The sequence below is a fragment of the Bradyrhizobium arachidis genome, from assembly GCF_024758505.1.
In the GTDB taxonomy this organism is placed as follows: domain Bacteria; phylum Pseudomonadota; class Alphaproteobacteria; order Rhizobiales; family Xanthobacteraceae; genus Bradyrhizobium; species Bradyrhizobium manausense_C.
Window position 1 is genome coordinate 3,598,637 of the sequence record NZ_CP077970.1, and the last position, 220,935, is coordinate 3,819,571.

A 220,935-nucleotide genomic window follows, 5' to 3' on the forward strand; every position below is an offset into this window, starting at 1 on the left:
GCGGCGAGGAAAACGAAATCGAGCTGCTCGCGCACCAGTTTCCTGACGTCGGGCGGCGGCTCCGGCGGCGGCTGCTCGACCTCCTTCATGCGCATGAACTCGGGCACCGGCGCGCGGCTGTCAGCAAAGCCGCAACCGCCCAGCGCAAGCGCGCCGGCGAGCAATGCCGCATGAGCGACAATCCGCAACATCCGTGGAGACCCCCCTGCGCCGCCACAAATATTCATGAACGTGACCGATCAAAGCCCCGGCCGATCAACATTTCCTGATGCAAAAAGAGATGCCGGCGGGGGGATTTGCGGTTACGCGATTGCAGGCTAGGCTTGTACCCCAGGTGAGGGGGATTGCCGAGATGAGAGTTTTCGTGGTTGTGACGGCGCTGCTGGTATTGACGGCTTTGCCGGCGCAGGCGCAGGGCAGGCGCCCAACGGATGCCCCGCCGAAATCGGAGCCGAAGAAGCCTGTGGTCGACGAGAAGGCCTACAAGGCGGCGCTTGAGCGCATTCCCGAGCCCAAGGACAAGTACGATCCCTGGGGCGGGGCGCGCCCGACCGAGACGCCCAAAAAACCGAAGTGAAGCCGAAGTAAGGAAATGGCCGGCCCTCGCGATCTGCGACACTATCGCCGTTGAAGAAAGCGCTTGAGACGCAGGAGATTGGCTTGCCGGGTTGAACCTCGCCCTCAAGCACCGTGACCAATTCGGCAAGTCCAGATGTTGCCGGAGGTTGCTATGTCTCGCCGCGCCTTGCTGAACTGGCTCGTTCCCGCCGTAATCCTGCTCAGCGCCTCACCGGCATGTGCCGAAAACCGGCTGGCGCTGGTGATCGGCCAATCCGCCTACAAATCGGTGCCGGCGCTGCCCAATCCCGCCAACGACGCCAAGGCCATGACCCAGTTGCTGTCGGGCTCGGGGTTCCAGGTCGTCTCAGCATCGGATCTGACGCAAAACGAGTTGCGCGCAAAAGTCGGCGAGTTCGCAAGCGAGGTCGCGGCGAAGGGTGCCGACACCGTGGCCCTCGTGTTCTATGCCGGCCACGGCCTCCAGGTCGATGGCGAAAACTTCCTGATCCCGGTCGACGTCGATCCGAAGCGCGAGGCCGACATCGCGGTGCAGGCGGTGCGGCTCAACGACATCCTCAACACGCTGAACTCGGTGCCGACGCGCATGCGCATCGTGCTGCTCGATGCCTGCCGCAACAATCCGTTTCCGACGCTCAAGACCGCCGGCAACGGACTCGCGATCGTCGATGCCAAGACCGGCGTCCCCGGCACCTTCGTCTCGTTCTCGACCTCGCCCGGCGCCGAAGCCGAAGACGGCAGCGGCGCCAACAGTCCCTACACCACGGCGCTGCTCACCGCCGCCAAGGACCCGGCGCCGATCGAGGAGACCTTCAAGCGCGTCCGGGTCGCCGTGAACAAGGTGACCGACGGCCGGCAGACGCCGTGGGACTCTTCGTCCCTGACCGAGGATTTCCGCTTCGCCGCGCCGATGACCGCGAGCGGGCAGGGCGGCCCCAAGCTCGCCGCCACCAAGCGCACGGTCGAGGAATGGGCGCGTGACCTGAAGGGCAAGCCGGTCGAGGCTGCCAACGAGATCATCGTCGCCGACGGCACTGATGAAGCCTATGAGGCCTTCGCCGCGCTCTATGCCTCGACGCCGCGCGGTCTGCAGGCGCGCGACTGGCTCAATCGCCATCGCCGCATGGTGGCCTGGAACAACGCCGTCCTGATCAACACCGCCGCGAGCTATCGCGCCTTCCTCGCGCAATACCCGGACAGCGATCTCACGGCGACCGCGCGCAGGCTGGAAGAGCGCATGCGTAACAAGCCGGTCCCGGTCCTCGCATTGGCGACGCCCGCAACCAATGCCGCCCTGACCTGTCCGTGCAACAACCAGCCGCAGCCGGCGCCGCTGAAGAAGGCCGACACGCCGACCAAGAAGCCCGACACCACCAAGCGCGCCGGATCGCGGCCGCCCGCCCAAGTCTACACCGACGACGTCGTTGTGGTGCGCCGTCCGCCGCCGGTCGTGTACGAGCCGGCCGGACCGCCCGTGGTCTATGAGCGGACACCGCCGGTGTCGATCGGCATCGGTGTCGGCGTCGGCGGCGGTTACGGCCCGCGCGACGGCTATCAGGGCCGTCGGGGATACTGAATCGCAGGCACGCTGGCGATCGCGTCATCCTCGAACGCGCCATGATGCATTGATGGTCGGCTGGCTGCGGGCGCATCCTCGTGATGCGCGCATACGCGTTGCGAATGGCCGTTCACACCGTCGCGCTTGACTGCAGGAAGGCGAGCCCGATCCGCTTGTCGCTGCGCCAGACAGCACGGCAATTGCGCACGAAATGGTCGCGTTCGATCGACAGCATGAACGACGATGGCAGCACCACGAGTCCGTCCAGGTCGATCGCGGCGCCGCTGATCGACATGTTGCGAACCGTGCACGCGATGTTCCTGCCTTCGAAGGTGATCCTTCCACCCTTGAAAACACGGTGTCGCTGTGCTGCACGCTTCTCGTTCATCGATTTCGGTCCGTCATTGCTCCTCTAAACTAGTGCGCCGGAATTACCTCGAAATAAATTCAATATGCGCCGTACTTGCGGAGCGCTTAAGACTTCGTTTACGACAATGCGCGCGCATTCGCGCTGCTTCGCAGCTTGTGAATGGCCGTTCAATTGTGGCGTCCGACGCCGATGGAGATACTCATGAAGACCACCGTTTCGATTCTGTTTGCCGCCGTTCTCTCGCTGTCGTCCGTTCCCGCACACGCCACCAAGCTCGACCTCGCGACGATGAGCTGCAAGCAGTTCCTCGATAGCGGCGACGACACCATCAGGATGGTGCTGACCTGGATGGACGGCTGGTACAAGGGCGACGAGGACAACGCGATCATCGACACCGACGTGTTCGTCGAGAACGCCAAGAAGTTCGGCAGCTATTGCGGAAAGAATCCGAATGTCAGCATCGTGACCGCGGCTGACGAAGTTCTCGGCAAGTAAGTCCGAAGGCGCGATGTCAATCGCGCCTTCACACTCCGCCTCGCGACAAACGCGGAACGCGTTTGCGCGGAGACCGTTGCTATCCCGGCAACATCGCAAAGGCACTCGACACCATCGCCACCGGCTTGTTGTCGGTGGCGGACAGAAGGGTGACGCGGCCGAAGCTCATGGTGCGTCCGAGCCGCACCACCCGCGCATCCGCCAGCACATCCGACGACGAGACCGCGCGCATGAAGTGCGTGGTCTGGTCGACGGTGGTCATCGGACGATAGCCGCGATTGGCGGCGAGGATCGCGATCACCATCGAAGTGTCGGCGAGCGCCATCAGGGCCTGGCCGCACACCACGCCGCCGCTGCGGCAGAGGCGTTCGGAGAAGGCCATGCGCAGCACCGCGCCCGGCTGCCAGTCCGCAGGCTCCGGCGGCGGCTCGTGATCGATGCTCTCGACCGAAAGCCCGAGATCCCTAACCCAGGGCGCAAACACGTCGCCGAGCACGCGCCTGGCTTCCTCGATGTCGAACTGTGCTGCGGACGGTGATGCCATGAACCCTGTTTCCTCGTTCGTTGCTGAATGTTTCCGCCATTGTGCCCGGATCGAGGGGAAAAAGTCATCTGGTCCAGCCATCTGCCGCCAGGTCTCTTGCCGCCAGGTCTCTTGCCGCCAGGTCTCTTGCCGCTAGGTCTCTTGCCGCCAGGTCTCTCCGGCTTGAAAATGCCCGAGTTCGCCCTTTATGATGCCGCGCCTGAGAGCAGGGTGGGTGATGTTGCGGCGAATAGTCTTGGTCTTCTGCCTGGGTGCGTTGGGTCTCGCGCTCAACGGCTGTACCAAATGCGGCCCGATCTGGGATGACTGGATGCAGTCGCCGAAATCCTGCAGATCGGACCGTTCCTGAAGCATGATCCGGAAAAGTGTGCAGCGGTTTTCCCTCGCGACAAACGCGGAACGCGTTTGCGCGGAGATCATGCTCAAACAAGGAGCTAAAGCGCGATATCTCGCTTTAGGGAACGGCGGGCCGATCCTCCCGCGATGATTCAAGGAGTGACGTGATGAAGGTTCTTCGTATGGCGGCTGTGCTGGCGTTGCTGGGCGCGCCGGCTTACGCGCAACAGATGCCCAACATCAACATCCTGCAGGACGGCCCGGGCAAGACCGACGAGCAGAAGGCGGCCGACGCCGAGCGCGACAGGAAGTACAAGGATACGCTGAAGACGATTCCGGACGCCAAGGCCTCCAACGATCCCTGGGGCGGCATGCGCAGCGATCCGCCGAAGTCGGCATCCACGGCGGCCAAGCCGACGGCAGCCAAGAAGACCAAGTCGGGCACGAGCGCCAACTGACCCTAATTCCCTAGCCGGACTCCTCCTGGCGCTCCGATCTTCCTATATTGGGCAGGTCGTAGTGGGAGTTTCGGCATGGCGTCTCGCCCGCGTGATCTTGCCGACCGGATGGCGCGCCGGCACAAGTCGGGCGACGGCTATCTGCGCGAGACCTTCACCTTGCCGCGCGAAGCGGCGAGGGCGAAGGCGCAAGCCTTCTTCGCGCGCTATCCCAAGGCCGGTTACATGAGCGAGGTCGAGAGCTGGCGCGAGCTGCCCGACGACAGGATCGAGTTCACGATGCGGCGCTTGCCGAGCGCCGATTGACCGGCGCGGCAACGTCGCCGAGGAGCTTGCCGGTGCGCCGGTTGATGAAATGGATCCGGGCGCACGCCTTGCACATCACGGTCTCGTAGGTGCACATCGGCGCCTCCGGCGCGACCTCTTCGGCCATCCAGTGCTGCACATACATGCCCGTTGCGGGACAGCGGAAAACGATATTGCCCATGGCCTCTATCTGCCAGCGCGAGGCGAGAGGCATGTTGATGTCGGTCAAGTTTTCGCCCCAGAGCGTTTTCCAGCGAAGCGGCCACCGGTTCGCGTCAAGAAAACGCGTCAAACCAAGAATCTAGAGCCCCGCTCCGATTCCATCGGAACGGAAAAGGCTCCAGGACGCGCTACTCGAACGACTCCGCGACGATGCTGATGCGGAATATGGGCTTCTTGGCCTCGTCCAGCAGCTCCATGTTCCATTCGGAGTTTTCCTGGAGCTTGCGCGAGATGCCGGCGGCCATGTCGGCGCAGACGCTGGTCATCTCCTTCCATGCGGCTTCGCGGTCGGCGCATTCGGTGGCTTGGTCCGCGCAGCCGGAATAGCGACCGTTTTGGATCCGAAAGAAATAGAGCGGCATGCTGATACCAACGCGCGTGATGGCCGCCCCCAAGGCTCCATGGGCGCGCAGTGCAATCCCAAACGCGGTACAGATCAACTCCGGAACTCTACGGGTTTTTGCGGGGTTTTTGCGGGGTTTTTGCCGCAGCGCAGGTATCTCGGCACCCGAGCGCACCGAGACCTATTCTCCGCAATCCAATCTGCCGCGCGCTAGAACGTTTTCGGGCGAGGTGGATACCGAAAAAGCTCTAGGCCAGCTTCCGTGCGAGCGCCTTCAATTCGCGGTCGATCCGAAGCTGCACGCGGCGAATCGCCAAAAGGTCGATCTTCGTCTCCGTCCTGCCGGACTTGACCTTGTCGCCGATCCAGAATTGCCACTGCCAGACCCCGGGGACGGAGGTTTTGGCGACGGTGAACTCAACTCCCCTGTGATTCATGGTCTACCTCCACGATTCACGCCCTGATGACGTTAACATGTTGAACGCAATGATATTCCGTGGGCAAGCTAAAATTCGCGGCTAAGTTGTGGACAATCCCTCGATTCCCGGATTCGTCACGCGATATCCCGGATTCGCGCGTGGCCCGAAAGAAGCGAATTGGGATTTCGAAACATCGGCCATGGACGCGGCGATCTGCCGATTTCCGAACGCCAGCCCGGAACCATCGGCGTCGATCCTGCTTATCGGTTCGTCACGTTCACTCCATGAGGTCCCGTACGGACCCCGTATCTGGTTCACTGTTCACGGCAATGAAGCTGATCGTCGAATTGCTCAGGCGGGTCTGGCACCGCAGCTGGACCGACACGGATGCGTATGCCGTTCGCGCGAACGACGGCGGCGATCACTCCAGCATGGCCGATTTCGTTCGCATTCTCCAAATGCACGATCGGGATCGCGGCGGTTCAAACGGTGCCTGATGGGTCAGCCTGGGTGCCGGAACTTTGTTCTGGGACGGAGAACCACGGGAAAAGCGCGGACCACGGCGACGCATCGACTCCGTCGGCGGCGCCAATTTGGGGCAAATCCCGCATTGGGAGCAAATACCGCATTGGGAGTAAGGCAGAGCGGAAGGCTTGAGCAGTGAGCTGGTGGCGAGATCTCATGCTGCGTTGGGGGGCGCGGAATTTCGAGCTGGTCTGTCCGCATTGTCGGGGGCCGGCGTCGCATGTCGCGTTCAAGCGCGGGCGCTACATGCTCGGCGACCAGGAGCTGTCCTGCGAGCAATGCGGCGAGACCAACCGCGTGACGCTGTGGCGCTTCGAGGGCCTGTCGGACCGGCCGGTCGGATGCGGGCGGGCCTCCCATCAGCCGATCGAGAACCGCCCGCACTGACGGTCCGGAGCTCCGCGGCGGCTCGTTTCCCTGACGGCACATGCCTTGCTTCACCGAAGCGCCAGACAGCAAAGGCGCCTCATGCTCGGTATTCCCCGCCGCTACAGCCATTTCGTCTTCAGCGTGATTCAGTCCGGCCTGACCTGCGCCATTGCCTCGGCGGTCGCGAGCTATCCGGCGCTGGCGACGCACCAGTTCGTCGCGCACTGGCTGCTCGCCTGGCTGGTCTCCTGGGGGGCGATGCTGCCGGTCGTTCTGCTCGCGGCGCCCATGATCCGGTCCGTCTCGCTGCGGCTGACGCGGGAGTAGAGCATGATCCGGAAAAGTGCGAAGCGGTTTTCCCTCGCGACAAACGCGGAACGCGTTTGCGCGGAGATCATGCTCAAACAAAAACCCGCTTGGCCGCGGCCCATAAAAAAGCCCCGCCTGGGGAGAGCCGGGCGGGGCAGAAGGTTATTGGAGGCTGAGGTGCTGGGCTGCAACACCATAGCGGCATGACCCTACCCGGGTGAGCTTACATGGAGCTGACAGGGGACGCGCAAAAACGGGGACGCTCCATGCGTCCCCAGCAAAAATCCCAAGCAAGAATCCCGAGCAAAATTCAGAGAACGCCGGACGCTCACCACGCAAACAGCAGGATCGCGGTCAAAACCACCGGCAACACCCCGAGCGCGACGATATAGAGCCGAAACACCGCGTCATCCCGCAACATGGGTATCACGATACGCGCTGACGAATCGCAGGCCCAGTGCAGTTTGTGCCACCGCCGCGGCCTCACGAGCCTAAGCTGAGGACAGGCCGGCCCTTCGCCAGCCAGTTAGATGTTGCCCGGCCAACGTAAATTGATGTCAACTTTCGGTTGCTGTTCGGCCGCGTTTCCTACCTGGGAAACCGGCATGAAAGAGACCTCGAGAGGGCGAGCGTGAACGAACCAAAGAAGGAATTGAGCTGCCCGGAATGCGACGGCACCGGACAGGACCGCGGCATGCGTCCGATGCATCTTGGCGAGAAGACGGAATTTCGTCCCTGCGCCAAGTGCGGCGGATCCGGTCGCGTCGTGGCGCCAAGCGGTGCCGGCGAGGCCGAGCACTGACGCAGTGTCACTTTTCTTCCGGCGAAGTCGAGACTGCCAATAGGTGGCCTGATATCTTGGGCAGATCGGAGCCATCAATGCCAACCTGGTTGATCTTTCAACTCTGGGCCCTGGCCTGCATGCCCGCCGCATTCGATATGGCGCGCGATCGCGGCCGATCGACCAAAGCGTGGCTCATCATGGCCCTGGTGTTCGGACCTCTGGCGCTTCTCGTGCTCCTTGCCTTGGGACCCGCCAAGGCCGCCGATTGAGGCGGCCTCTGGAAGGGGAATAGATGGCGTATCCCGGTAACTATCGACTGAGCCGAGAGATGGTGATCGATCTCGATCTTTGATCGAGGCAGCTCGGATGAACTCCGTTCGCGGTGTAGCCGGCTTGCCACACAGCGAACCATGTTCTCGGTCGGAGAACTACGGGGAGGCGGCCTCAGCTCGGCGGCTGCAACCCCGGCGACCTCGCCCAATCGTCCAACCGTGACGCGACCTCGGCCTGGCGAGCCTTCCTGACGAGGGCGTCACGCTCCGGACCTGGGGGAAGCGCCTCGGCATCAGATTGGAGCTGTTTGACCCAAGCGGAAAGTCTGTCTTGAAGGGTGAGCTGTTGCTTGAAACGACGCCGCTTGAACATGGCGCGCACCTTTCCCTGTGAGGAAGGCGGGAGCGCAATTGGCGTTCTCATCACCGGTAAATGCCACGGGCCGTGCGGTGATGGACGCAAGGTATCACCTTTGGGGGGCGGTTCCCATATCAAATGTTAACGCCGGAACAAAACGCACCAGCCCCCGGCGCAGGGTTTGAGAATCAAAAGGGGCCGCTGTGACGCGACCCCTTGCCGGTTGAAATTCTTGTTCGGGATGGGAAATGCCAGCCCCGGCGGATTCACCCTAGCGGTATTACGCTGCTGATGGGACTCCGGACAACTACCGTGTGAGACACTGTCCTAATTTGCCTCCGTGACGCCCTTGGGTCGATGCTGTCCTAATCAGGACAGTTGCACTGGCAGATTAGGACACCTGACAAAGTAACGCCGCCTGCTTGAAATGATCGCAGACGGCGTGGGTCCAGCCCCGAGAGGGTGTAATGCAAAATCCCGGATCAGACGATTGTGGGTGATTCATTTGGTCCCGTCTGTTCGGTAAGCAACACTCGCGGAGGAGAATGAGGCGGCCTCAGTGCATCTTGCGGCGGAGCTTCTTGACGATCTCCCGCAGATCGTTGGCGTACCCTTCAATGATCCGCCGCGCTTCCTCCAGCCGGGAGGGCCGGGGTTCTGGCACCTCGCTTTGTTTCTCGGGCTCGGTCATGGCCCAAAGCTCGAAGTTTAGACGGCGGGACCATTGAGTTAAATCAAGCGCTCGGTTTCATCCAAATGACGGAGCTGCATCGCGCGGTCCATGCAGCACCCTGCGGCGAGACACCGTTCAAAACAACTCGGACACCGGGGGGCGACTACCGGCAGCAGCGCCGCACGAAACGACCAAAGACATGCTCCTGATGAGGCGGTCCTAAGTCCTCTGCCGAACAATATCGATGACGAGCCTGGCACGCAGGACCGGCCCATCATCGTCGCGAACCTCGATGGACAGTTGACGGTCCGGGCTGTCCTCGCCCAGGCCGCGAGCGGCATCGCGAGCCATGTCTGCGAGGGCTTGGGCTGCTTCCACTTGGGCAGCCTTGATGCTGGGAAGCTCTAGCCCTTCCTCGTCCGGGGCGATGACGTCGGCGTCACGCATGTCGAAATAGTAACGCTTCATCAACCACCAATGCCCGGCGGTTCATGCCGTTCCTAAGTCTTCCCAGATGCGTTCGCCGCACTTGCACGGATAGAGGAGCAAGGTGCGAGCCTTGGTCAGGTCTGGGAGGGACTGGGCAAGGCGAGGGAGGGCGGCGCAGGTTGGACAGCGCGGGCCATAGTCCTGCGCCTGAAGTGCTCGCTTTGATGAAGGTCCCTTTGAAGAAGAGAGGGGAGGCCGCCAACTGAGGCGGCCTTGCTAGCGTCACTTGGACTCGTGCTCGTGACTATCGAGCATCTCAAGCTGCTTTGCCAAGCCGCTTAGGGTGTGCGCGATGTTGGTAAGCAGGGTGATCTTCTTGGTTGCGGTCCCTGCGATCTTGGCCTTGGCCTTGTAGTCTTTGGCGGCCTCACGACACTCGAACGCGTTTATCATTTTCGGGCCTCCGTCGATCCCAAGCATGTTCCGATTGGGGCGGGAGGTCCATGTAATTTGCGTCGTCGGTATTTGCCTTACTTCGGCGGCTGCAACTCCGGCGATCTCAGCCATTCGCTCATATGGGAGCCGGTTTCGGCTTGGCGGGCTTTGCGCAGGAGCGTGTCCCGCTCGATACCTGGGGGGAGTGCTTTGGCTTTTTCGCGGAGGCGTTTTGCTTCTTCGGCAAGGCGTTCTTCAAGGGAGATGGTTTGCTTGAAACGACGGCGCTCCATGACACAACCTCGTCTTTACGGGTCCTAACCGCAGGGTTTGAGTTCTCGAAGTCTAATATGCAGACACGGCGCCTTCAGTTCCAAAGTGAACATTTCAAACTAGGGCACTGCCGAATTCGACCTGGGACACAGGGGGGCAAAGGCACTGTCGTGGATTTATCGCCCCCTCCAACGATGGTTGATGATGCAATCAAGGGTATCGGGGCGGGGATAGGAAGGTCTCCAATGACCCCGGCTGCTCACAGCCCAGCACCGCCCGCACCTCCACCCCCTGTTGAACCGGGGGCCATGAAGGTCGCGCTTGATGGAAACCGAATTGTCGTCTCGGCGATAGTCGGATTGAAAGACGCGCGTCGCCTGCTCAAGAGGCTTGAAGCGAACATCGCGCTGCTGGAGGACGAGGAGAAGGACTCGGGCGACGAAGAGGCCGCCAACTGAGGCGGCCTTACTGCTTCGTACCGCCTCGTTTGAAAATGAGCGCTGCCTGAAACACGTCTTCAACGTCCGTCCGGACTTCAACGGCAACGTCTTGTCGCTCATCTATGGTTGCTAGGTCTTTGGCCAATCCCGCGAGCGTTTGGGCCGCTTCCACCTCAGCCTCTCGCTGGGTCTTGAACTCCAACCCCTCCTCATCGGGATAGAGGCCGGTGTTGTCCCGGATGTCGAAATAATACCGCATCGCGGAACCACCTTGTTAGTAAGGCAAGCGGGGCCAAGGCGTTACGTTCCTAACAAATTAGGCCACTCCCAAATTCAACTTAGGCCACTAGGGGTTAAAACAGGCCAGTACCGTCGGATCGAAAAGAACATATTGCGAACCTGGAACAAATAGGGTACGGTGTTTTTATCGCCGGCCAGCTTCGCCAACCGTTTGTCCCCCTAGCGAATCCCCGCCATAAGGAGCACCACCTAATGTCCGCCACTGCGCTGCGTATCGTCGAAGGATCTTCCATGGACAAGAGTAAAGCCCTGTCTGCCGCGCTCTCCCAGATCGAGCGGCAGTTCGGCAAGGGCTCGGTGATGAAGCTCGGCAAGAACGACCGTTCGATGGACATCGAGGCGGTGTCGTCGGGCTCGCTGGGGCTGGACATCGCGCTCGGCATCGGCGGCTTGCCGAAGGGACGCATCGTCGAGATCTACGGGCCGGAATCCTCGGGCAAGACCACGCTGGCGCTGCACACGGTGGCGGAAGCGCAGAAGAAGGGCGGCATCTGCGCCTTCATCGACGCCGAGCATGCGCTCGACCCGGTCTATGCCCGCAAGCTCGGGGTCAACATCGACGAGCTCCTGATCTCCCAGCCCGACACCGGCGAGCAGGCGCTGGAGATCTGCGACACGCTGGTGCGCTCGGGTGCGGTGGACGTGATGGTGATCGATTCGGTCGCGGCGCTGGTGCCGAAGGCCGAGCTCGAGGGCGAGATGGGCGAATCGCTGCCGGGCCTGCAGGCGCGGTTGATGAGCCAGGCGCTGCGCAAGCTCACGGCCTCGATCAACAAGTCCAACACCATGGTGATCTTCATCAACCAGATCCGCATGAAGATCGGTGTGATGTACGGCTCGCCGGAAACCACCACCGGCGGCAACGCGCTGAAGTTCTATGCCTCCGTCCGCCTCGACATCCGCCGCATCGGCGCGATCAAGGAGCGCGACGAGGTGGTCGGCAACACCACGCGCGTGAAGGTGGTGAAGAACAAGCTGGCGCCGCCCTTCAAGCAGGTCGAGTTCGACATCATGTACGGCGAGGGCGTCTCCAAGATGGGCGAGATTCTCGACCTCGGCGTCAAAGCCGGGATCGTCGAGAAGTCCGGCGCCTGGTTCTCCTATGACAGCCAGCGCCTCGGCCAGGGCCGCGAGAATTCAAAGGCGTTCCTCAAGGCCAACCCCGACATCACCGCCAAGATCGAAACCGCGATCCGGCAAAACTCCGGCCTGATCGCCGAGCAGATTCTTGCCGGCAGCCCCGAGCGCGACGCCGACGGCGAGGAGCCGGCCGAGGAGTAGGGCCTAGCAAAATCAAGCTTCGCGAGGAGCGGGCGCTGAGGACGTTGAGTTGCCGACGTCATCAGTGCCCGTTTTCGTTTTGGGCGCCGCCGGACCAGGGGATATCCGGCTCCAGAGCCTCAGCGGCAACGATTTGCGTGCTGCTGCTTATTTCTCCCAACGCATCAATAGCTTCGCGGAGTTCACATCGCGCCGTGCCGGTTGTCACCGGCTACTGTGCATGGGGTTGTTTCGATGCTTTGACCTCCCCCCGGTCGGGGAGAGGTCAATTACCTCTCGCGCTTCACTCCGCCGCCTCCGCGTAGTCGCTCACCGGCGGGCAGGAGCACACCAGGTTGCGGTCGCCATAGACGTTGTCGACGCGGCCCACCGGGCACCAGTACTTGTCGGTACGCGAGACGCCGTCGGGGAAGCAGCCTTCGGCGCGGGTATAGGCGCGGGCCCAATTGTCGTCGGCGATGTCGTGCACCGTGTGCGGCGCATGGCGCAGCGGCGATGCGTCGATCTTGAAGCGGCCACCTTCGACCTCGGCGATCTCCTTGCGGATCGCGATCATGGCGTCGCAGAAGCGATCGAGCTCGGCCTTCGATTCCGACTCGGTCGGCTCGATCATCAGCGTGCCCGGCACCGGGAAGCTCATCGTTGGCGCGTGGAAGCCGTAGTCGATCAGGCGCTTTGCGATGTCGTCGACGGTGACACCGCTCGTCGCCTTGAGCGGGCGCGGATCGACGATGCATTCATGCGCGACGCGGCCCTTGGCGTTCTTGTAGAGCACCGGGAAGTGCGCCTCGAGCTTTGCCGCCACGTAGTTCGCATTGAGGATCGCGATCTCGGTCGCGCGCTTCAAGCCGTCGCCGCCCATCATCAAAATGTAGATGTAGGAGATGGTCAGGATCGACGCCGAGCCGAACGGCGCGGCCGAGACCGGGCCGACCACCGTGTCCGGGTTGGTTGCGGGATGGCCGGGGAGGAACGGCGCAAGATGCGCCTTGACGCCGATCGGCCCCATGCCTGGGCCACCGCCGCCATGCGGGATGCAAAACGTCTTGTGCAGATTGAGATGGCTGACATCGGCGCCGTAGTCGCCGGGCCGCGCGAGACCGACTTGCGCATTCAGGTTGGCGCCATCGAGATAGACCTGGCCGCCATGGCTGTGGACGATATCGCAGATCTCGCTGATGTGCTCCTCGAACACGCCATGTGTCGAGGGATAGGTGATCATGACGGCGGCGAGGTCTTTCGAATGCTTCTCGGCCTTCGCGCGGAGATCATTCACGTCTGCGTCGCCGTTCTTCTCGCAGGCAACGACCACCACGTCCATGCCGACCATCGCGGCCGAGGCCGGGTTGGTGCCATGGGCAGAGGAGGGGATCAGGCAGATCTTGCGGTGGCCTTCCCCGCGCGCGATGTGATAGTCGCGGATCGCCAGCAGGCCGGCATATTCGCCCTGCGCGCCCGAGTTCGGCTGCAGCGAGATCGCGTCATAGCCGGTGATGTCGCACAGCCATTTTTCCAGCCGCGCGAACAGCGCGTGATAGCCTTTTGCCTGCTCGCGCGGAGCGAAGGGATGCAGTGAGCCGAACTCCGGCCAGGTCAGCGGCATCATCTCGGTCGTCGCGTTCAGCTTCATGGTGCAGGACCCCAGCGGGATCATCGCGCGGTCGAGCGCGAGGTCGCGATCGCTGAGTTTGCGCATGTAGCGCAGCATCTCGGTTTCCGAGCGGTGCGCATGGAACACCGGATGGGTCAGGAACGCGGTGGCGCGCTTCAGCGCGTCCGGCAACGCCTCGCGCGTGGTGGCGTCGATCTCGGCATAGGCGAGCTGCCCGCCGAAGGCGCGCCATACGGCCTCGACGGTGGCCGGTGTCGTGGTCTCGTCCAGCGCGATGCGAAGGCCCGCGCCGCTGACGCCGAGATTGATCTTCGCGGCCAGCGCGCGCGCGACGATCTCCTCGCGCTTGGCGCCGGCGTCCACCGTCACCGTGTCGAAGAAGCTGTCGGACTGCGGTGCAAAGCCGAGCTTGCGCAGGCCGGCCGCCAGCACCGCCGTGCGGCGATGCACGGTGCGCGCGATCTGCGTCAGCCCCTCGGGGCCGTGATAGACCGCGTACATCGAGGCGATCACGGCGAGCAGCACCTGCGCGGTGCAGATGTTGGAGGTCGCCTTCTCGCGACGGATATGCTGCTCGCGGGTCTGCAGCGCCAGCCGATAGGCGGGCGCCCCGCGCGAATCCACTGACAGCCCGACGATCCGGCCGGGCAGCGAGCGCTTCAGCGCATCGCGCACCGCCATATAGGCCGCGTGCGGGCCGCCATAGCCCATCGGCACGCCGAAACGCTGGGCGGAGCCGATCGCAATGTCAGCGCCGAGTTCGCCGGGCGAGGCGACCACCGTCAGCGCCAGCAGGTCGGCGGCAAGAATTGCCAGCGCGCCCTTGGCCTTCAGCGTCGCGATCGCGGCGCGCGGATCGCGCAAGGCGCCCGAGGATCCCGGATATTGCAGGAGGCCGCCGAGGACGTCCGCCTTCTCCAGATCGGTTGCGGGATCGCCGACGATCAGGGTCCAGCCGAGCGGCTCGGCGCGGGTGCGCAGCACGGCAAGTGTCTGCGGATGAACGTCCTTGTCGACGAAGAAGGCTTTTGCCTTCACCTGCGAGTGGCGCTCAGCGAGCGCCATCGCCTCTGCCGCCGCGGTGGCTTCATCGAGCAGCGAGGCATTGGCGACGTCGAGCCCGGTGAGGTCGCAGATCATGGTCTGGAAGTTGAACAGCGCCTCCAGCCGGCCCTGGCTGATCTCCGGCTGATACGGCGTATAGGCCGTATACCAGGCCGGGTTCTCAAGGATGTTGCGCTGGATCACCGCCGGCAAAATCGTGCCGGAATAGCCCTGGCCGATCAGCGAGGTGAAGACCTGGTTCTGGCTCGCAAGCTCTGCCATGTGCGCAATCGCCTCGGTCTCGCTCAGCGCCTTGCCGAGATCGAGCGGAGTAGCCTGCCGGATCGAGGCGGGCAGCGTTTCCGCCATCAGCGCATCGAGGCTTTTTGCGCCGACCGTTTCCAGCATCGCGGTCACGTCGCGCGAGGAGGGGCCGATATGGCGACGAACGAAGGAGGCGGCGGTATCGCCGTTGGATTTGCGTTGCGCGGTCATCGCTTGCTCCATCATCTCACGCCGTGTGCGCCTTGTAGGCGGCCTCATCCATGAGCCCGCCGAGCTCGCTCTTGTCTGCAATCTTGATCTTGAAGAACCAGGCCTTGTCGGCCGCATTCGAGTTCACCAGCGCCGGTTCATCGACCACCGCCTGGTTGACCTCGAGCACTTCGCCGGTAACAGGCGCGTAGACGTCGGAAGCGGCCTTGACCGATTCCACGACGGCAGCAGCTTCGGCCTTCTTCAGCGCGCGCCCGACCTTGGGCAGCTCGACGAACACGACGTCACCGAGCTGCGATTGCGCATAATCGGTGATGCCGACGGTCGCGACGTCGTCGTCGATAGCAAGCCATTCGTGGTCGGAGGTGTACAGCGTCGTGGTCATCGTCATTCCTCAGCGTTTGTAGGTGTTCTTCACGAATGGCATGGCGGCGATGGCGAGCGGCAGCCGCTGTCCGCGCACCTCTGCGTAAACGATCGTGCCGAGCGCGCTCAGGGCAGCAGGCACATAGCCCATCGCGACAGGCGCATTCAGGCTCGGGCCAAAACCGCCCGAGGTGACTTTTCCAATTGGCTCGCTCGCCGTCGTATCCGCAAACAGGGCCGCGCCTTCGCGCACGGGCGCGCGTCCCTCGGCCTTCAGGCCGACGCGGCGGCGCGCAGCGCCCCGGTCGAAATGGCCGAGGATTTTGTCGGCGCCGGGAAAGCCGCCGGCGCGCGCGCCGCCGGTGCGGCGGCTCTTCTGCACCGACCATTCCAGCGCAGCCTCGACCGGCGTGGTCGCGGTGTCGATGTCGTGGCCGTAGAGGCAAAGCCCGGCCTCGAGTCGCAGGCTGTCGCGCGCGCCGAGCCCGATCGGCAGCACGTCGCTGTCGGCCAGCAACGTCTTCGCCAGCCGTTCCGCATCGGCGGCGGGAACCGATATCTCAAAGCCGTCCTCGCCGGTGTAGCCGGAGCGCGAGACGAAGCAGTCAAGCCCATCAACCTTGCGCGGGCCGGCATCCATGAACTTCAGCGACGGGGTCTCTGGACACAATTTCGCCAGCACCGCTTCCGCCTTCGGGCCCTGCAGCGCGATCAGCGCGCGGTCGCCAAGCGAATCGATGATGCAGTCATCGGAGAGGTGCGCGCGCAGATGCGCCTCGTCCTCGGCCTTGCAGGCGGCGTTGACGACCAGGAACAGGTGATCGCCGAAATTGGCGACCATCAGATCGTCCAAAATCCCGCCGTCGGAATTGGTGAATTGGGCATAGCGCTGCCGTCCCTGCGGGATCGCCACAATGTCCTGCGGCACCAGCCGTTCGAGCGCCTTGGCCGCATCCTCGATCCTCCCGGATTTCGGCCGCAGCGCGATCTGGCCCATGTGGGACACATCGAACAGGCCGGCGGAAGCGCGGGTATGGAGGTGTTCTTTCAGGACACCGGCCGGGTATTGCACCGGCATTTCATAGCCCGCGAACGGCACCATCTTGCCGCCCAGGGATATGTGAAGGGCGTAGAGCGGGGTACGTCTGGGGGGATTTTGGTCGTCGCGCGCAAGCATCACAGGGGCCCTCGCGGTTCCCGAGGACGATCCCCGAGAAACCAGTCGAAGCCCCATCTGTCGCTGTGCCTGAGAGTATTATCCCGTCGGCGGACGCCTCACCGGGTCGAAACCCGAGGGCGCCTCTTTCCAGATGCTGTCAAAGCCACGCGGTCCTTTTGCCTGAGAGTTTCCGGGGCGGTTGCTCCTTCGGCGCCGGCAATAAAGCCGGTCTCTCCCGACGTGGCCGTACGATACAAATAGGACAGAACCACGCCGCCGCCAAGCCTGTCAACGCGTCGCATCATCTATCAACTACCGATTACGCTGTTGCGGCAACCCTCTGATCTCCTTGCACAGTTTCTGGACAGCGCGGCCCGCAATGTCTAAAAGCCTTCTGCCCGCAGTGATCTGCCTTAATTCCCGGCTTGGGTGGCGTGTCGCGGGTCCAAGTACACCCGATTGGATGAACATGAGCGGCGTCAACGAGATCAGGTCGACCTTTCTGAATTTCTTTGCCGAGAACGGCCACGAGATCGTGTCGTCCTCGCCATTGGTGCCGCGCAACGACCCAACGTTGATGTTCACCAATGCCGGCATGGTGCAGTTCAAGAACGTCTTCACCGGCGTGGAGAAGCGGCCCTATCAGCGCGCCACCACGTCGCAGAAATGCGTGCGCGCCGGCGGCAAGCACAACGACCTCGACAATGTCGGCTATACCGCGCGCCATCTCACCTTCTTCGAGATGCTCGGCAACTTCTCGTTCGGCGACTACTTCAAGGAGCGCGCGATCGAGCTGGCCTGGAAGCTGATCACGAAGGACTTTGGGCTCAAGAAGGACAAGCTGCTCGTCACCGTCTATCACACCGACGACGAGGCGGCCGGCCTGTGGAAGAAGATCGCGGGCTTCTCAGACGACCGCATCATCCGCATCCCGACCTCGGACAATTTCTGGGCGATGGGCGACACCGGCCCGTGCGGCCCGTGCTCGGAGATCTTCATCGATCGCGGCGAGCACATCTGGGGCGGCCCCCCGGGCAGCCCCGAGGAAGACGGCGATCGCTTCCTCGAGTTCTGGAACCTGGTGTTCATGCAGTTCGAGCAGGTGACGAAGGAGGAGCGCCAGCCGCTGCCGCGTCCCTCGATCGATACCGGCATGGGACTGGAGCGCATGGCCTGCATCCTGCAGGGCGTCGACAGCGTGTTCGAGACCGATTTGTTCCGTCAGTTGATCGATGCGACCGCGTCGGCGCTGGGGCACGGGCCGAACGAGCAGACCGTTGCCTCGTTCCGGGTCATTGCCGACCATCTGCGTTCCTCGGCCTTCCTCGTCTCTGACGGCGTGCTGCCCTCGAACGAGGGCCGTGGCTATGTGCTGCGCCGGATCATGCGCCGCGCGATGCGCCATGCGCAGCTCTTGGGCGCGAAGGAGCCGCTGATGTATCGCCTCGTCTGGGCGCTGGTGCGCGAGATGGGCCAGGCCTACCCGGAATTGGTGCGCGCGGAAAAGCTGATCGAGGAAACGCTGCGGCTGGAAGAGACCCGCTTCCGCAAGACGCTGGTCCGCGGCCTTGCCATCCTCGACGAAAAGAGCGCGTCCTTAAAGAAGGGCGACATGTTCGACGGCGACGTCGCCTTCACGCTCTACGACACCTACGGCTTCCCGCTCGATCTCACGCAGGACGCGCTCAAATCGCGCGGCATCGGCGTCGATCAGGCCTCCTTCACCGATGCGATGGAACGGCAGAAGTCCAAGGCGCGCGAGTCCTGGAAGGGTTCTGGCGAAGCGGCTTCCGAGGCGATCTGGTTCCCGCTGCGCGAGAAGCTCGGCGCCACGGAATTCCTCGGCTATGAGACAGAGAGCGCCGAAGGCGTGGTGACCGCGCTGGTGAAGGACGGCAAGGAAGTCGACAGCCTCAAGGCCGGCGAGACCGGGGCAATCCTACTGAACCAGACGCCGTTCTATGCGGAGTCCGGCGGCCAGGTCGGCGACACCGGCGTGTTGATCGGCGAGGGCGGCATCAAGTTCTGCGTGACCGACATGCAGAAGAAGCTCGGCGATCTCTTCGTTCATGTCGGCACGGTGGAACAGGGCGAGCTGAAGCTCGGCACCGCGCTTCAGCTTGAGGTGGATCATGCGCGGCGTTCGTCGATCCGTGCCCATCACTCGGCAACGCATCTGCTGCACGAGGCGCTGCGCCAGGTGCTCGGCGACCACATCGCCCAGCGCGGCTCGCTGGTCGCGCCCGACCGCCTGCGCTTCGACTTCGTGCATCCGAAGCCGATCACGCCGGAGGAGCTTGCCCGCGTCGAGGACATCGCCAACGACGTGGTGCTGGAGAACGACGAGGTCACGACCCGCATCATGGGCGTGGACGAGGCTCGCGAGGCCGGCGCCCGCGCGCTGTTCGGCGAAAAGTATGGCGATGAGGTTCGCGTCGTCTCCATGGGCAAGACGGCGCGTGAGCACGGCGCGAACGCGATGGGCTGGTCGGTCGAGCTCTGCGGCGGCACCCATGTGAAGCGCACCGGCGACATCGGCCTGATCACGCTGACCGGCGAGAGCGCTGTTGCCTCCGGCGTGCGCCGCATCGAGGCGCTCACGGGCCGTCATGCCCGCAAGCACGCCAACGACACCATGGCGCTGGCAAAGGCCGCGGCAAGCGAGCTGCGCACTTCGATCGACGACGTGCCGGCGCGCATCACCTCGCTGATGGACGAGCGCAAGAAGCTCGAGCGCGAATTGTCCGACGCGCGCAAGAAGCTCGCGATGGGCGGCGGTGCGTCGTCCGGCAACGGCGCGGCGTCCGGCGTGCGCGAGGTCGGCAACGTCAAGCTGATGGCGCGCGCGGTCGAAGGCATCGAGATGAAGGATCTCAAGAGCCTTGCGGATGACGGCAAGAAGCAGATCGGTTCGGGCGTCGTCGCCATCGTCGGCGTCACCGAGGACGGCAAGGCCGGCGTCGTGGTCGGCGTCACCGCCGACCTGACCTCGCGCTTCAACGCGGTCAATCTGGTGAAGGTCGCCTCCGAAGCGCTCGGCGGCAAAGGTGGCGGTGGCCGGCCCGACATGGCGCAGGCCGGCGGCCCCGACGGGGCCAACGCGGCCGCAGCGCTGTCGGCGATCGAAAAAGCCATGACGGCCGGCTAGGGCGGTGCGCCTCGTTCCCAGAGGACGCGGGCTCCGCGATCCCAATCTTCGGGATCGCCTCTACGAACTCTTGGAGCACGATCCGCTGGCCTATTCGGCTGGGTCGCGCTTCATCCGGTTCATCATCGTCGTCATCGTGCTCGATGTGCTGGCGATGATCCTTGCCTCGGTGCCCGATATCGACGCGCGGTACGACGGGGTGTTCACGGCGGTCGCGGTGCTGTCGGCAATCGTGTTCGCTCTGGAATATGCTGCGCGACTCTGGACGGTCGCCGGCCACACGCAGCGCAACGCATCGGCATTGTCGGACCGGCTGTCCTATGTCTTTTCCGCGCTCGGCATCATCGACCTTCTCGCATTCCTCCCCGCAGCGATCGTGCTGGCCTCGGGGCGGCACGCGACGCTGGCTGCGCTCGGTGTGCTGCCGTTCTTCAAGCTGATCCGCTATTCGCCTGCGATGCGCTCGCTGCTTGCGGCCGTCCATGCCGAGCGGCGCGCCCTGATCGGCTGCATCGTCATCCTGATCGGCGTGGTCTTGACCTTCGCCTCGCTGCTCTACGCCATCGAGCGCGACGTGCAGCCGGACAAGCTCGGGACGATCCCGCAGGCGATGTGGTGGGCGATCGTGACGCTCGGCACGGTCGGTTACGGCGACGTCGTGCCAGTCACGGCGCTCGGAAAATTCGTCTCGGTGTTCGCCATCATCTCGGGCTTTGCCATGATCGCGCTGCCGGTCGCGATCATCTCGAGTGCGTTCGCGGAGGAGGTGAGGCGGCGCGACTTCGTCGTCACTTGGGGCATGCTGGCGCGGGTGCCGCTGTTCTCGCACCTGAGCGCCTCGGAGATCGCCGACATCATGCGGTTGCTCAGGGCACGGACCATCGAGCAGGGCGAGATTCTGGTCCGGCGCGGCGATGCCGCCTCGTCGATGTATTTCATCACCGCGGGCGAGGTCGAGATCGAGCTGCCGAACCAGTGCGTCCGCCTCACCGACGGCACCTTCTTCGGCGAGATCGCGCTACTGCACAAGACCAAGCGCAGCGGCACCGTGAAGGCCACGCGGAAGACGCGACTGCTGATCCTGGACGCGCAGGATTTTCACGCGCTGATCGAACGTATGCCGACGCTGGCCGCTCACGTCCGCAAGACCGCGGAGGCGCGGCTGGGAGAAGGTGGCGATCTCGCGGCCGCGGAGCTGCAGCAGGCGGAGCGCGAAGTCGCGGACCGCTGAAACTATGTTGGATCGAGAAACGGCGCGACCACCTCGCGCGTCTCCTTGCTCGGCACGACTGGCACGATCTCGAAGCTCATGCCCATGTCGCGGTTGTTGAGCAGGATCCATTCCTGGAGCAGCCGAAGGTCGTCGCACTCCATGAGCTGGAAGCAACGGTCGAAATTGGGCTCGATCCAGCTCCCGACATATTTGAGCCCCTCGGGAAACTTGATGCCGGGGTCGCGGACGCGCCGGTAGACCGGCAGCGGGTCGCGGTCTTTGAAGCGCTCGATCACCATGAAGAGCATCGTACGATCTCCGTCAGCCGGCGCCTCAGGCTACATCGCGCGCTCAGCCCTTGCGCAGGAAAATGTAGTCGGCGGAGTAGGGCGCGCTCTTGAATTCGCCGGCCTTGTCGCAAGCACCCTCGAGCTTGCCGCCATGGGTATTGACGCGCTGGACGGTGGTGGCCGGCGTGAGCACACCACTGCCGCGGCGGGAGGCGACCTCGAGCTTCAGCCAGGGGATGTCGGCCGCCGTTGCGCCCGGCGCGTTGCCGATGGCCTTGCCGACCACGGCGCTGCCGTCGGCGTGCTCCCAATTGGGTCCGGCATAATGCCGGCCGATGGTCTTGCCGTCAGCGAGCAGGGTTGCGACTGGCTCGCGAAAGGCCCAGGCGAGCTTGCCGTCAGCGGCCGACTTGCACTCGTAAACCTGCGCGCCCTCGGCATGGACGCTGAGCACGACAGACTCGCCGGGCGCGGCAATGGCGTCGGGGAGGGTCTCCGCGGCGCCGGCCGCCCCGATCGTGGCTGTAAGCAGCAGCAGGCAGGGGACGGCGAACTTGATGGACATGATGGGTCTCCGCACAGCGTCAAAATAAAGGGCCGCGCCTCTAGGCGCGGCCCGTGATGATGTCCGACCGCAGTCGGGCGAAACTGCGGACGCCGCTTACTTCGCCAGCGCCGCGGTCAGGTTCTCCGAGACCTTGTCAAGGAAGCCGGTGGTCGACAGCCAACGCTGGTCGGCGCCGACGAGCAGCGCCAGGTCCTTGGTCATGTAGCCGGCTTCGACCGTATCGACGCAGACCTTCTCGAGCGTGTTCGCGAACGTCGCGAGCTCGGCATTGTTGTCGAGCTTGGCGCGGTGGGCGAGGCCACGGGTCCAGGCGAAGATCGACGCGATCGAGTTGGTCGAGGTCTCCTTGCCCTTCTGGTGCTCGCGGTAGTGGCGGGTCACCGTGCCGTGGGCGGCTTCGGCTTCCACCGTCTTGCCGTCGGGGGTGAGCAGCACCGAGGTCATCAGGCCGAGCGAGCCGTAGCCCTGCGCGACCGTGTCGGACTGCACGTCACCATCGTAGTTCTTACAGGCCCAGACATAGCCGCCGGACCATTTCAGCGCCGAGGCCACCATGTCGTCGATCAGGCGGTGCTCGTAGGTCAGGCCCTTGGCCTCGAATTCCTTCTTGAACTCGCGGTCGTAGATGTCCTGGAAGATGTCCTTAAAGCGGCCGTCATAGACTTTGAGGATGGTGTTCTTGGTCGAGAGATAGACCGGATAGTTGCGCATCAGGCCGTAATTGAGCGAGGCGCGGGCGAAGTCGATGATGGAGTCATCGAGGTTGTACATCTCCATCGCGACGCCGGAGCCGGGGGCCTTGAAGACTTCCTTCTCGATCACGGTGCCGTCCTCGCCGACGAACTTCATCGACAGCGTGCCCTTGCCCGGGAATTTGAAGTCGGTAGCGCGGTATTGGTCGCCATAGGCGTGACGGCCGATGATGATCGGCTTGGTCCAGCCGGGGACGAGGCGCGGCACGTTCTTGCAGATGATCGGCTCGCGGAAGATCACGCCGCCGAGGATGTTGCGGATGGTGCCGTTCGGCGACTTGTACATTTCCTTGAGGCCGAACTCCTTCACCCGGGCCTCGTCCGGGGTGATGGTGGCGCACTTGACGCCGACACCGACCTTCTTGATGGCGTTGGCGGCGTCCACGGTGACCTGATCGCCGGTCTTGTCGCGGTACTCCATCCCCAGGTCGAAATACATCAAGTTGATGTCCAGATACGGATAGATCAGCTTGTCCTTGATGTACTGCCAGATGATCCGGGTCATCTCGTCGCCATCGAGCTCGACGACGGGGTTGGTCACCTTGATTTTTGCCATGATCGGGAAAGCCCTCTTGGGAACGCGCCTGCGGCGGGAACGGAATTGATTGCCGCCTCATAGCACTGCCCAACGGCGGGCGAAAGCCAAGTGATTATGCACTTTTAGCCGATCCTGCATCCGCAGATGGGAGGCGGCCGCAAGCTCCAGCCGGCCTCGCCTTGAAGTTTCGGACGAGAGTCAAAAGCCGATTCTAACCCGTTATTTCGCTTGAGAATTTCTCCGGGACAGGCAAACGAGGCGTCACGGGCGGGCATGCCTGCTTGAATCAATTCCCAAGACGGCCCGAACAAGGCCTTGAGAACGAGCGTGAAAGCGAAGCGAGATGTCGGGCACTGACAAGAGCAAGACCGGCCTGACCCTGGATGGCCCCGTCATCATTCTGGTCGAGCCGCAGCTCGGTGAGAACATCGGCATGGCCGCGCGCGCCATGGGCAATTTCGCGCTGAGCGCCTTGCGCATCGTCAACCCCCGCGACGGCTGGCCCAACGTCGCCGCACAGCGCGCGGCCGCCGGTGCCGACCACATTCTGGAAAAGGTCGAGCTGTTCGCCACGGTCGGAGAGGCGGTCGCCGATCTCGACCTCCTGTTCGCCACGTCAGCGCGCGCCCATGACCAGGCCAAGCCGGTGGTCGGTCCCGAGGCGGCCACGATCGAGATCGCCGGCCACGTCGCTTCCGGCGGGAAAGCCGGCATCCTGTTTGGGCGCGAGCGCTGGGGTCTGACCAACGAAGAAGTCGCCCTCGCGAACCGGATCATCACCTTCCCGGTCAATCCGGGCTTTGCCTCGCTCAACCTCGCGCAGGCCGTGCTGCTGGTCGGCTACGAATGGTTCAAGCGGGCGACCTCGGGCGCGCTGCCCCACGCCATGCCGGAGCGCTCCGAGCGCGCCTCGCAGCACCAGATCCAGGCTTTCTTCGAGAACCTCGTGCGCGAGCTCGACCGCGTCGAATTCTTGCGCCCGCCCGAGAAGCGCGACACCATGCTGGTGAACCTGCGCAACATTTTTACGCGCATGGATCCGACCAAGCAGGACATGCACACCCTGCACGGCGTGGTGATGGCGATTGCGGAGGGACGCAAGGGGCCGGCCAAGGGTGGCGTGCTCGACGGCGCGCAGGCGACGCGGCTGCGGGCGCTGCTCGCCGAGCACGGGCAGGGCGGGGTACCCGACAGCGGCAGCACAGTGCGCGGGCTGGCGCGGCTGCTCCGCCGCAATCCGACCGATGCCGAGCGCCTGCTGTGGCAGGCGCTGACCCGCGACCGCCGCTTCGCCGGCCAGTTCAAGCGCCAGACCCCGGTCGGCCGCCACATCCCGGACTTTGTTTCCTTCGTGCATCGGATTGCGGTCGAACTGGTCAATCCGGGCGAGAGTGAGACGATCGTCGCCGACCGCGCGGCGCGGCGGCAGTGGCTGGAGGCGCGGGACTATCGCGTGATCGAGATCGAGGCCAAGGAGGTTGAGCGCGATATCACCGTGGATCTGGATCGGCTGCAGGGGATGATCTCGCCGAGCACGTAGCTCTTGTAGGGTGGGCAAAGCGACTTGTCCGCCGTAGCTCGAAGAGCGAAGGCGGAAGCGTGCCCACCACTTTGTTTGATCAAGATTGAAACAGAAATGGTGGGCACGGCGCTCTGCGCCTTTGCTCACGCTCACGCTTTGGCACGCTTCCTGCACTTGCGCGACGCGAAGTTACGACGATCGTACTTCCCAAGAGAGAAACGTCACCACCACCGCCCACAAGGAGCCCCTGACCATGAAACGCGAAGACCTCACCGAAAAGCTGCTCGACATCAAGCGCGAGAAGGGCTGGAGCTGGAAATACATCTGCGAGAAGATCGGCGGCTATTCGGAGGTGCTGATCGTCGGCGCGGTCATGGGCCAGATGAAATTGACAAAACCGCAGGCCGCGAATGCCGGCGAGCTGTTCGGCCTGTCGAAGGCGGAGACCGCCATGCTCAACGAGGTGCCGATGCGTGGCACCGGCACGCCGATGCCGCCGACCGATCCCCTGATCTACCGCTTCTACGAGATGGTGATGGTGAACGGCCCGGCCTGGAAGGCGCTCATCGAGGAAGAGTTCGGCGACGGCATCATGTCGGCCATCGATTTTGACATGGCGATCGAGCGCGTCGCCAATCCCAAGGGCGACCGCGTCAAGATCACCATGAGCGGAAAGTTCCTGCCGTACAAATACTACGGCGCCAGCGGCAACGTGCCGGAATACGGCTTTAAGGAAGGCTGAGCGTACCGACGAAAAAGTGCGGTGGCCCAAAAGAGCCACCGCACTCCGTCCGTCAGACGTGCTGCAAGCCACTAGCGCTTGCGGGTTGCCTTCGATCGCCGCGTCGGCGCCGCCTTCTTTGCGGATGCCGACTTCTTCGAGCTCTTCGCCTTTGCCTTCGTTCCCGAGCGGCTGCTCGCGGACATGTCAACCGCATCCTGGGCTTCCTTGCTGATGCGGAAGGTCATGCCGCCGACCGGCATGTCGTCGTGCAGGACGGTCACGACGATGTCGTGATCGGCTTCCCTGCCGAGCATGGCCAGGTCGAACTCCTTGCCCGCGCTGACGGCCATGTTGACCTTGAGCATCTCGTCCGGCTTGAGCCGCTGAGCCCGCTGGATCTGCGGCACGCTGAACTTCCAGCCGAGCTTGGCGAGCCACTCCGGAAGCTTGATCTCGACATTGACGCGCACAGGCGCCGGGCCGTGATTGCGGATCCAGAACGGCAGCTTCTCCCAGGGGATCTTGGCGATGTGGATCGAGATCGGGTGCACGTTGCGTTGCCCCAGATTGTTGTCATGGGGCACCAGACGCCATTCCGGAATCGGTCCCGTGATCGCGCCGTCGATATTGCCGGCGTCACCCTTGGCCGAGACGCTGAAGAACATGCACTCGTGGCCGACCTGCGACGGCACCCATTTGAACGGGCCGACGACGACGCCCACGGCGTCCGAAGCCGCGAGGTTGGGGGCCGCCAGTTGCGGCGTGGCCATGGGAGTCCAGTCCGTCGGGAAGACGAGGCCAGCTCCGGGGTTGCAGTGGAAGCCCTTCACCACGACGTTCGTCGCGGCCTGCGTGCCGCGGTTCTTGATGCGCACATAGGCGTAGTTGGTCTGTCCGACGATCGGCTCCTGATGCACGCCGCCGCCCGCGCCGACGGTGCGGCGATTCCAGATGTCGGTGCAGCTCCAGTGATTGGGCTGGAACGGATATTCGCCGTGGCGGCCGTCGTCGATATAGACATCGACCGGCGGCGGCAGGCCTTCGACGGTCGGCGGCGGGCCGGGCCGGAACAGGCCCTGTTTCTCGAAGGCCCAGCGGATGACCTTGTGATAGGCGCCGCCGGCATGGGTCTGCGCCGGACTGGTTCGCGTCCAGACACCGGCGTCCGCAATTTCGAGTTGCTGCTCCCAGCCGAGGGCGTTGGGCGGATTGGTCGCCGGCGTGAGCTGGCCGACCGCGCGCAGGATGAGGTACACCGCCGAGGTGGCGGCAAACTGCTTGCGGGCGAGGGAGGCGGAATCGCCGCCGATCGAGCGGTAGAGACGGAAGTGCGTGGTCGCCAGGATCTGCTCGCTGAAATAGCCATTGAGATCGTTGGCGCCGCCCCATCCCCATCCGCCCGCGACCGGACGATCGTGCCGGCGGCCGATATTGACCCAGGGGAAGCTGACGAAGCGGTCGGGGGCGTGCGTATCGGGGTCATTCAGGATGACCGCGATACTGTCGCCGGCGCTGTGCGAGAAGCCGAAATTCGGCGAGTCGACATGGTCCCAGAGGATGCCGTGTCCGCCGAGCTCGTGGAGCACGACGCGCCAGTCAGCCGCGATGCCGATTGGCGGAGCTCCGAGAGCGGCGAGCGAGAACACCACCGAGCCGATGCCGTTGCCGAGTGTGTTGCCCCGGCACTGCGCGTTGATGACGTCGCCGAGTGCATGATGATCGACCGGCACCGGGAACGAGGTGTGGTCGAAATAGCTCGGAATGTTGAAGCCGATGTCGCGCACGGTCCGGAAAAAGCGGTCGCAATGATAATAGGCGTTGACGGCCGCGAAGTTGTCGGTGCGCGAGACATAGGCGAAATTGAACGGTGCCGTCGTCGTCGGGATCGCTGGCGTCGGTGGATCGACATTCGTGATCGAGACGAACGTCCCCGTGAGGCTCTGGGTACCGCCTAATGGCGGCGAGAGGTCGATGAGGGCGACAGTGTCGCGCAACGGATCGAGCGTCGCGGCCGGCGCGGTCGGCATGTTGGCGAGGTTGCCGGTCTTGGTGATGGGATCGCGATCGAACACCAGCCCGGTCACGCCGTCGACCAGGGCACGCAGGAACAGGACGGTCTTGCGCTTCGGCTCGATGAAGGCCCGCCAGTTCAGCGTCCCCCATTTCTCCAATGCCAGCGAGAACATCGCCTCCAGCACGACATAGTGCTTGCCGGCAACGATGTCCGACGGGACAGGCGGAAGAGGAAGGGTGGGAGGCTCGGCGCCAAATCCGCGCTCGCCGATCTCCTGATGAATGCGCTCCTTGGGATCGTACTGATAGACGAGCAGGCGCGTGCGGTTGATGCGAAGGCCCTGGGCGTTCGGAAACGCGGCACGGACGATGTCGTCATGGGCGCCGGACGCCGCGGTGTCGAGCGCGCTCTTGCTCGTCAGTGTATCGGCAGGAGGCTCGGTGGCAACGTCGTAGTGCAGCGTCGAGGTCGCGGCTTTGACCTGGTTGTCGGCGCCGCGCATCACGACCGATACCCCGGCCTGGTAGATCGGCAGGCCGAACATGGTCTGGTTATAGCTGACGACGGTCGAATCCATCGCGTGCTGCTCGGATTCGAAGCGCAGCGCCTCGTCTTCAGCGACCGGCGCGATCGCGGCGCGCACGTCCATAGATCTCGTCATGGTCTGCGGAAGCTGAAAGAGGTCCGCATGATCGAGCAGGAACTGCTTTGCCGCCTCCTGTGGCGTTGCCGCTCTCATCCTGGGGGCGGCGGCGGCCGTGTCCGCCATGTCGCCGGTAAACATGAAATGCCGCGCGTGGCCACGGTCGTCATAGATAATGTTGGGACTCTCAGCCATATCGACCTCCTGCAAATCAAATGTGAAGAACCAAGTTGCGAGCAATCGTCCCAAAAGAACGGGCTGCAAAATTTCGAAATGTCTTGAAATGTACTTCGCTAAACGTATCGCACCTGCCGGTTGAACATAACAGATCGGCTACCAGCGCCCGCGCGAAAATAAGTCGCAGCTACTTGTGAGCGAAGTAATAAAAGCGTGTTCGGAAGTTTTCCGGTGCCGCGAGTCGCAGCGTGCAATGAAGATACGCTGTCAAATAAGGCGCTCGGGAGATCGCGCTGTTGGCGGGCAACAATATTGACCTAAGTCGCGCGTTGGGACGCGCGACTTGGTTTAAGGAATACGCGTAAGGGTTGTATCACTAGAATTCGCTGCAGCGACAATGTGATGGGTGCGAGCCTTAGGTGGCGCCGACCGAAGCGAAGGCGCTGCGCAGCTCAGCGATCCCTGCCATCTCGCGGATATAGGTGAAGGAGCCGTTGTCTTTCATCTCGCGGGCGCTCTTGACGAAGGCGGCCAGCGCAAATCGCGACATCGCACCGCCGACGCTGATGCGCTTCACGCCGGCCGCGGACAATTGTGGCAGGGTCAATGTCGGATCGGCAAAGCCCATCACCAGATTGAACGGCTTTCCGATCGAGGCGACGACGGTCTTGATCGTCGCAAGATCGTGCACGCCCGGCGCGTAGAGTACGTCGGCCCCGGCGGCCTCGAATGCCCTAAGGCGCCTGATCGTATCGTCGAGGTCGTTACGCCCGTGCAGCAGGTTCTCGGCCCGCGCGGTCAGCGTGAACGGGATCGACAGCGAGCGTGCCGCCTCGACGGCCGCCTGCACACGTTCGACGGCGAGGGCAAACTCATAGATCGGGCGTTCGCGGTCCCCGGTCGAATCCTCGATGGAGCCACCGACCGCACCGGCCTCGGCGGCGCGCCGGATCGCCTCGGCCGCGCGCTTCGGGTCGTGCGCGCCGCAGTTTTCGAGGTCGACGCTGACGGGCAGTGGAGTCGCCTGAGCGATCGCGCGGCAATTGTCGAGGATGGCATCGAGGCTGACGGTCGAGCTGCCGAGCGTGTTGGCAAGCCCGAGGCTCGTGGTCGCCAGCGCCTCAAAACCCAGGGCGCCGAGCAGCTTTGCGGTGCCGGCATCCCACGGATTGGGAATGATGAAGGCGCCCGGCCGCTCGTGCAGGGCCCGAAACGTTTTCGCTTTCTCCAACTGGCTGGGCATCGTTCGCTCCTTTGTCGCGGCTGGTCCCGATCCAGCCATAGGAGCATTTCCGCCATCCGCCAAATTTGTTATTTCTCTCGAAAGCATCAGCTTTTTGCATGAGTGACGGTGATGGACAGTGATGCCCTCAATACCTTTCTGGCGGTTCATCGCCGCGGCGGGATTTCGAATGCAGCCAAATTCCTCCATCGCTCGCAACCGGCGATCTCGCGCCGCATCGCGCTGTTGGAGCAGGAGCTCGGCGTGCCCTTGTTCGAGCGGGTGGCGGGCCGGACGCGGCTCAGCGATGCGGGCCGCGTACTGATCCCTCACGCGGAGCGAGCGGTCGCCGCCGCAGAGGATGCGGAGCAGGCGATACGCGCGCTCACCCGGCAGACCTCAGGGCCGGTATCGCTCGCGGTGACCGGTACGCTCGCCGATGCGCGCCTGTCGGGAATCATGAAGCGCTTTGCCAAGGAGCACCCCGATGCTGCACTCAGCCTGCGCACCGCGACGAGCGCCGAGGTCAGCGGCTTGATCCGTCGCGGGGAGGCGACGATCGGTCTGCGCTATCACATCGATCGTTCGCGCGATCTGGATTGCACGCCAATCCTCTCGGAAAAGCTCGGGGTGGTCTGCGCGGCGGATCACCCGCTTGCCGGCCGGCGCGTGAAGCGGCTGGCCGAGCTGCGCGCCGAGCGCTGGGTCGCGTTTCCCGAGATTGCCGGCCGGCCCGAGATTGCGGCGGCGCACGTGTTCGCGCTGTTTCTCACCCAAGGGCTCGGCGACATCGAATGGACGGCGGTGGACAGCCTCACCGCGCAAAAACGCCTCGTCGAGGCCGGCTTCGGCATCGCGCTGCTCGCTGAGAGCCACGTCGCCGACGAATTGGCGGCAGGCACGATGTCGCGGATTGCGGTGGGCGATCTTGCCGCCAGCAACGACATCTCGGTCGTGACCCGGCGCGGCGGCTTCCTCAGCCTTGCCGCGCGAAAGCTCCTGGAGATCCTGCAAAGCGACTATGGCGAAATCGGCGTCGCGGCCGCGCGGCGTCCCAAACCGGGACGGCCGGCGCGCAAGGCCGTTGCGCGCCGACGCGTCAGGTGATGGCTGCGGCTTACTTGCCCGCCTTGACTTCGGCCACCGCGACAGCGGTGAGCTCGTTCATCTTGGCGCGGATTGCCTGTTCTGATGTGGAGATGCCCTTGGCGGTAAAATCGCTCAAAACCTTGCGCAGCACGTCGCCGTCGCCGGCTTCCTCGAAATCGGCTGCGACCACTTCCTTGGCATAGGCGGTTGCCGCATCGCCGGTGATGCCGAGCTGTTGGGCCGCCCACAGGCCGAGCAGCCGGTTGCGGCGGGCCTCGGCCTTGAATTTCTGCTCCTCGTCGAGGGCGAATTTCTTCTCGAAGCCTTCCTGGCGCTTGTCGAATGTGGTCATGCAGTTCCCAATCCCGGTGAATCAGGGGGCGGCCTCGTTGCGAGGGCCCCTCACGACGCCTAGATAAGGGGCACGAATCGGCGAAACAACGAGCCGTTAAGCCGCAGGCAAGACGGTATAAGTGGATGCCGGAAGGGCCGGATCGATTGTGCTCAGGCAGCCAATCGGATAGGTTGCCGTAAGGCTTGGTTCCTGTTCTGTTTCTCTGGTTCCAGGTCGTTCACGGCAGCTCCGCTGTGGGTCGTAATCCTAGTCAACCGGAGCACACCAAATTCATGGATTTTAACAAAACACGGTACATCCCAATGAGCCGTCGGCGTCGCATTTATGAAGGCAAGGCAAAGGTCCTGTACGAAGGTCCGGAGCCGGGCACCCTGATCCAGCACTTCAAGGACGACGCGACCGCGTTCAATGCCAAAAAGCATCAGGTGATCGAGGGCAAGGGCGTCCTCAACAACCGGATCTCGGAGTACCTGTTTCAGCACCTCAACGACATCGGGGTGCCGACCCATTTCATCCGCCGGCTCAACATGCGCGAGCAGTTGATTCGCGAGGTCGAGATCGTGCCGCTCGAGGTGGTGGTGCGGAACGTCGCCGCGGGCTCGCTGTCGCAGCGCCTCGGCATCGAGGAAGGCACCCAGCTGCCGCGGTCGATCATCGAATTCTATTACAAGAACGACCAGCTCAACGACCCCATGGTGTCGGAAGAGCACATCACCGCCTTCGGCTGGGCGACGCCGCAGGAGATCGACGACATCATGGCGCTCGCCATCCGCGTCAACGACTTCCTCACCGGCCTCTTCCTCGGCATCGGCATCCGCCTCGTCGACTTCAAGATGGAGTGCGGGCGGCTGTTCGAGAACGAGATGATGCGCATCATCGTCGCTGACGAGATCTCGCCGGATAGTTGCCGTCTGTGGGACATCAAGTCGAACGAGAAGCTCGACAAGGATCGTTTCCGCAGGGATCTCGGCGGGCTCCTGGAGGCCTATACCGAAGTCGCAAAGCGCCTCGGCATCCTCATGGAGAACGAGCGTCCGCAGGGCTCCGGCCCGGTGCTGGTGAAGAGCTGAAGAGGGATTTCTGACGTGAAGGCACGTGTCACCGTTACCTTGAAGAACGGCATTCTGGACCCGCAGGGCAAGGCGATCGAAGGCGCGCTGAAATCGCTCGGCGTCGACGGCGTCGCCAGCGTCCGGCAGGGCAAGGTGTTCGACATCGAGCTCGCCGGCGCCGACAAGGCGAAGGCGGAAGCCGCGCTGAAGCAGGCCGCCGACAAGCTGCTGGCCAATACGGTGATCGAGAACTACCGGGTGGAAGTGCTGGGCTAGGCGACCGGATGACATCCGCCGTGCCTGTCGGCAGCCGTCAATTGCTGTTGCGGTCTGTGCTGCTACTCGCGCTGCTGATGCTTTCGGGAATCGGCGGGGCGTCGGCTCAACCGGTCCCTGCGCCGCAGTCCGCAGCCCTGCGTCCACCGGTGGCAGTGAAGGGGTGGCGGTACGAGCTGAGGCCCAACGACGTCCACATGTTCCTCTGCGAGAAGCCGGAGTGCGGCGCGCAGTCCAGAGTAAGCTACCGGTACTACTCTCCCGGAACCGCGATGACCCTGGAAAAATTCCGCGACGAGCAGACGCAAATCGTCAAGGTCCTGGAACAGCGGACGCCCGGCCAGAAGATCTCGATTCTCGGCATCGAGGGCGATCGCGGCACCTCGGTGCCGCGCATGTTCAAGGCGCGACGCTTGATGGTGAAGCCGGACGGTACGAACGAATATCAGGTCAGCGGCATGCTGTTCGGCGCGCGCGGCGCTGCCAGCGTGATCAGCTCGTCAGCTACCGAGAAGTCCAGCAATGATAACTTTGCGCAGTTCGTCGTCGGCGTGATGCTTACTCTGGCGCCGGCGAGCCGCTGAGGTTCGCGAATTCGCGCCTCGGGGGGCTCACAGCCATCCGGCACGGCGGAAGCGCCAGAACAGGCCGACGCAGGCGAGCGCCATCAGGCTCAGCACGGCGAAATAGCCGTATTCCCACTCCAGCTCCGGCATGTGCTTGAAGTTCATGCCGTAGATGCCCGCAAGCGCGGTCGGCACGGCGATGATCGCGAGCCAGGAGGCGAGCTTCTTGGAGACTGCGGTCTCCTGCGCCTGGCCGACCAGAAGACTCGCTTCGAAGGCGAATGCCAGCACCTCGCGCATGGAATCGATGCGCTCCTGGATATTCCTGACGTGGTCGGTGACGTCGCGGAACAGCGGCTGCATGGCCGGGCGCACCATCGCGAGCTCGTCGTGTTCAAGGCGCCGGCAGACCTCGACCAGGGGCCCGATCGCATTGCGCAGCCGCAACAGGTCACGCCTCAGCATGTAGAGCCGCTCGACCTGCCCCTTGGTGATCGGCTTGGAGAGCACGTCGTCCTCGATGCCCTCGACCTCGTCGGAAATGCTTTCGAGCACAGGCGAGTAGTTGTCGACGATGAAATCGAGGATGGCATAGAGGATGTAGTCCTCGCCGCGCGCCAGCGCCCGCGGACAGCTTTCGCAGCGTTCGCGCACCGGCGTGTACGACGTCGAGGCACCATGGCGGACCGAGACCAGATAGCCTTCGCCGACGAAGATGTGCGTCTCGCCGAAGGTAATGCGGCCCTCGACCAGTTGCGCAGTCCGCGCCACGATGAACAGCGCTTCGCCATACTGCTCGATCTTCGGCCGCTGATGGGCGTGGTTGGCGTCCTCGATGGCGAGGTCGTGCAGGTCGAACTGCTTCTGCACGGCGCTGAGCAGCGCCATGTCCGGCTCGTGCATCCCGATCCAGACCACATGGCCGGGCTTGGCCCGCCAGCTCGAGGCCTCGCTGATGGCGATATTGGCGATGCGCCGCCCGTCGACATAGGCGCCGGCCGCGACCACGCCTTCGGTGGAGACAGGCTCGGAGGGGGATGTGGGCAGGGACGGGACATTCATGGCTCAAAATCCCGCAAATTCGTTCGGCAGAGACACCGAATCTGGCGACAAATCATGGCCTGTGCACAAAGCTCTCAGGCGAGGCTAGCACTGGTAAAATCCGCGTCAAATGGTTATGTCTGCGAGCAGATTTGGCCGCCGGCCAGCCCGATTCCACACTTCTTTCGGAACCCCGCTCATGAAGTCAGCCGTCCTGGTTTTTCCCGGAATCAACCGCGAGCGCGACATGGCGCGCGCGCTGAAACTGATCTCCGGACATGAGCCGGCGATGGTCTGGCATGCCGAGACCTCGCTGCCTGATGGCACCGATCTCGTCGTTGTGCCCGGTGGCTTTTCCTACGGCGATTATCTGCGCTGCGGCGCGATCGCCGCGCGGGCGCCGGTCATGGATGCGGTGCGCGACTACGCTGCCAAGGGCGGGCTGGTGCTCGGCGTCTGCAACGGCTTTCAGATCCTCTGCGAATCCGGCCTCTTGCCCGGCGTACTCATGCGCAATGCGCGGCTCAAATTCATCTGCCATGACGTGCATCTGCGCGTCGAGCGTTCGGATACGCCGTTCACCCGCGGCTATAATGCGGGGCAGGTGATCCGCGTGCCGGTCGCTCATGGCGAAGGCAATTACGAGGCGGACGAAGAGACCATCAAGCGGCTCGAGGGCGAGGGCAGGGTGCTCTATCGCTACTGCTCGCCGGACGGCGTGGTGGATGAGGCCCATAACATCAACGGCGCCGCGCATTCGATCGCCGGCGTCGTCAATGACAAGGGCAATGTGCTCGGCATGATGCCGCATCCGGAAAATCACGTCGAAGACATCATGGGCTGCACGGACGGCCGCGGCCTGTTCGCAGGCCTCGCCGCGCATCTGGACCGGGCCGCGTGAGAAAAATTGCCGCGAGGTTTTTCACTGCGACCGCGGCGCTGCTGCTGAGTGCTACCGCGCAGGCGCAGGACTTCCCGAAACGTGCGATCACCATGATCGTGCCGTTCGCGGCCGGCGGCACGTCTGACGTGATCGCGCGCGTGGTGGCCGAACAGATGAGCGCCGCCCTTGGCCAGCCCATCGTGATCGAGAACGTCGCGGGCGCCGGCGGCTCGACCGCGCTGACCCGCGCCGCGCGCGCCGAGCCCGACGGCTACACGATCGCCATTGGCAATGCCGGCACCAGTGCTGCCGCCTACACGATCTATCCAAAACTGTCGTTCACGCCAGAATCCTTCGTGCCGATCGCGATGGTCGCCAAGACCTTTGGCATCATTGCGTTGCGCAAGGATTTTCCGGCCAAGGATCTCAAGGAATTCATCGACTACGCGAAGAAAAATCCCGGCAAGATCAATCTCGGCCATGCCGGCGTCGGCTCCTCGAATTACCTGATCTGCAAGAGCTTCGTGCAGGCCGCCGGCATCGATGCGACGCTGGTCGGCTATCGCGGTGCTGCGCCCGCGCTGACCGACGCGGTCGGCGGTCAGATCGACGGCGTCTGCGACGCGGCCGCTTCGGTCTCGCAATCGATCAACGAGAAGCTCGTGAAGGGGATCGTGGTCGGCTCGGATGTGCGGCTCGGCACGCTGCCCGATTTGCCGACCTCGGCGGAAGCGGGCCTGCCGGAGTTCGAGGCACAGGGCTGGAACGGCCTGTTCGCGCCGAAGGGCACGCCGCCGGCAATCATCGCCAAGCTCAACGCCGCCGCGCGCACCGCTGTCGAAAGCGATGCCGTGAAGAAGCGTTTTGCCGACCTGTCGACGGTCGCGCCTGATGCAAACGAGCATACGCCTGAGGTATTGCAGCAGCTCGTGACGCGCGACGTCGAAAAATACCGGAAACTTTTGGCTGACGACGCCAAGCAATAGCGTCAGCCTTGCGGCCATCGCGAGCCCCGCCGCGTGAACCTCGGCCGCGGACGATGCGACTGATACGGCATCGTCGATCAAGTGCACGTACCGGTCCTTCCCGATCTTCGTCGATGTGGGCAACTCAAAGTTGTCTCAAGGGGCGAGTTACGCTATCAGGAAGCCGGTCCGACGCTGTCGATTTGCTTTTTGCGGATTTCGCATGCCCGTTGCATTGGTCGTTCTGCTGCTCGATATCACGCTGATCTATCACGCGTCGCGAACCGGGCGGTTGCAGCCCTGGGCCTTCATCATCCTGATGGTGCCGTTGATCGGCGCGCTCGCCTACATCGTGGTTGAGCTCGTCCCGGAGTGGTTTTCGAGCCCGGAAGCGCGACAGGCGCGCCAGCGTGTCGCCAACCGCTTCGATCCCGAAAAGCGCTATCGCGAGCTCTCCGATCGCCTCGGCGCCACCGACACCATCACCAATCGTGCCGCGCTCGCCGAGGAATGCGTGAAGATCGGCCGGTTCGCGGAAGCCGAGCGGCACTATGATCACATCCTGAAACTGCCGATGGGCCACGATCCCGCCTACGCATTCGGCAAGGCGCAGGCGGAGTTTTCCGCCAACCGCCCGTCCGATGCGCTCGCCACCCTGGACGATCTCCAGAAGCAATGGCCGGACTACGACTCGGCCGATGCGCATCTGTTGTACGCCCGCGCGCTCGCCGAGGTCGGGCAGGTCGACGAGGCGCTGGAGGAATACCACGCCGTCTCCGCCTACTTCCCCGGCGCCGAGGCTCGGGTGCGGTACGGCATGCTGCTGCAACTGGTCGGCCGCACCGCGGAGGCGCGGGTCGTCTTCAACGAGCTCTTGATCCAGATGCGCCGCGCGCCAAAATATCTGCGCAAGGCACAGGCCGAGTGGCTGTCGATCGCAGAGAAGCAATTGTCGGCCTAAAGCACTATCGCAACCTGAATCCCTTCAGCCTCTCTGCCGGCACCGTCATGGCGGCGACGCCGGCCATGACCAGCACCAGCCCCAGCGCCAGGTTCGACGGCACGGTTTCGCCGAGCAGCAGCACGGAGAGGCCGACGCCGATCGGAATGCGCAAATAGCCTTGCGCGTTCGTGGTCAGCGTGCCGAGCCGGGTCAGGCACATGTAGAACAGCATCAGGCCGAGCGCGCTGGAGAAAATCCCCATGGCGACGGTGGCGGCGATCGCCTCCGGTGTCGGATGCAGCGTCCAGGGATGGTCGATGATGAGCGAAGCCGGCAACAATAGCAGGCCGCCGAACAGCAGCGAGCCCGCTGCCACCACCATCGGATCGTAGTCCGACAGCCGCAGCCCGAAGATCGTGGCGCAGGCAAACGAGATCGTGGCGAGCAGGATCGCGATCTCGGCAAAGATCTCGGTGCCGAGGCCGTGAAGGGCGTCGAGACCGACGATGACGGCCGTGCCGGCAAGTCCGAAAATGGCGCCGAGCAGCTTCAACAGCGTCGCCGGCTCGTGGCGCGTGATCGCCCAGGTGATGAGGAAGGCGAAGATCGGCGTCGTCGACGCCAGCACCACGGTGTTGGACGCGGGCACATAGAGCTGCGCCCAGGTGATCATCAGGAACGGCACCGTCGAGTTGATCAGTTGCTGGAAGGCAAACAGCTTCCACGCCTTCAGGTCGGTCGGAAGCCTCAATCCGCGCAGGCGCAGGATCACGAACAGGAAGGCGAAGGCGACCAGCGAGCGCGCCGAGATGAAGGTGATCGGCGGTATCGAGCCGAGCCCGATCTTGGTCAGCGGGTAGGTCGAGCTCCAGCAGCCAGCGAGCGCCAGCAGCAGCGCATAATCGCGCCAGCCGCGCACGGGTCGCGGGCTTGTGGACGGAATGGGCGTCTCCGCGGGAGCCGTCGCGCCACCCGCTTCGACTCCTTGTTTGAGCATGATCGTTTCGGAAAACCGCTTCACACTTTTCCGGATCATGCTCTGGCTGTGCTCTGCGGCACCTTGTTGGCTCCCCGCGCATCCATGCGCTGGTCAAGTCATAGCGTGGCGGCGCGGGGGAAGGATAGGTTCGAGCTATGCACTGGCCTCAGGTGGCGCCTTCCGCTTGACCCGCTTGATCGTCCCCGAAAACGTGAACAGGGCGCGATCACCAGATGTCAGCATGCCTCGCACGAAGATCAGCGAGCCGCCGGCGCGGGTCACCTCGCCGGTGCATTCGACCAGTTCGCCCTCGCGGGCGGCGTCGAGAAACTCGCTCGAAAACGACACCGTCACCGCCGGTCCCTGCAGCTCGAGGGCGGCGAGCGCGAACAGGCAGTAATCGGCAAAGGTCATGAAGCAGCCGCCATGGACGTTGCCGGAGCCGTTGAGGTGCTTTTTCGCGACCCGGAACGCGCAGGTGATACGGCCATTCTCGTCCATCCGGTGGTAGAACGGGCCGGCAAGGTTCTCGAAATGGTCGCGTTTCCAGGTCCGCCAGCCCTGGAATTCGCCCTCGGTTTCGACGTGCACGCCGGGGCGGAGGTCGAATGCGGTCTTGGCGAGCTGGTTCACGAAATCTGGCCTTCAATTGTCGGTTTGGGTCCTTAAATCCGATCTGTCACCGCAGTGCAAACGCCGTCGTTAGGGGGAGCCGCCGCAAAGCTCTGGACAGGCCGAAAATGCCCCCTAAAAGGCCTTTTCGCCCCCGTTCGATCTACCTATTAAGGGACCCATGAACGCCCCCAAGAACGAACCGAAGATCACCCCCGAACTCGTCGCCGCTCACGGCCTCAAGCCGGACGAGTATGAGCGCATCCTGAAGCTGATCGGGCGGGAGCCGAGCTTCACGGAGCTCGGGATCTTCTCGGCGATGTGGAACGAGCACTGCTCGTACAAATCCTCGCGAATCCACCTGCGGGGACTGCCGACCAAGGCGCCCTGGGTGATCCAGGGCCCGGGCGAGAACGCCGGCGTGATCGACATCGGCGACGGGCAGGCGGTGGTCTTCAAGATGGAGAGCCACAACCACCCGAGCTACATCGAGCCGTACCAGGGCGCGACCACCGGCGTCGGCGGCATTTTGCGCGACGTCTTCACCATGGGCGCGCGGCCGATCGCCTGCCTCAACGCGCTCAGCTTCGGCGCGCCTGAGCATCCCAAGACGCGGCATCTCGTCTCCGGTGTGGTCGCGGGTGTCGGCGGCTACGGCAATTCCTTCGGCGTGCCGACGGTCGGCGGCCAGGTGCGTTTCCACACCCGCTATGACGGCAACATCCTCGTCAACGCGATGGCGGTCGGCCTCGCCGATGCCGACAAGATCTTTTACGCGGCCGCCTCCGGCGTGAACATGCCGATCGTCTATCTCGGCTCCAAGACGGGCCGCGACGGCATCCACGGCGCCTCGATGGCCTCGGCCGAGTTCGACGACAAGTCCGAGGAGAAGCGCCCGACCGTGCAGGTCGGCGATCCCTTCGCCGAAAAGCTGCTGCTCGAGGCCTGCCTCGAGATCATGGAAAAGGGCTGCGTGATCGCGATCCAGGACATGGGCGCGGCGGGCCTGACCTGCTCGGCGGTCGAGATGGGCGCCAAGGGCGATCTCGGTGTCGATCTCGATCTCGACGCCGTGCCGACGCGCGAGACCGGCATGAGCGCCTACGAGATGATGCTCTCGGAAAGCCAGGAGCGCATGCTCATGGTGCTCAAGCCGGAGAAGGAAAAAGAGGCCGAGGCGATCTTCACGAAGTGGGGGCTCGATTTCGCCATCGTCGGCTACACCACGCCGAGCAAGCGCTTCGTGGTCAAGCATGGCGGTGACGTCATGGCTGACCTGCCGATCAAGGAACTCGGCGACGAAGCGCCGGTCTACGATCGCCCGCATGTTGCTTCGCCCGCGCTGGACGTCGTGCATGCGCGCGAGGTGCAGGACCCGATCGGCCTTGGCGCTGCCCTGGAGAAGATGATCGGCACGCCCGAGCTCTGCTCCAAGCGCTGGGTCTGGGAGCAGTACGACCACGTCATCCAGGGCAATACTGTGCAGCGTCCCGGCGGCGATGCCGCCGTCGTTCGTATCCAGGACGGGCCGAAGGGGCTCGCGATGACCGTCGACGTGACGCCGCGCTATTGCGAGGCTGATCCGTTCGAGGGCGGCAAGCAGGCGGTCGCGGAAGCCTGGCGCAACATCACGGCCGTCGGCGGCCGGCCGCTCGCGATCACCGACAATCTCAACTTCGGTAATCCGGAGCGGCCCGAGATCATGGGCCAGTTCGTCGGCTGCCTGAAAGGCATCTCGGAAGCCTGCCGCGTGCTCGACTTCCCCGTCGTGTCCGGCAACGTCTCGCTCTACAACGAGACCAACGGCCGCGCGATCCTGCCGACGCCCTCGATAGGTGGCGTCGGCGTGCTCGACGATTTCACCAAATCGGCCTCGCTTGCCTTCAAGGCGGAGGGCGAGGCGATCCTCCTGATCGGCGAAACCCATGGCTGGCTCGGCCAGTCCGTGTATTTGCGCGACATCTGCGGTCGCGAGGAGGGCGCGCCGCCGCCGGTCGATCTCGCCGCCGAGAAGCGCAACGGCGATGTCGTGCGCGGCATGATCCATGCCGGCACCGCGACCGCCGTGCACGATCTCTCCGATGGCGGCCTTCTTGTCGCGCTCGCCGAGATGGCGATGGCGAGTGGCATCGGCGCGCGCGTGCTGGCCGGTCCGACGTCGCTCGTGCCGCATGCTTATTGGTTCGGCGAAGACCAGGCGCGCTACATCGTCACGGTGCCGGAAGCGCAGGCCGGCCTCGTGCTCGCCAAGATGCGGGGTTGCGAAGTGCCGTGCGTACGGATCGGTACGACCGGTGGCGATGCGATTTCGATCGTTGGCGAAAAGCCGGTCTCGATCGATGCGCTGCGTGAAGCGCATGAGCGTTGGCTGCCGGATTATATGGCCGGCAAGGCGGCATAAGGCGCCGCCGAATTCTCCGTCATTGCGAGCGCAGCGAAGCAATCCAGACTGTCCCCGCGGCGGGATTCTGGATTGCTTCGCTGCGCTCGCAATGACGAGTCGAGGCAGCGAGCCCTACAGCACCTTCGTTGCCCCGGGAATCTGGCGCAAGGCGCGCGTGAGCGCCCAACTGAACGCGACCGTCAGCACGAATCCGACCATCGCCTTGACGATTGCTGGCAGGTCATAGTCGAACAGCCAGTATTGCAGCCAAAGCGCGATCGGGTAGTGCACCAAAAACATGCCGAACGCGTCCGCCTGCATCGGATCGAGCAGCCTGGCCGAGCCTGATTGTTTGAACCTCTGGAAAAAGGCCAGGATCAGAAACAGGACGGCCACGCTGAAAACAGCGAAGCAGAGGGCATAGAGCCCTTCATACCAGTTCGGCAGCGGCGACGGGTTTCCCAGTATTTCGCGCTTGATGAAGATCAGCGTCCAGAGCAGGCAATACGGAACGATCGCCAGGACCATCCAGTCCCAGCTGACCTTCGCCATCCGGCCGTCCGCAGCGAGCAGTCCGCGATCCATATTCGCGACGCCGATGCCGGCGCCGAAAAAGAAGTAACTCGCATAGAGCAACACGCGCCCGTGCTGCACCGAGAACGGCCCGAATTCGAACCAACTGCTTGGTCCATAAATCATCAGGCCGGGAACATAGACTGCTGCCGTGACGGCAAGCATGACGGCGAAGAACACGGCCGGCCGGCGGCGACTGTGCAGCGAAAGGCGATTGATCGGATTGAGCAGGTTGGGCGACAGTCGATGCAGAATACAGGCAATAAGGTCGAAGCCGAGCAGGACCCATAGGAACCAGATCGGCCCGCTCGGCCACGGGCCCTTCGTGACCATATTCCACCAGTATTCCGAAAAGCCGATCTCGGGATGGTGCCGGAGCGAGATGGCGTAATAGGCGAGCGGAATGACCGTGAATGCGCAGATCACGAACGGCAGGCCAAGCCGAAGCAGGCGATCTGCCAAATAGGTCAGCGCCCCCTTGCGGGCGATGCCTGACCACGCAAACAAGCCCGACAGGAAGAAGAACATCGCCATGAAGAAGCTGTCGGTGGCCAGCACGATCATGTCGAAGCCGAAGAAGAACTTCGGGTCGGTATGACCGAAATAGGTATAGGGGATGACGGCGTGGTGCAGCAGCACCACGAGGGTCAGGAAGGTGCGGGCGCGGTCGAGCGACAGGTTGCGCGCCTTGCTCTTGGGAGCCGCATGAACCTCCGACCCCGTTGTCGTCTGAGAAATTGTCGTCATGTCCGCCCCGGTCGCGTTGCACTTTGAAACGATGTTTGCAGCCCGGAACCCGATTCAGCAAGCGGTGTTTGGGTGGGTACCGCGCTTCCTGCGGCACCGCATCAGGAACCAGTTCCCGCCTGCGGCGTTCAGGAACGTCCTGGGGCCTGCCAGCTGCGGCGGGCGAGCATCGGAGCTGGGCGATGACTATCCTGAAATGGGCGCTGATCTTTCTGTTGGTCTCGATCGTGGCCGGCGTGCTCGGCTTCTCCGGCATTTCGGCTGCGTCAGCCGATATCGCCCGTTTCCTGTTCTACGTCTTCGTCGTGATCTTCCTGGTGCTGCTGATCCTGGGGCTGACGATCTTCAGGGTGTAGCCTGTTCGTCATTCCGGGGCGATGCGAAGCATCGAACCCCAATGCGCAATTGCGCATTGTGGAATCTCGAGATTCCGGGTTCGGTCCTGCGGACCGCCCCGGAATGACGTCGTCTCCGACTACCCCACTTCCTCGATCTTCACCTTGTCCGGATAGAACGCCAGCCGGCCGGAAATCTCCGTCATGGCGGGAAAGGGCGTCTCGTAGGTCCAGATCGCGTTGTCGAGCGTCTTGCCGTCGGCCTTGATGCTGTAATAGCTCGCGTCACCCTTGTAGGGGCAGTGCGTGACGCGGTCGGTGCGCTCGAGCAGCGCCATGTTGGTATCCTCCCGCGGGACATATTGCACCGCCGGATACCTGGCTTCCTTCAGGGTCAGGGCCTTGGTGGTGTCGGCAATCACGATATCGCCCGCGGTCACCCGGATGCGGCGGGGGTTTTGGGTGATCGTGATGGGATGGTCGGGGCCTGGAAGCTTCATGATTTCACGCCTTTTCGATCAATCTGTCGCGCGCGGCACTTTGTCGTGTCTTTATCCTGCCGGAAGCGGAAATATAGTGGCTGGCAGCGTGACCCAGAAGGCCGTTCACGCTAAGTTTGTTCCGTCGGTCCAGGGGACGGCCGGCGGTGATTCGACGGCAGGACAAGGAGTTAGACACGAATGCCAATGGACGCCCACGATATCGAGGCGATGATCAAGGCAGCGATCCCCGATGCCGAGGTGACGATACGCGACCTCGCCGGCGACGGCGACCACTACGCTGCGACCGTGATCTCGGAATCCTTCCGCGGCAAGTCTCGCGTCCAGCAGCACCAGATCGTCTATCAGTCGCTGCGCGGCCAGATGGGCGGCGTGTTGCACGCGCTCGCGCTGCAGACCGGCGTGCCCGGAAGCTGAGAAAGGGCTGATCTTCTTCGCAGACGGGGACAGGAATGGCTGCGGACAATGCTCGCGGCGCGATGTTTCGCGTCATCGTACCGAACCAGCACAGCCGCGTCACCTATGCCGAGCTGTTCTTCGATCTCGTCTTCGTCTTCGCCGTTACGCAGATCTCGCACACGCTGCTGCACCACTTCACGCCGCTCGGCGCGGTGCAGGTCACGCTGCTGTTTCTCGCGGTCTGGTGGGTCTGGGTCTACACCGCCTGGGTGACCAACTGGCTCAATCCCGAGCTGACGCCAGTCCGCATCCTGCTGTTCCTGATGATGCTCGGCGGCCTCGTGCTGTCGACGACGATCCCGGCCGCCTTCGAGGGCCGAGGCCTGTGGTTTGCTCTCGCCTACGCATCGATGCAGGTCGGGCGCACGGCGTTCTGGCTGTTCGCGACGCCGCCGCATCGCACGCTGGTGCGGCACAATGCGATCCGTATCCTGGCCTGGCTCTGCGTCTCCGCCGTGCTCTGGATTTTGGGCGGGTTTGCGGAGGGGCAGACGCGGCTGTGGTTGTGGGGTGCCGCAGTCGTGTGGGAATACATCTCGCCGGCGGCGCGCTTCTGGGTGCCGAAGCTGGGGTTCTCCTCGGTCGAGGCCTGGGCCGTCGAGGGCGGCCACATGGCGGAGCGCTGCGCCGGCTTCATCATCATCGCGCTCGGCGAGGCCATCGTCGTCAACGGCGCGACGTTTGCCGAGCTGGATTGGACGAGCGAAAACATCCTCGCCTTCCTGGCTGCGCTGACCGGCGCGATCGCGATGTGGTGGATCTATTTTCACAAGGGCGCCGAGGCTGGTTCAGAGCTGCTCTCGAAGTCGATGGAGTCCGGCCGGCTCGCGCGGCTCGCCTACACCTATCTGCACATGCCGATCATCGCCGGCATCATCCTCACCGCGGTATCGGACGAGCTCGTGCTGAAGCATCCGAGCGGACATTCCGACGTCAGGACCGTCATCAGCACGATCGGTGGTCCGCTCGTGTTCCTGATCGGTACCATCCTGTTCAAGCATTCGATCCGCGGCTTCCTCCAGCTCTCGCACGGCGTCGGCATTCTTGCGCTGCTTGGTCTCGGCTGGTTTGGCAGCGAACTCTCGCCGCTCTGGCTGTCGGTTGCGACGACACTGATCTTGATCGTGGTGGCGATCTGGGAGTCGATGTCGCTGCGGTCGAAGGCGGATGAGTAGGCGAGGCATGAGACGCCTCATCATCCTGGGCGCTGTTTTGGCAACCGCGCTTGTCATCGAGGAAGCTACGCAGGGCTGGATTCTTGGTCGTGGTCCGGCGGCCTGCCGCGCGATCGGGGGAAAGCCTGCGATCGGCGGCTGCGTGACGCCGCTCTGTTACTGGCAAGGCAATTGTGGGCACTGGGCGAACCCGGTGCAGTGGGTCGATAGGCTGAAGCCGGGCGATCCTATATCAAAGGTGGTTTTCTGGCTCGGCGAACCGCTTCAGCGCGACGGCGAATATCTCTCCTGGTCGTGCGGGAAGCCGAGCAGCAACAGTTTTCGCGCCACCATCCGGGATGACCGGTTGGTGGAATTGGAGCCGTGCAAGCCCGAGTGACGTTCGCTCCCGCAGCGTTTACTTCGCAACCTCGAGCGCGTGCACCGAGAACATCTTGGCCGAATCCGTCCAGGTTTCGCGCACCCGCCAGCCGGCGCCGCGCGCCAGTGCCGCAAAACGTTCGAGGCTGTATTTGTAGCTGTTCTCGGTGTGGATGGTCTCACCGGTGCGGAACGCGAAGCTCGTGCCCAGCATGCGCACCGTCTGGCTCTTCTTGCTGATCAGGTGCATCTCGATACGGTGGCGCTCGCGATTGTAGATCGCGCGATGGGTGAAGGCGGAGAGGTCGAAATTGCCGCCGAGCTCGCGGTTGATCCGCACGAGGACATTGAGATTGAAGCGCGCGGTGACGCCGGCCGCATCGTTATAGGCCTCGTACAGCACGCGCTCGTCCTTTTCGAGGTCGACGCCGATGATCATCTGCGCGCCCTGGCCCAAAATCTCGCGCGCGCTCTTCAGGAACGCGCTCGCCTCATGCGGCTCGAAATTGCCGATGGTGGAGCCCGGGAAGAATCCGACCTTGGGCATATCGGCGACGGCCGCGGGCAGTGCGAACGGTGTGGTGAAATCGGCTGTCACCGGATGGATGCCGAGCGCAGGAAAATCCCGGCGCAGGCCGTTCGCCTGCGAATGCAGGAAATCGCCGGAGATATCGACGGGCACATAGGCCGCGAATTTGCAGTGCCTCAGGAGCAGCCGGACTTTTGTGGTCGCGCCGGCGCCGAACTCGACCAAAGCCGCGTGCTCAGGGATGATCGCCGCGATCTCGTCCCCGCGCTCGCGCAAAATCGAAAGCTCGGTGCGCGTCGGATAATATTCCGGCAGGCGCGTGATGGCCTCGAACAGCTCCGATCCGGTCGCATCGTAGAAATATTTCGGCGACAGCCGCTTCGGCTGTTGCGACAGGTCCTCGATGGCTTCGCGGGCGAAGGCGGTTGTCTGTTCGTCAGGAAGATGGGCTTCAGCCAAAGCGCTGGCATGCACATTCATGATACTCTCCTGAACGCGCTGTCCGGCGCGCATTGATCGTCGGATGAGAACTCAGTCGTAGTCGGCGAGGCGCAATCCCGTGAACTGCCATCGGTGGTGTGGATAGAAAAAGTTACGATAAGTAATACGGCTGTGCCCGCTCGGGGTTGCAAGCGAGGAGCCGCGCAGCACCAACTGGTTGACCATGAACTTGCCGTTGTACTCGCCGAGCGCGCCCTCGATGGCGCGATAGCCGGGGTAGGGGGAGTAGGAGCTGCGGGTCCACTGCCAGACGATGCCGAAGGCATCGTTGAGCCTTTCCGCGCGGGCCGCCACTTCCCACTCCATCTCGGTCGGCAGATGCTTTCCCGCCCAGCGCGCGAAAGCGTCCGCCTCGTAATAGCTGACGTGACTGACGGGCGCGTTTGGATTGACCGGCTTGAGGCCGGCGAGCGTCATCATCTGCCATTGGTCGTCGATCTCGCGCCAGTGGCCGGGTGCCTGCCAGCCCTCGCCGCTCGCGGTGGCAAAGCCGTCCATCAGCCACAGCGTCGCGGTTCGATAGCCGCCGTCCTTCATGAAGGCGAGCCACTCGGCATTGGTGACGAGGTTGCGCGCGATCCGGACAGGCCCGACGAGGGCGCGGTGCGCCGGCTTCTCGTTGTCGAAGTGAAAGCTGTCGCCGGCGTGTCCAATGGTGTGGATGCCTTCGTTCAGCGCCAGCCAGTCTTCGCCACTACGTGTCGCGGCGGGAAAGCGCCAGGAGGGATCATAGGCAGGCGATACCGGGTTCTGCGCAAAGGCGTGCAAAATGTCCGTGAACATCAATTCCTGATGCTGCTGCTCGTGATTGAGGCCGACCTCGACGAGTGGGCTGATCTCGCGCAGCTTTGCAGCATCGGCCTCGCGGAAGAATTTTACGACGGCCGCGTCGACATGCCTGCGATAGGCGGTGACCTCATCCGCGCTCGGTCGCGTGATATCGCCGCGGCGATGCCGCGCATGACGGGGGCCGGCGCTGACATAGTAGGAATTGAACAGGAAGGCGAAGTCGGGATGGAAGGGCCGGTAATCAGGACAATGTTCGCCCAGCAAGAACTGCTCGAAGAACCAGGTGGTATGGGCCCGGTGCCATTTTGCCGGGCTCGCATCCGGCATCGACTGGATCTGCTGATCCTCCGCGCTGAGCGGCGCGGTGCGGCGCTCAGTCTCGTTGCGGACGGCAGTAAAGGCCTCGACCGGTGCCTCGGCGAGGCCGCCGGCATCGGACGATAGTGACGAAAGGTCGGGGCTGGCCATTGCGGAGGCTTGTTTCGTCACGGTTTTCTCCAGATGAACAAGAGAACGTTGCTGGCGTGGCTCGGTTCCTGGGATCAGGTTCGTCCTAAATAGGGCGCCCGTTACGGGATAAAAGTCCTCCTCGGGTATGATATTAGAGCCATCAGGCTATGGACCCGCGCCCCCCTCGGGCCTCATCCGGCCGCATGGCAGGCCCCCGTCGCCGCCATTTTACTTTGGATGCACAATAGTTTGGGCTACATATATGCCTGAGTATCGGGTTAGATGGGCCGAGCCGGCCCGAGGCATTTGAAGGGCTCCGCAGAGGATACGGATATGAGCATCGAGCAATTCATCGACAGCGAAGTGAAGTCGAACGACGTGGTTCTGTTCATGAAGGGCACGCCGCAATTTCCGCAGTGCGGCTTTTCCGGCCAGGTCGTGCAGATCCTCGACCACCTCGGGGTCGGCTATAAGGGCCTGAACGTTCTGGAATCGGCCGAGCTGCGCAACGGCATCAAGACCTATTCGAACTGGCCGACCATTCCCCAGCTCTACGTCAAGGGCGAGTTCGTCGGCGGCTGCGACATCATCCGTGAGATGTTCCAGGCTGGCGAATTGCAGCAGCTCTTCTCCGACAAGGGCGTGGCCATCAACGCCGCGGCCTGACGTCTTGTCGATGCTGACGCGCCGGATCGGTGGCGCGCAGCTCGATGTTATCGTTGCCGACATCACGACACTCGGCGTTGACGCCATCGTCAACGCCGCAAACACGTCGCTTCTTGGCGGGGGCGGCGTGGATGGGGCGATCCACCGGGCCGCGGGTCCGGACCTCGTCGCCGAATGCCGCATGCTCCACGGCTGCAAGACGGGCGACGCCAAGATCACCAAGGGCTACCGGCTCAAGGCCGCGCATGTGATCCACACGGTCGGTCCGGTGTGGAATGCCGGCACGCTTGGTGAAGACGATCTGCTCGCCTCCTGCTATCGCCGCTCGATGGAGCTGTGCGCCAAGCACGCGCTGACCTCGGTGGCATTCCCCGCGATTTCGACGGGCATTTTCTGCTTTCCCGCCGACCGGGCCGCCGACATTGCCATGCGCACCACGATCGAGGCGCTGCCGGCGACGCCATCCGTTGCCCGCGTCATATTCTGCTGCTTCTCTGAGCCGAGCGCGAACGTTCATGTCGAGGCGCTCTTGCGACACAGCAGCCCTTGTAACGACTGACGCGGTCAGTACACTCCGCCGGCCATGTTCCGGGGAGGGGATATGACTTTGCATTTTGGACTGCGTTCGTTTGCCTATGCCGCGCTCATGTCGCTCGGCGCCAGCTCGTTGGCCCAAGCGGAAGGGACCTACGAAATCCCGGCGGGGGCTCGTTTCAATCAGGATAAGCTCGCCAAGATCAGTGACTTCTTCAAGAACGAGGTCGCGACCGGCAAGATCGCCGGCGCGACGGTGCTGATCCAGCACCAGGGCAAGCCGGTCTTCCGTGAGGCTTTTGGCGTCCAGGACGTGGTGAGCAAGGCGCCGATTACCGACAAGACGATCTTTCGCCTGTTCTCGATGACGAAGGCGATCACCGCGGTGGTCGCGATGAAATTGGTCGAAGAGGGCAAGATCAAGCTCGACGACCCCGTCTCGAAATACATTCCGTCTTTTGCCAATGTGAAGGTCGGCGTCGAGAAGAAGGCAGATGACGGCACCAAGTCGCTCGAGCTCGTGCCGCTGAGTCGGCCGATGACGGTGAAGGATCTGATGACGCACACCTCGGGCGTCACCTATGGCTTCTATGGCGACAGCCTGGTCCGCAAGGCTTACAAGGACGCCAACATCTATGCCGGCGATTTCGATCTCGCCGAGTTCGCCGAGCGCATCGCAAAGCTGCCGCTGCACAACCAGCCGGGCGCGCTCTGGCAATACGGCCATTCCACCGACATCCTGGCGCGCGTCATGGAAGTCGCGACCGGAAAATCGCTGCTCGAAATCGAGCGCGAGAAACTGCTCGATCCGATCGGCATGGTCGATACCGCCTTCCTCGTGACCGATCCGGAGAAGCAGAAGCTTCTGGCGCAGCCGGTGCCGAATGACAGCGACTTCCGCGTCGGCCGTATCAACGATCCGACCGTCGTCAAGAAGTGGCAATCGGCCAGCGGCGGCATGGTCTCGACCATGGCGGACTATACGCGCTTCGCGCAGATGCTGCTCAACGGCGGCAGCCTCGATGGTAAGGTCATTCTCAAGCCCGAGACCTTCAAACTGATGACGACCGATCAGATCGGTCCGGGCTCGGGCGTCGATCGCGACTATTTCTACTTCCCCGGCGACGGTTTTGGCTTCGGCCTCGGCCTTGCGGTGCGCACCGATCCCGGCAACGCAAAGCCGCCACCGCCCGGCGACCTCGGCGAACTGAAGTGGGACGGCGCATCCGGCTGCTATTTCGTGATCGATCCCAAGCAAAAGATGTTCTTCGTCCTCTTGGAGCAGACCCCGAGCGAACGCCAGCGCGTGCAACGGACGCTGAAGCAGTTGGTCTATGAGGCGATGGAGAACTGAGGTGCTCGTTCGCGTCGCCCTTGCGGCGACGCTCGCGCTGCTGGTCGGCGCGGTCTGCGCCGTCCGCGCCGAGGCTCCGCAACCCGCGCCCCGCAGCTTGTCGCCTGCGGGGCTTGAGCGCGTCAGCGACTATCTTCAGGCGCAGGTGAGCGGCGGCAAGATCCCCGGCGCGATCCTCCTGATCCAGCAGCACGGCAAGCCCGTCCTCCACGCGAAGTTCGGCGAGCGCAACGCCAGGACGCATGCGCCGATGACCGACGATACCATCTTCCGCATCTATTCGATGTCGAAGCCCGTCACATCGGTGGCGGCGATGTTACTGGTCGACGACGGCAGGTTGGCGCTCGACGATCCCATCGCAAAGTACATACCGGCCTTCGCGAATGTGAAGGTCGGCGTCGAGCAGCCGGACGGCAAGCTGACGCTCACGCCGCTGGCGCGACCGGTCACCGTGCGCGACCTGCTCCGCCACACCTCGGGGATCACCTACGGCTTTTACGGCGACAGCCTGGTGCGCAAGCTCTATGCGCTCGCCGGCCTGTTCGACGGCGACCCTGATAACGCGCAATTCGTCGACCGGCTGGCGCGACTGCCGCTCGCTGAGCAGCCCGCGACCCTCTGGGACTACGGCCATTCGACCGACGTGCTGGGGCGGGTGATCGAGGTCGCCTCAGGCCAGTCGCTCTATCAGTTCGAGAAGGAACGGCTGCTCGATCCCTTGGGCATGCGGGACACCGCATTCTTCGTCGCGGATGAGGCGAAGCGGTCGCTGATCGCCGAGCCCTTGCCCGATGATTGGTTCGACCGGCCGGTCGCTGGCATCAGGGAAGCGACCGCGCCGCGGCGCTGGGAATCCGGCGGCGCCGGCATGGTGGGTACGATCAGAGACTATGCCCGCTTTGCGCAGATGCTGCTCAACGGCGGCGAGATCGACGGCCGCCGCTACCTCAAGCGCGAGACGGTGGCGCTGATGGCGTCCGACCAGATCGGCGAGGGTAGCGGGATCAAGCGCGATCCCGAGTTCTATTTCCCATCGTCCGACAGCGGGTTCGGTCTCGGCTTTGCCGTGCGCACGGTGGCTAAGCCGCCGCTGCCCGCAGGCGAATATCGCTGGGACGGCGTCGGCGGCACCTTCTTCTTCATCGATCCCGCTGATGACTTGTTCGTCATCTGCATGATGCAATCGCCCTCGCAGCGCGGGCGCATCCAGACCGAGCTGAAGCAACTCGTCTACGAGGCGATGGGCCGCTAAAGCGTTTTCCAGCGAGTGGGCACCGGTTCGCGTCAAGAAAACGCGTCAAAAGAGACTCTGATCAGGCGCCGCGCACGATCTCGCGCACGTAGCCAATCGTCTCTTCGATCTGGCGCGCATCGACGTCGAGGTGGGTGCAGGCGCGGATGCGGCCGTCCATCATCGCGAGCATCACGCCGCGCTGGCGCAATGCAGCAACCATCTTGTCGCCGGGAATGCCGGCGCCGTCGGGCTTGAAGAACACGAGATTGGTCTCGGGCTCCTGCACCTCGATGCCCGCAATCTGCGACAGTCCGCGCGCCAGCGTGCGCGCATTGGCGTGGTCGTCGGCGAGACGATCGACGTGATGATCGAGCGCGTAGATGCAGGCGGCCGCGCAGATGCCGGCCTGCCGCATCGAGCCGCCCAGCCGCTGCTTCCACTGCCAGACCGCATCGATGAAGGCGCGAGAGCCCGCCATGACGCCGCCGATAGGCGCGCCGAGGCCTTTCGAGAAATCGATCCAGGCCGAATCCCAGCCGGCGGTCATGTCGCGCGGCGAGATGCCGGAGGCCACCGTGGCGTTGAGGAGCCGCGCGCCGTCCATGTGGGTGATGAGCCCGTGCTTCTTTGCGATCGCGACGATCTCGTCGAGTGCCGCCTTCTTCCAGATCGTGCCGCCACCGATATTGGCGGTCTGCTCGACGCTGACCACCGTCTGCGGCGGCTGGTAACGGCTGCGCGGGTGCAGCGCCTTGCGGAACGTCTCCGGCGTGAACTGGCCGTCGGCGCCGGGAAGCTGAGTCACCTGGAAGCCGCCGAGGGCTGCGTGCGCGCCGCCTTCGCGCGCGATGATATGCGCGGTCTCATGCGCAAGTATCTCGTCGCCGGGCCGGCAATGCACCAGCGTTGCCGTGACGTTGCACATCGTGCCCGAGGGCATGTAGACGGCCGCTTCCTTGCCGAGCAGATCGGCCACGCGCTCGCAGAGCGCATTCACGCTCGGATCATCGCCGACCTGCTCGTCGCCGACCTCGGCGCGAGCCATCGCCTCGCGCATCGCAGGCGTCGGACGCGTCTGCGTGTCCGAGAGCAGATTGACGCGCACCGGCGGCGCCTTGGGATCGACGGGGGGAGGGGTGTAGAACATGGGGCGCCTCCTGAAGGCAGGACGGCCACTGACGTGGCTCTTAAGCAAAAAGGCCCCGGCGAACCGGGGCCTTTCGATATCAGTTATTAGCGCGAATAGAATTCGACGACCAGATGCGGCTCCATCTGCACCGGGAACGGCACGTCGGAAAGGCCGGGGATGCGCGCGTATTTCGCGGTCATCTTGCCGTGGTCGACTTCGAGATAGTCGGGCACCTCGCGCTCGGGAAGCTGGCTGGCTTCGAGTACATGGGTGAGCTGCTTGGAGGCTTCCTTGACCTCGATCACATCGCCGACCTTGAGCTGATAGCTCGAGATGTTGACCTTGCGGCCGTTCACCTTGATGTGGCCGTGGTTGATGAACTGACGCGCGGCGAAGATCGTGGAGACGAACTTGGCGCGGTACACGACCGCGTCGAGACGACGTTCGAGCAGGCCGATCAGGTTCTCGCCGGTGTCGCCCTTGAGGCGGCTCGCTTCGACATAGATGCCGTGGAATTGGCGCTCGGAGATGTTGGCGTAGTAGCCCTTGAGCTTCTGCTTGGCGCGCAGCTGCACGCCGAAGTCGGAGAGCTTGCCCTTGCGGCGCTGGCCGTGCTGGCCGGGGCCGTATTCACGACGGTTCACGGGGCTCTTCGGGCGGCCCCAGATGTTCTGGCCCATACGGCGATCGATCTTGTACTTCGCCTCACTGCGCTTAGTCATCGCGTCCTCTTAGGGTTCATGGTTTGAGGAAACGCGCCCTCCTGTGTGACGGGAAAACCCGGCACCGACAGGTTCCATTCCCAAAGCCTAGGGAACAGGACCACGGGTCGCGAAACGCTTCGCGGGCCGAAATCGGCCCGCGAGCAGGCGGCTTTTAGGAGAATTCTGACTGATCTGTCAATGTTTGTTGCTGTCATTCCGGGGCGGTGCGGCAGCACCGAACCCGGAATCTCGAGGTTCCCCGATGCGCAATTGCGCATCTGAGGTCTGGTCCTTCGGACCATCCCGGAACGACCGGCCCTACGTCCCGACCGCGCGGATCGCCTTGGGTTCCGCAGACTGCCGGGTGCCGCGCAATTCCGCAGCGATTTCAGTGTTTAGCACCTGCTCTAGCCGGGTCAGAACCCGGGCGATTGGCGCGGCGTCGGTAATCCGGTGGTCCCAGCGGATGAGGACGTCGATGCACTGGTCGGACCTCACCACCCCATAGCTCAGGATGAAGGGTCCCGGGCTGATGGCGTGGAGCTCGCCGCCGCCGAAGGCCGCGACCGAGGTCACCGAGAAGCTGCCGAAATAATTGGCCCGCTGGCGGCCGAAATTGAGCCCGATCAGCCAGGACAGGCGCCGCAGCGGCAGTGGCAACCGGGTTGCCAGCATGATCTTGCGGAACATCGGCACGTCCATGATGGGCGCGTCCTTGGCATGCCGGATCAGGGCGTCGATCTCGGCCAGCGGCAGCGCGTCGGGACCGGAGATTCGCTGCGGCAGTACGCATTCCTCGCCATCCTCGGTCCGGGCGATCGCCACCAGCGCCACGCTCTTTGGCAGCTCGTAGAAGGTCGGCCAGGGCCATTTGGCGTAGAGCGTGCGCAGGATCGGCTCGTCCTTGGCGATCAGTGCGAACGCCTTGACGAAGATTGCGGCCCAGCCGGCAGGATTTGCAGTGCCGTCACGGGCCTCGAGCAGGGGCCGGACGTTGAGCGGGCGCGACAACGAGACGAAGGGCACGCGAATCGAGGCGTGCATGAGGTCGAAGATGAGTCGGCGCGGCAGCGAGACTTTCCTAGGTGTACCGCGCATCGCTTCCCGTTTCCCGCGGACAATATCCCGGCGAGTCGACCTCCGCTCGCCGCCCTGATTTAGCACGAACCAACCGGCTTGAGGCCAACAGGTTCACGGCGGGAGGCGACAACAAGGCTGGCGGCACAGTCCAAATGATCAGCAAAGTCATTTATCATCAATATCTTAGATGGTTAACCTAATGCAAGCCGCGACCACCCTGCAAGACCGGTGGAAGAGGCAGCCGGAAAGTCTTCTAGCGCTTGATCCCTTCGAAGCTCGCCATGATGCCGCGCTGAAATAGCGACCAGTCGAAGCCGAGCGCAATCGCGCGGTAGCCGCGGTCGATGAGCCGGTTCGCCTGGTCCGCCGTCCGCGCGACGCCGCCGATCGGGACGCCGCTTTTGAGGATGCCGGCCTCGGCCCGCGCGATCAGCTCCTTAAGTTCCGGATCGTCCATCTGCCCGCGCTTGTTGATGGAGGTGGCGAGATCACCGGGTCCGATCACGGCGAGGTCGATGCCGGGCGTGGCCATGATCTCGTCGATGCGGTTGACCGCCTCGATGTGCTCGATGGTGACGATGCAAAGCACGTCGTCGTCGGCCCTGGCCATGTAGTGCGCCATCGAGACGCCCCAGCGGAACGGAGCATGAAATGGTCCCCACAACCGCTCCCCGCGCGGGGGATAGCGCAGGCTACGCACGGCTTTCTCGGCATCGTCGCGATTGCAGATCATCGGAAAATTGATGCCGAGCGCGCCGAGATCCATGGGTGCCTTCGCAAGCCAGGGCTCGTTGGCGGCGATACGCACCAGGGGCACACAGGGTGTGCCGCCTGTTGCGATGATCATTGCGTGTGCAGTGGAGAGATCAATGGGTCCGTGCTCGAGATCGACGATGATCCAGTCGAGGTCGGAACGAGCCATGATCTGCACGGTTTGTATGCTCGGGATGGTCGCGATCGCGCCGAAAGTGGGGCGCCCTTCGCGCCATTCGTTGCGAAGGCGGTTGAGGGTAGGCATTGCAGACGGGCTCCATCGCATGAGGTGCGGCGAAGCTAGCAGTGCAAGATGACGCCGGAAAGGGAGAGACTTTAGGCCGGAACGCGACCGCCGAAGAACGGCGTCAGCGCAGGCCCGAGGGTGTGCGCGCGGCGGGAGGTGAAGATCATTTCCGCGCCTGATTGCACGATCTCGGATACGCGCGGGCCGAGCAGATCCGAGACGCGGCGCGCGATCGCCGGCGCCGGATCGATCCAGTCGACCGGCCAGGGCGCGAGCTTTGCGAACCGCTCCAGCAGCAGCGGATAATGCGTGCAGGCAAGCACCACCGTGTCGGTGCGCGCGCGCGTATCCGTGGGGTCGCCGACGAAGCAGGGCTTGAGCTCGGTGAGGATGTCATCGTCGCTGATCGCGTTGCCGCTGAGCGCGGCTTCCGCGAGCGAGGCGAGCTCCGGCGAGCCGACCAGCGTCACTTCGCATCCCTGCGCGAAATCGCGGATCAGCGCTTTCGTATATTCGCGTTTCACCGTTCCCTTGGTGCCGAGCACCGAGACGCGCTTGGTCTTCGATTGCGCGCAGGCCGGCTTGATGGCCGGCACGGTGCCGACGAAGGGCACCGAATAGGCGGCGCGCAGATGCGTCATCACCAGCGTCGAAGCCGTATTGCAGGCGATGACGACGAGATCCGGATCATGCGCCGCGATCAGCTCACCCATCAGCGGCACCACGCGGGCGATGATCTCGTCCTCGCCGTGGTGGCCGTAGGGGAAGAAGGCGTCGTCGGCGACATAGACAAAGTGGGCGTCCGGGCGCGCGGCGACGACCTCACGGAGCACCGTGAGCCCGCCAAGGCCGGAATCGAACACCATGATCGTCGGAGAGTCTGCCACGTCGTTACCCTAGCCCTCCCATGGTTACCATTCGGTTTTTGGGGCGCTTTTGCGGCATAGCCGGCCGGCAACCGGTTTGGAACGATTCAATTCGCGTCTCGTGCACCGTCCCGCTATCAGCGGCGGTATTGCGCGGCAGGCGAAACCTCCGAAAAAAGCCCGGGACTTTGACATGATCAGGAACACCAGGAGCGGCTGGGGCAGCATCTCCCGCTGGTTTCACTGGATTTTGGCGGCCGCGATCATCGGCATGATCGGCTTCGGCTGGTGGGTGAACCATGTGCCTGCGCGTCCCGACCGGTTCTTCTACCGCTCGATCCATGCCGACATCGGTTATCTGGTGCTGCTCCTGATGGTGCTTCGCCTTGTCTGGCGCGCGGCCAACCCGACGCCGGCGCTGCCGGCCGACAGCGCGCGCTGGACTAGGGTCGCCGCGGGCATCAGCCATGCCGCGCTCTATCTGATCACTATTCTCGTCGCAGTGCTCGGCTGGGCGCATTCCGGCGCCCATGCGCCTGACTACTCGAGCTTCTTCGGCTGGTTTCACGTGCCGCAATTCACCACCCCCGATCGGGAGGCTGCGCGCGCCTATGAAGACCGCCACATCCTCTTTGCCTATGTGCTGCTGGCGCTGATCGCGGTTCACGTGATCGCCGCCGCCTGGCACCACTACATCCGCCGCGACCGTGTGGCCTCGCGGATGGTGGCGAGCGATGCGGGGACGAGCCGGTAGAGCGGACTGCGAACTGATAGTCCCGTCATCCTGAGGTGCGAGCCGTGCGACGCTGCGCGTCGCGTGGTGAGCCTCGAAGGATGAACGGCCCCGATACAGCCGGGCCGTCGCCCTTCGAGGGCCGCTGAAGAAGCGGCCACCTCAGGGTGACGGTGGATGGATCAAGATACAGCTCGCAATCGCTACAGCAAAAATGCCAGCGCGGCCTCGCAGCGCTCTTCCACTTTCAGCGCGAGAAGATCGTCGGCCCTGGTGCGGCCGAGATTGATCGCGGCGATCGGTATCTTGTTCTCGGCGGCCTGCTTCACGAAACGAAAGCCGGAATAGACCATCAGCGAGGAGCCGGCGATCAGCATGGCGTCGGCCTGCGCCAGATGGTGCTGCGCCGTCGCGACGACGTCGCGCGGAACGTTCTCGCCGAAGAACACGACGTCCGGCTTCAGGACGCCACCGCAGGCCTCGCAAGCGGGCACCTTGAAGGAGGCAAAATCCGCATGCTCGAGGTCGGCGTCGCCATCAGGCGCGTCGGCCGCATCCAGCGCGAGCCAGTCCCCATTTGATCGACCGAGCCGGTCCTGAAATTCCGCGCGCGGAATCTTCAGGCCGCATCCCATGCAGCGCACGAGATCGAGCCGGCCGTGAAGGTCGATCACCCGCCGGCTGCCGGCGGATTGATGCAGCCGGTCGACGTTCTGGGTGAGCAGGAGCTCGCACCGGCCGTTGGACTCGAGCTTTGCCAGCGCATGATGGGCGTCGTTCGGCACGGCCTGGCCGAACCGTCGCCAGCCGATCAGGCTGCGCGCCCAGTAGCGCTGCCGCGTGCGCTCCTCGCCCATGAAGGCCTGGAAGTTGACCGGCTGCGTGCGCTTCCAGTTGCCGTGGCTGTCGCGATAGTCGGGAATGCCGGAGTTCGTGCTGACGCCTGCCCCGGTGAGCACGAAAAGACGGCGGTGGCGGTCGATGAAATCAGCGAGCAGGGGAGGGCGGTCCATGGGCCGTATCTAGTCCGTCCGGCGGCCGCTTGCCAGAGGCTGGCTCCGCTGCACCTGGGCGGCGGTGACGCGTCCACGTCCTGGTGCGACGAACTTTCCGCACGAGACGTGTTCTACTTCACATTGCATTGGCACCGCGATGTCTATCCTGGTCCCATTGAGGCAGGTGCGCATCGCGCGGAAATGTCTCGATCGCGCACCTCATCCGGTTGCATTGCTTTGGCCGACGCAGCGCCAGTTTTCGGCGCGCCGCCTGCCCTGTGGGAGCGCGGACCATGTTCATCCTTCATGAGATCGTGACCAAGAGCGAATGGATCATCGCCGTTCTGGCCCTCTATGTCGTCGCCTGGACCCGCTTCAATTCTCCGCCGACCAATCGCTCCGGCACGACGTTTGCGCTGTTCTTCCTCGGTGTCGTCTTCTACTACGCCTTGATCGTCGCGCTCTGGGTCCTCGTGATGATCGGCCTGGTTCAGGGCAGCATCGGCTTCGACTGGATGGGCAAGGCGATCACGACGGTCAATCCCGAGGCGAAAACCCAGCTTGCGCAATACGCCCCGATCGTCGCGGCGCTGATCATCGTCGTGGCGTCGCAGTTCCGTCAGGTGGCGCGGATCGATACGGCCGCGCGAACCTTCTGCGTCAAGCTGGCGGCGATTCCGCGCGAGGCCGACCGGCTCGCGATCGAGCTCGCGCAGGGTGCCGATTTCGAGCCGACGGACAGGCTGCGAAGCCAGGTCGCGAAAATCATCTCCGAGAATATCGGACCGCAGGCGCTGAACTTCAGCCGGGACGGCTCGGTTGCCGCGCGCTTTACCCGGGCGGTCGCGTTGTACAGCCTGTTCGTAGGGCCTCGGAACAACGGGATGGCGCCCGAATTCGCCGCCAACAGCTACAGCCGCTCCGCCTATGCGAGGATCATGCAGCTCGGCGAGACCGTCTCCGGGCGCGCGGATGCGCGCTACGAGGAGCTGATGCACACGGGCCTTGCCTATTTCACGTCGCCGCAACCCACCCGCGAGCTGAGGGAGGCGTTGAACTGCAGCATCACCGAGGTTTCGAACCTGACGTGCAGCCTCATGGCGCGGTTCGTGCTGTTTTGCGAGCGAACGCATAATGGCCGCCTCCAGCGTCTTGCCAGCCTCGGCTTCGATGCGCGTCCGACGCCGAGCTTCGGTCCCGACCAATGGGCGACGACCATCGTGCTGGTGATCCTGCTCAGCGTCTGCATGATGCTGTTCATGCCGGGCACGCGTCGCCTGGATATCGGAAAAGTCCTGATCATCGCCATCACGTTCGGCGTCTCGATCGGTTTTGCGGTGCTGGGTGCGATCGTCGTGGCGCAGCGCTTCATCGAACGCCGCGAGGGTGACCGGCTCGGCTTCCCCCCGATCGCCGAACTGATGCTCGCGGCTCTCATCGTATCTGGCCTTTCGATCGCGCTGCGGATCGGAATTCCGCTGGTGCCGGCGCTGCTGCAGGGCCAGGGCTTCCAGGACGTCCTCAATCAGTTCGTCGACCGGCTGCCGGGGGTCATTACGCCGCTAGCCTGCACGATCTCGCTCGGGCTGCTCTGCTGCTATCTGGGGACGGTGGAATGGAGATGGTACCGCGTGCTGGGCCTTGGCGCGCTCGGAAACGGGTTGGCATTGATCGGCACCGGATGGCTGGTCGGCTCGATGATTGACCCGTCCGTGCTGGCACAGTTCTACGTGCATCCGGAGAATGCGATCGTCACCATCGCGCTCAGCACCGGTCTCACCGGCTTCGTGGTCGGCGCCATGGTGCTTGCGGTGTTCAACAAGTCGCAGCGCATCCGCAAGGATTGCGCAAAGCGCGCCGCGGAAACGCCGCTCCCGAGCATCACGTTCCGCGAGGCGCCGTCGCTTGCCGCCGAACTCGACACGTCGCTGCAGCCCAAAACCGAGGCCGCGCAGGATCTCGGCAGCTACGCGCGGGCAGATGTCGTGCGGCTGGAGGGACTCTATGTCTGCTTCCGGCCGGCGTTTTCCGCGACCGACTCCATCAATGCCTATCTCGTCCAAATTCACTGGGACGAGGCCGAAGGCTGCCTGACGTTCGAGGAGCGCGAGCGGGTTGACGCGGGGCACACGCAGAAGGGGCGGGTCTACATTCCGGACGGCCGTCCCTTCATGAGCTTCGTGACGGTCGAGCGAGGGGCGATCCGCGTGATCATGGTCTCGCGCCCCGAAAGCAACGAGCCCGCACGCGGCCTCATCATGACGCTGGCCAGTCCCGGCGGGGCTCATTTCACGCCGGCGAGTGCGCCGATCGTGCTGCGGCGCATGGCCGACCGGGCGCCTCAGCTCGGCTTCGTGCATCCGAGCACCGCCGATTACGACGACTATCGCCGGGAGCTGGAGATGGTGACGCCGATGTTCGGCTGTCTTGCCACCGCGCCGCGCGCGAGCGCGACGATCCAAGCCGCACCGGACGGGCCGGGTGCTCACCTCGCCGTCGTCAGGTAAAGAGCTCCCGGGCTGCCCGATCGCCACCACCTGTGCTAGCGGTATGAGCATGGTCCTGGAGCGCCGCGCACCGCGCGGCCGGAGGAGGCAGCATGCTCACCGTTCATCACCTCGGCAAGTCGCAATCCGAGCGCATCGTCTGGCTCTGCGAAGAGCTCGAAATTCCCTACGAGCTGAAGCGCTACGCGCGCGATCCCGTGACCATTCTGGCGCCCGCCGACTACAAGGCGCTGCATCCGATCGGCGCGGCGCCTGTCATTGAGGACGGTGGCGTCGTGCTCGCCGAATCCGGCGCGATCGTCGAGTACATCGTCGCAAAGTACGGCCAGGGCCGCCTGACGCTGCGCACTGAGGATCCCGATTTTGCGCAATTCCTGTATTGGTATCATTTCGCCAACGGCACGTTCCAGGCGGCGATGGGCCGGGTGATGATCCTCAACCGCCTCAAGCTGGCGGAGGACAATCCGGTGCTGCTTGCGATCCGCGCGCGCCTCGACCGCGCCTTCGACCTCATCGAAGCCCGCACTGGAGCTGCGGAGTATCTGGCGGGAAAGGCATTCACCACCGCCGACATCATGATGGTTTTTTCGCTCACCACGATGCGGTACTTCCAGCCCTATGATCTCACACGCTGCCCGAACATCGTCAAATACCTGGCGCGGATCGGCGCGCGTCCGGCCTACCGCCGCGCGATGGAGAAGGGCGATCCGGGCATGGCGCTGCTGTTGAGCTGACGCCGCTTCGACTTCTTCTCCACGACCCGATTGAACCACTTTTGGGAGGCGCCAGATGCAGACTGTTGGCCTGATTGGGGGCATGAGCTGGGAGAGCACCGCGCTTTACTACAAGCTCATCAACGAGCGGGTCCGCGATCGCATGGGCAAGCTGCATTCGGCCCCGCTGCTGATGTATTCCTACGACTTTCAAGAGATCAAGGAAATGCAGTACGCCGGCCGCTGGGGGGAGGCGGCGAGCAGCCTGGCGGAGGTGGCGCGGCGTCTCGAACGCGCCGGCGCGCGCGCGATTGTGTTATGCACGAACACGATGCACAAGTTGGCGCCTGACATCATGTCGAGCGTGACCATCCCGTTCATTCACATTGGTGACGCGACTGCGCAGCGAATTCGGGCCCGGGGGTACCGGCGGCTCGGGCTCCTCGGCACGAAGTTCACCATGGAGGAAGACTTTTACATCGATCGACTGCGCGCACATGATCTCGACGTCTTGGTTCCACCTGCCGACGAGCGAGCTGATGTGAACCGCATCATTTACGACGAGCTGTGCCTTGGAATCGTCGCGGCTCCATCTCGCCATCGCTATCAGGACGTAATGGCAACGCTCGTCGCGCGCGGCGCGGAATGCATTGTCCTCGGCTGCACCGAGATCACGATGCTGGTCGGGCGGGACGACACGGCGGTCGAGACATTCGACACGACCGCGATTCACGCAGAGGCAGCGGCTGATTTCGCGATCGGATGACTGAAATTTCGTGGGGCGCGCCGTATGCCGGAACCTAGTGCTTGGCGGGCTCGACGATCTGCTGCTCGACGACGGTCAGCCGTCCCGGCAGCGCGCCCGCGCGCAGCATCATTGCCACGGTCATGGCTTCCTGGATCGTGAAGTTGCCGGAGATCTGCCCGGAGCCGCCGGTGATCGGCTCGCGGATGACAGGTGCCGAGAGCACCTGATCGTCGAGCACAATGGCAAAGGGCTTTCCGATATTGTCGGCGGTAATGTGAGCGAGGCGGCGTGTGCCGCGCGCGTTGAAGCGGAACGAGGCGATTGGGTCACGCGTGCCGGTTGCAAGGCCCGGACTGGCGTCGACGATATCGTCGCCATCCATGCCGCCGTCCCTGAGGACGAGATAGGGCTGCTTGTCCTTGTAGCCGTAGAGCACTTCCGCGCCTGACGGTGGGGAGTTCTTCACGGCGTCTTCGGCCGACATCGAGAGATCGATGAGGCGAATGCTGACCCGCACTTTCCTGGCGAAGATTGCGGCCACACGATCGGGATCGGCGACGCCGGGGAGCAGCACGCGAATGCGGTCGGCGCCATCGGGCAGCACGCCGGCCTTGATGTCGGCATTGCGCAGGCGCTGCTCGATCATCTCGCTGGACTGCCCGACCAGATCGTGCAGGCGGTCGGCGAAGGCACCTTGCGTCGGCGCAATCCGCGTCAGCCCGCCGCCGGCATCGGAGACCTCGATGCCGGACGGCGTCTTGGCTTCAGTCGCAGGGGTGAGCTTGCCGAGCACGCGGTCGCGATCTTTGGCGTCGGCAATCTTCACCTCGACGCCGCCGTTGTTGATCGCGAGACCCGAGAACGGGACGCGGCCCTCGCGCAAGGTGCGGTAGAGATCGTCGCGCAGGTCGGTCACAATAGCCTCGCGCAAGGCCGCTGCATCGACCTTGAACACGATGCGGGAGCCGCCCTGCGTCTCCAGCGCCTTGGCGGCATTGGCTGCGATGGCCGCGCGCGCCTTGTCGAGTTGCGCGTCGGCGGCCGCGGTATTGGGAAGGAAGGGCACAAAGGCGAGGGCGACGAAAAACCCCGCCATCCTGGTTCTCTCGGCCCACATTGTCATGGTCATGCCGTCCTTTTCGCCCGCAAAGCTCTTGCCAGTCTCTTGGTCCGGCTTTCGGGCGCGGAGGTTCAATGTCGCGGCCACTCGAACCCGGGCGGTTGCTGGCGCAACCCAAGGAATTGAAGAAGCTGATCGGCGCAGGAGCGGGCCATGCGGGCCAAGATGATCGGGTTGGTCTTGTCGGCGATGCTCGTGGTGAGCTCAGCCTCGGCCTACGACGCCTACGATCCCAAAAATTGTATCGGCGTCGACTGGGACGATGCCCATGCGGTGGTGGCCGCGCAAGTGACCGCGAGCCCGCGCGTCAATTTCGTCAAGAGCCCCTATGACGACGACTTCAAGGCTGCCGCTTGCCCGGCGGCCAGTGCGGCCTGCCGCAAGGCGTCCTATCTCGTGCCCGGCGACGTCGTGCTGTCGGGGCGGACCGTCGGCGAATTCACCTGTGTGAGCTATCAATCGCCCTCGGCAAAGAAGCCGGTCTGGACCAGGGGCTGGCTGCCGAGCGCCGCGCTGCGTCCGCTGGCGCCGGCGTCCGCGCCCGCGGCATCGGATTGGTTGGGCACGTGGACCCAGCCGGGTGGCACGATCGAGATCGCGCCTGGCGGTCTCGGCGGCCGGCTGCACGTCGAGGGCGAGATGGTGGTGCCCACCGCGCGGGACGTCCACACCGGCGTCATCGACGCCCAGGTGAAGCCCGGGGCCGACACCATCGCCTTCCTCGAGGATGGCTGGCTGCCGTTCGAGACCAAATGCGATAGCGGCTGCCGGGTGCGGATGCAGCGCGTCGGGCCCTATCTGATGGTCGAGGACAATGGCGACTGCGGCGGCGCCGGCGTGAGCTTTACGGGGCTCTATCGCAGGAAGAAATAAGGACTGGCGTCCGATTTTTTCGCCATAGCCAGCGGTGGACGGCGGCCCGATCATCGATCATTCTGTCGGCTCGCGATCCGTGCCATGCGCCGGATCACGGCCTCGCCCAACGATGTCAAAGACGCGGGGGCGGGGAAGTGGAAATCGAGGGAGGACGGACTGACATGGCGGGCATTCACGCGCTCGATCGGCTTATCGGCGACAGCTATCCGGAATTGACGACGGATGAGGAGGTCCGCGAGTTCGAGCGGGTCCCCTATGCGGACCGCGTCGCCGCCGCCAGCACCTATGAGGCGATGAAGCTCGGCGCTACGCGCAATCCGGACGCGCCGGCGATCCAGTTCCTGCAAAATGCCGATCCGGCCGATACGCCTGTCGTGGTGACCTATCGCGATCTCGTCGCGCGCATCACCCAGGCCGCCAACATGTTCCACGCGCTCGGCGCCGGCAAGGACGATGTCATCAGCTTCATGCTGCCGCTGGTGCCCGACGCCTTCGTGACGCTGCTCGGCGCGGAAGCCGCCGGCATCGCCAATCCCGTCAATCCGCTCTTGGAGCCGCACCAGATCGCCGAGATCCTGGAGGCCGCGAACACGAAAATCCTCGTCGCGCTGGGGCCGATGCCCGGCACCGACATCTGGCAGAAGGTCGAGCAGATCCGCCCGCAGCTCAAGCATCTCAAGGCAATCGTGCAGGTGTTCGGCGGCGGCGATCCGGCCAACGGCATCTATTCCTTCAACGATCTGATCAAGCAGCAGCCGGCCGATCGCCTCGTCAGCGACCGCAAGATTCTCGATAGCGACATCGCGGCCTATTTCCACACCGGAGGGACGACCGGCACGCCGAAGCTGGTGCGGCATACCCATGCCAACCAGGTCTACCAGGCCTGGGCGCTCAATCTGCTGCTGCAGACCAAGCCCGGCGGCAATCTGTTGTTCGGCATGCCGCTGTTCCATGTCGGGGGATCGTTGACGCAGGTGCTGACGACGCTGTCGGGTGGCGGCTCGCTGGTCGTGCTGTCGCCGAGCGGCTGGCGCAATCCGAACGCGGTGAAGAACATCTGGGCTCTCGTCGAACGCTTCAAGCCGGAGGCGCTGTCGAGTGTGCCGACGGTGCTCGCCGCGACGCTCGGGATTCCGCGGGGCAACGCCGATATCTCAAGTTTGAAATATGCCGCCGGCGGCGGCTCCGCGATTCCCGTCGCCGTCGGCTCGGCGATCCAGGACAAGCTCAAGCTGCCGGTCGTCGAAGTCTACGGCATGACCGAGACGTCGAGCGTGCACACCATAGCCTATCCGTCGCGGCCGATCCGGCTCGGCTCGGTCGGCCTGCCGATGCCTTACGCGCGTGTGCGCGTCGTCAAGCTCGACGCCGACGGCCGCCTGCTCGGCGACTGCGCACCCGACGAGATCGGCGTCGTGATCATGGCCGGGCCGGGCGTGTTCGGCGGCTATCTCAACGACACCCACAACAAGGGCGCGTTCGTCGACGATATCTGGGTCAACTCCGGCGACCTCGGCCGGCTCGACAAGGATGGCTATCTCTGGATCACCGGCCGCGCCAAGGATCTCGTGATCCGCGGCGGCCACAATATCGATCCGGCACCGATCGAGGAGATCATGTTCCAGCATCCCGCGGTCGGCTTCGCCGCCGTGGTCGGCCAGCCCGACGCCTATGCCGGCGAATTACCGGTCGGCTATGTGCAGTTGAAGCCGGGCGCGACCGTGCAGCCGGGCGAGCTCGAGGCCTGGGTGCGTGAGCGCACGCCGGAGCGCGCCGCCGTGCCTGTGCAGGTCATCCCGATCGATCCGATGCCGGTGACCGGCGTCGGAAAAGTGTTCAAGCCGCAATTGCGCTGGGACGCCGCGCAACGCGTGTTCACCAATGTGCTCGCGCCGCTCACCGAGAAGGGTATCGACTGCAAGGTGAAAGTCGGCGCGCATGGCAGCCACGGCTCGATTGCGACGGTGACGATCGCGGGTGTGGCGGCCGACAAGCGCGAGGCGGTGACGGGCGAGGTGCAGAAGCTGCTCGGGCCGTTCGTGATGCGGCACGAGGTGGTGTTTGGTTAGCCGCGCGTAGCGTGGGGTGAACTCGTCGGGCCGCGCAAAGCGCGGCCCGACGTCTTCAGGTTGGATGAACGTCTCGCCGCTATCCGCGGATTGCCGCATTGGCCTTTTCGGCAGCGGTGGTCATTGCCGCCTTCGCTGGTGTTGCGCCGTTGACCACTTCATTGACGCCGATCATGAAGGCGTCGAGGATGAGTTTCGATTGCGGATGGAAAAGGATCGCCTTGGCGCGGTCGACATCGGCATTTTGCAGGTTGCTCAGTGCCGCCTCTGCGGCTTGGGCGCCGAACGCCTTCTTGAAGCCGTCGCTGGACCAGGCCGACACGCGTGTCGTTGCGAGCCCCGCTGCGGCCGTCTGCAGCGATGTCGGCTTGCTCGTCGCCCACGCCAGGAATAGGAAAGCGGCCCGCTTGTTTTTTGATTTCGAATTGATGCACGCCTGCCAGTGCGACATGAACGGGACGGGAGTGCGGCCGGGCAGATGCGGAAAGGCTGCATAGCCAGCCTGATTGGCGACACGGCTCTTCGCTGGATTGGAGATGTCGGTTGCGAAGTTGCTGCTGTCGATTGCCATAGCTGTCCTGCCCTGAATGAAGTCGTCCAGCACGTGGTACCATTCATAGCTGCCGGCGCCGAACGGCCCGGCCTGGCTGAGCAACTGTCCGTACATCTCGACGGCGGCGATCGCCTCCGGGCTCGCAAAGCCGGCCTTATTGTCTTTCACATCTTTCACAAGGGTCCCGCCGTAAGAGAACACGAAGCCGATGGCCGGCGGGCAGGAGTTGAAGCTGGCTTGGGCGCGCATGGCGATGCCCGACATGTCGTTGGTCTTGATCGCCTTGGCGGTCGCTAGCAGCTCTTCGAAAGTCTGAGGAACCGGCAGGCCCTTGGCTGCCAGCGCATCTTTGTTGATGAACAGGGTCATCGCCTCGGACGTAATCGGCATGGCGTACCGTTCACCATCGGTCCACAGCGGGAAAGCCCGGGCCGTCTTGAGAAGGTCGTTCTCGTCATACCAGGGAAGATCGATCAGAGACTTGTTGGAATAGTAGGCGCTTAACGGCTCGAGCCATCCTGCCGAGACGCCTTGGCCATAGGTCGTGAACATGAACACGTCGGGCGTGGTGCTGCCACGCGCTAGCTTGATCGGCACGGCGCCCATGTACGTGGTTTCCAGCTGGAAATCGGAATCCACCGTGATGCCGGTCAGTTTGGTGAATTCCGGCAAGAGCGGAGTGATCGCATTCGACCACGGGTGAATCGCTCCCGCGAGCGTTATCGTCTGTCCCGCAAACTGCTTCCAATCGATCGCCGCGTTGGCGTAATTCGCGGCGGCATCCTCGGCAAACCCCAGCCGCGAAAGCGCGGTTAATGTCGGCAGGACTGCTCCCGCCTTGCCCAATGCCTTGACGAAGCTTCTTCGGCTGGTCGAGGCCCGACCGCCCAGTGTGTTTTCACCCGGTGCCATGTTGGTACTCCTAACCTGGTCACAACACGTGACATGCGACGCTATGTCTCTCGCAAGCCAAATGACGGACTGCGAAACCGGTGCAACATGCGGATCGAGAATGTCGGGTTCCCGGCTCACCTGTGCGGACCGGTCATGCTATTCTAGCAAATGCTTTGACGTCGGCACAGAACATAGCCGGTCAAGCGAGCTCCGAAGACGCGCGGCCAAATGTCAGTCTTTGCTCGGGGCCATTTTTTTCGGTGGTTTGCCCGTCCGCTCGTCGTGGCGGGTACGGTGCTGCTGATGCTGTTTGCCGCGACCGCTCTTCTCGGCCTGGAATATTGGCAGGAGCGACAGACGGCTCATCACGTCGTTGGGCATAGCCGCCAGGTGCTCGAAACGCTTGATCGACTGCGGGCGATCATCGCCGAACTGGAGAACGAAAGGCGCGGGTATCTGATGACCCTCGATCCCGCCTATCTCAAGGCCTATGGCGTCTCCGACGAAGGCGTGCGACGAGAGGCGCAGGCGCTACAGACGCTGGTTGCAAGCGATCCAGCGCAGAGCCATCGCGCCACACATCTGACGCTGACCCTTTCAGCAAAGCTGCGCGAGATCGACGAGTTGGTGAAGACGGCCGGCACCTCGGGGCTGGCGGCGCTGGCGATGACCCGCAGCATGGATCAGATACGGTCGCAAATCGATCTGATGGTGGATCACGAGCGCTTCCTGCTCGCCGAACGGGAGTCACGCGCCGAGGCGTTCGAGCAACGCTGGATCTGGCTCATTGCTGCCGCCGTTGTCCTTGTCGTCGCGCTCGCCGGTGCCGCGCTGGCGCTCGCGCGCTTCGAAGCGAGACGACGCAGAACGACAACAGAGGAGAATGTTCAGCTTCACAGCGATCTGTTGGTGCGCGACAGGAAGATCCGTCGCCTGGTCGACTCCAGCATCATCGGGATCATCATCTGGGACCTCGACGGTCTGATCTTTGATGCGAACGATGCCTTTCTCCAAATGGTTGGCTACGATCGGGAAGATCTCGCCTCGGGTCGTCTGCACCGCCACACGCTGACGCCGCCGGAATGGAGCGGCGGCGACGCGCGCAACATCGCGGAGTTGATGGAGACCGGGTCCGTCCGGCCGTTCGAGAAGGAGTACATTCGTAAGGACGGCGGCCGGGTGCCCGTGCTGATCGGCGGCACGATGTTCGAGGAAAGCAGAAATCAAGGCGTCAGTTTTGTCCTCGATTTGACCCAGCGAAAGCAGGCGGAAGCCGAAGCCCGCGAAAGCGAGCGGCGCTACCGTGAAGCCCTGATGGAGCTAGCGCACGCCAATCGCGTCAGCACGATGGGGCAACTGACAGCTTCGATCGCCCATGAAATCAACCAGCCGATCGCGGCGGTGGTGGCCAACGCGCAGGCCGGGTTGAACTGGCTGGCCCGTCAGCCGCCAAACCTGGTGCAACTCCGGCAGTCGCTCGAATACGTCGTCAGCGACGGCCTGCGAGCCGGCGACGTCATCGGCCGGATCCGGGCGCTCATCAAAAAGACGCCGCCGCGCAAGGAGGATCTCGAGATCAACCAGATGGTGCTTGAAGTCATCGCCCTGACCCGTGGCCAAGCGCACAAGAAACATGTCTCGGTGCAAACGCAACTCACGGAGGGCTTGCCACTCATTCAGGCGGATCGGGTCCAGCTCCAGCAAGTGATCCTGAACTTGATCGTCAACGCGGTCGAGGCGATGAGCGAGGTCAGCGAGGGAACACGGGAGTTGCTGATCAGCACCGACAGAGAGGGGGCGAATGGCGTGCTTATCAGCTTGCGGGATTCCGGTCCGGGACTGGATCCGAAGAACGTCGACCGCCTGTTCGAAGCCTTCTACACCACCAAGGCCGCGGGCATGGGCATGGGCCTGGCCATCTGCCGTTCGATCATCGAGGCCCACGGCGGACGGATGTGGGCCGGTGCGAATGAGCCTCGGGGCGCCGTCTTTCAGTTCACCCTGCCTCTAGAGCCAGACGAGACCGCTTCTGCCGGCATGGATGCCGATTTGCCCACTGTGCGCCGCCGAGCCTCGTGAGCATGTCGGTGCGTAGGATGGGTTACGCCGAGCGGTTTGCGCTTCGCGCAATCCGCGGGGCTAACCCACCCTACGGCACCGAGTCTAACCCGCCGGCATCGTCTTCTCGATCAGGCGCACCCAATAGGAGGCGCCGTGGCCAAGGATGTTGTCGTTGAAGACGTAGGCGGGGTGGTGGCATTCCTGGCCATCGCCCATGCCGACCAGGATCATCGCGCCGGGGCGGGCCTCCAGCATGAAGGAAAAGTCTTCGGCGCCCATCATCGGGATGAACTTTTCGTTGACCCGATCGGCGCCGACGATGTCGCGGGCGATTTCGGCGGCGACGCCGGCCTCGCGCGCATGGTTCATCGTCACCGGATACATGCGGGTGTATCTAGTCTCGGCCGATCCGCCAAAGGCGCGCGCGATGCTGTCGGTGACCTCACCGATGCGACGCTCGACGAGATCGCGCACCTCGGGGTCGAGCGTGCGCACGGTGCCGCGAAGCACCGCGGTCTCAGGAATGATGTTGTCGGCCGTACCAGCGTGGAACTGCGTGACCGAGATCACCGCCGACTTCAAGGGATCGACGTTGCGCGCAACGATCGATTGCAGCGCGTTGACGATCTGCGAGCCGATCAGGACGCTGTCGACCGCCTTGTGTGGCAGGGCGCCGGCGTGCCCGCCCTTGCCGGTGACGATGATCTCGATGGTGTCGGAGGAGGCGAGCATTGCGCCCGGCGTCGTCGCAAAATGGCCCTCGGGCAGGTTCGGCATGTTATGCATGCCGTAGACTTCCTGAATGCCCCAGCGCGTCATCATCCCGTCGTCGACCATCGCCTTGCCGCCGCCGCCGCCTTCTTCGGCCGGCTGGAAGATGACGACGGCCGTGCCGTCGAAATTGCGCGTCTCGGCGAGATATTTTGCGGCGCCGAGCAGCATTGCGGTGTGGCCGTCATGGCCGCAGGCGTGCATCTTGCCCGGCACCTTCGAGGCGTAGGGCACATTGGCGGCTTCCAGAATCGGCAGCGCGTCCATGTCGGCGCGCAGGCCGATGGTGCGACCGGAGCCGGTCTTGCGGCCGCGGATCACGCCGACGACGCCGGTCTTGCCGATGCCCGTCACCACCTCGTCGCAGCCGAACGCGCGCAGCTTGTCGGCGACGATGCCGGCGGTGCGGTGGACCTCGTAGAGCAGCTCCGGGTTCTCATGAAAATCATGGCGCCAGGCGGCCATTTCGTCTGACAGGGCGGCGATGCGGTTGACGATGGGCATGGGAAGGGTCCGTTTGTTGTTGTTCGTAGGGTGGGTTAGCGTAGCGTAACCCACCGTGGTGTCACGAGGAATGGTCGATTACGCCGAGCGGACTGGGCTTCGCGCAGCCGCGGGGCTAATCCACCCTGCGGTTTTGCAATAGGGTCGTGGAAGACAGGCCGGGACGGGGGCAAGCGATGCGGTTCGGACGCGACATTTTTGTGCTGGCTGCCTGCCTCTCCGTCATTGCCGGCCCGGCCTTCGCCTGCGATGTTGGCTCGGCGACCGCCGCGATCGATGCGATCAGCCAGAAGATCCTCGCCCGCCAGGTGAAGCGCATCGATCTGTTGAAGATATCCGATCGCTTGCTCGCCAATATTCCGATCTCGCCGGAACATTTTGCGAGCTATTCCAGCGAACGTTCGACGCTGCTCTTGACCGAGCGTGATGCAGCGGAGCTGGCCGCGGCCGTCAAGACGCTGGCGCCGGCACAATTGGCCTACCAGCCCGATCTGCGCTGGCAGCTCGTGTTGCTGGATGACTCCGGCAACAAGCTGCATACGATCTTCTTCAGCAAGCGCTACGTGCAGGGGCGCGGCCGAAGCGGCTATGTCGACGGCAACATGTGCAGCTTCGGCACATCAACGATCGGCAGCCCTGCGCTGGTGAAGTGGCTGCAGAAGCGATTGTAGTGGCTCGCCGTCATTCCGGGGCGACGCGAAGCGTCGAACCCGGAATCCAGAGGTTTGTGGCAGGAGATTCCACAATGCGCAATTGCGCATTGGGGTTCACGCGCGCCGCGCGTGCTCCGGAATGACAAGAGGCTTCAGCTCTCTCCGAACACGCGCTTGAAGATCGTGTCGACGTGCTTGAGGTGATAGCCGAGGTCGAACTGCTCCTCGATCTCGGCGTCGGTGAGATACTTCTTCACCTCCGCGTCCTTCTTCAGGAGCTGGAGGAAGTCGCCTTCGCCGCGCCAGACCGGCATCGCATTGCGCTGCACGAGCTTGTAGGAGTCCTCGCGGCTCGCGCCCTTCTGCGTCAGCGCCAGCAGCACGCGCTGCGAATGCACGAGGCCGCCGAGGCGGTCGAGGTTCTTCTGCATGTTGGCGGGGTACACCAGCAACTTGTCGATCAGGCCGGCGAGGCGCACCAGCGCAAAATCGAGCGTCACGGTCGCATCAGGCGCCATCATGCGCTCGGCCGAGGAGTGCGAGATGTCGCGCTCGTGCCAGAGCACGACGTTCTCCAGCGCCGGCGTCACATAAGCGCGCACCATGCGGGAGAGTCCGGTGAGGTTTTCGGACAGCACCGGGTTGCGCTTGTGCGGCATTGCGGAAGAACCCTTTTGCCCTTCCGAGAAGAACTCTTCGGCTTCCAGCACCTCGGTGCGCTGCAGATGACGGATCTCGACGGCGAGGCGCTCGACCGAGGAGGCGATCACGCCCAGCGTGGCAAAATACATCGCGTGGCGATCGCGCGGGATGACCTGCGTCGAGATCGGCTCGGGCACGAGCCCCATCGCTTTGGCAACATGCGCTTCGACGCGGGGGTCGATCTGGGCGAACGTGCCGACTGCGCCTGAAATCGCGCAGGTCGCGACTTCCTTGCGTGCCGCGATCAGCCGCTCCTTGGCGCGCGAGAATTCCGCATAGGCAAAGGCGAGCTTGAGGCCGAAGGTGACTGGCTCGGCATGGATGCCGTGGCTGCGGCCGATGGTCGGCGTCATCTTGTGCTCGAAGGCGCGCTTCTTCAGCGCCGCCAGCACCTTGTCGAGGTCGGCGAGCAAAAGGTCGGCGGCGCGGGTGAGCTGCACGTTGAGGCAGGTGTCGAGCACGTCGGAGGAGGTCATGCCCTGGTGCACGAAGCGCGCCTCGGGGCCGACGATCTCGGCGAGATGGGTGAGGAAGGCGATGACGTCGTGCTTGGTCTCGCGCTCGATCTCGTCGATGCGGGCGACGTCGAAGGTGACGTTACGGGCCTTGTCCCAGACCGTCTTGGCGGCTTGCTTCGGGATGGTCCCGAGCTCGGCGAGCGCGTCCGCCGCATGCGCCTCGATCTCGAACCAGATCTTGAACCGCGTCTGCGGCTCCCAGATCGAGGCCATTTCCGGGCGGGTATAGCGGGGGATCATGCGACGGCTCCAAAGGTGGGCGGGCGGCCCCGAAGGGGGCGCGCGACCTGCCAAAATGCTTTTTACGCCGCGATTTAGCAGAGCTGGGAGGGCGAAACAAACCGGAATGGCTAGCCAGCGGGGGATATTGGGGTGGTTTGGATCATTCCGGTCAATCACGGAAAACTGACTGACAGATATTGAAATCTGTCAGCGAGATGTGTATATCCGTTCTCGGATGCTCCAATTGAGCGTCCTGCCGGCCGTCCACGGGGGGCCCGACATCCGAAACAAACCGGATCGAGGGACGTAATTGAAGGGCAGCCGGGGATAAGTGGAGAAAGACAATGACTATCGAGATCCTCAATTTCACCGGGCAGATCGGGCAGTGGCTCAATTTGCTGGTTGCGCGCCAGATCGCGGCGCAGGCTGCAAAATTGCCCCACTAAGGGCCGAGCTTTCCGAACGACCGGCATGGGCGCTTCGGAAGCAGCCCTTTCGCCGGAAGATTGGCCCCTCAAGGGAACATGGTGCTGGCATGAATGAAGCCGTGGTTCTGACCCCCGAGCGCATCCTCGAAGTGACCGAGGACGTGCTGCGGCGCTATGGACTTGCCAAAGCCACAGTGGTGGACGTTGCGCGTGCGCTCGATGTGAGCCACGGCAGCGTCTATCGTCATTGTCCGAGCAAGGCTTCGCTGCGCGAGGCGGTCGCCAAACGCTGGCTCGACCGCATCGACGCGCCCTTGCGCAAGATCGCCGAAGACAGCACCGGTCCGGCGTCGGCCCGGCTGGACGCCTGGCTGCGCACGCTGTTCGCCGCCAAGCGTTCACGCGTGCTCGATGACCCCGAGATGTTCCAGACCTATCTGACGCTGGCGCGCGAGGCCTGTGCGGCCGTCAAATGTCACAAGGACACGATGATCGATCAGATCGCGTCTATCCTGACCGACGGCGTGAAGCAGGGCGTATTCGCCGTGGACGACGTCAAGGCCAGCGCACGCGCGATATTCGATGCGACCGTCCGTTTCCACCACCCGGCCCATGCCGACGAGTGGAAGGACGCCGATCTGCCCGCCCGCGTCGATGCGACGCTCGCGCTGGTGTTGCGCGGGTTGAAGGCGGCCTAATGCAGGATCCGGAAAAGTGCGTAGCGGTTTTCCGAAAAGATCATGCTCAAACAAAGAGCTAGACCCACGCTCATTTCAAAGCACGTAGCGGCGACTCACCCCCTTGCCTTCTGAAGGACCGCGCTTTCGCGAAGCGACGGCGAGGGAGCCGCGTGTTTGCGTACGTGAAATGCGCGGCCGTCCGACGGCACAACCGGCGGGCTTTCCGGATATGCATTGACTGCGATTTCGACGGCGTCCTTTGAGCGCCGTCGAAGGCGATAGAATGTCAGCTCCTGATCGAGCATGGGGCAGCGGAAGTGGACGATGGCCGTGTCCGGCAAGCGGCAAAGTTCGTCGATGAGCTCGCCTACCGTAATGATCGGGGGATGCGGGACTGCCTTGTGATTGGCCTTACTCATGGCATGACTCCTTCACTCCGCTACTAACCGCAGCGCGACGGGGTCGGTTCCATTCCGCACAGCGCGGCACAAGGGTACGAACTGCGCTCCTATCGATCCCGAACGCAAGCCGCGCGACTTTCACGCGCCGCTCCAGCTTGTTCCTGCGGCGATGGGCAGGATGAAGGGGGCTACCCCATCATCCTGCGTGTTTGTGAGCCGTCAGATGATGAAGTCCGTCTGATGAAGGGCCGCCGTGTGCACGCCGTCCAATGTGATCGTATCGTTGGCAGTCAGGTGGATCACGGCATCGCCGGCGCTATTGTCGCTGATGACGCTGGAGACGGCAGCCCAGTCCGCAAAACCGTAGTCATGCAGGTTGATCAGGTCGTGTTCCGGCGCCGTGCTGCCGACGGCCATATTGCCTTGATTGAAGTCGTTGATGATGTCCTGGCCGGACCCGGTATTGAAGACAAACGTGTCGTTGTTCGGACCGCCCCACAGGAGATCGTTGCCGCCGCCACCGTTGAGAGTATCGGTGCCTCCGGTGATCGAGCCCGGGGCTGACGGAGCGTAGCTCCGCGCATCGCCCCACAGGAGATCGGGGGTCGATGCTCCCATGAGAATGTCGTTCCCGCCGTGAGCATTGCCCGACATGGTTGGGGCGTCCCCCGTCAAGCTGGCGTGTGCGGCCGCCGGCTCGCCATTGACGATGGCCGTGAGGATGTCGTCGCCGCCTTTGGCATTGTCGGTCATGGAAATTCCCGCATCTCCCGACAGGCTTCCTCCTCCGACTTGAACGTCGGCGGTCGCGGTAAAGGTGAGAGTGTCATTGCCGCCAACCGCGTTGCCGGTCATGGAATCATGAGCGTCACCGCTGAGGCTCTCGCCACCCTCCAGTCCATAGTCTGTCGCGCTGAGCGTGTCGTTCCCGCCATGTGCGTGGTCAGTCATGGAACCGCCGGCATCGCCGCTCAGCGCGCCGAACGATCTCCACCCGGTCGACGCCGTAAGGCTGTCGTTGCCGCCCTTCGCAGAACCCGACATGTCGCCTTGGGCGTCGCCGTAGAGAGAAATGTCGGTGAAGAGTGTGTTGTGACCATCGGCAGAGAGCGTGTCGTTGCCGCCCTTGGCATTGTCGGACATGGATTGGGCATCTCCGACGAGGACGGCGCCATCCCAGCCGCCATTTATGTTCACCACGAGAGTATCGTTCCCTCCGTGAGAATCGCCATGCATGGCCACCAGGTCTTCGCCGACGAGCGTTACATGCGAGTTGAGGTCCGAGATGGTTGCCGTGAGCGCATCGTTTCCGCCCCAGTCGTCGGTTGCGAAACCCGGATCTCCGAGCACCGTCTTGGATTGGCCGAAGTCCGGCAGGGTGACCGTGATCGTGTCGTTTGGCAGCTTGTGCATGTCACTTCACTCCGATTTCATTTCAGTCGCGAGGCCTGAAATGCAGCGGAGTCTTTGCAAGACGCGCTGTTGGCCGCGCTTGACTTCGAATCTACTCGGGGTTGATGGCGGAGGTTTGCTGCGGGCTTGGTTTGATTGCGACGAGGGAACAGCGCGGCGATGCGGCGCATTCATTCGCCGTCGAAGCTGTAACGGGAACAGGGCTGTGCGCGGAGAGAAACTTTTCGTCTGGCGCTAAAGCTTCGTCAGCCCACACGTCGCCGCGAGCCGCACGAGCTGCGCGTCCGTGCGCGCGCCGGTCTTGGTCTTGATCAGGTAGTGATAGTTCTGCACCGTCTTCACACTGAGATTGAGGTATGAGGCGATCTGCTCCGTCGTTGCGCCGGCCGCGAACTGGCGCAAGATCTCGATTTCCCGCTCGCCCAGTTGATCGAGCACCGATCCCGTCGGTGACAGGCTTGCCTCGGCCAGCACATGGGCGATGTCGTCGCTCATCGCACGCTCGCCGCGCGCGACGCTGCGGACCGCCCTGACGACGGCGGAGGGTTCGCTGCTCTTGGTGACGAAGCCGTTGGCCCCCGCATTGAACGCGGATTTCACCAGCACTGCCTCGTTGTGCATGGTGAACACCAGGACGCGGGCGCGGGGATTGCGCGCGCGGATGTTCCTGATCGCTTCCAGCCCGCTGGCGCCGGGCATCGAGATATCCATCACCACGACGTCCGGATCGTGCGCCTTGAAGGCGGCATAGGCGTCGGCCGCGTTGTCGGCTTCCGCCACCACATGCAGATCGCCCTGGCTTTCCAGCACGCGGCGATAGCCTTGGCGAACGATCGGGTGATCGTCGACCAGCAGCACCGAGATGCCTTTTGCGTCGAGCTCGTTCATGTCGGCGCCGGCCTCACGCGGCGAGCGGGATTTTGGCCGCGACGCTCAGACCGCGGTTGGCGGGCGCAATCAACAGCGAGCCGCCCGCTGCGGTAACCCGTTCGCGGATGCCGGTCAGGCCATGGCCGGCCGAGCGCGCGACCCGCTCGGCATCGCCGCCGCCGTCGTCCTCGACGCGGATCAGCAGCGCATTCTCGTCGCCCGACCGGCGCTCGATGCGCAAGACGATCTCGCGCGCCGCGCTGTGGCGCAGCGCATTTGTCAGGCATTCCTGCGCGACGCGATAGGCGGTGGTGGCCGCGACGCCGCGCACACCGGCGAGATCGCCCCTGAGATCGAGCTGGATCACCGGCTGCGTCGCGCTCTGCGAGCGCCAGCTATCGACCAGATTCACCAGGCTCGCCTCCAGGCCGAGTTCCTCAGGCAGTGGGTGGCGCAGACGGTTCAACGTCCCGCGCAGGCATGCCATGATGTGATGGGTGGCCTGCGAGATCATGCGCGCGTCCTGCGTGATCGCGTGTCCGTTCTTGTCCTTTGCGCTGGCCGTCTCGATGGTGTTGGCGAAGGCGAGGATGGCCGAGAGGTTTTGGCCGAACTCGTCGTGCAGCTCGCGGGCGAGCGCCCGCCGCTCGTCCTCGCGGATCTCGAGCAGGCGCCGCGTCAGCGCCGCGCGCTGGGCGGTCGCTTCCTCGAGCCGGTCGCCGAGCTCGCCGACGGCCTGGCCGATCATCGCGAGCTCCATGGAGCGGAAGCGCGGCAGCGGCGTGCGGTACTGGCCGCGCGCCATGCGCTGCAAGGCGGTGACGATCGAGCGCGCCGGCGCAAGCGTATGCGCGATCGCGAGCGAGGCGAGCAGCGCAATCGCCACCGACATCAAGAGCGCGACGTCGAGCACATTGAGGGTGTATTCCCAGGCGAGCGAGATCGCAGCGGCCGGATCGGGCGTCGCGATGACGGTGCCGGCCGCGGCAGCCCGGTCGCTCACGGGACGGACCACCTCGGCATGGCTGCCGAGGAAGGACGGCACGATAGCCGCAAACCAGCGCGGGGCGGCCTGGCCGATGCCCTGGCTCTGGCCGCAGAGCGGCTTCTCGAAGGCGGTCGCGGGCGCGAACTGCACGCAGACGCCCGGCGAGATCAGCTTCATGGTCTCGAGCGTGCGCCAGTCGGGAACCGGCAGCAGATGTTCGCGCTCTCTGTTGCTGCGCAACAAAAGCTCTCGCCAATAGAGGGCTTCGAGGGCCTTTGCCACCCGCTGGGCGGAGGCGGAGGTGGCGCGATCGACGCTGCGATGGGCGTCCACGGTGGCCCAGACCGTGGCGGCCCCGAGGCAAAGCGCGACGATGACGAGCAGTCGGCCGACAAGCTGAAGCACGAGGCGCATGGCGATCACCCCAAAAATGTGACCGCCGAGAGTAACAACGGCGCCATGCATTGCCAATCGGAAGGGAACGGCAGGCGCATCTTCGGGCAAATTTCCCGACGCACTTTGGGCATGACTCTTTGGACCGAAGCGTGCAGCTTTGCTCTAATTGGGGCAGGGCATTTTGATGGGCGGGAGCCGACGCAGCATGAGCACTGTGACCATTGGACGGATGGCGCTGCCCGCCGGAGATGATGCCTCCGAGCGAAGCGCGCTGCTGCTGTGGATGATCTTTACGGGCCTGTCGGTCTTCGCCGTGGTGCTGCTCTGGCGCTTCGGCTTGATCCGCCTGATGGTGGCCTCCGACAGGACCTACATTTCGAGCCTGATCGCGGTCCTCTATATCGTCACCTGCGGCCATTGCTTCTGGCGCACCCGCGCCATCGCGCGGGAGGGAGCGGCAGCACGGCGCTGCCGCGCGGTGCTGGCCTCAGTCGACGGCGCCAAAGCGCTGGACGCCGGCGCAACGTCGCTGCCGCCAGGGCTGGTCAGGGATCACATCGCAAGTCTCGCGACGAAAGCGGCGGCGCAGGACTATCGCGCGGTCGACCAGACGCTTCTGCTCAGGACGCTAGCGGATCGCCTGCGCGGTTCCAACGGCTTTGGCGCCTTCGTCTCGGATACGCTGATGAAGCTCGGCCTGCTCGGAACCATCATCGGCTTCATCATCATGCTGGCGCCGATCGCGACGCTTGATGCTGCCGACAAGGCCGCGATGAAGACCTCGATGGGGCTGATGAGCGACGGCATGGCGGTCGCGATGTACACCACGCTCGCGGGCCTCGTCGGCTCGATCCTGGTCCGCATCCAGTATTACATGCTGGATGCCGCAACCCAGCGGGTGTTCTCCGACGCCGTGATGATGACCGAGACCTATGTGACGCCGGCTCTCGAACGCAAAGGCGCTGACAAGGGTGCGGGCAAGGGTCTGGGCAAGGGTCTGGAAACGTCGCCATGATGGACGATTTCGGTCTCTATCCGCGCGAGGAGCCGTTCGATCCCCTGGGCGTGATGCTGTTCAAGGCGCTCCAGGTGATCGCCTTCCTGTTCTTTCTCGCGCTGCTCGCGGTCTCGCCGGACGCCAAGGACGGCAAGATCGACTCCAAGGCCGAGTTCATGATCACCATGGACTGGCCGGACAATCATCCAGACGATCTCGACCTGTTCGTGCAGGATCCCGCCGGCAACATCGCCTGGTATCGGCACCGCGAGGCCGGCTTCCTGACGCTCGACCGCGACGATCGCGGCGGCGCCAACGACTTCATCATTGTCAACGGCAAGAAGATCGCCTCGCCCATCCGCGAGGAGATCGTCACCGTGCGCGGCATTCTCGCCGGCGAATACACCGTCAACGTCTCGCATTTCGCGGCCACGACGGGTGAGCCCGTCATCGCGAATGTGAAGGTGCAGAAGCTCAATCCGGTCGCGCAGGTGATCTTCGACAACAAGTTCACGCTCGACCACACCGGGGATGAGAAGACCGCGGTGCGGTTCCGGCTCGATACCGAAGGCAAGGTCGTCAATGTCGACCAGCGGCCGAAATCGCTGCTGGAGACTTTTCGCAGCAGCTGGCGCAACGGCGGCGATCTCGACCCGAAGACGGGGGTGAGGGTGCGCCGTGAGTGAGCTGCAATATGTCATCCTTGGGATTTCCGTCGCCTATGCGATCATCGGCGCGCTGCTGCTGCTCGTCCTAGTCTATGCGCGGCTGCACTGGTCGCTGAAGGCTGTTGCCGTCGTGGTGACCAGCGCGTTCTACGTCATCAGCTTCATGGAGATGCGCGGGCTGTTGGGCTGGGCCACCACGGCACGGCTGCCACCTTCCTTCAAGCTCCTGCATGCGCGGATCGTCGAACCGCATACGCTTCAGGGCGAGCCCGGCGCGATCTATTTGTGGGTCGAGGAGCTCGACGAGGATAACCGGCCGAGCGCGATTCCCAGGGCCTACCGCATGCCCTACAGCGACGCGCTCGCCGACAAGACCCACACCGCCGAGAACGAGATCAAGGCCGGGCGTCCGCAGGGCGGGCGCGCGGCCGATTTCGGCGGCGGCGACGGCAGCATCATCGACATGGTCCGGGAATATGTGACCCCAAAGATCATCCTGGAGACCACGGGCGGGGATTCCTCGACCGGCGAGTTCAAGATGCCCACCGACACCCAGCTCGGCGCCGTGTTCACGCCCCTGCCGCCGCCCCGCATGCCGCCCAAGGACGAGCAATAGGTCAGGGTCGTGTTTGGTTGAATTCGGCGTCCGCGGGTTCGGTTCACCTCTCCCCAGCGGAAAGAGGTCGACTTGCTCCTCGCGATGCGCAGCATCGTCGAGAGCAAATCGGGTGAGGGGGCTGTACCAAGGTGAGACCGTAAACCTCACCCGGCGTCTTGGAGTAAGCGCCCCAGCGAGCGGGCCGTACGTGCCGGCAGGGCGATTCCGCAGGTGAGTCCCTGATCGCGCCAATCAAAACGCACCTCACCCTTGAGTTGGCCTGCAATCGTGTTTTCCATAACGCGCGTGCCGAACCCGCGGTGCATGGGCGGCGCGACGTTCGGCCCGCCCGTTTCAATCCAGCGCAAACTGAGCCGTCCGTCCGCCGTAAGCGACCAAGCGATTTCAACGCGACCATCCGCTGTCGATAGCGATCCGTATTTTGCCGCGTTGGTGGCAAGTTCATGAAAGGAGATTGCAATCGTCTGAGCCGTATTCGGCTCCAGCATTACAGGTGTTCCGTCAATCCGCACGCGCCCCTGCACTGCATGGACAAGTCTCGATCTGGTTTCAGCACTCGTCCGTGCCATCGCCCACCATCGCATCGGCCCTAAGCGGGGCGGCTCGTGACGAAGGTCGCCGTGAGAAACAACAGCTCATTTCGAATTCAACGATGGCAGGTGGCTTTGTGGAACCAGCGTTGCTGGCCGCACATTGATTCTTGCGAGTTCGCGACGCTCGCCGTCCGATAACTGCCAATTCTCGCACTGACTGCAAAGCTGCTGGAAAACCTCATGCAACTTGCTTCGAGCGACCTTGACGATTTCGGTGTCATCGAATTCACGAGAGTTCAGGAAGATTGGCAAGGCAAAACTGGTCTGATGGCCTTCGAAATGAAACGTCAAACGAATGTCCTCGCCTCGTTCATTCGGCGAAATCATCTCGATGCGTGCGATCCTTACCTTGAATTTGCCCATTGTCTCACCTCGCTGGATCGACTTTGGATCGATCCTTCCCTATGGAATATCGCTTGCCAAATGCCGCTCAGACGTCACGGCAAGGCTCCATTCAGGAGACTTTCGAAAAATTAGCGGCGACCAGGTCATAGGAGCCCCTGCTGCCGCGGACGTACATCTTTGCGGCGGCGGCACATATCACATCACGATTGGAATCAAACGCGTTCAGGAAGCCTGATTCGTCGGGGCGTGCATCCGGTTGAAGTCGCCTCAAAGCGTCTTCCTCTATGAAAAATGATGCCTCAATCGCGCTATCGTAGCCCCAAAAATGCACGGCACGCCGCGTTCCGTCATATGACCGACTATGATTTGGAAATTGGATCATATGGGTGGGTCCGATCAAGTTTAGCAAGCCGCGTGCTCTGCACGATGTGCATTAGGGACCCGGCCGCCATGGTCACTCTGACGTGCACACTGACAATGACGAATCGCTCACCAACATCGCTGACGAGATTTGAGGAGGCCAAACCTTCGCGCAGCGAGGAATAGCAGTAAGTGACTACTCTGGAGTCGAATTACAATCGGCTCGCGACAAATAACTTGCGACCGGGCCTACCTTTTCGGTCGAGCTTCACCAAATGTCCGATATCATCGCGCGTCCCCCTGGCTGTTATCCGCGACTGAGAGATTGTTGCGCTACTCGCGCCATCGCCTCGACCAAACAGCCAATCGGCTCTGTAGAGATGGCTAACGGCTGAGTGTCCGACCGGTCGCAGCTGGTGCAATACTTTCGCAAAGCGCGACCGTCACGTGGACTGCGCTCCGTCCAAAAGGTGGCGAGCTTGTGCTCCACTTTCATCGCTTTTGCCTAGTCGCGCGAGCTACTTTGCCAAAGCGTCACAGCCGCAACGAGTTCCGTGTAATCGGCGTCTTTGAATACCTGATCCCAGCGTATCAGCTCGCGGGCGATCTTATGCGGAGTGTAGGCGCGGAAGTTGAAGCCATTCGCGCGGTGCCGCGCGGCGGCGAAATCCATTGTTTCCTTCGTGAGGTCCTTCATAACTGAAACCGGCTACCGACCCGGGTCAACTCAAGCTGCGCAAGGTGGTTCCTCGAAGTCAAATGGCTGAAACGAGCCGCTGCAGTTTTCCGCAATGGCTGTCGAGTCGAGTGGCTAGTCAACCATCGGATTGGCCTGCGTCGATGCGCTGCGCGTCCGACAAATCGGCCGGGCCGATCGAGACCACCTCCATTGCCAACCCGCGCGAGCCCTCCACCGGTACCTTGATCATGGTAGCAACGCGGCGGAACGCCGCGAACGAAAGGCTCTCGATCATCTCCTCGTCGGTGACGACCTCGTAGGCGCCGGCCGGCAACTGGCGATCGATACCCCTGATTCGGAAGGGATGGTTGAAGGTGACGACTTCACGTCGGGAACGGATGGTCATGCGCGCCTGCCCTTCGCAAAACGCCGGCGCCGGCAATGCCCGCAGAGCAGCATGCGCCCCCTCCGCCGAAATAGCCATCGCTTTCTTGCCCGGCGGCGAATGAAAGGCGCCTTCTCGCTTCCGTGTGCTGTTGCCACGGCCGGAGGGAGGCACTAAGGGCTCGCTATTCCTTGGAACATTAGCGTAGGCTCAGCCATCACACATTTCCCGCTGCCTCGACCGGCGACTGAGGCCGAACGCGCTTGCGTCGCAAGCGCAGGAACGTTCAGTTGCGGCATTTTCAGCCTGGCCGAGTGGATCGTATCCCGGATCGAAGTTGATGGTTGTCCAAATTCGATTTGACTCGACTCCCGAACAGAAAGGGAGTCTGCTGCTCCCATCACCGCCCGGACCGTGGCTTTCATCGGTGACTGAGAACGCCGGTTTGCGCTCCCGCCCAACCCCAAGGGAGCACTACCATGCTGGTTCGACAACGCCCCGAACAATCATCGACATTTGAATTCCGTTTAGCGCAAGAGGCAATCAACTTGCGCAAACAAGCTAAAGGCATGCCCCTTAGCATCCGTCGCGACGAGCTTTTGCGGAAGGCAAGCCAAATAGATGCTGCCGTTGAGGTCAATAAGTGGCTGACTTCGCCAGGACTGTGCGCTCCAACGTAAAGCGCAAAAGGCCGCCGGCAGCTTCCAGTGTCCAGAATCCCCCGCGATTGAACCTTCGCGCAGCTATCCAGACCAACCCGGGATTTTGTTAGTCCCTCTCGGGATAGAGGCCCAGCGCCACCAGCGAACGTTTCAACGCTTGGTGGCGTTGCGTTGTCTGTTCGTCGTTCCTCTTCGCGAGCGCCCAACGAAACGGCCTCAGTGCGAGAACATCTGAGGCCGCTTCAAACCTTCCGCCGGGCATTGGGCAAAATGTCGACCGGTCGGGGCTTTAGCTCTCGGGGATCGTATCAGGGGGGATCGTGTCGCCGATTGCTGAGGAACAAGGCCCCCGACGATGAATCGTTCCGTCCTAATTTGAAAGTTTGAGCGTCTCAACGAGGAAAGTAGCCTCCGTCCGTCAGGGATCGGCATTGAAGATTACGCGGGCCGAGCGGTTTATCCGACGATTTGAGAGAAAGAAGTTTTGCGATTCGCGCGGCCGTCAGTAGCGTGGCGTGACCGTCGCGCGCGATGGCGTAAATGAGCCCGGGCCGCGTGTGCGCCGCCGGGTCATCAAACGTCATCGGCCGACTCCGAGCGAGACCGCCGCGACCGCGAGCGGGATGCATTTCGCGATCGGCTGGTCGCCCTTCTCATAACCGGCCCATGCGCCGCGCGAGCAATCGATCGCGTCGGCAGCTTGCCGCTGCGAATAGCCGAACCGCTCGCGCCATTCGGTCAGCGCATGCGGCGTTGAGAACAGGCGTCTGTCCTCGATCCGGCGCGGCAGCAATGCCGATGTCGGCGGGGGTGCGTGCCATCATCATGGCCGTCACTCCGGACCGGTCCGCCGCATTTGGCTACGCGCTAATAAGTCCGCGCCCTGGTCTCATCACGCGCTAGGCCCACTGGAAAAGCAGCCCGCGCTGTCGCATCTTGTTGACCTTACTCAAATTGGTTTAATCCGCTGAGGACTAGGCTTTGAGGGTGGAGGACGCGTGCGACTGGCCGTTTTTGCCGATATCCATGCCAACCGGCAGGCCTTCGACGCATGCCTGAAGGTGGCGCGGGCGCGCGGCGCCGAGCGCATCGTGCTGCTTGGTGACTTCGTTGGCTATGGCGCCGATCCGGAATGGGTGGTGGACACCGCGATGGAGCTGGTCAGGCAGGGCGCCGTCGCGGTGCGCGGCAACCACGACCAGGCCGTGAACTCCACCGCCGAGACCATGAACGCCGAGGCGCAGATGGCGATCGAATGGACGCGCGGCCGGCTTGGCGCGCCGCAGCGGCGCTTCCTCGCCGAACTGCCGCTGACGGTCGAGGACCAGGATCGCCTCTACGTGCATTCGGAAGCATCCCAGCCTGCACGCTGGCACTATGTCCGCGCCACACCTGATGCCGCGCGCTGCATGATCGCAACGCCGGCCCACGTTACTTTCTGCGGCCACATCCACCGTCCCGCGCTCTATTCGATGTCGGCGACGGCGAAGATGACGAGTTTTGTGCCGAAGACCGACGTGCCGGTGCAGCTCTTGCGCGGCCGGCAATGGCTGGCGGTGCTCGGCTCGGTCGGCCAGCCGCGCGACGGCAATCCCGCCGCGTCCTTCGCGCTGTTCGACACCGACAGCTGCGAGATCACCTATTGCCGCGTGCCCTATGACATCGAGACGGCCGCGAGCCGCATCCGGGACAACGGCCTGCCGCATTGGCTCGCCGACCGGCTGTCGCAGGGGCGCTGAGAGCGATGCCAAAATCCCTGGTCAAGGCCGGCGCCGAAATCGACGGCTACGCGATCGGCGAATGCGTCCATGCCGGCGGCATGGCGACGCTGTGGACGGTCACCCATCCCGGCATCGACGTGCCGCTGCTGATGAAGATCCCGCGGGTTTCCGAGGGCGAGGACCCGGCGGCGATCGTCTCCTTCGAGATGGAGATGATGATCCTGCCGCGGCTGGCGGGGCCGCATGTGCCGACCTGCTTCGGCACCGGCGACTTCGCGAAGCAGGCCTATGTCGTGATCGAGCGCATCTCCGGGACCACGCTCTACAAGCGGCTGCCCGACCTGCCGCTGCCTTATGACGAGGCGCGCGGCCTCGTTGCCCGGATCGCGACTGCGCTTGCCGATCTGCACCGACAGAACGTGATTCATCACGACATCAAGCCGAGCAGCATCATGTTCCGCGACAGCGGCGAAGCCGTGCTGATCGACTATGGGCTGTCGCATCACAACCATTTGCCGGATCTCCTCCAGGAGGAGTTTCGCCTGCCGTACGGCACCGCGCCCTATATGGCGCCAGAGCGGCTTCTGGGCGTGCGCGACGATCCGCGCAGCGACCTGTTCTCGCTGGGTGTGCTGCTCTACTTCTTCACGACGGGCGAGCGTCCCTTCGGCGAGGGCGAGACGCTGGGCGCGATGCGGCGGCGGCTGTGGCGCGATCCCTATCCGCCGCGCGCGCTGCGCGCGGACTATCCGCCCTGGCTGCAGGAGATCGTGCTGCGGTGTCTGGAGATCGAGCCGGTCTGGCGCTATCCGACCGCCTCGCAGCTGGCCTTCGACCTCACGCATCCCGACCAGGTCAAGCTCACGGCGCGCTCCGAGCGGCTCAAGCGCGATCCCCTCTCGACGGCGTGGCGGCGGCGCTTCAATCCGACCGTGAAACCGGCGCGCCCGGCCTCTGACGTCGCCGCGCAGATCGCATCGAGCCCGATCGTGGCGGTCGCGCTCGACACCGCCGAGGGCGCACCCGAGCTGAACGAGGCGCTGCGCGTCACCACCGAGCGGATTTTGACCACGTTGCCGTCGGCGCGGCTTTGCTGTCTCAACGTGCTGAAGCTGAACCGGATCGCGATCGACCAGACGCTGGACGAGGAGGGCTCCAACAAGCATGTCGACCGGCTGGTGGCGCTCCGGCACTGGGCGACGCCCCTCAAGCTCGGCGATAACAGGCTATCGGCGCATGTGCTGCAGGCGGTGGATCCCGCGGCGGCGATTTTGGAATTCTGCGAGGTCAATCACGTCGACCACGTCATCATCGGGGCGCGCCAAAACTCGTTCAGGCGCACACTGCTCGGTAGCGTCTCGTCGAAGGTGGCCTCAGAAGCCTCCTGCACCGTCACCGTGGTGCGGCCTCAGCGCCTTGCCGGGGAGGCAGGAGAGGCAGCCGAGGGCTAAGCGCCAGCCTCAGACCACGCAGGCGGTGTGGCCGGCACTCTTGCGGCGGATCGGCCACGAGAAGTGCGGACCGGCATCGCCGTGATCGGCGCTGCCGAAGAACTGGATAATCTCGCGGCAGGGTTCGCAATTGAACAGGTTACGGGAGGAGGCTGCCTTCGACATTTCCGTCAGGCAGTTTGGGCAATGCGGTTTCATGCGTTCATTCCAAAAAAAGTATCAAGGCCGGCACGGCGACGGGAACGCATCTCTCTCTACAAGTTCGGGGCTCAGATCGTCGCCCGGTTCGCGATCGGCGTGTTCCAGGCGGCCGAAGAAGAAGTCGAGGTCCGGATGCGGGCGCCGCGGGATGCGGCACCGGCGTTTCGGCCGACGCTTCGCGATGGCGATCTGCATCGGCGTTACGCCCGATGCCGGTTGAGATGGATGATGCGGGCGGAGCGAGAGGCAACCTTGACCGGTCGCGCTACGTAGAAGCAGCGAGCCGCAATCGCTGCATTGAACCCAAGCCACAACGCCACGCCAGTCCAAACCAGGGTCGTCGTCATGATGTGCTCCCGTCCCAGCAGGGATGGGCTCATGTGCAGTGATTTGCGCGAATCAGGGAAGTCCGGATGAGTACGGATTTTGGTTGCAATTTGATTCATTGCCCGCTGCAGCACCCCTAAACGCCCGCAGATGGGTCCGCTGCTGCGCGTGGCTCAGCTCGCTTTGCCGCGCGCTCGTGCCGGAGCCTTCCGCGCGCGGGCGCGCTCCAGAATGTCGCGGATGCGCACGGGATCGCGAACGCAGCGAAAGCCGTAGCGGCCGGTGTAATCGGTGTCGGGCGAGCGGGTCGAAACGCCGGAAGCAAAGTTGAGGTGGCCGGCGCCGCGGCCGATGTCGAGGATCTCGAATTCCCTGTCCATCGCCGGGAACGAGGTCGCGCGAAAGGTGCGCCTGCCCCAGGCCGTGCGCAGGATCAGCGCGCGGCGATTGGTGATTGCGAACAGCGTCTGGAGGTCGTGCAGCAGCAGCACGAACGGTGCCGCGAGCATCGCTGCCCCGACCATCAGCAGGGGCCTTGCCGATACGCCGATCCAGCCGTTGGCAAGGGCGATGATGGTCGCGAGCAGCCACAGACCTCCGACCCACCACAGGAAGCGCCACATCATCATGTGCGCGACGCCGTCGGGCTGACCCTGCCAGATCACCCGCTCGCCGTCCTCCAGGGTATCGGCGAGCAGGCGGCGGAGGCCGGTGGAAAACGGGGTGGCGCGGAGTTCATCCATGGCCGTTGGTCGGGGCGGCCGCGGAAATGGTTCGGAAGGCAAGCTCAGATGGCTTCGCCGCGCGCACTCGCCGCCGCGTTGCGGATCGCGGCGATGTTGGTCTTGTAGGCGGCCTCGGTGCCGCCCTTGAACACCGCGGTGCCGGCAACGAACGCGTTCGCGCCCGCGGCTGCGAGCGCACCAGCAACATCAGGTCCAACTCCGCCGTCGACCTCGATGTCGATCGGGCGGCCCGCCGTCATGGCGCGGAGGTCGCGGATTTTTGCCAGCGCGGAAGGGATGAAGGCCTGTCCGCCAAAACCGGGATTGACCGACATAACAAGCACGAGGTCGAGGAGATCGATGACATATTCGATCGCAGAGAGCGGCGTGCCCGGATTGAGCGAGACGCCCGCCTTCTTGCCGAGCGCGCGGATCGCCTGCAGCGAGCGGTGCAGATGCGGGCCGGCCTCGGCATGCACGGTGATGTGGTCGCATCCCGCCTTGGCAAAAGCTTCGAGATAGGGGTCGCATGGCGCGATCATCAGATGCGCGTCGAAGATCTTCTTGCTGTGCGGGCGCATCGCCTTGATGACGTCGGGGCCGTACGAGATGTTCGGCACGAAATGGCCGTCCATGACGTCGAGATGCATCCAGTCGGCGCCGGCGGCGTCGACGGCGCGAACCTCCTCGCCAAGCCTGGAAAAGTCGGACGCCAGGATCGACGGAGCGATCACCAGGGGGCGGGGCGTGAAGGGCTGGGTCATGGCGCTGTTTCCCAAAGGGCCGTTGCGGCCGGGCCCCGCCTAACATGGGGGACGGGCGCCCGCAATGCAGCCGGCGACGTTCCCTGTGGGCGGAAAATTCTGCCGCAGCCGGCATGAATTGCCCGGGGCCGCGACGCCTCCGAGGCGCAGCAACGCCGGAATTCATTGAGGTTTTTGCATTGGCACGGGGCTTGCTGCCTGTTGTCAGGCATTGGCCGCGCCCTCGCGCGGCGTGGGTTGGAGTCTCCTTACAATGTTGTTCGCCCTTGGTGCAGTTTCGTCCGCGCTCGACGCGTTGCAAACGCTGACGTCGTCGAAGACGTCCTCGACCCAGCAGACGGGCCTTTCGCAAGGCGCGAACAATCCGTTCTCGATCGACAGCTCCAAGGGCACGACGGGCTCGTCCGCCTCCTCGGCAAGTTCAGGCAATTGCGCGCCGATCTCACCGGAGACGATGAGCGCGCTGATCGCGGCGCAAAGCCAGTCGTCGACCAGCGCGACATCGACATCCACGTCGACTTCGACGTCGTCGACACCGACGACCCGTGAAGCTGCGCTAAAGGATCTGTTCTCGCAGATCGACGCGAACGGCGACGGCAAGATCGACAAGACGGAATTCGAGGACGCGCTCGGTGCCGGCGGCACCAATCTGGCGAATGCCGACAAGGTCTTCGACAAGCTCGACACCGACGGCAACGGCAGCGTCAGCCTCGAGGAGATGTCGAAGGCGCTGAAGAGCGGTCACGGTCACCACCACGCCCAGGGCGCGAGCGGTTCCGGCGATGGCGGCGACAGCTCCAACTCCTCGCAATCGAGCGGCGGCTCGACCCGGACCACCGTCGTGAACAGCGACGGCTCGACCACCACGACCGTCAAATATGCCGACGGCTTCAAGGTGACGTCGACGGTGCCGGGCGCCCCCAGCGCATCGGGCGCAGGTAACTCGCCCTACAACTGGTTCGAGCAGATGATGCAGCAGGGACAGACGGGATCGTCGACGTCAGCAGCATCTTCGCTGTCGATGAGCGTGTAAGCGGCGAACTCCACTGTCATGCCCCGCGCAGGCGGGGCATCCAGCACGCCGCGGCCTTTCCATATCCCACGACCGTCTCTGGAATACTGGATCGCCCGGTCTTCGCCGGGCGATGACAGTCGTGGCTGGTTAACCGAACCGATCCTGCCACGCCGGCTGCGCGCCCGCGAACGGCAGCGCGGTTGCGCTGTAGACGCCGCGGGCAATGGCGCGTGCGACCACGTTGGCGGCGATGGTGCCGAGCTCGGTGAGGCCGACCAGCGGCTCGATCGGTTTCGCGCCTGTGGCGGCGGCAAACAGCACGTCGCCGTCGTTCGGCGCGTGCACCGGATAGATCGCGCGGGCAAAGCCGGTGTGCGCGATCATCGCCAACCGCTTCGCCTGGGGTTTGGTCAGCACCGCATCCGTCACGACAAGCCCGATCGTCGTGTTTTCGCGTGCGCTGGCGGCAGGCCCGCCCTTGATGCGCATTTTGAGCATGTCGTCCGTGAATGCATCGGGAAGGCCGCGGCCGCCGAACTCGCCGTTCACCTCGAACGGCGCCGCCCAGAACCACGGACCCTCGCCAACGGTGGCGCTGCCGACTGCATTGACGGCGACGATCGCCGCGACCTTGACGCCATCGGCGGTCACCGCCGAGGCCGAGCCGAGCCCGCCCTTGAACGTCGCGGTGGTGGCACCCAGGCCGGCGCCGACACTGCCGAGCGCAAAATCCGTCCCGGCGGTGCTTGCCGCGGCATAGCCGAGATCGCGATAGGGCGCGAAGCGGCCCCACGCCTTGTTCCCGCCATTGAGGAGATCGAACAGGATCGCGCCCGGCACGATCGGGATCAGCGCCTCGCGGACCCGGAAACCGCGGCCTTGCTCGGCGAGCCAGGCCGTGATGCCGCCGCCGGTCTCGAGCCCGAAAGCCGAGCCGCCGGAGAGTGCGATTCCATCGACGCGTTCGACCGTGTTGGCGAGGTCGAGCAGCGCGTCCTCGCGCGTGCCCGGCCCACCGCCGCGCACGTCGATCGCCGCCACCGCCGGCTCGTCGAACACGATTGCGGTGGCGCCCGAGGCGAGGGAGGCATCGTCGGCGTGGCCGACGCGGACGCCGGCGATATCGGTGAGCAGGTTTTTCAAATGCGCGGGTCCGTGAGGCTATCGGCAACTGGTCTCAGCGATAGCTTAGATCATGATCCGGCAAGATGTGCAGTGCTTTTTCCCGCGCGACAAACGCGGAACGCGTTTGCGAAAAGATTATGCTCAAACAAAAAGGCTGCACTCAACTCATCAGCGCGACGCGGATCATGCGTGCGAGCTCGGACTTGCGGTAGGGCTTTGCGAGCAGCAGCACGCCGGAATCCAGCCGTCCGTGATGGACGATGGCATTCTCGGTATAGCCCGACGTGAACAGCGTCTTCAGCGCCGGCCGGCGCCGCGCCGCCTCGTCGGCGAGCTGGCGGCCGTTCATGGTGCCCGGCATGATGACGTCGGTGAAGAGCAGGTGGATGCCGTTATCGCTGTCGATGATCGCCAGTGCTTCGGCAGCGTTGCCGGCCTCGAGCGCGGTGTAGCCGAGACTCTTGATCTGGGTCACCACATATTGGCGGACCAGTGCGTCGTCTTCGACGATCAGGATCTTCTCGTCGCCGCCTTCGACGGGAACGGCCTGCATCTGCTCGTAGTCGGTCTCGTGCACGCCGGTGGAGCGCGGCAGGTAGATCTTGACGCTCGTGCCGTGGCCTTCCTCGCTGTAGATCTTGATATGGCCGCCGGATTGCTTGACGAAGCCGAACACCATGGAGAGGCCAAGCCCTGTGCCCTTGCCGACCTCCTTGGTGGTGAAGAACGGGTCGAACACGCGCTCCACCAGCTCGGGAGGAATGCCGGTGCCGGTGTCGCTGACCGCGATCATCACGTAATTGCCGACCGTGACCTCGGCGTTCATGGCGGCATAGCCGTCGTCGAGAAAGACGTTGCGGGTCTCGAGCACCAGCTTGCCGCCATCGGGCATGGCATCGCGCGCGTTGAGCGCGAGATTGAGGATCGCGGTCGTGAGCTGGTTCGGGTCGACGAGCGCAGGCCAGACGTCGTCCGTCAGTTGCGGGGTGATCTGGATCTGCTCGCCGAGCGTCGGGTGCAGGAGCTTTGCGGCTTCCACCACCAGCGCATTGACCTCGACCTCGCGCGGCCGCAGCGGCTGCTTGCGGGCGAAGGCGAGCAGGTGTTTTGTGAGATTCGCGCCGCGATCGGCAGCATCGTCGATCAGCCGGGTGATGGCGACGAGATCGGGACGGTCGGCGACCGCATCGGCCAGGATTCCGATCGTGCCGGTGATGACCGTGAGCACGTTGTTGAAATCGTGGGCAACGCCGCCGGTCAACTGTCCGATGGCATCCATCTTCTGGATCTGACGGAACTGGGCTTCCGCTGCTTGTTTCTCGGTGAGGTCGCGCCCGATGAAGAAGTGACGTTTCACCGGTGCCGACCAGGTGCCCATCCAGTTGAGCGTCACCTCGTGGCCGTCCCTGTGATAGTAGCGCGCCTCGAAGCTGCGTTTCACCAGGCCCCGGCGCGCCGCGCGCATCTCCTCGCGCGTGGCTTCGAGATCGTCCGGATGGATGAAGTCGATCGCGCTGTGGCCGATCATGTCGTCCGGGCTGAAGCCGAGGATATTGGTCACGCTCGGACTGACCTGGATGAACGTACCGAAGCCGTCGGTGACCAGGATCAGGTCCTGAGATGTCTCGAAGATGCGCTGGCGTTCCTCGATCTCGCTCTGCAACGCGCTCTGCGCGCGCTTCCGCTCGGTGATATCGCGGGCGATCTTGGTGCCGCCGATGATCTCGCCATTGGCGGAGTGCAGCGGCGAGATGCTCAGGAGGACGTTGAGCTCGCGGCCGTCCTTGTGGCGGCGGACGGTCTCCTGCAGCTCGACGCTCACGCCATTGCGGATGCGTGCCAGGATCTCGCCGACCTCCTCGCGCCGCTCCGGTGGCACGATCAGATCGATGTGCCTGCCCACGGCCTCGCCGGCGGCGTAGCCGAACAGGCGTTCCGCGGCGCGGTTCCAAGCCGTGATCGTGCCGTCGAGCGCCTTGGTGATGATGGCATCGTTGGAGGATTGCACGACGGCCGTGAACAGCCGCTCGCGTTCGCTGTAGTAGTCGCGATCCGACTCCGCCCGCTTCTGCAGCATGCCGACCAGGCCGGCCATCCGCGCCTGGAGGCCGACATTCTCGACGAGAAGCACGGCGAGGACGAAGTTCGCGGCGAGCAGGCCGTAGATGCGTCCCGCGTAGAAGCCGAGATCGAAGCGGGCGACGTTGACGACCGCCGACAGCGCGATGTCGAACAACCACGCGCACATCACGACCATCAGCCAGACGTCGATCACGGAGTAGGGCTTGCGGAACCAGAGCGAGATCAGCGCGGCAAAGCTCAAGGACCAGACGAAGGAGACGACGCCGATCATGGTCGGTGTGTAGTGGCCGTCGTGCAGCAGCACCGGCAACAGGTCGTGATGGGCGGTGACGATCCAGGCATACAGGATCGTCAACGCGATGACGCCAAGCACGCTGGCAAGGATTGCGTCGCGTGCCGGCTTCCAGACCTTGGGACCGCCGTCGGCGTCCTTCAGCCAGGCATAGGTCAGCACGAACAGCGGAAAGCCGCCGTGCCAGATCATGTAGAGCCAGACGGTGGTTTGCGGGCCGGCGCCGAGCAGCCCGCCTGGCGCGAACAATCCGGGGAAGGAGAGGGCGTGGACGATGGCGGCCGCCGCGGTGAACAGGAAGCCCGTCGCCAGCGCGAGCAGCGCCCGGCTCCGCAGCACTGCGAATTGCGCGAGCAGGAGCACCGCGGTGACGGTGTCGCTGACCGCAAGCGCCGACTGGTAGCTCGCGACGAAGGCGGGCACCGGCACCAGCGGGACGCCGGCGAACGGCACGGCCAGCGCAAACAGCAGCGAGGACACGCCGACCACGGCCAATGCCGCACTGCGGTCGCGCTGCGAGGCCGGCAAGGTGGAAAGGAACGTGCTTCGGTCGCTCCCAGCGTGCACGATTACCTCTTGCAGACCGGCATTGGCACTCCCCCTTTGGGTTCAATCTCTCTGACCCTCGTTCCCACGGTAGCCCGTTCTGGGCGCGCGGCGTGAGGGGGTGCGACCACGACTCAACCGATGGTTACAGCTTACTTAACTTTTCTGGCTGCGAGGAGCGGGGACCCGGTAAGACGGCTTTTACTGGGCCGGGTCGATACTGCCCCCTCCCGCTGGCGCGGGACGCCCGTTTGGGACGCTGGTCTTGGCGGGACACTAATTGCACGACGCCGGGAGTTGTTCCCATGCCCCGTATTCTCGTTGTCGACGACCAGAAGGACGTCCGCGCGATGGTGTCCATCGTGCTTCGGGTCAATCGTTACGAGGTGGTGGAGGCGGACAGTGCTGCCGCCGGGCTGAAGGCGTTCGACGAATCCGCGTTCGACGCGGCAATCGTCGATATTTTCCTGGCGGAAACCAGCGGTGTCGAGGTCATTACCACGATCCGCGAGCGTTCGCCGGGGTTCCCGATCGTTGCCATCTCCGGCATGACCGCGCTCGACTTCATGGACCAGTCGCCCGATCTGGAGAACGTGGTCTGCCTGCAAAAGCCGTTTCGGCCGAACGACCTGCTCCAGGCGCTGAAATCGGCGCAATCGTCCAGGTTCCAGGCCGCGGTCTGATATCCGAAAACGAAAACGCCCCGGCGAACCGGGGCGTCTGTAGCGATAGGCCGGAAAATCCGCCTTAAGAGCCCTTGGCGCCCAGCTCGGCGTAGTTGCCCTTGGCGTCCCACTTATAGACGACATAGTCGATCTGCTTGATGTCGCCCTTGGCGTCATACTCGATCGGCCCGAGCACCGTGTCCCACTTGCCGGCCTTCATGGTCTCCATGACCTTCTTGGCGTCGGTGGTGCCTGCCTTCTTGACCGCCTGCGACCACACCTGCATCGCCGCGTAGGTGTAGAGGGTGTAGCCCTCGGGATCGATGCCCTTGGCCTTGAAGGCCTCGACGATCTTCTTGGCAGTCGGCTTGTTGCGCGGGTCGGGGCCGAAGGTGAACAGGGTGCCTTCGCCGGCGGGGCCGGTGATGGAGGCGTACTCCTTGTCGGCGAGTGCGTCGCCCGACATCAGCACGGTCTTCAGGCCCTGGTCGCGCATCTGGCGCAGGATCAGTCCGGCTTCCTGGTGGTAGCCGCCGACATAGACGAGGTCGATGTTGTCCTTCTTCAGGCGCGAGACGATCGCGTTAAAGTCCTTGTCGCCCTTGTTGTAGGATTCATACATCTTCTCGGTGATGCCGGCCTTGTTGAGGGCCTTCTTGGTCTCGTCCGCAAGACCCTTGCCGTAGGTGGTCTTGTCGTTGAGGATCGCGATGTTCTTGCCCTTGAAGTTCTTGCCAATGTACTGGGCGGCGATCAGGCCCTGCTGGTCGTCGCGGCCGCACACGCGTGCCACGTTCCAGAGCTTGCGCTCGGTGAACAGCGGGTTGGTCGAGGCCGGCGTGATCTGCAGGACGTTACCGTCGGCATAGGCTTCCGAGGCCGGGATCGACGACGACGAGCAGAAATGTCCGGCGACGAACGGGATCTTGGCGCCGGCGATCTTCTCAGCGATCGAACGGGCCTGCTTGGGATCGCAGGCGTCGTCATTGACGCTGAGCGCGAGCTTCTTGCCGCCGACGCCGCCAGCGGCGTTGAGGTCCGCAACCGCCATCTCGGCGCCGTTCTTCATCTGGCGGCCGAAGGCGGATTCGCCGCCGGTCATCGGACCTGCAACGGCGATGGTGACATCTTGCGCGAATGCCGCGCTCGAAAGCGCGATCGAAGCGCCGAATGCCAGACCGATGAGCTTTAGTGATTTCATGAGATACCTCGCGGGTGGTCGCCTGTGGAAGTTGCCGGGCCAGGCCCGGTCCAAACCGGCCGCATTCTTGAATGAATCTTCGGAGAAGTCACCGGCAAAATACGGGCATCTGCGAAGATATCTCGCAACATTCCGCCGCACGCCGCGTGCCTTTAGCCGTGCCGGCCGCCTTCCAGGTAGGCAGCGCGAATCTCGGGGCGCTGCAGCAACTCGGCGCCGCTGCCCGCAAGCGTGATCAGGCCGTTGACCATGACGTAGCCGCGATGGGCGAGCTTGAGCGCGTGGTTGGCGTTCTGCTCGACGATCAGCACGGTCAGCCCGTCCTGCCGGTTGAGGGCCCGGATCGCGTCGAAGATCTGCCGCGCGATGAGGGGCGCGAGCCCGAGCGACGGCTCGTCCAGCAGCAACAGGCGCGGCCGGCTCATCAGCGCGCGTCCGATCGCCAGCATCTGCTGCTCGCCGCCGGACAGGGTTCCGCCGCGCTGGGTCATGCGTTCCTTGAGCCGTGGAAACAGCGTGAAAACCCGTTCCAGCGTGCTGTCCCGTTCGGCTTCGGTGCATCCGGTGGCGTCCGCGCCCATCTGGAGGTTTTCCGCAACGCTCATGCGCGGGAAGATGCGGCGGCCTTCCGGCGACTGCGCGATCCGCAAATGCGCGATCGCGTGGGTGGGGACGCCGGTGATGTCCTTGCCCTCGTACAGGATCTGCCCGGCGCGGGCGCGCGGCTTGCCGAAGATGGTCATCATCAGCGTCGACTTGCCGGCGCCGTTGGCGCCGATCAGGGCCACGATCTCGCCGGCGTTGATCTCGATGTCGACGCCCTTGAGCGCTTCGATCTTGCCATAGGCGGCGCGCAGGCCGCGGATCGCGAGCAGGGGAGTGGATGCCGCCGTCACGACCCGCTCTCCATCACGGCCATCGCTTCCTCTTCGTCGGCGCCGAGATAGGCCGCGATCACCTTCGGGTCGTCGCGGACCTCGCGCGGGGTGCCTTCGGCGATCTTGACGCCGTGGTCCATCACCACGATGTGGTCGGAAATCTCCATCACGACCGACATGTCATGCTCGATCAGCAGGATGGAGGTGCCCAAATCACCGCGGATCGAGAGCAGGAGCTCGCTCAGTGCCGCGCTCTCGCGCGCATTGAGGCCGGCCGCGGGCTCGTCGAGGCACAATAGTGCAGGTTCGGTGCACATGGCGCGTGCGATCTCGAGCCGGCGCTGGTCGCCATAGGCGAGGTTGCCGGCCGCATCGTCGGCGCGGTCGAGCAGGCCGACCCGCTTCAGCCAGTCGGTGGCGAGATCGATCGCGCGCTGTTCGGCGCTGCGGTAGGAGGGCGCGCCGATCAGCCCGAGAAAGGTGAGGCCCGAGGCGCGCATCAGCATGTTGTGCTGGGCCACCATCAGGTTCTCCAGCACGGTCATGCCGGGGAACAGGCGGATGTTCTGGAAGGTGCGGGCGACCTTGGCCTGCTTGGCAATGCGGAAATCGTTGAGCCGCTCGAGCGCGATCACCTTGCCGTCGTCATGGGTGAGGCGGATCGTGCCGCCGGTCGGCTTGTAGAAGCCGGTGATGCAGTTGAAGACGGTGGTCTTGCCGGCACCGTTCGGGCCGATCAGCGCCGTGATCTTGCGCCGTTCAGCCGAGAGCGACAGCTCCTGCACGGCGACGATGCCGCCGAAACGCATGGTGAGCTGGTCGACGCTCAGGATCTTCGCATCGCTCATCCGTGTCCCTCCTTCACGAGGTCGGAGGAGATCGCCTGCGCCTTCTTCAGGTACACGGTCGGCGCGCGATGGCCGATCAGGCCGCGCGGCCGCCAGATCATGATCAGCACCATCGCCATGCCGAACACCAGCATGCGGTAGTTCTCAAATCCGCGGAACAGCTCGAAGCCGCCGATCATGGCCAGCGCCGCGAGGGCGACGCCGAGCTGCGAGCCCATGCCGCCGAGCACGACGATGGCGAGTACCAGCGCCGATTCCTGGAACGTGAAGGATTCCGGGCTGATGAAGCCCTGGCGGGTGGCGAAGAAGGCACCGGCAAAGCCGCCGAACATCGCGCCGGTCGCGAACGCCGTGAGCTTCGTGGTCGTGGTGTTGATGCCGAGCGCGCGGCAGGCGACCTCATCCTCCCGCAGGGCTTCCCAGGCACGGCCGATCGGCAGGCGGCGCAGGCGGATCGTCACCCAGTTGGTGAGCAGAGCGAGCGCCAGGATCAGGTAGAACAAGAAGACGATGCGGTGGGTCGGCGAGTATTCGATGTGGAGAAGCGCCGCGAGCCCGTCATCGCTGTTGTCGAGCGGGATGCCGAACAAGGTCGGCCGCGGGATGCCGGAGACGCCGTTCGGGCCGCCGGTCAGGCTCTGCCAGTTGATGATGACGAGCCGGATGATCTCGCCGAAGGCAAGCGTGACGATGGCGAGGTAGTCGCCGCGCAGCCGCAGCACGGGGAAGCCGAGCAACACGCCCCAGAAGGCGGCGAGGATGCCGGCGAGCGGCAGGCAGATCCAGAACGACCAGCCGAAATTGGTGGCGAGCAGTGCGTAGGAATAGGCGCCGACCGCATAGAAGGCGACATAGCCGAGGTCGAGCAGGCCGGCGAGCCCGACCACCACGTTGAGGCCCCAGCCGAGCATCACATAGGTGAGCACCAGGATGGCGAGGTCGAGGATGTAGCGCTGGTCATAGAAGATGACCGGTACGAGGATGGTGAAGATCAGCAGCACCGGCGCGAGGTAGCGGCCGAGGAACGACAGACCCTGCTGCACGGGTGCCGGCACCAGCTTCTCGGTCCCCACGGGTCCGATCCATTGCCGCAGCAATTCGATGACGATCGAGCCGCCGAACACCAGGCCGACGAGCGAGGCGAGCTCGCCGAAGCGCGTCCAGTAGGTCAGTTGCCCGTCAGGGCCCGCCTCGGTGCGGATGCCGACCATCAGCGAGAACAGCACCAAGGCGACGAGGGCGCTGAGGAAGGCCTTTTTCAGGATGAAGGAAATGCCGGCGGTGCGACTTGCGGCAGCAGCTTCGGGCGGGAGGGTTGTCACGCGGCTCGCCTGTCAGACTTTTTCGACTTCGGGGCGGCCGAGCAGTCCGGTCGGCATGAAGATCAGGACCACGATCAGGATCGAGAACGCCGCGACGTCCTTGTACTCGACCGAGAAATAGGCCGACCAGAAGGTCTCGATCAGGCCGATGGCGAGCCCGCCGAGCATGGCGCCCGGCAGCGAGCCGATGCCGCCGAGGACGGCCGCCGTGAACGCCTTGATGCCGGCCACGAACCCCATGAAGAAATCGACCAGGCCGTAATAGAGCAGGTACATCAGGCCCGCGACGGCGGCGAGCGCGGCGCCGATCACGAAGGTCATGGAGATGGTGCGATCGACATCGACGCCGAGCAGCGCCGCCATGGTCTGGTCCTGCTCGCAGGCGCGCATGTCGCGCCCGAGCCGCGTGCGCGACACCAGCCAGGTGAAGATCGCCAGCAGCACGACAGTGGTGATGACCACGACGATCTGGATGTTGGAGAGCTGGATCACGAACCCGTCGGCGCTTTCGTGCAGCGTGTGGCCGCCGGTGATGAGCGGCGGAATTGGCTTGACGCGGGCGCCTTGCGCGACCTGCGAATAGTTCGTCAGCACGAAGGACATGCCGATCGCCGACAGCATCGGCGCCAGGCGGAAGGAGTGACGCAGCGGCCGGTAGGCGATGCGTTCGACCGTCCAGCCGTACAGCGCGGTGATCGCCATCGAGACCAGCAGCACGATCAGCAGGATCACCGGTACCGCGGTGAGGCCGATCGAGATCAGGATCAGGAAAGTGATCAGGGCGATGAAGCCGCCGATCATGAAGATGTCGCCATGGGCGAAATTGATCATGCCGACGATGCCATAGACCATGGTGTAGCCGATGGCGATCAGGCCGTAGATCGAGCCAAGGACGAGGCCGTTGATGAGCTGCTGGGCGAAATAGTCGAAATGGTCCATGGGCTGCCGTTACCGAACCTGACGCGTCTCGAGGGAGTGGGCCCCGGCAGCCCGTATTCAGCGCGTCATCCGAAGGTTTTCTAACAGGAGGGAACCGGCGGCCGCAACAGTCCAAGTCTCAGCATAAGGGTTTGTGCAGAGCTAGTTTTTCAAAGCCGGGTTCCCACTTGCCGGCGGAACCCGGTTCCTCCGCAACCAATTGGCAGGCCGCTCGTTGGATGCGCTCGGACGTCCAACAAGGGAGTTTCCCGCAATGGCGAAGCAGCAGAACCAGAATCCGGGCCAGCAGAGTCAGAACCCCGGCAAGCCAGGTCAGCAGCCGGGTCAGCAGGGCGGCGGCCAGAAGCCCGGACAGCAGCAGCAGGATCCGATGCGTCAGGGCGACAAGCCCGGACAGCAGGGCGGTCAGCACCGCGAGGACCAGCGCTAGTCAGTTGAGCGAGCGAGTGACAGCAGGCCCCGCCGCAGGGCGGGGCTTTTTTGTGCCCGCACTGGGGCTTGTCCACAACGGTTAAGGTAAACAGGGAGTTTAAATTGCCGCTCGAAGTGGAGCGGAGTTAGCTGCCCGCCAAATCCGCCGGCGCGACCTCCTGAGGGCCCGGCGGGACAACGAAGCGGGAAGCGGCAATGTTTGGAAACTGGCGGATCGGCTCGGTCAACGGCGTGATGCTCGCGGCCTATTTCATTCCAGCCTGGACGCTGGTGGCCTTCAACATCATGGTCGCCCCGGTGCACGGCCTCTATGAACGGCCGAGTGTCGCGGTGGCGCTGTTCATCAGCGATCACCTCCAGATGTCCGGCTTGAGCACCGTCCGCGCGGCCTGGCTTTTGGCGCTCGGGCGGCTGACGGTGGTGACGTTCTTCGCCATTTCCCTCGCTCTGTTCGCCATCCCCCGGACCCGCAGATCGGGTGCCAGCAACGAGGCGCTCGGCATCGCGCTGGCCATCGGCAGCCTGATCTCCTTTGCCAGCATGGTGATGGCCTCAAAGGTCGGCGAGATGGCCGCGCTGAAGCTGCATGCGACGGAGCTCTTGCTCCTGCTCGGTGCGGCGGTCGTGCTGGTAATCGAGCGGCCGGTTCAGCGGCCGGCAGCCGTCGAGCCGCTGGCGACGCCACAGCTCGCGCCGACCGCGCCCTGAAGGATCGCGCCCGGTCCATTGCAATGACGGCCTTGTGCCGCCGAACTGCCTGAAACCTCGATCGAATTCGGAAAATTCGCAACTTTGCACCGCCGGCCGCCGGCTACTGTGCATGGGGTTGTTTCGATGGTTCGGTTGGGTGGGCGCTCTAGCGTTGCGTCAGAAAGCCCACCACCGCATCGGTAAAGGCGTGCGGCTGCTCGACATTTGAGACATGGGCGGCGTCGAGGATGGTCATGCTGGCGCCCGGAATTCGCGATCGGATGTACTCGCCGGCCGAGATCGGCGTCGACATGTCATGGCGGCCGGTGATGACGAGCGTCGGGCTCTTGATCTTGGGCAGCAGCTCGCGCTAGTCGAGCGTCGACAGCGCCTCGCAGCAGGCGAGATAGCCCTGCACCGGCGAGGCCAGCAGCATCGCCTTCATCCTGGCGGCGATCTGCGGCTCGCGGTCGCGAAAATCCTGCGTCAGCCAGCTGGCGATCACGCTGTCCGCGGCGGCGGCGAGCCCGCCGTCCTTCAGCGCCTTGATCCGCTCCTGCCATCTCGTGGGATCAGGATAATGACAGGCGGTGTTGGCGAGGACGAGCTTGCCGAACCGCTCCGGCGCGTTGGCCCCGAGCCATTGCCCGACCATGCCGCCCATCGACAGGCCGCACCAATGCACCTTCTCGATGTTGAGGTCGTCGAGGATCGCGAGCACGTCGCGGCCGAAGCGCTCCATCGAATAGGGGCCGGGGGTGACGGTCGACTTGCCGTGGCCGCGGCGATCGTAGCGGATGACGCGGAAGACCTGCGTCAGCGCCTTCATCTGCGGCTCCCACATCTGGAGCGTGGAGCCGAGCGAGTTCGAGAGCATCAGCGTCGGCCCGCCGTCACGGCCCTCGACGGAGACGTTGAGCAGGCAGCCGTCGGCATCGATCATGGGCATGGGATGTCCTCTCGCGCTCGCGATTGCGAATCGGTGCGGGATCATGGATTGCGGCCGCATCCCCGATCAAGTCGGGGGCAGGTGCCGGGCAATGTCCCGCTGCCTGCCAAACGCGCAGGCGCCGCTGCAAGCATTTCGCGACTGCGAATATGCATTGCACGTGATCCTCGCCCGCCCTTTCTTTTGCGGCGCGCGTGCGTTACTTGAGCAACCTAACCAAAGGCGATCTCGGGAGGCACCCCATGGCCATGACAATGAACGGCGAAGTCCAGCTTGCCGCGCCGCGCGAAGCCGTATGGGCCAAGCTCAACGATCCCGAAGTGCTGAAGGCCTGCATCCCCGGTTGCGAGGAATTGGAGAAGACCGACGACGGCGGCTTCCGCGCCGTTGCCAAGATGAAGGTCGGCCCGGTGTCCGCGCGCTTCAAGGGCAAGGTGATGCTCAGCGATCTCGATCCGCCGAACGGCTACAAGATATCAGGCGAAGGCGAGGGCGGGGTGGCAGGCTTCGCCAAGGGCGGTGCGACCGTGAAGCTCTCGGAGAAGGACGGCGGCACGCTGCTCGGCTATGACGTCGAGGCGCAAATCGGCGGCAAGTTGGCGCAACTCGGCCAGCGCCTGATCAACGGCGCCGCCAAGAAGCTCGCCGACGAATTTTTCGCGAATTTTGCCAAGGCGGTACAGGGCTAGGCTTTGAAGGCTAGACCTGCGCCCCAGACCTGCGCCCCAGACCTGCGCCCCAGGTCATAGCGCCCTGCTTCCCGGGCAATGTTGCCCCTTGGCACAATGGCCCATATGATGGGTTGGAATAATTATAAGAACCGCTTCGCCGGACACGGCGGGGTGCTGACAGAGAGTCCTGATGGCCAAAATCTCCCTTATCGTGAACGGCAATCCCGTAACCGCCAATGTCGATCCCCGTACCCTGCTGGTGCAGTTCCTGCGCGAGCATCTGCGGCTGACCGGGACCCATGTCGGCTGCGATACCTCGCAGTGCGGCGCCTGCGTCGTGCACATGGACGGCAAGGCCGTGAAGTCCTGCACCACGCTCGCCGTGATGGCTGACGGCCATGAGGTCAAGACCATCGAGGGGCTGGCCGCCGACGGCGCGCCGCTGCATCCGATGCAGGAGGCCTTTCGCGAGCACCATGGCCTGCAGTGCGGCTTCTGCACGCCGGGCATGATCATGACCGCGATCGACATCGTGCACCGCAAGGGTCACGAACTCGACGACCACACCATCCGCGAGGAGCTGGAAGGCAATCTCTGCCGTTGCACCGGCTACCAGAACATCGTCGCCTCGATCGCCGCCGGCGCGAGGGCGATGGCGAAATCCGATCTCGCCTAAACCGACATTCTCGCGCCTCTCGCGATCAGGAAGTCCATTATGTACGAATTCAAATATCATCGCCCTGGCACCGTGCGGCAGGCGGCCAATCTGCTGGTGAAAAACGAGGACGCCAAGGTGATCGCCGGCGGCCACACGCTGATCCCGGTCATGAAGCAGCGCCTGGCGAGCCCGCCGCATCTGGTCGATCTTTCCCACATCGAAGGTCTCGATGCGATCGAGATGAAGGGCCGTTCGCTGGTGATCGGCGCGACCGCCAAGCACGCGGAAGTCGCAAGCTCCGCCGTCGTCGGTGAGGCGATCCCGGCACTGGCAGATCTTGCGGGCCAGATCGGCGATCCGGCCGTCCGTCACAAGGGGACCATTGGCGGCTCGCTCGCCAACAACGACCCGACCGCGGACTATCCGGCGGCCGTGCTCGCGCTCGGGGCGACCATCGTCACCAACAAGCGCCGCCTCAAGGCGGAAGAGTACTTTCAGGGCCTGTTCACGACCGCGCTCGAGGCCGACGAGATCATCACCAAGGTGATGTTCCCGTTGCCGAAGAAGGCGGCCTACATCAAGTTCCGCAATCAGGCCTCGCGCTATGCGCTGGTCGGCGTGTTCGTGGCGCGGCGTCCATCCGACGTGCGCGTTGCGGTCACCGGTGCGGGCTCGGAAGGCGTGTTCCGCGTCACCGCGTTCGAGGAAGCCCTGAAGAAGCGCTTCTCCTCGAAGGTGCTCGACGGCGTCAGCGTGCCGGCGGACGGCCTGAACAGCGATATCCACGGCAGCGCCGAATATCGCGCGCACCTCATCGGGGTGCTGACGCGGCGCGCCGTCGACGCCGCCAACGCCAAGGACTGATTGCCCCGAAGGGCGCGTAGCGAGACTGGCTCTTTCATGACTGCAGCGGCCAATACTTCCGGTGCCTTGCCGGCATCGGTCGATGCGATGCTCGAACTTTTGACCTCGCGCGGCTATCTCGCCGAGCGGTCGCTGGCGACCGTGACGTATCTGTCGCTGCGCATGGGCCGGCCGCTGTTCCTCGAAGGCGAGGCCGGCGTCGGCAAGACCGAGATCGCAAAGGTGCTGTCGGCGGCGCTCGGGCGCAAACTGATCCGCCTGCAATGCTACGAAGGCCTCGACGTTTCGTCCGCGGTCTACGAGTGGAACAGCGCCTCGCAGATGATCGCCATCCGCATGGCGGAAGCCGCTGGCGATACCGATCGTGATCAGCTCTCCTCGGACATCTTTGCCGATCGCTTCCTGATCAAGCGGCCGCTGCTGCAGGCGCTGGAGCCTGACGTTGCAGGTCCCCCGGTGCTGCTGATCGACGAGCTCGATCGTGCCGATGAGGCGTTCGAGGCCTATCTCCTCGAAATCCTCAGCGACTTTCAGGTGACCATTCCCGAGTTCGGCACCGTGAGGGCACCGAGCCCGCCGATCGTCATCATCACCTCGAACCGCACCCGCGAGATTCACGACGCGCTCAAGCGCCGCTGTCTCTATCATTGGGTGGATTATCCGTCCGCCGAGCGCGAGCTCGCCATCGTCAAGACGCGCGTGCCCGGCATCTCGGCCAAGCTGTCGCAGCAGGTGGTGCGATTCGTGCAGGCGCTGCGCAACCAGGATTTTTACAAGTCGCCGGGTGTCGCCGAGACCATCGACTGGGCTACCGCGCTCTCCGAGCTCGATGCCCGCTCGCTGACCCCGCAAGTGGTCGGCGACACGCTGGGCGCGCTGCTCAAGTACCAGGACGATATCGTGCGGATGCAGGGCGACGCCTTGCAGAAGGTGCTGAAGGACGCGACGAGCGACTAGCCGTCATTCCGGGGCGCGCGAAGCGTGAACCCGGAATCTCGCGCCGCAATTGAGCTCGTCATTCCGGGGCGCGAGATAGTCGCGAGCCCGGAATCCATCGGGCCGCAGGCGTCGCGGATAAATGGATTCCGGGTTCGATGCTGCGCATCGCCCCGGAATGACGAGAAGATGGGTATCGACCATGGCCATCAACCACTTGGCACCCGAGAAGACCGAGCAATTCGCCGACAACATCGTGGGCTTCGCCCGCGCACTTCGCGCAGCGGGGCTACCCGTAGGGCCCGGCGCCGTCATCGATGCCGCCAATGCGCTCCAGGTGATCGACATCGGCAGCCGCGCCGACGTCTTCACGACGCTGGAGGCGATCTTCGTCAAGCGTCACGAGCATGCGCTGATCTTCAAGCAGGCCTTCAATCTGTTCTTCCGCGCCTCGGAAGAGTGGAAGCACCTGCTGGATTCGGTGCCGCTGCCCGATCACGCCAAGAAGAAGCCGCCGCCGGCCTCGCGCCGCGTCCAGGAGGCGATGTCGCAGCCGCAGATGACGGAGACGCCGCAACGTCAGGAGCAGGATTTGCGCCTGTCGGTCTCCGACAAGGAAGTGCTGCAGAAGAAAGACTTTGCGCAGATGAGTGCGGCCGAGATCAGCGAAGCGCTGCGTGCCGTCGAGCGCATGAAGCTGCCGCAGGCCGAGCTCTTGACGCGCCGTCATCGGCCCGACGCGCGCGGCCTGCGCCTCGACCTGCGCCGCACCTTGCGCGCTTCGCTGCACACCGGCGGCGACATCATCGACATCCACCGGCTCGGCCGCATCGAAAAACCGGCGCCGATCGTGGCGTTGCTCGATATCTCGGGCTCGATGAGCGAATACACCCGCCTGTTCCTGCACTTCCTCCACGCCATCACAGATGCGAGGAAGCGCGTCTCCGTGTTCCTGTTCGGCACAAGGCTCACCAACGTCACGCGGGCGCTGCGTCAGCGCGATCCGGACGAGGCGCTGGCGAGCTGCTCGGCCTCGGTCGAGGACTGGGCCGGTGGCACGCGAATTTCGGCCTCGCTGCACAACTTCAACAAATTGTGGGCGCGGCGCGTGCTGAGCCAGGGTGCCATCGTGCTGCTGATCTCGGACGGGCTGGAACGGGAGGCCGATTCCAAGCTCGCCTTCGAGATGGACCGGCTGCACCGGTCCTGCCGGCGGCTGATCTGGCTCAACCCGCTGCTGCGTTTCGGGGGCTTCGAGGCCAAGGCGCAGGGCATCAAAATGATGCTGCCGCACGTTGACGAATTCCGCCCGGTGCATAATTTGAGTTCGATCCAGGAGCTGATCACCACACTCTCCCGGCCGCTGCCACCGCATCACCGCAGCCTGATCCGCTCCGCAGCTTGAGAGGCCAGCCATGCTCGATCGCGACGAGGATATCCTGAAGGCGGCGGAGGACTGGCAGAAGGCCGGCCATGGCGTCGCGCTGGCAACCGTGGTCGAGACCTGGGGCTCCGCGCCGCGGCCCGCGGGCTCGAGCCTCGTCATCAACGACGACGGCACGTTTTTGGGCTCGGTCTCCGGCGGCTGCGTCGAGGGGGCCGTGGTCACCGAGGCCATGGACGTCATCCAGAGCGGCAAGCCAAAGATGCTGGAATTCGGAGTAGCCGACGAGACCGCCTGGAATGTCGGACTGTCCTGCGGCGGCACCATCCGGGTCTTCGTCGAGAAGGTCGGCTAGCCGTGAAGCTCGCGATTTTGCACGAACTCAATGCCGAGCGCGCTGCGCGCCGCCCGGTCATTCTCGTCACCGACACCGAGAGCGGCGAGCAGCGGCTGGTGAAGGCCAGGGATTTCGCTGGCGATCCCTTGCGCGCCGAGCTGGAAAAGCAGCTTCGCATGGGCAAGAGCGCCAATGTCGAGGCCGGCGGCAAAAAACTGTTCCTTAACGTCTACGCGCCGACCGCAAAGCTTGTGATCATCGGCGCCGTTCATATCAGCCAGGCCTTGGCGCCGCTGGCGCGCTCGCTCGGCTATGACGTCACCGTGGTCGATCCGCGCACGGCGTTTGCGAGCCCCGAGCGCTTTCCGGACATACCTTTGGTCGCGGACTGGCCCGACGTTGCGCTGCCGCCGCTCAACGTCGACCCCTACACCGCTTTCGTCGCGGTGACGCACGATCCCAAGATCGACGATCCGGCGCTGCTGCACGCCTTCGAGCGCAACTGCTTCTATATCGGCGCGCTCGGCTCGCGGAAGACGCACGCCAAGCGCGGCGACCGGCTACGGGCGCAGGGCGCGAAGGAGAGCGACATCGCGCGCATCCATGCGCCCATCGGGCTTGCGATCGGCGCGGTCTCGCCGTCGGAGATCGCGGTGGCCATCATGGCCGAGATCACGGCGGTGCTTCGACTGCCGCCCAAAGAAAAAGAAGAAGCGGCATGAAATTCGGTCCGGCGAGCCCTCAGGATGCGATCGGCGGGGTGACCGTCCACACCCTGCGTCAGGGACCGCTGGTGCTGAAGAAGGGCACGACGATCGGGCTAGAGGAGGTCGAAGCGCTGACGCGCGCCGGCATCAAGGACGTCGTCGTCGTGCGCCTGGAGGAGGGCGACGTCTCCGAGGACGCGGCCGCTGCCAGCATTGCGGAAGCCGTCGGCGGCGACGGCATCCACGTCGAGCGCGCCTTCACCGGCCGTGCCAATCTGTTCGCCGCGCGTCCCGGCGTGCTTGTCATCGACCGCTCTGCGGTCGACCGCATCAACAATGTCGACGAGGCTATCACCTTTGCAACGCTGTCGGCGTTCAAGCCGGTGGTCGAAGGCGAGATGGTCGGCACCGTCAAGATCATCCCGTTCGGCGTCGAGGGGGCCTTGCGCGATGCCGCCGTGAAGGCCGCGGGCCGCGACGTGCTCAGAATCGCGCCCTACGTGATCAAGCGCGTCGGCGTGGTCTCGACGCTGCTGCCGGGCCTGTCGTCCAAGGTTTTGGACAAGACGCTGCGCGTCACGGCGGAGCGGCTTGCGCCGGCCGGCGCCAGCATCATCGCCGAGCGGCGCGTCGCCCATGACGAGTCGGCGCTGTCGGCCGCGATCAAGGAATTGCTTGGGCTCGGTGCCGAGCTCGTCATCGTGTTCGGCGCCTCGGCGATCGCAGATCGTCGCGACGTGATTCCGGCTGCGATCAGCTCCATCGGCGGCGCGATCGAGCATTTTGGTATGCCGGTCGATCCCGGCAACCTGCTCCTGATCGGCCGCGCCGGCAGCGTGCCCGTGCTGGGCGCGCCGGGCTGTGCGCGCTCGCCGGTCGAGAACGGCTTTGACTGGGTGCTGATGCGGCTGCTCGCCGGCATCAAGGTGACGCGCGCCGAGCTGATGGGCATGGGCGTCGGCGGCCTCTTGATGGAGATCGTGACGCGGCCCCAGCCGCGCGCCAAGCCCGAGACCGAAGGCAACAGCCAGGTCACGGCTATCGTCCTCGCGGCGGGCCGCTCGACGCGGATGGGCGGGCCGAACAAGCTGCTCGCCGAGCTCGACGGCAAGAAGCTGGTGCGGCTTGCGACCGAGCAGGCGCTGGCGTCCAAGGCGTCCGAGGTGATCGTCGTCACCGGCCATCAGGCCGAGCTGGTCGAGCAGGCGCTCGCGGGGCTGAAGGTCAAATTCATCCGCAACCCCGATTTTGCAGGCGGCATCGCGAGCTCGGTCAAAGCCGGCATCGCGGCCGCGCCGGAGGGATGCGACGGCGCCATCATCTGTCTCGGCGACATGCCGCTGATCGACGCCAATCTGATCGATCGCATGATCGACAGCTTTGCGCCCGACCGCGGCAATCTCATCGTCGTGCCCGTGAGCGAAGGCCGCCGCGGCAATCCCGTGCTGTGGTCGCGCCGCTTCTTCAGCGAGTTGATGACGCTCGACGGCGACATCGGCGCGCGGCACCTGATCGCCAAGCATGCCGAAGTCATGGCCGAAGTGCCCGTCGACGGCGAGAGCGCATTCCTCGACATCGACACGCCGCAGGCGCTGGAAGCGGCACGGCGCGGCTGAGCACGTTACCGCTTCGTAAACGAACGATTTCAACCACTCGTTCACCATCTGGAAACGACCGGTCGATAGAGTTCCTCCGCCTGCCTCGGGGGAGGGGAATTTCCATGGCTTCGACCGTCGTCGCGCGCCGTTGCGCGATGTTTTTCTTTGCGCTGTCTGTTGTCGTGACAGGGGCCCGCCACGTCACGGACGCGCACGCTGCCGGCGCGTTCGCGGTCGGCAAGTGCGGCGCTTATGGCCAGGCCTATGATTTCCCCGGCGAAGCCGCCGCGCGCGCCGCGGCCGCCAAGCAGTGCAAGGGCGACTGCACGACCGTGACCATGAAGCGCGCCTGCGCCGCGATGGCGGTCGATCTCGCCAACCCCTGCGGCGCCTATGGCTATGCCGTGAAGCCGAAGATATCGAGCACGCTCAACGCCGCCACGCGCGAATGCTACAAGTTCGGCGGCAAGGAATGCGTGATCCGCGCCTGGGCCTGCGACGCCAAGGGATAATTTCTCATTGCTGTCATTCCGGGGCGATGCGACGGTACCGCGCGGAGCGCGGCCCGGAGCATCGAACCCGGAATCTCGCGCAACAATCTCGGGATTCCGGGTTCGCGTCTTCGGCGCGCCCCGGAATGACGTCATTGGGGAAACACATGCAGTTCGACACCAAGATCGCGGTCGTGATCCGCACCGATCTTCAGGCGTGGCAGAAGCTGAACGTCGCAGCCTTTCTCACCAGCGGCATCGCCGCGGCCTTTCCCGCATGCATCGGTGACGCCTACGAGGACGCATCCGGCACAAAATATCTTTCGCTGATCGGCCAGCCGATCCTGATCTACGGCGCCGATGGTCCGGCCTTGACGCGCGCGCTCGACCGGGCGCTTTCGCGCAACGTGACACCGGCGCTCTACACCGAAGACATGTTCAAGACCACGCATGATGCCGCCAACCGCGAGGCGGTGAGGGTGGTCGCGCGCACTGATCTCAATCTCGTCGGCATCGCCGTGCGCGCCGAGCGCAAGGTGATCGATAAAATTGTCGATGGATTGAAGTTCCACAGCTGACGTCCGGCGCTGTCACACGTCTGTCATCGACGCGGTTCCCTTGCGCAATCATTGTGCTCTTTGACTCCGATCAAGGGAGAACCGCGCGCGGCAGCTACTCTGCTTCTCGAAATGTAAAGGAGCAGAGCCATGCCCACCATGAAAGCCGCAATCGTCAAGCAATTCGGCAAGCCGCTGGTGATCGAGGCGGTGCCGGTGCCGCAACCGGGGCCCGGCGAGGTCCTCGTCAAGGTGAAGGCCTGCGGCGTCTGCCACACCGATCTGCACGCCGCCTCCGGCGACTGGCCGGTGAAGCCGGTGCCGCCGTTCATTCCTGGCCATGAGGCGGCCGGCGTCGTTGCCGAACTCGGCCCGGGTGTTACCAATCTCAGGGTCGGTGACGCCGTCGGCGTCGCTTGGCTGCACGACGCGTGCCTGGCTTGCGAATATTGCGAGACCGGCTGGGAGACGCTGTGCGAGCACCAGCACAACACCGGCTACAGCGTGAACGGCGGCTTCGCCGAATACGTCATCGCGTCGGCCGCGTTCGCAGCAAAACTGCCACCGAACGTGGATTTCGCCGCAGTCGCACCGATCCTGTGCGCCGGTGTCACCACCTACAAGGGATTGAAGGAGACCGAGGCGAGGCCCGGCGAGTGGGTCGTGATATCAGGCGTCGGCGGGCTCGGCCATGTCGCGATCCAGTACGCGAAAGCGATGGGGCTGAAGGTCGCTGCGATCGATATCGCCGCCGACAAGCTTGCACTCGCACGCACGGCCGGTGCCGACCTCGCGGTCAATGCGCTGGAGGCCGATGCCGTGGACAAGGTGTTGGCCACAACCGGAGGCGGAGCGCACGGCGTGCTGGTGACGGCGGTGTCCACCGCGGCCTTTGCGCAGGCGTTGAAGATGGTGCGCCGGAAGGGCACCGTCAGTCTCGTCGGACTTCCGCCGGGTGAATTCCCAACGCCCATTTTCGATGTCGTCCTGAAGCGCATCACCGTGCGCGGCTCGATCGTGGGCACCCGCCGCGATCTCAACGAGGCGATCGCCTTCGCCGCCGACGGCAAGGTGCGGTCGGAAATCACCAAAGTGCCGCTCACGGCGATCAATGAGGTCTTCGAGAAAATGAAGGCCGGCAAGATCGAGGGCCGGATGGTGCTCGATTTCGGTTAGCGCCTTCGCCTCACGCCGGCGGCATGGTCTCGAACTTCGGCAGGCTTGGATCGAGTGGATCCCAGGCGTGGCCGCGCACGGCGTAGGTGACCACCTGCGGCTTGTAGCGGGCCGGCTCGTCGAGGCCCGCGGCGCGGATGGTGAAGATGTCGGGCTGTGCTGCGAAGGTCAGGTAGACCGGCACGCCGCACACGGCGCAGAAGCCGCGCGTCTTCACGTTGCCGCTGTCACCGACCATGTCCCACTGCCTGGCCTCACCCGTCAGCGTGACCCCGGCACGCGCGAAGGTGAGGTAGGAGCCGTGGCCGGTGCCGCTTTCACGCTGGCAGTCCCGGCACTGGCAGTGATTGCTGAACACGGGCTCGCCGGCAATCGAATAGCGGATCGCGCCGCAGGCGCAGCCGCCGGTATAGGGCTTGGTCATCGCGATATCTCCCACTCACTCTTCGCCGCTGATTTCGCCCAGCTGGCGGACGACTTTCTTCCAGCCACCGCTCATGACTGTGTAGGCCGACTCGTTCCTGGGCATGACAAAACCCGCGTGAACCAGGCGGATCCGCGTGCCGGCTTCGACCGGGGTGAGGGACCAGGTCACGATGGTGTCGAGCGGCGCGCCATAGCCGGTGTTGCGCTTGTCGCCGCCTTTCCACGCATAGACGAGGCGGCGGTTCGGCACGACCTCCAGAACCCGGCAATGGATGACGCCGTCCCAGGAGCCGCCAGGCGTGGTCTGGAATGTGAAGGTCTTGCCTTCGGTCGCTTCAAAGCCGGTCGGCTGCATGAGCCACCGCGCGATCAGCTGGGCGCTGGTCAGCGCCTTCCAGACCGTCGCTGCTGCGTGAGGGAAGACCTCATCGATGACGATATCCTGCGTCTCGGCTTTCAACTCGGCTGCACTCACGGATCGATCTCCTTCAAGAGGTCACGCAGGTTTTGGAAACGCTCGCGCCAGAACACGCCGTAATGGTCCATCCAGGTGACTAGGGGCTCGAGGCCTTGCGGCGCGGCGCGGTAGTAGACGTTGCGGCCCTCGGCGCGCTCGGCGACGAGGCCCGCCTGCTTCAACGATTTCAGGTGCTGCGAGATCGCGCCCTGCGTCACGCCGCTGCCGCGCGTCAGCTCGGCGACGGTGATCTCCTCGCTGTGGAAGACGCGCTCGAACACGGCGCGCCGTGTCGGATCGGCGAGGGCGCGCATGACTGTGGTCACAGGGCTGGTTGCGGCTTCGATCATGCTGGATCAATTAGCAATGGCTAATTCATTAGTCAATGCTAATTCGTTTGGGTCGCGCGCATGTGAAAGCCGGGCTCGAGTTGTCTACTTGACTATGACTGACCGGTCAGTCATAAATTTCGCATGACATCGAAACCGACCAAAGCCGCAGCGGCGCGCAAGAGTGAGGCGAAGGGCTCCGCTCAGGACGAGGTGCCCGCATCGAACCGCGCGGCTCGCGCGGCGGAGCGGCGTGCGGCCATCATCGAAGCGGCGCTGGAGGAGTTCATCGCGCGCGGCTTTGCCGCCACGCGGCTCGACGACATTGCCAAGCGCGCCGGCGTCGCCAAGGGCACGATCTACCTGCACTTCAAGGACAAGGAATCGATGTTCGAGGAACTGGTGCGCCTCGTCATCGTTCCGGTGGTGGAGCGGCTCACCAAGCTGCCGCCGCCGACCGGGTCGGTGCGCGATCTCGTCGAGGTTTTTGCGAGCACCTTCCTGCGCGAAGTCGCAAACACCAGGCGCGGCGATCTGGTGCGGCTGATCGTGGCGGAGGGCCCGCGCTTTCCCGCCGTCGCCGACTTCTACTATCGAGAGGTCGTGCAGCGCGGGATCGGCGGCATGCGCGCGCTGATCGAGCTCGGCATTGCCCGCGGCGAGATCCGCGAGAAGGGCCTGGCGCGCTTTCCGCAGATCCTGGTCGCGCCGGTTTTGATTTCGGTGATCTGGCAGAGCCTGTTCGAGCGGCACGCGCCGCTCGATGCGCAAGCGATGCTGCGCGTGCATCTCGATTTGATTTTTGGCGAACGGAGGACGACATGACGTCGTCGCAAAGGATTCTTGGACTGGCACTGGTTATCGCGCTCGCGGCCGGGTTGGGCGGCTGCAACGAAAAGCGCGATCCCGGTTTCCAGGGTTGGGTCGAGGCCGACATGATCTTCGTCAGCCCCGACGAAGCCGGACGCGTAACCAAGCTCAACGTGCGCGAGGGCGACGAGGTGAAGGTCGGCGATCACCTCTATTCCGTGGACGACGACCTCCAGCTTGCCGATCTCAACCAGAACAAGGCGACGCTCGCGAACGCGCAGCAGACCTATGATCGTGCGGCTTCGCTGAGCAAGACGGGCTCCGGTACGCAGGCCAATCTCGACTCCGCGGTTTCGAGCCTGCGGGTCGCCGAAGCCCGCGTGGCGACGTCGGAGACGCGGATGGCACGGCGGAAGGGCTTTGCGCCGGTCGCGGGCAAGGTCCAGCAGATCTATTTCCGCGAGGGCGAGATGGTCGCCGCGCAGCGGCCGGTGCTCTCGATCATGCCGCCCGGCAACATGAAGATCCGGTTCTTCGTTCCGGAAAGCGAGCTGCCGAAGCTTGCGATCGGCGACGAGGTGAGGGTGACCTGCGACAATTGCGCGGCGGATATCTCAGCAAAAATCTACTTCATCGCGACCACGGCCGAATACACGCCGCCGGTGATCTACAGCCTCGATGAGCGGAACAAGCTCGTCTATTTGATCCAGGCGCGCCCGGCGCGGCCCGATGTGCTGCGCGTCGGCCAGCCCGTGAGCGTCTACCTGAATCCCAAGACACCCGTGGCGGCCAAGTGATGAATGGCGCGGCGACCAACGGCATCGCGATCGACGTCAAGGGGCTGACAAAATCCTTTGGCGGCCGCGAGGTCGTGCATGACCTGTCGATGCAGGTGAAGCGTGGCTCGATCTACGGCTTCCTCGGCCCCAATGGCTCCGGCAAGACCACGACGATCCGCATCCTCTGCGGGCTGCTCACGCCCGACAGCGGCGAGGGGACCTGCCTCGGCTACGACATTCGCCGCGACGCCGAGCGCATCAAGCGGCAGGTCGGCTACATGACCCAGCGCTTCAGCCTCTATCAGGATCTCTCGGTGCGCGAGAACCTCGAATTCGTCGCGCGGCTCTACGGCATGGCGGATGCCCGCGGTGCGGCGCGTGAGATGATCAAGCGGCTTGGACTGTCGGGCCGCGAGGAGCAGCTCGCAGGCGAGCTGTCGGGCGGCTGGAAGCAGCGGCTGGCGCTCGGGGCCTGCACGCTGCCCAATCCGCAGCTTTTGCTGCTGGACGAGCCGACCGCAGGCGTCGATCCCAAGGCGCGACGCGATTTCTGGAACGAGATCCACGCGCTCGCGGCCGATGGCCTCACCGTGCTGGTCTCGACCCACTACATGGACGAGGCCGAACGCTGTCACGAGATCGCCTACATCGCCTACGGCCATCTGCTGGCGCACGGCACCGTGGAAGATGTGATCGCAAAATCGGCGCTCACCACCTACAACGTCACCGGAGACGATCTGAACGGGCTTGCCGCGGAGCTCACCGACAAGCCCGGCGTCGATATGGTGGCGCCGTTCGGCACCTCGCTGCACGTCTCGGGCCGCGACGTCGCGGCACTGGAAGCCAGCATCGCGCCGTGGCGCGACAGGAGCGGCCTGCACTGGGTGAAGTCGTCGCCCTCGCTGGAGGACGTGTTCATCGAATTGATGAGCCGCTCCAAGGACAATTTCCAATGAGCGCAATCGACCAGCCCGCACCGGTGCACGAGATACGAGAGCGGTTCGGCTTCTGGAAACGCTCCTATGCCATGCTGGTGAAGGAGTTCATCCAGCTCAGGCGCGATCGTGTCTCCTTCGCGATGATCGTGATGCTGCCGGTGATGCAGCTCCTGCTGTTCGGCTTTGCCATCAACACCACGCCGCACAATCTGCCGAGCGCGGTGCTGCTCCAGGAGGACAGCGATCTCGGCCGCTCGGTGCTCAAGGCGCTGGAGAACACCGCCTATTTCCGCTTCCTCTACGAGGTCCATGACGTCGACGATTTCGACAATCTCTTGAAGTCCGGCAAGGTGCTGTTCGGCGTCGAGATCCCGCGGGGCTTCGAACGGGCGGTCCGGCGCGGCGACAAGCCGGCGTTGCTGGTCGCGGCGGACGCGACAGATCCCGTTGCCGCGAGCGCCGCTCTCGGCTCCCTCGGTATGGTCGTGCAGAAGGCGCTCGCGCACGATCTCTATATCGGCGATCCGCCGGAGATGCCGTTCGAGATCCGGGCGCACGCGCGCTACAATCCGGCCGCCGTGTCGAGCCTCAACATCGTCCCGGGCCTCGTCGGCACCATCCTCACCATGACCATGCTGATCTTCACCGCGCTCTCGGTCACGCGCGAGGTCGAGCGCGGCACCATGGAGAGCCTGCTGTCGATGCCGATCAAGCCCGTGGAGGTGATGTTCGGCAAGATCATCCCTTACGTGCTGGTCGGCTTCATCCAGGCCTTCCTGATCATCAGCATCGGAGTGTTCCTGTTTGGCGTGCCCTTGCTCGGCAATCTGTTCCTGCTCGCGATCCTCTCAACGCTCTTCATCACCACCAATCTCTCGATTGGGTACACGATATCGACGGTGGTGCAGAACCAGCTCCAGGCCATGCAGATGTCGATGATGTTCTTCCTGCCGAGCATCCTCTTGTCCGGCTTCATGTTCCCGTTCGCGGGCATGCCCGCCTGGGCGCAATATGTCGGCGAGGCTCTGCCGCTGACGCATTACCTGCGAATCGTCCGCGCCATCATGCTGAAGGGCGCAACCATGCAGAATTTGCAATATGACACGATCGCGCTGGTGATCCTGATGCTGGTCGCCATGACGATCGCCGTGACCCGCTTCCGCCGCACGCTCGATTGAGGCAAGATGCTCCGGGAGGCCCCGGGGGAGAGATGGTCAGTTTTGCGAGCAGAAAAAAGCGGCACCATGCCGTTTTGTCGGAGGAATTCGAGCGCGAACTGACGCGAGAAGTGCTGCGCACCGAACTCTTGCGGGTGAGGGCGCTGATCATGACCGGATGCGTCATAATCGTCCTCCTTACCGCGACCTATTTGATCGACCCTGCCGTCGTGAACCGGGTCTGGCGCGGCACGGGCGGACTCGTCAAGGAATATGGCCTTCTGATCGGCTTCATCCTGCTCGAGGTGTGGATTTACACCCAGATCAGGCGGAACCTCAGGCTCAATCGCGATGTGCCGGTGGTCCGGCGCTACATCGGTGCGCTGATCGAGACGTCGCTGCCCACCGTCATCCTCATCCTGCAGATCCGGACCATGGGCGCGAGCCAGGCGCTCGGCTTCGCGGTGCCGCTGGTCTACTTCATCTTCGTCATCCTCTCGACCCTGCGGCTCGATTTCTGGCTCTCCACCTTCACCGGCTTCGTCGCCGCCGCCCAGCTGCTTGCCGTTGCGCTGATCTACGATTCGTCAAGCGGCATCGGCGAGCCGCAGACCTATTTCCACGTAGTGCGCAGCGTCGTCATCCTGGTCTGCGGCGTGCTCGCGGGTACGGTCGGCGCGCAGCTGCGGCGGCAATTTGCCGCGAGCATCGCGGCCGCCACAGCGCGCGACCGCGTCACCAACCTGTTCGGCCAGCACGTCTCGCCGCAGGTGGTGGAGCGGCTGATGGCGGAGGGCACGAGTGCCGGCGGCGACGTTCGCCGCGTCGCCGTGATGTTCGTCGACTTCCGCGGCTTCACCGCCGGTGCGCAGACGCGCACGCCGCAGGAGGTCGTCGATCGGCTCGACGGCGCCTTCGCAGTCCTCGTCGAGATCCTCGACCGGCAAGGGGGCATCGTGAACAAGTTTCTCGGCGACGGTTTTCTCGCCCTGTTCGGCGCGCCGCTGGCGGCGTCCGACGCGGCGCACCGTGCCGTTGCCGCGGGCCGCGAGATGCTGACTGCGATGGAGCACATCAACGCTGCGTCGAGCTGGCCGCTGCGGATCGGCATCGGCATCCATTTCGGCGAGGTCGTCGCCGGCAATATCGGCTCGCCCCGGCGCAAGGAATACACCGTGATTGGCGACACCGTGAATTTCGCCTCGCGCCTCGAGGCGCTGAACAAGGAGTTCGGTTCGCAGCTCCTGATCTCGTCCACCGTGCGCGAGGCGCTCGGCGACGACGGCAATGATGCGGTCGCGCTCGGCGAGGTCGAGGTGCGCGGTTACGAGCGGCCGGTGGCGGTCTATCAATTGGGTTAGCGACGAAAAAATCGCGCGCGCGATTGCACCGAATGCACCGAATTTTGGGGCATGACGGCTGATGGCGTCGGCATGTAGAGTGCGCTCGACACTTTGCATGAGGGAATTGAGATGCAGCGGCGTTACATCACCGTCGACGTGTTCACCGACCGCGCCTTTGGCGGCAATCAGCTCGCCGTGGTGCTCGACCCCGGCGGGTTGACCACGGCGCAGATGCAGGCGATCGCGACCGAGTTCAACTATTCCGAGACGACTTTCGTGCTGCCGCCGCGTGACAAGATGAACGATGCCGAGGTGCGCATCTTCACGCCGGTCCGGGAGCTTCCCTTCGCGGGCCACCCCAATGTCGGCACGGCTTTCGTGCTCGCGACGCTGGCAAAAGAGCCGAAGGCGCGGCTGCTGTTCGAGGAGAAGGCGGGGCTGGTGCCGGTCGACATCCTGCGAGAGCAGGGCCGCGTCGTCAGCACCGAGCTCACCGCGCCGCAGGCGCTGTCGCGGTTCTCGCAGCTTTCCGCCGAGGATGTCGCGGCCTGCCTTTCGTTGAAGGCGGAGGACGTCGCGGCCGATCGGCATGCACCGGAAGTCGTCGGCGTCGGAACGGCGTTCGTGGTCGCGCAATTGCGTTCGCGCGACGCGTTGCGGCGGGCCAAGCCCGATGCCGCGGCGTTTTCCCGCGTGCTGCCCCGTGACGGCGCCTTCGCGATCTACTTTTACACGCGCGACGTGCCGACCACGGAGGCGCCGTGCGACCTGCAGGCGCGGATGTTCTTCCCCGGCGCGAGCGGCCTGATCGAGGATCCCGCCACCGGCAGCGCCACGGTCGCCGCCGCGGCGCTCCTTGCCGATCTCGATTCCGCGCGCGATGGCGAGTTGAAGCTCACGATCGGGCAGGGTTTTGACATGGGTCGTCCCAGCATTCTCCTGACGCGCGTGCGCAAGGAGGGCGGCAGCATTCTCTCCGCCCATGTCGGCGGGCAGTGCGTGCAGATGATGGAGGGGACTTTCCGGCTGGCGGGAGAGGGGTAGAACGCTCCCTCCGCCCGTCATTCCGGGGCGATGCGACGGGACCGCGTAAAGCGCGGCCTGGAGCGTCGAACCCGGAATCCATCGGGCCGCGGAGTCCGAGGATGAATGGATTCCGGGTTCGCGACTTCGTCGCGCCCCGGAATGACGATCACACCTGCGGCGCCGCCAAATTCTTCACCGTCACCCCGTCGCGCTCCTCGATGATCTCGGCGATCATCTGGCGATGGCAATGGGTGTGGTCGCGTTCGTAGCAGAGCAGGCAGACGGGGCCGGCCTTCTTCACCAGCGCGGAGAGCTCGTCCATCTCTTCCTTGGCCTGCGGCGTCTTCAGGTGCTTTGAATAGATCTTTTCGAGCACGCCATACTGGCCGCTGCGCGCGGCGAGGCGGCCTTCCTTGGGCGTGCCGAGCGCTGCAAGATGCACATAGGCGATGCCGCGCTCATCCAAGCCGGCGGCAAGCTGCTTCTTGGAAAAGCCCGGCCGACGCGACGAAGTCACGGCGCGCACGTCGACCAAAAGCTTGACGCCGGCGTGTTCGAGCTCGTCCAGCACCGCACGCGGCGGCGTCTGTTCGTAGCCGATGGTGAAGAGACGATTTGCCTTGCGCGCCATGTGGTCTTCCGCGTGAGTTGCTCTCCCGAAAGGTTACGTCATCTCCGGCACGCTCGCCATAACCGCCGAGGTTATGTTGCCGCAGGTCCCTCGCGTTGCTGCCACCGCCGAGATACTGCATAGTTCACGCCAGAGCCGGTCGAACCGGCCGTGAGGGCGGAGGGCATGATGATCGGGGCAGGCCAACGATTGGCGGCAATCGCCGTCGCGTTCACTCTCGGCACGGCGCCGATCCAGGCGCAGACCAGCTATCCGGAACGCCCCGTGAAGATCATCGTTCCGATCGGCCCCGGTGGCAGCTACGACCTGGTTGGGCGCGCGCTGGCCGATGCCCTGTCGAAACGCTCAGGCCAATCCTTCTTTGTCGAGAACAAGCCCGGCGCGGGCACGGTCGTGGGAACGCAGGCGGCCGCGCAAAGCGCGGCGGACGGTTACACGCTCGTGGTCGGCGGACTCTCCAACATGGCCTTCAATTCGGCGCTCTATTCCAATCTCGCCTACGATCCGCTCCGCGATTTCGTACCGGTCGCGATGGTCTATCGCTTCGGCTATGTGATGGTCGGCCGCAAGGACTTAGCCCAGGCCGATGTGAAGGCGATCGTCGCTGCGGCGAAGGAAAAGCCCGGCTCGATCACCGTCGCGACGGCCGGTGTCGGCACCGGCCAGCAGCTCGTCGCGGCCGCCTTCATGAAGGCCGCCGGCGTCAAACTGCTGGAGGTGCCCTACAAGAGCTCGCCGCAGGCATTCACCGATCTCCTGGCCGGCCGTGTCGACTTGTTCTTCGATTCCATCGCAGCCGGCCTGCCATATGTGCAATCGGGACAGGCGCGGGGCCTTGCCGTGCTGTCGTCGAAGCGCAGCCGGCTTGCGCCCGACGTTCCCACGATGTCGGAGGCGGGCGTGACCGGGCTCGACGTCGATTCCTGGCTCGCCATCTTCGTGCCGGCGAAAACACCGCCCGCCGTGGTCGCCAAATTGCGCGACGACATCCGCGCCGTGCTGCCGGAGCTGACGGAACGGTTCGACAAGACCGGCGGCGAGGCGTGGGACAGACCGGAGGGGCTGGAGGCCTTTGTCGCGACGGAGCATGCGAGCTGGACCAGGCTCATTCGCGACGCCGGGATCAAGTTGGATTAGGAAGGGACGGCAGAGGCTTCCTTCGTAGACTCGGCCGGGTGTCGTCCCTTGCTGGACGAGGGCGTGGACTCATAAGCCCGTCAGGTCCGCTTTGCTCTCGGAAGGCGACGTTGAAGCCGGCATTGATGCATGTCGTCCTTTCGCCAAAAGCCGACGTCAGAGACCCTGCAACTATCGGAGCATGGCGGTCTCCTGCGTTGCATCGTTAAGGCCAGCTCATTGTAGTGAGCGCTTCACCGCCGGTGGGGCGTGCTCGCGGACAACGATTTCTAAAGATCCCCACGCCCAAAGACTTTCTTGCCCGCTGCTGCCTGAGACATCGCATCCCTGCAGGAATCGCTCACCTCTGCCATGTGCGATTTTATGCAGGCTCTGATACCGCCGGTGCCGGGAACAATACCGGCACACAGCTTCGCAACATCGGTCTTGCATACCTTTCCGGTCACCGCCACCGTGAGCACGCGGTCTTCGCAGGTTGGCGATAGGACGGTTAAATGCGATTCTATGCAGGCCTTGATCCGGCCTTCACCGGGCTGAATGCCGGCACACAGTGTCTTGATGTCGCCGGCGCAGGGCTTGCCCGCCTGCTGTGCCTCGGCGACAGAACCTGACAGCAGCAACGCTGTCATTACAACAAGCCCAGCTTGCATTCCTGCCATTTTAGATTCCTCGGCGAGATTCAAAAAGGGCGGATGGGGGGTGATATCCGAAATCCGGCCGCGCCGCTAGAACGATGCCGCTGGGACGCAAGAAGCCGGTTCGATGGCGCAAAGCGTAGCGCGCAACGGGTGGCTGCCTTGGGGGCAAGTAGGTGACATCACACGTTTAGCCTAATGCGGCTGCCGACTTAGGGCAGTCCCGCTTACGCTCAGTCTTGAATGACGAGCTCTCCTTGCTACACGCAGAACCACACCGCATTGGAGGCGGTATGATCTTATAGAACTCTTGGAATTCTTCTGTCGCCGCCACCAGCCACCGTTTTTCGTGATGCGACAGGCAGGCTTGAGTGCTAGGGTTGAATTTTCGGGCGTCTATTGAGGCCGAGGTTGTCCCGGCAAGCAGTGCTCACAGTCCAGTTCGAGGCTGTGCAATGCCCAAAATTTTGCTCATCGAAGACAACGAGATGAACCGCGACATGCTCTCGCGGCGTCTGGTGCGTGGCGGCTACGAGGTCACCATTGCCGAGGACGGAGCGCGCGGCGTGGCAATGGCCACAAGCGACAGGCCCGATCTCATCTTGATGGACATGAGCCTGCCGGTGATCGACGGTTGGGAGGCGACGCGCCAGATCAAGGCCACGCCTGAGCTGCGCAAAATCCCCATCATCGCGCTGACGGCGCACGCCATGGCGACCGACCGGGACAAGGCCCTCGAGGCCGGCTGCGACGACTACGACACAAAGCCGATCGAGCTGAAGAGGCTGCTGGGAAAGATCGAAACGCTACTCGCAGCTGCGGGACAATAGACGATCTACAAGTTCCGGACAGGTGACGAGAGGAAACAACCCATGAAAACGGCTCAGTACAAATGGTCCAAGAGTGACGGGTGGCGGCCGAATTTGCCTGCTGGCGAAGTCGGACGACAAAGTGTCGTGTTCGTTTTCGGCGCTAGATCACTGATGCAGGCAGGTGAGCTCGTGGGCGAACTGCGCGACCACTTCAAAGGGGCCGCCATGCTTGGTTGCTCGACTTCCGGCGAGATTGCCGGCGACGTGGTCGTCGACGACTCGATGATTGCCACCATTGTCGACTTCGACCATACGCGACTCCGCTCCGCCTCTGCCACGATTGGTGAGGCGAAGGCGAGCTACGACGTCGGCAAGGAGCTCGCGCAGCAGTTGAACGACGCCTCACTGCGTCATGTGTTCGTGCTTTCGGACGGCTTGCACGTCAATGGCTCCGACCTGGCGCACGGTCTCGCGGGCAGCGTCTCGGAAGGCGTGTCGATCACCGGCGGCCTTTCCGGAGACGGAACCAATTTTGCCGAGACCTGGGTCATTGCCGACGGCGGCGCGGGTCCCCAGCGCGTAGCCGCGGTTGGTCTGTATGGCGACGACTTGCGCATTGGCTACGGATCGATGGGCGGCTGGCAGCCATTTGGGCCGCTGCGCACCATCACCCGGGCCGAGGGAAACATCCTCTATGAGCTGGACGGGGGGTCAGCGCTCGATCTCTATAAATCGTACCTAGGCCCGCACGCCGACCAGTTGCCAAGCTCAGCCTTGCTCTTTCCAATCCTGGTTACCGAGGCAAAGGGCGGCCAAGGTGTCGTCCGGACAGTCCTGTCCGTGGACGAGCAGAACAAGTCGATGACGTTCGCAGGCGACATCCCACAGGGTGGAACGGCACAGTTGATGAAGACCAACGTTGACGATCTGGTCGACGGCGCAACGGCCGCCGCCAAGGCCAGCCTCAGCGGGCTGGGCGACAGGCGACCAGATCTGGCAATTCTAGTGAGCTGTGTCGGTCGCAAGCTTGTGATGAAGCAGCGCACCGAAGAGGAAATCGAGGCAATCCGAGATGTCTTTGGAAGGGATACGAAGATTTCCGGCTTCTACTCGTACGGCGAGCTTTCCCCCTTCATGCACGGTGGCGAGTGCCGCCTGCACAATCAAACCATGACCATCACAACTTTCGCCGAGGACTGAACGGTCACAGGGCACCGATGCACAGGCTGCTACGACGCCAGCTCAGAAAGCACCTCGGTGTCGAGGGAGAAGTACCGGCTGCGTTGCAGTCTTTCGTGGCAGCCGTCGATTCCGCATACACCGATTTCGATAGCGATCGGGCGATGGTCGAGCGCTCTCAGGAGCTGAGCTCGAAGGAGCTGTCGGAAGCGCACGACAAGGCTGCGCGGGCCCAGACTCGGCTGACCGACGCGCTCGAGAGCATCTCGGAAGGCTTTTTCCTGTTCGACGCAAGTGATCGCATGGTGCTGTGTAACTCGCGCTATCGCGAGCTCTACCCGGGGCTGGCCGATCTTATGCGGCTAGGGCTGGAGTTCGAGCGTTTGATCAAGACCGTGGTCGAGCGTGGAATCGTGCCTGATGCAGCTGCACGACCTCAAGAATGGATCGAGCAAAGACTTGCTCGACATCGCAACCCCGGAGGGCCGTTTCTGCATCACCAATGGGACGGTCGCTGGATCCAGATCAGCGAGCGCAAGACTCAGGATGGCGGCACTGTAGGCGTGTTCACGGACGTGACTGAAATCAAACGGCGAGAGGAGGAGTTGGCTGCTGCGCGCGACAAGGCAACGGCGGCACAGCGCCGGCTCGTCGACGCGATCGAGAGCATCTCAGAGGGTTTCTCGCTTTACGACGCCGACGACAAGCTGGTGATATACAACCGGCGGTACCGGGACATGCACGGCACCGGCAGCATCGATGTCGTGAAACAAGGCGTATCGTTCGAAGCGATCCTCCGCAACGCGACCGCGAGCGGCGAGATCCCCGACGCGGAGGGGCGCGTCGAGGCCTGGATCGCCGAACGTCTGGCGCGGCATCGCAATCCCAGGGGCACGCATATACAACACCGCTCCGACGGGCGCTGGATTCAGATCAACGAGCGCAAAACCGACGACGGCGGCACGGTCGCGACTTACACCGATATCACCGACGTGAAGCAGGCCGAACAGGCGATCCAGGAGAGCGAGCAGCGGCTGCGTGTCATTGCCGAGGCCGCGCCGATGGCGGTGGCGATCGTCACCTTCGATGACGGGATCATCCGGTATGCCAATAAACGCTTCAGCGAAATGTTCGAGCTCGAAGGTTCGTCCGCCCTGGGCCTGCAAGCCAAAACCTTCTACGCAGACCCGCAGCATCGCGAGCACTTCATCGACGCGCTCACCGAGCGCGGCCATGTGGAGAGCATGGAGATGCTGCTCAAGCGGGCTGGGGGCGAGGAGTTCTGGGCGCTGATAGCGTCGCAGCGCGTCCAGTTCGAGGGGCGCCCGGCGATGATCAACGGCCTTGCCGATATCAGCGACCGCAAGCGCATGGAAGGCGAGCTGCACAAGGCGATCTGGGCGAGCGAGCAGGCGACCCGCGCGAAGTCAAACTTCGTCGCCAGCATGAGCCACGAGCTGCGCACGCCCTTGAATGCGATCATCGGCTACAGCGAGATACTGTTCGAGGACGCCCAGAGCGCCGGGCGCGAATCGGAAATGGCGGACCTGCGCAAGATCCAGGATGCCGGCAAGCATCTGCTCGGCCTGATCGACAACATCCTCGATCTTTCCAAGATCGAGGCCGGCAAGATGACGCTCTATCTTGAGACCTTCGAGCTGCGGCCCATGATTGATAGCGTCGCAGCGACCATCACCCCGCTCGCCAGGAAGAATGGCAACGCGCTCGTGGTGAACTGCGCCGACGAGGTCGGCACGATGCACAGCGATCTGACCAAGGTGCGGCAGACCCTGTTCAACCTTCTCAGCAATGCCTGCAAGTTCACACGGAACGGGACGATCACGCTGACCGTGCTCCGTGATATGGACGAAGCCCTCGACTGGGTCGAGTTCCAGGTGCGCGATACCGGTATCGGCATGACGCCAGATCAGCAGGCTAAGGTGTTCGAGGCCTTCACCCAGGCCGATGCCTCCACGACCCGCGCCTACGGCGGCACCGGGTTGGGCCTCGCCATCACCAAGAGCTTCTGCCGGCTGATGGGCGGCGATGTGACGCTGATCAGCGCGGCCGGTAAGGGGACGACCTTCGTGGTTCGCCTGCCGGCGGTGACGCGCGCTGCATCGGACGCCGCGGGCTTGGCGGCAGAGAAGCGTTCCGAGCGTCCGCAGGTCGCCGAGCCCGAGCGTGCGCCGATCGTTCTCGTAGTCGACGATGATCCCAACGCGCGGGAGCTGCTGCGCCGACACCTGCAACGCGGTGGTTACGCCGTTCGCTTGGCTGCCAATGGCGAAGAGGCGATGAAGCTCGCCCGCACGCTGCGGCCCGATGTTGTCACGCTCGACGCTCTGATGCCGCACATGGATGGCTGGGCCGTACTCAGCGCCATGAAGGAAGATGCCGGACTCGCCGAAATTCCCGTGATCATGGTTACGATCGTAGATAACCAGGGCATTGGCTTCTCGCTCGGCGCCGCCGACTACCTGGTGAAGCCGATCGATCGCGACAGACTGGTTCGTGCAGTGGACAAGTGCTGCCCGAGGGGCGCGGCACGGCAGGTGCTGATAGTCGAGGATGACGCTCCGACCAGTGAGCTGATGGGGCGCGCCTTGCGGCAGATCGATTGCACGGTCACTCTAGCAGAGAATGGTCGGGTTGGTCTCGAGTGTTTGAGGGAGGCTTTACCTGACGCAATTCTGCTCGATCTCATGATGCCCGAAATGGATGGGTTCGAGTTCATCGCGCGGCTGCGCGCTGAATCCCGCTGGCGGCGCATCCCGGTCATCGTCGTCACCGCAAAGACACTGACCGCTGAGGATCGCGCGCGCCTCAACGGCCAGGTACAGCATTTGGTGCACAAGGGCGAATATAGTGGCAAGGCTGTGCTGGCGGCGCTCGACGAGCTGGTACCCCGGCACGTCCGGCGCGCGAGTCCGGATCGGCCATGAGCATCGTTGACACCGACAGCGTGCGCGCCGGGCGCATCCAGCTGGCCCACCTTCGCCAGGAACTGTTGTCCCCGGTCAACGCCTTGCTCGGCTATGCAGAGATCGTGCACGAGGAGGCGTCGCGGAAGGGGAGCCCGGACGTCCTCCCCGATCTGAACCGTATCCTCGCCGCTGCCCGGGATCTCGCCGGCAAGGTCGACCGGATGGTGGAGGGCGATCGCGCCAAGAGCCCGCCTGGCTCAGCCGCCGCCACGCAAGAGCAGGAGCTGCGTCACGAATTGCGCACGCCGCTCAACGCGATCAAGGGCTATGGCGAGATGCTGCGCGAGGATGTAGCTGATTTATCAAGCAGCTCACTGCGTGCAGATCTCGACCGCCTGCTGGTGGCGGCCACCGACTTGCTGCTGCGTCTTGATCGCATCGTGCGATTCTCGGTCGATGTCGAGGAGACGCGTTTGGCCTCCGATCGGACCGGTGCGGTCATTGTTAGCGACTTGATGCGCAGCCTCGGGCCAATCCAGCATGAGCCGAATACTGTCAGCGAAACCGGCTCCATTCTCGTCGTGGATGATATCGAGGCCAACCGCGATCTCCTGTCGCGCCGACTGATCCGCGAAGGCCACCGCGTCGCTTCTGTGGCCAGCGGTCAACAGGCGCTGCAGGCGCTCGCCGACGATGAGTTCGACCTCGTCCTGCTTGATTTGATGATGCCCGATATCAACGGGTTTGAGGTGCTCGTGCGCATGAAGGCCGACGAGCGGCTGCGCCGCATCCCGGTTATCATGATCACGGCCCTGGCTGAGACCGAGAGCGCCGTCCGCTGCATCGAGGCCGGGGCCGAGGATTATCTGCCGAAGCCGTTCGATCCGGTCCTGCTGCGCGCGCGGATCAATGCTTGCCTGCACAAGAAGCGCTGGCGCGACCGCGAGCAGAAGTACCTTCGCCGCATCGAGGATGAGACCGCCAAATTCGAGCGGCTGCTGTTGACCATCCTGCCAAGGAAAGTGATAGGCCGCCTGAACCAGGGCGAAGCCATGATCGCCGACCGCTTCGAGGGTGTGAGCGTTCTGTTCGCCGATCTGGTGGGCTTCACCGAGCACTCGGCACGGGTCACGCCTGCAGCGATGGTCGAGTATCTGAACCGGCTGTTCTCGGAGTTCGATGCGCTTGCCCGCGAGCTCGGTGTCGAGAAGATCAAGACCATCGGCGATGCCTACATGGCCGTCGCCGGCTTGCCCGACCCGAACCCCGATCCGGTCGCAGCGATCGCGACAATGGCGCTCGGCATGATTGACCGGCTAGGCATCGTCAACGACCATTTCGGCTGGCCGTTGCAAATCCGGATCGGCATACATTCCGGTCCTGTGGTCGCCGGCATCATCGGCGAGCACCGCTTCATCTACGACGTGTGGGGAGATACCGTAAATGTCGCCAGCCGGCTCGAGGCCTATTCTCTACCCAATCGAATCCATGTGTCCCAGGATATAGCCTGCCACCTCGTCGGTCCCTTCGCGCTGGAGCCACGCGGCAGCGTTGAGGTGAAGGGCAAAGGCAAACTGGAGACGTTTTTCTTGAGTCGGATCTAGATGCGCGTCCCCCCGCGCCGGCGCCGGCAGGCTTGCTCCTTCAGAAGGTGCTGATCTTTTCAGGCAAATAGCGAGCACTTGGTGAACACAGGGCTCACCGGCCGATGATGGTGATCGCAATCGGGTCCCGCGTCACCGGTTATTTGGTCTCGCGTCGGCTTTGGGCCCGCATGCGGGCATCCGCGCGTTGCCCGGTCTTGGTCCGCTCACGGCCCGAAGGCGGACAGTCCCGGACTCATGAGTGTACGCCCTGGTCGGCCCAATCAGGTCACGACTTCACGCGCTCGATCAGCTCCATGGCGCCGGCGGGAGCGCGCACCTTGCCCTCGTGGATGACATAGGCGAACACGTCGCGCGGCTCCTTCTTGGGCTTCGCCTTGTCGACCTTCGGCAGGTCGTCGGGTTCACTTCCCGCTGCCCAGGCCTGAAACCGCTTGCCCCAGGCGTCGAGCTCCTTCGGCGGATAGCAGGTCTTCAGCTCGTCATTGCCCTTCTGCAGCCGTGCATAGACGAAGTCGCTGGCGACATCTGATATTGCCGGATATTTGCCGTGCTCGGCAAACACCACCGGCGTCTCGAACTCCCGTATCAGCGCCACGAAATCAGGCGTGCAAAAGCTGTCATGGCGCACCTCGACGACGTGGCGCAACGCGCGGCCGTCGATCTTGCGCGGCAGCAGTTCCAGGAATTTGCCAAAGTCGGCGCCGTCGAACTTCTTGGTCGGCGCGAATTGCCAGAGCACGGGTCCGAGCCGGTCGCGCAATTCCAGCACGCCGGAATCGTAGAAACGCTTGATGGAGTCGCCGGCTTCCGCGAGCACGCGACGGTTGGTGGCAAAGCGCGGTCCCTTGACGGAGAAGACGAACCCGTCGGGCACCTCGCTTGCCCATTTGCGAAAGCTCTCCGGCTTCTGCGAGCCGTAATAGGTGCCGTTGATTTCGATCGAGGTCAGCTTTGAAGCCGCATACGACAGCTCCTTGGCCTGCGTGAGCTTCTCCGGATAGAACACGCCGCGCCAGGGCTCAAACGTCCAGCCCCCGATGCCGATATAGATGTTGCCGGATATTGCAGTCGCGGTTTTTGCTTTGGCCACGGGAGGATCTCGCGCGAGGGGGAGGGGCTTCATCCTATTCAAACGAGAAGTGATTGGCCAGTTGCGACGTCCCGTCTAAGCTGCACAGTGGGACCGCGAAAAAAGGAGAACAAGATGCGGATGCTGATCGCAGCTGTTCTGGTCATGATGACATCTGCCGCCATCGCCGATGACGATGATGCGGGCGCGCAGAAGCTGGCGATGCAGGGCAGGGACTATTATTGGAAGTGCCTGGCGCGGGAATATTCGCGCGACAGCAACCAGGGCCTCTCGGAGCAGGATTTTTCCCGCTCGGTCGCCAGCGCCTGTCCCTCGGAGCGACAGAATTACCGGGTGACGCTGCTCGATTATCTGACGACGCAGTATCCGAACATCGATTCCAGCGCGCATCTCGCCACCGCGAACAGGGCGGTCGAATCGGCGCAGAAGGACGTCGTGACGGCTTACGTGAAGCACAGGCCGCCGACGCGATAAGCCATTCGCCCCCATTAACCGTCGCGGCCCCAGGCCCTTCCGGCTGCGCATTCTTCCATGGTATCACTGCCCTCACTCGGAACAGGAATAGGCCCGCATGTCGTCTGAATCGGTCGGAGGCATTTTTGGTGCGATCGTCGCGGCGATCGTTCTTGCGGTTGCCATCGTTTTCGGGCCGATCGGGCAGATCGGCAAGCCGGCCAAGCCCGCGAAGGCCGAGCAGTCAGCGCCGGCCGCCGTAGCGCCTGCGCCCGCCGCGCCGGCCCCGCGCGGGCCGGTGATCCGGGAAGTTCCGAACCAGTAAGGCTTGAACCACCCCCTTGCGGACGGCCGGGAGGCTCCCTATCTAACTACCAACGGCGACGTTGAGCGAAAAACTCCGGCGCTGGGACGACCTTGGAATAGCTCGGCTGCGCCGGATGTACGCGCGCCCCTGTTCCGGGGTCGTTGGCATTTTAGGGCCGCTTTTGGCGGCTTTCCCACAAAAACCCCGGCCAAAAACCCCGACTTGGCATCGCAGGACGCGGCGGATATACGCTGCCGTCATGAATGAAGCGATCAGACCGGGCCCCGAAAGCCCGCAGGCCCCGCAGCCGTCTCCGCGGTCGCCCGAGCTTTCGGTGATCGTGCCCACCTTCAACGAGCGCGATAACGTCACCGTCCTCTATCGGCGGCTCGAGGCGACGCTGCAGGGCGTGGCCTGGGAAGCCATCTTCGTCGACGACAACTCGCCCGACGGCACCTTCGATGTGGTGCGGAGCCTGGCCCAGCACGACAGCCGGGTGCGCTGCATCCGCCGCATCGGCCGGCGCGGCCTGTCGGGCGCCTGCATCGAGGGCATTTTGGCCTCCAGCGCGCCCTATGCGGCTGTGATCGATGCCGACCTCCAGCACGACGAGGCGCAACTGCCAAAAATGCTCGCGCTGCTCAGGAGCGGGCAGGCGGATCTCGTCGTCGGCAGCCGCTACATCGAAGGCTACAAGAACGAAGGTTTTAACAAGCAGCGCGCGGGCGCCAGCCAGCTTGCTACCGAAGTCGCCAAGAAGGTGCTCCAGGTCGAGATCGCCGATCCCATGAGCGGCTTCTTCATGATCCGCACCGACCGTTTCGGGGAGCTGGCGCCAAAACTCTCCGTCCATGGCTTCAAGATTTTGCTCGATGTCGTCGCCAGCGCCCATGGCGGCCTTCGCGCGGTGGAAATTCCCTACACGTTCGGCGAACGCCAGCATGGCGAGAGCAAGCTCGACTCCATGGTCGCGCTGGACTTTCTCGGCCTGGTGCTCGCAAAACTCACCAACGACGCGGTGTCGCTGCGCTTCCTGTTGTTTGCGATGGTCGGCTCGATCGGCCTCGTGGTGCACCTCACGACGCTGTTCATCTCGCTGGAGGTATTCAAGGAGCCGTTCGCGGAGGCGCAGGCTGCCGGCGCGCTCGTCGCCATGACCAGCAATTTCATTCTCAACAACTTCCTCACCTATCGCGATCAGCGGCTGAAGGGGTTTGCGATCCTCCGCGGCCTCATCGCCTTCTACATCGTCTGCAGCGTCGGCCTGTTCGCCAATGTCGGCGTTGCCTTCTCGGTCTACGACCAGGAGCCGATCTGGTGGCTTGCCGGCATGGCCGGCGCGTTGATGGGCGTGGTGTGGAACTACGCGATGTCCGGACTGTTCGTCTGGCGCAAGCGATAGTGCGCCGAGGGACCTGATATGGGTGGGGCTGACGCGCGGATCGTCCGCAACACCGCGCTCACGATCCTCGCGCTGGTTGGCTTGCGGCTCGTTGCGGCCGCCTACACGCCGATCACCTTCGACGAAGCCTACTACTGGATGTGGTCGAACAACCTCGCCGGGGGCTATTACGACCACCCGCCGATGGTGGCCTACGTCATTCGCGCCGGCACCCTGATTGGAGGCGATACCGAGTTCGGCGTTCGCCTGGTCTCGATCCTGCTCGCGCTGCCCATGAGCTATGCGGTGTACCGCGCGGCCGCGATCCTGTTCGGCGGCGCGCGCGTCGCGGCGACCGCCGCGATCCTGCTCAACGTCACGCTGATGGCGGCAGTCGGCACGCTCATCGTCACGCCCGATTCGCCGCTGCTGGTGGCCTCGAGCTTCGTGCTGTTGTTCCTGGCGAAGGTTCTTGAGACGGGTCGCGGTGCCTGGTGGCTCGCGGTCGGCGCCGCCGTCGGGCTCGCGCTGCTGTCAAAGTATACCGCGCTGTTCTTCGGCGTTGCGATCCTGATCTGGCTCATCGCCGTGCCAAAGCTGCGGCGCTGGTTCCTCTCGCCATGGCCCTATCTAGGCGGCATCGTCGCCCTTGCGGTCTTCTCTCCGGTGATCCTGTGGAACGCAGACCATCAATGGGTCTCGTTCCTGAAGCAGTTCGGCCGCGCGCGGATCGAGGATTTTCGTCCCGTCTTCATCGCCGAGCTGATTCCAACCCAGATCGCGTTCGCAACGCCCTTGGTCTTCATCCTCGGCGTCATGGGGCTTCATGCGCTGCTCTGGCGCAAGGTCGGCGCCTCGGCCTCGCGCGTGCTGATCAACACGATGGTCTGGGTCATCGTTGGCTATTTCGTCTGGCACTCCTTGCACGCCCGGGTCGAAGCCAACTGGTTCGCGCCGATCTATCCGGCCTTCGTGGTCGCAGCCGCAGCGGCCGCCAACATCGCGCAATGGAAGCCGCGCGAGCGGCGTACCGTCGACTTCTGCCTGCGCTGGGCCGCGCCGGTCGGCATCGTGATGTTCGCGGCGCTCATCGTGCAGGCGAATACCGGCGTGCTGTCGGGCTATCGCCGCGACGCCACCGTGCGCAGCGTCGGCGTCGGCTGGCGCGAGCTTGCCAATGAGATCGAGGCGGTGCGCGCGCGGACCGGCGCGACCTGCATTCTGGCGCCGGATTACGGTACGACGTCCTGGCTTGCGTTCTACCTGCCGCGCGGTACTTGCGTGCAACAGCAATCCCAGCGCATCCGCTGGATCAACATGCCCGAGCCGGATCCGAAACTGCTCGCCGGCAAGGCGCTCTATGTCGACGAGCTGCGTGCCGACGGACGTCCGTTCCTCAACGATATCTTCTGGCAGGTGAGCCGCGTCGCCGAATTGACGCGCAAGCGCGGACCGCTCGTCATCGAGACCTACAGCATCGATCTGCTCGAGGGCGCCAAGCGTGACGTTCTGGACCGTTCGCCGCCGCCGGAACTGCAGAAGTAAGCGATCCGTCAGTTCACGGTGTCGGGCTCGGCGATCGCTTGGGTTGCTTGAGGCGCACTGCGCCAGAACCAGACGGTGAGCTCGCCGGTCCGGCCGCGGATCTGGGTCTGCAGGGGGCCGGTGAGGCGTCCCTCCGCCAGCGCCCCTCGGCTTCGGCCGGCTTCATTCAGCAATATATCGCTCAACGCCAGGCTCGCGCCGTGCTGGGCGGCGACTTCCATCAGCCGGCTCGCCACGTTCACGGTATCGCCGGTTGCGGTGATGTGGGCGTGGCTGCGGCCGCCGAGGCGCGAAGCCACGATCGTTCCGAAATGTGCGCCGATCTTGAAGCCGATCCGGTCCCCGATTTCGCGCGGCAGCAATGCGATCCAGCGCTCGACCATCTGATAGAGCCGGGCGCAGCATTCGACGGCGCGCGCGGCGTCGTCAGGTGCCTGCCGCGGCAGGCCGAACAGGATCATCGCACCGTCGCCGAGAAAGCCGGTGATCGTGCCGCCGCAAGCCGAGGCCTCCCGGTCGACCAGCGCGTGCAGCTCCTTGAGGAGGTCGCGAAGCTCGTCCGGATCGAGGTCTTCGCTGAGCGAGGTGAATCCGGAGAGGTCGATGAAGACGATCGCGGCGTTCTGCCGGACTGGCTTCAGCAGGAAATCCGGGTCTTGCGCCAGCCATTCCTGGACGGCGGGCGCCTGGAATTGCGCGAGCAGTCGGCTTCGCGCGGCAAAATACTGGGTCCTGCGTCCACCGGCCCAGAGCTGCACGGCGGAAAAGATCGCAACCGGCGGCACCGTCGCCGCTAGCGTGGTCGCCGCGTTCAGCCAGACGCCGTGGGTGAAGGCAAACACGTTCAATGCGGCCCAGGCCAGAAACACGGCGGTGGCCGCGATGAGGCCGATCGCGCTGCGCCGCCATGCCAGGAGAGCGACCAGCAACATCGGCAGCATGATCACCATGATCGCCTCAGTGATGCGAACCTTGCGGTCATGCAAGATGCCGTCACCGGCCATCAGATGCGTGATCGCGGTCGAGATCACCTCCACGCCCGGCATCAGGGAATCGAACGGCGTCGGGAAGAAGTCTCCGCCGCCGGCGACCGCCGCGCCGATCACCACGACCCGGTTCTGGATCGCCTTGCGGTCGAGGGTGCCGTCGAACACGGCTTGGGCGCTGACGGTGCGGATCGTGCGGCGAGGGCCGTAATAGGTGATCGGCAGCGCATAGCCGGCATCGGTTGCGACCGTGTGATCGCCGATCGAGAGATGATCCGGCGCCACGGTCAGCGGCTTGTCGAGCGCGCGCGTCGCCACTCGCAACGGAAACGACAGCTCGACCTTGTCGCGCGTGCGGAACAGCATCGGGATCGACAGCGGCGATCCGGTCGCGACGTTGACGATGCCGACGTCGGCGTGATCAGCAAAGGCGGGAAGCGGCAGCAGGAAGCGCTCGGCCTGCGGCAGGCTCGCGAGCGCGTCCTGATTGCCCGCATCGACGGCTTCGATCGCTTCCGGGAAGATTGCGGCGGCGGCGAGCACCGTCGGCCTCGCGGCGAGTGATTTCGCGAGCAATTCGTCGTCGCCCGCAGAACCGCGATCCACCAGCAACAGATCGATCGCGATGAGTTTTGGTTCGAACTTTGCAATCGCCTCGACGACGCGCGCCAGATCGCTGCGCGCGAGCGGGAAATGGCCGCCGCGCTTCACGACGGTGTCGTCGATGGCGACGATGGTGACGAGATCGGGCGGCGTCTTCACGCCGCGGACCAGCGTGCGCAGATCGGTCAACGGCGCCTCGAGGCGATCGAGGAAACGCAAATGGCCCGTGGCGTGGCCGACGTAAACGCCGACGCCCCACAGCGCCGTCAATGCGAGCGCGATCAGACTATGGAAACGACGCTTACTCATCCGCTCGTTCTAGTGTTCGTCCGAGACCTATTGTCCGAGTCCTATTGTCCGAGTCTTGCCATCAAGGCCGCAACACGCGGCGCGCCCCAGCGCTTGACGACCAGCGCACCAGGACCTTCGACATCGACGCCTTCGCCAACGCCAAGCGTGACAGACTTCCCGCCGGCGCGGCGGCCGACCGCAACGCGTCCGTCGGCGACGAACACGGCTGTCTTGCCGTCGGAGGCGTCGACCGCCCATCTGGTGCCGCGCACGGCTGCGATCGCCTGCGGTGTCAGCACCTTGAAACGATTGCCGCCCGGCTTCTTGGGAACTTCGACTAACAAGGCCTTGCTGCTCAATTCGATGGAGTCGATATGTCCGTCGCGATTATTGTCTTTAAGTTCAAATCTGGCGCCGCTTTCGGCGACGATTGTGATCCCATTGTCGCAACGCAATGTCTGGGTTGCGTTGGACGACGGGCTCGATGTGCAGCCGAGACTGGCGGGCTGCGCCGCGACCGGCGTGAACGTGAGACAAAGTGACGTCAAAACGACGAATCCCGCGCATGCGGCCTTGATCATGGAAGCCTCCATTCAGCGCTCGGCATACTCAAATCATCGTGATACGGCACCGTATCATGTGCAACCCTGGGTGAAAAGCACCCTTTCGACGGCAATATGTACGGACCTATGTCCTTCTGCGGGCTTTTGAAGCTGCCTGGGGTCTTCGACCCGCGATCGAATTTCATGCGAGGTCGGCGTCGGAACGGTCATTCGAGGATCGTCTTGTAAAGAATGAAACAGACGAGGTGACCCATGAGCAGTCCAGTTTTGAAGCCCGCTGCAGAGCTCGCCAGCACCAACCGAACGCGTCATCCCAACGAAAGCGCCGATTATCGCCGCGCGCGGCAGGCGCTGCTCGTGGAGGAGATCGAACTCCGTCGCCAGATCGAGCGCGTCGCAGAATTGCGAAGAGCGCTGCCTGAAGGCGGCGAGGTGACGAAAGCCTATGTGTTCGAAGGCGAGCGCGGACAAGCTGCGTTTGCCGAGCTGTTCGGCGACAGGCAGACGCTCGTCGTCTACAGCTACATGTTCGGGGCGCAGCGCGAGCAACCCTGTCCGATGTGCACGTCGTTCATGAGCACGTGGGAGGCAAAGCTTCCCGACATCGAGCAGCGCGTTGCGTTCGCCTTCGTGGCGCGCTCGCCGATCGCGCGGCTGATTGCAGCGAAGAAGGCGCGCGGCTGGACGCGCCACAAGATCTATTCCGACACGGCCGGCGACTACACGCGGGATTATGTGAGCGCTGTTGACGCCGACATGCCGGGCTACAGCGTCTTCACCAAGCGCGGTGGCAGGATCCGCCACTTCTGGTCCGGCGAGATGGGAATGGACACGGCCGATCCCGGTCAGGACCCACGCGGCGCGCCCGACATGGACCCACTTTGGACAATTTTGGACACCACACCGGAAGGGCGCGGCAACGACTGGTACCCCAAGCTTGGCTACTGAAGATCGTGCCGCGGAACGAGGGGTAAGCCCGTGATTTTGCGGGCTTTTTCCCAAATTGAGACAACGTTAACGAGTTGCCCTAGATCCGCCCGAACTTAATCCGCATTTAACTAAAAGTCGCCTTAATGACGCTCCGACCTCCTGCGAGATGCAGACTGGAACGTGACCAGCGGCACTTGAAGGGGGACTGAGTGACACCGTCCTGGACGCAAGGCGAATGAGTACGAGTATCGCTGCGCAAAGTAACGCGGCACGGAAGTCCAAGAAGAATTCTCGGAAGTCTTCCCGGAAAGCTAGCTCCCAAAACATCGTAGGCGCCGCCGCGATCGGCGCCCTCGTGCTGGGCTGCGGCTGGACCGTGTACAGCAACGTCATCGCGTCGAGCCCCTATCCGACGCTCGGAGCCGCTGTCGACGACGAGCCCGTGATCAAGCGCGCCCCCAAGGTCGCGATGCGCGAGGCGGGCGCGGCGGTGAAGGAAGTGTTCGCACTTCTCCCCGATCGCTTGCAGGTCGCCGCACCCATAAGCCGCGAAATGTTCAACGAGCGCTTTGCCGCCGCCGCGGCGCAGAGCGTGGAATCGAACGCAGCCAGCGCCGCGCCGGCCACGAAGATTGCCGACGCCAAAGACACCGCGAAGCCCGCTGAAGCTGCCAAGGTCGCGGAAGCGCCGAAGGCCCAGGGTCCCGCGAAGATCGCCGATGCCGCCAAGGCCAAGCGCGGCGCCGATGCGCCGACGCAGGTCGCGCTCAACGAACCCGCGCAGACCGCGCGCGCGCCGGAGGCGAAGCCGAAATCCCTCGCGGAGCGCGCCAAGGCGGCGGTGCTGTCGATCGCCTCCAACGACAGGCATTCGATGGTCGAAAAACTCTGGGGCAAGCGCGGGCCGTCAGGTGGGTTGCTCGCCTATGCGTCGGCAGATGCCAGCATCACCGCGAGCATCGCGCCGAAGGAGCAGAATCCGATGCTCGGCGGCGCGCCGCCCTACGATCGCGAGACCGCGGTCTACGACATCACAGCGAAGATGGTTTACCTGCCTGACGGAACCAGGCTCGAGGCGCATTCGGGCCTCGGCGCCAACCTCGACAATCCGCGCTCGTCCAACCAGCGGATGCGCGGCGTGACGCCACCGCACATCTACACGCTGAAGCCGCGCGAAGCGCTGTTCCACGGCGTGCCGGCGCTGCGGCTGACGCCGATCGGTGGCGAGAGCGCGATCTTCGGCCGTGACGGTCTGCTCGCTCACACCTTCATGCTCGGGCCGAACGGCGATTCCAACGGCTGCGTGTCGTTCAAGGACTACTACGCCTTCCTCGACGCGTATCGCAACAAGGGCATCCGCAAGCTCGCCGTGCTGGCGCGGGTCGAGTAGACCCGCGTTTCAGGCCGCTACACTTTTCCGTAACGCCGTCTCCGTCGCGATCGCCTCCCGCACGGCAGGCCGCGCCTGCATGCGTTCGAGATAGGCCGACAACGACGGCCATTGCGCGATGTCGACACCTGCGGGACGAAGCATCAGCAAGGCCCAGGTGAGATACGCATCCGCGACGGTGAAGCTGTTGCCGACGAGGAATTCGCGGCCGGCAAGATGTGCAGATGGTACCGACAATGTCTGCGCGATCCTCGCGCGCGGTTTGGCGAGCGAGCCATCGTCCTTGTACCAGAAGGTCGGAAACAGGAACGCCTTGTGGATCTCGGCGCCGATGAAGCTCAGCCATTCGTGAAGCCGGTAGCGATCTGTATCGCCAGCTGGCGGTGCGAGGTCACGCTCAGGATTCACGTCGGCGATGAATTGCAGCACCGCCGCGCATTCGGTCAGCCGCTCGCCGTTTTCCAGCACCAGGACCGGCACCGCGCCCTTCGACGAAAGGTCGCGAAAATCGCTCTCGTCGTCCACGACCTTCTTGGTCAAGAGATGCACCTGATGATAACGCGCATCGAGGCCGGCCTCCATCAGCGCGATGCGGCTTGCAAGCGAGCAGGCCATCGGCGAGAAATAGAGTTGCAGCATCGCGTTGCTCCGTCATTTCAGCGCATCGCCGCGCGCGATGATCGCGAAGCGGTCGGATAGCTCGGCGAGTGCAACCTCGTGGATGGTCCGGGCGTCCAGCGTGCCGCCGAGGCCGTCGGGCAGGTCGCGCGTGGCGCAGGCGTCGGCGTCAACAGTCGTGCGAAAGCCGAGGTCGAGCGCGGCGCGCGCCGTGGAGCTGACGCACATATGCGTCATGAAGCCGGCCAGGACGATGTTCTTCTTGCCGGTCGCGGCAAGGCGCGCCTGCAAATCGGTGCCGGCAAAGGCATTGGGTAGCTCCTTCTCGATCACCAACTCGCCGGTACGGGGGCTCAGCTCGGCGACGATGGCGCCGCGGTCGGCACCACGATCGAACAGGCTGCCGGCCTTGCCGCAATGGGCGATATGGATGATCGCGGCTTTACTCTCGCGTGCCCGTGCCAGGAGCGCAGCCACGCGTGCGATCGCGGGCCGGGCGCCGGGCAAGGCAAGGGGACCTGCGAGATATTCGTTCTGGATATCGATCAGAACCAGTGCGGCGTCGCCAAGACGCGGCGGGTTGAGATCGGCGCCGGCGAACTGCAGCAGGGTCTTTGCGGTCGTCATGGTCTGGAAATCTCCGGGGTAAGAGGCGCGACAAACATAGTCCCGAGAATGCCTGCCAATATGCAGGGATATTGCAGCGGGTGGCTGCGATATTGCAGGTTACCCCCGGCCGGTATAACCTCGCTGCAATGAACTGGGACGATCTGCGCATCATCGCTGCCGTCAGGGACGAGGGTACTTACGCCGGCGCCAGCGCGCGGCTGCGCATCGACGAAACCACGGTCGGGCGCAGGCTGTCGCGGATCGAGCGTGCGCTCGGCTTACGTCTGTTCGAGGCCGCCGACGGCGTCCGCAGGCCGACTCGGCAATGCGAGGCGGTACTGGCGCATGTCGAAGCGATGGCCACACACGCCGCCGAGATCGGGCGCGTCGGTCAAAGCCTGGCAGGTCCGGTGGGACGCCTGCGCATCGCCACCACCAACACGGTCGCCGAGGAGGTGTTGTCGCCGCGCGCGAGCGACTTCCTGCGCGCCAATCCCGGCCTGACGCTGCAATTCCTCACCTCGAGCGAGAACGTCAAGTTTTCGCGCTGGGAGGCCGATCTCGCCATCCGGCTCCGCAAGCCCGACAAGGGCGACTTCGCGATCTCCAGGCTCGGCGACATCCGCCTCTATTATTTCGAGCCTGTTGCGACCGAGGGCGAGCCGACGCTGTGCGTCTATCCGGACGAACTCGGGGCCACTCCCGAGATGCAATTTCTGCGTACCAAGCAAGCCCGCGCGCGCTGCGTCACCGACAATGTTCGCGTCATCCGCAACCTGATCCGCGCGCATCAGGCCGCCGGCGTGCTGCCGGAGTACGTTTGCGAGGATCTGCTCGGGGATCGTCGCCTGCGCGCCACGCTGCTGCCGAAACGGCGCGACGCCTGGCTGCTCGTGCAAAATCACCTCAAGCGCGATCCTGCGACCCGCGTGACGATCGACTGGGTGAGGGCGTGTTTCCAGGACATGTCGCGCAGTTGAGGCGATGCCGCGGTGTGACGATCGCGTCACAGCGCAAGATGAGCGACGAAAAATCTTGCGGCACCCCCCTTGCAACCCGGACGTGCTTCGTCTATTAGCGCGCTCCTTCGCTAGGCCATGTGTCCGGGCTCTCTGAGATCCCGGCTGGCGCGTACCGGCTTCCGGTGTCGTGTTCCGCCGAACGAAGGACAAAAGCAGGATGTAGCTCATGGAGAGCGTCGGGCTGAACACCCGAAGGCATCGGTTCGATTCCGGTCTCTTGTCCCACAAAGGATAGCTCAGTTGGGTAGAGCAGGTGACGTTGAAATCATCGGGTCGCGGGTTCGAATCCCGCTCCAAGCGCTCCGTTTCAGCCTGAAAAGCTGATTCCTCTGACGAGGACCGGACGCGCGCTTCAGTCGCAGTCCGGCCGTTTTGCCGAAAGGCTTTCCGTCCGAACCTAGACACTGTGAGACCGGCTTCGCGCCGCGGTGGATACCGCTTGCGCTGATGCCGGGTAGCTCCGCACGGCCACGCGACCTTTGTCGCGTGATCGCGCGCGTGCGCCCGTCATCGCGCAGGCTCAAGCCTCGGCCCGCCGATTTTTTCAGGAAGCGTCGTCCGCGTCCTCACGTCTTTTGCAAACGAAACCTGTTGCCCGGCATCCGGCCGGGCGCAAATGAAGGAGGCGTGCCATGAGTTGGCATTTGCTGACGCTGAACGTGACGGTGAAGGATGGCGAGCGTGCATTGCTGACGCGCAATGGGCTGCTCGTGCGCGTGCTCGCGCCCGGCCGGCATCGCCTGTTCGATCCCCTGCATGAGTTGAAGGCCGAAGTGCTGAACGTGGTCCGCAGCGAATTCCCCGCGGATCGCTATGCGGTGCTGAAGGCCGCGCGGCCCGATCTCGCCGCCGAGCTGTTCGAGGCGGTCGAGACCGGGGCTGACGAGGTTGCCATCGTCAGCCTCGATGGCCGGCCCGTACACCTGCTCACGCCCTGGCAGATCCGCGTCTACTGGAAGGTCGCGACCCGCATCGATGTCGAGCGCATCGATGTGTCCAGCGATCCCCGGATCGGTGCGCGGCACCTGGCCATGATCGAGCGCAACCGTGCGACCATCTCGATGGAAGCGGTGGTCGAGAACCACGAAGCGGGCCTGCTCTATGTCGAGGGTCGGCTCGTGGAGCGGCTCGCGCCTGGCCGGCACGCTTTCTGGACCGTCGGTCGCAAGATCGAGGTCAAGCGCCTCGACCTGCGGCCCCAGGCGGTCGAGATCACGGCGCAGGAGATGCTGACCAAGGATCGCATCGCGCTGCGGGTGACGCTGACGGCGTTCCGCCGGGTGGTCGATCCCGAGCGGACGGTTGCGACCGTGCCCGACGTGGATGCGTGGCTGTACCGCCTGGTGCAGTTCGCGATCCGCGAGGCGGTGGCCGGCCGCACGCTGGACGAGGTGCTGTCTGCGAAGGCAGCGCTGGATGCGGAGCTGCGCGACTATGTGCGCGCACGCGTCGCGGAGTCTGGCGTCGAGGTGACGGAACTCGGCGTGAAGGACGTGATCCTGCCCGGCGAGATCCGTGAGCTCGTCAACAAGGTGGTGGAGGCGGAGCGGGTCGCCAAGGCGAACCTGATCCGCCGGCAGGAAGAGACCGCGGCGACGCGTTCGCTTCTCAACACCGCCCGCCTGATGGAGGAGAACCCCCTGCTGCTGCGGCTCAAGGAGCTGGAGTCGCTGGAGCGGCTGGTCGAGAAGGTCGGCCGCATCGACCTCCATGCCGGCGACGGCGAGGGCCTCGATGCCCTCTTGACCCGGCTCGTGCGCCTGAAGGCGCCCGAGAGCGCGTGAGACCTAAGAAGGGCCGCCCACGGGCGGCCCTTCATTGAGGGAGAATATACGTTAGGAGGCCACTATGGCTGAAATTTATTGGAGCGCGGACAACATCGCCACGATCGCCGGTTTCCTCTCGGCAGCCGAATGCGAGGACTATGTCCGGCTGGGTGAAGCGACCGGCTTCGAAGAAGCCCCCATCACCACGTCCAGGGGCATGATCCTGATGAAGGACGTGCGCAACAACGACCGGGTCATGATTGATGATCCGGAGCGAGCGCTTGCGCTCTATCGGAAGCTCTCCGGTGAACTGGCGCCGAGATTCGAGAGAACATGGACCCCGGTCGGGTTCAACGAGCGGCTCCGTCTGTACCGTTACGATGTCGGGCAGCAGTTCGACTGGCATCGCGACGGCTATTTCCAGCGGCCGAACGGAGAACGCAGCTTCTTCACGTTCATGGTCTATCTGAACGACGACTACGAGGGCGGCGCGACGTCGTTCAGCGACAATGGCTCCAGCCTCGGCCGGCCCATTCGCATCACGCCGGCGATGGGGATGGGACTTCTGTTCCATCATCCGATCGTGCATCGCGGCGATCCCGTCGTGGCGGGGCGCAAATACGTGCTGCGAACGGATGTGATGTACCGTCGCGTCGCGGCGACATGACGAAGGGCCGCCCAAGGGCGGCTCTTCACCACATGAACGCAGTTGCGGCAAGACGCAACTGAAGCTTGGATCGAATTTACCGGAGTGTCCCAAAATGATTGACGGAAACACGCTGATCGCCTGGGGTTTTGCACCGGGCCGCTGGTTCAGGGACGCCCTGGAGACCGCCAACGCCATGCGTGCCGGCGGCGCGGACGACGATGCGATCTTCATCGCTCTTCAGACCTTGCAGCCGATCGAAACGCTGATGCGGACGAACGGCATTCCGTTCTCGATGCTGATCGAGGCGGAGAACGAGGTGGAACGCGCCAACGTCACGGCGGTGGCCCAGCACATGGATGCGTTGATGCGCGTGCCGACCATCATGGCTGGCGCCGTGATGCCTGACGCCTGTCCGTCAGGGACAGCACTCGGAACCATCCCGGTTGGCGGCGTCGTCGCATGCGACGACGCGATCCATCCCGGCTTCCACTCCTCCGACATCTGCTGCTCGGTCGCCATCACGGTGTTCGGCCGTAGGGATGATCCGAAGCGGGTTCTCGATGCCGTTCACGATGTCACGCATTTCGGTCCAGGCGGCCGCGACGGAATCCGCATGCCGCCTGACGAGGTGATGGCGGGGTTCGATCGTAATCCCTTCCTGAAAGGGCTCGAGCGGTTTGCGATCGGTCACTTCGCCACCCAGGGCGACGGCAACCACTTTGCGTTCGTCGGCCATCTCAAGTCGACGGGCCATGTGGCGCTGGTGACGCATCATGGCTCCCGTGGTCTCGGCGCTCAAGTCTACAAGCGCGGAATGGCGGTTGCGAGGAAGCATACCGCGATCCACGCGCCGAAGGTCCCGAACCACAACGCCTGGATCAAGGCATCGAGCGATGACGGACGAGCCTATTGGGAGGCGTTGCAGATCGTGCGGGGCTGGACCAAAGCCAATCACATCGCGATTCACGATCTCACGGCCGCGCGCCTCGGCAATGCGATCGCTGATCGTTTCTGGAACGAGCACAACTTCGTGTTCCGGAAGGCAGATGGTCTTTTCTATCACGGAAAGGGAGCCACCCCGAGCTGGGCCGGCTTCTCGGAGGACGACGACGGGCGCACCCTCGTGCCGCTCAACATGGCGGAGCCCGTCCTGATCCTCAGGCATAGGGATAACAGGAGTGCGCTCGGCTTCGCTCCCCATGGAGCCGGGCGCAACGTTGGACGCAAGGCCTTCCTGCGCGAGAACAAGCCGCAGCTTCCGGCTGGAATTGACGCTCGTTTCTACTGCGGCAAACCCGACCTGTCAGAGCTGCCGCAGGCCTACAAGAACGCCGCTTCCGTGCGTTCGCAGATCACGAAGTACGGTCTCGGCGAGGTGATTGATGAGGTGATCCCGTACGGCTCAATCATGGCCGGCGATTGGGAAGCCGAGGCGCCTTGGCGCAAGCGCGGGTGAGGGTGCATGAATCAGGAAGGGCCGCCCACAGGCGGCCCTTCATCTACCAGCCGTAGCGCAGCGTTGCCGTTCCGGAATAGGCGTTGCCGCGGCCGAACAGCTCGGCGTCCACCTTTGAGGCGAGCGAGAAGCCGCGAGCAAAGCGCAACTCGCTGCCGAGCGACAGCAGTGCCGCGTCGCGAACCGCGGGCGCGCCGATCACGGTGAGCTCCGTTCCCGGCAATACCTGGAAGGACGAAGTGGCCGTGATGCGGTCGGAGAAATCGTGCAGCCAGGCTGCACGTCCGCGCACGATCAGCTCCGTCCCGCTGTCGATTATGAAGCGATTGTCGAAGCGTGATCCGAGCTCGCTGCGAACTTGCGTCGAGGTTTGCGCGGCGTAGGCGAGCGCAAAGCCGCCGGCGCCGGCGAGGCCGGTCTCGGTATAGGCAGGCGTGCGGAAGCTTTGGGCCTGTCCGGCGGCATAGGGCGTGATGCGGAAGCTCATCAACGCGATGCGATAGCCGGCCTCGATGCGTCCGCCATAGTTTTGCGCCTTGAAGCTGGCGTCGAGCCGGTCAAACGCACCCGGCAGCATCACGGTGCGACTGGTGCTGAGATCGTGCCAGCCATAGGCGAAGGCCGCCGAGAGATAGGAGTTGCCGAGCCTGGTCGAGGAATAGAGGCCGGCCTGGAAATTCTCGCCGCGACCGGAGCCGAGCGTGTCCACGCCCCAATTGGTGAAGCCGCCTGAGATCGCGGCGCCGATGACGGTGTTTTGGGAGACGCGATAGTCGACGCCGGCCGCGCCGCCGCCATTGCGCGCATCGAGCGCATGGCTGCCGACGGGCGTGTCGGCGTTGCGCTTGGCCTGCGCGCCATAGGCCGCCGCCCAGGTACCCCAGCGCCGATCGATGGTGTCGTAGCTTGATGCCGGCATCGCGCCCGCGGCATTGTTCGCCGCGGCGACCGCAGGCGGAAGCGCTTGTTCTGCTGCATAGCCGATCGCGCGCGGCTGCGACGGTCCGTTGCCGAGCTGGGTGTCCAGGAACGGGTCGAGCATCATATTGAGGAACGAGTCCGTTGCTCTGAAACCTGCCGCCGAGGCACCGGTTGCGACTTCGCCGGAGATCTGGTCGAGACCGTTCGTCAGCGCCGCGCCGCTGAGGCCGAACAGCGTGACGAATTGCGCGGGCAGTGCGTTCCCGGCATTGAAATAGGTGTTGAGCGCCGTCGCGACGGAGGACTGGTTGGGGGCGAGGGCGGTGCTGTTGCCTCCGCCTCCGCCGCCGCCACCGCCGCCACCGCCGCCGCCCGTGCCACCGCCACCGGTGCCCCCGAGGTCGGCGGTGAGGTCGAGCTTCGCGTCGGTTGCGGTGTAGGACAGGTTGGCCTTGAAGCCGGAGGGCAGGCCGACGGTGCTCAGGCTCGCGAACGTGCCAGTGCGGCTGCTCGACGTGAGGATAGTGTAGGACTTTGCGACGTAGTTGCCCGCCGCGAAGGTGGCCTGGACGGTGCCCGCGAGACTTGCCGTGCCGCTCACATTCGTCGTGTCCGACAGCGACGGCATGACATCGACGAGATATTTGCCGGTGCTCGTCTGCACGAAGTTTCCGAGAACGATCGACGTCATCATCCCTCCGACGCCGCCGGGGGCATAGCTACCCTTGTTGGTAAAGCTGTTGCCGGCGCCGATCGTGATCACCTGCCCGGAATTGTAGAGTCCCGAACTCTGGTTGGTGAGGCTGTTGGTGCCGGCGCCGAGATCGACCCAACCCGTCATCGTTCCGAAATTGCTGATGGTCTCGTTGCCGGTGTGGCCGAGCACGGCGTAGCCGTTGAAGCCGGTGGTCGTGGAGATGTTGCCGGTCGCCGAGTTGGTCAGGCTGTTGCTGGAGCCGCCGATGAAGTCGACGCCGTGGGCGCCGACGATCTTGGCGTTGTTGGTGATGGTGATGTTGCCGGTGCCGGCCGTGCTGGCATAGATGCCGGCCGAGCCCGCCTGGATCGCGCCATTCGCCGTGATGACGGTGTTGGAACTATTCGCGGCGTTGCCGATCGTGGTCATGACGCCCATCGTGTCGGCGTAGATTTTGCCGGCGGTAACGTTGATGGCGCCGGACGCGCCCGTCGGATTCGACGCCACGATGCCGACTCCGCCGACGGGGGCACCAACTCCTCCGGGCCCGCCCGGACCGCCGATCTGACCGCCGGTCATGTTGACGACGACATTGCCCGTGCCCAGGGACGCCGCGCGCAGGCCGTCGCCTCCGGTCTGGATCGTTCCTGCCGTCATGTTGATGGTGGTCGTGCCGCCGGTCCCGCCTGCGGTCACGGCCCTGCTGTTGGTGTCGGTGCCGGCGTTGACGTCGGCAGCGACATTGATGGTGAGCGCACCGCTTCCCATGCTTCTTGCGTCGACGCCGATGATGTTGGTCGCCAGCGCCGTGATGGACGCGTTGACGTTCACGGTGACGGAGCCGCTGCCGGCGGTGCTGGCGTAAATCGGCCCCTGGTCGAAGGAGACGGGCGCCGTAGTGACGGCGATCATGCCGTTGGAATCGACCCGGACGTTGCCGGTGCTCGCGGCGTTGGTGATCTGCGCGTAGACGCCGGTGTACTTCGCATAGATCGCTCCGGCGGTGACGAAGACGTCGCCGGCGGTCCCTGAGCTCTGTGCGTAGATCCCGGCGTTGGGAGTTGCCGCCGCCGAGCCGATCGAGCCGCCGGTCATGTTGACGCGCACGCCGCCGGTGCCGGAGGAGGCGGCTTCGATCCCGATGGCGTTACCGGTCACGCTCCCGGCGGTCATGTTGACGGTGGTGGCGCCGTTGACGCCGAACGCCGTGACGGCGCCGAAGAAGACGCCGGCGGCCATCACGTCATTGGCGATGTTCAGCGTCGTGACGCCGCCGAGCGTGGTTTGGGTCGCGATACCAGACGTGAAGCCGGACGAGATCGCGCCGGTGCCATTGAAGGTGATGTTGCCGCCGACATTCGTCATGTAGACGCCGGCATTGCTGCCGCCGCCGTCCACTAACCCCGAACCGCCATAGGTGATCGCGCCGCCATTGCCGTCGGCTTGCACTGCGCCGCCGGTGACACCGGCCATGCTGATGCTGGCCTGGCCGTTGTTGGTAATGTCGATGGTGTGCGGCGTCGCGCCCGTCGCCTCCAGCTCGATCCCCGCGCCGCCGATGCTGATTCCGGAGTGAATCGTGCCGACGAGGTTGGCATCGAACGACTGGATGCGATCGCTGGTCGAAGTGTTGGTGCTGGTCGTATTGGTGGTGTTGGTCGTGGTCGTGCTGGCCGCACAGTCGATGGTGACCGTGGTGGTGCCATTGGCGATGCACGCCGCCATCGCCTGCGGCATGCCGAGGAGAGGGGCGGTCAGAAGTGCCGAGGATGCCAGCAGCGCGCTCTTGCGCGAGGATCGATACGCAGACAGGAATTTCACGTCTCACCCAGAATTGCCAATGAATCAAATCATTTGGCCAATCTGCATGGGGCCGCCAAAACTGTCTTGTTCTGGGCTGGACTGGATTTGGACTGGACGCGCCTGGTGCCGATTTGGCAGGCTTGTCGCCTTTTTGCCACGCCGGGCGCACACGCCGTGATTGAACCCTCTTGACCTTGGATGGACCAATGTTAGGGACTGAGAGAGGTTGGGGCGCGGGGCTTGGCGATACAGAAATTCACGATCTCGACGGGTCAGCCCTCGGCTCATCTGTATGACGAAGCGCGCTTTCGGCTTTGGCAGGAGACCTATTGCGGGCGGATCGAGGATATCAAGCGCCTGACCAGCGACCCCTTCGTCGGGCGGTGGAGCTTTACCCGCATCAGGGATTTTGGCATGTGCCGGTTTCGCGGCACGCCGCATGCGGGCCAGCGCGAGGCTCACCAGATTCCCGCGGCCGGCGACGAGAAGCTCAGCATCGGATTCAATCTGGCGCAAACCGCGCACCGGTTCTCCCAACTCGGCCGGGAGCATACCGTGCCGGACACCCAGCCTCTCTTCTACCGCGCGGACGAGGCGTACCAATATGTCGGCGCCAGCGACTATGTCGTGATGGCGTTTCCAAAGCGCATGCTCGGCGCGTTCGGCTCCAGGGCCGAGGCGCTTCTCGGCCGGCCGCTGGATGGCGACCTGCCGGCGCTGCGGCATCTGCGCCGCTATCTGTCCCTGCTCGACGAACCCGATCTGGCCACCGCCGACCAGGCGCTTGCCGATCACATGCTCGATACGGTCGAGGATCTCATCGTGCTGTCGCTTGGCGCTTCGGGCGATGCGGCCGACATGGCGCGGATGCGCGGATTGCGCGCTGCGCGTTACGCCGAGATCGGAGGTCTGATCGCGCGGGGCTTTGCCGATCCGGGCTTTTCCGTGCAGCGCGTCGCCGTGACCACTGGGCTATCGCCGAGCTACATCCAGAAGCTGCTCTCGGAAGGCGGCCATAGTTTTACCGAGCGCGTGCTGGAGCTCAGGTTGAAAAAGGCACGCGACATGCTCGCGGATCCGCGCAATGACGCCCTCAAGGTGAGCGAGATTGCGCTCGCCTGCGGTTTCAGCGATATCTCCTACTTCAACCGCTGCTTCCGACGCCGCTTTGGAGCCACGCCGAACGAATGCCGCGGTGGATGAGCCAATGGCCGACGCCCCGCGAGAGCTGCAACGATGCGGAAACTGACGATTTCGACGGCGGAGCTTCCCGCGCAGCTCGATGATCAGGCGCGCTTCAGATTTTGGCACGAAAGCTTTTGCGAGTGGGTCGTCCGCTGTGACATGAAGCGGCTGTCCGACGAACCCTTTGCCATGGAATGGACGTTCAACGAATTGAACGAGGTGAGGTTCGGTCGGGTATGCGGCGCGTCTCGCTCAACCTCGGTCATGCCGCAGCATATTTCCTCGACAACGCCTGACATGCTCGCCCTGGGCTTCAACCTTGGCGCTTCGGCGAGTTGGTTCTCCCAGCGGGGGGAGTTGACCCGGGCGAGCGGGCAGCCGCACCTCTATAGTTTGACCGAGGCCTATCGCTCCGCAGGCGCAACCGACGCCCTCAGCGTGGCGATGCCGCGACGCGCGCTGCAGGCGCTGGTCCCCGATCCCGAATCGCTGTTGTCGGCGCCGCTCGACGGCAGCTTGCCGGCGATGCGGCAGCTGCGGCGCTATCTCTGCATGATGAACGAGCCGGGCAGCATCAGCGTCTCATCGATCACGTCGAAACCACGATTCTGGATCTCGCCGCGCTCGCGCTTGGGGCGCAACGCGACGTCGCGGAGCTTGCAAGCATGCGTGGCTTGCGCGCCGCCCGGCATGCCGAGATCGTCCGCGTGATCGGCAAGGGATTTTGCGACCCGGCGTTCTCGGTGCAACGTGTTGCGATCGCGACAGGCCTGTCGCCGAGCTACATCCAGAAGATATTGCACCAGACGGGCCAAAGCTTCACCGAGCGGGTGCTCGAGCTGCGGCTTGGCAAGGCCCGCCGCATGCTGGTCAATCGCAGCAATGACAGCCTCAGGATCGGCGAGATCGCGCTCGCCTGCGGTTTCAACGACATCTCCTACTTCAACCGGAGCTTTCGCCGCCGGTTCGGCGCGGCCCCCAACGAATGCCGCGGCAACGCGCATTGAACGCAGGTCGAGCGACCCGCGACCAAGATGGCGAGGCCGGCGGGGATTGCGTGCGCGGCGCCGCGCGGTAATCTCGACGCCGACGACGAGACAAGCTTGGGCAGGGCAGGTGCATGACCGCTCTTCAGGACGCCGTAAAACCTTCGCCGCGGTCCAGGGAATGGAAGGCGGTCGTCATCCTGATCCTGCTGATCCCCGTGCTGTGGTCGCCGCCGTTCCTGGTTCGCTTCTTTCTGTACCAGCCCTTTAGTATCCCCTCGAGCTCGATGGTGCCGACGCTCTTGATCGGCGACGATGTGTTCGCCGCAAAGTATGCCTATGGCTACAGCCGCTACTCGTTTCCGGGATGGCTGCCGGCGTTTTCAGGGCGCGTCTTCGGATCGGAGCCCCTGCGCGGCGACGTGATCGTTTTCCGCCTGCCGAGCGACACCAAGGTCGACTACGTCAAGCGCGTGGTGGGCCTGCCGAACGATCGCATCCAGATCAAGCAGGGCCAGCTCTTCATCAACGACAAGCCCGTGACGCGGCAGCGCCTGAAGGACGGCGTGGAGGACTATGCCTGCGGAATCGAGCCGGGCACCAAGGCGAAGCGCTGGTGGGAGACGCTGCCAAACGGCGCGAGCTACGAGATCCTCGATTGCATCGACAACGCCTACTACGACAATACGAATGTCTACACCGTGCCGCCGGGCCATGTCTTCGTGCTCGGCGACAACAGGGACAACTCGACCGACAGCCGCGTGCTAACGACCGTGGGCTACGTGCCGATGGAGAACATCGTCGGAAAGGTGACGCGGATCTACCTCTCCATCGGCACTGACGACATCCGGCCCGAGCGGATCTGGATGAAGGTGAAATAGGGTAAGACCATCTTCCCTCGTCATTCCGGGGCGCGACGAAGTCGCGAGCCCGGAATCCATCCCGCCCAACGCTCAGCTCACGATTTGCGGATACAAATCAATCCACTGCGGATTTTCTTCTTCGATGAGCCGAATCTTCTAATCCCTGCGCCATTTCTTCAATTCCTTCTCGCGCTCGATGGCGGTCACGGGGTCGTCGTAGATCTCGAACCAGACCAATCTGTCGACAGAGTATCTCTTACTGAAGCCAGCGGCGGCTTTGGTCTTGTGCTCATGAATGCGACGGACAATGTCGTTCGTAACGCCGAGATACAGCGTCCCGTATTTCTTGCTCGCGAGAAGATAGACGTAATACGCCATGAGTCCGCGGAGGAATGGATTCCGGGCTCGGCGCTACGCGCCGCCCCGGAATGACGAGTGGATATTACCTCTGATTGCAGGGTGACAAAACAAAAACCCCGGCATCGCTGCCGGGGTTCTGCATTTCGTGGTTCGCGTGAAGCGGTCGGACCTTAGAAGTCCATGCCGCCCATGCCGCCGCCCGGAGGCATGGCGGGACCGGCAGCGGCCTTCTTCGGCAGCTCGGCGACCATGGCTTCGGTGGTGATCAGCAGCGCCGCCACGGAGGAGGCGTTCTGGATCGCGGTGCGCACGACCTTGGTCGGGTCGATGATGCCCTTGGAGACGAGGTTCACGTAGTCGCCGCTCTGGGAGTCGAAGCCGTAGGCGTACTGATCCTTCTCGAGGATCTTGCCGACGATGACCGAACCGTCTTCACCCGCGTTGATCGCGATCTGGCGGGCCGGCGCGGAGAGCGCCTTGCGCACGATCTCGACGCCGGTCTTCTGGTCGTCGTTGGCGGTACGGACGCTCTTCAGCTTCTCGGAGGCGCGGAGCAGGGCGACGCCGCCGCCCGGCAGAATGCCTTCCTCGACAGCCGCGCGGGTCGCATGCATCGCGTCATCAACGCGATCCTTGCGCTCCTTCACCTCGACCTCGGTCGCGCCGCCGACGCGGATCACCGCGACGCCGCCAGCGAGCTTGGCGAGACGCTCCTGGAGCTTCTCACGGTCGTAGTCCGAGGTGGTCTCCTCGATCTGCGCCTTGATCTGGGCCACGCGCGCCTCGATGTCGGCCTTCTTGCCGGCGCCGTTGACGATCGTGGTGTTCTCCTTGTCGATCATCACCTTCTTGGCGCGACCGAGCATGTTGAGCGTGACGTTCTCGAGCTTGATGCCGAGGTCTTCCGAGATGCACTGACCGCCGGTCAGGATCGCGATGTCCTGCAGCATGGCCTTGCGGCGATCGCCGAAGCCCGGAGCCTTGACGGCCGCGACCTTGAGGCCGCCGCGGAGACGGTTCACGACCAGGGTCGCGAGGGCTTCGCCCTCAACGTCCTCGGCGATGATCACCAGCGGCTTGCCGGTCTGCACCACGGCCTCGAGCAGCGGGAGCAGCTCGTTCAGCGAGGAGAGCTTCTTCTCGTTGATGAGGATGTAGGCGTCGTCCATCTCGACGCGCATCTTGTCGGCGTTGGTGACGAAGTAGGGCGAGATGTAGCCGCGATCGAACTGCATGCCCTCGACGACGTCGAGCTCGGTCTCCAGCGACTTGGCTTCCTCGACGGTGATGACACCCTCGTTGCCGACCTTCTTCATGGCGTCGGCGAGGAACTTGCCGATCTCCGCGTCGCCGTTGGCCGAGATGGTGCCGACCTGGGCGATCTCGTCGTTCGAGGTGACTTTCTTGGTGTTCTTCTCGAGGTCCGCAACGACGGCGTCGACGGCGAGGTCGATACCGCGCTTGAGGTCCATCGGGTTCATGCCGGCGGCAACCGCCTTGGCGCCTTCGCGAACGATCGCGGCGGCGAGCACGGTCGCGGTGGTGGTGCCGTCGCCGGCCGCGTCAGCGGACTTGGAGGCGACTTCGCGCACCATCTGCGCGCCCATGTTCTCGAACTTGTCGTCGAGCTCGATCTCCTTGGCGACGGTGACGCCGTCCTTGGTGATGCGGGGAGCGCCGAACGACTTGTCGAGGACGACGTTGCGGCCCTTCGGACCGAGCGTGACCTTCACGGCGTTGGCGAGGATCTCGACACCGCGCAGCATGCGGTCGCGCGCGTCGACGCCGAATTTGACTTCTTTGGCTGACATTATGGGTTTCCCTGAGTACTTGGTTCTGTCTCACCCTTGCTCACCTTTGGCGAGGCGCCCGGCAGGCGCTCCTCAGGGGTGAGCGGTGCGAGCGTTGGATTAGGCGGCTTTCTTCTTGGAAGCGGGGACGTCGAGCACGCCCATGATGTCGCTTTCCTTCATGATCAAGAGGTCGACGTTGTCGATCTTGACTTCGGTGCCGGACCACTTGCCGAACAGCACGCGGTCACCGACCTTCAGATCGATCGGGATCAGCTTGCCGGCTTCGTCGCGGCCACCGGGGCCGACGGCGACGACTTCGCCCTGGGAGGGCTTTTCCTTGGCAGTGTCGGGAATGATGATGCCGCCAGCGGTCTTCTCTTCTGCGTCGATGCGCTTGACCACGACGCGGTCGTGAAGCGGACGGAATTTCATGCAGTCCTCCTAACCATTTGCACGAGATGGAGATTTTTGGGGTGTTAGCAATCGATGCCCGCGAGTGCTAGCGCGGGCGAGACTGAAATAGGACAGGATTTTTGCGGGAGCAAGGGCTTCTAGCAGAAAAATCAGCACTCTGAAGGGCCGCCTGCCAGAAATGTTTACCATCGTTAATGGGCGGGAATGAGCCGCCGGGACCGTATTAGCACGGAGCGGGTTCTGCTGCTAACGCATTGAATTTCAACAGCTTGTTAAACTTTTGGGCTTGAGATGAATTGTCAGTTTGCGTCACATTTCTCTTATGTGAGCGCATCTCCACCGGGTGGCTCGTAAGCAGCGTACCGGATCAAGCCACCCCCTGAATGCGCTCCTGCAAAGGAGGTTGGCATGGGACTGCGGGTTGGGGGCGTTTCCGACGATTTCCGGAAACAGATGCTGGGTTACGGGCTGACGACGGCGCAGATCCTGTATCGGATGCCGGATCACCCCGCGCTGCTCCAGACTTATGTCTGGCAGAACTACGATCTCTTCCCGAAATTCCCGGCGCTGACCGATTTCCTCGCCTTCTGGCAGCAGAAGCTCGACGGTCCGCTGTTCTCGGTGACGGTGGCGCATTCCAAGCTGATCAAGCCCGCCGAGCTGCGCGCGGTCGACGGTGTGTTCAGGCTGCATTGAGGAAGTGTAGGGTGGGTTAGCCTCGCGGCTGCGCGAAGCGCAGTCCGCTGGCGTAACCCACCGCTTCTCGCGCAGCGACGGAAGTGGTGGGTTACGCCTTCGGCTAACCCACCCTACGATTCCAGAAATTTGTGTTAGCCTCCCTCCAGAACAAGAACGGGAGGCACGAGCCATGGCCAGGAAGACCAACAAGACCAAAAAGCCGACATCGCGCAGCGCAGCTCAATCCGCAGTAAAGAAGAAGTGGAGCGGCAGCAAGGCCGCCGCCCGGCCATCGGCACGCAAGACGCCGTCAGCCCGCAAGGCCGTGAAGTCGAAGGCACGCACGACAGCCGCCAAATCCTCCGTCAAAAAACCTGCGCGTCCGAAGCAGCGCATCGCCGTCAGCCATCATCGCGAAGAGGATTTCAAGGCGGACGGTCTGCGCGCCTACGCGCAATATCGCGACCTCGGCATATCAGATGCGACCCACGGCCTCGCGCAAGCGCACGTCATCCGGCTGCAGGGTCCCTGCAACCCGGACGAGGTCTCAAAGCTTCACTATCACGACGTCGAATTCCAGATGGTCTATGTGCTCAAGGGCTGGGTGAAGACCTACATGGACGGGCAGGGCGAGACGCTGATGAAGCAAGGCAGCGCCTGGACCCAGCCGCCGAAGATCAAGCACATGATTTTGGACTATTCCGACGACGTCGAACTGCTGGAGGTCATCTTGCCGGCGGAGTTCAAGACGGTGGAGTTGAAGGCGTAGTGATCCGTCGTTCCGGGGCGCGCGCAGCGCGAACCCGGAACCTCGAGATTCCGGGTTCGGTGCTGCGCACCGCCCCGGAATGACGAACGGGAATTACGTCAACACCCCCACGATCGCCCCCATCAGACACGTCGTCAGCGTGCCCGATACGATCGACTTCAGCCCGAGCGCGTTGATCTCGTCGCGCCGCTCCGGCGCCATCACGCCCAGGCCGCCGATCATGATGCCGAGGCTGGCAAAATTGGCGAACCCGCACATCGCATAGAGCATGATCAGCCGCGAGCGGGCATCGAGCGCGTCGGGCGGGAGTTTTGACAGATCGACATAGGCAATCAGCTCATTGAGCACGGTCTTGGTGCCCATCAGGCTGCCGGCGGTGATGGCCTGGTCCCAGGGCAGGCCCATCAGCCAGCACACCGGTGCCATCACCAGACCGAGGAGCCTTTGCAACGAGATCGCGGCACCGCCGACATTGGGCAAGAGGGCGAGCACGGCATTGACGAGATAGACCAGCGCGACCAGCACCAGCAGCATGGCGACGATGTTGAGCAGCAGTTCGAGCCCTGCGGAAGTGCCCTTCACGATGGCGTCCATCGTGCTCGAGGCATGCATCTCGGGGTCGCCCAGCGTCCCCCCGGTCAGCTTGTCGCTGGTTTCGGGCACCATGATCAGGCTGACGAGGATCGCGGCCGGCGCGCCTAGCACGGAGGCGATGACGAAATGCGCGGCCGCGTCGGGTATCAGCGGTGCCAGGAACGTCGCATAGAGCACCAGCACGGTGCCGGCGATCCCGGCCATGCCGCCGGTCATCACCAGGAACAATTCGCTGCGCGTCATCTGCGCAAGGTAGGGCCGCACGAACAGCGGCGCTTCGACCATGCCGAGGAAGATGTTGGCGGCGGTCGACAAGCCCACCGCGCCGCCGACGCCGAGCGTGCGCTCGAGCAGCCAGGCCATGCCGCGCACGATCGGCGGCAGCACGCGCCAGTAGAACAGCAGCGTCGTCAGCACGCTCATGACCAGCACGATCGGCAGCGCCTGGAAGGCGAGGATGAAATCCGCGCCGGGCACCTTCAGCTCGAAGGGCAGGGCGCCGCCGCCGACATAGCCGAACACGAAGGCGCTTCCTGCGCGCGAGGCTGACGAGATCGCGCCAACCGCGTCGTTGATCGCGCCAAAAGCATGCGCGACGACGGGCAGCTTGAGCAGGATGACGGCCGTAGCGAACGTCGAAACAAGCCCGATCGCCGCCTGCCGCAGCGAGACCGCACGGCGGTTCTCCGCGAGCGCCCAGGCGATCAGCAGCAATGCGAAAATGCCGAGTGCCGATTGCAATCGCAGCATGATGTCCCCAATCCCCTGGTGATTATGGCAGTTAGCGCATTGCAAAGGCAATGCCGCGCGGCTGGCGGCTCGCCCCCTTGTTGACAAGCGGGCCCGGCTCAGCCACGCGGTGGATTCATCCCCTTTCGGGCCGCACCAGGCCCCCAAGCAACAGCCAAGAGCAGTCGATGTCCGCGAAACCGCCGGTCAGCGCTGGCGCACTCCTCAAGCACCGGGCGTTCCTGTTCTTCCTGCTCTCGCGCAGCCTGTCGCGCTTTTCCAGCCAGATCGCGGCGGTCGCGATCGGCTGGCAGATCTACGACCTCACCGGCAGCGCTTTTGCGCTCGGCATGGTCGGCCTCGTGCAGTTCCTGCCCACAGCGCTCCTGGTGTTCGTCGCCGGCCACGCCGCAGACCGCTACGAGCGCAAGCGCGTGGTCCAGCTCTGCCAATTGGCGGAAGCGGCCACCGCGCTCTACCTCGCGGTCAGCACCTATTACGGCGCGGTCGGCGAGGTGCAGATCTTTGTCGCGACCTTCGTGCTCGGCATTGCCGGTGCGTTCGAAAGCCCGACCACCGCGGCGCTGTTGCCCCTGATCGCGCCGGAGGGGTCGCTGCAGCGCGCAACCGCGGTCTCCAGTGGCGCGGCGCAGATCGCAACCATTACGGGGCCGGCGCTCGGCGGCTTTGCCTACGCGATCGCGCCGCACATCGCCTATGGCATCATGGTGCTGTTCTGGATCCTCGGCATGATCTTTACCGGCGTGATCCGGCCGCGGCCGCAGGCGATCCCCAAGGCTGATGACGACGACATCTATGCCGGCGTTCGCTTCATCCGCTCCAATCCGGCGATCCTCGGCACCATCTCGCTCGACCTGTTCGCGGTGCTGCTCGGCGGCGTCACGGCGCTGCTGCCGATCTATGCCCGCGATATCCTGCAGACCGGACCGATGGGGCTCGGCGTGCTGCGCGCAGCGCCCGCGGTCGGCGCGCTCGTCATGACCATGGTGCTGGCGCGGCACGCGATCAATCGGCGCGTCGGCATGCGGATGTTTCAGTCGGTGATCGTGTTCGGCATCGCGACGGTGGCCTTCGCGCTGTCGCACTGGATGTGGCTGTCCGTGGCCTCGCTCGCGATCCTCGGTGCTGCCGATACGATCAGCGTCGTGATCCGCTTCTCGCTGGTGCAGCTTGCCACCCCTGACGAGATGCGCGGCCGCGTCGGTGCCGTGAACTTCCTCTTCATCAACGCCTCCAACCAGCTCGGCCAGTTCGAGAGCGGGCTGACGGCCGCGCTGTTCGGCGCGATGCCGGCCGCGGTTCTCGGCGGCGTCGGCACCATCGCGGTGGCGTTGTTGTGGATGAAGCTGTTCCCGAGCCTGCGCAAGGTGGAGCGGCTGGAGTAGGGGCAGCGCTCTCTCCCCGTCATTGCGAGCGCAGCGAAGCAATCCAGAATCTTTCCGCGGAGACAGTCTGGATTGCTTCGCTGCGCTCGCAATGACGATTATGGAGGCAGTGTGGGCCTCTCCCCGCAAGCGGGGAGAGGGAGAGGAGAGAGCCTTAGCCCCGTCCAACGAACGGCATCTTCGTCGCCATGACCGTCATGAACAGCACGTTGGCGTCCAGCGGCAGGCCGGCCATGTAGGCCACGGCATCGCCGACGGCTTTTGCGTCCATGCGCGGCTCGTGCTTCATCGTGCCGTCGGGCTGCATCACGCCGGGACCGGCGACCATGCGGTCGGTCATCGGCGTCGCTGCGTTGCCGATGTCGACCTGGCCGACCGCGATGTCATAGGCACGGCCGTCGAGATTGCTCGCGCGGGTGAGGCCGGTGATGGCGTGCTTGGTCGAGGTGTAGGCCGCCGAGAACGGCCGCGGTGCATGTGCCGAGATCGAGCCGTTGTTGATGATGCGGCCGCCGCGCGGCGACTGGTCCTTCATGATGCGGAAGGCGTGCTGGGTGCACAGGAACGGGCCGGTGAGGTTGGTGTTCACCACCGCCTGCCACTGCTCGAGCGTGAGATCCTCGAAATTCACCGGCGGCGCGCCCATGCCGGCGTTGTTGAACAGCACGTCCAGCCGGCCGTAGCTGTCCTTCACCTTGGCAAACAGCGCGGCGATCGAGTCGGCGTTGGTCATGTCGGCGGACACGCAGAGGCTCTTTCCGGCCGGGCCGAGCTTTGCGGTCTCTTCCAGCTTGTCGAGCCGTCGTCCCGTGAGCACCACGGTGAAGCCGGCATCCATCAGCGCCAGCGCGGCCGCGCGCCCGACGCCCGTGCCGGCGCCCGTCACCACTGCGATCTTCTTTGCTTCGCTCATCGTTTCCTGCCTTTTCTGTTTGTCAGGTTTTGGAGTCTTTTTCGTTCTTGTAGGGCGGCCGCGGGATATTCTGATGGGCCGCGCGCAGCGCCGCCGACCAGCGCGAACGCAGATCGTGGAAATAGGGCTCGCCCGCTTCGATGCGATGGTTGAGGTCGGCGTCGCAGACATCCGTGCGTGCGACCAGCACGTCGATCGGCAGGCCGACGCCGAGATTGGAGCGCATGGTCGAGTCCATCGAGATCAGGCTCGTCTTCAGCGCCTCATAGAGCTCGATGTCGTAATGCATGGCGCGGTCGAGCACGGGCTTGCCGTATTTGTGCTCGCCGATCTGCAAATAGGGCGTGTCGGTGGTGCATTCAATGAAGTTGCCGGCCGGATAGACCATGAACAGGCGCATCCGCGAGCCCTTGATCTGGCCGCCGAACAGGAAGGAGACGTCGAAATTGATGTCCTCGGCCTTCAGCGCCGCGCCCTCGGTCGAATGCACGGCACGGATGGCGCGGCCGATGCGCTGCGCTGCCTGAAACATGGTCGGCGCGTTCATCAGCGTCTCGATCTCGCCGGTCTCCGGATCTTCGAGGCCCTCGGTCAGCGTCGACAGCACGGACTGGCTGATCGCGAGATTGCCGGCGCTGGCGATCGCCATGATGCGTTCGCCGGGTTTTGAGAAGATGTGCAGCTTGCGGAAGGTCGAGACGTTATCGAGGCCGGCATTGGTCCGGGTGTCGGCGATCATGACGAGGCCTTCCCGAACCAGGATTCCGCAGCAATAGGTCATTTCCAGTCCCCGAACGCACCATCTTGAACGCGGAAATTACTAGCCAATTTCATCGGCGGCTCCAACCCCATTTCCCTGCGCGGCAGCCCTGAAACCTTTCCTTGGCGCGTGCCGTATCAAACGGCTAGAAATCGACCCTACGGAGGAGGGCGGGGAATGAGAAAGCTGGTGCTCGGCAGCCTGGTTGCGGCGGCCGTTGGCGTGAGTCTTGGCATGATTGGCGGCGCGGCGTTCGCTGGTCCCTGGGAGGACGGCATGGCCGCCTACAACCGGGGCGACTATGTACCGGCGGTCCAGGTGTTCCGCGGCATGGCGAAGGCCGGCAATGCCAAGGCGCAGATGATGCTGGGCTCGATGTATCAGCGCGGACAGGGCGTGGCGAAGAGTTCTGCGCACGCCTTCATGTGGCTCACGCTAGCCGCGTCCCGTGGCGACGCGAAGGCGAAGGCGGAGCTGAAGGCGGTCTCGGCGACCATGACGGCGGAGGACCTGTCGCACGCGCGCGCGATGATGCAGACCTGCGAGGCGTCGGATTACAGGAATTGCGAGTATTGAGTCTTACATCGTCATTCCGGGGCGCGCGTAGCGCGAACCCGGAATCTCGCGCCACAATCTCCAGATTCCGGGTTCGATGCTTCGCATCGCCCCGGAATGACTCGCAAAACTGTCACCCCTGCCATTGCGATTGCGACTGCCCGCCGGAACGCCCGGCCTGATCGACCCTAACCGTCACCGTCAGCGTCTCCATGCCGCCGCCATAGCGGGTGCCGCGCACGGGAGCGGCGCCGAGATAATCGAGCCCGATCGCGACACGGACATGGGCGTCGGTCGAGCAGAGGCAGTTGGCGGGATCGAAGCCGACCCAGCCGAGGTCCGGCACGAAAGCCTCGGCCCAGGCGTGACCGGCATCCTGATGGACTGCGCCGTCGGAGCGTAAGAAGTGGCCGGAGACGAAGCGCGCCGGCACGCCCGCGCTGCGCGCGCAGGCGATGAAGATATGCGCATAATCCTGGCAGACGCCGCGCTTGAGCGTGAACGCCTCCGCCGCCGAGGTGCCGCTATGCGTCGGATCCTCGTCGAACGTCATGTGCTCGCTGACCTGCGACATCAGTGAATGCAGGAAGCCGAGCGTGTCGCTCTCGGCCTCGGCGCGCAAGCTCTTCGCGAACGCCGCCATCGCCGGGTTGACCCCGGTGAGGTCGGTGGAGCGCAGGAACATCCCGGCCGGAAAGCGCTCGTCGGCGCCGCGCAGCACGCCGCCGGTGTCGTGGGTCTCGATCAGGCCCTCGGCAGTGATCCTGATGTCGCTGACGGGACCGCAGGACAGCACATGCGTGACGTTGCCGAACGCGTCCTCGTGCATGTCGAGCTTGGTGTCGGTCGAGACGTCGATCTGCCATTCCGCCACATACTGCCCGTCATGGCTGCCGGGTGTCATGCGCAGGATCTGGATCACGCTGGAGGCCGCCGGCTCGTAGCGATAGGTCGTGGTGTGCAGGATTCGCAGGCGCATGGTGCTTCTGGCTCGGTCATTCCGGGATGGTCCAAAGGACCAGACCCGGAATCTCGAGATTCCGGGTTCGATGCTTCGCATCGCCCCGGAATGACGACGGGTTGAGACTGTGTTCGACTAGATCAAATACTGCTTCGTGATGATTTCGCCCAGCCTGGAATTGTCTGCGATGAATTCCTGAATGAATTCATGCACGCCATGCTGGAAGATGTCGGTCATGTTGGAGTGTTCCAGGCGGTTGCGGATGCCGCGGGCGTGGCGCTGGGCCGGGCCCTGGCGGCCATAGGCCACACCGATCTGGTCGAGATTGCGCACGAGATTGTCGTAGCAGCTCGCAAGCGAGCGCGGCAGCGTGCCGTTGAGAATGAGCAGATCCGCGACCAGCCACGGTTTCAGCGTCTCGCGATACACCCAGTGATAGGCAGTCAGCGCCGACACCGACCGCAGGATCGAGCTCCACTGATAGAAGTCGAGCGGACCGCCGACGTGCTCCTCTTCCGGCAGCAGCACGTGATACTTCACGTCGAGAATGCGTGCGGTGTTGTCGGCGCGCTCCAGGTGCAGGCCGAGGCGCGAGAACCAGTAGGCGTCGTTGCGCAGCATGGTCCGGTAGGCCGAGCCGTCGAAGCGCAGCGAGGTCTCCTGCACGAAGCGCAGGAATTTTGCCAGGTCCTCGCGCGTCGAGGTGCCCTTGCTCCAGACCTCCTGCAGCTCGATCCAGGCCGAGTTGATGGTGTCCCACATCTCGCTCGTCAGCGCGGTGCGCACCGAGCGCGAGTTCAGACGCGCCGCCTCGATGCAGTTCCGGATCGAGGACGGATTGTTCGCCGAGAACGAGAGATAGTCGACGACGTTGTTCTCGTTGGCTTCCTCATATTGCTGATAGAAGCTGGCGGCGACGCCGGCGGTGAGCAGCGCCGAGTCCCATTCGTTGGTCTTGCCGACATAGGCGGCGGGTAGCGCGGTCACACGCAACGTCGCGTCGATGGTGCGCGCGAGATATTCCGCACGTTCGACGTAGCGGGCGAGCCAGTAGAGGTTTTCGGCGGTACGCGACAGCATCTCTCTACTCGTCCAGAATCCAGGTGTCTTTGGTGCCGCCGCCCTGGCTGGAATTCACCACGAGCGAGCCTTCCTTCAGGGCGACGCGGGTCAGTCCACCAGGCACGACGGTCGTGCGCTTGCTGCCCGTGAGCACGAAGGGGCGAAGATCGACATGGCGTGGCGCGAGGCCGGACGCCGTGCAGGTCGGGCAGGTCGAGAGTGCCAGCGTCGGCTGCGCGATGAAGCCTTCCGGCTCGCGCTTCAGCTTCTCGCGGAAGGCCTCGATGGTCGCCTTGGTCGCGGCCGGCCCGATCAGCATGCCGTAGCCGCCGGAGCCGTGCACTTCCTTCACGACGAGCTCGCCGAGATTGTCGAGCACGTAGGCGAGATCCTTCGGCTCACGGCAGCGCCAGGTCGGCACGTTCTTCAGGATCGGCTCCTCGCCCAGATAAAATTTCACGATGTCGGGCATGTAGGAGTAGATCGCCTTGTCGTCGGCGATGCCGGTACCGACCGCGTTGGCGAGCGTGATGTTGCCGGCCGCATAGGCCGACATCAGGCCGGGCACGCCGAGCACGGAATCGGGGCGGAAGGTGAGGGGATCGAGGAAATCGTCGTCGACGCGGCGGTAGATCACGTCGACCCGTTTCAAGCCCTCCGTCGTGCGCATGAACACTTCGTTGTTCTTGACGATGAGGTCGCGGCCCTCGACGAGCTCGATGCCGAGCTTGTCGGCGAGGAAGGAGTGCTCGTAATAGGCAGAGTTGTAGACGCCGGGGGTGAGCAGCGCGACCGTCGGCTCGGACGAGGCGCTCAGCGGCGCCACCGAGCGCAGGGCAGCCAGCAGCTCGTCCGGATAACGCTCGACCGGCGCCACCCTGTGCCGGGCAAACAGGTCCGGAAACAGCCGCATCATGATCTCGCGGTTTTCCAGCATGTAGGACACGCCGGACGGCGTGCGCGCATTGTCCTCGAGCACGATGAAGTCGTTGGCGTCGACCCGGACGATGTCGATGCCGGCGATGTGCACATAGACGTCGTGCGGCACCTGCTGGCCGTTCATCTCCGGGCGGAACACCGGGTTCTGGAAGATCAGGTCGTCCGGCACTATCTCGGCGCGCAGCACCTCGCGGCCATGATAGATGTCACGCAGGAACATGTTGAGCGCGCGCACCCGCTGCTTCAGGCCCTTTTCCAGCAGTGCCCATTCCTTGCCCGACATGATGCGCGGGATGACGTCGAACGGGATCAGCCGCTCGGTGGCCTCCGCATCGCCATAGACGGCGAAGGTGATGCCGATGCGGCGGAACAGAAGCTCCGCCTCCTGACGGCGATATTCGAGCGCCTCGGAAGGCGTCTCCTTGAGCCAGCGTGCCAGCTCCTGATAGGCGGGACGGAGGTCCCCCCCGGGAATATTCATTTCATCGAACGCGACTGCCATAGATCCCGACTGTTCTCCCGAGGCGTTGCGCAATTGGTCAGGTCGCATAGGCCTTGGTGAAGACCGCAACGTCCTGTGGCCATGCGCAGAGAGTGCATGACTTATCGGGGTGGTAGCAAGGGCCGGGCCAGCGCGATATGCATGGACTAACGGCATTTGACGGGGATAGCCGGCGGCGTGCCTGAAAAAATGGCGGAGGACTGCTTATTTCGGCAGCAAAACCGCGTGACTTCAACGCGTTACCTCGGCAAAGTTGGCGCCACAGGTGAGGAATGGGTTTATGAGCGAGATCGTCACGGCGGGCATTCTGGTGATCGGGGACGAAATCCTCTCCGGCCGGACCAAGGACAAGAACATCGGCTTCATCGCCGAGTACCTGACCAATATCGGTATCGACCTGAAGGAAGTCCGGGTCGTCTCCGACGACGAGGACGACATCATCGCCGCCCTGAATGCACTGCGGCAACGCTACACCTACGTCTTCACGACAGGCGGCATCGGGCCGACCCATGACGACATCACCGCCGACAGCGTGGCCAAGGCCTTTGGTGTCGGCATCGACCACCACCCGGAGGTGGTGGCGCGCTTCCGCGAGCGCTGGAGCGGGCAGGACCTCAACGAGGCGCGGCTGCGCATGGCCCGCATCCCCGACGGCGCCGAGCTGATCCAGAGCGCGACCATCCTCGCCCCCGGCTTCAAGATCGGCAATGTCATCGTGATGGCGGGGGTGCCCTCGATCATGCAGGCGATGATGGACATCGTTTCGCCCAAGCTGAAGTCTGGCGTCCGCATGCTCTCGGAGTCGGTCCGCGCCAACGCGCGGGAGGGCGACATCGGCAGCCCGTTGCGGGCCATTGCCGCCGCCCATCCCGACACCATCATCGGCAGCTATCCCTTCATGGACGAGGACTCGAAGCCCAACACCAATCTGGTGGTGCGCTCGCGCGACCCGGAGAAGCTTTCCGCCGCGATGTCCGCCGTGAAGGAAATGCTGGCGGGATTGAGTGTGAATCGCTAGCACGACACCGCCGGACGATGATTGGCAGGAGACGACGATGAACGGTGAATTGACTGCACAGGAACGGGCGGGCAAGGCCTTTCCGGTCTCGTGGGACCAGTTCCACCGCGATTGCCGAGCGCTGACCTGGCGGCTCAACGAGGTCGGCCCGTTCCATGCGGTCATCGCCATCACCCGCGGCGGCCTGGTGCCGGCCGCAATCGTGGCGCGCGAGCTCGGCGTGCGCATCATCGATACCGTCTGCATCGCGAGCTACGACCACGACAAGCAGGGCGATCTGCAGGTTCTCAAGGGCATTTCCGACGCGGCGATGAAGCTCGGCGGCGGCACCGGCAAGGGTCTGTTGATCGTCGACGACCTCGTCGACACCGGCAAGACCGGCAAGCTGGTGCGCGAGATGCTGCCGGATGCGCATTTCGCCACCGTCTATGCCAAGCCGAAGGGCCGTCCGCTGGTCGACACCTTCATCACCGAGGTATCGCAGGACACCTGGATCTTCTTCCCCTGGGACACCGCGCTCTCCTACCACCCGCCGCTGCGGGATGGTGCGGCGTAAGAGGATGTCATTCCGGGGCGATGCGAAGCATCGAACCCGGAATCTCGAGATTCCACAATGTGCAATTGCACATTGGGGTTCGGCTCTTCGAGCCGCCCCGGAATGACGGCAGTTGAATAGGCGCGCTTTCATGCCGCTGCAAAACCGCGTCACGCCCACCGGCGACATCATCGCGACACCCCATCGCGGGATGTTTACCGGCAATCGTGGCATCATCCACGATCCCGCGTCCAAGACGCTTCTCAAGAAGCGCTGGTCAAGTCCGGCCTGGCTCACCTGCACCTGCGAATTCCGCGGCCGTCGCCGCGAGGTGATGGCGCAGCGGAGCTGGACCGAGCTGTTCTTCCTGGACGAGGCCACCGCACTCGCTGCCGGCCATCGTCCCTGCTTCTATTGCCGCCGCGACGACGCCAACCGCTTTCGCGCGGCCTGGGAGAAGGGCAATCGCGTCCATGACGTTCGCATGCACGATATCGACGCCGTGCTGCATCATGAGCGACTCGATGATGGCAGGAAGCGGCTGCATGAGCTCGTGATGCCGATCGAGCAGCTCCCCGATGGAGCGATGGTGCTAAAGGGCGAGGAGAGTTTCCTGGTGACGCAGGGCAGGGTCCTGCTGTGGTCGTCGGCAGGCTATGCCAATGCTGCGCGGCAGCTCGACGATGCGAAACTCCTGACGCCGCCTTCAACCCTTCGGGCGTTGAATGCAGGATACCAGGTCGTGCTGCATCCGACGGCCACGCGCTAGCGCAGCGGCCGTCCCTGTTCGCCGACAGTCAGCCGCACATCGCGCAGTGCTCATTCGCGGATCACTTCAACTTCTCGCGCGCCAGCGCAGCACCGGCGCCGAGCGCCATCAGTTTTGCTTCCGCGATGTCCCGCCGCATCGGCGCCATGCCGCAATTGGTCGTGGCGATGATGTTGCTCTTGGGCACGAATTTTGCGACGTCCTCGATCACCTTGACGACGTCCTCGGCGGTCTCGACCGTGTCGCTCGCGACGTCGATCACGCCGGCCTGGACGATCTTGTTCTTGAGCAGCGCCAGGAGGTCGAGCGGCACCTTGGAATTGCGGCATTCGATCGCGACCTGCTGGATTGGGCTGGCGTCGATCGCGGGAAAGATCTGCTCGTACTGCCGCCACTGTTCGCCGAGCGTTTCCTTCCAGTCCGTGTTGGCCTTGATGCCGTAGCCGTAGCAGATGTGCACGGCGGTTGCGCAGGTCAGCCCTTCGGCGGCGCGCTCCAGTGCCTTGATGCCCCAGTCGTTGACCTCGTCCATGTAGACGTTGAAGGCCGGCTCGTCGAACTGGATGAGGTCGACGCCGTCGGCCTGCAACGCCTTGGCTTCCGCGTTCAATAGTTCGGCAAAGGCAAAGGCCATCTTGACGCGGTCGCCATAATAGCGGTCGGCGATGGTGTCGATGATGGTCATCGGGCCGGGCAGGGTGAACTTCAGCTTCCGGCCGGTGTGCGTCCGGGCGACGCGCGCCTCAAATTCATGGACGCGCTCCCTAAGCTGCAGGGGCGCAACGACCTGCGGCACCATCGCCTTGTAGCGGTCCTTGCGGATGCCCATCTCGACCTTGTGGGCGAAGTCGATGCCCTCGATCTTCTCCAGAAAACCGTGCACGAAATGCTGCCGCGCCTGCTCGCCCTCGGTCACGATGTCGATGCCGGCGTCGTCCTGGATCTTCAGCCAGATCAGCGTCGCGTCGCGCTTGGCGCGCAAAAGCTCGTCGCCCTTCGCCTTCCAGGGCGCCCAGAGCATGTTCGGCTCGGCGAGCCATTCCGGCTTCGGCAAGGAGCCGGCAATCGTGGTTGGAAACAGCATGGCGGCCTCCCGGGGGTTCTCGTTGCGCACCTTCCTGCCATGTCTTAACGTCGAGGTACAGAACAACAAAAGTCGTCGTCAACCGGCGACGCCGACAGGGAAGGTCATGATCGATCTCTACTACGCGCCGACGCCGAACGGCTGGAAAGTCTCGATCATGCTGGAGGAACTGGGGCTTCCCTATCAGGTCATTCCCGTCAACATTCGCACCGGCGAGCAGTTTCGCCCCGAATTCCTGGCCATCTCTCCGAACAACCGAATTCCCGCGATCGTCGATCACGCGCCGGCCGATGGCGGCGAGCCGTTCTCGGCGTTCGAGACCGGTGCCATCCTCATCTATCTGGCGGAGAAGACGGGCCGCTTGCTGCCCGCTGATCTCCGCGGGCGCTCGCGCACCATTCAATGGGTGATGTGGCAGATGGCGGGCCTCGGTCCCATGCTCGGCCAGCACGGCCATTTTGCACTCTATGCCGCGGAAAGGATTCCATACGCCATCGAGCGTTATCGCGACGAGGCGGCGCGGCTTTACGGCGTGCTCGACCGGCAGCTCGGAAAGACCGGTGCCTATGTCGCGGGTGACGACTACTCCATCGCCGACATCGCCTGCTTCCCGTGGACCATGACTCACAAGGCGCAGGGCTTTACGCTCGACGACTATCCGAGCGTCAAGCGCTGGTACGCCACTGTGCGCGCGCGTCCGCAGGTGCAGGCCGGGCTTGCGATCGGCAAGTTCGTCAAGGAACCCTTCGACGAGGAATCACGCAAGATCATGTTCGGCCAACGTGCGAAGGAATTGTTGGGAAAGAAATAGGCTGCCGCCACACCCGTCATTGCGAGCGCAGCGAAGCAATCCAGGCTGGTTCCGCGGAAAGATTCTGGATTGCTCGCTTCGCTCGCAATGACGGGGGATGGAGCGACATGAACAACAAACAAGGAAACGCCCGTGATCGAATTCTTCTTCGACTGTTCCAGCCCCTGGACCTATCTCGCCTTCCACAACATCCGGCCGCTCGCAAAAGAGCTCGGGGTCGAGATCGTCTGGCGGCCGATCCTGGTCGGCGGCATCTTCAACACGGTGAACCCCAGCGTCTACGCCCAGCGCGAGACGCCGGTGCCGTTGAAGGCGCGCTACATGAAGAAGGACCTGCAGGACTGGGCGGGCTCGGCCGGCCTTGCGATCAAGATGCCGCCGACGGTGTTTCCCGTGAACAGCGTCAAGGCGATGCGCGGCTGCATCTGGCTGGGTGCGGACATGGTGCCGTTCGCAACCGCCGTGTTCGAGACCTATTGGGGCGGCGACAAGGACATCTCGCAGGACGCGGTCCTTGCCGAGGTCTGCAAAAAGGTCGGCATCGACGAGCAAAAGTTCTTTGCCGGGATTTCGGCGCAGACCATCAAGGACCAGCTCAAGGCCAACACCGAGGAGGTCGTGGCGCGCGGCGGATTCGGCTCGCCCACGATCTTCATCGACAAGACCGACATGTACTTCGGAAATGACCGGCTGCCGCTGATCCGCGAGGCGATTTTGCGCCGCAAGGCGAGTGCGGCCTGATGGTGCGCGCCGTCGTTTGTCGTGCGCTCGGTGCGCCCGAGACCCTGCGGCTCGAGGAATTTCCGTCGCGGCCCTTGAGCCCGGGCGAGGTGCGCGTCGCGATCCGCGCTGCCGGTCTCAATTTCCCCGACGTGCTGATGGCGGCGGGCGAATACCAGCTCAAGCCGGAGTTGCCGTTCACGCCGGGCATGGAGGCCGCGGGCGATGTGACCGAGATCGGCGCGGAGGTGAAAGGCGTCTCTGTCGGCGACAAGATGATCGTCAAGATGCGGCACGGCGCCTTCACCGATGAAGCCGTCGTCATGCCGTCGCAGTTGACGTCGATGCCGTCGACCTTCGACTATGCGGAGGCCGCGACGTTTTTGGCCGGGCACGGCACCGCCTATCACGCGCTGATCGACCGCGGCAAGGTCGAGCCCGGCGAGGTGTTGCTGGTGCACGGCGCCGGCGGCGGCGTCGGGCTTGCCGCGGTCGAGCTCGGCAAGATGCTGGGCGCCACCGTGATCGCGACCGCATCGAGCGATGAGAAGCTCGCGATCGCAAAGGCGCGCGGTGCCGATCATCTCGTGCGCTACGACAGGGAGCCGTTCCGCGATGCCGTCAAGCGCATCACCGATGGCCGCGGCGCCGACGTCGTGTTCGATCCCGTCGGCGGCGAGGTCTTCGAGAACTCGATGCGCTGCATCGCCTGGGGCGCGCGTCTCCTGGTGATTGGCTTTACCGGCGGCATCGGCTCGGCGAAAACCAATCTCCTGCTGATCAAAGGCGCGAGCGTGCTCGGCGTGCGCGCCGGCGAAGCGGTGCGCAGGAATCCGGCGCGCGGCGAGGTCAGGCTGAAGGCGCTGCTCAATTGGGCGGAGGAGGGCAAGCTGCGCCCCAACGTCTCCCATCGTCTGCCGCTGCAAGATTACGCCAAGGCGATGCGGCTGCTGATCGACCGCAAGGCGATCGGCCGAGTCGCGCTGGTGATGGATTGACGGTGCTGTGCCTTCGTAGGGTGGGTTAGCCCCGCGGATTGCGCGAAGCGCAATTCCGCTGGCGTAACCCACCTCTTTACTGTCCGCTTGGAGAGAGAAGTGGTGGGTTACGCCGTGCGGACTGCGCTTAGCGCGCAGCCGCGGGGCTAACCCACCCTACGATCGCGAATGCGTCGGAAAGCGTCCATCCCGCAGGAAGCCGATCGTCGCCGCAATCGCTTCGTCATTTCGCATCAGCCACGGATGGGTTGCGTGGACCACCACGTGGTCGGTCATGCCATCTAGCTTCGTGTTCGCCACCGAGACGCGTCCGTCGTGGGGCCGCGGCAGCAACGCTCCAGTCACTGGATAGATCGAACGATCGCCGGCAATGATGCCGACGGGATAGTCGATTTGCGGCAGCAGCGCCGCGGTCGCGGCGTCGCGATGCGTGCCGAGTTGCTGTCCGGCCGGGCCGAAGAAGGTGCGGTAAGGGTACGAGTTCTTGAGGCGATCGGCGATCTCGCTGCCGCCGTTGGGCGTTCCCAGCATCACGACGCGCCCGAGATTTTGCACGCGGTGTCGCGCGAGATAGACGCGCGCCAGAAGTCCGCCCATGGAGTGGCAGACGAAATGCACGGAGCCACCAAGCGCGCCGGCAAACAACTCGATCGCGGGGTGAATGTCCTCCGCGAGTTCCTCGAGCGCCTTGCGACGGCTGGCATAGTCGAGGTTGAGCGTTGCATAGCCGCCGTGCTCGATCGCAAGCTCCATCTTGCGAAACGAGCGCGCCGTCCGGCTGATCCCGTGCAGGAAGACGACGCCGTCCCGAGGCGTCGCCGACCCCACGCTCACTTATAGTCCCGCTCGGTCCACCACGGGAAATAGTCGGGCATGTCGCTCGACACCTTGTTCTTGAACTGTGCGGGCCGCTTCTCCAGGAACGAGACGACGCCTTCCTTCACGTCGTCGGAGCGGCCCCGGGCATAGATGCCGCGGCTGTCGACCTTGTGGGCTTCCATCGGGTCGTCGGCGCCCATCATGCGCCACATCATCTGGCGGATCAGCGCCACTGATACAGGCGCGGTCTTGGCGGCAAATTCCTTGGCGAGCGCGCGCGCGGTCGGCAGCAGATCATCGGGAGCCACGACCTTGCTGACGAGCCGGCCGGCAAGCGCCTCCTGCGCCGGGAAGACGCGACCCGAATAGCACCATTCCAGCGCCTGCGAGATGCCGACGATGCGCGGCAGGAACCAGCTCGAGGCGGCCTCGGGCACGATGCCGCGCTGGGAGAACACGAAGCCGAAGCGCGCGGCGTCGGACGCGATGCGGATATCCATCGCGAGCTGCATGGTGACGCCGATGCCGACCGCAGGACCGTTCACGGCCGCGATGACAGGCTTGAGGCACTTGAAGATTCGCAGCGTCACCTGGCCGCCGCCGTCGCGCACCTGCGGGTCGCTGTAGTCGACGGCGCCGCTCGCAAGCCGCTTCACCGGCCCGCGCCGCGCGTCACGGTCAAACGTGTTGGCGCCGGAGGAGAGGTCTGCGCCGGCGCAGAAGCCGCGGCCTGCACCGGTCACGATGATGGCGCGGACGTTGTCGTCCTTGTCGGCGGCGTCGAACGCGTCGATCAGCTCGGCTTGCATCTGTGCGTTGAAGGCGTTGAGCTTGTCGGGCCGGTTCAGCGTAATGGTGAGAATCTGATCGGCGACCTCGTATTTGATGGTCTCATACGCCATGGCGGGTTTCCTTCCTTGTCTTTATGAATTCTGTCATTGCCGGGCGGAGCCGTTTGAAGGACGGCGTCGCTTCCGCTCGCCTATGCCCGACAACCATCCGTTCTGAGACGCATGGATGCGCGGGCAGAGCCCGCGCGACTTGTGCCTAGCCGCTACTTCTTCGGCGGGCTCGGCCACGGCCGCTGCGGCCCGCGCAGACTCTCGAACGCCTTGGCCATGCCGAGCACGCCGATGTCATCGAAACGGCGCCCGACGATCTGCACGCCGATGGGAAAGCCCTTGGCGTCGTAGCCGCCGTTGATTGCGATCGCCGGGTTCTCCGACATATTCCACGGTACGGTATAGCAGATGTGCTCGAACGGCTTCATGGGATCGTTGACGGGCGAAGCAAACTCCGCCGGATAGTTCACGTTCGGCGCGGTCGGCGAGATCAGATAGTCGAGCTCGCAGAACAGCGTTTTTGCGGCCGCGCGGATCGCCATGGTCTGGTTAAAACCCCTGATGACGTCGACGCCGGAGAGCTTTGCACCCGACTCGCCCCATTTGAAGATGTAGGGCAGCACCTTGGCCTGCTCGTCGGGCGTGAGCTTTGAGAGGTCGTCCCACATCCGCGCGCGCCAAAAATTGTCGAGGCCGTCAAGCATCTCGCGCGTCAAAATGCCGTCGACTTCGGTGACGACGGCGCCCGCGGATTCGAACGCCTTGGCGGCCTTCACCGCGACCTCGCGCACCGGCTTCTCCAGCGGTTGGCCGACGCCGAGATCGAGCATCAGGCCGATTCGCAGCTTGCGCGGCGATTTTTCCAGTGCCTTCCAGTTGATGGTGTCGGCGGGCAGGCTCATGCCGTCGCGCCGGTCGGGCTTCGCGATCACGCTCATCATCAGCGCGCAATCATCCACGGTGCGGGTCATCGGACCCGCGACCCGGCCCACATAGGGCGGATCGATCGGCACGCGGCCAAAGCTCGGCTTCAGGCCGACGAGACCGCACCATCCGGCCGGCAGCCGGATCGAGCCACCGATATCGGTGCCGAGATGCAGCGGGCCGTAGCCGGCCGCACCGGCAGCACCCGCGCCGGCGCTGGACCCGCCGGGATTTTTGGTGAGATCCCAGGGATTGCGGGCGAGCGCATGAAAACTCGAAAGCCCCGACGACAGCATGCCGTAATCGGGCATGGTGGTCTTGGCGAACAGGATCGCGCCGGCTTCGCGCAGGCGCGCAGCCGGCGGTGCATCCTTCTCGGCCGGCACCAGCTTGACGCTGGCGGCGCCCAGCGGCACCGGCGTGCCCTTGGTCGCGATGTTGTCCTTGATAGTCACAGGCACGCCGTCGAGTGGGCCGGACGGCTCGCCGCCGGACCAGCGCGCGGTTGAGGCCTTTGCGGCCGCGCGTGCGCCATCGGGATCGAAGGCGTAGAGCGCCTTGAGCTGCGGCTCCCACACGGCGACATGCGCGAGCAGATCCTCCAGCACCTCGCTCGGCGAGAATTGCTTTGCGCGATAGCCCGCGATCAGATCGACCGCGGAGAGATCATGCAGGGAGGTGACGGCCTCCTCGGTGCGCGGCTTATGCATGAGCTCCGACCGGCATGCGCGTTTCGATGATGCGGGCGAACATGCTGGCGCCGATCGGCAAGATCTTGTCGTCGAGCACGTAGCCGGGATTGTGCACGGGCACGGAGCCGTCATGCCCAACCCAGAAATAGGCGCCGGGAATGGTCTGCAGCATGTCGGCAAAATCCTCGCTGCCCATCTTGGGCTGCGTGCGGGTGATGACGTTGGCCGGGTTGACGACGGTGCGCGCGACGTCCTCGACCACCTTGGACTGCTCGACCTGGTTGACCAGCACGCCAAAGGTATCGCGAATGTCGGCCTCGATCTCGCACTGAAAGGCGCTCGCCACGCCGGCGCAGATCGCGCGCATGCGCTCGCGGATCAGCGCGCGGACCTCGTCGGAGAAGGCGCGCACGGTGCCGCAGAGATGCGCGTCACCGGGAATGACGTTGTAGGCCGAGCCGGCATGGATCTGCGTGATCGAGACCACCGCAGCCTGCAGCGGATCGACGTTGCGGCTGACGATGGTCTGAATGGACTGCGCCAGCGTGGTCGCGATAACAACCGCGTCCTTGGAGCGCTCGGGCATCGCGCCATGCGCGCCATAGCCGCTGATGCGGAGATCGAAGAAGTCGGCGCCGGCCATCGCCGGTCCGGGCAGGATGGCGATCTCGCCGTGATTGAGGTCGGGCGCGTTGTGGAGGCCGTAGAGCTCGTCGCAGGGAAACTTTTCGAACAGCCCGTCCTTGATCATCGCGCGCGCGCCGCCGAGGCCTTCCTCGGCCGGCTGGAAGATCAGGTGCACGGTGCCGTCGAAATTGCGGGTCTCGGCGAGGTAGCGTGCGGTGCCGAGCAGCATGGTGGTGTGGCCGTCATGGCCGCAGCCGTGGAAGCGGCCGGGAATGGTCGAGCGCCATTTCAGGTTTGTGTTCTCCTCCATCGGCAGCGCGTCCATGTCGGCGCGCAGGCCGATGCGCTTGCCGCTGGTACCGTTGCCCTTGATGACGCCGATCACGCCGGTGCCGCCGAGACCACGATGCACCTCGACGCCCCAGCTCTTCAGCTTGTCGGCGACGATGCCCGACGTGCGGACCTCCTCGAAGCCGATCTCGGGATGGGCGTGCAGGTCGCGGCGGATGGCGGTGAGTTCATCGGCGTAGCCGTCGATGCGATCGATGGTGGGCATCTGGTTTCTTCTGTCCGGTTAGCGTGATGGGGGATTGAATACGGGGCCGTTCGGCTTGATGCGGACGCCCGGACGCAACCTCGTCCAGGGCAGGGACGCGGTGTCGGCCGGCATCGCGCCGGGCGCGGCGCAGATCAGAAGCTTTGCGGCGATCGGCTCGAAATCGGCGCGGTAATGCACGGAACTCTTGTTGACGAGGATGGCCTGCTCGGTCGGCTCGATGCCGACATATCGGTACATCGCCTGATCGGCGAGCTGTGCCTTGTGCGAGCTCACGACGACGCGGACGTCGCCGATCCGCAAGGCGGCCGACGGGCCCATCTCCATCTCGCGGCCGCCATAATAGGGGCCGGGCGCGACGAAGCGGCCATCGGACAATTTTTCGACGACGAAGGTCTCAGTGTAGGGAGCATCGCCGGGAATGCCGGACTTGCCGCCGAGCGACAAGGTGACGGTTGCACCGACACCGGCGGCGTGCGCGGCCTTCGCCGAGACCGGATCATAGATCACGCCGGTGGCCGCACTTGCCTTGTTGCGCACCAGCGCGCGCAACATGCCTGTGGTGTCGGAATCGCCGCCGGCGCCGGGATTGTCCTGAGTGTCGGCGATGATGATCGGCTTGCTCGCGTCCTTGGCGAGCTCCATCGCATGGCGCACGCCTTCGTCGGGCGACCAGATTTTTCCGTCAAAGTCGTCCTCGTGGCTTTCGATCAGCTTGACGATCGCATCTGCCGCGCGGTCGGCGTCCGCTTGCGTCACGCCATAGGCGAACACGCTCGGACCGCAATCGCGGAAGTCGGCGGCAGGGAAGCCGGGTGCAAAGGAGAGGGTGGGGACCGCATCGCTCTCGAGCGCGGCGAGTGTTTCGTAGATGCCTTCGGTCGGCTGGTCGTTGGTGCATTGCCAACTGATCGGGATCAGGAACGGCAGTTGCCGGAACGCCTTTGCCAGGCGTTGTTTGGTGTTGAGCAACAACGCGAGATGCTTTGCCGAGGCACGGCCTGTCTCCGCCATGTCGACATGCGGATAGGTGCGATAGGCGATCAGCGCGTCCGCATGCTCGACCATTTCGGGCGTGACGTTGGCGTGCAGATCGAGGCTGGCGACGAGCGGAACATCCTTGCCGATCACCTTGCGGACACGCGCGAGGATTTCGCCTTCGCCGTCGTCAAGATGCTCGGTGACCATGGCACCGTGGAGATCGAGATAGACGGCATCGAGCGGGCCGGCCGCCTTGATGCCGTCGACCATCACTTTCACGATGCGCTCGAACGCATCCTCGGTGACATGGGCCGACGGGCTCGCGCCGCAGGCAATGGTCGGTATGAGTTCCCAGCCGTTGGCTTCGGCACTCTCGACGAAACCGGCGAGCCCGACATTGATGCGGCGCATCACCTTCAGCACATCGGCGCCCTCAGTCATCGCCGGCCAGCCGCCGCCATGCTGGAAGTCGGCAAATGTGGCCTTCGTCGGAGCGAAGGTGTTGGTCTCATGCAGGAAGCCGCCGACGGCGATGCGTGTCATTCAATCAGTCCAAAGCCAATCAGTCCAAAGCGATGTGTCGCGCGACGTTACCCGCCTTTGCGGCAAGAGCAAGCAAGGGACGCCATCGCGCCGCGCATGGCCTCAAGCCGTTTTGGGAATGGTGCTGGTACACGGTGCGTGTCGTGAGCGTAGTGATCCGCCAACCCCTCAGTGTCGTCCTGGCGAAAGCCAGGACCCATACCGCGAGGTCCATCGATTTTGTGCGGTGCGAGTCCCGGGCGACGAGTCGTCGCCAAAGCTCTCCCTGGGGTAATGGGTCCTGGCTTTCGCCAGGACGACGTCAGAGGCTCGCCGCCACGCCTTCCGCCACTGGCCGGAAGTTCGCGAAATCCCAGCCGCGGCCGGGCGCCGCATCGAGCAGCGCCTTGGTGTAGGCCTCCTTCGGATTCGTCAGCACCTCTGCCGCCGGGCCCTGTTCCACGACGTGGCCGTGCTGCATCACCACCACCTCGTCGCAGATCTGCGCGGCAACGCGCAGATCGTGGGTGATGAAGAGCAGCGCAATGCCGAGCCGCTTCTGGATCTCGTCGAGCAGTTCCAGAACCTGCGCCTGCACCGAAACGTCGAGTGCCGACACCGCCTCGTCCGCAACCAGCACGTCCGGATCGAGCGCGAGCGCGCGCGCAATGGCGATGCGCTGGCGCTGGCCGCCGGAGAACTGGTGCGGATAGCGCGACACGGCATCGGCCGGCAAGCCGACGAGTTCCAACAGCTCGCGGGCGCGCTTGAGCGCATCCGCGCGCGGGACGCCATAGTTGATCGGACCCTCGGCGATGCTTTCGCCGATGGTGACGCGCGGGTTGAGCGAGCGGTAGGGATCCTGGAACACGATCTGGATCTTTTGCCGATGCGGCTGCAGCAGGCGCCGCGACAGGTCCGAAATCTCCCGGCCGGCGAGCCGGACGCCGCCGGAGGTCGGATCGATCAGTCGGACGATGCAGCGCGCGACGGTGGACTTGCCCGAGCCGCTTTCGCCGACGATGCCGAGTGTGCGGCCCTTGCGCAGGGTGAGCGTGACCTTGTCGGCGGCGACGACCTCGCGGCCTTTGCCGAAGAACGAACGCTCGCGGTAGACCTTGCCGAGGTCGTTGGCCTCCAGCACGATCGGTTCCTTGGTCTCCTCGCGCGCCGCACGCGGCACCAGGCTCGGCACCGAGGCGAGCAGGTTGCGGGTGTACTCCATCGTCGGATTGCGCAGGATGGAGTCGAGCGTGCCGGTCTCGACTAGGCGGCCCTGCCGCATGACGGCGACGCGGTCGGCGATCTCGGCCACCACGCCCATGTCATGGGTGATGAACAGCACGGCGGTGCCGTGGTCGCGCTGCAGCTCGCGGATCAGCGAGAGGATCTGCTTCTGCGTGGTGACGTCGAGCGCGGTGGTCGGCTCGTCCGCGATCAACAGCTTTGGTTCGAGCACCAGCGCCATCGCGATCATGATGCGCTGGCGCTGCCCGCCGGAGAGGCGGTGCGGGTAAGAGGCAAAAATGCGTTCGACCTGCGGCAGATGAACCTGCTCCATCATGTCGAGGATGCGCTTCTTCCGCGCTTTCGCATCGAGATCGGTGTGGGCGCGCAGCACCTCGTCGATCTGGCGGCCGACCGGGACGACCGGATTGAGCGCCGTCATCGGCTCCTGAAAAATCATCGCCATCTGCGTGGCGCGGAGCTGCCGCAGGCGGCGATCGGTTGCGGTCAAGAGCTCCTCGCCGACCAGCTTCACGCTGCCGCTGGTCGGAACCAACGTGCCCTTCTGCAACAGGCCCATCACCGTGAGCGAGGTGACCGACTTGCCGGACCCGCTTTCGCCGACCACGCATAGCGTCTCGCGCTCGTGAACCTGGAGTGAGATGCCGTCGATGATCTTCGGTCCGTTCGGCTTCTTGCCGATGGAGACGACGAGGTTGTTGATGTCGAGAACGGTATTCTTCGGATTGGACACTGCTTACTTCCCGCTCTCGCGCTGCTTCATGCGTGGATCAAGCGCGTCGCGCGCGGCGTCGCCGATCAGGTTGATGCTGAGGATGGCGATCGACAGCAACAGGCCGGGCCAGAAGATCAGCGACGGCTTGATCTGGAAGAACTGGCGTCCCTCGGCCATGATATTGCCCCAGGTCGGCGTTTCCGGCGAGATGCCGGCGCCGAGGAAGGAGAGGATGGCCTCGGTGAGGATCGCCGATGCACAGACATAGGTGCCTTGCACGATCAGCGGCGCAATCGTGTTCGGCATCAGATGCCGCACCATGATCTTCGGCAGGCTTGAGCCGACCGAGATCGCCGCTTCCACATAAGGCTCTTCGCGCGCCGACAACACGACGGAGCGGACGAGGCGCGCGACGCGCGGGATTTCGGGGATGGTGATCGCGACCATCACGGTCCAGATGCTGGCGCCGGACAGCGACACGACGGCGATTGCGAGCAGAATGCTCGGCATCGCCATCAACCCGTCCATCACCCGCATCATGACCGCGTCGACCAGCTTGAAAAAGCCGGAGACGAGGCCGATGGCGAGGCCAATCGCGACCGACAGGATGGCGCAGCCGATACCGATCAAGAGCGAAATGCGGCCGCCATAGATCACACGGGACAGGAGGTCGCGCCCAAAGGCGTCTGTGCCGAGCAGGAACTGCGCGGAGGCCGGCTTCAGCCGTTGCGAGGGCGCCAGCAGGATCGGGTCGTGCGGCGCGATCAGCGGGGCAAGGATCGACGCGAGGATGATCAGGCTGAGGCAGACCGTTGCTGTCGCGATGATCGGCGTCGACGTCAGGAAGCCGAAGCGCGGACGCAGCGGCGTCGTGATCGGGATTGACGGTTCGGGTAGGGTTGCGATGGACATGTCTGAACCCTTCCTTAGTACCGGATACGCGGATCGAGCAGCGTATAGGCGACGTCGATCAGGAGATTGACGGTGACGTAAACCAGCGAGGTCAGAAGGATCATCGCCTGGATCACCGGATAGTCGCGCGCCAGCACCGCATCCACCGTGAGGCGGCCGATGCCGGGAATGTTGAACACGCTTTCGGTGACGACCACGCCGGAGATCAGCAGCGCAAAGCCGGTGCCGATCACGGTGATGACGGGCACGGCGGCGTTGCGCAGCGCGTGCCGCAGCAGCACGGCGGTCTCGTTGATGCCCTTGGCGCGCGCGGTGCGGACATAGTCCTCACCGAGCACGTCCAGCATCGCCGCGCGCGTCATGCGCGCGATCAGCGCGATATAGATGAAGGACAGCGCACAGGTCGGCAGCACGATGCGCTCGAAGAACGGTCCAAAGCCGTTGAAGATGCTGCGGAAGCCCTGCACCGGCACCCAGCGCAGGTCGATCGCAAAGAGCTGGATCAGGACATAGCCGACCACGAATACCGGCACCGAGAAGCCGAGCACGGAAAGACCCATCACGAAGCGGTCGATCCAGGTGCCGTGCTTCCAGGCCGCAATCACCCCCAAGGGAACGGCTACGACGACCGCAAGGATGATGGTGCACAGCGCGAGCGAAATCGACGGCTCGACGCGCTGGCTGATCATCTTCAGCACCGGCAAATTGGAGATCAGCGACGTGCCGAGATCGCCATGCAGCAGCCGGTTCAGCCAGGTGATGAACTGCACGATCAAGGGCTCGTTGAGGCCGAGCGTCTCGCGGATACGCTCGAGCCGTTCCGGCGTCGCGTTGTCGCCGGCGAGGATCGCGGCGGGGTCGCCCGGGGTGAGCCGGAGCAGGAGGAAGACAAACAGCGCCACCACGCCCATCACGGGCACGGCGGCGAAGATTCGGCGAACGAGATATCCCAGCAAGTTGGATCCGTCAGATTAGAGTCAAATCGGCGGTGATGCCGTCGGCAGGCTGCCACGAGCCTAACATTTCAGCAATTCCCGTGCCATTGCGGCCGTCGTTTTTGCGATGCAGCCAACACGTTTTGCGCGCTGCGGCTGTCTCTCACGCTGTCATTCCGGGGCGATGCGAAGCATCGAACCCGGAATCTCGAGATTCCACAATTCGCAATCGCGAATTGGGGTTCGGCTCTGCGAGCCGCCCCGGAATGACGGCTTCGCCTTCACTCCAGCGTCGCCAAGAGCCCCGCCATCAGCCGGCCGCGCTCGGCGAGGCTGTCGACCTCGATATGCTCGTCGAGCGTGTGCGCATTGGCGCCGCGCACGCCCAGGCCGTCGAGCGTGGGGATTCCCATCGCGCCGGTGAAGTTGCCGTCGGAACCGCCGCCGGCGCTGGCGTGCGGCAACTCGGCGCCGAGCTGCTTTGCGAGACCGCGCGCCTTTTCATAGAGCGCCATGGTGCCGGCATCGGGTTCCCAGACCGGCCGGGTGACGCCGCGCGTCACCTTGAAGGTCACGTCGTTGCTGGTGCCTGACAGTGCCAGCATCCTCTCGACGCCGCGGTCGAGATCGGCCTGGCGCTTGGCCATGGAGAGCGCTTCGCCGGTCGCGGTGGTGGCGACGCAATTCACCCACTGGCCGCCATGCACGATGCCGACCGAGAAGGTGCAGTCGTCCGTCGTCATGGCGTCGATCGCGAGAATCTGCCGCGCCATTTCCCGTATCGCGGAACGCCCGGAGGATAGTGTCGCGCCGGCATGGCTCGGCCGTCCGGTGGCTTCCAGGTTGAAGCGCGCGATCGCATAGCGGCCGGTGACGACGCCGTTGTCGGGACGGCCGGGTTCCGGCACCAGCACGTATTTGTTGCGCGCGGCTTCCGCCTCGATGATCTCCCGTGTCGAGGGCGTGCCGACTTCCTCGTCCGGCGTGAACAGGACGGTGATCGGCAGCGGCGTGGTGAAGGATGCGCGCGCCAACTGCCTGATGGCCTCGAGCGAGAGGTAGTTGCCGCCCTTCATGTCGAAGATGCCGGGGCCGTAGCACTTGTTGCCCTCGCGTCGCCATTTCAGCTTCTCGATGGTGCCGACGGGATGCACGGTGTCCAAATGGCCGGCGATCAGGATGCCCGGCTCGCCCTGCCGCGGGTGGGGGAAGCGCGCGCGAACGACGCCGCCAAAGCCCTGTCGGCCGGCGATGCGCTCGATCGTCGCACCCATAATCGCCATGTCGCGCGCGGCGAGGTCCAGCATGCGGTTCACCGCATCAGCGTCCCAGGTCGGGCTTTCGCATTCCACCCACGCGCGCAAGCCTTGCAGCATGGCCTCGGAATCAAAGGGAAGATTGGCTGGATTCATCGCTGATCTCTCGGGGCTTCGAGCGCGGCGCAACGAGGTCGCGCACGTGTCAGGGAATGTTCTACGGGCGGATTTGTAAAGTGAAATGGCCGAGACGAGAGCCCGTGCGGCGCTGTCGTGGGCATGCACCGAAAGCGGATTGACGGGCTCGGCGCTTGATGCAAGTCTCGAAAAGATAAAGGCGTTGCAGCACGTTAGGTCGCCTAAAGAACGAACCGAATGCACAAGCAATGATCCGCCTTTGACCAGTTTCACGTCAGGAGAAACTTTCAAATGATCCACTTCACGCGCCGGGGACATCGCACGCTCGTCTCCAAACTTGCGCTGTCCGTCGTCGCGCTGTCGACGGCACTGGCCTCGCCAGTGCTTGCCGCCGCCAGCAAGACGATCACGGCGGTGATGCACTCCGATCTGCGCATCATCGATCCGATCTTCACCACGGCCTACATCACGCGCGACCATGGCTACATGGTTTACGACACGCTGGTGTCGACCGATTCGAGCTTCAAGATCCAGCCGCAGATGGCCGACTGGAAGGTCTCCGACGACAAGCTCACCTACACCTTCACGCTGCGCGATGGGTTGAAGTGGCATGACGGCGCGCCCGTCACCGCGGAAGACTGCGTGGCTTCGCTGCAGCGCTGGGCCAAGGTCGACGGCATGGGCCAGAAGCTGATGGACTTCACTGCTTCCATCGAGGCCACCGACCCGAAGACCATCACGCTGAAGTTGAAGGAGCCCTACGGCCTGGTGCTCGATTCGATCGGCAAGCCGTCCTCGCGCGTCGCCTTCATGATGCCGAAGCGTCTCGCCGAGACGCCGGCCGACAAGCAGATCCCCGAGCAGATCGGCTCCGGTCCCTTCAAGTTCGTGCAGGGTGAATTCCAGCCTGGCGTCAAGGCGGTCTACGTCAAGAACACCGACTATGTGCCGCGCAAGGAGCCGGCGAGCTGGACGGCCGGCGGCAAGGTGGTGAAGGTCGACCGCGTCGAATGGATCACCATGCCGGATTCGCAGACCGCAGTGAACGCGCTGCAATCGGGCGACATCGACTTCATGGAGAACCTGCCGTTCGACATGCTGCCGGTGCTCGAGGCGAACAAGGAACTTACGGTCGAGGTCTCGAACAAGTTCGGTTTCCAGACCCTCGGGCGCATGAACTTTCTGCTTCCGCCCTTCGACAACGTGAAGGTTCGTCGCGCAGCGCTGCTGGCGATGAACCAGAAGGACGTGCTCGACGCGCTCGTCGGCAATCCCAAATACCAAAAGATCTGCGGCGCCTTCTTCATCTGCGATACGCCGCTCGCGACTGACGTCGGCTCCGAGACGCTGGTCAAGGGCAACGGCATGGCGGAAGCCAAGAAGGCGCTCGCCGAGTCCGGATACGACGGCACGCCCATCGTGATCATGGCGCCCGGCGACGTCACCACTCTGAAGGCGCAGCCGATCGTGGCGGCGCAGCAGCTTCGCGAGGCTGGCTTCAAGGTCGACCTTCAGGCGACCGACTGGCAGACGGTGGTGAGCCGTCGCGCCAGCCAGAAGCCCACCAAGGAAGGCGGCTGGAACATGTTCTTCACCAACTGGGTCGCGGCCGACGTCTCCAACCCGATCGCCAATCTCTCGATCGGCGGCCTGGGCAAGAAGGGCTGGTTCGGCTGGGCTGAGAACGCCAAGATCGAGCAGCTCAAGGACGCGTTCGTGCGTGCGGCCTCGCTCGACGAGCAGAAGAAGATCGCCGCCGACATTCAGAAGGAAGCCTACGAGCAGGTGATGTACGTCCCGCTCGGCCAGTATCTCCTGCCGAGCGGCTGGCGCAAATCACTCTCCGGCGTGCTGGATGGTCCGGCGACGCCGCTGTTCTGGAACGTCGACAAGTCGGAGTAGGGGATCAACGCGGCGTCCGCTCCGCGCGCTCCGTCCCAACGCAAAACGGCGCCGCTGTCACCAGCGGCGCCGTTTCTGTTTCAGTGACCCGTGTCAGCGCGGCGTGACTCCCGCAGGGAATCATTTCTTGGTGCTCGGTGATCCCTGAACGCGCTCGATTAGCGCATCTGAAGCGGCGAGCAGGCCGCTTCGATGGGCCGGGTCGACGACGCCGGGGCTGGGCAAGATGGCTTCGGCCTTGTTGTTGAACATGGCGCCGCTGTGTCCCCCGATGTCTGATGACACGAGGAGAGGGACGATGCGCTCCGCATAGACCTCGGGTGCGAGGGTCATGAGGCTCGTCAACGCTTCGACGATCCCGCGCAGCCATTTCCAGCCGAACAGATTGGCGCGAATGTCGGTCTTCACGAAACCGGGGTTGAGGCCGAACGCGTCGATGTGCGGATATCGGTCGCGCGCGTCGAGCACGATCGCCTCGTTGCCGGCGACCGTGTTCATATGCGCTTTCCAGCGCCCATAGTTCCTTTCGGAATTGAGGTCGTCGACGTCACCGGCCTGGCCGCTGCCCGGGAAACCCATCACGAAAACGCGGGGCTTCGTGCCAGGGTTGGCTCGACCGGTCCCGAGGCGCGGTGCAATCTGCTTCAGGATCACGTAGCGGCTGAGATAGCTGACCGCCAGATCGCGCTCGATCGCTTCGCCCGTCACCTCGCGCTTCGGGCCCGCCATCACGCCCGTGGTCATGATGACGATGTCCAGCGTCTCCGCGGGAAGTTCGCGGGCCACGCGCTGCGCCTCCTTCATCAGGCTCAGATCCGCCCTCATGAAGGTGATGCCCGGTGTGGCTGCGTCGCGAAAAGTCTGGCCGACCACCAGCACGTGGGCGCCCTGTGCGGCGAGCGACAGGGCAAGCGCTCTGCCGATGCCGCCGGTCCCGCCGACGATTGCGACCTTGAGGCCCTTCAGATCCAGCGTTTTCACGGCGACAGGCGACAGGTGGATGGAGGGATCACGCTTCATATGTGTTGCGTCCCCGTCAGTGCGCGGCCGCCTGGCCCGACGACTGGGCCAGGGTGGGATAGTCGGTGTAGCCGTTCGCGCCCGGCGTATAGAACGTCGCGCGGTCGGGCTGGTTCAACGGGGCGTTGCGGCGGAAGCGTTCGGGAAGATCGGGATTGGCGAGGAACGAACTGCCGAATGCAACGGCATCGGCCTTGCCTTCTCTGAGGAGAGCTTCGGCTGAATCCCTGGTGAGGCCGCCGCCGACGATGTAGGCGCCGCCAAAGCGCGGACGCAGCAGGGCGTGGTAGTCCTTGGCTGTGCCGAACAGCGCGACATGCAGATAGGCCATGTCCTTCGCGTTGAGATGTTCGACGAGGTAGCCGTAGGTCTCCTCCGGCGCATCGTCCTTGATGTCGTTGAAATTCATCTCCGGCGAGATTTTCAGGCCGACGCGGCCCGGGCCGGCCTCTTCGATCATGGCGGCAAGCGTCTCCAGGATGAAGCGCGCGCGGTTTTCAAGCGAGCCGCCATAGGCGTCGGTGCGGCGGTTGCTGCCGGATGACAAAAATTGCTCCGGCAGATAGCCGGTGGCGCCGTGCAGCTCGACACCGTCGAACCCTGCGGCAAGCGCGTTCCCGGTCGCGCGCCGGTAGGCGGCGATGATGTCCTTCACCTCGACGGTGGTAAGCGCGCGGGGGGTGACAAAATCCTTTTGACCTTCATCGGTCCAGGACTGCCCCTGCGGGCGGATCGCCGACGGCGCGACCGGCGCTTTCCCCTCCGGTTGCAGCAGGGGATGCGAGATGCGCCCGGTGTGCATCAACTGCATGAAGATGCGGCCGCCGGCATCGTGAACCGCCGTAGCTACGGCCTTCCACCCGGCGATCTGCGCCTCGGTCTCGATGCCCGGCGTGCGGACATATCCCTTGCCGTCGGCGGACGGAAACACACCCTCGGTGATGATGAGCCCGGCATCGGCCCGCTGCGCATAATAAGTCGCGGCCAGGCTGCCAGGGGAGCCGTCCACATTGGCGCGAGACCGCGTCATCGGCGCCATCACGAAACGATTGAGAATGTCGGCCTTGCCGAGCCTGACGGGGGTGAAGAGCGATTGCATCGGAGATCCTTTCTGTCGGTGAAAGGATAGGAATTCCTATTCTGGAATAAATACGGTAGAATGGAATTTATTGTTCCATAAATGGCAAGGTCGGATGGAATTGCTGAACGACATGGCTCTGTTCGTGGAAGTGGTGAAGGCGAACAGCTTCAGCCGCGCCGCCGAAGCGCTTGAAATGCCCAACTCCACGCTGTCGCGCCGGATCAGCCTGCTCGAGAAGGAGATCGGTCTGCGGCTCCTGCACCGGACCACAAGGCGCATCGAGCTGACGGAAGCGGGCCAGATCTACTTCGAGCGCAGCAAGCGGATCGTCGAGGAAGCTCGGCTCGCGCACGAACAGCTTGGCGAGATGGTCGCGCAGCCGACCGGAACGTTGCGTGTCTCGATGCCGGTCGATTTTGCGACGACCTATGTCGCGCCTCTATTGCCGAAATTCGCAAACCTCTATCCGGGTCTCGCGTTCGAGTTCGACCTCACGCCGCGCAACGTCGATCTGGTGGCCGAGCCCTTCGACCTCGCCATCCGCATGGCAAGGCCGGAGCCGCAAAACCTCATCGCGCGGGTGATCGCGAGGGTCTCGGCCCAACTCTACGCCTCGCCCGACTATCTCGGACGCTACGGCATGCCTGATCACCCGGCGGAGCTCGAAGGGCGGCAGTGCCTGACCATGCATACGCTGTCGAGCTGGGGGCTCTATTCAGGAACCGACACGTTCGAGGTGAAGGTCGGCAGTCGCTTCGCCTGCAACAGCGTCGCGATGATCCGGCGTCTGGCGGCGCTCGGACTGGGCATTGCCTTTCTTCCGGAGCGCGTCGTCGCCGAAGACCTTCAGGCCGGCCGTCTCGTGAGCATTTTGCCTGCGTGGCAGGGGCATCCGACCTCGGTCTATGCCGTAACGGAAACGCGGCTGCTCCCCGCCAAGACGCAGCGCTTCATCGAGTTCTTGCAGGAGGAGCTGAGAGGGGAGTGACGCGCCGCGGCTCACGCGCCGCGATGATGCGGCCGGAACAGCCGCCCCTTTTCCACCACCAGCACGATCGCGAGCGACGCCAATGTGCAGAGGAAGAAGCCGGTCGCGAACGGCAGCAGCGTGCCGTCAAAGCTCTGGCCCATGACGACGCCGATCACGATCCCGACCAGCGTCGTGATCGAGCCGTAGAGCGAGGAGGCGGTGCCGGCGATGTGGCCCTGCGGCTCCATGGCGAGCGCGGTGAAGTTGGCGATCATCATGCCGAAGGCGAACATCATCAGCCCCGACAGCACCAGAAACAGCGCCAGCGGCAACATATGCAGGCTCTCGGCGAGCAGCATTGCGGCCGCGACGACGGTGTAGAGCGTCAACGCGCCATGCGAGATCACGCGCATGCCGAGCCGTCCGACCAGCCTTGCGTTGAGGAACCCGGCGATTGCGGTGCCGGCCGCGATGGCGGCGAAGGCGAGCGGGAAATAATGGCCGAGGCGATAGATGCCGACGAAGACCTGCTGGGCCGAGAACACATAGGCGAACAGCGAGCCGATGACGCCGCCGGCCGCGAGCGCATAGCCGATAGTCTGGCGGTTGGTGACGGTCTGCTTGAAGGCGTCGAGCACGTCGCCAAGCGCGAGCGACCTGCGTTCGCTCTCCGGCAGGGTCTCCGGCAACCGCAACACGCTCCACGCCAGCGCGAGCAGCCCATAGAGCATCAGCACGACGAAGATGCCGCGCCATTGCGTCAGGAGCAGCACGGCCTGGCCGAAGGACGGCGCGATCACGGGCACGGCGATGAACACCATCATGGCGAGCGACATCACGCTCGCCATGCGGCGGCCGACATAGCAGTCGCGCACGATCGAGGTGGCGATGACGCGCGTCGCCGAGGTGCCGAGCCCTTGCAGCGCGCGGGCGAGCAGCAGCGTCTCGAACGAGGGCGCGGCGATCGCAAGGACACTGGCGATCGCATACACCGTCATGCCGCCGAGCAGCACCGGCCGCCGGCCGAAGCGGTCCGACAGCGGGCCCATGACGACCTGGCCCACGCCAAAGCCGAGCAGGAAGGTCGACAGCACGAGCTGGAGATGATTGGCGACGGGAATCTTGAAGGCCGCGCCGATATTGGGCAGCGCCGGCAGCATCATGTCCATCGCCAGCGGATTGAGCGCCATGATGGCGGCGATCACCACGACGAATTCGGGAAATCCCATCGGACGGTGTCCCGAGGACACCCAATTGTCGGCATTGACGTCGGACACGAAAGAACCTGCTGCAAATGACATGCACCTTGTAGCGTGCATGCTGCGTCGCACAAGCGGCGTTTCGGGATGGCAGCTAGGCGACGTAGTGACCGGACAACAATCGGTGAAGGCGGCGTGATGGTTGGGGTGGGTCCGGTCCGAGGCTGACCCGCGATCAGGCCGAGGCGTGCAGCAAGCGCGCCCGCGCTCTGCGCTCCCATCGGTCGAGCATTGGCCCGAGATCGCCGAGCCCCGCGGGCGTTGCTTGGCCCTGAGGCATCACCTCATTCGCATTTGCTGGCTGCGGCGACTCCGGTTCCCTGTGGTCCTTCCACCTGCGCGCCTGGTCGTGTCGCATGCGCGAGATGTGGGCGCGGGTGAAGTAGCCCGCAGCGTACGACATCGCGAGAATAATCAGGAGTACAACAACATCCACCAGATACACTCCGCTCTCAGAGCACGGCAAAGGGCTCGCCGAGATGGTTAGCTCTTGCAAAACATATCGCGCATTTCGTTGACAAAAACGCGGCCAAGTTGGGGAAGCGCGCGGCTCATTCCGAGTTGGCGAACTATCCCGACCGTGGTCGCGCGCAGCGGACTTCCGTCACAATTTGATCAGCGCGATGCCGAGATCCTCGCGCTTCCTGCGGCGCAGATGCGCGGCGGTCTCTGCAATGGTGACCTCGAGCGTCGGCTGGACGGTGCCCGAGAGAAGATGGCCGCCGCGGACGGAGCCGTCCTTGAGCCCGAGCACCGCATGCAGATGCAGGCTGGCCTTGCCGTCATCGCCCTCTGCGAGATCGCCGAGCAGGCTCAACACTTCGCATTGCTCGCCCACATCGATCGGCTTGTATTGCTTTTTTGCCAGGTCGAACCAGCCGACCTTGGCCTGCGAGAACGCACCGATCGCGGTGACCGACGCGCCGGTGATGCCCTCGCGATTGGCGAACTCGGTGATCGCGTTGAACGCTTCCTCGCCGGGGTCGAGCACCAGCACGAAGATGCGCGCCGGCGCGTCCTTGAGGCATCTGAATTTCATCGCAGTTCCGTATGAGGCGTGAATGACGGGCTCTTGATGGGGCAACAGATGGGGCGGTGGGTTGTTCCTCCACCGCGTCGGCAGGCGGAATTGCGGCGTTCGTTCCGTTGGGACCGAAATGCGCGTCACGTTCTTCAATTTCGAATCATCCGATTGATGGAATTTCGGATTTACGGTTGTGCGGACGGTCGGTAGTGCCAACCGACCCCCGGTCTCCCTGCGCCCTTCATCCTGACAGAAGCAAAGCTCGGGCGACATGCCGCAAGGCGACCGCTGGCCCTCCGAGCGTCAAGATGGCCGCTGTTGCGAAAGTGGTACCCGTTCTGCGGAGGAGATTCTCTCCGGGCAGGATTTATTTCGATCGCGTCATTTGAGGCGATCTCATTGTTCTTACGCAACATTTCGCTCAATTTGACGAACTTTGACATAATACGCGTTTCATGTCAAAGTAGTTCGAAATGTCAAACAAGCTCACTCAAGACGAGGCAGAGGCGCGCCGGCTGAAGATCCTCACGGCCGCCCGCTGGTGCTTTCTCAACTTTGGTTTTTCGAAAACGTCGCTCGATGACATCTCTAAACGCGCAAACATCTCGCGCACGCTGCTGTATCGAACCTTCAAGGATAAGGAGGACATCTTCACTGCGGTCTTCGCTGAGTGGCTGGTCTCGCGACATCCCGCGGCCAAGGCAGCAGCCGATCGGGATGGCTCACCGAGCGAGCGCCTTCTTGACGTATGCAGGCTTATGGTGATCGAGCCCTGGGCTGACATGGTCGGCGCCCCCATGGCAGGCGAGTTCTTCGACGTCTGCGAGCGGATAGATCCAGAAATTGAAGCACTGCATCGTCGCGTGGCGTCGGAATGCGTCGCGACAATCCTCGGCGGCGAAGAAGCAGCCGCGGAGGTGTTCCTGCTCGCGCTTGATGGACTTCTCAGCGATGAGCCCACCACAACGGTACTGCAGCAGCGCGTGCAGCTTCTCGCTGCCCGCTTCGTGCCGCCTATCAACAAACGAAAGTAGTGAGTATGACTAGAGAATGGACGGTGAAGGATATCCCTTCACAAGCTGGGAAGCGCATTATCGTGACCGGCGCGAACAGCGGCATTGGCTGGCATGCAGCCCTGGAGCTGGCGCGCGCCGAAGCAGAGGTGACAATCGCTTCCCGCGACCAGACCAAGGCTGAAGAGGCGGCTAACCGCATCGTCGCCATCGTGCCAAATGCAAAGGTCTCCACTGGCAAACTCGACCTCTCCAATCCAGCATCGGTAAGAGCCTTTGCCGAAAGCCAACTGGCGCTGTCCCGACCGATTGACGTGCTGATCAACAACGCGGGTGTAATGGCCCTTCCGGATCGTCGGGAAAGCGTAGGCGGCCACGAGATGCAGTTTGCGACGAACGTTCTGGGCCCCTACCAACTTACGGCTTTGCTGCTTCCTACGTTGCTTCGATCGCCGTCGCCCCGCGTTGTCACGGTGGCGTCTGGCACTCACGCAATGGGAGGCCCGGTCCCGATCGTCGATCTCGACTCCAAGCAAGGCTACAAGCCCATCAAAGTCTACGCGAAAACAAAACTTGCTAATGTCCTTGTTGCCAGAGAACTACAGCGGCGTGCTGGAGACCGCCTGCTATCGGTGATCTGCCATCCAGGCGCGTCAAAAACCAACTTGTTCGCCGACACCAGCTTATTGATGCTGCTCTCGGTGTTTGCCCTATATCCGCTTATCCAGAACGCTACCATGGGAGCAGAGCCGACGCTTATGGCCGCAACATCCAAGGATATTAAGCCGGGCGGCTATTATGGTCCCGGCGGCTTCATGAGACTGCGTGGACACCCGACCGAAGATAAGACCGCGCCTCTCGCGGACAACGCAGAGGCTGGTCGGGTCCTGGTTGATGAGCTTGAACGGATGTCAGGCGTTTCTTTCGCGCTTTAGTTCCTGGAGAGAGGGCGTCACGATGACGGCCACGACCTGTGCCGACTTCGTCGGCTTCTTCCGCGCGTGGATTGCGAATCCGAAGCGTGTTTCTGCCGTCGCGCCGTCCGGGCAGACGCTCGCGCGACTCATGACCCGCGACATCAAGTCCAGCGATGGACCGGTCATCGAGTTGGGGCCCGGCACGGGCGTCTTCACCCAAGCCCTTCTGCGCCAGGGCATTGCGGAGTCGGATTTGCTACTGATCGAGTACGGCTCTGATTTCATGCGCCTTCTGCAACGGCGTTTCCCGAAGGCACGGGTGCTATGGATGGATGCCTCCCAGCTTTCCCAGTACGAGCCGTTCGTGGCTCCGGCCGGTGCCGTCGTGAGTGGTTTGCCGTTGCTCTCGATGTCGCCTCGCAAGGTGATGGCAATCCTCACGGGCGCATTTCGCCACATGCGAGACGGAGGCACCTTCTATCAGTTCACCTACGGCATGAGCTGCCCGGTGCCGCGCCCCATCCTCGACCGGCTAGGGCTCAAAGCAAGCTTGGTCGGACGTACGGCACTGAACATTCCGCCAGCATCGGTCTACCGCATACGGCGTCGCCAACCGCTCGCCTACGATCTCGATCGCACAGCAGCTAACTCTTGAGCAAGCTCATTGCTCCGCTGGTGTCTTTGTTCTTGGCGCTCCGGTACATCGCAAGCACAGCAAGCGGGAGAAACTTACGCAATCCAGAACGTTCAGTCAGGCAAGAACCTGGGTTACGGTAACAGTGCACTAAACCTCGCGTGCCTAACCGCATTATCTCCGCGACGTCCGCATTGATCAAAGCGGCAAGAAGACTGCGGGGCCCCAGGGCATAGTGTCGCCGGAGTCGCTTGAGCTTGAGTCATCTCCGAGCCTCGTCCGACACGGCCCGCATCTGCCTTCGCTCGGCCGACACCGTCCTTCACAAACCGGCCATTTCTGATTCCGCGACGATTCCGTCTGCGGCTGATTTGCCAACAGCCGGGAAGTTGGTTGGGCGCAGTACGGCGCGTCGTTGGGAAACGAGAAGCTCACCGATGGTGCGGGCAGCCGGAGTCGAACCGGCACAGCGCTTTCGCACCGAGGGATTTTAAGTCCCTTGCGTCTACCAATTCCGCCATGCCCGCTTGATCTAACGAGATCAAAGACTTAACGCGTTTTCCGGCTTGATGGAATTGGCTTTGTTGGGCCGGAAAGGCGCTTCTTCCTTAAGCGAGGGCGCTGCGTAACGCAAAGCCTCAATCCGGACATCTCCTGCTGCTTTAGGCATTCTCAATCCAAGGGGACTATCAATCCGGCCATGCTTGTTTCGAATTCCCATCGCCTGCGCGCGTGCTGCGCTCTGCTCGTGCTGCTGGCCTCCGCCGCCGCTCTCTCCGGCTGCGCCAGCGTGGGCGATACGATCAGCCCGGCGTTTGCCGATCCCGGCAAATACGAGCTGTGGGACTGCAAGCAGCTCGAGGGTGAGCGCAAGACGCTGGCCGCGCGAACCGCCGACTTGCAGAAGCTGATGGACAAGGCCCAGACCGGCGTCGGCGGCGCCGTGGTATCCGAGATGGCCTATCGCAACGACTATGTGGCCGTGCAGGGGCAGAAGCATTTTGCCGAGGAAGCGTGGCGCAAGAACCGGTGCCGTGAGTCCGTGCCTGGAGCTGCTGTGGCCGGGGCGCCGCCCACGCCGCCTGTCGTCGCGCCCGCCGGCACGTCGCGGCCGCAGTCCAAGTCGGGTGGCGCGGTTTACTAGAGCGTTTTCAAGCGAAGTGGATTCCGGTTCGCTTCAAGAAAACGCGTCAAAACAAGAAGGCTTTGGCGCGGCGGCTCAGAGTTTCCAACTGTAGATCCAGTCCTGCCGCGCCAGCATGCGTTCCGGCCCGAGCGCACGAATCGCGAGATCGCGCGCTAGCGCTAAGGGGCCGGTGAGGTGATAGATCTGGCCCTGCTGCCGCGCCGTGCGCTGAACCTGCCTCACGCGCGCGCGGCGGGCGCGGCCATATTGCTTCAGCGCGGCCGCGATGCTCGCCGCGCTCTCCGTCGCATTGCCGCCGAGGTGCTGCGCCAGCACGGCCGCGTCCTCGATCGCCATGCCGGCGCCCTGCGCGGCAAAGGGCAGCATGGCGTGCACGGCATCGCCCAAAAGCGCAATCGAGCCCTTGCTCCACTCGCAGCCCTCAGGCACGCCGAACAGCGCCCATTTGCGCCAGCTATCGACCGCCTTGAGCATCATCCGGGCCGGCCCGGGCCAGCGCGGTGCGGGGAAGGCGTCCATCAGCTCGAAGGGATCGCCGGGCGTGCTCCAGCCCGGCCTGTTCCAGGTGCCCGGCACGATCGCGACCACGTTGATCTGGCGGCCGCCCGCGATCGGATAGGCGACGAGATGGGCGCCGGGTCCCATCCAGAGCTGCACCCGGCGGGAGGTGTATTCCTTCGGCAGTTGCGTGGCCTCGAAGGTGCCGCGCCAGGCGATCAGGCCGGAGAAGCGCGGCTGCACCTCGGGAAACAGATGTTGGCGCACCGTCGACCAGATGCCGTCGGCGCCGATGAGCACGCTGGCGACGTCGCTCTGGCGGGAATTGCCGATGCGGTGGACGACGGTCAAGCCCCGGGCGTGAGCCGCCACGTCCTCGAAAGTCGCGCCAAGGCGCAGATCGATATCGGGATGGTCCTGAACCTGTGCCGCCAGCGCAGCCTGCAGGTCGGCCCGGTGCACCACCCAATAGGGCGCGCCGGCGCGCGCCACTGCTGCCTCGCCGAGCGGCAGGCGCAGCAGTTCGCCGCCGGCCCGCGTGCTCATGATGCTGACCGCCTCCGGCGTCACGGCGCCCCGGCGCAGGCGCTCGGACAATCCGAGCTCGACCAGGATGCGACTGGCGTTGGGGGAGAGCTGCAGGCCGGCGCCGGCTTCCTCGAGCCGCTCGGCCTTTTCCAGCACGACGACGCGAAAGCCTTTGGCGGCGAGCGCCAGCGCCGCCGTCAGACCGCCGATACCGGCGCCTGCAATGAAGATCGTTCGGGAGACCGCCACCCCAACAGGATTATCAGACTATGAGGGCCGCGGTCAGGCGACCTTGTCCTTCACGACGCATTCCGGCGGGCGCGCTTCGCCCGCCTTCAGGTCGGCCGCGAAGCGGTACAGCGTCGAGCAGTACGGGCAGATGATCTCGTTGTCGTTGCCGAGGTCCAGGAAGACGTGCGGATGGTCGAACGGAGGATTGGCGCCCACGCACATGAACTCCTGCGAGCCGATCTCGATGACGGGAACACCGGCGTCGTTGTGGAAGTGCGGGACGACATGGTCGGACATTGGAACTCATCCTGGAGTGGCAAAGGGCGTCAGAACACAACCAACTGATGCGGCATCGTTCGAGGGGCCGCGGACCATACTGGCGGGTGCAGATGATTGCTAGTCCAGTGGAACCAAAAAGGCCCGCAACTGCCCCATGCTCATTTGCTCATGTAAATTCGACACTTTCTTGTCGTCCCGGAGAAGCCCTTCTTTCGTCGGGGACGTTGTGTCGCAAATTTGGCATACTATTTCTGTGGACGAGGGGAGAGCCCCGACAGCGGGCCGAATCGGCAGGCAGATGAGCAGGCGGTCGTCCAGGTTTTGCGCATGAAGTGGCTGCGAATCAGCACGGCCGTGACCGGTCTGCTCGCCTGCACGTATGTCCTCGTGCAGATTGCGCCGCATGCGCGCTATTCGGCCGCGATACTCGCCGCGCAGGACGATCCGGCCGCACTGTCGGAGCTACGGCTCGACGCCGTCCTGGCCGCCAACCCGTCGCTCGTTCCTGACAATATCGAGGCCGCACTGGCCGCCGGCGATGCCGATCTTGCGAGTAGCTTTGTCGAGCTCGCGCGCGAGCGCAACATCGCGCTGCCGGATGGTCTCCTGACCCGCGTGAACGACGCGGTGAGGGACGAGAATTCCACCACGCATTTCGCAAAACGCTTTGCGACCGGCCTCGTCACCGGCAACGCCGACGATGTTGCCAGCCTCTCCGGCACGGTCGCCGGCGATCTCTTCGTGTTCGGCGATGTCAGGGACGTCGTGCGCGAGGGCAAGCACCTCGCGATGGGCGAGGAGACCGATCACCTCATCCTTGGCCTTGCGACCGCAGGCCTCGCGGTGACGGCCGCGACCTATATCTCCGTCGGCGGCGCCACGCCGGTGCGCGCCGGGCTGTCGCTGGTGAAGGATGCCCGCAAGGTCGGCCGCCTGGGTGAGGGGCTCGCGGTATGGGCCGGCCGCTCCGCGCGCGAGGTCGTCGACACGCCCGCGCTCAAGAAGGCGGTTGCCTCCAGCTCCATGTTCCGGCCGGGCGAGAGCGTCAGTGCGATCAAGGCCGCGTTCCGCGCCGAGAAGGCCGGCGCACTGGTGCGACTCGGCAAGGACGTCACGCGCGTCGCCGGCAAGACCGGCACCCGCGGCGCGCTGGATACGCTGCGCATCGCCGAGGGCCCGAAGGACGTCGCACGCGCCGCGCGCCTTGCCGAAGCGCAGGGCGGCAAGACCCGCGCGATCATGAAGCTGCTCGGCCGCGGCGCGCTGCTGCTCGTCACCGGCGCCTTCAATTTCACGATGTGGCTGTTAGGGGCCGCCTTCACGCTGCTCGGCCTGTTGTCCTCGATCAAGGCCACCACGGAGCGTCTCACCCAATCCTGGTGTGACCGCAGACGGAGGCGGCGGCAGCGCCAGGCGCAGGCCGAAGCTGCCGAAACCGCTCTGGCGGGCGCGGCCGTCACGGCCTAAGATCGTCTTCTCCCCAAACAGATGCGGACCAAGCGATGCCGAGTTTCCACAACGGCGCAGTTGAAATTGCCTATCTCGACGAAGGCGAGGGCGACCCGATCCTCCTGCTGCACGGCTTTGCCTCGAGCAAGAACGTCAACTGGGTCTATCCGACCTGGGTCTCCGAGCTGCGCAAGAACGGCCGCCGGGTAATCGCACTCGACAATCGCGGCCATGGCGAGTCCCAGAAGCTCTACGATCCCGCGCAATATTCCATTCCGACCATGGCCGGCGACGTGCTGGCGCTGATGGATCATCTGGCGATCCCGCAGGCCGACATCATGGGCTATTCGATGGGCGGGCGGATGGCGGCCTGGCTCTCCCTCAACGAGCCGCAGCGCCTGCGCTCCGCAATCCTCGGCGGCATCGGCATCGGCGGCCTGATCGAGGGCACCGGCCCCGGCGAGAAGGTGGCCGAAGCGCTGGAGGCGGCCTCGCTCGACGACGTCACCGATCCGGTCGGGCGCACCTTCCGTGCCTTCGCCGATCAGACGCGCTCCGACCGCAAGGCGCTCGCCGCGTGCCTGCGCGGCACCCGCGACCTCATGCGCAAGGAGGAAGCCGCGCGCATCGACGTGCCGGTCTTGATCGCGGTCGGGACCACCGATGACGTCGCCGGCTCCGCGCATGCGCTCGGCGACATCATCCCGGGATCGGAAGTGCTCGATATCCCCAACCGCGATCACATGCGCGCGGTCGGCGACAAGGTCTACAAGGTCGGCGTGCTCGATTTCCTGTCACGCAGGGGATGACGGCTCGTCACGCCTGGGATGACGGCTCGTCCGCGCCATCGTCGCCGCCGATGAAGCGCGCCAGCGCCATCAGCACGACGAAGGTGGCAAGCCAGGCCATCCGCGCGCCGTAGCGGTCATGCGGTCCGGAGATCACGCCGCAGATGAAGGCGTTGCCGAGCAGCGCCAGAGCCACGGTGCTCGCAAGCAGGGTCAGATCGTCGAGGCGGCGGCGCGACGCCGCGTGTCCGAGCAGCGCGACCAGCGCCAGCATCGAGGCGAGCGCGACCGGGACATGCAGCCAGTTGACGTAGGCGAAATCGACACCCCAATGCTGCTGGCGCGCCGCGCGCATCGGCGCGACCTGGGCCGGGATATAGCGCTCGATGATGCCGTAGGTGTGCGGGATCCAGCCATTGGTGCCTTCGCCGGTCGCCGCATGCAGCAATTGCTGGCCCACCGCCGTCAGCGCCGCCTGCGCCTGCCAGGCCGGATAGTCGGCGAGCGAATGCACGACGATGTAGCTCATCTCCTCGTTCATGCCTTCAAACCGGCCGAGCGTGTTGAACATGCTGTTGCCCCACAAAAATTCGTCGGCGGTCGCGGGAAGCTCGTTGCGGTAGGGACACAGCTTGAATTTTTCGCGCGGGCAATGATCGCTGAGGAAGCGCGCGACGATGCCGTCCTGCATCATGCGGCCGAAGGCGACGCCGTAGCCGCCAGGCGTCCAGGCCCAGTTGCCGGACAGCGCATGGTTGGTCGCAAGCAGCATCAAGCCGCCGGCCATGATCGTCAGGCTGCCCTGCACCAGGCCCGCGATCGGAACGCGCCGGCGGAGCAGCGGCCACGTCATCCAGCCGACCGCGCAAAGCCCGAGCAGCACGCCGAGCGTCGCGCTGTGGGTCGCCGCGGCAAAGGCGGTGAACGCGAACAGCGAGAATTTTTCCGTCGTCGAAATCCGCTTGCCGCCGACGACGAGCAGGAACAGCGCCAGCACCGACAGCCCTGCGAAGATGTCGGTCAGCAGCATGCTCGCGAGCCAGGGCAGCGCGGTCGATATTGTGAGGACGAGGCTGATCGCGACGAAGCGGGATGTCTGCATCAGGCCGAGCACGCGCAGCGTCAGCTGCAACAGCCAGAGCGTCGCCAGCGACTGGATCGCGAGGTTGATCCAGAAGCCAAAACTCTCGCCCATATGCAGATAGAGGCCGAACACCGTGGAGCGGCTCGGCACCAGATAGCCCTCATACCAGCGCGCGAGGTAGCCGCCGGTATCCCATTGAAGCAGCGGATAGCCGTTCCAGAGCGCGGGCGCGATCAAGAGGAGGGGTAGGGCAATGACCGCCAGTCCCAGCCAGACAGAACCCGTGGCGCGGCTGCGCAAGATGTCGGTGGTGATGCTCAATTCCTCTCCGTCGCGTGCCGACCATGACCGAAATAGCGTTTGCGACGGAATTCACCAATAGTTTGTCGCCGCCGGGCTTGAATTCCAGGAAACCCTGACCACTTTCAACCGACCATGTCACGCGTGGGGTGGCGTAAGAAAGTCTTTTGATTCAACGCGTTGACGTGTGTTCGGAAGGCAACGGGGTGTTCACTCTCAGGCAAGCCTTCAGGGACGCAGGCGTTTAAGCTGTGCTATAGATCAAACCAAGCGAGCGATATCGCGAGCAAGCCGAGAGAACCCAAAATGGCAGTCCATCAGGTCAATCCGGGAGGAAAGCTGGCCGCACTCGATCCGATCTGGGATCGGGTCAGGGGCGAGGCGGAAGACATCGTCCACCGCGAGCCCGAGCTTGCAAGCTTCATCTATTCGAGCGTGCTGCATCACAGCCGGCTGGAAGATGCGGTGGTGCATCGGATCGCCGAGCGGCTCGATCACGCCGCACTGTCGGGCGACCTCGTGCGCCAGACCTATGACGAGGCGCTGCGCGATGATCCCGATCTCGGCAACGCCTTCCGCGCCGATCTCGTCGCCGTCTACGACCGTGATCCCGCGACCTCGCGCTTCATCGATCCCTTGCTCTACTTCAAGGGCTTTCATGCCATCCAGACCCATCGTCTCGCGCACTGGCTCTACCTGAAGGGCCGCAAGGATTTTGCGTATTACCTGCAGAGCCGCGCCTCCGCGGTGTTCCAGACCGACATCAATCCCGCCGCGAAGATCGGCCGCGGCATTTTCCTGGATCATGCCACCGGCTTCGTCGTCGGCGAGACGGCCGTGATCGAGGACGACGTCTCGATCCTGCACGGCGTCACGCTCGGCGGCACCGGCAAGGAGAACGAGGACCGCCATCCAAAAATCCGCCACGGCGTCATGATCGGGGCGGGCGCAAAAATCCTGGGCAATATCGAAGTCGGCCATTGCGCGCGCATCGCGGCGGGCTCCGTCGTGGTCAAGCCGGTGCCGCACAACGTCACGGTGGCGGGCGTTCCCGCCAAGATCGTCGGCGAAGCCGGCTGCGCCGAGCCTTCGCGCACCATGGACCAGATGATTAACGCCATGGGACTTTGATTGGGGCTCTGACAGGGCCTTCTGCCTCGAAAGGGGCCGGATTCTCCGGCCCTTTGTCCCCAAAAAATCTTTGCGAATTCATGCTGGCGGTTCGTCGCGTCTCGTCCTAAAACCCCGCCCGACAAAATTCGATTGGAGACTTGCCGTGGACGTCAAGGAAGTCAGGAAGCTCGACGCGTATTTGAAGCGCGTGTTTGGCAATCCCAAGATCCGCGTCGTGCCGCGGCCGAAGAAGGACGATTCCGCCGAGGTCTATATCGGTGAGGAATTCATCGGTGTGCTCTTCGTCGACGACGAGGACGACGACCGTTCCTTCCAGTTCCAGATGGCGATCCTCGAAGACGATCTCGTCGATCAGGAATAGAAGCCGTCACCGTCATTGCGAGCGGAGCGAAGCAATCCAGACTGTCTCCGCGGGGGCAGTCTGTATTGCGTCGTCGCGTCGGCGCAAAATTGCTTCGCAATTTTGTCGCGAGCAAAGCCCCTATTTCTTGGGCAGGATGCGTAGCCGCGCAGTCGCGTCGGCGACCAGGCCTTGCGCTGCGTCTCGGTCATGCCGGTCGCGGTTGTCCGGGTCGTTGTCGAACATCCGGCGATCATCGGTGCGAGGCACAGAACGCTCAGCATCGCCGCGGATCGACTCTCCGCCGGTAGCCTCGCGGACAAGCGCCGCATCCCATTGAGTCCGAGTGAAATCAATTCCGTTTTTATGCCCATAGGCGATGCATCCCATGCAGAAGCGATCACGGCGCAGGCCGTTGGCGAGCCGATCGGGAACGACGGTGGGCGCATAACCTTCGAAATGTGCGGCGGTTGATCGCGCTAGGGTTGCGGTGCTACAAAATTCCTATGGATATCGCGCTCACCTTCGATCGCACCGGCGATGTTTCCAAGCTGGATGGAACAAATACCCGCGGGATCGAATATCGCTGGGACATTTTCAAGCGACACCTTTCCGAAATCCGGCCGGGCAGTCGGGTCTTAGATTTTGGCGCAGGCTCACTGCGAGAGAGCTTCGACCTCGTGAGCAGGGGCTTTGATGTCACGTCGATCGACTTGGATGCCGCGGCCCTGGGTGCCTATCATGCTCGCTACCAATGGCCCGCCGGCGGCAGGCATCGAATGGTTGCCAGTCAGGATATGTTTTCGGCCCTTTCTGGGCTGCCTGACGCGAAATTTGCGCTGATAACGTGCTTCGATGTTTTGGAACATCTTGAGGATCCGGTTGCGGCCCTCAAGCGCTTTTCCGATCGAATGACCGATGATTGCCGCCTATTTATCTCGGTACCAAACGGCCTCTCTCTTTTCGAATTGGCTTGGCGGCTTGACCTCAAAATCGCGCGGGCTACCGGGCGATATATTCGGCCCGGCGAACCTCATTTACAAAGGCTGTCACCGGCGCGGTGGAAAGCCACCATCGAAGCCTCCGGGCTCACCGTCGTCGATCACGAATTGCACATAGGCTTTTTCGCCAACACTTCAGCCGCCCTGGTTCAAGTACCGTTGGCCTTGATGGCGAGAATTCTCCGCAAGATGGGGGCCAACATCGACGGTGTCGCGGTTGCTGAGCGCATCATTCAGAGGACGGCGCCGGCCATGGATGCGCTCGACCGGCGCACGCGTTTTCTGCGCGGCTTGTACGGATGGAATTTGTTTGTTGTCTCCCGCTAGTTGATGCGGATGATGTAATTGCAAACGATCGTCGGTTGGGCGTTGTTGTGAGCCCCGCCGCCGCCGGCTGAGGCGAGTGCAGCCAATGCGCGGATCCCGGTCGCCGAGTCCAGCATCGCCGCCAGGAAGCCGCCCTGGATCGTCCCATGCCTGTTGGTGAAGGACTGCTGAGCCTGGAAGCGGATCGACGCCGTCTCGCCGGTCTCGTCAAATCCCAACCATTCGCGTCCAGCAATTGGGCGCCCGGTGGCATGTTCGTCGCCGCATCGGTCACGTCGATCACCGCGCTTGTTTCAACCTCGACAAGCCTATCAAGCAGTCGATCCCCCGCAAGGGCGCTTAGCCCTTCACCGCGGCCCCGTCATCGACGCAACGACCCCTCGAAGCGCGTTGACGAATTCAGCGATCGCCGGGTTGCGCCTTTCACCGCTGCGAAAAGCTACGAAGATCCGCCGCGTGATGATCGGCCGGATCTCCTTGAGGCGCAAAGTTCCGATGTAGTCGCGGCCGCGTAGCCCCGGGTTGATCGAGACCGAGCAGCCCGCCTCGACCATGGCGCGGACCACCTCGAAGCTATGGCAGCGGGCATTGATGATAGGGTCGAATCCGGCATCGCGACACGCGCCGACGATCACGTCCGAATAGGTGGCGGACGTCGTGTCGAGAGCCCATCGTTCCGTCGCCAACTCCGACAAGGTGAGATGTGGCCGCTCGGCCAGCGGGTGGTCGCGCGGCAGCAGAACGTGAAGGTGGTCGTCCAGAAGATGCAGCATCTCGACCTGCGTCTCCGAGAGGCTTGCCGAAGTGGTCAGGTCGTCGACGATCGCGACATCCGTCTGCCACGCGCGTAGGGCGGCCAGGCTGTCGTCAGGCTCCAGTTCCTCGAAGATCGCCACCAGATCGGGGAAGCGCGTCGACATCGCCCGGATCGTTGGCGGGATGAGAGATGCGGCGACGGACGGAAATGCCGAGACGCGCAATTCGCCGGCGACGGTCTTCTTCAGCTCCGCGAGATCGGTCTTCGCTTCCTCCAGAATGCCAATGACGCGACCGGCATGGTCGACGAGCCGCTGTCCCGCCGGCGTGAGCCGCACACCGCGGCCTCTGCGTTCAACCAGTTCAATCCCTGTCTCGTCCTCGAGCTGCGCGATTTGCTGCGAAACGGCCGATGGCGAGATCAGCAAGGCGTCGGCCACCGCTGCCATTGTTTTTCGCAGCGAAAGCTCACGAAGCGTGCGGAGTCGGGCGAAATCCATCGGAAGGTCCCCATAACTGCCCAGAAGGAAAGCGCAGTTTTGCTAATGTATATCGCAAAATTAATTAAGTAGACCAGCATTGTTTTGCGACTGTAGCCTTGTTGCCGGAGCAGTTCAGCCGTTCATAAGAGGAGAGCATCCCAAGCCCGGCTGAAGGAGTAGCGACCACAACAAAGAGAGGGGATTCTCAGATGGCTCGTTCGAAATTTCTGGTCGCTGCGCTCGCCGCAGCAACGCTGTGGGCGTCCGGCGCATCCGCGACCGTGCTCGACAACGTCAAGCAGCGCGGCGTCCTGAACTGCGGTACTGACAACACGGCCCCTGGCTTCGGCTACCTCAACACCAAGACCGGCAAGATCGAAGGACTGGATGCTGATTTCTGCCGAGCCATGGCGGCGGCCGTTCTCGGCGACGCCAGCAAGGTCAACTTCGTCGTCGTCACCGACAAGAGCCGCTTCAACGCCTTGCAGACCGGGCAGGTCGATGTCGTCTTCGCACACACCACCGTCAAGCCGGTGCGCGAATCCGCCGTAGGCGTCGATTTCCTGCCGATCAATTTCTACGACGGCACCGGCATGATGGTGAAGGCGGCGTCCGGCGTGAAGTCCGTCGCTGAACTGGATGGTGCGACGATCTGCACGACGCAGGGCTCCGGCACCGAAGCCACGCTCGCGAGCTTCGTCCGCGTGCGCGGCTTCAAGACCACAAAGGTTCTCACCTTCGAGAATCTCGAGAAGCTTTTTGGTGCGCTCCAGAGCGATCGCTGCAACGCGATGTCGACGGACAAGTCTGCGCTTGCGGCCTGGCGCGGCAACTCGCCCAAGCCGGACGACTTCACGATCCTGCCCGAGACTCTCAACAAGTCACCCTTCGCGGGCTTCGTCATCGCCAATGATTCCAAATGGCGCAACCTGCTGCGATGGGCAACGTTCGCCCTGTTCCAGGCGGAGGAGTGGGACATCACGTCGGCCAACCTCGCCGACAGGATGAAGGACGAAAGCGCCTTCGTGCAAAAGTTCCTCGGCGTGAAGGATGGCTTCGGCAAGGATTTTGGCGTGGCCGACGATTTCGTCGCCAGCATGATCAAGTCCGTCGGCAATTACGGCGAGATCTACGACCGCAATCTCGGTCCCAAGACGCCCTATTTCATCGATCGTGCAGGCACCCCCAACGCGATGTGGACCAAGGGCGGCGCCGAATACTCGCCTCCCTGGAACTAAGCCACATGGTCGAGGGCGAGCCGGCTGGCTCGCCCGAACGCGAGAGGCGGATCGTGACCACAGAGATCGCCGAGTATCACACCATCCCGCCGGCACGTCGCCGCCTGCTCATCGCGTCCAGATGGCTCGTGCAGGCAGCGATCGTGATCGTGGTGGCTGCGCTGGTCATCTGGCTCGGCCTTGCCGTCCGAGAGGCACTGGCCCGCAAGGGCATCCATTTCTCGTTCGGTTATCTCGGCAACATTGCGAATTTCAGTCTCAGCGAAGGGCTCGTTCCGTCGCGTGAGGGCAGCTGGCCGGTTCTTGAGCCCTTCTCTCCCTCCCACAGCAATCTGCAGGCGCTGCTGGCGGGGCTGTGGAATTCGCTGAAGGTCGCGCTGTCGGCGATCGTCCTCTGCACCATCTTCGGAACGCTGGTCGGCATCGGCCGGCTCTCGACCAACTGGCTGGTGCGCAATCTCTGCTTCGGGCTCGTCGAAGCCGTGCGCAACACGCCGCTGCTGATCCAGATCGTGTTCTGGTATTTTGCGGTGGTCCTGCGTTTCCCTCCGGCCAGCGCCGCGTCGAATTGGTTCGGCAGCCTCCTTGTCAGCCGTTCGGGCGTCTATTTGCCGGGCCTCGTGATCTCCGAGAGTGCCGGATTTGCGTCCTGGGCATTGCTCGCCATCGCCGTCGCATCAGCCGTCGCGTGCATCGTCCTGAGAGGGCCCCGACGCCGGCTGATCCTCTTGGCCGTGACGATCTCGGCCCTGATCGCAACCGCTCTCATCGGTTCGCCGCTCGGCCTCGACCTGCCGGTCGCCACAAGGTTCGGCGCGCGCGGAGGTTTTGCCCTGTCGCCGGAAATGACGGCGCTGCTGCTCGCGATCGTCGTCAACAGCTCGGCCTATGTGGCCGAGATCGTCCGCGGCGCGATCGAGGCCCTGCCGAAGGGGCAATGGGAGGCGTCTGCCTCGCTCGGGCTGTCGCGTTCGCACACGCTGCGCGACATCATCCTTCCCCAGGTCTTCCGCATCGTGCTGCCGTCGCTCGCCAACCGGTACATCAGCCTGACCAAGGACACTTCGCTGGGGATCGCAATCGGCTTTCCCGACCTGTTCAACGTCTACGGCACCGTCTCGAACCAAACCGGACGAAACCTCGAAGGCGTCGTGATCGTGATGCTGACCTACCTCGCGCTGAGCTGGATCATCAGTGCCTGCGTCAACGCCGTCAACGCGCGTGTGAATGGACGGGGGGCACGATGACGACGGTCGTGCTGCGGTGGCTGCACCGCAATCTCTTCGCAAAACCGTTCGACACCGCACTTTCGCTTGTGGTCATCCCCACATTGGCGTGGGCGGGTTATGCCTTTGCGCACTGGATACTGGTTGAGGCGCATTGGGAGGTCATCGGCGGCAGCCTCAAGGTGCTGATGACCGGCATATACCCCGCCGATCAGCTCTGGCGGGCATGGTTCTCTGTCGCGACGCTTTGCGCGATGTTCGGTGCGGGCCTTGGCCTTTCGGTTCGCCCGGGGCGTGCCGCGATGGCGGTCGTTGCAATAGTCGCGGCTGTGATCGCCGGAACGATTGCGGCCGCCGTCGGCGTGTCGGCCGGCCTGCTCACGACCGTTGCTATTGCGCTCGGCGTCGCCGCATGGATCGCGGTCCATCATTCGTATCTTGACCAGCGCATCGTGCTATCAGGACTTCTCGCGGGCGTGGTGGCAATCTTCCTCGTGCTCTCGCCACCGGGCTTCGAGGTCTGGGGCGGTCTGCTGCTCAGCGTCGTCTTGACGATCGCGGTCTCGATTCTGACCTTGCCGTTCGGGATATTGCTCGCGCTCGGCCGGCAGAGCCGTATCGCGAGCCTGCGCGTGATTTCGACCGCCTATATCGAGACGATGCGGTCGGTGCCGCTCATCCTCGTCGTCTACTGGATCTGGATCATCGTGCCGCTGCTGGCGCCGGATTCATCCGTTCCGAGCCTGCTGCGCGGCATGGCCGGTTACGCGCTCTTCTTCGCGGCCTATGTCGCGGAATATGTCCGCAGCGGACTTCAAGCGGTTCCGAAGGGCCAGATCGAAGCCGCGCGTTCGCTCGCGATGAGCAGTTGGACGCTCAACGTCGACATCGTGCTGCCGCAGGCGCTGCGGGTTGTGGTTCCGTCGCTGGTCGGACAGATCCTCGACATCTTCAACGGCGCAACGCTGGTCTTCATCATCGGGCTGACCGACTTCCTGCGCGCCGGACAGATGATCCTCGCCGATCCGCAAAACAGCGGCCGGACCTACGAGATCTACGTCTTTCTTTTCGCCGTCTATTTCGCCATCGGCGGTGCCATCACCTACGCCTCGCGCCGATTAGAAGCTCATCTCGCAAGGGGATCGCGATGAACGCCATCCAGATTCCGGAAGTCGCGACGTCGCGCGACGTCATCGTCAGCATCAACAGGCTCAACAAGTCCTTCGGTGCGTTCCATGTCCTGAAAGACATCGATCTCGATGTCGGTCGCGGTGAGGTCGTCGTCATCATCGGCGCCAGCGGGTCAGGAAAGTCGACCCTGATCCGCTGTGTCAACGGTCTGGAGATGTACCAGAGCGGACGGCTGACCGTGGACGGCTTCAGCATGCCGACAGAAGCCGATCGTGAAATCGGCGGCGAGAAGGAGTTGGCCAGGATCCGCAAGGGCGTCGGCATGGTGTTCCAGCAGTTCAATCTCTTCCCGCATATGAGCGCGATCGACAACGTCGCGATTGCGCCGATCCGTGTTCGCGGCCGCAAGCCCGACGAAGCGAAGGCGACCGCGTTGCGCCTGCTCGAACGGGTCGGGCTGCGCGACCACGCCCACAAGCTTCCGGCTCAGCTCTCCGGCGGTCAGCAGCAACGCGTCGCCATTGCCCGGTCGCTGGCAATGGAGCCGCACATCATGCTGTTCGACGAGCCGACCTCGGCGCTCGACCCCGAGATGGTCGGCGAGGTGCTTGACGTCATGCGCGAGCTCGCGCGCGAAGGCATGACGATGATGATCGTGACCCACGAGATGGGCTTCGCCCGCGAGGTCGCCGACCGCGTCGTCTACATCGATCACGGACGCATCCTGGAGATCGGCACGCCGGCCGAGATATTCGACCGGCCGACGCATGAGCGAACCCAAACCTTTCTCTCGCGCGTGCTCCGTCATTGACGAAGCCGTCGCTGTCAACGCCAAGGCAGAATTCCGATCACTGAGATAAGAGGACCACACATGTCACTTTCGACGGGCGCCGTTCGGCCCCATTCACCCGCCGCCAACTGGCACAGCTTCTTCGGGGCCGATGCCCATCAGATCGGCGCTGACGTCGTCGCGCTGATCGACCAGGACCGCAAGCGGGAGGTGCTGTCCCTCAACATGATCGCGTCCGCGTCCTATGCGCCCCTTGGCCTGCGACAGATCGAGGGAACCCACCTCGTCAACCGTGCGCCGATGGGACTGCCCGGCCGTCGCAGCGTCGCCAATTGTGAAGAGCTCGACGCGATCGAGAATCTCGCCATCGATCGTGCCAAGGCGATCTTCGGCGCCGAGTACGTCAACGTGCAGGCGCTGTCGTCGACCATCGCCAATGTCGCCGTCCTGCGCGCGATCCTGCCGGCTGAGGGCGCGCGATTGCTCACCTTCGACGAGCTCGCCGGCGGCCATGTCAGCCACGGCGCCATGCGCCACATCACGGGCGCGAACCGCGAGGTGGTCTCTTTCGGGGTCACCCGCGCCGGCGCGGTCGATCTGGACCAGGCCCGCGACCTCGCGCGCAAGGTGAAGCCACACGTTTTGCTTGCCGGCCCGTCGTCCTATCCGCGCGAGATCCACTTCGCCGGATTGAAGACCATCGCCGATGAAGTCGGCGCGCTCTTCTTTACCGACATCGCCCATGTCGCGGGGCTGATTGCGGTTGGCCTCCATGCCAATCCGGTTCCGTACTCCGACGTGTCCTCGAGCTCGACGCAGAAGACCTTGTGCGGACCGCGCAACGGCGCCTTCGTCTTCGCCAGGGAGCGTTTTGGCGCCGCCATCGACGCCGCGGTCTATCCGGGGCTACAGGGCCCGGCGGCCTCGAACATGATCGCGGCGCGCGCCGTGCAGATGGAGATGATCACCCGCCCGGCCTTTGCGCAGCTCATGCGTGACGTCGTCGCGAATGCCAAGGCCTTCGGCGTGGGTCTGGAGGAGGGCGGGATCGAGCTCTACACCGGCGGTACGGACTCGCACATGATCATGGCCTACACCGGCGAGAGCTGGACGCAGCCGGAATTGGTCGCGGGGCTTGGCGCCTACGGCGTGATCGGAAACGCGATGCGCGCACCGGGGCTATCAGGCGAACCGCGGACCGCGTTCCGGTTTGGCAGCATCGCACTGACGATCCGCGGCTTCGATACGGCTGAAGCAAGGACGCTTGGTCGCGAGGTCGCGGCGATCCTGCGCGCCGGCCCGACCGCTCCAGTGGATCCGGCGCGGCTGCGCAGGCTGAAGGACCTCGCCATCGCCCATCCCATTCCGTCCTTTGTCGATTGAAGCCAGAGCCACGCATCATGAGCCGCCACTACGACGTCGCTGCGGTCCGCAGCCAATTCCCTGTGACCGAGCGCCTGCTCTATCTCGACTCCGCGCATCAGACGCCCCTTGCCACCAGCGTTCGCGAGGCGCTGCTCGGCTTCTATCGTGAAGGCCATGAGATGGCGGGCCCAAAACCCGTCTGGCTTGACCGGGTCGAGCAGGTTCGTGCCCGCGTGGCGAAGCTTCTCAACGCCGCGCCGGACGAGATTGCCTTCACCAAGAACACCTCCGAGGGCATGAATATCGCCGCGAACGCATTGCCGTTGACGGCGGGAGACAATGTGCTCCTCGTCGAAGGCGACCATCCGAACAACGCCTATGCGTTCCTCAACCTGAGACGCAAGGGCGTGGAGGTTCGCTTCGTGCCGATGACGGGCGAAACGGCCCAGGCCGAGATGTTCGCGCCCCACATCGATGCCCGCACGCGCGCAATCTCGCTCTCGCATGTCACCTTCCACGCGGGACACCGTTTCGACATCGACGGCATCGGAGCACTTTGCGCCGAGAGGCGGCTCTACTTCGTCATCGACGCGATGCAGTCGACCGGTGTCATCCCGCTCAATGTCCGGGCGAGCGGAGCAAGCCTGATCGGCTCGGGCTGCCACAAGGGACTGCTGGTGCCGCAGGGGCTCGGCATCCTCTATTGCCGGCAAGGGCTCGACGAGTTGCAGCCCGCCTATCTCGCGATGTCGAGCCTTGCCCATCCGCCAGGCGACTACATCGCGCGTGCCGACAACATGGCGCTGAAGGCCGGCGCGGGGCGGTTCGAGATCGGCAATTTCAACCTGCCGGACATCCATGCCCTGGACGCCTCGCTCACGCTGATCGAGAGCGTCGGCTCATCCGCCATCGAGGCGCACCTCTACGATCTCGGCGACCGCCTGATCGAGCGTATCGACCATCTCGGTATTCGCCTCATCGGGCCGCGCGACCGCGCCAATCGCTCGCCGCACATCTACGTGCTGGATTTGCCGGCGGAGGAGTGGGCCGATTATCTCGCCAGCCGGCAGGTGCGCGTGTCTCCGGAGCGCGACGGCATCCGCGTGTCCTTCGGCCTGTTCAACATGGCCGAGGATGTCGACCGGTTCGCGCAGGTGCTCGCCGAGCGCGGCACGTTGCCCGCCCGCGCCGGCGCGGCGGCCTGACACATCAGGCGATTTTCGGAAAGACGCGCGAGTTCGTAGTTCGTTCAACCATTCGGGTCCCGATGAAGTGCCGGTCGCGATCTCGCTACGTCAGACAGCCCTCAAGGCTTCGATGGGACCGATCCGATCGAACGGCGGCCCTGCTCGGGCGGCCACCCGGGCTGGGCCATTCCTCACGGAACGGCTCAATATAAGCGATCGGGCTAATACAAGGATGGGTAGAGCGAAGCGAAACCCATCGATGACGGTACAGCAACGCGCTTCGATGTGGTGGTTGAAGAGTGCGATGGGTTTCGCAAAGGCTCGACTTCTCCTACGGGCTGAGGAGTTTTTGACTCCCAGTCCGATCGTAGGCATCCATCGCGAAAATTGCGAGAAAGAGATCACTTGTCATGACGCGTCTCCAATAAATAGATAGCGACTAATGCCAAGTTTGTTTGGGAGATAGATGACGTTACTCAGCGCAGACTTGTCTTCCAACGGCTTCAGCCAAGCGAACTTTTGTCGAATATCAATCACGATGGGATCGCTTGTGATTTCTACGGAAGCGCCCGCGAAACGGGCCGACGGGCCAAAAGTCTCCGGAATTTCCTGCACCAACAATTTCCTAGCGGTCATCGGATCCTGAGGATTTGAAAACCAAAGGAGGCGAGGCAGTTTGGTTAGCGCAAGATCCCGCTTGCCGTGCAAATCGGGCAACTGCGGTATCTCTGGCACTGTGCTGTGATTTCCGAACGCCTCCGCGGCGACCCAGAGTGCACCAAGCGCACCATCCTTTGCGGGACCATAACTCTCATCATTTATCAGCGTCGCCACCACGACTCCGCGATCTCCGAGATCCAGCAGCGCGGCCTGTCCTTTAACGGAAGGACCAAAAGGACCGCCGTCACCGATAACCGGGCCGCCTCGCCACTTGACTTCAATGACGCTCGATCCTGAGTGGATCTTGCCGTCAACTTCGATATTGATCGTCAACCGGTAGCGGTAGCTGTAGTCGGGATATTTGTACCTATAGCCGACCACTAAGGTTCCCACGCTCAGCACGAGCACAATAAGCGCGGTGAGGCAGCCCCGCTTCATGGGTGAAGTCCAATTAGCTCGTAGGATGGTAGGGCGCAGCGAAACCCATCGATGACGGCACGGCAACCGTCTTTTGGCATGTTGGTTGAGACAAGCGATGGGTTTCGCAAGGGCTCTTGCAATTGTCGATCGGAGAGTGTTGCCTGCTCGGAGACGATGACCAGGCGGCCGCCGGGATCATGCAACGATGCCACCTTACCCCCGATTTGCCCGACGCGTCAAGTCATTTTCGGAAAAGACGCAGGTCGTCATTCCGGCAATCCGGCTACTGTGCATGGGGTTGTTTCGATGCTTTGGCGGGAGCCCTCCCGCAAAGCCGATCTCATGGCCGCGCAAACGCGCCGCGCTTATCCCTTCGGCCCGCGCAACTGCGCCGTCAGCTTCTCCATCGCGTCCGCCACCTCGCGCCAGTTGCCAAGCCAGCTTCGCGGAAAGCGGAAGGTGAGGTCGGCGCCGCCGATGCGTCGCTCGGAGAGGCACATGCCGGGTGTTGTCGCATCGCGCGTGCAGCGCGCGTTCAGGGGCGGGCTTGCGGCGGAGGCCAGGTCCTCGCTGCCATAAGGCGTCTCCGTGCGGAATTTGCGCAGTATCAGCCCGTCGTCCACCACGCCCGGGGCGGGATCGAGATAGCGCGGATAGATGGTGGCAACCCGCGTCTCCGGCGCCAGCGCATCGTGATGCGCCGAGATGGAGAGGAAGATGCGGTCGATCGGCTGCATCGTCGCGTCGATGCTGTCGGCGGTGACATGCTTCGGCGCGCCCGGGGCTTCGAGCGAGGGGTAGAGGAAATCGAGGTCGATGCGCTCCTGCGGCCCGGAGTGGCGCTGGATCTTCATCCTTATCGCCGCGGTCGGAACGTTGAACAGCGTGTTGCCGATGCTGACCGGCAGTTTTTCCGGCGCGCTTGCGCCGATGACCGTGCCCCAGGTCGGCCACAGGAGATAGGCGACCAGCGCGAGCGCTGCGGCCGCAAAGGCGCCGCCCACCGCGATCGGCAGCATGTGCGTGCGGGCGCGGCCGTTGCGAGGGCGAGGGGAGGTTGCCGAGAACACCGTCATCGCTGAGCTTTGGATGCGCCTTGCCGCTAGGTCGGCCGCTGGCCGACGAATCAGAGGCGAATATGCCATGCGGCGGCCCATTCGCGGAGCATTCCGGGCATGCGGGACGGATACCCGGCGCTCCGGCCGCTGTTAACCCTTCCTTAAGGATAATCTGGCGCGGAGCCGTACTTTTTGTCACAGGTTGCCCGTCGCGTTGCGTATTGGCGGAACCCATCCGATGTCACCTGAGGCGTTGAATTCCCTGTTCTCGATCTTGATCGGGTTCGCGTTTGCGGGCGCGCTGGTCAGCGGCTTCCAGGTCTTTGCGACGCGGCCCGCCGGCTTCGGGCTGTTGCAGCAGGGCGTGGCGCCGAAGACGTTTGCCGCCGTGCCGTTCCTGGTGTTCGCGGCGCCCTTCATCATCATGCGCAACACGCTGCGCGGCGCGCGGCTGGAGAACCGCCGCTTCGAATTCGTGATGATGGCCACCATCATCGCGGGTTTCTGGAGCATGATGAGCGGCACCTTCTTCCTGATGACGCTGCGCGCGACCGGCGTGCTGGGCTGACCACGGTTTGCGGTTCCGACAGGCCCGCTCGCTTTGCTTGCAAACCGCTTGGCTTGAACGGCACGCGCCCGCTATGCCAAGGTCTTCGTGACAGGAGACCTCCATGGCGATCTACGAGCTCGACGGGCAGAAGCCCGATCTTCCGGCCGACGGAAATTACTTCATTGCTGAAACCGCAACCGTGATCGGCCGCGTGCGCCTCAAGCCGGGCGCCAGCGTCTGGTTCGGCGCGGTGCTTCGCGGCGACAATGAGTGGATCGAGGTCGGCGAGGGCTCCAACGTCCAGGACGGATCGACCTGCCACACGGATCTCGGCTTTCCGCTGGTCATCGGCAAGAACTGCACCGTCGGCCACAACGTCATCCTGCACGGCTGCACGCTGGACGACGGCGCGCTGGTCGGCATGGGCTCGATCGTGATGAACGGCGCGCGGATCGGCCGCAACAGCATCGTCGGCGCGGGCTCCGTCATCACCGAAGGCAAGGAATTTCCCGAGCGCTCCCTGATCATCGGCTCGCCGGCGCGGGTGATCCGCCCCCTCGATGATGAGCAGGTCCAGAAGATGGGCAGTGCGGCGCGCTTCTATGTCGCCAACGGCCCGCGCTTCACGAAGGGATTGAAGCGGATCGGTTGAGCGCTCACGCGATCTGCGTCACGACTTTGCCTTTCCGGATTTTTGGCGCGCGCTCGCGCGCGAAGGTGCGCGATCGAGATTGACGCTCTTGCGCAGCGCGTCGCGCAGGTCGGCCGGAATGTTGTGCTTCTTCAGGAGATCGGCGAACGCTTCGTCCGCGAGCTCCTGAAGCGTCGACTTCCGGTCGCGTCCCAGTTGTTTCAGTCTGTCGAGCGTGTCGTCGTCGAAGGCGATCAGTTTGCGCATTGAAGTAGCGCCTCCCATTCTCAAATCCTGCGCGGCTAAGATTGTTCCGGAACGGGCCCGCCGGTGTGCCGTTGGTTTCCGAACGGAGAATTTCCAATGGCCAGATTGTACGCAACAGTTTCGGTCGTCGCCTGTCTGATGCTGGCGGGGATGCCGGCGTCCTCTTTCGCGCAAAGCGGTGGTGGGACCGCGGGGTCGGCCACGACGGGAGCGGCAGGCGCAGGTAACGCGACGGGCGCGACGCGACAGTCTCCGTCGCCGCCGCCCGGGACCAACAGCCTCGGCACGGCGCAATCCTCAGGCGTGACCACGGGTACGGGACACGGCGCGGCGGGAGCCGACAAATCAACCGACGCGGTCGTCCAGGAAGAGAACAGGGTGATCGACAAGCGCCTGAAGGGTATCTGCCGCGGCTGCTGACGGCGAAGCTTCGCGTCAATCTGCCCCATAACGTCGAGGTCTGCGAGCGAGGGAAACGGCGTGAGCCTCTAAAAGAACAAGGCCGTTGACGCAGTATACCGTCAACGACCTTGCCAGCCCCGGATATTAAAATCGGCTCACGCCATCCGGTGAACCCAACCATGACGCGGAATCACACGGGGAAATGTGATCCAGTTCACAAGCGGCAAAAATTAGTCACCGCGCGAATCAGCCGCGTGACTTGCCTCTTTTGCGGGCACTGGCGTGGTAGCGGACCGGCTTGCGCCGGGTCACGGTCGGCGTCTCGGGCTCGCTGGACTGGGCGCTGGCGAAGGATTTCCGAAGTCCGTCAATGGATTCGTTCAGGCTCGCGACCTGTTCGGACAGCCGCTTGGTGTCGGCCTGCTGGCTTGCGAGCAGGCGCCGGACGGTCTGGAGCTGGTCCTGGACGACCTGGAGCTGGTCGATCGACTCCTGCTGGGTGGCTTCCAGACCTTTGGTCTTTTCCACGAGCTGTTCGGAGGCCTGTGCGGTGCGGGCCTGGAGCTGCCGCGACGCCACCACCCGATCGCTCTCCGGTGCCGCGCCGGTATAGGCGCGCCAGACCGCGATCGAGGTGACGCCGGCGATGAGGAGGACGAGCGCTGCGGCCGTCAGCGCAATCGGCTGGGCGCCGAGACGGCTGAAGGTGTTGCTTTGCAGTTCGGCGGGCGCGTGATCGATCATCCCAGACAAAGCCCCCAAGTAAAGCTGAGGTGTAAACTTGATGCGGCAAAGACCGGTCGCTACGGCGGCCGGGACGTCCCGAAAAAGTTACATTTCGGCAAGGAATGGGACGAAAACGAGGCTAATGGCCCAAAAACTACGGACAGACGGCCGTCCGCCCCGCGAAAATGGCTCGTCCTAGGCCTCAATCGGACCTTTTGGCCGCGTTCAGGGCTGAAACCGTGAGAACAGGCCCGAATAGGCCTTCGCCCCCGGCGTCGCATACGGCCCGAGGCGGGAGGTCTTGAGGCCGAGTCGCACCAGCCCCTCCGCCAGTGTCACCGCCGCGGCGACGCCATCGACGACGGGCAGGCCGTGCCTGGCCGCGAGCTCGCCTGCGAGATCCGCCATGCCGGCGCAGCCGAGCACGATGGCCTCGGCCCGGTCGTCGCTGATGGCGGCCGCGATCTCGCCGGAGATCTTGGCCAGCGCATCCGCGTTGCGCTCTTCGAGCGCGAGCACCGGGACTTCTGCGGCGCGGACGCGGGCACAGCGGGCGAGGAGGCCATACTTCTGCAGATTGTGCTCGATCGGCACGATCGAGACGCCCAGTGTCGTGACAACGGCAAAGCGCGCGGCGATGAGGCTTGCCATGTGGAATGCGGCCTCGCCGATGCCGATCACCGGTGCCCTGGCCACGGCACGCGCGGCATCGAGGCCGGTGTCGTCGAAGCAGGCGATGATGTGGGCGTCCGCGCCGTCACGGTCGGCGTCTCTGATACAGCCGAGCATGCCGGGCACGGCGAACGCTTCGTCGTAAAAACCCTCGATCGAGACCGGGCCCATCTCGGGCTGGCGTGCATCGACCACGGTGTCGGGCAGTGCGACGGCGCGGGCGGCCGCCGCGATCTTCGCCGTCATCGACGCCGTCGTGTTGGGATTGACGATGTGCAGCCGCATCGCGATCAGACAAGTCCCTTGCCGGCGTCCGAGCCCTTGGCCGCCTGCCGCTTGTTCAGCACGTGGATGGTGCCGAGCGCAAGCGTGATCACCGTGAACGAGACGGCCGAGATCACGGTGCCGAGCGCATAGATGTCAGGGTTCGTCACTGTCGTGGTGAGGCCCTGAAGATCGAGCGGCAATGTATTCACCGCCCCGATCGCCTGGCTCGAGCGCGCGAGTTCGTCCCAGGACAGCGTGAAGCCGAACAGTCCAATGCCGATCACGGAGGGCAGGATGATCGGCAGCACGACATGGCGGAAGGTTTGCCACGGCGTAGCACCGAGGTCGCGAGCGGCTTCCTCGAGCCTGGGGTCAAAACGGTTGAAGATCGCGAACATGATGAGAAGGCCGAACGGCAGCGTCCAGGTCAGATGCGCGCCAAGCCCGGAGGTGAGCAGACCCATCGAGGTCTCAAAATTCTCGTGCCAATGCGCCTTGATCAGATCGTCGATGATGCGGAATTCAAGCGAGATGCCGAGCGAGGTGATGATCGAGGGAACGATGAGGCTGGCGATCGCGGAGTAGAACAAAATGCTTTGCGCCTTGAACTTCCTGCGGAACGCCATGCCGGCCGCGACCGACAGCACGACGGTGACGATCATCACGATGATGCCGAGCAGCAGCGAGCGGCGGAAGGCTGCACCGAGATCGACGATGCCGGTGCCCTGGAACAGCTTTGCGATCCAGTAGGTCGATACGCCGTTCATCGGGAAGGTGAGGCCGCCCGACGGTCCCTGGAACGACAGGATGTAGATCGCGATCATCGGGCCATAGAGAAACAGCACATAGGCCGCGAAGAAGATTGCGAGCACGTAGAAGCTGCGCGAGCGTCCTTCCGTCATCGCCTATAGCTCCTTCTTGATGTCGACGATGCGCGACATCATGGTGATGATCAGGAACGTAATGACGAGCAGGATCACAGCATTCGCGGCCGCAGCCGGGAATTGCAGTGCGTTCACCCGTGTCTCGATGATCTTGCCGGCGGCGGCGATCTGCTGGCCACCCATCACGCCGATGGTGATGAAATCGCCCATCACGATGGTGATGACGAAGATCGAGCCGATCACGATGCCGGGTTTTGAAAGCGGGATGATGACGTTGACGAGCGTTTGGAAGCCCGATGCGCCGGCGTCGTAGGCCGCTTCGATCAGCGATTTGTCGATGCGCACCATCGAATTGAAGATCGGCACCACCATGAAGAAGGTGAAGAGGTGCACGAGCGCCAGCACCACGGAGAATTCGGAGAACAGCAGCCATTCGACCGGGTGGTTGATCAACCCCGCCTTGACGAGGCCGGAGTTCACCAGGCCGTTGCGGCCGAGTAGCGGAATCCACGCGATCATGCGGATGACGTTGGAGGTCCAGAACGGGATCGTGCAGAGCAGCGACAGCCCCATCTGCCAGGTCTTGGACTTGATGTGGAAGGCGAGGAAATAGGCAACCCAGAAGCCGATGAAGAGCGTGATCGCCCAGACCATGAAGCAGAGCTTCAGCGTCATCACATAGGTGCGGCCGATCGTGCAGAGTTCGGGCAACTTGTCGATGCAGCCTTCGAACGTGTCGGTGTAGCCGCGGCCGGAGAAGTGCGGCAGCAACTGGTATTCATTGTAGTCCCAGAAGGACACGATCACCACGAAGACCAGCGGGATCAGGAAGAAGGCGAGAAACACCAGCATCATCGGCCCGGCCTGGAGCCAGGAGACGAAGGAGGGCGACAGACGCCGCGTGAGCGACGCCTGTGCCTTGGGGGATCCCAGGGTCACGCCCGGGGATCCCTCCTGCAGTATTTCATCCGAGGCGGTCATCACGCAGCGATGAACTCATTCCACTTGCGGACCATGTAGTCGTTCTCGTCCATGACGGCGTTCCAGCAGGCGACGCCGCCCATGCGGTCCTCGTAGGAGCCGCCGTCACGCACTGCGCCGGCCTTCTCGAGCAGCGAGCCGTCGGGGGCCTTGATGTCCTTCTCGGCGGGCTTGCCCTCCATCCAATAGGCCCACTCGTAAGGCTCCATGTGCGCCTTCGCGGTCGAGAGCACGGCCGAGTAGTAGCCCTGGCGGTTGAGATAGGCGCCGGCGTAGCCGGACAGGAACCAGTTGACGAACTCATAGGCCCATTCGAGCTTGGCACCCGACACGCCCTTGGAGACGCAGAAGCCCGAGGCCCAGGAGCGGTAGCCTTCCTTCAGCGGCTGGAAGGTGCAGGGGATGCCCATCGAGCGCACCTTGGTCACGGCCGGCGACCACATCGACTGGATGACGGTCTCGCCTGCGGCCATCAGGTTGACGCTCTCGTTAAAATCCTTCCAGAAGGCGCGGAACTGGCCGGCCTTCTTGGCCTCGGTCAGCACCTTCATGGTGAGATCGATCTCTTCCTTGGTCATGTTGCCCTTGTCGGCATATTTGTATTTGCCGGTGGCTTCGACGACCATCGCGGCATCCATGATGCCGATCGAGGGGATGTTGAGGATCGAGGCCTTGCCCTTGAATTCGGGGTTGAGCAGCTCGGCCCAGGACGAGATCGGGCGCTTGATGAGGTCGGGACGGATGCCGAGCGTGTCGGCGTTATAGACGGTCGGAATCAGCGTCACGAATTCGGTCGCCGACGTCGCGAACTTCTTGGAGTCCTTGCCTTCGAGATAGAGCACCTTCCAGGGTGCTGTGCCCTGGCCGCCGATCTTCTTGCCGCCGGGTGTCTCACCCTTGGTGAAGACCGGCGTGATGTTGCCGAATTCTTTGATCTTCTTGGCGTCGAGGGCGAGAATGTTGCCGGAGGGCACAAGCTTCTTCAGCGAGAAATATTCGGTGTCCAGCACGTCGAACGAGTTCGGCTGGGTCATCACGCGCTTGGTGACGTCGTCGGTGGTGGCGGTGATGTATTCGATCTTGATGCCGGTGTCCTTCAGGCACTGCTTCGAGATGTCGTCGCCTTCGTTCACGGCCGTGCCGAGATAGCGCAGCACCTTCGGGTCGGCCGACATCACATAGGGGAAGCCGGTGATGGCGCCGGAGCCGGCGGCAAGGCCCGCGAGACCCGCGGTGCCCTTCAATAACGTGCGGCGGCTGAGGCCCTTCCTTCTGGTCGTCTCGGTCATATCAGTCACTCCTCTGTTGCGCATTTTCACGAACGATGGACGCTATTGCAGGCGTTGCGCCTTGGCGGGATCCCAAGTGGCCAGCACGCGATCGCCCGGACGGAAGGGGTGGGTGTCGAAGACGGCCTCGGGAACATGGGAGAACAGGGTGGTGCCGTCGTCGAGCGCGAGCGAGACGGCGATGTAGGAGCCCTGGTACTCGGTCTGGGTCAGCAGCGCCGGTGCGCCGAACGCGCCGTCAGTGAACGGCACGATGCCGAGCTGATCGGCGCGCACGGCGATGAGCTTGCCGGCGTCGCTGAGCACGTTGTGGCCGCCGATGAAGCGCGCCACGAATTCGGTGCGGGGATGATGGAAGATCTCGCGCGCGGTGCCCTGCTGCTCGATCTTGCCGTGGTTCATCACCACGATGTGGTCGGCGAGCGCCATCGCCTCTTCCTGGCCGTGGGTGACCTGGATGAAGCTGATGCCGAGCTCGCGCTGGAGCCGCTTCAACTCGCCGCGCATCCTGACCCGGAGGAACGGGTCGAGCGCGGAGAGCGGCTCGTCGAGCAGGAGGATCTGCGGCTCGGTGATGAGCGCACGCGCGAGCGCGACGCGCTGCTGCTGGCCGCCGGAGAGCTGCGCCGGCAGGCGCCCCGCATACTGGCTCATCGCCACCAGTTCGAGCAGCTCACCGGCCTGCTTGTGCCGCGTCGGCTTGTCGATGCCGCGCATCTTCAGCGCGAAGGCGACGTTGTCGATCACGGTCAAATGCGGAAACAGGGCGTAGGACTGAAACATCATCGCCGTTCCGCGATCGGCCGGCGGCAGGTCGGTGACGTTCTGGGCGCCGAGGATGATGTCGCCCGCGCTGACGGCCTCGTGGCCGGCAATCATCCGCAACGTCGAGGTCTTGCCGCAGCCGGAGGGACCAAGCAGGCAGCAATAGGTGCCGGCGGGAATCTTCAGATTGACGGCGTCGACCGCCAGCGTGGTGTCGTAGCGCTTGGTGACGGCGACCAGTTCGAGGGCGGCGGGGAGGGCCATGGACTTTCCTGGGACAAGGCAGACGCCCGCTTCTCTCTGCGAGGGTCATGCCAACCGGGTTGCGCGAGCGGATCTCCACAAATGATCCAGCAAAGTCAGGTCGTTAGCTCTGGGTCCGCCGATCTTGATCGTCGGCTGCGCATCTTGCCTCAACTATATGCACACAAAACCGGCAGGGATTGTATAATCTTTCGCCTGTCATTGGATACGGCAGGTCGACTACCCTTGCTGGTGAGTCCGACGATCGAGCCCTCATCAATGGCCGCCAAAGCCCAACCGAAATCCGAGCCGGTGATTGCGCCCGATCAGGGCAGCGACCGCGTCAGCCGTATCAGGGAAGGCGTGACGACCGCGATCCTGGAGCACCGGCTGTTGCCGGGGACAAAACTCGGCGAGGATGAGATCGGCGAGATCTATGGCGCAAGCCGCACGCTGGTGCGCACCGCACTGCAGCAGCTCGCGCATGAGGGCATTGTCGCCATCGAGAAGAATCGCGGTGCGTTCGTGGCTCGGCCGACGCCCGCCGACGCGCGCGAAGTGTTCGAGGCGCGGCGGCTGATCGAGCCCTCGATCGTTGACCACGCCGTCGATGCGGCCTCGCCGGACTGGCTCGACCGCCTCCAGCAGCATCTCGCCGAAGAGCGCGAGGCTGAACAGCGTGGCGACGCCCGAGCCTCGGTTCGCTTGTCAGGTGAATTCCACCGGCTCGTCGCGGAGATGAGTGGCCACAGCATCTATGCCGGCTTTCTCAAGGAGCTGATCGCGCGCTCCTCGCTCATCATCCTGCTGTACCGCCGTCACGATACGCCTGCCTGCGGTACCAGCCATCATGCCGAGATCGTCACCGCGATCCGAAAGAAGGACAAGGCGCAGGCGCGCGCATTGATGCTCTCGCATCTCCGGGAGATCGAGGCGGAACTGTTCCTGAAGGAATCCGCTGCGGACGAGTTGCGGCTCGCGGATGTGCTGGGCGCGTAAGCTAGCCGCGCCTATGTCAACGGCGGTCCCTGGTTTCGCCTGATAATCTTGAGCACGAGCAGGACGGCGCCAAGCGCAAGAAACAGCACGCCCAAGATCGTCGTGCCTGAAGATTCGAAGGTGACGCCGACCGCCGTCAGCAGACATCCGATGATGATTGCAAAGAGTCCGCCGAGCTTTTTGGTCAGCAGAATGTGTCCGTCGCTCGTTTGTGCCACCATGTTGCGCCTCGTCACTTGATGCAGGCCTGCCTGCAAAGCTCCCGTTCTGCCCCATGGCCTCCTGTTGCGCAGACCACACGGGATCGTACTCCCGTGCGGGACGATTGCAATCTTGCGTTGATCACGAGTTGGAGGCGATGTGCGTTTTTTGACTAGAGTTCGATGCAAGCGCGACAGTGGCGCTTACGCACTTGCCGAAAATTCCCGCTGCAACGTCACGGCTATTGCGTCTCCCATCAAGCCGTATGGCAGTCCTGCGTAATCGCTCTATGGTTGTAAATTGACTCGATATGGTCGTCGGCATCAACTTGTTGTTGCGCGTAGAATTCAGGAATGGAGCCAACATGAGTGGAGTCCGTTCTGCGGAGTGCTGCCGCAAAGAGTGAGTTGGAATAAGCGGGCAGGGGACTTCGCGAAGGAGAACCCCATGAACGAAATGGATCGTCGCGGCGCGCTGCGCACGTTGCTTGGAGGCGTGATCCTCGCCGGTGCAGGCGTGAGCCTGTGGCCGCAGGACGCAGCCGCTGCCTTGCCGGTTGAGCCGCTCGACGGTCATCCCGCTCCGAACAGGGGCGGATCTGCCGCCCGCACCTATGCGCAAGCTGCCCGTCCATTGCCGGGTCCGGGCCAGCGTCCGCCGCATCGTCCGCCGCCCCGGCACCGACCACGCCGGCGCTGGGTGTGCTGGTGGCATCGCGGGCGTCGTCACTGCGGGTGGCGCTGGAGGTGATCGAAGAAGAGCGCGACTGCGCTCACACATCGTCAGGGGAGATCAAGCATGTCGCGTGCAGGGAAAGGCGGCAGGCGCGGCGGAGCGGCCGCGCTGCTCATCGCGATTGGAATGAGCCTTGGGGTCTCGCTTGCTGCACAGGCGCAGCAGGATGCCGCCGTCCTGTTCCGGAACGTCCGCATCTTCGACGGGAAGAGCAGCGCGCTCTCGGCGCCATCAAACGTTCTCGTCCGCAACGGCAAGATCGAGAAGATCTCGACCGCGGATATCACGGCCGACGCCACGGCGATCAATGGCGGCGGCCGCGTGCTGATGCCCGGGCTGATCGACGCGCATTGGCACGCGATGCTGGTGCGTCCGTCGCCGATGGCCGCGCTCGCAGGCGATGTCGGCTACAACAATCTGCTCGCCGCTGCCGAGGCGACCGCGACGCTGATGCGGGGCTTCACCACGGTGCGCGATGTGGGTGGGCCGGCCTTCGGCCTCAAGCGGGCCATCGACGATGAGCTCGTCGTCGGTCCGCGCATCTATCCTTCGGGCGCAATGATCACGATCACCAGCGGTCATGGCGACTTCCGCCAGCTCTCCGAACTGCCGCGAACGATCGGCGGCATGCTCAGCCGCATGGAACTGATCGGCGGCGCCGCGATCGCCGACAGTCCGGACGAGGTTCGCGTGCGCGCGCGCGAGCAGCTCATGCAGGGCGCTTCTGGCAACCCGCTCGAGAACATCAAGCTCGTCGAAGATCCCGCAAAGAATTTCGTGGTGATCATGAAGGGCGGCAAGGTCTACAAGAACATTCCTGCGCGCTGACGGTGGCCCAAAAAGGTTGCGCCCAGCCATTGGGGGATGGCTGGGCGCGCGCGAACCGGTCTGGGACGGGGAGGGGTGGGGATGTGACCGGGTCGCGTAACTCGTTCAAAGATTCCGTTCGTTCGTATCGACTACTGGTCCTTGGCGCTGGCCGTGGACACCGCCGGCCGGTTGTCGCCGAGCGACACCCAGACATTGGGATCCGCCTGCGACTGCCGCTTGACGAAGCGGTAGCCGGCCTCGGTCCAGGCGACGACGTTCTCGTTCTGATTGTCGAGAACGAACTCGCCCTTGTCGGTCTTGACCGTCAGGACCGCGTGGCCTTCGCCCTTCTTGTCACGCACGACAGTGATGAGCAGGGCCTCGCGCGGCCAGCCGGCGTCCATCAGCATCTTGCGCTTCATCAGCACGTAGTCTTCGCAGTCGCCGTAGCCGTCCGTCGGCAACGACCATTTCTCGATCACGCCCCAGTGCTCCATGTCGGTCAATGGCTTCACGGTCTCGTTGACCCAGCGATTGACCTTGAGCAGATCGCGCCACGCCGTCTGCGACATCACGATGTCGCGCGGCTGCGACGGACCGCCCTGGCATTGGGCAGTATTGTCGGCACAGAATTCGACCCAGCCGATCGGCGCACGCGTGGTATCGCCGAGGCTCGCGTAGAGCAGGCGGTTGTCACCGGCCTGCGCCGTCGCGCTCATTCCCAAAAGGATGGCGGCGAACGCCAACCCTTTGCCCTGTCCTCTGAAGTCGAACATTGTGGCCCCCGTTTCTTGTTGGGACCACGTTTCGCACAGACGATTTGCATCGCCGCTAAGTGAGGCAAGTCAAGTCGAGACAAACACAAGTAAAACCAGCGTCGAATTCGAGATTTACTTGAATAGAATTCGCGTAAAATTTGAGATGACTGCAATTGACTAAAATTGTCGGCATTAACGCGCCGCCGCCTGCGATTGCTGCATTTGTGCGCCTGCGCGGGCGCTGCGTTAACCGCGAAGCGTGCGCGAGCAGGGCATGAAAAACGCGGCCCCTGGTGTGCGGGGGCCGCGTTCTGGGCAAAACAAGCCTGATTTTTCGGGTGTCTGCGCTTTACCGCGCGGTAACGCTCTCTTCCAGAGTCTCGATCGGCTGCTCGTGGACGAACTCCAGCGCGAAGCCGTCCTCGAGGTTTCGCACCACGCGGCCCTGGACGCGGCCGAGCATGACCAGCGATTTCAGCGGCGGGCGGTTTTCCGCGGCGATCGCGGCCCCCGACAGCGAAAGGTCGATGATGCGGCAGGTCATCTTGTTGCCGTCCTCGAGCGTGAGCACCGCGATCGGGTTGCGCGGCACGATACGGTCGTGGCGGCGATCCTCGGGCAGGTTGAGGATGTCGCGGTTGGCAAGCCAGGTGAGCTGGGCGGCGAGCTTGTCGCGCTTGCGCGGTGTCGCCCCGATGGTCATGGCGAAGCCGTTGTCGATGATCCGGGTGATCTTGCCTTCGACGCGGCCGATATGGTCGAGATAGGCCACCACGCGGTCGCCGACATTGCCGATGCCGGGCGCCAGCATGGCGAGCCCGCCGGGGGACATGTTGATGACCTGACAGGGAAATTCACGGCGGTCCGGCAGCATATAGCGGCCGAGCAGATGCACTTTCACCCGCTGGAAGCGCCGACGCTCCTCGGTGGCCGGAAGAAATTTTCTGTTCGCCAACGCCATTTTCACTACCCGACCCCCGCCCGGGCGGAGTCCGAACGACCCTAAGGCGCACAGGGTTAACGTGCCGTTAGCAGCGCGTGCAGGAGTTGTGATTAGAGCGTTTTCAAGCGAAGTGGATGCCGGTTCGCGTCAAGAAAACGCGTCAAAACAAAGAATCCAGAGCCCCATTCCGATTCCATCGGAATGGGGCTCTGGCTCAGGCGGGTTGTGGCCTGCGGGCGGCGATGCGCTCGAAAAGCCACAGCAGCAGCGGGCAGGCCAGCACCACGGCGGCGCCAAGGTCGAGGGCGGCGGAAGCGCTGCCGGTCCAGCTTGCCAGCCGGCCGGCGACGACCGGCCCCAGCATCATGGCCGCATAGAACACGGTGAGGAAGATGCCCATGCCGATGGCGCGCGTTTGCGGTGCCAGCACCCGCGCCGGCAGGCTCATGATCGGACCGGCCGGCTGTCCGGAGACGATGCCGAGCGCAACCACGATCAGGACCACCGAACTCGACCGGGTCAGCAGCGCGAGCAGGAGCGCGAGCGCAAAGCTGCCGGCGACGAGCAGGGTCAGCGGTCGCTGCGTACGGTCGGCGAGATAGCCGCCGAGCGGCACCGAGAAAGCCGAGATCCACAGCGCGACGCTGATCACCGAACCTGCGGCGGCCACCGTCCAGCCACGTTCGACCAGCAGCGTCGGACCGAACGACAGGATCATGGCGAAGCCGACGTTGAACAATCCCCAGATCGCGCCGGCGACCATGACGGCCGACACGGTTTGTCGATCGAGCCCGCCGGACACCGCCGCCGCCGATACGCTGACCGGCGGCGGCTGGTAGAACAGCATCAGCACGATGCCAACAGCCACGATGGCGCAGACCGCGAAGAACACGGCGCCCGTGCCGCCGGCCGTGCCGACGATGGGGAGCGTCACCAGCGACAGCGCGATCCCGGTCGGCCAGGAGTTGATGACGATGCCCATGGCGGTCGCGATTTCCTTGCCGGCAAACCAGTCCGTGGTCATCTTGGTGAGCTGCACGCTCAAGAGCACGCCGCCGACGCCGGCCACGAGCCGGCCGGCGACCTGAAGGCTCCAGGCATCCGCCAGCGCCATCATGAGGCTGCCGATCATCATCAGAGCAAGTGCTGCGAGCGCCGTCGGCTTGTCGCCGAACCGCGCGCCGATCGCGCCGCCCGGCAAGGCCAGTGCGACGCCGGGGGTGAAGTAGAGGCCGATCAACAGACCGATATCGGCAAGACCGACGCCGAACGTCGTCTGGAGCAGCGGTGCGACCGCCGCCACGCTCTGAAACTGGAACGCCATGGTCAGGCGCACCAGAAACAGGATCGCGAGAATGCC

The 220,935-nt window shown here is 64.0% G+C and carries 230 protein-coding genes, 3 tRNA genes, 3 pseudogenes and 1 riboswitch (2 of these 237 only partly in view); of the genes and pseudogenes, 121 read left to right on the forward strand and 115 right to left on the reverse strand.

Features of this window, described 5'->3' with window-relative positions; all coding sequences use genetic code 11:
• Positions 1–191, reverse strand: partial view of a hypothetical protein gene (locus tag KUF59_RS16135; protein ID WP_212462854.1) — the 5' portion only. The gene continues 214 nt to the left of window position 1, outside the view; 191 of the gene's 405 nt are visible here — the first part of the coding sequence; it begins with the start codon at positions 189–191; the stop codon falls past the left edge of the window.
• Positions 192–352: 161 nt separating this feature from the next.
• On the opposite strand from KUF59_RS16135, the gene KUF59_RS16140 reads away from it, so the two are divergent.
• Together KUF59_RS16140 and KUF59_RS16145 are read left to right on the forward strand one after the other, a co-directional pair.
• Positions 353–577: a hypothetical protein gene (locus KUF59_RS16140; protein WP_212462853.1), complete on the forward strand. Its 225-nt coding sequence runs from the start codon at positions 353–355 to the stop codon at positions 575–577.
• Between the two features lie 153 nt (positions 578–730).
• Positions 731–2,155, forward strand: coding sequence for a caspase family protein (locus KUF59_RS16145; protein ID WP_212462852.1), 1,425 nt, complete (start codon positions 731–733; stop codon positions 2,153–2,155).
• Positions 2,156–2,267: 112 nt separating this feature from the next.
• Here KUF59_RS16145 and KUF59_RS16150 read toward each other — a convergent pair whose 3' ends face one another.
• Positions 2,268–2,525: a PilZ domain-containing protein gene (locus KUF59_RS16150; RefSeq protein WP_212462851.1), complete on the reverse strand. Its 258-nt coding sequence runs from the start codon at positions 2,523–2,525 to the stop codon at positions 2,268–2,270.
• A 183-nt stretch (positions 2,526–2,708) separates the two neighbouring features.
• On the opposite strand from KUF59_RS16150, the gene KUF59_RS16155 reads away from it, so the two are divergent.
• Positions 2,709–3,002 (forward strand): HdeA/HdeB family chaperone, encoded by a 294-nt coding sequence (locus KUF59_RS16155; protein ID WP_212462850.1) that lies wholly within the window; start codon positions 2,709–2,711, stop codon positions 3,000–3,002.
• Between the two features lie 79 nt (positions 3,003–3,081).
• On the opposite strand, the gene KUF59_RS16160 is transcribed toward KUF59_RS16155, so the two are convergent.
• A complete protein-coding gene (locus KUF59_RS16160; RefSeq protein ID WP_212462849.1) occupies positions 3,082–3,546 on the reverse strand; it encodes a PaaI family thioesterase in 465 nt (154 codons plus the stop codon).
• A 503-nt stretch (positions 3,547–4,049) separates the two neighbouring features.
• Between KUF59_RS16160 and KUF59_RS16165 the strand changes: the two genes are divergently transcribed.
• Both KUF59_RS16165 and KUF59_RS16170 read left to right on the forward strand, forming a co-directional pair.
• Positions 4,050–4,340 carry a hypothetical protein gene (locus KUF59_RS16165; protein ID WP_212458188.1) on the forward strand — a complete coding sequence of 97 codons (291 nt, stop codon included), beginning with the start codon at positions 4,050–4,052 and terminating at the stop codon, positions 4,338–4,340.
• Positions 4,341–4,415: 75 nt separating this feature from the next.
• Complete coding sequence (locus KUF59_RS16170; RefSeq protein ID WP_212458189.1) at positions 4,416–4,646, forward strand: hypothetical protein; 231 nt, start codon at positions 4,416–4,418, stop codon at positions 4,644–4,646.
• Here the strand turns inward: KUF59_RS16170 and KUF59_RS16175 are convergent.
• The 3 genes from KUF59_RS16175 to KUF59_RS16185 all read right to left on the reverse strand — a co-directional run bounded on the left by KUF59_RS16175 (position 4,615) and on the right by KUF59_RS16185 (position 5,648).
• Positions 4,615–4,875: a hypothetical protein gene (locus KUF59_RS16175; RefSeq protein ID WP_309500983.1), complete on the reverse strand. Its 261-nt coding sequence runs from the start codon at positions 4,873–4,875 to the stop codon at positions 4,615–4,617. The genes KUF59_RS16170 and KUF59_RS16175 overlap by 32 nt on opposite strands.
• Before the next feature lie 121 nt (positions 4,876–4,996).
• Positions 4,997–5,230, reverse strand: coding sequence for a DUF6894 family protein (locus KUF59_RS16180; RefSeq protein WP_212458564.1), 234 nt, complete (start codon positions 5,228–5,230; stop codon positions 4,997–4,999).
• Positions 5,231–5,459: 229 nt separating this feature from the next.
• On the reverse strand, positions 5,460–5,648 hold the full coding sequence (locus tag KUF59_RS16185; protein ID WP_212458190.1) for a hypothetical protein: 189 nt from the start codon (positions 5,646–5,648) through the stop codon (positions 5,460–5,462).
• A gap of 311 nt (positions 5,649–5,959) precedes the next feature.
• Here KUF59_RS16185 and KUF59_RS16190 point away from each other — a divergent pair, with 311 nt between their 5' ends.
• The 5 genes from KUF59_RS16190 to KUF59_RS16210 all read left to right on the forward strand — a co-directional run bounded on the left by KUF59_RS16190 (position 5,960) and on the right by KUF59_RS16210 (position 7,886).
• A complete protein-coding gene (locus tag KUF59_RS16190; protein WP_212458191.1) occupies positions 5,960–6,127 on the forward strand; it encodes a hypothetical protein in 168 nt (55 codons plus the stop codon).
• 184 nt (positions 6,128–6,311) lie between these two features.
• The gene (locus tag KUF59_RS16195; RefSeq protein ID WP_212458192.1) at positions 6,312–6,542 is read left to right on the forward strand and encodes a hypothetical protein; all 231 of its coding nucleotides are present in this window, start codon (positions 6,312–6,314) and stop codon (positions 6,540–6,542) included.
• Positions 6,543–6,623: 81 nt separating this feature from the next.
• A complete protein-coding gene (locus KUF59_RS16200; protein ID WP_212458193.1) occupies positions 6,624–6,851 on the forward strand; it encodes a DUF2798 domain-containing protein in 228 nt (75 codons plus the stop codon).
• A gap of 613 nt (positions 6,852–7,464) precedes the next feature.
• Complete coding sequence (locus tag KUF59_RS16205; RefSeq protein ID WP_212458194.1) at positions 7,465–7,635, forward strand: hypothetical protein; 171 nt, start codon at positions 7,465–7,467, stop codon at positions 7,633–7,635.
• A 77-nt stretch (positions 7,636–7,712) separates the two neighbouring features.
• Positions 7,713–7,886, forward strand: a complete 174-nt coding sequence (locus KUF59_RS16210) for a hypothetical protein (RefSeq protein WP_212458195.1) — start codon at positions 7,713–7,715, stop codon at positions 7,884–7,886.
• Positions 7,887–8,803: 917 nt separating this feature from the next.
• Here the strand turns inward: KUF59_RS16210 and KUF59_RS16220 are convergent.
• The 4 genes from KUF59_RS16220 to KUF59_RS16235 form a co-directional block, all read right to left on the reverse strand.
• Positions 8,804–8,938 carry a hypothetical protein gene (locus KUF59_RS16220; protein WP_258769677.1) on the reverse strand — a complete coding sequence of 45 codons (135 nt, stop codon included), beginning with the start codon at positions 8,936–8,938 and terminating at the stop codon, positions 8,804–8,806.
• Positions 8,939–9,139: 201 nt separating this feature from the next.
• Entirely contained in the window at positions 9,140–9,388 is a 249-nt protein-coding gene (locus KUF59_RS16225; protein ID WP_212458196.1) for a DUF6894 family protein, read from the reverse strand.
• Positions 9,389–9,631: 243 nt separating this feature from the next.
• Positions 9,632–9,802 carry a hypothetical protein gene (locus KUF59_RS16230; RefSeq protein ID WP_212458197.1) on the reverse strand — a complete coding sequence of 57 codons (171 nt, stop codon included), beginning with the start codon at positions 9,800–9,802 and terminating at the stop codon, positions 9,632–9,634.
• A 77-nt stretch (positions 9,803–9,879) separates the two neighbouring features.
• Positions 9,880–10,077, reverse strand: a complete 198-nt coding sequence (locus KUF59_RS16235; RefSeq protein ID WP_212458198.1) for a hypothetical protein — start codon at positions 10,075–10,077, stop codon at positions 9,880–9,882.
• Positions 10,078–10,365: 288 nt separating this feature from the next.
• On the opposite strand from KUF59_RS16235, the gene KUF59_RS16240 reads away from it, so the two are divergent.
• Entirely contained in the window at positions 10,366–10,515 is a 150-nt protein-coding gene (locus KUF59_RS16240; protein ID WP_212458199.1) for a hypothetical protein, read from the forward strand.
• 7 nt (positions 10,516–10,522) lie between these two features.
• On the opposite strand, the gene KUF59_RS16245 is transcribed toward KUF59_RS16240, so the two are convergent.
• Positions 10,523–10,756 (reverse strand): DUF6894 family protein, encoded by a 234-nt coding sequence (locus KUF59_RS16245; protein WP_212458200.1) that lies wholly within the window; start codon positions 10,754–10,756, stop codon positions 10,523–10,525.
• A gap of 233 nt (positions 10,757–10,989) precedes the next feature.
• On the opposite strand from KUF59_RS16245, the gene recA reads away from it, so the two are divergent.
• On the forward strand, positions 10,990–12,078 hold the full coding sequence (gene recA, locus KUF59_RS16250; protein WP_212458201.1) for a recombinase RecA: 1,089 nt from the start codon (positions 10,990–10,992) through the stop codon (positions 12,076–12,078).
• 283 nt (positions 12,079–12,361) lie between these two features.
• Here the strand turns inward: recA and gcvP are convergent, their stop codons facing one another.
• Genes gcvP through gcvT form a run of 3 tightly spaced genes read right to left on the reverse strand, consistent with a single transcriptional unit; the run spans position 12,362 to position 16,772 of the window.
• Complete coding sequence (gene gcvP, locus KUF59_RS16255; protein ID WP_212458202.1) at positions 12,362–15,229, reverse strand: aminomethyl-transferring glycine dehydrogenase; 2,868 nt, start codon at positions 15,227–15,229, stop codon at positions 12,362–12,364.
• Between the two features lie 16 nt (positions 15,230–15,245).
• Positions 15,246–15,614 (reverse strand): glycine cleavage system protein GcvH, encoded by a 369-nt coding sequence (gene gcvH, locus KUF59_RS16260; RefSeq protein WP_212458203.1) that lies wholly within the window; start codon positions 15,612–15,614, stop codon positions 15,246–15,248.
• A gap of 9 nt (positions 15,615–15,623) precedes the next feature.
• The gene (gene gcvT / locus KUF59_RS16265) at positions 15,624–16,772 is read right to left on the reverse strand and encodes a glycine cleavage system aminomethyltransferase GcvT (protein ID WP_212458204.1); all 1,149 of its coding nucleotides are present in this window, start codon (positions 16,770–16,772) and stop codon (positions 15,624–15,626) included.
• 141 nt (positions 16,773–16,913) lie between these two features.
• Positions 16,914–17,002: riboswitch (glycine riboswitch) on the reverse strand.
• Between the two features lie 221 nt (positions 17,003–17,223).
• Between gcvT and alaS the strand changes: the two genes are divergently transcribed.
• Together alaS and KUF59_RS16275 are read left to right on the forward strand one after the other, a co-directional pair.
• On the forward strand, positions 17,224–19,902 hold the full coding sequence (alaS, locus tag KUF59_RS16270) for an alanine--tRNA ligase (RefSeq protein ID WP_212458205.1): 2,679 nt from the start codon (positions 17,224–17,226) through the stop codon (positions 19,900–19,902).
• Between the two features lie 4 nt (positions 19,903–19,906).
• Positions 19,907–21,133 (forward strand): cyclic nucleotide-gated ion channel, encoded by a 1,227-nt coding sequence (locus KUF59_RS16275; protein ID WP_212458206.1) that lies wholly within the window; start codon positions 19,907–19,909, stop codon positions 21,131–21,133.
• A gap of 2 nt (positions 21,134–21,135) precedes the next feature.
• Here KUF59_RS16275 and KUF59_RS16280 read toward each other — a convergent pair whose 3' ends face one another.
• The 3 genes from KUF59_RS16280 to KUF59_RS16290 form a co-directional block, all read right to left on the reverse strand.
• Positions 21,136–21,423, reverse strand: coding sequence for a DUF3303 domain-containing protein (locus KUF59_RS16280; RefSeq protein WP_212458207.1), 288 nt, complete (start codon positions 21,421–21,423; stop codon positions 21,136–21,138).
• A 43-nt stretch (positions 21,424–21,466) separates the two neighbouring features.
• The gene (locus tag KUF59_RS16285; RefSeq protein ID WP_212458208.1) at positions 21,467–21,970 is read right to left on the reverse strand and encodes a DUF3455 domain-containing protein; all 504 of its coding nucleotides are present in this window, start codon (positions 21,968–21,970) and stop codon (positions 21,467–21,469) included.
• 96 nt (positions 21,971–22,066) lie between these two features.
• Positions 22,067–23,281: an NADP-dependent isocitrate dehydrogenase gene (locus KUF59_RS16290; protein WP_212458209.1), complete on the reverse strand. Its 1,215-nt coding sequence runs from the start codon at positions 23,279–23,281 to the stop codon at positions 22,067–22,069.
• Between the two features lie 325 nt (positions 23,282–23,606).
• On the opposite strand from KUF59_RS16290, the gene KUF59_RS16295 reads away from it, so the two are divergent.
• Positions 23,607–24,803, forward strand: a complete 1,197-nt coding sequence (locus KUF59_RS16295) for a TrmJ/YjtD family RNA methyltransferase (RefSeq protein WP_212458210.1) — start codon at positions 23,607–23,609, stop codon at positions 24,801–24,803.
• 235 nt (positions 24,804–25,038) lie between these two features.
• The gene (gene cynS, locus KUF59_RS16300) at positions 25,039–25,527 is read left to right on the forward strand and encodes a cyanase (protein WP_212458211.1); all 489 of its coding nucleotides are present in this window, start codon (positions 25,039–25,041) and stop codon (positions 25,525–25,527) included.
• Between the two features lie 71 nt (positions 25,528–25,598).
• Here cynS and KUF59_RS16305 read toward each other — a convergent pair whose 3' ends face one another.
• Both KUF59_RS16305 and KUF59_RS16310 read right to left on the reverse strand, forming a co-directional pair.
• On the reverse strand, positions 25,599–28,361 hold the full coding sequence (locus KUF59_RS16305; protein WP_212458212.1) for a hypothetical protein: 2,763 nt from the start codon (positions 28,359–28,361) through the stop codon (positions 25,599–25,601).
• Between the two features lie 397 nt (positions 28,362–28,758).
• Positions 28,759–29,586, reverse strand: coding sequence for an isocitrate lyase/PEP mutase family protein (locus KUF59_RS16310; RefSeq protein ID WP_212458213.1), 828 nt, complete (start codon positions 29,584–29,586; stop codon positions 28,759–28,761).
• Positions 29,587–29,697: 111 nt separating this feature from the next.
• Here KUF59_RS16310 and KUF59_RS16315 point away from each other — a divergent pair, with 111 nt between their 5' ends.
• The gene (locus KUF59_RS16315; RefSeq protein ID WP_212458214.1) at positions 29,698–30,672 is read left to right on the forward strand and encodes a LysR family transcriptional regulator; all 975 of its coding nucleotides are present in this window, start codon (positions 29,698–29,700) and stop codon (positions 30,670–30,672) included.
• Positions 30,673–30,682: 10 nt separating this feature from the next.
• Here KUF59_RS16315 and KUF59_RS16320 read toward each other — a convergent pair whose 3' ends face one another.
• The gene (locus KUF59_RS16320) at positions 30,683–31,006 is read right to left on the reverse strand and encodes a DUF1476 domain-containing protein (RefSeq protein WP_212458215.1); all 324 of its coding nucleotides are present in this window, start codon (positions 31,004–31,006) and stop codon (positions 30,683–30,685) included.
• Positions 31,007–31,311: 305 nt separating this feature from the next.
• Between KUF59_RS16320 and purC the strand changes: the two genes are divergently transcribed.
• The 3 genes from purC to KUF59_RS16335 are packed head-to-tail and all read left to right on the forward strand — an operon-like array spanning position 31,312 to position 32,921.
• The gene (gene purC / locus KUF59_RS16325; RefSeq protein ID WP_173015815.1) at positions 31,312–32,079 is read left to right on the forward strand and encodes a phosphoribosylaminoimidazolesuccinocarboxamide synthase; all 768 of its coding nucleotides are present in this window, start codon (positions 31,312–31,314) and stop codon (positions 32,077–32,079) included.
• A gap of 15 nt (positions 32,080–32,094) precedes the next feature.
• Positions 32,095–32,337 (forward strand): phosphoribosylformylglycinamidine synthase subunit PurS, encoded by a 243-nt coding sequence (purS, locus tag KUF59_RS16330; RefSeq protein ID WP_140982175.1) that lies wholly within the window; start codon positions 32,095–32,097, stop codon positions 32,335–32,337.
• An 8-nt stretch (positions 32,338–32,345) separates the two neighbouring features.
• Entirely contained in the window at positions 32,346–32,921 is a 576-nt protein-coding gene (locus KUF59_RS16335) for a hypothetical protein (protein WP_258769680.1), read from the forward strand.
• 27 nt (positions 32,922–32,948) lie between these two features.
• Here KUF59_RS16335 and KUF59_RS16340 read toward each other — a convergent pair whose 3' ends face one another.
• Complete coding sequence (locus KUF59_RS16340; protein WP_212458216.1) at positions 32,949–33,965, reverse strand: magnesium and cobalt transport protein CorA; 1,017 nt, start codon at positions 33,963–33,965, stop codon at positions 32,949–32,951.
• A 178-nt stretch (positions 33,966–34,143) separates the two neighbouring features.
• On the opposite strand from KUF59_RS16340, the gene purQ reads away from it, so the two are divergent.
• The 3 genes from purQ to KUF59_RS16355 all read left to right on the forward strand — a co-directional run bounded on the left by purQ (position 34,144) and on the right by KUF59_RS16355 (position 36,753).
• Positions 34,144–34,845, forward strand: a complete 702-nt coding sequence (gene purQ, locus KUF59_RS16345) for a phosphoribosylformylglycinamidine synthase subunit PurQ (protein ID WP_258769681.1) — start codon at positions 34,144–34,146, stop codon at positions 34,843–34,845.
• Positions 34,842–35,813 (forward strand): tripartite tricarboxylate transporter substrate binding protein BugD, encoded by a 972-nt coding sequence (locus KUF59_RS16350; RefSeq protein ID WP_408918098.1) that lies wholly within the window; start codon positions 34,842–34,844, stop codon positions 35,811–35,813. The genes purQ and KUF59_RS16350 overlap by 4 nt, the downstream gene beginning before the upstream one ends.
• 202 nt (positions 35,814–36,015) lie before the next feature.
• Positions 36,016–36,753: a tetratricopeptide repeat protein gene (locus KUF59_RS16355; protein ID WP_212458218.1), complete on the forward strand. Its 738-nt coding sequence runs from the start codon at positions 36,016–36,018 to the stop codon at positions 36,751–36,753.
• Positions 36,754–36,757: 4 nt separating this feature from the next.
• Here KUF59_RS16355 and KUF59_RS16360 read toward each other — a convergent pair whose 3' ends face one another.
• Both KUF59_RS16360 and KUF59_RS16365 read right to left on the reverse strand, forming a co-directional pair.
• Positions 36,758–37,732: a DMT family transporter gene (locus KUF59_RS16360; RefSeq protein WP_258769682.1), complete on the reverse strand. Its 975-nt coding sequence runs from the start codon at positions 37,730–37,732 to the stop codon at positions 36,758–36,760.
• A 135-nt stretch (positions 37,733–37,867) separates the two neighbouring features.
• A complete protein-coding gene (locus KUF59_RS16365; RefSeq protein ID WP_212458220.1) occupies positions 37,868–38,347 on the reverse strand; it encodes a PaaI family thioesterase in 480 nt (159 codons plus the stop codon).
• Between the two features lie 160 nt (positions 38,348–38,507).
• Between KUF59_RS16365 and purL the strand changes: the two genes are divergently transcribed.
• Positions 38,508–40,727 carry a phosphoribosylformylglycinamidine synthase subunit PurL gene (gene purL / locus KUF59_RS16370; RefSeq protein ID WP_258769684.1) on the forward strand — a complete coding sequence of 740 codons (2,220 nt, stop codon included), beginning with the start codon at positions 38,508–38,510 and terminating at the stop codon, positions 40,725–40,727.
• Positions 40,728–40,841: 114 nt separating this feature from the next.
• On the opposite strand, the gene KUF59_RS16375 is transcribed toward purL, so the two are convergent.
• A complete protein-coding gene (locus tag KUF59_RS16375) occupies positions 40,842–42,029 on the reverse strand; it encodes an acyltransferase family protein (RefSeq protein ID WP_258769685.1) in 1,188 nt (395 codons plus the stop codon).
• Positions 42,030–42,211: 182 nt separating this feature from the next.
• Between KUF59_RS16375 and KUF59_RS16380 the strand changes: the two genes are divergently transcribed.
• A complete protein-coding gene (locus KUF59_RS16380) occupies positions 42,212–42,385 on the forward strand; it encodes a DUF1328 domain-containing protein (RefSeq protein WP_140982166.1) in 174 nt (57 codons plus the stop codon).
• A gap of 119 nt (positions 42,386–42,504) precedes the next feature.
• On the opposite strand, the gene KUF59_RS16385 is transcribed toward KUF59_RS16380, so the two are convergent.
• A complete protein-coding gene (locus tag KUF59_RS16385) occupies positions 42,505–42,864 on the reverse strand; it encodes a DUF427 domain-containing protein (RefSeq protein ID WP_212406416.1) in 360 nt (119 codons plus the stop codon).
• A gap of 180 nt (positions 42,865–43,044) precedes the next feature.
• Here KUF59_RS16385 and KUF59_RS16390 point away from each other — a divergent pair, with 180 nt between their 5' ends.
• Genes KUF59_RS16390 through KUF59_RS16400 form a run of 3 tightly spaced genes read left to right on the forward strand, consistent with a single transcriptional unit; the run spans position 43,045 to position 44,877 of the window.
• Positions 43,045–43,281 (forward strand): BolA family protein, encoded by a 237-nt coding sequence (locus KUF59_RS16390; RefSeq protein ID WP_027525381.1) that lies wholly within the window; start codon positions 43,045–43,047, stop codon positions 43,279–43,281.
• 35 nt (positions 43,282–43,316) lie between these two features.
• Positions 43,317–44,498 (forward strand): low temperature requirement protein A, encoded by a 1,182-nt coding sequence (locus KUF59_RS16395; RefSeq protein WP_258769686.1) that lies wholly within the window; start codon positions 43,317–43,319, stop codon positions 44,496–44,498.
• Between the two features lie 7 nt (positions 44,499–44,505).
• Positions 44,506–44,877 carry a hypothetical protein gene (locus tag KUF59_RS16400; protein ID WP_212458225.1) on the forward strand — a complete coding sequence of 124 codons (372 nt, stop codon included), beginning with the start codon at positions 44,506–44,508 and terminating at the stop codon, positions 44,875–44,877.
• Between the two features lie 18 nt (positions 44,878–44,895).
• Here the strand turns inward: KUF59_RS16400 and egtD are convergent, their stop codons facing one another.
• A complete protein-coding gene (gene egtD, locus KUF59_RS16405; RefSeq protein WP_212458226.1) occupies positions 44,896–45,867 on the reverse strand; it encodes an L-histidine N(alpha)-methyltransferase in 972 nt (323 codons plus the stop codon).
• A gap of 51 nt (positions 45,868–45,918) precedes the next feature.
• Entirely contained in the window at positions 45,919–47,166 is a 1,248-nt protein-coding gene (gene egtB / locus KUF59_RS16410) for an ergothioneine biosynthesis protein EgtB (RefSeq protein ID WP_258769687.1), read from the reverse strand.
• Between the two features lie 294 nt (positions 47,167–47,460).
• Between egtB and grxD the strand changes: the two genes are divergently transcribed.
• The 4 genes from grxD to KUF59_RS16430 are packed head-to-tail and all read left to right on the forward strand — an operon-like array spanning position 47,461 to position 50,933.
• The gene (grxD, locus tag KUF59_RS16415) at positions 47,461–47,793 is read left to right on the forward strand and encodes a Grx4 family monothiol glutaredoxin (RefSeq protein WP_212458228.1); all 333 of its coding nucleotides are present in this window, start codon (positions 47,461–47,463) and stop codon (positions 47,791–47,793) included.
• A 4-nt stretch (positions 47,794–47,797) separates the two neighbouring features.
• The gene (locus KUF59_RS16420) at positions 47,798–48,352 is read left to right on the forward strand and encodes an O-acetyl-ADP-ribose deacetylase (protein WP_212458229.1); all 555 of its coding nucleotides are present in this window, start codon (positions 47,798–47,800) and stop codon (positions 48,350–48,352) included.
• Positions 48,353–48,394: 42 nt separating this feature from the next.
• Positions 48,395–49,681, forward strand: coding sequence for a serine hydrolase domain-containing protein (locus KUF59_RS16425; protein WP_212458230.1), 1,287 nt, complete (start codon positions 48,395–48,397; stop codon positions 49,679–49,681).
• Positions 49,662–50,933, forward strand: coding sequence for a serine hydrolase domain-containing protein (locus tag KUF59_RS16430; protein ID WP_212458231.1), 1,272 nt, complete (start codon positions 49,662–49,664; stop codon positions 50,931–50,933). Before KUF59_RS16425 ends, KUF59_RS16430 begins: the two co-directional genes overlap by 20 nt.
• Positions 50,934–50,994: 61 nt before the next feature.
• Here KUF59_RS16430 and KUF59_RS16435 read toward each other — a convergent pair whose 3' ends face one another.
• The 5 genes from KUF59_RS16435 to murI all read right to left on the reverse strand — a co-directional run bounded on the left by KUF59_RS16435 (position 50,995) and on the right by murI (position 55,715).
• Positions 50,995–52,062: a threonine aldolase family protein gene (locus KUF59_RS16435; protein WP_212458232.1), complete on the reverse strand. Its 1,068-nt coding sequence runs from the start codon at positions 52,060–52,062 to the stop codon at positions 50,995–50,997.
• An 86-nt stretch (positions 52,063–52,148) separates the two neighbouring features.
• A complete protein-coding gene (gene rpsD, locus KUF59_RS16440) occupies positions 52,149–52,766 on the reverse strand; it encodes a 30S ribosomal protein S4 (RefSeq protein WP_212458233.1) in 618 nt (205 codons plus the stop codon).
• Between the two features lie 300 nt (positions 52,767–53,066).
• Complete coding sequence (locus tag KUF59_RS16445; RefSeq protein WP_212458234.1) at positions 53,067–53,846, reverse strand: acyltransferase; 780 nt, start codon at positions 53,844–53,846, stop codon at positions 53,067–53,069.
• A 235-nt stretch (positions 53,847–54,081) separates the two neighbouring features.
• Positions 54,082–54,846, reverse strand: coding sequence for an HpcH/HpaI aldolase family protein (locus KUF59_RS16450; protein ID WP_249140295.1), 765 nt, complete (start codon positions 54,844–54,846; stop codon positions 54,082–54,084).
• 71 nt (positions 54,847–54,917) lie between these two features.
• Complete coding sequence (murI, locus tag KUF59_RS16455; RefSeq protein WP_212458236.1) at positions 54,918–55,715, reverse strand: glutamate racemase; 798 nt, start codon at positions 55,713–55,715, stop codon at positions 54,918–54,920.
• A gap of 172 nt (positions 55,716–55,887) precedes the next feature.
• On the opposite strand from murI, the gene KUF59_RS16460 reads away from it, so the two are divergent.
• Positions 55,888–56,448 carry a cytochrome b gene (locus KUF59_RS16460; protein ID WP_212458237.1) on the forward strand — a complete coding sequence of 187 codons (561 nt, stop codon included), beginning with the start codon at positions 55,888–55,890 and terminating at the stop codon, positions 56,446–56,448.
• A 182-nt stretch (positions 56,449–56,630) separates the two neighbouring features.
• Here KUF59_RS16460 and KUF59_RS16465 read toward each other — a convergent pair whose 3' ends face one another.
• Positions 56,631–57,440 carry an NAD-dependent protein deacetylase gene (locus KUF59_RS16465; RefSeq protein ID WP_212458238.1) on the reverse strand — a complete coding sequence of 270 codons (810 nt, stop codon included), beginning with the start codon at positions 57,438–57,440 and terminating at the stop codon, positions 56,631–56,633.
• Between the two features lie 275 nt (positions 57,441–57,715).
• On the opposite strand from KUF59_RS16465, the gene KUF59_RS16470 reads away from it, so the two are divergent.
• The 3 genes from KUF59_RS16470 to KUF59_RS16480 all read left to right on the forward strand — a co-directional run bounded on the left by KUF59_RS16470 (position 57,716) and on the right by KUF59_RS16480 (position 61,408).
• Complete coding sequence (locus tag KUF59_RS16470; RefSeq protein ID WP_212458239.1) at positions 57,716–59,929, forward strand: hypothetical protein; 2,214 nt, start codon at positions 57,716–57,718, stop codon at positions 59,927–59,929.
• Positions 59,930–60,021: 92 nt separating this feature from the next.
• Entirely contained in the window at positions 60,022–60,663 is a 642-nt protein-coding gene (locus tag KUF59_RS16475; RefSeq protein ID WP_212458240.1) for a glutathione S-transferase family protein, read from the forward strand.
• Positions 60,664–60,718: 55 nt separating this feature from the next.
• Positions 60,719–61,408: an aspartate/glutamate racemase family protein gene (locus tag KUF59_RS16480; RefSeq protein WP_212458241.1), complete on the forward strand. Its 690-nt coding sequence runs from the start codon at positions 60,719–60,721 to the stop codon at positions 61,406–61,408.
• Between the two features lie 34 nt (positions 61,409–61,442).
• Here the strand turns inward: KUF59_RS16480 and KUF59_RS16485 are convergent, their stop codons facing one another.
• On the reverse strand, positions 61,443–62,486 hold the full coding sequence (locus KUF59_RS16485) for a SecDF P1 head subdomain-containing protein (RefSeq protein WP_249140323.1): 1,044 nt from the start codon (positions 62,484–62,486) through the stop codon (positions 61,443–61,445).
• Between the two features lie 177 nt (positions 62,487–62,663).
• Here KUF59_RS16485 and KUF59_RS16490 point away from each other — a divergent pair, with 177 nt between their 5' ends.
• Complete coding sequence (locus KUF59_RS16490) at positions 62,664–63,383, forward strand: hypothetical protein (RefSeq protein WP_212458242.1); 720 nt, start codon at positions 62,664–62,666, stop codon at positions 63,381–63,383.
• A gap of 164 nt (positions 63,384–63,547) precedes the next feature.
• Positions 63,548–65,455 (forward strand): acyl-CoA synthetase, encoded by a 1,908-nt coding sequence (locus KUF59_RS16495; RefSeq protein WP_212458243.1) that lies wholly within the window; start codon positions 63,548–63,550, stop codon positions 65,453–65,455.
• A gap of 79 nt (positions 65,456–65,534) precedes the next feature.
• Here KUF59_RS16495 and KUF59_RS16500 read toward each other — a convergent pair whose 3' ends face one another.
• Positions 65,535–66,920: an ABC transporter substrate-binding protein gene (locus KUF59_RS16500; RefSeq protein WP_212458244.1), complete on the reverse strand. Its 1,386-nt coding sequence runs from the start codon at positions 66,918–66,920 to the stop codon at positions 65,535–65,537.
• A 210-nt stretch (positions 66,921–67,130) separates the two neighbouring features.
• On the opposite strand from KUF59_RS16500, the gene KUF59_RS16505 reads away from it, so the two are divergent.
• Positions 67,131–68,981: an ATP-binding protein gene (locus KUF59_RS16505; RefSeq protein WP_212458245.1), complete on the forward strand. Its 1,851-nt coding sequence runs from the start codon at positions 67,131–67,133 to the stop codon at positions 68,979–68,981.
• Positions 68,982–69,065: 84 nt separating this feature from the next.
• Here KUF59_RS16505 and KUF59_RS16510 read toward each other — a convergent pair whose 3' ends face one another.
• Positions 69,066–70,238 (reverse strand): M20 aminoacylase family protein, encoded by a 1,173-nt coding sequence (locus KUF59_RS16510; RefSeq protein WP_212458246.1) that lies wholly within the window; start codon positions 70,236–70,238, stop codon positions 69,066–69,068.
• A gap of 176 nt (positions 70,239–70,414) precedes the next feature.
• On the opposite strand from KUF59_RS16510, the gene KUF59_RS16515 reads away from it, so the two are divergent.
• Positions 70,415–70,909, forward strand: a complete 495-nt coding sequence (locus tag KUF59_RS16515) for a hypothetical protein (RefSeq protein ID WP_212458247.1) — start codon at positions 70,415–70,417, stop codon at positions 70,907–70,909.
• Positions 70,910–71,043: 134 nt separating this feature from the next.
• On the opposite strand, the gene purB is transcribed toward KUF59_RS16515, so the two are convergent.
• Complete coding sequence (gene purB / locus KUF59_RS16520) at positions 71,044–72,351, reverse strand: adenylosuccinate lyase (protein WP_212458248.1); 1,308 nt, start codon at positions 72,349–72,351, stop codon at positions 71,044–71,046.
• A 517-nt stretch (positions 72,352–72,868) separates the two neighbouring features.
• Here purB and KUF59_RS16525 point away from each other — a divergent pair.
• Positions 72,869–73,459: a TetR/AcrR family transcriptional regulator gene (locus KUF59_RS16525; RefSeq protein ID WP_258769692.1), complete on the forward strand. Its 591-nt coding sequence runs from the start codon at positions 72,869–72,871 to the stop codon at positions 73,457–73,459.
• 95 nt (positions 73,460–73,554) lie between these two features.
• Here the strand turns inward: KUF59_RS16525 and KUF59_RS16530 are convergent, their stop codons facing one another.
• The 4 genes from KUF59_RS16530 to KUF59_RS16545 all read right to left on the reverse strand — a co-directional run bounded on the left by KUF59_RS16530 (position 73,555) and on the right by KUF59_RS16545 (position 77,527).
• Positions 73,555–73,860 carry a hypothetical protein gene (locus KUF59_RS16530; protein ID WP_212458250.1) on the reverse strand — a complete coding sequence of 102 codons (306 nt, stop codon included), beginning with the start codon at positions 73,858–73,860 and terminating at the stop codon, positions 73,555–73,557.
• 201 nt (positions 73,861–74,061) lie between these two features.
• A complete protein-coding gene (locus KUF59_RS16535; protein ID WP_212458251.1) occupies positions 74,062–75,255 on the reverse strand; it encodes a calcium-binding protein in 1,194 nt (397 codons plus the stop codon).
• A 234-nt stretch (positions 75,256–75,489) separates the two neighbouring features.
• Positions 75,490–76,143 (reverse strand): response regulator, encoded by a 654-nt coding sequence (locus KUF59_RS16540; RefSeq protein ID WP_212458252.1) that lies wholly within the window; start codon positions 76,141–76,143, stop codon positions 75,490–75,492.
• Positions 76,144–76,156: 13 nt separating this feature from the next.
• The gene (locus KUF59_RS16545; RefSeq protein WP_212458253.1) at positions 76,157–77,527 is read right to left on the reverse strand and encodes a sensor histidine kinase; all 1,371 of its coding nucleotides are present in this window, start codon (positions 77,525–77,527) and stop codon (positions 76,157–76,159) included.
• 187 nt (positions 77,528–77,714) lie between these two features.
• On the opposite strand from KUF59_RS16545, the gene KUF59_RS16550 reads away from it, so the two are divergent.
• Genes KUF59_RS16550 through KUF59_RS16560 form a run of 3 tightly spaced genes read left to right on the forward strand, consistent with a single transcriptional unit; the run spans position 77,715 to position 79,790 of the window.
• Positions 77,715–78,524, forward strand: a complete 810-nt coding sequence (locus KUF59_RS16550) for a MotA/TolQ/ExbB proton channel family protein (protein WP_212458254.1) — start codon at positions 77,715–77,717, stop codon at positions 78,522–78,524.
• Positions 78,521–79,192 carry a hypothetical protein gene (locus tag KUF59_RS16555; RefSeq protein ID WP_212458255.1) on the forward strand — a complete coding sequence of 224 codons (672 nt, stop codon included), beginning with the start codon at positions 78,521–78,523 and terminating at the stop codon, positions 79,190–79,192. The genes KUF59_RS16550 and KUF59_RS16555 overlap by 4 nt, the downstream gene beginning before the upstream one ends.
• Positions 79,185–79,790, forward strand: a complete 606-nt coding sequence (locus tag KUF59_RS16560) for a hypothetical protein (protein ID WP_212458256.1) — start codon at positions 79,185–79,187, stop codon at positions 79,788–79,790. The genes KUF59_RS16555 and KUF59_RS16560 overlap by 8 nt, the downstream gene beginning before the upstream one ends.
• Before the next feature lie 146 nt (positions 79,791–79,936).
• Here KUF59_RS16560 and KUF59_RS16565 read toward each other — a convergent pair whose 3' ends face one another.
• The 6 genes from KUF59_RS16565 to KUF59_RS16590 form a co-directional block, all read right to left on the reverse strand.
• A complete protein-coding gene (locus KUF59_RS16565) occupies positions 79,937–80,281 on the reverse strand; it encodes a sensor histidine kinase (protein ID WP_212458257.1) in 345 nt (114 codons plus the stop codon).
• A 147-nt stretch (positions 80,282–80,428) separates the two neighbouring features.
• Positions 80,429–80,749, reverse strand: coding sequence for a hypothetical protein (locus KUF59_RS16570; protein WP_212458258.1), 321 nt, complete (start codon positions 80,747–80,749; stop codon positions 80,429–80,431).
• A 91-nt stretch (positions 80,750–80,840) separates the two neighbouring features.
• Positions 80,841–81,113, reverse strand: a complete 273-nt coding sequence (locus tag KUF59_RS16575) for a DUF1488 family protein (protein ID WP_212458259.1) — start codon at positions 81,111–81,113, stop codon at positions 80,841–80,843.
• Between the two features lie 483 nt (positions 81,114–81,596).
• Positions 81,597–81,764, reverse strand: a complete 168-nt coding sequence (locus tag KUF59_RS16580; protein ID WP_249140296.1) for a hypothetical protein — start codon at positions 81,762–81,764, stop codon at positions 81,597–81,599.
• A 142-nt stretch (positions 81,765–81,906) separates the two neighbouring features.
• Positions 81,907–82,176 carry a hypothetical protein gene (locus KUF59_RS16585; RefSeq protein WP_212458261.1) on the reverse strand — a complete coding sequence of 90 codons (270 nt, stop codon included), beginning with the start codon at positions 82,174–82,176 and terminating at the stop codon, positions 81,907–81,909.
• Positions 82,177–83,397: 1,221 nt separating this feature from the next.
• Complete coding sequence (locus KUF59_RS16590) at positions 83,398–83,610, reverse strand: helix-turn-helix domain-containing protein (protein WP_212458262.1); 213 nt, start codon at positions 83,608–83,610, stop codon at positions 83,398–83,400.
• A gap of 205 nt (positions 83,611–83,815) precedes the next feature.
• Here KUF59_RS16590 and KUF59_RS16595 point away from each other — a divergent pair, with 205 nt between their 5' ends.
• The gene (locus tag KUF59_RS16595; RefSeq protein ID WP_212458263.1) at positions 83,816–84,556 is read left to right on the forward strand and encodes a metallophosphoesterase family protein; all 741 of its coding nucleotides are present in this window, start codon (positions 83,816–83,818) and stop codon (positions 84,554–84,556) included.
• A 5-nt stretch (positions 84,557–84,561) separates the two neighbouring features.
• Positions 84,562–85,989 (forward strand): bifunctional serine/threonine-protein kinase/universal stress protein, encoded by a 1,428-nt coding sequence (locus KUF59_RS16600; protein ID WP_212458264.1) that lies wholly within the window; start codon positions 84,562–84,564, stop codon positions 85,987–85,989.
• A gap of 9 nt (positions 85,990–85,998) precedes the next feature.
• Here KUF59_RS16600 and KUF59_RS16605 read toward each other — a convergent pair whose 3' ends face one another.
• From KUF59_RS16605 to rpe, 5 genes are read right to left on the reverse strand one after another with little or no spacing between them, the layout of a single operon-like run.
• On the reverse strand, positions 85,999–86,187 hold the full coding sequence (locus tag KUF59_RS16605; protein ID WP_212458265.1) for a hypothetical protein: 189 nt from the start codon (positions 86,185–86,187) through the stop codon (positions 85,999–86,001).
• A gap of 21 nt (positions 86,188–86,208) precedes the next feature.
• Positions 86,209–86,385: a hypothetical protein gene (locus tag KUF59_RS16610; RefSeq protein WP_212458266.1), complete on the reverse strand. Its 177-nt coding sequence runs from the start codon at positions 86,383–86,385 to the stop codon at positions 86,209–86,211.
• A 5-nt stretch (positions 86,386–86,390) separates the two neighbouring features.
• Entirely contained in the window at positions 86,391–86,636 is a 246-nt protein-coding gene (locus tag KUF59_RS16615) for a hypothetical protein (RefSeq protein WP_212458596.1), read from the reverse strand.
• A 54-nt stretch (positions 86,637–86,690) separates the two neighbouring features.
• A complete protein-coding gene (locus tag KUF59_RS16620) occupies positions 86,691–87,260 on the reverse strand; it encodes a hypothetical protein (protein WP_212458267.1) in 570 nt (189 codons plus the stop codon).
• Positions 87,261–87,304: 44 nt separating this feature from the next.
• Positions 87,305–88,006, reverse strand: coding sequence for a ribulose-phosphate 3-epimerase (gene rpe / locus KUF59_RS16625; RefSeq protein WP_212458268.1), 702 nt, complete (start codon positions 88,004–88,006; stop codon positions 87,305–87,307).
• Between the two features lie 253 nt (positions 88,007–88,259).
• Between rpe and KUF59_RS16630 the strand changes: the two genes are divergently transcribed.
• Positions 88,260–89,039, forward strand: coding sequence for an EF-hand domain-containing protein (locus tag KUF59_RS16630; protein WP_212458269.1), 780 nt, complete (start codon positions 88,260–88,262; stop codon positions 89,037–89,039).
• Between the two features lie 129 nt (positions 89,040–89,168).
• Here the strand turns inward: KUF59_RS16630 and KUF59_RS16635 are convergent, their stop codons facing one another.
• Both KUF59_RS16635 and KUF59_RS16640 read right to left on the reverse strand, forming a co-directional pair.
• Entirely contained in the window at positions 89,169–90,164 is a 996-nt protein-coding gene (locus KUF59_RS16635; RefSeq protein WP_212458270.1) for a P1 family peptidase, read from the reverse strand.
• Positions 90,165–90,306: 142 nt separating this feature from the next.
• The gene (locus tag KUF59_RS16640) at positions 90,307–93,087 is read right to left on the reverse strand and encodes a PAS domain S-box protein (protein ID WP_212458271.1); all 2,781 of its coding nucleotides are present in this window, start codon (positions 93,085–93,087) and stop codon (positions 90,307–90,309) included.
• Positions 93,088–93,371: 284 nt separating this feature from the next.
• Here KUF59_RS16640 and KUF59_RS16645 point away from each other — a divergent pair, with 284 nt between their 5' ends.
• Positions 93,372–93,749, forward strand: coding sequence for a response regulator (locus KUF59_RS16645; RefSeq protein ID WP_212458272.1), 378 nt, complete (start codon positions 93,372–93,374; stop codon positions 93,747–93,749).
• A 64-nt stretch (positions 93,750–93,813) separates the two neighbouring features.
• Here KUF59_RS16645 and KUF59_RS16650 read toward each other — a convergent pair whose 3' ends face one another.
• The 5 genes from KUF59_RS16650 to KUF59_RS16670 all read right to left on the reverse strand — a co-directional run bounded on the left by KUF59_RS16650 (position 93,814) and on the right by KUF59_RS16670 (position 98,919).
• Positions 93,814–94,932: a branched-chain amino acid ABC transporter substrate-binding protein gene (locus KUF59_RS16650; RefSeq protein WP_212403145.1), complete on the reverse strand. Its 1,119-nt coding sequence runs from the start codon at positions 94,930–94,932 to the stop codon at positions 93,814–93,816.
• Between the two features lie 152 nt (positions 94,933–95,084).
• Positions 95,085–95,828 (reverse strand): ABC transporter ATP-binding protein, encoded by a 744-nt coding sequence (locus KUF59_RS16655; protein ID WP_212458273.1) that lies wholly within the window; start codon positions 95,826–95,828, stop codon positions 95,085–95,087.
• Positions 95,825–96,658, reverse strand: coding sequence for an ABC transporter ATP-binding protein (locus KUF59_RS16660; RefSeq protein ID WP_212458274.1), 834 nt, complete (start codon positions 96,656–96,658; stop codon positions 95,825–95,827). The genes KUF59_RS16655 and KUF59_RS16660 overlap by 4 nt, the downstream gene beginning before the upstream one ends.
• Positions 96,655–97,980: a high-affinity branched-chain amino acid ABC transporter permease LivM gene (gene livM, locus KUF59_RS16665; RefSeq protein ID WP_212458275.1), complete on the reverse strand. Its 1,326-nt coding sequence runs from the start codon at positions 97,978–97,980 to the stop codon at positions 96,655–96,657. The genes KUF59_RS16660 and livM overlap by 4 nt, the downstream gene beginning before the upstream one ends.
• Before the next feature lie 12 nt (positions 97,981–97,992).
• The gene (locus KUF59_RS16670; RefSeq protein ID WP_212458276.1) at positions 97,993–98,919 is read right to left on the reverse strand and encodes an ABC transporter permease subunit; all 927 of its coding nucleotides are present in this window, start codon (positions 98,917–98,919) and stop codon (positions 97,993–97,995) included.
• A 253-nt stretch (positions 98,920–99,172) separates the two neighbouring features.
• Between KUF59_RS16670 and KUF59_RS16675 the strand changes: the two genes are divergently transcribed.
• Positions 99,173–99,349: a hypothetical protein gene (locus KUF59_RS16675; protein WP_212458277.1), complete on the forward strand. Its 177-nt coding sequence runs from the start codon at positions 99,173–99,175 to the stop codon at positions 99,347–99,349.
• A gap of 197 nt (positions 99,350–99,546) precedes the next feature.
• Positions 99,547–100,059 carry a hypothetical protein gene (locus KUF59_RS16680; protein WP_212458278.1) on the forward strand — a complete coding sequence of 171 codons (513 nt, stop codon included), beginning with the start codon at positions 99,547–99,549 and terminating at the stop codon, positions 100,057–100,059.
• A gap of 148 nt (positions 100,060–100,207) precedes the next feature.
• On the opposite strand, the pseudogene pcaD reads toward KUF59_RS16680, so the two are convergent.
• Positions 100,208–100,990 (reverse strand): annotated as a pseudogene (gene pcaD / locus KUF59_RS16685) (3-oxoadipate enol-lactonase).
• A 242-nt stretch (positions 100,991–101,232) separates the two neighbouring features.
• Between pcaD and KUF59_RS16690 the strand changes: the two are divergent.
• From KUF59_RS16690 to adhP, 11 genes are all read left to right on the forward strand, one after another.
• Positions 101,233–101,679 (forward strand): SRPBCC family protein, encoded by a 447-nt coding sequence (locus tag KUF59_RS16690; protein ID WP_212458280.1) that lies wholly within the window; start codon positions 101,233–101,235, stop codon positions 101,677–101,679.
• Between the two features lie 172 nt (positions 101,680–101,851).
• A complete protein-coding gene (locus KUF59_RS16695) occupies positions 101,852–102,337 on the forward strand; it encodes a (2Fe-2S)-binding protein (protein ID WP_212458281.1) in 486 nt (161 codons plus the stop codon).
• A 39-nt stretch (positions 102,338–102,376) separates the two neighbouring features.
• A complete protein-coding gene (locus tag KUF59_RS16700) occupies positions 102,377–103,183 on the forward strand; it encodes an FAD binding domain-containing protein (protein ID WP_212458282.1) in 807 nt (268 codons plus the stop codon).
• 36 nt (positions 103,184–103,219) lie between these two features.
• The gene (locus KUF59_RS16705) at positions 103,220–104,140 is read left to right on the forward strand and encodes an AAA family ATPase (protein ID WP_212458283.1); all 921 of its coding nucleotides are present in this window, start codon (positions 103,220–103,222) and stop codon (positions 104,138–104,140) included.
• A 181-nt stretch (positions 104,141–104,321) separates the two neighbouring features.
• Positions 104,322–105,524 carry a vWA domain-containing protein gene (locus KUF59_RS16710; RefSeq protein WP_212458284.1) on the forward strand — a complete coding sequence of 401 codons (1,203 nt, stop codon included), beginning with the start codon at positions 104,322–104,324 and terminating at the stop codon, positions 105,522–105,524.
• A gap of 10 nt (positions 105,525–105,534) precedes the next feature.
• On the forward strand, positions 105,535–105,858 hold the full coding sequence (locus KUF59_RS16715) for an XdhC family protein (RefSeq protein WP_140982126.1): 324 nt from the start codon (positions 105,535–105,537) through the stop codon (positions 105,856–105,858).
• Positions 105,859–105,860: 2 nt separating this feature from the next.
• On the forward strand, positions 105,861–106,562 hold the full coding sequence (locus KUF59_RS16720; RefSeq protein WP_212458285.1) for an XdhC family protein: 702 nt from the start codon (positions 105,861–105,863) through the stop codon (positions 106,560–106,562).
• The gene (locus tag KUF59_RS16725; protein ID WP_212458286.1) at positions 106,559–108,163 is read left to right on the forward strand and encodes an NTP transferase domain-containing protein; all 1,605 of its coding nucleotides are present in this window, start codon (positions 106,559–106,561) and stop codon (positions 108,161–108,163) included. The genes KUF59_RS16720 and KUF59_RS16725 overlap by 4 nt, the downstream gene beginning before the upstream one ends.
• Positions 108,164–108,267: 104 nt before the next feature.
• Entirely contained in the window at positions 108,268–108,657 is a 390-nt protein-coding gene (locus tag KUF59_RS16730; protein WP_212458287.1) for a DUF4189 domain-containing protein, read from the forward strand.
• A gap of 146 nt (positions 108,658–108,803) precedes the next feature.
• The gene (locus tag KUF59_RS16735; RefSeq protein WP_212458288.1) at positions 108,804–109,214 is read left to right on the forward strand and encodes a DUF2000 family protein; all 411 of its coding nucleotides are present in this window, start codon (positions 108,804–108,806) and stop codon (positions 109,212–109,214) included.
• A 129-nt stretch (positions 109,215–109,343) separates the two neighbouring features.
• Positions 109,344–110,369 carry an alcohol dehydrogenase AdhP gene (gene adhP, locus KUF59_RS16740; protein ID WP_212458289.1) on the forward strand — a complete coding sequence of 342 codons (1,026 nt, stop codon included), beginning with the start codon at positions 109,344–109,346 and terminating at the stop codon, positions 110,367–110,369.
• Between the two features lie 10 nt (positions 110,370–110,379).
• On the opposite strand, the gene KUF59_RS16745 is transcribed toward adhP, so the two are convergent.
• Genes KUF59_RS16745 through KUF59_RS16755 form a run of 3 tightly spaced genes read right to left on the reverse strand, consistent with a single transcriptional unit; the run spans position 110,380 to position 111,602 of the window.
• Positions 110,380–110,793 (reverse strand): GFA family protein, encoded by a 414-nt coding sequence (locus tag KUF59_RS16745; RefSeq protein WP_212458290.1) that lies wholly within the window; start codon positions 110,791–110,793, stop codon positions 110,380–110,382.
• Between the two features lie 15 nt (positions 110,794–110,808).
• Complete coding sequence (locus tag KUF59_RS16750; RefSeq protein WP_212458291.1) at positions 110,809–111,270, reverse strand: SRPBCC family protein; 462 nt, start codon at positions 111,268–111,270, stop codon at positions 110,809–110,811.
• Positions 111,267–111,602 (reverse strand): ArsR/SmtB family transcription factor, encoded by a 336-nt coding sequence (locus KUF59_RS16755; RefSeq protein WP_212458293.1) that lies wholly within the window; start codon positions 111,600–111,602, stop codon positions 111,267–111,269. The genes KUF59_RS16750 and KUF59_RS16755 overlap by 4 nt, the downstream gene beginning before the upstream one ends.
• A 123-nt stretch (positions 111,603–111,725) precedes the next feature.
• On the opposite strand from KUF59_RS16755, the gene KUF59_RS16760 reads away from it, so the two are divergent.
• The 6 genes from KUF59_RS16760 to KUF59_RS16785 all read left to right on the forward strand — a co-directional run bounded on the left by KUF59_RS16760 (position 111,726) and on the right by KUF59_RS16785 (position 117,652).
• Positions 111,726–112,406: a TetR/AcrR family transcriptional regulator gene (locus KUF59_RS16760; protein ID WP_212458294.1), complete on the forward strand. Its 681-nt coding sequence runs from the start codon at positions 111,726–111,728 to the stop codon at positions 112,404–112,406.
• Entirely contained in the window at positions 112,403–113,188 is a 786-nt protein-coding gene (locus KUF59_RS16765) for an HlyD family secretion protein (RefSeq protein WP_212458295.1), read from the forward strand. Before KUF59_RS16760 ends, KUF59_RS16765 begins: the two co-directional genes overlap by 4 nt.
• Positions 113,188–114,126: an ABC transporter ATP-binding protein gene (locus KUF59_RS16770; protein WP_212458296.1), complete on the forward strand. Its 939-nt coding sequence runs from the start codon at positions 113,188–113,190 to the stop codon at positions 114,124–114,126. The genes KUF59_RS16765 and KUF59_RS16770 overlap by 1 nt, the downstream gene beginning before the upstream one ends.
• Positions 114,123–115,286 (forward strand): ABC transporter permease, encoded by a 1,164-nt coding sequence (locus KUF59_RS16775; protein WP_212458297.1) that lies wholly within the window; start codon positions 114,123–114,125, stop codon positions 115,284–115,286. The genes KUF59_RS16770 and KUF59_RS16775 overlap by 4 nt, the downstream gene beginning before the upstream one ends.
• Positions 115,287–115,318: 32 nt before the next feature.
• Positions 115,319–116,626, forward strand: a complete 1,308-nt coding sequence (locus KUF59_RS16780; protein ID WP_212458299.1) for an adenylate/guanylate cyclase domain-containing protein — start codon at positions 115,319–115,321, stop codon at positions 116,624–116,626.
• Between the two features lie 111 nt (positions 116,627–116,737).
• Positions 116,738–117,652, forward strand: coding sequence for a PhzF family phenazine biosynthesis protein (locus KUF59_RS16785; protein WP_212458300.1), 915 nt, complete (start codon positions 116,738–116,740; stop codon positions 117,650–117,652).
• Positions 117,653–117,800: 148 nt separating this feature from the next.
• On the opposite strand, the gene KUF59_RS16790 is transcribed toward KUF59_RS16785, so the two are convergent.
• Positions 117,801–118,265, reverse strand: a complete 465-nt coding sequence (locus KUF59_RS16790; protein WP_212458301.1) for a DUF488 domain-containing protein — start codon at positions 118,263–118,265, stop codon at positions 117,801–117,803.
• Positions 118,266–118,430: 165 nt separating this feature from the next.
• Between KUF59_RS16790 and KUF59_RS16795 the strand changes: the two genes are divergently transcribed.
• Entirely contained in the window at positions 118,431–119,402 is a 972-nt protein-coding gene (locus tag KUF59_RS16795) for a Bug family tripartite tricarboxylate transporter substrate binding protein (RefSeq protein ID WP_212458302.1), read from the forward strand.
• A gap of 269 nt (positions 119,403–119,671) precedes the next feature.
• Here the strand turns inward: KUF59_RS16795 and KUF59_RS16800 are convergent, their stop codons facing one another.
• Positions 119,672–120,061 carry a hypothetical protein gene (locus KUF59_RS16800; RefSeq protein ID WP_212458303.1) on the reverse strand — a complete coding sequence of 130 codons (390 nt, stop codon included), beginning with the start codon at positions 120,059–120,061 and terminating at the stop codon, positions 119,672–119,674.
• A gap of 431 nt (positions 120,062–120,492) precedes the next feature.
• Here KUF59_RS16800 and KUF59_RS16805 point away from each other — a divergent pair, with 431 nt between their 5' ends.
• From KUF59_RS16805 to KUF59_RS16820, 4 genes are all read left to right on the forward strand, one after another.
• Entirely contained in the window at positions 120,493–120,867 is a 375-nt protein-coding gene (locus tag KUF59_RS16805) for a response regulator (protein ID WP_212458304.1), read from the forward strand.
• A 42-nt stretch (positions 120,868–120,909) separates the two neighbouring features.
• Positions 120,910–122,049 (forward strand): FIST signal transduction protein, encoded by a 1,140-nt coding sequence (locus KUF59_RS16810; protein WP_212458305.1) that lies wholly within the window; start codon positions 120,910–120,912, stop codon positions 122,047–122,049.
• A gap of 95 nt (positions 122,050–122,144) precedes the next feature.
• Positions 122,145–124,973 (forward strand): PAS-domain containing protein, encoded by a 2,829-nt coding sequence (locus KUF59_RS16815; protein ID WP_258769703.1) that lies wholly within the window; start codon positions 122,145–122,147, stop codon positions 124,971–124,973.
• Entirely contained in the window at positions 124,970–126,559 is a 1,590-nt protein-coding gene (locus tag KUF59_RS16820) for an adenylate/guanylate cyclase domain-containing protein (RefSeq protein ID WP_212458307.1), read from the forward strand. Before KUF59_RS16815 ends, KUF59_RS16820 begins: the two co-directional genes overlap by 4 nt.
• Before the next feature lie 268 nt (positions 126,560–126,827).
• On the opposite strand, the gene KUF59_RS16825 is transcribed toward KUF59_RS16820, so the two are convergent.
• Complete coding sequence (locus KUF59_RS16825) at positions 126,828–127,652, reverse strand: DUF72 domain-containing protein (RefSeq protein WP_212458308.1); 825 nt, start codon at positions 127,650–127,652, stop codon at positions 126,828–126,830.
• Between the two features lie 114 nt (positions 127,653–127,766).
• Between KUF59_RS16825 and KUF59_RS16830 the strand changes: the two genes are divergently transcribed.
• From KUF59_RS16830 to KUF59_RS16845, 4 genes are all read left to right on the forward strand, one after another.
• On the forward strand, positions 127,767–128,126 hold the full coding sequence (locus KUF59_RS16830) for a hypothetical protein (RefSeq protein WP_212458309.1): 360 nt from the start codon (positions 127,767–127,769) through the stop codon (positions 128,124–128,126).
• A gap of 97 nt (positions 128,127–128,223) precedes the next feature.
• Entirely contained in the window at positions 128,224–128,430 is a 207-nt protein-coding gene (locus KUF59_RS16835) for a hypothetical protein (protein ID WP_212458310.1), read from the forward strand.
• A 241-nt stretch (positions 128,431–128,671) separates the two neighbouring features.
• On the forward strand, positions 128,672–129,814 hold the full coding sequence (locus KUF59_RS16840; protein ID WP_212458311.1) for a glycosyltransferase family 2 protein: 1,143 nt from the start codon (positions 128,672–128,674) through the stop codon (positions 129,812–129,814).
• Positions 129,815–129,832: 18 nt separating this feature from the next.
• A complete protein-coding gene (locus tag KUF59_RS16845) occupies positions 129,833–131,338 on the forward strand; it encodes a glycosyltransferase family 39 protein (RefSeq protein WP_212458312.1) in 1,506 nt (501 codons plus the stop codon).
• An 8-nt stretch (positions 131,339–131,346) separates the two neighbouring features.
• Here the strand turns inward: KUF59_RS16845 and KUF59_RS16850 are convergent, their stop codons facing one another.
• On the reverse strand, positions 131,347–133,236 hold the full coding sequence (locus tag KUF59_RS16850) for a CHASE2 domain-containing protein (protein ID WP_212458313.1): 1,890 nt from the start codon (positions 133,234–133,236) through the stop codon (positions 131,347–131,349).
• Between the two features lie 41 nt (positions 133,237–133,277).
• A complete protein-coding gene (locus tag KUF59_RS16855; RefSeq protein ID WP_212458314.1) occupies positions 133,278–133,799 on the reverse strand; it encodes a FecR domain-containing protein in 522 nt (173 codons plus the stop codon).
• A gap of 234 nt (positions 133,800–134,033) precedes the next feature.
• Between KUF59_RS16855 and KUF59_RS16860 the strand changes: the two genes are divergently transcribed.
• Positions 134,034–134,729, forward strand: a complete 696-nt coding sequence (locus KUF59_RS16860; protein ID WP_212458315.1) for a DUF899 family protein — start codon at positions 134,034–134,036, stop codon at positions 134,727–134,729.
• Between the two features lie 217 nt (positions 134,730–134,946).
• Positions 134,947–136,101, forward strand: coding sequence for a tlde1 domain-containing protein (locus tag KUF59_RS16865; protein WP_212458316.1), 1,155 nt, complete (start codon positions 134,947–134,949; stop codon positions 136,099–136,101).
• A 9-nt stretch (positions 136,102–136,110) separates the two neighbouring features.
• On the opposite strand, the gene KUF59_RS16870 is transcribed toward KUF59_RS16865, so the two are convergent.
• Positions 136,111–136,740, reverse strand: coding sequence for a glutathione binding-like protein (locus tag KUF59_RS16870; RefSeq protein WP_212458317.1), 630 nt, complete (start codon positions 136,738–136,740; stop codon positions 136,111–136,113).
• Between the two features lie 12 nt (positions 136,741–136,752).
• On the reverse strand, positions 136,753–137,346 hold the full coding sequence (locus KUF59_RS16875; protein ID WP_212458318.1) for a cysteine hydrolase family protein: 594 nt from the start codon (positions 137,344–137,346) through the stop codon (positions 136,753–136,755).
• A gap of 128 nt (positions 137,347–137,474) precedes the next feature.
• On the opposite strand from KUF59_RS16875, the gene KUF59_RS16880 reads away from it, so the two are divergent.
• The 6 genes from KUF59_RS16880 to KUF59_RS16905 all read left to right on the forward strand — a co-directional run bounded on the left by KUF59_RS16880 (position 137,475) and on the right by KUF59_RS16905 (position 142,221).
• Positions 137,475–138,308 (forward strand): LysR family transcriptional regulator, encoded by an 834-nt coding sequence (locus KUF59_RS16880; RefSeq protein ID WP_212458571.1) that lies wholly within the window; start codon positions 137,475–137,477, stop codon positions 138,306–138,308.
• Between the two features lie 194 nt (positions 138,309–138,502).
• Positions 138,503–138,575 (forward strand) — tRNA-Phe (locus KUF59_RS16885).
• A 4-nt stretch (positions 138,576–138,579) separates the two neighbouring features.
• Positions 138,580–138,647, forward strand: a tRNA-Gln gene (locus KUF59_RS16890).
• Between the two features lie 335 nt (positions 138,648–138,982).
• Positions 138,983–140,134 (forward strand): slipin family protein, encoded by a 1,152-nt coding sequence (locus KUF59_RS16895; protein WP_212458319.1) that lies wholly within the window; start codon positions 138,983–138,985, stop codon positions 140,132–140,134.
• A gap of 64 nt (positions 140,135–140,198) precedes the next feature.
• A complete protein-coding gene (locus KUF59_RS16900; RefSeq protein WP_212458320.1) occupies positions 140,199–140,783 on the forward strand; it encodes a 2OG-Fe(II) oxygenase in 585 nt (194 codons plus the stop codon).
• A gap of 94 nt (positions 140,784–140,877) precedes the next feature.
• Positions 140,878–142,221: an RtcB family protein gene (locus KUF59_RS16905; protein WP_212458321.1), complete on the forward strand. Its 1,344-nt coding sequence runs from the start codon at positions 140,878–140,880 to the stop codon at positions 142,219–142,221.
• 43 nt (positions 142,222–142,264) lie between these two features.
• Here KUF59_RS16905 and KUF59_RS16910 read toward each other — a convergent pair whose 3' ends face one another.
• Positions 142,265–145,660, reverse strand: coding sequence for an autotransporter domain-containing protein (locus tag KUF59_RS16910; protein WP_212458322.1), 3,396 nt, complete (start codon positions 145,658–145,660; stop codon positions 142,265–142,267).
• A gap of 222 nt (positions 145,661–145,882) precedes the next feature.
• Here KUF59_RS16910 and KUF59_RS44060 point away from each other — a divergent pair, with 222 nt between their 5' ends.
• From KUF59_RS44060 to lepB, 4 genes are all read left to right on the forward strand, one after another.
• Positions 145,883–146,845, forward strand: coding sequence for a helix-turn-helix transcriptional regulator (locus tag KUF59_RS44060; RefSeq protein ID WP_309500988.1), 963 nt, complete (start codon positions 145,883–145,885; stop codon positions 146,843–146,845).
• 141 nt (positions 146,846–146,986) lie between these two features.
• A complete protein-coding gene (locus KUF59_RS16920) occupies positions 146,987–147,538 on the forward strand; it encodes a cupin domain-containing protein (RefSeq protein ID WP_212458323.1) in 552 nt (183 codons plus the stop codon).
• Positions 147,493–147,834, forward strand: coding sequence for a helix-turn-helix transcriptional regulator (locus KUF59_RS16925; protein ID WP_212458324.1), 342 nt, complete (start codon positions 147,493–147,495; stop codon positions 147,832–147,834). Before KUF59_RS16920 ends, KUF59_RS16925 begins: the two co-directional genes overlap by 46 nt.
• Positions 147,835–147,947: 113 nt before the next feature.
• Positions 147,948–148,694 (forward strand): signal peptidase I, encoded by a 747-nt coding sequence (gene lepB / locus KUF59_RS16930; RefSeq protein ID WP_212458325.1) that lies wholly within the window; start codon positions 147,948–147,950, stop codon positions 148,692–148,694.
• 72 nt (positions 148,695–148,766) lie between these two features.
• Here the strand turns inward: lepB and KUF59_RS16935 are convergent.
• The 3 genes and pseudogenes from KUF59_RS16935 to KUF59_RS16945 form a co-directional block, all read right to left on the reverse strand.
• Positions 148,767–149,054 (reverse strand): annotated as a pseudogene (locus tag KUF59_RS16935) (GIY-YIG nuclease family protein).
• A gap of 152 nt (positions 149,055–149,206) precedes the next feature.
• The gene (groL, locus tag KUF59_RS16940; RefSeq protein WP_212458327.1) at positions 149,207–150,847 is read right to left on the reverse strand and encodes a chaperonin GroEL; all 1,641 of its coding nucleotides are present in this window, start codon (positions 150,845–150,847) and stop codon (positions 149,207–149,209) included.
• A 99-nt stretch (positions 150,848–150,946) separates the two neighbouring features.
• Positions 150,947–151,261 (reverse strand): co-chaperone GroES, encoded by a 315-nt coding sequence (locus tag KUF59_RS16945; RefSeq protein ID WP_008139213.1) that lies wholly within the window; start codon positions 151,259–151,261, stop codon positions 150,947–150,949.
• 390 nt (positions 151,262–151,651) lie between these two features.
• On the opposite strand from KUF59_RS16945, the gene KUF59_RS16950 reads away from it, so the two are divergent.
• Positions 151,652–151,939, forward strand: coding sequence for an usg protein (locus KUF59_RS16950; protein ID WP_212458328.1), 288 nt, complete (start codon positions 151,652–151,654; stop codon positions 151,937–151,939).
• 172 nt (positions 151,940–152,111) lie between these two features.
• Positions 152,112–152,690 carry a cupin domain-containing protein gene (locus KUF59_RS16955; RefSeq protein WP_212458329.1) on the forward strand — a complete coding sequence of 193 codons (579 nt, stop codon included), beginning with the start codon at positions 152,112–152,114 and terminating at the stop codon, positions 152,688–152,690.
• Between the two features lie 93 nt (positions 152,691–152,783).
• Here KUF59_RS16955 and KUF59_RS16960 read toward each other — a convergent pair whose 3' ends face one another.
• Positions 152,784–154,034 (reverse strand): NupC/NupG family nucleoside CNT transporter, encoded by a 1,251-nt coding sequence (locus KUF59_RS16960; RefSeq protein WP_212458330.1) that lies wholly within the window; start codon positions 154,032–154,034, stop codon positions 152,784–152,786.
• A gap of 167 nt (positions 154,035–154,201) precedes the next feature.
• Between KUF59_RS16960 and KUF59_RS16965 the strand changes: the two genes are divergently transcribed.
• Entirely contained in the window at positions 154,202–155,419 is a 1,218-nt protein-coding gene (locus KUF59_RS16965; protein ID WP_212458331.1) for an MFS transporter, read from the forward strand.
• Positions 155,420–155,573: 154 nt separating this feature from the next.
• On the opposite strand, the gene KUF59_RS16970 is transcribed toward KUF59_RS16965, so the two are convergent.
• Complete coding sequence (locus tag KUF59_RS16970) at positions 155,574–156,332, reverse strand: SDR family oxidoreductase (RefSeq protein WP_212403034.1); 759 nt, start codon at positions 156,330–156,332, stop codon at positions 155,574–155,576.
• Positions 156,333–156,354: 22 nt separating this feature from the next.
• The gene (locus tag KUF59_RS16975; RefSeq protein ID WP_212458332.1) at positions 156,355–157,113 is read right to left on the reverse strand and encodes a proteasome-type protease; all 759 of its coding nucleotides are present in this window, start codon (positions 157,111–157,113) and stop codon (positions 156,355–156,357) included.
• A 156-nt stretch (positions 157,114–157,269) separates the two neighbouring features.
• On the opposite strand from KUF59_RS16975, the gene KUF59_RS16980 reads away from it, so the two are divergent.
• On the forward strand, positions 157,270–157,668 hold the full coding sequence (locus KUF59_RS16980; RefSeq protein ID WP_212458333.1) for a sel1 repeat family protein: 399 nt from the start codon (positions 157,270–157,272) through the stop codon (positions 157,666–157,668).
• Positions 157,669–157,780: 112 nt separating this feature from the next.
• Here KUF59_RS16980 and KUF59_RS16985 read toward each other — a convergent pair whose 3' ends face one another.
• The 3 genes from KUF59_RS16985 to KUF59_RS16995 form a co-directional block, all read right to left on the reverse strand.
• The gene (locus KUF59_RS16985; protein WP_212458334.1) at positions 157,781–158,626 is read right to left on the reverse strand and encodes a transglutaminase family protein; all 846 of its coding nucleotides are present in this window, start codon (positions 158,624–158,626) and stop codon (positions 157,781–157,783) included.
• A gap of 117 nt (positions 158,627–158,743) precedes the next feature.
• Positions 158,744–159,688, reverse strand: coding sequence for an alpha-E domain-containing protein (locus KUF59_RS16990; RefSeq protein WP_212458335.1), 945 nt, complete (start codon positions 159,686–159,688; stop codon positions 158,744–158,746).
• A gap of 4 nt (positions 159,689–159,692) precedes the next feature.
• Positions 159,693–161,111, reverse strand: a complete 1,419-nt coding sequence (locus KUF59_RS16995) for a circularly permuted type 2 ATP-grasp protein (RefSeq protein ID WP_212458336.1) — start codon at positions 161,109–161,111, stop codon at positions 159,693–159,695.
• 280 nt (positions 161,112–161,391) lie between these two features.
• On the opposite strand from KUF59_RS16995, the gene KUF59_RS17000 reads away from it, so the two are divergent.
• The 3 genes from KUF59_RS17000 to KUF59_RS17010 all read left to right on the forward strand — a co-directional run bounded on the left by KUF59_RS17000 (position 161,392) and on the right by KUF59_RS17010 (position 163,433).
• Positions 161,392–162,129 (forward strand): competence/damage-inducible protein A, encoded by a 738-nt coding sequence (locus tag KUF59_RS17000; protein WP_212458337.1) that lies wholly within the window; start codon positions 161,392–161,394, stop codon positions 162,127–162,129.
• 37 nt (positions 162,130–162,166) lie between these two features.
• Complete coding sequence (gene gpt, locus KUF59_RS17005; protein ID WP_212458338.1) at positions 162,167–162,685, forward strand: xanthine phosphoribosyltransferase; 519 nt, start codon at positions 162,167–162,169, stop codon at positions 162,683–162,685.
• Between the two features lie 130 nt (positions 162,686–162,815).
• Positions 162,816–163,433, forward strand: coding sequence for a hypothetical protein (locus tag KUF59_RS17010; protein ID WP_212458339.1), 618 nt, complete (start codon positions 162,816–162,818; stop codon positions 163,431–163,433).
• 61 nt (positions 163,434–163,494) lie between these two features.
• On the opposite strand, the gene KUF59_RS17015 is transcribed toward KUF59_RS17010, so the two are convergent.
• The gene (locus KUF59_RS17015) at positions 163,495–164,517 is read right to left on the reverse strand and encodes a methionine synthase (RefSeq protein WP_258769710.1); all 1,023 of its coding nucleotides are present in this window, start codon (positions 164,515–164,517) and stop codon (positions 163,495–163,497) included.
• A 106-nt stretch (positions 164,518–164,623) separates the two neighbouring features.
• On the opposite strand from KUF59_RS17015, the gene KUF59_RS17020 reads away from it, so the two are divergent.
• The 3 genes from KUF59_RS17020 (at position 164,624) to KUF59_RS17030 (ending at position 167,046) form a co-directional block, all read left to right on the forward strand.
• Complete coding sequence (locus tag KUF59_RS17020) at positions 164,624–165,328, forward strand: glutathione S-transferase N-terminal domain-containing protein (protein ID WP_212458341.1); 705 nt, start codon at positions 164,624–164,626, stop codon at positions 165,326–165,328.
• A 132-nt stretch (positions 165,329–165,460) separates the two neighbouring features.
• A complete protein-coding gene (locus KUF59_RS17025) occupies positions 165,461–166,069 on the forward strand; it encodes a 2-hydroxychromene-2-carboxylate isomerase (RefSeq protein WP_212458342.1) in 609 nt (202 codons plus the stop codon).
• Positions 166,069–167,046 carry an NADPH:quinone oxidoreductase family protein gene (locus KUF59_RS17030; RefSeq protein WP_212458343.1) on the forward strand — a complete coding sequence of 326 codons (978 nt, stop codon included), beginning with the start codon at positions 166,069–166,071 and terminating at the stop codon, positions 167,044–167,046. The genes KUF59_RS17025 and KUF59_RS17030 overlap by 1 nt, the downstream gene beginning before the upstream one ends.
• 156 nt (positions 167,047–167,202) lie before the next feature.
• Here KUF59_RS17030 and KUF59_RS17035 read toward each other — a convergent pair whose 3' ends face one another.
• The 9 genes from KUF59_RS17035 to KUF59_RS17075 form a co-directional block, all read right to left on the reverse strand.
• Positions 167,203–167,880, reverse strand: a complete 678-nt coding sequence (locus tag KUF59_RS17035) for an esterase/lipase family protein (RefSeq protein ID WP_212458344.1) — start codon at positions 167,878–167,880, stop codon at positions 167,203–167,205.
• Positions 167,877–168,767 carry a crotonase/enoyl-CoA hydratase family protein gene (locus KUF59_RS17040; RefSeq protein ID WP_212458345.1) on the reverse strand — a complete coding sequence of 297 codons (891 nt, stop codon included), beginning with the start codon at positions 168,765–168,767 and terminating at the stop codon, positions 167,877–167,879. The genes KUF59_RS17035 and KUF59_RS17040 overlap by 4 nt, the downstream gene beginning before the upstream one ends.
• 152 nt (positions 168,768–168,919) lie before the next feature.
• Positions 168,920–170,341 carry an amidase gene (locus KUF59_RS17045; protein ID WP_212458346.1) on the reverse strand — a complete coding sequence of 474 codons (1,422 nt, stop codon included), beginning with the start codon at positions 170,339–170,341 and terminating at the stop codon, positions 168,920–168,922.
• Positions 170,334–171,506 carry a M20 aminoacylase family protein gene (locus tag KUF59_RS17050; protein ID WP_258769711.1) on the reverse strand — a complete coding sequence of 391 codons (1,173 nt, stop codon included), beginning with the start codon at positions 171,504–171,506 and terminating at the stop codon, positions 170,334–170,336. Before KUF59_RS17050 ends, KUF59_RS17045 begins: the two co-directional genes overlap by 8 nt.
• Positions 171,507–171,524: 18 nt before the next feature.
• A complete protein-coding gene (locus KUF59_RS17055; RefSeq protein WP_212458348.1) occupies positions 171,525–173,030 on the reverse strand; it encodes a M81 family metallopeptidase in 1,506 nt (501 codons plus the stop codon).
• Positions 173,031–173,331: 301 nt separating this feature from the next.
• Positions 173,332–174,990 carry an ABC transporter ATP-binding protein gene (locus KUF59_RS17060; RefSeq protein WP_212458349.1) on the reverse strand — a complete coding sequence of 553 codons (1,659 nt, stop codon included), beginning with the start codon at positions 174,988–174,990 and terminating at the stop codon, positions 173,332–173,334.
• Between the two features lie 3 nt (positions 174,991–174,993).
• A complete protein-coding gene (locus tag KUF59_RS17065; RefSeq protein ID WP_212458350.1) occupies positions 174,994–175,884 on the reverse strand; it encodes an ABC transporter permease in 891 nt (296 codons plus the stop codon).
• 14 nt (positions 175,885–175,898) lie between these two features.
• Entirely contained in the window at positions 175,899–176,840 is a 942-nt protein-coding gene (locus KUF59_RS17070; protein WP_212458351.1) for an ABC transporter permease, read from the reverse strand.
• A gap of 260 nt (positions 176,841–177,100) precedes the next feature.
• Positions 177,101–178,231: a M20/M25/M40 family metallo-hydrolase gene (locus KUF59_RS17075; protein WP_212458352.1), complete on the reverse strand. Its 1,131-nt coding sequence runs from the start codon at positions 178,229–178,231 to the stop codon at positions 177,101–177,103.
• 273 nt (positions 178,232–178,504) lie between these two features.
• Here KUF59_RS17075 and KUF59_RS17080 point away from each other — a divergent pair, with 273 nt between their 5' ends.
• On the forward strand, positions 178,505–180,115 hold the full coding sequence (locus KUF59_RS17080) for an ABC transporter substrate-binding protein (RefSeq protein WP_212458353.1): 1,611 nt from the start codon (positions 178,505–178,507) through the stop codon (positions 180,113–180,115).
• Positions 180,116–180,235: 120 nt separating this feature from the next.
• On the opposite strand, the gene KUF59_RS17085 is transcribed toward KUF59_RS17080, so the two are convergent.
• A complete protein-coding gene (locus tag KUF59_RS17085; protein ID WP_212458354.1) occupies positions 180,236–181,135 on the reverse strand; it encodes an SDR family NAD(P)-dependent oxidoreductase in 900 nt (299 codons plus the stop codon).
• A gap of 16 nt (positions 181,136–181,151) precedes the next feature.
• Positions 181,152–182,234: an alkene reductase gene (locus KUF59_RS17090; protein ID WP_212458355.1), complete on the reverse strand. Its 1,083-nt coding sequence runs from the start codon at positions 182,232–182,234 to the stop codon at positions 181,152–181,154.
• Between the two features lie 94 nt (positions 182,235–182,328).
• Between KUF59_RS17090 and KUF59_RS17095 the strand changes: the two genes are divergently transcribed.
• Positions 182,329–183,204: a LysR family transcriptional regulator gene (locus KUF59_RS17095; RefSeq protein ID WP_212458356.1), complete on the forward strand. Its 876-nt coding sequence runs from the start codon at positions 182,329–182,331 to the stop codon at positions 183,202–183,204.
• 11 nt (positions 183,205–183,215) lie between these two features.
• Here KUF59_RS17095 and KUF59_RS17100 read toward each other — a convergent pair whose 3' ends face one another.
• Together KUF59_RS17100 and KUF59_RS17110 are read right to left on the reverse strand one after the other, a co-directional pair.
• Positions 183,216–184,463, reverse strand: coding sequence for a multidrug effflux MFS transporter (locus KUF59_RS17100; protein WP_258769712.1), 1,248 nt, complete (start codon positions 184,461–184,463; stop codon positions 183,216–183,218).
• Positions 184,464–185,049: 586 nt separating this feature from the next.
• Complete coding sequence (locus KUF59_RS17110) at positions 185,050–185,484, reverse strand: PPC domain-containing DNA-binding protein (protein WP_212458357.1); 435 nt, start codon at positions 185,482–185,484, stop codon at positions 185,050–185,052.
• Between the two features lie 458 nt (positions 185,485–185,942).
• Between KUF59_RS17110 and KUF59_RS17115 the strand changes: the two genes are divergently transcribed.
• From KUF59_RS17115 to KUF59_RS17125, 3 genes are read left to right on the forward strand one after another with little or no spacing between them, the layout of a single operon-like run.
• Positions 185,943–186,503 (forward strand): TetR/AcrR family transcriptional regulator, encoded by a 561-nt coding sequence (locus KUF59_RS17115; RefSeq protein WP_212458358.1) that lies wholly within the window; start codon positions 185,943–185,945, stop codon positions 186,501–186,503.
• Between the two features lie 23 nt (positions 186,504–186,526).
• Positions 186,527–187,417 carry an SDR family NAD(P)-dependent oxidoreductase gene (locus KUF59_RS17120; RefSeq protein ID WP_258769713.1) on the forward strand — a complete coding sequence of 297 codons (891 nt, stop codon included), beginning with the start codon at positions 186,527–186,529 and terminating at the stop codon, positions 187,415–187,417.
• A 22-nt stretch (positions 187,418–187,439) separates the two neighbouring features.
• Entirely contained in the window at positions 187,440–188,054 is a 615-nt protein-coding gene (locus KUF59_RS17125) for a class I SAM-dependent methyltransferase (RefSeq protein WP_212458360.1), read from the forward strand.
• 417 nt (positions 188,055–188,471) lie between these two features.
• On the opposite strand, the gene KUF59_RS17130 is transcribed toward KUF59_RS17125, so the two are convergent.
• Positions 188,472–188,560, reverse strand: a tRNA-Leu gene (locus KUF59_RS17130).
• A gap of 14 nt (positions 188,561–188,574) precedes the next feature.
• Positions 188,575–188,703 (reverse strand): hypothetical protein, encoded by a 129-nt coding sequence (locus tag KUF59_RS17135; RefSeq protein WP_258769714.1) that lies wholly within the window; start codon positions 188,701–188,703, stop codon positions 188,575–188,577.
• Between the two features lie 30 nt (positions 188,704–188,733).
• Between KUF59_RS17135 and KUF59_RS17140 the strand changes: the two genes are divergently transcribed.
• Positions 188,734–189,177: a twin-arginine translocation pathway signal gene (locus KUF59_RS17140; RefSeq protein ID WP_212458361.1), complete on the forward strand. Its 444-nt coding sequence runs from the start codon at positions 188,734–188,736 to the stop codon at positions 189,175–189,177.
• Between the two features lie 75 nt (positions 189,178–189,252).
• Here KUF59_RS17140 and KUF59_RS17145 read toward each other — a convergent pair whose 3' ends face one another.
• A complete protein-coding gene (locus tag KUF59_RS17145; protein ID WP_212458362.1) occupies positions 189,253–190,455 on the reverse strand; it encodes an FAD-dependent monooxygenase in 1,203 nt (400 codons plus the stop codon).
• A gap of 33 nt (positions 190,456–190,488) precedes the next feature.
• Positions 190,489–190,734, reverse strand: a complete 246-nt coding sequence (locus tag KUF59_RS17150; RefSeq protein WP_212458363.1) for a zinc-finger domain-containing protein — start codon at positions 190,732–190,734, stop codon at positions 190,489–190,491.
• A 309-nt stretch (positions 190,735–191,043) separates the two neighbouring features.
• Here KUF59_RS17150 and KUF59_RS17155 point away from each other — a divergent pair, with 309 nt between their 5' ends.
• Together KUF59_RS17155 and KUF59_RS17160 are read left to right on the forward strand one after the other, a co-directional pair.
• Positions 191,044–192,183, forward strand: coding sequence for a hypothetical protein (locus tag KUF59_RS17155; RefSeq protein ID WP_212458364.1), 1,140 nt, complete (start codon positions 191,044–191,046; stop codon positions 192,181–192,183).
• A gap of 35 nt (positions 192,184–192,218) precedes the next feature.
• Positions 192,219–192,974 (forward strand): alpha/beta fold hydrolase, encoded by a 756-nt coding sequence (locus KUF59_RS17160; protein WP_212458365.1) that lies wholly within the window; start codon positions 192,219–192,221, stop codon positions 192,972–192,974.
• Between the two features lie 7 nt (positions 192,975–192,981).
• Here KUF59_RS17160 and KUF59_RS17165 read toward each other — a convergent pair whose 3' ends face one another.
• The gene (locus KUF59_RS17165; protein WP_212458366.1) at positions 192,982–194,358 is read right to left on the reverse strand and encodes a hypothetical protein; all 1,377 of its coding nucleotides are present in this window, start codon (positions 194,356–194,358) and stop codon (positions 192,982–192,984) included.
• A gap of 285 nt (positions 194,359–194,643) precedes the next feature.
• Between KUF59_RS17165 and cysE the strand changes: the two genes are divergently transcribed.
• Both cysE and KUF59_RS17175 read left to right on the forward strand, forming a co-directional pair.
• Positions 194,644–195,468, forward strand: coding sequence for a serine O-acetyltransferase (gene cysE / locus KUF59_RS17170; RefSeq protein WP_212458367.1), 825 nt, complete (start codon positions 194,644–194,646; stop codon positions 195,466–195,468).
• A 145-nt stretch (positions 195,469–195,613) separates the two neighbouring features.
• Positions 195,614–195,832, forward strand: coding sequence for a DUF3126 family protein (locus tag KUF59_RS17175; RefSeq protein WP_007602550.1), 219 nt, complete (start codon positions 195,614–195,616; stop codon positions 195,830–195,832).
• Between the two features lie 120 nt (positions 195,833–195,952).
• Here the strand turns inward: KUF59_RS17175 and KUF59_RS17180 are convergent, their stop codons facing one another.
• Positions 195,953–196,201 carry a hypothetical protein gene (locus tag KUF59_RS17180; protein WP_212458368.1) on the reverse strand — a complete coding sequence of 83 codons (249 nt, stop codon included), beginning with the start codon at positions 196,199–196,201 and terminating at the stop codon, positions 195,953–195,955.
• A 116-nt stretch (positions 196,202–196,317) separates the two neighbouring features.
• On the opposite strand from KUF59_RS17180, the gene KUF59_RS17185 reads away from it, so the two are divergent.
• Complete coding sequence (locus KUF59_RS17185) at positions 196,318–197,139, forward strand: class I SAM-dependent methyltransferase (RefSeq protein WP_212458369.1); 822 nt, start codon at positions 196,318–196,320, stop codon at positions 197,137–197,139.
• Here the strand turns inward: KUF59_RS17185 and KUF59_RS17190 are convergent.
• Positions 197,136–197,357, reverse strand: a complete 222-nt coding sequence (locus tag KUF59_RS17190; RefSeq protein ID WP_249140298.1) for a hotdog family protein — start codon at positions 197,355–197,357, stop codon at positions 197,136–197,138. The two genes, KUF59_RS17185 and KUF59_RS17190, sit on opposite strands and share 4 nt — an antisense overlap.
• 129 nt (positions 197,358–197,486) lie before the next feature.
• Positions 197,487–198,395 (reverse strand): LysR family transcriptional regulator, encoded by a 909-nt coding sequence (locus KUF59_RS17195; protein ID WP_212458370.1) that lies wholly within the window; start codon positions 198,393–198,395, stop codon positions 197,487–197,489.
• A 191-nt stretch (positions 198,396–198,586) separates the two neighbouring features.
• On the opposite strand from KUF59_RS17195, the gene KUF59_RS17200 reads away from it, so the two are divergent.
• From KUF59_RS17200 to KUF59_RS17225, 6 genes are read left to right on the forward strand one after another with little or no spacing between them, the layout of a single operon-like run.
• Positions 198,587–199,615 (forward strand): transporter substrate-binding domain-containing protein, encoded by a 1,029-nt coding sequence (locus KUF59_RS17200; RefSeq protein ID WP_212458371.1) that lies wholly within the window; start codon positions 198,587–198,589, stop codon positions 199,613–199,615.
• A gap of 53 nt (positions 199,616–199,668) precedes the next feature.
• The gene (locus tag KUF59_RS17205) at positions 199,669–200,862 is read left to right on the forward strand and encodes an ABC transporter permease subunit (RefSeq protein ID WP_212458372.1); all 1,194 of its coding nucleotides are present in this window, start codon (positions 199,669–199,671) and stop codon (positions 200,860–200,862) included.
• Positions 200,859–201,992: an amino acid ABC transporter permease gene (locus KUF59_RS17210; RefSeq protein WP_212458373.1), complete on the forward strand. Its 1,134-nt coding sequence runs from the start codon at positions 200,859–200,861 to the stop codon at positions 201,990–201,992. Before KUF59_RS17205 ends, KUF59_RS17210 begins: the two co-directional genes overlap by 4 nt.
• Positions 201,989–202,783, forward strand: coding sequence for an amino acid ABC transporter ATP-binding protein (locus tag KUF59_RS17215; protein ID WP_249140300.1), 795 nt, complete (start codon positions 201,989–201,991; stop codon positions 202,781–202,783). Before KUF59_RS17210 ends, KUF59_RS17215 begins: the two co-directional genes overlap by 4 nt.
• A gap of 60 nt (positions 202,784–202,843) precedes the next feature.
• On the forward strand, positions 202,844–204,145 hold the full coding sequence (locus KUF59_RS17220) for a serine hydroxymethyltransferase (RefSeq protein WP_212458374.1): 1,302 nt from the start codon (positions 202,844–202,846) through the stop codon (positions 204,143–204,145).
• A gap of 17 nt (positions 204,146–204,162) precedes the next feature.
• Positions 204,163–205,332, forward strand: a complete 1,170-nt coding sequence (locus KUF59_RS17225) for an aminotransferase class V-fold PLP-dependent enzyme (protein ID WP_212458375.1) — start codon at positions 204,163–204,165, stop codon at positions 205,330–205,332.
• A 390-nt stretch (positions 205,333–205,722) separates the two neighbouring features.
• Here KUF59_RS17225 and KUF59_RS17230 read toward each other — a convergent pair whose 3' ends face one another.
• Both KUF59_RS17230 and KUF59_RS17235 read right to left on the reverse strand, forming a co-directional pair.
• Positions 205,723–206,412 (reverse strand): hypothetical protein, encoded by a 690-nt coding sequence (locus tag KUF59_RS17230; RefSeq protein WP_212458376.1) that lies wholly within the window; start codon positions 206,410–206,412, stop codon positions 205,723–205,725.
• 347 nt (positions 206,413–206,759) lie between these two features.
• Complete coding sequence (locus KUF59_RS17235; RefSeq protein WP_212458377.1) at positions 206,760–207,470, reverse strand: hypothetical protein; 711 nt, start codon at positions 207,468–207,470, stop codon at positions 206,760–206,762.
• A 220-nt stretch (positions 207,471–207,690) separates the two neighbouring features.
• On the opposite strand from KUF59_RS17235, the gene KUF59_RS17240 reads away from it, so the two are divergent.
• Both KUF59_RS17240 and KUF59_RS17245 read left to right on the forward strand, forming a co-directional pair.
• On the forward strand, positions 207,691–208,020 hold the full coding sequence (locus KUF59_RS17240) for a DUF6949 family protein (protein ID WP_212458378.1): 330 nt from the start codon (positions 207,691–207,693) through the stop codon (positions 208,018–208,020).
• A 103-nt stretch (positions 208,021–208,123) separates the two neighbouring features.
• A complete protein-coding gene (locus KUF59_RS17245) occupies positions 208,124–208,654 on the forward strand; it encodes a gamma carbonic anhydrase family protein (RefSeq protein WP_212458379.1) in 531 nt (176 codons plus the stop codon).
• An 18-nt stretch (positions 208,655–208,672) separates the two neighbouring features.
• Here the strand turns inward: KUF59_RS17245 and KUF59_RS17250 are convergent, their stop codons facing one another.
• The gene (locus tag KUF59_RS17250; protein WP_212458380.1) at positions 208,673–208,900 is read right to left on the reverse strand and encodes a hypothetical protein; all 228 of its coding nucleotides are present in this window, start codon (positions 208,898–208,900) and stop codon (positions 208,673–208,675) included.
• 96 nt (positions 208,901–208,996) lie between these two features.
• On the opposite strand from KUF59_RS17250, the gene KUF59_RS17255 reads away from it, so the two are divergent.
• Positions 208,997–209,320: a hypothetical protein gene (locus tag KUF59_RS17255; protein WP_212458381.1), complete on the forward strand. Its 324-nt coding sequence runs from the start codon at positions 208,997–208,999 to the stop codon at positions 209,318–209,320.
• A gap of 228 nt (positions 209,321–209,548) precedes the next feature.
• On the opposite strand, the gene KUF59_RS17260 is transcribed toward KUF59_RS17255, so the two are convergent.
• From KUF59_RS17260 to KUF59_RS17285, 6 genes are all read right to left on the reverse strand, one after another.
• A complete protein-coding gene (locus tag KUF59_RS17260; RefSeq protein ID WP_212458382.1) occupies positions 209,549–210,046 on the reverse strand; it encodes a hypothetical protein in 498 nt (165 codons plus the stop codon).
• A gap of 207 nt (positions 210,047–210,253) precedes the next feature.
• Complete coding sequence (locus KUF59_RS17265) at positions 210,254–210,985, reverse strand: aspartate/glutamate racemase family protein (RefSeq protein WP_212458383.1); 732 nt, start codon at positions 210,983–210,985, stop codon at positions 210,254–210,256.
• Between the two features lie 5 nt (positions 210,986–210,990).
• Positions 210,991–211,869: an ABC transporter permease gene (locus KUF59_RS17270; protein ID WP_212458384.1), complete on the reverse strand. Its 879-nt coding sequence runs from the start codon at positions 211,867–211,869 to the stop codon at positions 210,991–210,993.
• Between the two features lie 3 nt (positions 211,870–211,872).
• Entirely contained in the window at positions 211,873–212,832 is a 960-nt protein-coding gene (locus tag KUF59_RS17275; protein WP_212458385.1) for an ABC transporter permease, read from the reverse strand.
• Positions 212,832–214,121, reverse strand: coding sequence for an ABC transporter substrate-binding protein (locus tag KUF59_RS17280; RefSeq protein WP_212458386.1), 1,290 nt, complete (start codon positions 214,119–214,121; stop codon positions 212,832–212,834). The genes KUF59_RS17275 and KUF59_RS17280 overlap by 1 nt, the downstream gene beginning before the upstream one ends.
• A 42-nt stretch (positions 214,122–214,163) precedes the next feature.
• Positions 214,164–215,150, reverse strand: a complete 987-nt coding sequence (locus KUF59_RS17285; RefSeq protein WP_212458387.1) for an ABC transporter ATP-binding protein — start codon at positions 215,148–215,150, stop codon at positions 214,164–214,166.
• 258 nt (positions 215,151–215,408) lie between these two features.
• Here KUF59_RS17285 and KUF59_RS17290 point away from each other — a divergent pair, with 258 nt between their 5' ends.
• Positions 215,409–216,128 carry a GntR family transcriptional regulator gene (locus KUF59_RS17290; protein ID WP_212458388.1) on the forward strand — a complete coding sequence of 240 codons (720 nt, stop codon included), beginning with the start codon at positions 215,409–215,411 and terminating at the stop codon, positions 216,126–216,128.
• An 11-nt stretch (positions 216,129–216,139) separates the two neighbouring features.
• Here KUF59_RS17290 and KUF59_RS17295 read toward each other — a convergent pair whose 3' ends face one another.
• The gene (locus tag KUF59_RS17295) at positions 216,140–216,349 is read right to left on the reverse strand and encodes a hypothetical protein (protein WP_212458577.1); all 210 of its coding nucleotides are present in this window, start codon (positions 216,347–216,349) and stop codon (positions 216,140–216,142) included.
• 427 nt (positions 216,350–216,776) lie between these two features.
• Here KUF59_RS17295 and KUF59_RS17300 point away from each other — a divergent pair, with 427 nt between their 5' ends.
• Both KUF59_RS17300 and KUF59_RS17305 read left to right on the forward strand, forming a co-directional pair.
• Positions 216,777–217,079 (forward strand): hypothetical protein, encoded by a 303-nt coding sequence (locus tag KUF59_RS17300; RefSeq protein ID WP_258769717.1) that lies wholly within the window; start codon positions 216,777–216,779, stop codon positions 217,077–217,079.
• A 48-nt stretch (positions 217,080–217,127) separates the two neighbouring features.
• A pseudogene (locus KUF59_RS17305) lies at positions 217,128–217,790 on the forward strand (amidohydrolase family protein); the annotation flags it as partial.
• 233 nt (positions 217,791–218,023) lie between these two features.
• Here the strand turns inward: KUF59_RS17305 and KUF59_RS17310 are convergent.
• From KUF59_RS17310 to KUF59_RS17320, 3 genes are all read right to left on the reverse strand, one after another.
• Positions 218,024–218,650: a transglutaminase-like cysteine peptidase gene (locus KUF59_RS17310; protein ID WP_212458389.1), complete on the reverse strand. Its 627-nt coding sequence runs from the start codon at positions 218,648–218,650 to the stop codon at positions 218,024–218,026.
• A 331-nt stretch (positions 218,651–218,981) separates the two neighbouring features.
• Positions 218,982–219,593: a PilZ domain-containing protein gene (locus tag KUF59_RS17315; protein WP_212458390.1), complete on the reverse strand. Its 612-nt coding sequence runs from the start codon at positions 219,591–219,593 to the stop codon at positions 218,982–218,984.
• 196 nt (positions 219,594–219,789) lie between these two features.
• A protein-coding gene (locus KUF59_RS17320; RefSeq protein WP_212458391.1) for an MFS transporter crosses the window boundary here: on the reverse strand, positions 219,790–220,935 show its 3' portion. The gene runs 15 nt beyond the window's last position; only the last 1,146 of its 1,161 coding nucleotides appear in the window; its start codon lies beyond the right edge, outside the window; it ends in the stop codon at positions 219,790–219,792.

Bases quoted from the DNA above. Each gene is read 5' to 3' on its own strand.
- KUF59_RS16140 (WP_212462853.1), top strand. From the start codon at position 353: ATGAGAGTTTTCGTGGTTGTGACGGCGCTGCTGGTATTGACGGCTTTG.
- KUF59_RS16145 (WP_212462852.1), top strand. From the start codon at position 731: ATGTCTCGCCGCGCCTTGCTGAACTGGCTCGTTCCCGCCGTAATCCTG.
- KUF59_RS16150 (WP_212462851.1), bottom strand. From the start codon at position 2,525: ATGAACGAGAAGCGTGCAGCACAGCGACACCGTGTTTTCAAGGGTGGA.
- KUF59_RS16155 (WP_212462850.1), top strand. From the start codon at position 2,709: ATGAAGACCACCGTTTCGATTCTGTTTGCCGCCGTTCTCTCGCTGTCG.
- KUF59_RS16160 (WP_212462849.1), bottom strand. From the start codon at position 3,546: ATGGCATCACCGTCCGCAGCACAGTTCGACATCGAGGAAGCCAGGCGC.
- KUF59_RS16165 (WP_212458188.1), top strand. From the start codon at position 4,050: ATGAAGGTTCTTCGTATGGCGGCTGTGCTGGCGTTGCTGGGCGCGCCG.
- KUF59_RS16170 (WP_212458189.1), top strand. From the start codon at position 4,416: ATGGCGTCTCGCCCGCGTGATCTTGCCGACCGGATGGCGCGCCGGCAC.
- KUF59_RS16180 (WP_212458564.1), bottom strand. From the start codon at position 5,230: ATGCCGCTCTATTTCTTTCGGATCCAAAACGGTCGCTATTCCGGCTGC.
- KUF59_RS16185 (WP_212458190.1), bottom strand. From the start codon at position 5,648: ATGAATCACAGGGGAGTTGAGTTCACCGTCGCCAAAACCTCCGTCCCC.
- KUF59_RS16190 (WP_212458191.1), top strand. From the start codon at position 5,960: ATGAAGCTGATCGTCGAATTGCTCAGGCGGGTCTGGCACCGCAGCTGG.
- KUF59_RS16195 (WP_212458192.1), top strand. From the start codon at position 6,312: ATGCTGCGTTGGGGGGCGCGGAATTTCGAGCTGGTCTGTCCGCATTGT.
- KUF59_RS16200 (WP_212458193.1), top strand. From the start codon at position 6,624: ATGCTCGGTATTCCCCGCCGCTACAGCCATTTCGTCTTCAGCGTGATT.
- KUF59_RS16210 (WP_212458195.1), top strand. From the start codon at position 7,713: ATGCCAACCTGGTTGATCTTTCAACTCTGGGCCCTGGCCTGCATGCCC.
- KUF59_RS16220 (WP_258769677.1), bottom strand. From the start codon at position 8,938: ATGACCGAGCCCGAGAAACAAAGCGAGGTGCCAGAACCCCGGCCCTCC.
- KUF59_RS16225 (WP_212458196.1), bottom strand. From the start codon at position 9,388: ATGAAGCGTTACTATTTCGACATGCGTGACGCCGACGTCATCGCCCCG.
- KUF59_RS16230 (WP_212458197.1), bottom strand. From the start codon at position 9,802: ATGATAAACGCGTTCGAGTGTCGTGAGGCCGCCAAAGACTACAAGGCC.
- KUF59_RS16235 (WP_212458198.1), bottom strand. From the start codon at position 10,077: ATGGAGCGCCGTCGTTTCAAGCAAACCATCTCCCTTGAAGAACGCCTT.
- KUF59_RS16240 (WP_212458199.1), top strand. From the start codon at position 10,366: ATGAAGGTCGCGCTTGATGGAAACCGAATTGTCGTCTCGGCGATAGTC.
- KUF59_RS16245 (WP_212458200.1), bottom strand. From the start codon at position 10,756: ATGCGGTATTATTTCGACATCCGGGACAACACCGGCCTCTATCCCGAT.
- recA (WP_212458201.1), top strand. From the start codon at position 10,990: ATGTCCGCCACTGCGCTGCGTATCGTCGAAGGATCTTCCATGGACAAG.
- gcvP (WP_212458202.1), bottom strand. From the start codon at position 15,229: ATGACCGCGCAACGCAAATCCAACGGCGATACCGCCGCCTCCTTCGTT.
- gcvH (WP_212458203.1), bottom strand. From the start codon at position 15,614: ATGACCACGACGCTGTACACCTCCGACCACGAATGGCTTGCTATCGAC.
- gcvT (WP_212458204.1), bottom strand. From the start codon at position 16,772: ATGCTTGCGCGCGACGACCAAAATCCCCCCAGACGTACCCCGCTCTAC.
- alaS (WP_212458205.1), top strand. From the start codon at position 17,224: ATGAGCGGCGTCAACGAGATCAGGTCGACCTTTCTGAATTTCTTTGCC.
- KUF59_RS16280 (WP_212458207.1), bottom strand. From the start codon at position 21,423: ATGCTCTTCATGGTGATCGAGCGCTTCAAAGACCGCGACCCGCTGCCG.
- KUF59_RS16285 (WP_212458208.1), bottom strand. From the start codon at position 21,970: ATGTCCATCAAGTTCGCCGTCCCCTGCCTGCTGCTGCTTACAGCCACG.
- KUF59_RS16290 (WP_212458209.1), bottom strand. From the start codon at position 23,281: ATGGCAAAAATCAAGGTGACCAACCCCGTCGTCGAGCTCGATGGCGAC.
- KUF59_RS16295 (WP_212458210.1), top strand. From the start codon at position 23,607: ATGTCGGGCACTGACAAGAGCAAGACCGGCCTGACCCTGGATGGCCCC.
- cynS (WP_212458211.1), top strand. From the start codon at position 25,039: ATGAAACGCGAAGACCTCACCGAAAAGCTGCTCGACATCAAGCGCGAG.
- KUF59_RS16305 (WP_212458212.1), bottom strand. From the start codon at position 28,361: ATGGCTGAGAGTCCCAACATTATCTATGACGACCGTGGCCACGCGCGG.
- KUF59_RS16310 (WP_212458213.1), bottom strand. From the start codon at position 29,586: ATGCCCAGCCAGTTGGAGAAAGCGAAAACGTTTCGGGCCCTGCACGAG.
- KUF59_RS16315 (WP_212458214.1), top strand. From the start codon at position 29,698: ATGGACAGTGATGCCCTCAATACCTTTCTGGCGGTTCATCGCCGCGGC.
- KUF59_RS16320 (WP_212458215.1), bottom strand. From the start codon at position 31,006: ATGACCACATTCGACAAGCGCCAGGAAGGCTTCGAGAAGAAATTCGCC.
- purC (WP_173015815.1), top strand. From the start codon at position 31,312: ATGAGCCGTCGGCGTCGCATTTATGAAGGCAAGGCAAAGGTCCTGTAC.
- KUF59_RS16335 (WP_258769680.1), top strand. From the start codon at position 32,346: ATGACATCCGCCGTGCCTGTCGGCAGCCGTCAATTGCTGTTGCGGTCT.
- KUF59_RS16340 (WP_212458216.1), bottom strand. From the start codon at position 33,965: ATGAATGTCCCGTCCCTGCCCACATCCCCCTCCGAGCCTGTCTCCACC.
- purQ (WP_258769681.1), top strand. From the start codon at position 34,144: ATGAAGTCAGCCGTCCTGGTTTTTCCCGGAATCAACCGCGAGCGCGAC.
- KUF59_RS16355 (WP_212458218.1), top strand. From the start codon at position 36,016: ATGCCCGTTGCATTGGTCGTTCTGCTGCTCGATATCACGCTGATCTAT.
- KUF59_RS16360 (WP_258769682.1), bottom strand. From the start codon at position 37,732: ATGCTCAAACAAGGAGTCGAAGCGGGTGGCGCGACGGCTCCCGCGGAG.
- purL (WP_258769684.1), top strand. From the start codon at position 38,508: ATGAACGCCCCCAAGAACGAACCGAAGATCACCCCCGAACTCGTCGCC.
- KUF59_RS16375 (WP_258769685.1), bottom strand. From the start codon at position 42,029: ATGACGACAATTTCTCAGACGACAACGGGGTCGGAGGTTCATGCGGCT.
- KUF59_RS16380 (WP_140982166.1), top strand. From the start codon at position 42,212: ATGACTATCCTGAAATGGGCGCTGATCTTTCTGTTGGTCTCGATCGTG.
- KUF59_RS16385 (WP_212406416.1), bottom strand. From the start codon at position 42,864: ATGAAGCTTCCAGGCCCCGACCATCCCATCACGATCACCCAAAACCCC.
- KUF59_RS16390 (WP_027525381.1), top strand. From the start codon at position 43,045: ATGCCAATGGACGCCCACGATATCGAGGCGATGATCAAGGCAGCGATC.
- KUF59_RS16395 (WP_258769686.1), top strand. From the start codon at position 43,317: ATGGCTGCGGACAATGCTCGCGGCGCGATGTTTCGCGTCATCGTACCG.
- KUF59_RS16400 (WP_212458225.1), top strand. From the start codon at position 44,506: ATGAGACGCCTCATCATCCTGGGCGCTGTTTTGGCAACCGCGCTTGTC.
- egtD (WP_212458226.1), bottom strand. From the start codon at position 45,867: ATGAATGTGCATGCCAGCGCTTTGGCTGAAGCCCATCTTCCTGACGAA.
- grxD (WP_212458228.1), top strand. From the start codon at position 47,461: ATGAGCATCGAGCAATTCATCGACAGCGAAGTGAAGTCGAACGACGTG.
- KUF59_RS16425 (WP_212458230.1), top strand. From the start codon at position 48,395: ATGACTTTGCATTTTGGACTGCGTTCGTTTGCCTATGCCGCGCTCATG.
- KUF59_RS16430 (WP_212458231.1), top strand. From the start codon at position 49,662: ATGAGGCGATGGAGAACTGAGGTGCTCGTTCGCGTCGCCCTTGCGGCG.
- KUF59_RS16435 (WP_212458232.1), bottom strand. From the start codon at position 52,062: ATGTTCTACACCCCTCCCCCCGTCGATCCCAAGGCGCCGCCGGTGCGC.
- rpsD (WP_212458233.1), bottom strand. From the start codon at position 52,766: ATGACTAAGCGCAGTGAGGCGAAGTACAAGATCGATCGCCGTATGGGC.
- KUF59_RS16445 (WP_212458234.1), bottom strand. From the start codon at position 53,846: ATGCGCGGTACACCTAGGAAAGTCTCGCTGCCGCGCCGACTCATCTTC.
- KUF59_RS16450 (WP_249140295.1), bottom strand. From the start codon at position 54,846: ATGCCTACCCTCAACCGCCTTCGCAACGAATGGCGCGAAGGGCGCCCC.
- KUF59_RS16460 (WP_212458237.1), top strand. From the start codon at position 55,888: ATGATCAGGAACACCAGGAGCGGCTGGGGCAGCATCTCCCGCTGGTTT.
- KUF59_RS16465 (WP_212458238.1), bottom strand. From the start codon at position 57,440: ATGGACCGCCCTCCCCTGCTCGCTGATTTCATCGACCGCCACCGCCGT.
- KUF59_RS16470 (WP_212458239.1), top strand. From the start codon at position 57,716: ATGTTCATCCTTCATGAGATCGTGACCAAGAGCGAATGGATCATCGCC.
- KUF59_RS16475 (WP_212458240.1), top strand. From the start codon at position 60,022: ATGCTCACCGTTCATCACCTCGGCAAGTCGCAATCCGAGCGCATCGTC.
- KUF59_RS16480 (WP_212458241.1), top strand. From the start codon at position 60,719: ATGCAGACTGTTGGCCTGATTGGGGGCATGAGCTGGGAGAGCACCGCG.
- KUF59_RS16485 (WP_249140323.1), bottom strand. From the start codon at position 62,486: ATGGCGGGGTTTTTCGTCGCCCTCGCCTTTGTGCCCTTCCTTCCCAAT.
- KUF59_RS16490 (WP_212458242.1), top strand. From the start codon at position 62,664: ATGCGGGCCAAGATGATCGGGTTGGTCTTGTCGGCGATGCTCGTGGTG.
- KUF59_RS16495 (WP_212458243.1), top strand. From the start codon at position 63,548: ATGGCGGGCATTCACGCGCTCGATCGGCTTATCGGCGACAGCTATCCG.
- KUF59_RS16500 (WP_212458244.1), bottom strand. From the start codon at position 66,920: ATGGCACCGGGTGAAAACACACTGGGCGGTCGGGCCTCGACCAGCCGA.
- KUF59_RS16505 (WP_212458245.1), top strand. From the start codon at position 67,131: ATGTCAGTCTTTGCTCGGGGCCATTTTTTTCGGTGGTTTGCCCGTCCG.
- KUF59_RS16510 (WP_212458246.1), bottom strand. From the start codon at position 70,238: ATGCCCATCGTCAACCGCATCGCCGCCCTGTCAGACGAAATGGCCGCC.
- KUF59_RS16515 (WP_212458247.1), top strand. From the start codon at position 70,415: ATGCGGTTCGGACGCGACATTTTTGTGCTGGCTGCCTGCCTCTCCGTC.
- purB (WP_212458248.1), bottom strand. From the start codon at position 72,351: ATGATCCCCCGCTATACCCGCCCGGAAATGGCCTCGATCTGGGAGCCG.
- KUF59_RS16525 (WP_258769692.1), top strand. From the start codon at position 72,869: ATGAATGAAGCCGTGGTTCTGACCCCCGAGCGCATCCTCGAAGTGACC.
- KUF59_RS16530 (WP_212458250.1), bottom strand. From the start codon at position 73,860: ATGAGTAAGGCCAATCACAAGGCAGTCCCGCATCCCCCGATCATTACG.
- KUF59_RS16535 (WP_212458251.1), bottom strand. From the start codon at position 75,255: ATGCACAAGCTGCCAAACGACACGATCACGGTCACCCTGCCGGACTTC.
- KUF59_RS16540 (WP_212458252.1), bottom strand. From the start codon at position 76,143: ATGAACGAGCTCGACGCAAAAGGCATCTCGGTGCTGCTGGTCGACGAT.
- KUF59_RS16545 (WP_212458253.1), bottom strand. From the start codon at position 77,527: ATGCGCCTCGTGCTTCAGCTTGTCGGCCGACTGCTCGTCATCGTCGCG.
- KUF59_RS16550 (WP_212458254.1), top strand. From the start codon at position 77,715: ATGAGCACTGTGACCATTGGACGGATGGCGCTGCCCGCCGGAGATGAT.
- KUF59_RS16555 (WP_212458255.1), top strand. From the start codon at position 78,521: ATGATGGACGATTTCGGTCTCTATCCGCGCGAGGAGCCGTTCGATCCC.
- KUF59_RS16565 (WP_212458257.1), bottom strand. From the start codon at position 80,281: ATGCTGGAGCCGAATACGGCTCAGACGATTGCAATCTCCTTTCATGAA.
- KUF59_RS16570 (WP_212458258.1), bottom strand. From the start codon at position 80,749: ATGGGCAAATTCAAGGTAAGGATCGCACGCATCGAGATGATTTCGCCG.
- KUF59_RS16575 (WP_212458259.1), bottom strand. From the start codon at position 81,113: ATGATCCAATTTCCAAATCATAGTCGGTCATATGACGGAACGCGGCGT.
- KUF59_RS16580 (WP_249140296.1), bottom strand. From the start codon at position 81,764: ATGGATTTCGCCGCCGCGCGGCACCGCGCGAATGGCTTCAACTTCCGC.
- KUF59_RS16585 (WP_212458261.1), bottom strand. From the start codon at position 82,176: ATGACCATCCGTTCCCGACGTGAAGTCGTCACCTTCAACCATCCCTTC.
- KUF59_RS16600 (WP_212458264.1), top strand. From the start codon at position 84,562: ATGCCAAAATCCCTGGTCAAGGCCGGCGCCGAAATCGACGGCTACGCG.
- KUF59_RS16605 (WP_212458265.1), bottom strand. From the start codon at position 86,187: ATGAAACCGCATTGCCCAAACTGCCTGACGGAAATGTCGAAGGCAGCC.
- KUF59_RS16610 (WP_212458266.1), bottom strand. From the start codon at position 86,385: ATGCAGATCGCCATCGCGAAGCGTCGGCCGAAACGCCGGTGCCGCATC.
- KUF59_RS16615 (WP_212458596.1), bottom strand. From the start codon at position 86,636: ATGAATCAAATTGCAACCAAAATCCGTACTCATCCGGACTTCCCTGAT.
- KUF59_RS16620 (WP_212458267.1), bottom strand. From the start codon at position 87,260: ATGGATGAACTCCGCGCCACCCCGTTTTCCACCGGCCTCCGCCGCCTG.
- rpe (WP_212458268.1), bottom strand. From the start codon at position 88,006: ATGACCCAGCCCTTCACGCCCCGCCCCCTGGTGATCGCTCCGTCGATC.
- KUF59_RS16630 (WP_212458269.1), top strand. From the start codon at position 88,260: ATGTTGTTCGCCCTTGGTGCAGTTTCGTCCGCGCTCGACGCGTTGCAA.
- KUF59_RS16645 (WP_212458272.1), top strand. From the start codon at position 93,372: ATGCCCCGTATTCTCGTTGTCGACGACCAGAAGGACGTCCGCGCGATG.
- KUF59_RS16650 (WP_212403145.1), bottom strand. From the start codon at position 94,932: ATGAAATCACTAAAGCTCATCGGTCTGGCATTCGGCGCTTCGATCGCG.
- KUF59_RS16660 (WP_212458274.1), bottom strand. From the start codon at position 96,658: ATGAGCGATGCGAAGATCCTGAGCGTCGACCAGCTCACCATGCGTTTC.
- KUF59_RS16670 (WP_212458276.1), bottom strand. From the start codon at position 98,919: ATGGACCATTTCGACTATTTCGCCCAGCAGCTCATCAACGGCCTCGTC.
- KUF59_RS16675 (WP_212458277.1), top strand. From the start codon at position 99,173: ATGGCGAAGCAGCAGAACCAGAATCCGGGCCAGCAGAGTCAGAACCCC.
- KUF59_RS16680 (WP_212458278.1), top strand. From the start codon at position 99,547: ATGTTTGGAAACTGGCGGATCGGCTCGGTCAACGGCGTGATGCTCGCG.
- KUF59_RS16690 (WP_212458280.1), top strand. From the start codon at position 101,233: ATGGCCATGACAATGAACGGCGAAGTCCAGCTTGCCGCGCCGCGCGAA.
- KUF59_RS16695 (WP_212458281.1), top strand. From the start codon at position 101,852: ATGGCCAAAATCTCCCTTATCGTGAACGGCAATCCCGTAACCGCCAAT.
- KUF59_RS16700 (WP_212458282.1), top strand. From the start codon at position 102,377: ATGTACGAATTCAAATATCATCGCCCTGGCACCGTGCGGCAGGCGGCC.
- KUF59_RS16705 (WP_212458283.1), top strand. From the start codon at position 103,220: ATGACTGCAGCGGCCAATACTTCCGGTGCCTTGCCGGCATCGGTCGAT.
- KUF59_RS16710 (WP_212458284.1), top strand. From the start codon at position 104,322: ATGGCCATCAACCACTTGGCACCCGAGAAGACCGAGCAATTCGCCGAC.
- KUF59_RS16715 (WP_140982126.1), top strand. From the start codon at position 105,535: ATGCTCGATCGCGACGAGGATATCCTGAAGGCGGCGGAGGACTGGCAG.
- KUF59_RS16725 (WP_212458286.1), top strand. From the start codon at position 106,559: ATGAAATTCGGTCCGGCGAGCCCTCAGGATGCGATCGGCGGGGTGACC.
- KUF59_RS16730 (WP_212458287.1), top strand. From the start codon at position 108,268: ATGGCTTCGACCGTCGTCGCGCGCCGTTGCGCGATGTTTTTCTTTGCG.
- KUF59_RS16735 (WP_212458288.1), top strand. From the start codon at position 108,804: ATGCAGTTCGACACCAAGATCGCGGTCGTGATCCGCACCGATCTTCAG.
- adhP (WP_212458289.1), top strand. From the start codon at position 109,344: ATGCCCACCATGAAAGCCGCAATCGTCAAGCAATTCGGCAAGCCGCTG.
- KUF59_RS16745 (WP_212458290.1), bottom strand. From the start codon at position 110,793: ATGACCAAGCCCTATACCGGCGGCTGCGCCTGCGGCGCGATCCGCTAT.
- KUF59_RS16755 (WP_212458293.1), bottom strand. From the start codon at position 111,602: ATGATCGAAGCCGCAACCAGCCCTGTGACCACAGTCATGCGCGCCCTC.
- KUF59_RS16760 (WP_212458294.1), top strand. From the start codon at position 111,726: ATGACATCGAAACCGACCAAAGCCGCAGCGGCGCGCAAGAGTGAGGCG.
- KUF59_RS16765 (WP_212458295.1), top strand. From the start codon at position 112,403: ATGACGTCGTCGCAAAGGATTCTTGGACTGGCACTGGTTATCGCGCTC.
- KUF59_RS16770 (WP_212458296.1), top strand. From the start codon at position 113,188: ATGAATGGCGCGGCGACCAACGGCATCGCGATCGACGTCAAGGGGCTG.
- KUF59_RS16775 (WP_212458297.1), top strand. From the start codon at position 114,123: ATGAGCGCAATCGACCAGCCCGCACCGGTGCACGAGATACGAGAGCGG.
- KUF59_RS16780 (WP_212458299.1), top strand. From the start codon at position 115,319: ATGGTCAGTTTTGCGAGCAGAAAAAAGCGGCACCATGCCGTTTTGTCG.
- KUF59_RS16785 (WP_212458300.1), top strand. From the start codon at position 116,738: ATGCAGCGGCGTTACATCACCGTCGACGTGTTCACCGACCGCGCCTTT.
- KUF59_RS16790 (WP_212458301.1), bottom strand. From the start codon at position 118,265: ATGGCGCGCAAGGCAAATCGTCTCTTCACCATCGGCTACGAACAGACG.
- KUF59_RS16795 (WP_212458302.1), top strand. From the start codon at position 118,431: ATGATGATCGGGGCAGGCCAACGATTGGCGGCAATCGCCGTCGCGTTC.
- KUF59_RS16800 (WP_212458303.1), bottom strand. From the start codon at position 120,061: ATGGCAGGAATGCAAGCTGGGCTTGTTGTAATGACAGCGTTGCTGCTG.
- KUF59_RS16805 (WP_212458304.1), top strand. From the start codon at position 120,493: ATGCCCAAAATTTTGCTCATCGAAGACAACGAGATGAACCGCGACATG.
- KUF59_RS16810 (WP_212458305.1), top strand. From the start codon at position 120,910: ATGAAAACGGCTCAGTACAAATGGTCCAAGAGTGACGGGTGGCGGCCG.
- KUF59_RS16820 (WP_212458307.1), top strand. From the start codon at position 124,970: ATGAGCATCGTTGACACCGACAGCGTGCGCGCCGGGCGCATCCAGCTG.
- KUF59_RS16830 (WP_212458309.1), top strand. From the start codon at position 127,767: ATGCGGATGCTGATCGCAGCTGTTCTGGTCATGATGACATCTGCCGCC.
- KUF59_RS16835 (WP_212458310.1), top strand. From the start codon at position 128,224: ATGTCGTCTGAATCGGTCGGAGGCATTTTTGGTGCGATCGTCGCGGCG.
- KUF59_RS16840 (WP_212458311.1), top strand. From the start codon at position 128,672: ATGAATGAAGCGATCAGACCGGGCCCCGAAAGCCCGCAGGCCCCGCAG.
- KUF59_RS16845 (WP_212458312.1), top strand. From the start codon at position 129,833: ATGGGTGGGGCTGACGCGCGGATCGTCCGCAACACCGCGCTCACGATC.
- KUF59_RS16850 (WP_212458313.1), bottom strand. From the start codon at position 133,236: ATGAGTAAGCGTCGTTTCCATAGTCTGATCGCGCTCGCATTGACGGCG.
- KUF59_RS16855 (WP_212458314.1), bottom strand. From the start codon at position 133,799: ATGATCAAGGCCGCATGCGCGGGATTCGTCGTTTTGACGTCACTTTGT.
- KUF59_RS16860 (WP_212458315.1), top strand. From the start codon at position 134,034: ATGAGCAGTCCAGTTTTGAAGCCCGCTGCAGAGCTCGCCAGCACCAAC.
- KUF59_RS16865 (WP_212458316.1), top strand. From the start codon at position 134,947: ATGAGTACGAGTATCGCTGCGCAAAGTAACGCGGCACGGAAGTCCAAG.
- KUF59_RS16870 (WP_212458317.1), bottom strand. From the start codon at position 136,740: ATGCTGCAACTCTATTTCTCGCCGATGGCCTGCTCGCTTGCAAGCCGC.
- KUF59_RS16875 (WP_212458318.1), bottom strand. From the start codon at position 137,346: ATGACGACCGCAAAGACCCTGCTGCAGTTCGCCGGCGCCGATCTCAAC.
- KUF59_RS16880 (WP_212458571.1), top strand. From the start codon at position 137,475: ATGAACTGGGACGATCTGCGCATCATCGCTGCCGTCAGGGACGAGGGT.
- KUF59_RS16895 (WP_212458319.1), top strand. From the start codon at position 138,983: ATGAGTTGGCATTTGCTGACGCTGAACGTGACGGTGAAGGATGGCGAG.
- KUF59_RS16900 (WP_212458320.1), top strand. From the start codon at position 140,199: ATGGCTGAAATTTATTGGAGCGCGGACAACATCGCCACGATCGCCGGT.
- KUF59_RS16905 (WP_212458321.1), top strand. From the start codon at position 140,878: ATGATTGACGGAAACACGCTGATCGCCTGGGGTTTTGCACCGGGCCGC.
- KUF59_RS16920 (WP_212458323.1), top strand. From the start codon at position 146,987: ATGAAGCGGCTGTCCGACGAACCCTTTGCCATGGAATGGACGTTCAAC.
- KUF59_RS16925 (WP_212458324.1), top strand. From the start codon at position 147,493: ATGCGTGGCTTGCGCGCCGCCCGGCATGCCGAGATCGTCCGCGTGATC.
- lepB (WP_212458325.1), top strand. From the start codon at position 147,948: ATGACCGCTCTTCAGGACGCCGTAAAACCTTCGCCGCGGTCCAGGGAA.
- groL (WP_212458327.1), bottom strand. From the start codon at position 150,847: ATGTCAGCCAAAGAAGTCAAATTCGGCGTCGACGCGCGCGACCGCATG.
- KUF59_RS16945 (WP_008139213.1), bottom strand. From the start codon at position 151,261: ATGAAATTCCGTCCGCTTCACGACCGCGTCGTGGTCAAGCGCATCGAC.
- KUF59_RS16950 (WP_212458328.1), top strand. From the start codon at position 151,652: ATGGGACTGCGGGTTGGGGGCGTTTCCGACGATTTCCGGAAACAGATG.
- KUF59_RS16955 (WP_212458329.1), top strand. From the start codon at position 152,112: ATGGCCAGGAAGACCAACAAGACCAAAAAGCCGACATCGCGCAGCGCA.
- KUF59_RS16960 (WP_212458330.1), bottom strand. From the start codon at position 154,034: ATGCTGCGATTGCAATCGGCACTCGGCATTTTCGCATTGCTGCTGATC.
- KUF59_RS16965 (WP_212458331.1), top strand. From the start codon at position 154,202: ATGTCCGCGAAACCGCCGGTCAGCGCTGGCGCACTCCTCAAGCACCGG.
- KUF59_RS16970 (WP_212403034.1), bottom strand. From the start codon at position 156,332: ATGAGCGAAGCAAAGAAGATCGCAGTGGTGACGGGCGCCGGCACGGGC.
- KUF59_RS16975 (WP_212458332.1), bottom strand. From the start codon at position 157,113: ATGACCTATTGCTGCGGAATCCTGGTTCGGGAAGGCCTCGTCATGATC.
- KUF59_RS16980 (WP_212458333.1), top strand. From the start codon at position 157,270: ATGAGAAAGCTGGTGCTCGGCAGCCTGGTTGCGGCGGCCGTTGGCGTG.
- KUF59_RS16985 (WP_212458334.1), bottom strand. From the start codon at position 158,626: ATGCGCCTGCGAATCCTGCACACCACGACCTATCGCTACGAGCCGGCG.
- KUF59_RS16990 (WP_212458335.1), bottom strand. From the start codon at position 159,688: ATGCTGTCGCGTACCGCCGAAAACCTCTACTGGCTCGCCCGCTACGTC.
- KUF59_RS16995 (WP_212458336.1), bottom strand. From the start codon at position 161,111: ATGGCAGTCGCGTTCGATGAAATGAATATTCCCGGGGGGGACCTCCGT.
- KUF59_RS17000 (WP_212458337.1), top strand. From the start codon at position 161,392: ATGAGCGAGATCGTCACGGCGGGCATTCTGGTGATCGGGGACGAAATC.
- gpt (WP_212458338.1), top strand. From the start codon at position 162,167: ATGAACGGTGAATTGACTGCACAGGAACGGGCGGGCAAGGCCTTTCCG.
- KUF59_RS17010 (WP_212458339.1), top strand. From the start codon at position 162,816: ATGCCGCTGCAAAACCGCGTCACGCCCACCGGCGACATCATCGCGACA.
- KUF59_RS17015 (WP_258769710.1), bottom strand. From the start codon at position 164,517: ATGCTGTTTCCAACCACGATTGCCGGCTCCTTGCCGAAGCCGGAATGG.
- KUF59_RS17020 (WP_212458341.1), top strand. From the start codon at position 164,624: ATGATCGATCTCTACTACGCGCCGACGCCGAACGGCTGGAAAGTCTCG.
- KUF59_RS17030 (WP_212458343.1), top strand. From the start codon at position 166,069: ATGGTGCGCGCCGTCGTTTGTCGTGCGCTCGGTGCGCCCGAGACCCTG.
- KUF59_RS17040 (WP_212458345.1), bottom strand. From the start codon at position 168,767: ATGGCGTATGAGACCATCAAATACGAGGTCGCCGATCAGATTCTCACC.
- KUF59_RS17045 (WP_212458346.1), bottom strand. From the start codon at position 170,341: ATGCATAAGCCGCGCACCGAGGAGGCCGTCACCTCCCTGCATGATCTC.
- KUF59_RS17050 (WP_258769711.1), bottom strand. From the start codon at position 171,506: ATGCCCACCATCGATCGCATCGACGGCTACGCCGATGAACTCACCGCC.
- KUF59_RS17055 (WP_212458348.1), bottom strand. From the start codon at position 173,030: ATGACACGCATCGCCGTCGGCGGCTTCCTGCATGAGACCAACACCTTC.
- KUF59_RS17065 (WP_212458350.1), bottom strand. From the start codon at position 175,884: ATGTCCATCGCAACCCTACCCGAACCGTCAATCCCGATCACGACGCCG.
- KUF59_RS17075 (WP_212458352.1), bottom strand. From the start codon at position 178,231: ATGAATCCAGCCAATCTTCCCTTTGATTCCGAGGCCATGCTGCAAGGC.
- KUF59_RS17080 (WP_212458353.1), top strand. From the start codon at position 178,505: ATGATCCACTTCACGCGCCGGGGACATCGCACGCTCGTCTCCAAACTT.
- KUF59_RS17085 (WP_212458354.1), bottom strand. From the start codon at position 181,135: ATGAAGCGTGATCCCTCCATCCACCTGTCGCCTGTCGCCGTGAAAACG.
- KUF59_RS17090 (WP_212458355.1), bottom strand. From the start codon at position 182,234: ATGCAATCGCTCTTCACCCCCGTCAGGCTCGGCAAGGCCGACATTCTC.
- KUF59_RS17095 (WP_212458356.1), top strand. From the start codon at position 182,329: ATGGAATTGCTGAACGACATGGCTCTGTTCGTGGAAGTGGTGAAGGCG.
- KUF59_RS17110 (WP_212458357.1), bottom strand. From the start codon at position 185,484: ATGAAATTCAGATGCCTCAAGGACGCGCCGGCGCGCATCTTCGTGCTG.
- KUF59_RS17115 (WP_212458358.1), top strand. From the start codon at position 185,943: ATGTCAAACAAGCTCACTCAAGACGAGGCAGAGGCGCGCCGGCTGAAG.
- KUF59_RS17125 (WP_212458360.1), top strand. From the start codon at position 187,440: ATGACGGCCACGACCTGTGCCGACTTCGTCGGCTTCTTCCGCGCGTGG.
- KUF59_RS17135 (WP_258769714.1), bottom strand. From the start codon at position 188,703: ATGCCTAAAGCAGCAGGAGATGTCCGGATTGAGGCTTTGCGTTACGCA.
- KUF59_RS17140 (WP_212458361.1), top strand. From the start codon at position 188,734: ATGCTTGTTTCGAATTCCCATCGCCTGCGCGCGTGCTGCGCTCTGCTC.
- KUF59_RS17150 (WP_212458363.1), bottom strand. From the start codon at position 190,734: ATGTCCGACCATGTCGTCCCGCACTTCCACAACGACGCCGGTGTTCCC.
- KUF59_RS17155 (WP_212458364.1), top strand. From the start codon at position 191,044: ATGAAGTGGCTGCGAATCAGCACGGCCGTGACCGGTCTGCTCGCCTGC.
- KUF59_RS17160 (WP_212458365.1), top strand. From the start codon at position 192,219: ATGCCGAGTTTCCACAACGGCGCAGTTGAAATTGCCTATCTCGACGAA.
- cysE (WP_212458367.1), top strand. From the start codon at position 194,644: ATGGCAGTCCATCAGGTCAATCCGGGAGGAAAGCTGGCCGCACTCGAT.
- KUF59_RS17180 (WP_212458368.1), bottom strand. From the start codon at position 196,201: ATGGGATGCATCGCCTATGGGCATAAAAACGGAATTGATTTCACTCGG.
- KUF59_RS17185 (WP_212458369.1), top strand. From the start codon at position 196,318: ATGGATATCGCGCTCACCTTCGATCGCACCGGCGATGTTTCCAAGCTG.
- KUF59_RS17195 (WP_212458370.1), bottom strand. From the start codon at position 198,395: ATGGATTTCGCCCGACTCCGCACGCTTCGTGAGCTTTCGCTGCGAAAA.
- KUF59_RS17200 (WP_212458371.1), top strand. From the start codon at position 198,587: ATGGCTCGTTCGAAATTTCTGGTCGCTGCGCTCGCCGCAGCAACGCTG.
- KUF59_RS17210 (WP_212458373.1), top strand. From the start codon at position 200,859: ATGACGACGGTCGTGCTGCGGTGGCTGCACCGCAATCTCTTCGCAAAA.
- KUF59_RS17215 (WP_249140300.1), top strand. From the start codon at position 201,989: ATGAACGCCATCCAGATTCCGGAAGTCGCGACGTCGCGCGACGTCATC.
- KUF59_RS17220 (WP_212458374.1), top strand. From the start codon at position 202,844: ATGTCACTTTCGACGGGCGCCGTTCGGCCCCATTCACCCGCCGCCAAC.
- KUF59_RS17225 (WP_212458375.1), top strand. From the start codon at position 204,163: ATGAGCCGCCACTACGACGTCGCTGCGGTCCGCAGCCAATTCCCTGTG.
- KUF59_RS17230 (WP_212458376.1), bottom strand. From the start codon at position 206,412: ATGAAGCGGGGCTGCCTCACCGCGCTTATTGTGCTCGTGCTGAGCGTG.
- KUF59_RS17235 (WP_212458377.1), bottom strand. From the start codon at position 207,470: ATGACGGTGTTCTCGGCAACCTCCCCTCGCCCTCGCAACGGCCGCGCC.
- KUF59_RS17240 (WP_212458378.1), top strand. From the start codon at position 207,691: ATGTCACCTGAGGCGTTGAATTCCCTGTTCTCGATCTTGATCGGGTTC.
- KUF59_RS17245 (WP_212458379.1), top strand. From the start codon at position 208,124: ATGGCGATCTACGAGCTCGACGGGCAGAAGCCCGATCTTCCGGCCGAC.
- KUF59_RS17250 (WP_212458380.1), bottom strand. From the start codon at position 208,900: ATGCGCAAACTGATCGCCTTCGACGACGACACGCTCGACAGACTGAAA.
- KUF59_RS17255 (WP_212458381.1), top strand. From the start codon at position 208,997: ATGGCCAGATTGTACGCAACAGTTTCGGTCGTCGCCTGTCTGATGCTG.
- KUF59_RS17260 (WP_212458382.1), bottom strand. From the start codon at position 210,046: ATGATCGATCACGCGCCCGCCGAACTGCAAAGCAACACCTTCAGCCGT.
- KUF59_RS17265 (WP_212458383.1), bottom strand. From the start codon at position 210,985: ATGCGGCTGCACATCGTCAATCCCAACACGACGGCGTCGATGACGGCG.
- KUF59_RS17270 (WP_212458384.1), bottom strand. From the start codon at position 211,869: ATGACGGAAGGACGCTCGCGCAGCTTCTACGTGCTCGCAATCTTCTTC.
- KUF59_RS17275 (WP_212458385.1), bottom strand. From the start codon at position 212,832: ATGACCGCCTCGGATGAAATACTGCAGGAGGGATCCCCGGGCGTGACC.
- KUF59_RS17280 (WP_212458386.1), bottom strand. From the start codon at position 214,121: ATGACCGAGACGACCAGAAGGAAGGGCCTCAGCCGCCGCACGTTATTG.
- KUF59_RS17285 (WP_212458387.1), bottom strand. From the start codon at position 215,150: ATGGCCCTCCCCGCCGCCCTCGAACTGGTCGCCGTCACCAAGCGCTAC.
- KUF59_RS17290 (WP_212458388.1), top strand. From the start codon at position 215,409: ATGGCCGCCAAAGCCCAACCGAAATCCGAGCCGGTGATTGCGCCCGAT.
- KUF59_RS17295 (WP_212458577.1), bottom strand. From the start codon at position 216,349: ATGGTGGCACAAACGAGCGACGGACACATTCTGCTGACCAAAAAGCTC.
- KUF59_RS17300 (WP_258769717.1), top strand. From the start codon at position 216,777: ATGAACGAAATGGATCGTCGCGGCGCGCTGCGCACGTTGCTTGGAGGC.
- KUF59_RS17310 (WP_212458389.1), bottom strand. From the start codon at position 218,650: ATGTTCGACTTCAGAGGACAGGGCAAAGGGTTGGCGTTCGCCGCCATC.
- KUF59_RS17315 (WP_212458390.1), bottom strand. From the start codon at position 219,593: ATGGCGTTGGCGAACAGAAAATTTCTTCCGGCCACCGAGGAGCGTCGG.